Source organism: Microbacterium sp. 1.5R, assembly GCF_001889265.1.
GTDB lineage: Bacteria > Actinomycetota > Actinomycetes > Actinomycetales > Microbacteriaceae > Microbacterium.
In genome coordinates, this window is sequence record NZ_CP018151.1 from 853,641 (window position 1) to 1,080,590 (window position 226,950).

The window sequence follows — 226,950 nt, forward strand, 5'->3', positions numbered from 1 at the left end:
CGTCGAGTGGGTCGCCGACCACGCCGACGGAATGATCGTTCGTGACTCACTCGACTGATTCCGTCGCTCAGTTGCGCAGACGCCCACGGAATCCGTCGGTATAAGAAAAGGATTGACGCGATATACGCGGTACCCGTATGTTCTGAGCATGTCAGCTACGACGCCGATCCATCTCGAACGCCCCGACGGCAAGGGCCTGGCCGCCGGCACCCTCGGTCTGTGGGGCTCGACCGTCATCGGCCTGGCCTCGACGGCCCCCGTCTACTCTCTCGTCGCGACGCTCGGCTATGTGGTGCTGGCCGTCGGAGCTCAGGCACCGATCGCGTTCATCATCGCGTTCGTGCCGATGCTGCTGATCGCCTTCGCCTACCGTGAGCTGAACAACGCCGTCCCCGACTGCGGCACCACGTTCACGTGGGGGACGAAGGCGTTCGGTCCCTGGGTCGGCTGGATGGGCGGCTGGGGTGTCGCAGTCGCCGGCATGGTGGTGCTCGCCAACCTCGCCCAGATCGCATCGGTCTACTTCTGGTCCCTGATCGGGTTCGATCTCGAGAACAACGACTGGCGGATCGTCCTCGTCGCTGTGCTGTTCATCGCCGCGATGACCTGGGTCAGCTGGCGCGGCGTCGAGATCGGTGAGCGCATCCAGAACGTTCTGCTGGGCATCCAGTACCTCGCCCTGGCGATCTTCGTCGTCGCCGCTCTCTGGCAGTTCTTCGCGGGTACCGCCCCGAACCCGACGCCGTTCGAGATGGAATGGCTGAACCCGTTCGCGTTCACCAGCTGGCCCGGATTCACCGAGTCGATCCTGCTCGCTCTCTTCATCTACTGGGGCTGGGACACGTGCCTCGCGCTCAACGAGGAGACCAAGGATCCCAAGAAGATCCCCGGCCGCGCGGCGCTGCTGACGACCGTCATCCTCCTCGTCACCTACGTCGGCGTCACGATCGCCGCGATGATGTACGCCGGTCTCGGGTCGGAGGGCACCGGGCTCGGCAACGAGGCCAACGCCGACGACTTCTTCCTGGCGATCAAGGACGGCCTGCTCGGCCCGTTCGGCTGGGTGCTCGTGGTCGCCGTCGTGCTCTCGGCCATCTCGTCGACGCAGACCACGATCCTCCCCACCGCCCGCGGCACCCTCGCGATGGGCGTGTACCGCGCTCTGCCGGCGAAGTTCAAGGACGTGCACCCGACCTACAAGACTCCGTCGTTCTCGACCATCGTCATGGGGGTCGTGGCCATCGCGTACTACATCGGCATGACCCTGATCAGCGACGACATCCTCCAGGACTCGATCCTGTCGCTCGGTCTGGCGATCGCGTTCTACTACGCCATCACCGGGTTCGCCTGCGCCTGGTACTTCCGCAAGGACCTCACCCGCTCGGCGCGCGACTTCCTCTTCAAGGGGCTGTTCCCGGTGCTGGGCGCGGCCATGCTCACCTGGGCCTTCGTGCAGTCGGCGATCGACATGTGGGACGTGGACTACGGCTACACGGTGCTCTTCGGCATCGGCGGCACCTTCGTGATCGGCATCGGAGCGCTCGCGTTCGGCCTCGTGCTCATGTTCGTCTGGTACCTGTTCCCGCGGTCGAAGAGGTTCTTCCGCGGCGAGAGCCTCAACCGCGACACCCAGGTGATGGTGCCCGACGAGCCGGGCCTGATCCGCTCGATCGACGGCGGCATCTGAGCTGCGGCATCCTGTCCGAGCCGGATCGCGCGCGGGTACGCCCTAGGCTTTATCCGTGCGCATCCGGCTCGACATCGCCTACGACGGCACCCACTTCCGCGGGTGGGCCAAGCAGCCCACCCTGCGCACAGTGCAGGGGACTCTCGAGGCCGCGCTTGCTCGCATCGTCGGCTCCGAGGTGCAGTTCGTCGTCGCAGGACGGACGGATGCCGGGGTCCACGCCCTGGGTCAGGTCGCGCACGTCGACCTCGACGAGGAGCAGTGGGCCCGCATCGAGTCGCGTCAGGGTCGTGCGCCGCAGGACCCTGCGGCGTCGATCGCGCGACGGATGAGGGGAGTGCTCGGCGCCTACCCCGATGCGACCGTCACGCGCTCGTCCATCGCTCCCGATGGATTCGACGCCCGATTCTCTGCGGTCTGGCGGCGTTACCGCTACCGTCTCGCCGACTCGACGGCGGGGTACGACCCTCTTCGACGCCACGACACGACCGCGCACCGCGGCGTTCTCGACGACCAGGCGATGGATGCCGCGGCGCGGACGCTCATCGGACTCCACGATTTCGCGGCCTACTGCAAACCTCGCGAGGAGGCCACGACGATCCGGACGCTCCTCGACTACCGCTGGTCGAGGGACGCCGAGGGTGTGCTGGTCGCCGAGGTGAAGGCCGACGCGTTCTGCCACAGCATGGTGCGGGCCCTCGTGGGCGCGTGTGTCGCCGTGGGGGAAGGGCGTCTCGACATCGACGATCTGGTCGTGCTGCGCGACGCGCTCACCCGCACCAGCGAGTTCAAGGTCCTGGCGGCGCGGGGACTCACGCTCACCGAGGTCGGCTATCCCGCCGACGATCTGCTGTCGACCAGGGCGGAGCAGACGCGCGCCCGTCGTGACGGCACGAGCGCATGAGTCGGCGGGCTGCGATGTTCGTCGAAGTCACCTCCCCGGGCTGGGCGTTCTGGCGAGCGCTGGTCGACACCTGCATCGGGCTGATCGTCGGCACGCTCTACACGTTCGTCGGCATCATCGTGGTCGGCATCGTGGGGGAGGAGGCGCTGTCATCCCTGTACTGGCAGATCGACCTCGACCCTCTGTTCCGAGCGAGCATGGGCGTCTTCCTGCTCGCGGCTGCGCTGCTGGCAGCCCTCGTCCCCGTCGTCGTGGTCGCCGAACGCTTCGCGGCACTGCGCGCCGTCGAAGCCGCTGCGCTCGAGAACCCGGATGCCGTGCCGCAGCACTCCCTGCGCCAGACGCTGCAGGCGTCACCGGCCGCACTCCTGCAGAAGACCGGCACGGTGATGTTCTGGTGCGTGGTGGGACTCGGCGCCCTCTTGGCGCTGGGGGTGCTCTTCACGGAAGATCTCCGTGAGGATGCGGTGAGCTGGGTCGCGCTCCTCGTCATCGCCGTGCTGGCCGCCGGCGCCGCGGCGGTGCGACGACTCGGGCGACGAGCCGTCGAGCGCGTTGGGCCGCGGATGAGCACGCAGTGGAGCCGGTGGAAGCGGCTGGTGCCGCTCGCGGAAAGGCGCGACGCCGACCGCAGGGACGCGGCGATGCGCACCGTCGTGCCCCGCTGGCTCGCGGTGCCGAGCGCGCGGACGGTCGGCCGGATCGCGAAGATCCTGCTGACGGCGACGCTCCTCTCGCTCGCGGCCTTCATGCTGTCGGTGTTCATGCGACAGCAGTGCCGCACCTGCGACCCGGTCTACTGGGACGAGCCCATCGAGAACGGCATCGATGTGCTGAGCCTGACCAGCGGCGCAGCGATCGCGATGTGCGCCGCCCTCGGCATCGTCGCCTGGCTCGGGGGAGTCGTCCTGCAGTTCTCGCGCGAGCGCGCGCTGGTGCGGTGGGTCTCTGACGGCCTGCCGCGTCGCGTCGACACGAGCCTGGTCGAGTCCCTACTCGCGGGCAATCGGTCGATGGTCCGGCTGCAGATCGGTCTGTCCGTGGTCGGGGCGGGTGCTCTCATCGTGGGCACCGGCGCGATCTGGGCGGACTGGACGGCGATGGACGCACGGTGGCCCCTCGTCGCCGCCGTCGTGCTGATCGCCTCGGGCTTCGTCATCGGCTGGGCGGATTCGCGCCGACGTCGCAGAGAGCGCCAGCTCGCGCGGGATGCACTGTTCCCCGGCGACGTCGGACGCCGCGGCGACGCGACGACGCGAGGGCGGGCGATTGCCACCGGAATCCAAGACTGACGCACTACCGTGAAGTGCGATGAAGGTCATCTCGTACAACTTGCAGAAGCACCGCGCCGCAGGAGAGCTCGCGGCGCTGGTCTCGACGCACGATCCTGACATCCTGTGCCTGCAGGAGTGCGATGTCGCGGACCTGCCGGAGACCATCGGAGACCTCACCCTCGCAGATGCGACACAGGGCAACCGGCTGGGACTCGCGATGTTCTATCGCGCGAGCGAGTTCCACCTGCAGGGCATCCGCACGATCGAGCTGAAGAAGTCGCTGCACGACCGCATCGCCAAGCCCGCGCACGAGCGGGTCCTGGGCGCACGGCTGCGGGACATCGACGCGGGGCGCGAGTTCATCGCCGCGTCGTTCCATGCGGCGCCGCTCACGGCCCTGAACTCCCTGCGGCGGCATCAGATCCGGGCGGCGCTCACCGAGCTGGCGACGCTCGGCGAGGGACTGCCGCAGCTGATGGTCGGCGACTACAACTACCCCGTGTTCAAGGAGAACCTCGGTCAGACGATCCGCGAACACGGATACGCGCTGACACTGAGCGACGATCACACCTACACCCGGTACCGCGTGTTCCGCGGCCACTACGACTTCGCCACCTCTGTCGGCTTCGAGATCCAGCGGGTCACCACGCTCCCGCAGGGGATGAGCGACCACCGTCCGATCCTGGTGACCACCCGCTTCGACTGACCGCCGACCGGCCCGGTTTGGGAGAACGCTCGGAATGACGTAAGCTGTCACTTTGGTACTCGACTGCCGAGTGCCACGAACGTGAGCCCTCCACTGGCGTGTTCCTCCCTGTAGGGAAGAACCACCCCGGAGTGGGATTCACGAACTTCTCCGTTCGAACAAGAAAGCAGCACTATCGTGACGCGCACTTACACCCCTAAGGCCGGCGAGGTCCAGCGTGACTGGGTCGTCATCGACGCCACTGACGTCGTTCTCGGCCGTCTGGCCTCGCACGCCGCTACGCTCCTGCGTGGCAAGCACAAGCCCACCTTCGCCAACCACATCGACTCGGGTGACTTCGTCATCATCGTGAACGCCGACAAGGTCGCGCTCACCGGTCAGAAGCTCCAGAAGAAGCTGGCCTACCGCCACTCGGGTTACCCGGGCGGCCTGAAGTCGGTCACCTACGCCGAGCTCATGGAGAAGAACCCGGTCCGTGCTGTCGAGAAGGCCATCCGTGGCATGCTCCCCAAGAACAGCATCGGCCGTCAGCAGCTGTCGAAGCTCAAGGTCTACGTCGGTGGAGAGCACCCGCACGCCGCTCAGCAGCCGAAGACGTACACCCTCGACCAGGTCGCCCAGTAAGCGCCGTAAAGACTTAAGGACATACTCGTGGCTGACATCCAGGACACCACCGAAAACCCCCAGAACTTCTCGACGTCGACTCCCGAGACCGACGCAGTCGAGGCGGCTCCCCGCCCCGTGCTGAGCGTCCCGGGTGCCGCTGTCGGCCGTCGCAAGCAGGCCATCGCCCGCGTGCGTCTCGTCCCCGGCTCGGGAACGATCACGGTCAACGGCCGCACGCTCGAGGACTACTTCCCGAACAAGCTGCACCAGCAGCTGATCAACGACCCGTTCACCATCCTCAACCTCGCCGGCGGCTACGACGTCATCGCGCGCATCTCGGGCGGTGGCCCCTCGGGCCAGGCCGGTGCACTGCGTCTCGGCATCGCTCGTTCGCTCAACGGCATCGACGAGGAGAACAACCGTCCGACCCTGAAGAAGGCCGGCTTCCTGTCGCGCGATGCTCGCGTCAAGGAGCGTAAGAAGGCTGGACTCAAGAAGGCCCGCAAGGCGCCTCAGTACTCGAAGCGTTAAGGTCCACCGCTCCGATGCCGATCTTTGGCACGGACGGCGTGCGAGGGCTTGCCAATGGCATCCTCACCGCCGACCTCGCGCTCACCCTGGCCCAGGCGACTGCTGTCGTCCTGGGCCAGGGCCGTACTGCGGAGGCTCGTAAAGCCGAAGGCAAGCGACTCACTGCAGTCGTGGCCCGCGACCCCCGAGTCTCCGGTCACTTCCTGACAGCTGCCGTCTCCGCAGGACTCGCATCCTCCGGCGTCGACGTGCTCGAGGCCGGAGTGATCCCGACGCCGGCTCTCGCGTTCCTCGTCGCCGACCGCGACGCCGACTTCGGTGTGATGATCTCGGCCTCGCACAACGCGGCACCCGACAACGGGATCAAGATCTTCGCGCGCGGCGGCGTGAAGCTGCCCGATGTCGTCGAGCAGCGGATCGAAGAGGCCATGGCCGGCGAGAAGCTGCGTCCGACCGGTGCCGGCGTGGGCAGGATCATCCGATTCTCCGACGCCGAAGACCGCTACGTCGTCCACCTGCTCGGCTCGCTGCCGAACCGACTCAACGGCATCAAGGTCGTGCTCGACTGCGCCCACGGCGCCGCATCCGGCGTCTCGCCGGAGACCTTCCGCGATGCCGGGGCCGATGTCACCGTGATCGGTGCCGATCCGGACGGCTGGAACATCAACGACGGCGTCGGTTCGACGCACCTCGACCAGCTCGCCGAGGCTGTCGTCCGTCTCGGTGCCGACATCGGGATCGCACATGACGGCGATGCCGATCGATGCCTGGCTGTCGACGCTCAGGGCAACGTCATCGACGGCGATCAGATCATGGCGATCCTCGCGGTCGCGATGAAGGAACGCGGTCACCTCACCGACGACACCCTCGTCGCCACCGTGATGAGCAATCTCGGTCTGCACATCGCCATGCGCGAGCAGGGGATCACGGTTCGACAGACCGCGGTGGGCGACCGCTACGTCCTCGAGGACATGAACCGGGGCGGCTACGCCCTGGGCGGAGAGCAGTCCGGACACGTCATCATGAGCGAGTTCGCGACCACCGGTGACGGTCTGCTCACAGGGCTCCACCTCGTCGCCGAGATGGCGCGCCAGAACAAGACGATCGCCGAGCTCGCGAGCGTGATGACCGTCTACCCGCAGGTGCTGATCAACGTCCGCGACGTCGACAAGGACGCGCTCGAGTCCGATGCCGTCGTGCAGCAGGCCGTTCGCGAGGTCGCAGCCGAACTCGGCGAGACGGGCCGGGTGCTCCTGCGCAAGTCGGGCACCGAGGCGCTCGTCCGAGTCATGGTCGAGGCACCGGATGCGGAATCCGCGCAGTCGTACGCGGACCGCCTCGTCGATGTGGTGCGGGAGCGCCTCTCCCTCTGAACCGTCGAGCGCGCCGTGCGGCACCGACCCCTGGTCAGTCGCGCGGCGCGCTCCAGTTCAACTGCTCGATGTATCTCAGCAGCACGCCCTCGCGCAGAGCCCACGGCGACACTTCGAGCTCATCGACGTCGAGCGCCGTCATGGCCGTGTGCAGCGATACCGCGGCGGCGACGATCTGGAACGTGCGATCCGCCGTGATCCCGGGCAGCTCCTGCCGCGCGGATGCGGGCAGGCGAGCGAGTCGAGGGATCCACGATCCCAGCGCTGCTCGCGGCAGCACCATGCGCTGGATCCCCGACCAGCCGGGAACCGGATAGCCGGCCAGTCGAGCCAGAGATCGGATCGCCTTCGAGGAGCCGACGACGTGATCGGGCCGCGGGAGCGCGGTGAATCGGGGAAGCACCTCGGCAAGGGTGGCGCTCGCGTGCTCGCGAAGCCGCTCGACGTCGTCTTCGCCCGGCGGGTCCTGCGGAAGGAACTGCACGGTCATCCGACCGGCTCCGAGTGGGACGGATGCCGCGGCGTCGGGAAGCTCGTCACCGCCCGCCGCGACCTCGAGCGATCCGCCGCCGATGTCGAGGAGAAGGAGCTGGCCGGCCGACCAGCCGAACCAGCGCCGAACGGCGAGGAAGGTGAGTTCGGCCTCGGTCTCTCCATCGAGCACCTGCAGAGGCTGGCCGAGGGCGGCTTCGATGCGGGCGATCACGTCGGCACCGTTCCGGGCGTCGCGCACCGCACTCGTCGCGGTGGCGAGCAGCTCATCGACCCGCTCGGCTTCCGCGACCGCGCGCGCCTGGGCCACGGCCGCTTCGAGTGCGCGCACCCCCTCTTCCGAGATCGATCCGTCATCCGTGAGGTAGCGCATCAGGCGCAGGACGGTGCGGTCGCTGGTGGTCGCCAGCGGCCTGCCGCCGGGCCGGACATCGGCGGCGAGCATGTGGACGGTGTTGGAACCGATGTCGAGTACTCCCAGGCGCACGGATAGAGACTACTCGTGCGCCGTTACGATGTATCCGTGACCACTGCCGACCCCACGCTGCCGCTGTCTCCGTATCGCGAGATCGGGCGCGATGAATGGGCGCGATTGGCGGCGGGACTCGACCAGCCGCTCACCGAGACCGAGGTCGTCGAACTCCGGGGCATCGGCGACCGGCTCGACCTCGCCGAGGTGCGCGAGGTCTATCTGCCGCTCAGTCGACTGCTGAGCCTCTACGCGACGGCCACCAAGCGTCTGGGCGCCGCGACCAGCTCGTTCCTTCAGGAGGACGATTCCACGACCCCGTTCGTGGTCGGAGTCGCCGGCTCCGTCGCCGTCGGAAAGTCGACGATCGCCCGTCTGCTGCGCGAGCTGATGAGCCGCTGGCCGGGCACCCCTCGCGTCGAGCTCGTGACGACGGACGGGTTCCTGTATTCGAATGCCGAGCTCGAGCGCAGGGGGCTGATGGAGCGCAAGGGTTTTCCGGAGTCCTACGACCGGAGGGCGCTGCTCGAGTTCCTCACCGAGGTGAAAAGCGGTGCGGCAGAGGTGCGGGCGCCGTTCTACTCGCACATGCGCTACGACATCGTCCCCGACGCCCATGTGGTCGTCCGTCGCCCCGACGTCGTGATCGTCGAGGGCCTAAACGTCCTCCAGCCGCCGCCCGCCCCCAATGACGTGGCCGTCAGCGACCTCTTCGACTTCTCGATCTTCGTCGACGCCGACACCTCGCACATCGAGAAGTGGTACGTCGATCGGTTCCTCGCACTGCGCCAGGGCGCGTTCTCGAATCCCTCGTCCTACTTCAACGTCTTCGCCCACCTGACCGATGACGAGGCGATCACGACGGCTCTCGGCTATTGGAACGAGATCAACATGCCGAACCTGGTCGAGAACGTGATGCCGACCAAGCATCGCGCGCGTCTCGTGCTCAACAAGGGCGTCGACCACAGCGTCGAGAGCGTGCTCCTGCGGAAGCTCTGACCGGTCGGCTATTTCGTTCGGAACCTTCGCAAAAAGCCCGCCTTACTCTTGACGACATGTGTGGAATCGTCGGATACGTGGGCCCGCGGCCCAGCCAGGACATCCTGCTCGCAGGCCTCGCCCGTCTCGAGTACCGCGGGTATGACTCCGCGGGTGTCGCCGTCATCGACGGCGACGGTTCCCTCGGGATGCGCAAGAAGGCGGGAAAGCTCGCCATGCTGCGCGATTCGCTGAAGGATGCCGAGCTGTCGGACGGCAACACGGGCATCGGCCACACCCGCTGGGCCACCCACGGTGGGCCCACCGACGAGAATGCGCACCCGCATCTCGCCGATGACGACAAGCTCGCCGTGATCCACAACGGCATCATCGAGAACTTCGCCTCGCTCCGCGACGAGCTGCTCGCCGATGGCGTCAGCTTCCGCAGCGAGACCGACACCGAGGTCGCTGCCGCGCTGCTCGGCCGCGAGTACCGCAACAACGGCGGAGACCTGCAGGGCGCGTTCCGCGCCGTCGTCAACCGCCTCGAGGGCGCTTTCACCCTGCTCGCGATGCATCAGGACCACCCGGGCCTGGTCGTGGGCGCTCGCCGCAACTCGCCCCTGGTGATCGGCCTCGGCGAGGGTGAGAACTTCCTCGGCTCCGACGTCGCCGCGTTCATCGAGCACACCCGCAAGGCACTGGCCATCGGCCAGGACCAGATCGTCTCGATCACCCCGGACGCCGTCACCGTCACCGACTTCGCCGGCACGCCTGTCGAGGCCGAGCCGTTCGACGTCTCGTGGGACGCCGCCGCCGCCGAGAAGGGCGGCTGGTCGAGCTTCATGGCCAAGGAGGTCGCCGAGCAGCCCGAGGCGGTCGCTAACACGATCCGTGGCCGCATCCAGGGCGACCAGGTCGTGATCCCCGAGCTCGACGGGCTCGACGACCTGTTCCTCGGCATCAACCGCATCATCATCACCGCCTGCGGTACGGCCGCGTACTCGGCGCTCGTCGGCAAGTACGCGATCGAGCAGTGGGCGCGGGTCCCCGTCGACGTCGAGCTGGCGCACGAGTTCCGCTACCGCGACCCGGTGATCGGCGACGACACCCTCGTGATCTCGATCAGCCAGTCCGGTGAGACGATGGACACGTTGATGGCCGTCAAGTACGCGAGGGAGCGCGGCGCGCGCACCCTCTCCATCTGCAACACGCAGGGTGCGACGATCCCTCGCGAGTCCGATGCGGTGGTTTACACCCACGCCGGGCCCGAGGTCGCAGTGGCGTCGACGAAAGCCTTCTCGGCGCAGATCACCGCTCTGCTGCTGCTCGGCCTGCACGTGGGGCGCGTGCGCGGCTCCGTCCAGGACGCGTCGGTCGACGTCGCCGAGCTCACCGCACTTCCCGAGAAGATCGCCAAGGTCCTCGAGAGCGAGCAGGAGCATGTCACCCAGCTCGCGAGCTGGATGGCCGACACTCGTTCGGTGCTGTTCCTCGGTCGACACGTGGGCTTCCCGATCGCACTCGAAGGCGCGTTGAAGCTCAAGGAGATCTCGTACATCCACGCGGAGGGCTTCGCCGCCGGCGAGCTGAAGCACGGCCCGATCGCACTGATCGAGCCCGGACAGCCCGTCTTCGTGCTGGTGCCTTCGCCTCGACACTCGGCTGTGGTCCACTCCAAGGTCGTCTCGAACATCCAGGAGATCCGTGCTCGCGGAGCTCGGGTGATCGTGGTGGCGGAAGAGGGCGATGCGGCCGTGCTGCCGTTCGCCGACGAGGTCATCCGCATCCCGCTCGCCGGCGCGATGTTCGAGCCGCTGCTCGCTGTCGTCCCGCTGCAGATCTTCGCGATGGCGCTCGCCACGGCCAAGGGGCTCGACGTCGACCAGCCGCGCAACCTCGCCAAGTCCGTCACCGTCGAGTAAGCGTCGTCGGCCTCCGGAGGCGGCTCGTCGAGACACGTCACCCATCCGGGGCACGGGCGCCGTGCAGAGGCTGGGCCGACCGATTCGGGATGCCGCGACTAGGCTGAACTGGTGATCATCGGGACCGGCATCGACCTCGTGGACATCCCGCGGTTCGAGCGGACGATGGAGCGCACGCCGCGGCTTCTGGAGCGGCTGTTCGCGCCGGGGGAGCGGGGTCTCCGGCTGCCGTCGCTCGCCGCGCGCTATGCCGCGAAGGAAGCGCTGATCAAGACGCTCGGCGGCTCTGACGGCGTGCACTGGATCGAGATCGAGATCGCCTCCGAGGCATCCGGCCGCCCGCATTTCGTGCTCTCCGGTTCCACCGCCGACGTCGTCGCAGAGCGCGGGATCACCCGACTGCACCTGACCCTCACCCATGACGCGGGGCTCGCCGCAGCGTTCGTGGTCGCCGAAGGAGAGCCGCTGTGACCGTTCCGTTCCGCGAAGCCCGCATCGAGCTGGATGCCATCAGCGACAACGTCCGCCATTTCCGCAGACTCACCGGCGTGCAGGTCATCGCCGTCGTGAAGGCGAACGCCTACGGCCACGGGGCTGCCGCGGCTGCCGTCGCCGCCCTCGCCGGGGGTGCCACTCGTCTGGGGGTCGCCGAGATCCCTGAGGCGCTCGAACTTCGTCGTCAGGGCATCACCGCTCCGATCGTCGCCTGGCTGCACGCGCCGGGCGAGCGTTTCGACCAGGCTGCGGCGCACGACATCGAGGTGGGAATCTCGTCGTTCGACCAGCTCGAAGCGGCGGGAGCGGTCGCCTCGGTCGACCGCCCGGTCGGCGTGCACCTCAAGTTCGAGACCGGGCTGTCGCGCAACGGCATCGCCCCGGCGGACTGGCGTCGTGTGCTCGCCGAAGCCGCGCGCCTCGAACGCATCGGGCGGCTGCGCATCGTCGGGCTCTTCAGCCACCTCTCGAACACGTCGCCCCAGGACGACCGTGAGGCACTCGCGAAGTTCGAGGAGGCGGTCACGGCGGCGGCGTCGTTCGGCATCCATCCCGAGATCCGGCACATCGCGGCGACAGCGGCCGCGATCGACCTTCCGGAGATGCGTCTGGACGCCGTGCGCATCGGCATCGGTATCTACGGCCTCTCGCCGTTCGACGACCGCTCTTCTGCGGAGCTGGGGCTTCGCCCGGCCATGACGCTGCGGGGGGCGATCGCCGCCGTCCGCCGCGTGCCGGCCGGCGCCGGGGTGTCGTACGGATACGACCACCGCACCTCCCGTGACACGACGCTGGTGCTCGTCCCGCTGGGATACGCCGACGGCGTGCCGCGCCACGCATCCGGGCGCCTGCCCGTATCGATCGCCGGGCGCCGATACACGAACGTCGGCCGCATCGCCATGGATCAGTTCGTCGTGGACGTCGGGGACGCCCCGGTGTCGATCGGCGACGAGGTCGTGCTGTTCGGCGACCCGACGCTCGGCGTGCCCTCGGCATCGGAGTGGGCGAACGCCGCATCGACCATCGACTACGAGATCGTAACGCGCATCGGCGCCCGTGTCCCCCGGCGGTCGGCATGAGCGTCGACCCGTCCTTCCTGGGGCGCCGCGAGATCGAGACCTCGGACGCGATGGAGCAGCTCGGCTTCCGCATCGGCGAGCAGCTCGAAGCGGGCGACCTGCTGATCCTCACCGGCCCGCTCGGCGCAGGCAAGACGACGTTCACCCGCGGACTCGCGGAGGGTCTGGGCGTACGCGGCCCCGTGCAGAGCCCCACCTTCGTGATCGCCCGCACGCACCCGTCGCTCGTCGGACGCGCGCCGCTCGTGCACGTCGACGCCTACCGGCTCGGTTCAGGGGCAGAGCTCGACGATCTCGATCTCGACCTCGCACGATCGGTCGTGGTGATCGAGTGGGGACGCGGGATGGCCGAGGACCTGGCCGAGACCTGGTGGGACATCGAGCTGGAGCGTCCCGTCGGCGGCGACGACGAGCTCGACCCCTCGGAGCTCGACGCCGACGCACCGCGGCACGTGTCGATCACGCGTGGCGGACGCTCAGCGATCACCGGCTGAACGACGACTACCCTGGAGAGGTGATCCTCGCCGTCGACACCTCCCTGGGCACCGCCGTCGCCCTCATCGACGATGACGGCACGCGTCTGTCAGATGCCTCGGCCGCCGATCCGCTCCGTCACGCGGAGGTCATCGGCGAGCTTCTCGTGCGGGCCCTCGACGCGCCCGGATCAGGCCCGATCGATCATGTGGTGGCCGGTATGGGCCCGGGGCCGTTCACCGGACTCCGCATCGGCATCGCGACGGCACGCACGTTCGCGCTGGGGCGTGGCATCCCCGTCGTCCCCGTGCCGAGCCACTTCGCCGCAGCGCTCACGGCCGTCGAGCATCACGCCGTGACCGGGCCGTTCGCCATCGTGACGGACGCCCGCCGCCGAGAGGTCGCCATCACCGTCTTCGACGGAACGGATGCCGACGGCATCCCGCACGTCATCACCGACACCGTGCTGGTCGCACGCGTCGACGCCGACGAGCACCTCCAGGGGATCCGCCGTATCGATGTGGAGACGCTGTCGGGCGTCGATCTGGCTCGCGTGGGCGCGAGGGCGTTGGCTGCCGGGCGCGCACTCGCGGGCACCGAGCCGATCTATCTGCGTCAGCCCGACGTCACCGTGCCGGGAGCGCCCAAGAAGGTGGGGTCATGACGCTGCGCGACGCGACGCCAGACGATCTCGACGCCATCATGGCGATAGAGCACCGCTCGTTCCCCACCGACGCGTGGAGCTCGGAGGCGATGGCCCTGGAGCTCGCGAGCCCGCACGGACGCTATCTGGTCGACGAGCAGGACGGCGCGATCATCGGCTACGGCGGAGTCCGTGCACTGCAGGGGTCGAGTGACGCCGACATCCAGACCATCGCGTTCGACGTCGAGCACCGCGGTCGCGGTCGCGGCCGGGCGCTTCTGCGGTCCCTTCTCGATGCCGCGGTGGAACGCGGAGCCAGAGAGGTCTTCCTCGAGGTGCGGGCAGACAACCCCGGTGCCGAGGGGCTGTACCGCTCGGAGGGGTTCGAGGAGATCGGACGTCGCCCCCGCTACTACCAGCCCGACGACGTCGACGCGATCGTGATGCGCCTCGCCCTGCAGCATCCGCGCTCCGAGCATCGAGATGAGACGGCGTCGGATGCCGCGAAGGAGGCGACCTCATGACCGAGCCGCTGGTGCTGGGCATCGAGACGAGCTGCGACGAGACCGGCATCGGGATCGTCCGCGGACGCACGCTGCTCTCGAACACGATCGCGTCGAGCATGGACGAGCACGCCCGCTACGGCGGAGTGGTTCCCGAGGTCGCCGCCCGCGCCCATCTCGAGGCGCTGCAACCCTCGATCGACGCCGCCCTGGCCGAGGCCGGCGTGCGGCTCGGCGACCTCGACGCGGTGGCCGTCACGAGCGGACCCGGCCTCGCGGGAGCGCTCATGGTCGGCGTCGGCGCCGCCAAGGGGCTGGCGGTGTCGCTCGACAAGCCGCTGTACGCGGTCAATCACCTGGTCGGACACATCGCCGCCGACATCCTGACTCCCGACTCCGACCCATTGGAGTACCCGACGATCGCGCTGCTGGTATCGGGCGGGCACACCTCGCTGCTGCACGTGCGCGATCTCACGACCGACGTCGAGATGCTGGGCGAGACCATGGACGATGCCGCGGGGGAGGCGTTCGACAAGGTCGCCCGACTGCTGTCGCTGCCGTACCCCGGCGGACCCGAGATCGATCGAGCGGCACTCGACGGAGATCCGAACGCGATCCGCTTCCCTCGAGGGCTTTCGCGCGCCTCCGACCTCGCGAAGCACCGTTACGACTTCTCCTTCTCCGGGCTCAAGACCGCTGTCGCGCGCTGGGTCGAGCGCTGCGAGGCAGACGGCGTTCCCGTGCCCGTCGCCGACGTCGCCGCGAGCTTCCGTGAGGCGGTCGTCGATGTGCTCGTGACGAAGGCGCTCGCCGCGTGCGCAGACCTCGGCGTGCCCCGCCTGCTGCTCGGTGGAGGAGTGATCGCCAACCGACGACTCCGCGAGGTCGCCCTCGCGAGGGCGGAGAAGGCCGGCGTGACGGTGCGCATCCCGCCGTTGTCGCTGTGCACCGACAACGGCGCGATGATCGCGGCGCTCGCCGCGGAGCTCATCGCGTCCGGCCGTCGCCCGTCGACGCTGGCGTTCGGAGCCGACTCGACGCTTCCCGTCACCGAGATCCAGGTCGACGAGCGCGTCGCGGTGATGTGATGAGCGACGTGCCTCGCACTCCGGATAGGGCGGGTGCAGAACCGGGGCCCGCCTCGAGTGCCGCGGTGCCGCCGACCAGGATCGAGCGCCCGAGCGGCGAGGTCGAGCATCCGGCGGGGTCGGCACGCATACCCGGGTCGCGCCGCGAGGGATACACGAAGCTCCCCACCGGCCCGGTCGGAGTCGAGCCGGTGGTCGTCACGGGGCCAGTCGCCGAGGACATCGGTCGGGAGAGCGACTGGGAGCCGGCGACGGGCACGTCCGCCGTGGACGACACCCGCCTCGCTCCCTGGGCGCTGATGGCGGCGGTCGTCGCCTTGGCCGCGTCGTTCTTCGTCGGTTGGGGCATCCCGATCGCCATCGTCGCCGTGATCGCGTCGATCATGTCGCTGCGCCGACCGGTCGAGAGCCGCGCCATCGCTCGTTGGGCGCTCGTTCTCGGTCTGTGTGCGACCGTCTACAGCCTCGGCTGGCTCGTCTGGGCCGGGATGCAGTTCGAGAGACTCGGATAGCCGATGCACGACGCGGACCGATCCGTCGAGCTGCGCGCGCTCCAGGCGCGGGCGTACGGCCGTGCGGGGGCGTTGAGCGCGGCGGATGCAGCGCGGCTGCGCGAGCTGGAATCCGCGAAGACGCGTCTGGCGGGGCCGCCGGCGACGAGAAGTCCGGAGACGCGTGCGCCGGACCCTGCGCAGGCTCCGCGGGGCGTTGCCGAGGAGGAGGGGAGCGCGTCACCTGCCGACCCGGCCGTGGACATCGAGCGCCAGGGCGGGTCCCCGCTCATCGCGCTGCGACACCATCGGCGTCTCGCGGTCGCGGTCGCCACGGCCTTCGCGGTCATCGGCCTCGCGCTGGGCTGGCTTCTCTTCACCGACCGGGGTCCCGCGCCGATGCAGCTCAGCGCCCAGCAGGAGGAGTGGCAGAGCGCGATCGTCGCATCGGGGGACTTCGATCCGGGGTCGGTGCGGGCGATGGCGGAGGAAGAAGGCGTCGTGATCTGGTTCGCGACGAAGAACGAGCGCGCTGACGTGTGCCTGGTGCTCGGACACGAGGATGCGACGGCTCCCGCGTGCACGACGCGGGAGCAGGCCGTGGTCCAGGGCGTGAATGCCACTCTCACGAAACCTGTGAGCCAGAGTCAGACTTACGACGTCGAGGCGCAGATGCTCCTCACGCCGGCCGGCGAGCCGGCGGTCATCACCCGCAGCTACATCACCTCACCGCAGTCCACGGCGATGTTCGCCAGCCCCGACGAGGCGGAGGCGGCGACCGCCCTCGCCGAGCGCACGGGACTGGACCTGCGGACCATCCTGGTCGCCGGCTACGACGATGACGTGCCGATCTGGACGGGGATCGACATGTCCACGCAGAGGTACTGTCTCGTCTACGACGGGTCGATGCCCGACCCTCCGATGGCCTGCGATGACAGCATCATGCTCGCCGACGCGGACAGGACGCTCGTGCTCGACGTCGTGGGTGAGGGGAAGACGACCCGCTACGAGTACCGGTTCGGCTACGGTCAGCAGTACCTGACCGTGACGAAGGGCTGGGAGGGCGACGATGCTGCAGGAGAGTGACTCTGCCGAGCTGCGCGCACTGCAGGTCAAAGCGTACGGCCGCGACGGTGGCCTGACCGAGGCCGAGGCGGCGAGGCTGAGAGAGCTCGAATCGCTGCGCGGCGAGCCTGGCAGGCCTGACCGGGTCGACCCTGGCCCGCGTGACCGGGTCGACGCGCCGGTCGGGCAGGGAGCGGCCCACGAGCCGCCGACGTCGGAGAAGCCGTTCCGTGACGGTCAGGCACCCGTCGCCGACGCTTCCCCCAGCGCGCCCGGCGAACACGCGGACGACGGAAGTCAGTCCACCGAGACCGGAGGCCTCCGCGCGGCATTCCGTCAGCACTGGAAGGCGGTCGCCGCGGCATCCGCACTTCTGCTCGTGATCGGTCTCGGCACCGGCTGGGCGCTCTTCGGGCGTTCCGGCGATGCCGTCGCGTTGACTTCCGCGCAGCAGGAGCGGCGTGCGGAATTGCAGGCCGAGGGCGGGTTCGACCCGGGCAGTCTGCGCGCGATCGGACAGGACGAGGACGCCCTCGTCTGGTACGCGACGAAGGACGACGGCGAGACGGTGTGCCTGACGCTCGATGCCGCCGACAAGTCGGCGGATCAGTGCCAGCCCGCGGCCGATCTCGACAACGGGAACGGCATCGGCCTGAACGCGAGCGTCGCGGTGCCGGGGGAGGGGGACGAGGGCCTCGAGGAGATCTGGGCGTCCGCCGCGCGAGCGATGAACGGGGAGGTCGTCGGCATCATCCAGCGATGGCGTTCGGACGAGAACTCCTGGCTGTCGCAGTTCCAGGGCGACGAGCGGGAACGCGCCGAGCAGCTGGTCGAGGAGGGTTTCGAAGAGTTCTCCTTCTCGGTCGTGGGGTACTTCCGCGATGCGCCGGTCTGGCGCGCACAGCGCGTCGAGAGCGACGACATCCAGGACTGCCTCATCGTCGATGCCGTCCAGGCCGTCGAATGCCGCCCGGCGAGCGAGGGACAATCGTCGGCGGACGTCATCGAGGTCGCCGGAACCATCGTGGACGAGGCCGGAGGGATGATCTCCGACTGGAGCGTGCGTCTCGCGTACACGTCGAACGGCATGCCCTACCTCGTGGTGTCCGGAGACAGCACGACGGCGACGGCAGAGCCGACGGTGAGGCCCGGTGAGACGCTCGAGCTCGGCGGCGAATTCCAGGATCCGATCCAGGTCGACATCCCGTCGGACGACTCCGAGGGCTAGGCGCCGGTTAGACGTCAGCCGGCTGCCGGCACCCGATCGGCGAGGATCGCTCGTCGCTGATCACCCACGCGAGTGAGGATCAGCGTCGCGGTCTGCTCGCCCCGCAGCGCCAGCTTCTTGCGGAAGGCCGCGGGGTCGATGTCCATGCCGCGCTTCTTGATCTCGAGAGAGCCGATGTCGTTCGCCTTGAGGACTGCGCTGATCGCCTTCGGGTTCGCCGGCATCGTCTCGCGCACCCGGAACGACTGCACGAACGGACTGGTGACCGCGGCGTCAGAGGTGAGGTACGCGATGCGCTCGTCGAGCATTCCCGCGTCGAGGCTGCGCGCGACATCGCCGATCAGACGCGCCCGGATCACCGCCCCGTCCGGCTCGTGCAGGAACGCGCCGAGTTCCCGCACGGGCTCGTCGACGGCGTCGGCGCCTGCGGTGAGTTCATGTGAGCGCTCGCCGCGGATCACGAGGGCGGAACGGCGGATGCCATCGCGGGCGAGTGCGCGCGTCCAGAGCACGAGCTCGACCACGCTGCCGTCTGCGCTCACCCACTGCGCCTCGGCGTCGACGGGAAGCGAATCGCGGTCGTGACCGGGACCGAGCTTGATGCCCGTCGATGTGCGCGAGGCCACATCGAAGGCCCAGTCCAGCGGCGGAGAGTAGTCATCGGACGAGACCCGGCGCGTCTCGCTGTGCCCGGCGGTGCGGCGGGCCGGATCCATCCAGATCGCCTGGTTCTCGTCGCCCTCGACGGGCACGTGCGCCTCGGCCGTGCCGTGGATCACCCTCGCGCTGTCTCCGAGAGGCGCCAGGTTGTACGCCGCGATCGCCGAGGTCACCTCGTCGGCGTCGACGGCGACGACGTCGAGCCCTGCACCGGCGAAGGCAAGAGAATCCCCGCCGATGCCGCAGCCGAGATCCGCGACGCGAGTGATGCCGGCGCGGCGCATCCGCTGGGCATGCCGGGCGGCCACGCTCAGCCGCGTCGTCTGCTCGAGTCCGGCCCGGGTGAACAGCATCCGGGCCGCGAAGTCGCCGAACTTGCCTTTCGCCTTGGTGCGAAGTCGTGCCTGTCCGACCACGGCCGAGACGAGCTCGGGCGAGTGGCCGGCCGCACGCAGCCGGGATACGATCCTAGCGACGTCGGCGACCTCGTCGACGGGGCCGAGTTCGTCCAGCGCCTTCAGGCCCTCGGGGGTGAGCAGTGCGCGCAGCTCGGAGATCTCCACTGCCCCAGCTTAGGCGGCGGGCTGTTCGCCGCATTGGCACTCGCATTGCGTGAGTGCCAGCGGAACGCCTAGACTGGATTAGCACTCTCGGGTTGAGAGTGCGAAAAGTCTTCCTGTCAGCGTCAAGAAAGAAGAGGTAGACCGTGTCGGTTTCCATCAAGCCGCTCGAGGACCGCATCGTCATCAAGCAGGTCGAGGCCGAGCAGACCACCGCGAGTGGCCTGGTCATCCCCGACACCGCCAAGGAGAAGCCCCAGGAGGGCGAGGTCGTGGCCGTGGGCCCCGGCCGCATCGATGACAACGGCAACCGCGTTCCGCTCGACGTCGCCGTGGGCGACCGTGTGCTCTACAGCAAGTACGGCGGCACCGAGGTGAAGTTCGGCGCAGACGAGTACCTCGTCCTGTCGGCTCGCGACGTGCTCGCAGTCGTCGTCCGCTGAGACAACGTCTTCGGAAGGCCCGGATGCATCACGCATCCGGGCCTTCCTGCGTGTTCGGCCACCGGTGTATCGATTCCTGCCAATGTCCGGATGGCGGGTCTCGTGGGGCGGAGGCGGCGCGGCGACGGGCATAGGGTTGTGCGGTGACCCCGACGAATGCCGCCTCCCGAGCCACTCAGACGGCGGGAGTCGCGTACGCGGGGGGAGCGTATCTGCTCTGGGGCGTGCTGCCCCTCTACTTCCTGCTGCTCGTGCCCACCGGTCCGTGGGAAGTCGTCGCGTGGCGCGTGCTGCTGTCGTTCGTCTTCTGCCTGCTCCTCCTCACCGTGATGCGCGGCTGGGCCGCCTTCGGCGTCATCGTCCGACAGCCGAGGCTGCTGGGATGGACGGCTCTGGCGGGTGTCCTGATCTACGTCAACTGGCAGGTGTTCCTCATCGGAACCCTCTCCGGGAACATCGTGGAGACCAGCCTCGGGTACTTCATCAACCCGATCACCACCGTGCTGCTCGGGGTGTTCGTGCTCAAGGAGCGCATCCGCAGGCTCCAGTGGGCGGCGATCGGCATCGCGGCGGTCGCCGTGATCGTGATCGTCCTCTTCTACGGCGAGTTCCCGTGGATCGCCCTCTCGCTGACCGCCTCGTTCGGCGTCTACGGACTCATCAAGAAGAAGATCGGCCCCGCGGTCGATGCGGTCAGCGGACTCACGCTCGAGTCGTTCTGGCTGATCCCGATCGCCGTCGTGCAGCTGATCCTCGTCGCCGCCACCCCCGCCGGGATCACGATGGGCTCCCACGGTGTGTGGCATGCGGTGCTTCTCGCGTTCGCCGGTGTGGCCACGGCGGTGCCCCTGCTGCTCTTCGCCGCGGGCGCCCGGCGCATCAACCTCACCGTCATCGGGATGATCCAGTTCATCACCCCCGTCATGCAGTTCATCATCGGCGCGGTCGTGCTCGGCGAGCCGATGCCGGCCGAGCGGTGGGCGGGCTTCATCATCGTCTGGGTCGCGATCCTCGTGTTCCTGATCGACCTGCTGCTCGCCGCGCGTCGCGGACGCCGGATCGATCAGCCGACACTCGTCTGAACTCCCGGTTCACCCGTCCGGAAACTCGGTGTCGGATCGTTAACGCACCGAAACATCGGCGACCCCTACGGGAAGCCTTTCAGTCCTAGTGTTAGAGCACCCGACCGTGGTCACAATCCACGGCCAGTCACGCAAGGGAGCATCATGACCTCATTCACGCGCTCGCGCAGCGCCAAGATTCTCGCCGGAGTCGCGCTGCTGAGCGTCTCGGCGATCGTCGTCGCAGGCTGCAGCGGCACGCCCTCTGAGGAGCCGTCCGACGGTGGCGGCGGCGGCGGATCGTCGGCCGACCTCACGCTCGAGCTCGGCTCGCTGCTGCCGCAGACCGGTTCGCTGTCGTTCCTCGGCCCGCCCATGGAATCCGGCGTCGGCCTCGCGGTCAAGGAGGTCAACGATGCTGCTGCCGGCGTCACGATCAACCTGACGGCTGAAGACGAAGGCGACACCGACACCAAGGCCTACGAGACGTCGATCAGCAAGCTCCAGGGCGCGGGCGTCACCGCCATCGTCGGTGCCGCGGCGTCGGGCGTCTCCCGCCTGATCCTCGACGGAAACGTCAGCGCCGGCATCCTGCAGATCTCGGCCTCGAACACCGGCCCGGACTTCACCGACTGGGACGACAACGGTCTCTACTTCCGCACCGCGCCCAGCGACCTTCTGCAGGGTGAGGTCCTCGGCAACCTGATCGCCGAAGACGGACACAAGACCCTCGGCGTGATCTACCAGAACGACGCCTACGGAACCGGACTGTTCGACAACATCAAGTCGACGTTCGAGAACGCGGGTGGCGAGGTCGTCGCTGACGCGTCGTACAACGTCGGTGACGGTCAGTTCGACGCACAGGTCGAGACGATCAAGGCTCAGAACCCCGACGCCGTCGCGATCGTGTCGTTCGACCAGTTCAAGACCATCGCCCCGCTGCTGGTCAACGCCGGCATCTCGCCCGACAAGTTCTACCTCGTCGACGGAAACCTGTCGGACTACGGCTCCTCGCCCGACACGAACTTCCCGTTCTCGCTCGAGGGCGCACAGGGCACGAAGCCGGGACCGGCGCTCGAGGACGACTTCACCGACCGTCTGCAGACGTTCTGGACCGGTGAGGGCAACCCCGAGGTCAACGACTTCACCTACGCAGCCGAGGCCTACGACGCGGTCGTGCTCGTCGCACTCGCGTCTCTCGCCGCCGGTTCGACCGAGGGCGCGGACATCGCGGCCAAGATGGCCGAGGTCTCGGGCGGCAGCGGAGACGGTGAGAAGTGCACCAGCTTCGAGGACTGCGCGGCGATCATCAACGACGGTGGAACCGCCGACTACGACGGCTACTCCGGCGAGATCACGTTCGATGAGAACGGCGACCCGCAGGGTGCATCGATCGGCACGTACGAGTACGGCGCCGACAACCTGATCTCCCGCACCAACTGATCACGAGCGGAGGCCCCGGATCCTCGATCCGGGGCCTTCGTCGTGTGCGTGCCCCGAGCTGCGGCCGCGTGTCCGGAGCTGCGCGGGGGACAGAAGAGGGGCGGATGCGAGTCGCATCCGCCCCTCTGTCGTGGGAGCCCTCAGGCGGCGTCGGTGCCGAGAGTTCCGAGGTAGAGGCCGATGACCTTCGGATCGTTCAGCAGGTCGCGTCCGGTGCCCTCGTACGCGTCCTTGCCCTGGTCGAGCACGTAGCCGCGGTCGCAGATCTGCAGGCAGCGCCGCGCGTTCTGCTCGACCATGATCGTCGTCACGCCCGCCTTGTTGATGTCGGAGACGCGGATGAACGCATCGTCCTGACGCACGGGGGAGAGGCCGGCGGAGGGCTCGTCGAGCAGCAGCACCGACGGGTCCATCATGAGTGCCCTCGACATCGCCACCATCTGCCGCTCGCCGCCCGAGAGCGACCCGGCGCGCTGCTTGAGGCGCTTGCCGAGTTCGGCGAAGATGCCGGTGACGAACTCGAGGCGCTCGGCGTAGATCTTGGGGTTCTGATACAGCCCCATCTGCAGGTTCTCCTCGATGGAGAGCGAGGGGAACACATTGTTCGTCTGCGGCACGAAGGCGACGCCCCGCTTGACGAGCTTGTCGGCCTTCAACCCGATGATGCTCTCTCCGTTCACGGTGATCTCGCCGCTGCGGACGTTCACCATCCCGAAGATCGCCTTCAGCAGGGTCGACTTGCCGGCGCCGTTGGGGCCGATGATGCCGATCAGCTCGCCCTGTCGGGCGACGAGGTTGGCGCCGTTGAGGATGTTCACACCGGGCAGGTAGCCGGCGTGCACGCCCTTCAGCTCGACGACGATGTCGTCGGTTAACGGTGCCGCAGCGGAGGTCTCGGCGCTCATGCGTTGTCCTTCTGGTCGTGATCCGGCGTGCTCGTCGCTTCGAGCTCCGCCTCGGCTTCTGCTTCGATCTGCTCGCGGAGCTTGGCGGCGGTGGCGTTCTCGATCACGGGGATGCGACCGGTCACGGCACCGAGATCGAGGTCCTGGTGGGCGCCGAGATAGGCGTCGACCACGGCCGGGTCCTCCATGACCTCGTCGGGCGGGCCCTCGGCGACGACCTTGCCCTCGGCCATGACCACGACCCAGTCGGCGATGTGGCGGACCATGTGCATGTCGTGCTCGACGAACAGCACCGTCATGCCCAGGCCCTTGAGGTCGAGGATGTGATCGAGGAGCGACTGGGTCAGCGCCGGATTGACGCCGGCCATCGGCTCGTCGAGCATCACCAGGGTCGGATCGCTCATGAGCGCTCGCGCCATCTCGAGGAGCTTGCGCTGGCCGCCGGAGAGCGCCGCGGCGAAGTCCTTCTCCTTGGCGTCGAGCTTGAAGCGGGCCAGCAGCTCGCGGGCCTTGACCTCGATCTCCTGATCCTGCTTGCGCCACAGGAACGGGAACAGGCTCGACCAGAAGCCCTCGCCGCGCTGTCCCGGAGCACCGAGCTTCATGTTCTCGAGCACGGTGAGCAGCGACAGCGACTTGGTCAGCTGGAACGTGCGCACCTGTCCCATGCGCGCCACCTTGAAGGAGGGGACGCCCGAGAGGCTCGTGCCGTCGAACGACCAGGTCCCGCTGTTCGGCTTGTCGAAACCGCAGAGCAGGTTGAACAGGGTCGTCTTCCCTGCTCCGTTCGGGCCGATCAGAGCGGTGATGGCACCGCGAGGGATCTCGACGTGGTCGACGTCGACGGCCGTCAGACCGCCGAAGCGCCGCTGCACGGCATCCGCGATCAGGATGGGATCGACCTTCGGCACGCCGGGGGCCGCAGGGCCCTTGGCGAGTCCGGTGGTCTTCGGTCGGCGGATGCTGCCGGTCGCGGGCGCCGTCTGGGCGCTCTCGTCGGGGGTCAGTTCATTTGACAAAGGTCATCTCCCTCTTGTCTCCGAGGATGCCCTGAGGTCGGAAGATCACGAGCAGCATCAGGGCGATGCCGACGAAGATGAACACCAGGGTCGAGGCCTGGCTGTCGGACATGGGCAGGATTCCGGACCGCGCCATCGCCGGGAGCAGGTTCGCCATGAAAGCGAAGACGACCCAGAAGAGGATGGCCCCGAGTGTCGGGCCGAACACGGTGGCCGCGCCGCCCAGCAGCAGGATCGTCCACAGGAAGAACGTGAGCGAGGTCGTGTAGCTGCCCGGCACGACAGCCGAGGGGAGGACGAAGACGATTCCTCCGGCTGCGCCGATCACGCCACCGACGACGAGCGCCTGCATCTTGTACGCGAAGACGTTCTTGCCGAGCGAGCGCACGGCATCCTCATCCTCGCGGATTCCCTTGAGGACGCGTCCCCACGGGCTGCGCATGAGCGACCACACCAGCAGGATCGCGACGAGCAGCACGATGAGTCCGAACACCCGGTTCCACAGGTCGTTCGCGCTGTAGGTCCACGGTCCGAAGCCGTAGGTGCCCGGCGGGAACGGATTGGCGTCGCGGAACCCGCCGTTGAACTGCGCGAGACCGTCGGCCGAGTTGGTGTACTCGTCGAAGATCTGGGTGGTGAAGAGCAGTCGTACGATCTCACCCGCGGCGATCGTCGCGATGGCGAGGTAGTCGGCGCGGAGCCGCAGCGTCGGGATGCCGAGGAGGACTGCGAAGAACGCGCCTCCCAGGAGACCGATGAGCATGCCGACCCACCAGGGGAGCCCGAAGGTCAGCACGGAGATCGCGTATCCGTATCCGCCGACCGCCATGAAGGCGGCCATGCCGAAGTTGAGCAGGCCCGCATAGCCGAAGTGCACGGCCAGACCGGTCGCCGCCAGCGCGTAGGCGAGGGTGACGGGGCTGAACAGATAGACGGCTGTGTTCGAGAAGATGCTTCCGAAGTCCATGGCGATCAGCCCAACCTTTCCCTGCGTCCCAGCAGGCCCTGAGGTCTGACGAGGAGGATCACGATGAGCACGACCAGGGCGCTCGCATACTTCAGATCCGAGGGGATCCAGAGGGTGGAGACCTCGACCGCGATGCCGACGATGAGGGAGCCGACGAGCGCACCGAACGCCGTGCCGAGCCCGCCGAGGGTGATGGCGGCGAAGATGAGCAACAGCATCTGCATGCCCATGTCCCACTTCACGCCGGGGCGGAAGTAGGCCCAGAGGATGCCGGAGATGGCGGCGAGCGTGCCGGACAGGATCCAGACGTAGCGCACGACCTTGTCGACGTCGATGCCGGATGCTGCGGCGAGCTGCGGGTTGTCGGAGATGGCGCGGGTCGCCTTGCCGATGCGGGTGCGGGTGAGGAAGAACGCGACGCCCACGATCACGACGATGCTGACCACGATGCCGATCAGGTCGATGTAGGACAGCGAGATCGGACCGAACCGGAACGGCTCGGGGCTGGCCCCGGGGAGCTGGCGAGTGCCACCACCGATCATGTACTGGAACGCATAGCGCAGGGCGAGAGACAGACCGATGCTGACGATCATCAGCTGCACGACACCGAGGCCTCGTCGTCGCAGCGGACGCCAGATGCCGGCATCCAGGGCCCAGCCGAAGAGACCGCCCCCGATCACGGCGGCGATGATGCCGAGCCACAGCGGCAGATGCCAGAAGCTCGTCGTCACGAGGGCGACCAGGCCGCCCCAGGTGACCATCTCGGCGTGAGCGAAGTTCGACAGCCGCGTCGTGCCGTAGATGAGCGCCGCGCCCATGGAGGCGAGCGCCAGTAGCAGACCGAAGTTCAGGCCGCCCACGAGACGTGAGAGGAGCTGGTCGATGAAGGACGTCGTCATCCTCTCGCCCTCACCGAGGAAGAGGTTGAGGATCTTCGTGCCGGTCAGGCCGAACTCGACCTCGAACGACGCCGTCGTGCCGGCGATGGGCTGAGTGCCCTCGGGCAGCTGCGCCGCATCGACGATCACGCCGTCGGGGAGGGTCTCCTCGTCGACCGTGAGCGTGTACGTGTCCTTCTCGGGCACGTACAGGCGCCACTTGCCCTCGGCGTCGGTCTCGGTCTCGCCTTCGAAGCCGCCGCCCTCGATCGTCATCACGACGCCTTCGACGGGGTCGTCATCGAAGGTGATGACACCGGCGAAGTAGAAGTCTGTGATCTCCTGGCCGTCGTCCGTTTCTTCGGCGGAAGCCGCAGCAGGAGGCTGCAACCACAGGAAAGCGATGGCGAGGAGCGACGCGAGCAGGATGATGACCCACCGCATTCCGCTTCGATTCGCCGAGATCGTCGGACGCACAGAACCTCCAGCCCAGTACACAGGCCATGACGGAGTTGTTCATCGGCCCTGATGTACGACGGTATGAGCGTAATGTGTCGGCTCTGTTTCGACCAAGGCACGATCTGCTCACGGTGAGAACGATCCCATCACGAAGTTGCGAAATATCGATAGGTCACCCGGGGCGTCCTGCGCGCGATGTCAGCGGGCGCAGGGAATTTCCTCAGCCGCTCCGCACTTAGAATTGGTACACCCTCGCCCCAGATCGCGCCCGCAGGAGGACTATCCATGGACCAGCACGACCCCTTCGGCTTCGTCGGACTCACGTACGACGATGTGCTGCTCCTTCCCGGGCACACCGACGTCATCCCCAGCGAGGCAGACACCTCGTCGCGGATCACTCGCCGTATCTCGGTCGCGACTCCGCTGCTCTCCAGCGCCATGGACACGGTCACCGAATCCCGCATGGCCATCGCGATGGCGCGAGAGGGCGGCATCGGCATCCTGCACCGCAACCTCTCCATCGCCGATCAGGCGGCCCACGTCGACCGCGTCAAGCGCAGCGAGTCGGGCATGATCACCGACCCGATCACGACGTCGCCCGACGCGACCGTGGAAGAGGTCGACGCGCTCTGCGCCAAGTACCGCATCTCGGGTCTGCCGGTCGTCGACCCCGACGACCGCCTCGTCGGCATCATCACCAACCGCGACATGCGCTTCGTCTCGGGCTTCGAGCGTCAGACCACCTTCGTGAAGGACGTCATGACGTCGGAGGGTCTCGTCACCGCACCGGTGGGCGTCGCCGCCGGCGAGGTCATCGCCCTGTTCGCGCATCACCGTGTCGAGAAGCTGCCGCTCATCGATGAGGACGGCAAGCTGGCCGGTCTCATCACCATCAAGGACTTCGACAAGAGCGAGAAGTACCCCCTCGCCACGAAGGACGACCAGGGTCGTCTGCGCGTCGGCGCGGCCATCGGCTTCTTCGGCGATGCCTGGGAGCGCGCAGAGGCGCTGCGTGACGCCGGAGTCGACGTCCTCGTCGTCGACACGGCCAACGGCCAGTCACAGGGCGTGATCGACCTCGTCACGCGGCTCAAGGCGGACGAGAGCTTCGCGCACATCGACGTCATCGGCGGCAACGTCGCCACCCGCGAGGGCGCTCAGGCGCTCATCGACGCAGGTGTCGACGCGGTCAAGGTGGGCGTGGGGCCAGGCTCCATCTGCACGACGCGCGTCGTCGCCGGCGTCGGCGTGCCCCAGGTCACGGCCGTCTACGAGGCGTCGCTCGCCGCACGTCCGGCCGGCGTCCCTGTGATCGCCGACGGCGGTCTGCAGTACTCCGGCGACATCGCCAAGGCGCTCGTCGCGGGTGCTGACGCCGTGATGCTCGGCTCGCTGCTCGCCGGCACCGACGAGTCGCCGGGCGAGATCGTCTTCCAGTCGGGCAAGCAGTTCAAGCAGTACCGCGGCATGGGCTCCCTCGGGGCCATGCAGACCCGCGGCAAGCAGACCTCGTACTCGAAGGACCGCTACTTCCAGGCCGACGTGCCCAGCGACGACAAGCTGATCCCCGAGGGCATCGAGGGCCAGGTGCCGTATCGCGGCCCCGTGTCGGCCGTCGCGTATCAGCTGGTCGGCGGACTGCGGCAGTCGATGTTCTACGTCGGAGCCCGCACCATCGAAGAGCTCAAGCAGCGCGGCAAGTTCGTGCGCATCACCGCGGCGGGACTCAAGGAGTCGCACCCGCACGACGTGCAGATCGTGGTCGAGGCGCCGAACTACAAGCGCTGAGACGAATCGAGAAGGGGCCGGATGCGATCGCATCCGGCCCCTTTCTCGTTCGGCTGCGAACTCAGCTGCAGGTGTAGGTGACTCCGCCGACCTGCCACACGCCCGGACCGAGGTCGGCGCACATCGCGAACAGGTTCGCGAAGACGCTCACGAGCACGATGATGCCGATGATCCAGATCACGGTGATGACGGCGCCGACCGCGATTCCCGCGATGGCGAGGCCGCGCGGTGCCCCGGCCTTGCCGAGCCTGACGGCGGCGACGATGCTCAGGATCAGTCCGAGCGGAGCGATGACGAAGGCCAGGACGAGTCCCGCGACCGCCAGCCCCTGCCCGGCGGGGGAGGTGTACGGCGTGGGCTGTCCCGGGCCGGCCAGCGGGTAGGCGGCAGGATCCACGGCGGCATCCGCCGGTCGCGCTCCGTCCCACGCGGGAGGGCTGTACTGCGGGTCTTCGGGCCGCGTCGAGTCGGTCATGGTCGCTCCGTTTCGAGAGGGGCGGCCGTCCGCAGACCGCTTTCATCCTCGAGAGTACTGAGGGAGCAGCCGTGGCCGCCATCGCGGCGGTCTGTTGATATGCCAGTATTTAGAGACACCCGCTCGACTTTCCCTCGAGCTCCCGGCGCGAAGGGCGCAGGGAGTGCTACGCCGGCCGCTGACCGGCAGGGGGACTTCCCCACTGAGAGCTGCAGATATGCCCCAGGATGCTCCCCGCGTCCTCGTCGTCGACGACGACCCAGACGTCGCCCTGCTCGTCAAGACCGTGCTCGAGAGGCGGGCCGGCTGCGAGGTCGTGGTCGCTCACGATGGCGAGTCCGCCGTCGCGCGGCTCGAGACCTTCACGCCGGACGTGGTCGTCACGGACATCGAGATGCCCGGACTCGACGGGCTGGAGCTGCTCGCGCAGCTGCGTCGGAACGACCCGCTCCTGCCGGTGGTCGTCATGACCGCGCACGTCTCGGTCGAGTACGCCGTCTCGGCTCTGCGCGCGCAGGCCGACGAGTTCCTCACCAAGCCGCTCGACAACGTGAAGCTCGTCGAGGCGGTCACCCGGCTCGTGACGGAGGGCCGCACGCGCCGCGAGGCCAACCGCACCAAAGAGGTGGTGCTCGCCATCGGCGCGCACCCCGACGATGTCGAGATCGGCGTCGGAGGACTCCTCGCCGCGCACTCCCAGGCGGGCGACTCGATCACGATCCTCACCCTCTCGCGCGGTGCGCGTGGGGGAGACGCTGACAGCAGGCAGCACGAATCGCTCGCCTCGGCGGAGATGCTCGGTGCGCGACTGTTCGTCAAAGACCTCATCGACACCGAGATCTCCGGCGGCGGAGCCACGGTCCGGTTGATCGAGGAGGTCGTGCAGGAGGTCCAGCCGACGATCGTCTACACGCACTCGTCGAACGATCGGCACCAGGATCACCGAGCGGTGAGCGAGGCGACGATCGCCGCGACCCGGCGGGTCGGAACGGTCGCCTGCTACCAGAGCCCCTCGGCGACGATCGACTTCCGCCCGACGCGTTTCGTCCGCATCGACCAGTACATCGGTCAGAAGCTGCGGCTGCTCGAATGCTTCGGCTCGCAGACGGCGACCCGGGACTACCTCGAACCCGAGTTCGTGACGGCCACCGCTCGCTACTGGTCGCGCTTCGGCGGAGGATCGGCGGTCGAGCCGCTCGAGGTCGTCCGTGAGACCGCCGAGTTCATCGGCGCCCACGAACTCACACGACGGGAGAGCTGATGAGCGCGCGCGTACTGGTGACGGGCGCCGGTGGCCCGGCGGGCGTCGCCGTCATCCGCTCGCTGCTTCGTCGTGAAGACCTCGAGGTCTTCGCCGCGGACATGGACGGCTGGGCGAGCGGCATCTACCTCGTGCCGCCGACGCACCGCCGTCTCGTGCCGCCGGGGCGCGATGACGACTTCGTCTCGGCGATAGCCCGCATGGTCGAGGACGACCGGCTCGATCTCGTGATCTCCACCGTCGATGTCGAGCTGATCGCGCTCGCCGGCAGGCGCGAGGAGCTGGCTCCGGCTGTGCTCGCCGCGCCCTCGCAGGACACGCTCGCCGTCGCCCTCGACAAGCTGCTGCTCGCCGAGCGGTGCGAGTCGACCGGTCTCACGCCGCGTACTGTCCTCGCGGGCCCCGATGCGCTGGCGGTCGATTGGGAGTTCCCCGTCTTCGCCAAGCCTCGTCAGGGAGCCGGCAGCCGCGGCGTACGGCTCGTCCCCGACCGGGCGGCGCTCGAAGCGCTGCCGCAGGACGAAGGACTCATCGTGCAGGACTTCCTCCCGGGCGAGGAGTACTCGGTCGATGTGATCGCAGATGCCTCCGGCTCGGTGGTCGCGGCGGTGCCGCGGACCCGAGCCAGGGTCGACTCCGGTGTGGCCATCGCGGGGCGCACGGTGCACGACGACGAACTCGAGAACGCGGCGGCATCCATCGCCCGGGCGATCGGACTCGTCGGCGTCGCCAACGTCCAGCTCCGGCGCGACCGCGACGGCCGAGCGGTGCTCCTCGAGGTGAATCCCCGATTCCCTGGCGCGCTTCCGCTCACGATCGCCGCGGGAGTAGACATCCCCTCGCTCGTCGCCGACCTGTTCCTGGGCCGCGGGATCCCGTCTACGGTCGCCTTCCGCGAGATCGCGTCGGTGCGCTTCCTCGAGGACGTGATCGTCGAGGTCGACGAGATCCTCGTCTCCGCGCACGCGGGACATCAGGAGGAACTGTGAGTCACGCGCTGCTGCGAGGCGACCACCACGTGCATTCGACGTTCTCGGATGACGCGGTCTCCACTCTCGCCGAGAACGTCGCCGCGGCATCCGCTGCCGGTCTCACGACCGTGCGCCTGGTCGACCACGTGCGGCAGTCGACGCCCTGGGTGCCCGAGTACCTCGCGGCGGTGAGGGCGCTGCGCGTGCCCGAGGATCTGACGGTACTGACGGGAGTCGAGGCGAAGATCCTCGATGCCTCGGGAGAACTGGACATCCCCGAGCTGCCGAGCGGGATCGATCGCATCCTGATCGCTGACCACCAGTTCCCCGGAATCGACGGACCCCTCGGTCCGAGCGCCGTCCGCGAACGGCTCGACGCCGGCTGGGCCGCCGAGGACGCGCTCGATCAGCTCGTGTCGGCACTGATCGCGGCGATGCGACGTCACCCCGGCAATCAGCTCGCCCACTGCTTCTCGATCCTGCCCAAGATCGGTCTCTCCGAAGCGGAACTCGGTGCCGATCGCATCACCGCGTGGGCGACGACGGCGGCCGAGACCGACACGCAGGTCGAGGTGAACGAGAAGTGGGGCTGCCCCGGCATCCCCCTGCTCGACGCGCTGCGCAGCGCCGGCGCCGAGATCGTCGCGTCCACGGACAGCCACATCGCGTCCGACGTCGGACGCTACGCGCGCGTGACAGAGATCCTCGACCGATGGAGGGCGAGCTGATGGCCGAACTGAACTGGGTCGAGACCGTCGTCGTCGTCATCCTCCTGCTCTGCGTGCTGGTCGGCACCCTGCCGGTGATCAACACCGGGCTGCAGTTCCTCGCCCTGCCCGTGCACGCGTTCCGCAACCACTACGGCAAGGCGGCACCGCACCATCCCCGCGTCGCGGTGCTGATCCCGGCGTGGAACGAGGGCCTCGTGCTCGGCCAGGCGATCGAACGCCTGATGCAGCTCGAGTACCCGGCCGACCGCCTGCGCATCTTCGTCATCGACGATGCATCGACCGATGACACCCCCGAGGTGGTCGCCGCGAAGGCGGCGGCATTCCCCGGACGGGTCGTGCATCTGCGTCGGGACAAGGGCGGCGAGGGCAAGGCGCACACGCTCAACCACGGACTCGACATCGTGCTCGCGGACGAGTGGACCGAAGCGGTGCTGATCATGGACGCCGATGTGATCTTCGCGCGGGATTCGCTGCGCAAGATGAGCCGGCATCTCGCCGATGAGAAGGTCGGCGCCGTCACCGCGTATATCGCCGAGGGCAGTCGCGACCGCAACTATCTCACCCGGTTCATCGCGATCGAGTACGTCATCGGGCAGCTCTCGGCCCGGCGGACGCAGAACGTCGGGGGAGCGATCGCGTGCCTCGCCGGAGGTGCGCAGCTGCATTCGCGCGCGAATCTCGAGGCGATCGGCGGCCGGATCCCGACGGGAACGCTCGCCGAGGACACCATGACGACCTTCGAAGGGCAGCTGGCCGGGCGCAGGATGGTGTTCGAGCCGCACGCGGTCGTGCTGGCCGAAGAGCCGCGCACGATCGACAGTCTGTGGAAGCAGCGCCTCCGGTGGGCCCGCGGCAATGTGCAGCTGACGTCGATCTACCGGCATCTGTGGTTCCGCCCGAGCCGAGTGCACAACCTCGGCAGCTTCGCCTTCGGGCTCGCGTGGTTCACCATCCTGCTGCTGCCGGCCTTCATGATCCTCGCAGCCACCGCGCTGCTCGTGCTGCTCGTCCTGCACAGCGACATCGCCGAGTTCGTGTTCCGATTCATGTGGATCGCCGCCGCGTGCATCTATCTGTTCTCGATGCTCTACGCCGTGCAGCTCGATGGGCGGATCGGCCGACAGTCGTGGCGTGAGGCGCTGATGTTCCCCGGGCTCGGCGCCCTCATCCTGATGGCGATCGCCCTGTTCCCCTGGCTGTTCGAATCGGGCCTGAACGACCTCGGGCTCGCGCTCACCGACGAGACGCGGTTGATGTGGGCTGTCGTCTTCTACCTCTGGGGACCGATCTCGATGCTCGGGATCTGGCTCGCCCGTGTCGTCGAGCCCCTGCCGGCAGGACGGTTCTTCGCCGGGCTGCTGCTCTACGTCTGCGGGTACGGCTCGCTGCTCTGCGCCATCACGGTGGACTCCTACATCAAAGAGTGGCGCCACGCCGACGCCGCATGGATCAAGACCGAGAAGATCGGACGGGTCGACTCATGACCGAAGCACCTTCGAGAAGCGCCGAGGAGGAGGAGATCGCCGCGGACGCCCGTCGGGAGAAGCTCCTGATCCCGCAGGCCCTCCTCGCCCTGGGCATCGTCGTCGTCATCGTGATCGTGCGAGAGCTGTTCCTGCGATGACCGCGCGGCCGCTGGCCCTCGTGGTCGAGGACAGCGCAGACCAGACGGCGCTCCTGAAGCGCTATCTCGACCGCGAGGGCTTCGACGTGTTCGCCGCGGTGGACGCCGAATCGGCGATCGCCGCATTCTCGACGATCTCACCGGTCGTCGCCGTGCTCGACCTGCTGCTGCCCGGCATCAGCGGCTCGGAGCTGGCGAGACTCATCAAGACCCGCTTCCCGGAGTGCTTCCTGATCGTGAGTTCCGTGCTCGACGTCGCCGACTACCCCGACGCCGACGCGGCACTGCCCAAGCCGATCATCGGGGCCGAACTGCGGGCACTCCTCAGAGAAGTGGCACGATGACTCCGACCAGCACCGTCCAGCAGACGATGGAGCGCAGCTGGCGCCGGTACTTCGACAATCCGACGCCGCTGATGAAGCAGGGTCCCACGGCGATCGCCGTCGCGGTCGCCTCCGTCCTCATGTTCACGATCCCCGGCATCCCGGTGACCGACACCGGCGTCGCGATCTTCGGCCTCGCCACCATCGCGGTGGTGACGGCACTCGCGGCGGTGCTCTCGGTGCGCGGGGTGTACGACGGCTGGGTCGTCATGCTCATTCCGATGATCGACATCCTCGGATTGGGTGCGATCAGGGCGGGTACCGGCGGGCCGGCATCCCTCTTCTCCTCGTTCGTGCTCCTCCCGGTCATCTGGATCGCCGCAGCCCCCGGGCGACGCCAGGTCGTGATCGTCGGTGTGTTCTCATCGATCGCGCTGCTCATGCCGAACATCATCGATCCGCCGGAAGACCCCGTGGCCTGGCTTCGCGGTGTCATCGGCCCGCTGGTGTTCGCCACCGTCGGTGCGATCGTGAACGAGCTCTCGCGACTGCAGAGACTGCGAACGGCCCAGGCCGAGGCGCATGTCGTCGAGCGCACGGCCGCTCTCGCCGCCAACGAGGCGATGCTCGAGCAGCTGAAGTCGAGCGAGCAGCAGTACCGCGCGCTCTCCGAGTCCTTCACGAGCCTGTGGAACTCCATCACCGGCCAGGCGGTCATCGCCACCGACAACTGCGGGGTCATCACGGCATGGAATCCGGGTGCGGTGCGCCTGCTCGGCATGGCGGTGCCGGACGCGCTCGCCGCCGTTCCGGTCGACCGGTTCTTCCCCTCGCACGCTCTCGCCCCGTTCGCGACCGAGGCCGCCGCACGCGCTGACGACGGGCTGCACCCCGGCCTGCGTGCGCTGTTCGACGATGCCGACGCCGGTCTGCCGGTGGACTCGCACATCGACGTGGCGACCGTCGGCGGATCGACGGTTCCCGCGCGCGTCACCGTCACTCCGTACCAGGACTCCGACGGCTCCCGACACGGTTACCTGCTGGTGATCACCGACGAGACCAGGGCGGTGGAGGTCGCGCGCATGAAGGACGAGTTCGTCGGCATGATCTCGCACGAGCTGCGGACACCGCTCAGCGCCATCATCGGCTTCCTCGACCTGCTGCAGAACGATCCCGCGCAGCCTCTGACGACCGACCAGCAGGAGTTCGTGGACATCATCGAGCGCAACGCCCAGCGCCTGCTCAACCTCGTCGGGGACCTGCTGTTCACCGCCCAGGTGGAATCGGGCCGCTTCCCGCTCGAGCGCCGAGACGCCGACGTCACCGAGCTGGTGCGCAGCGCCGTCGCATCGTCCGGCCCGCACGCACAGCGCGAGGGCATCGAGATCGTGGCCGAGATCCCGCCGACTCCCGTCGTGCTCTCGCTCGACTCGGGACGTATCGGCCAGGCCCTCGACAACCTGCTCTCGAATGCGATCAAGTTCACCGCTGCGGGCGGGCGGGTCACCGCGGGCGTGCGTCTCGTCGACGGAGGCGTCGAGCTCTCCGTGCGCGACACCGGTGTGGGCATCCCCGAAGACGAGCAGGGCATGCTGTTCACCCGGTTCTTCCGCGCGTCGACAGCGACCCGCAACGCCGTGCCCGGCGTCGGTCTGGGCCTCACGATCACCCGGGCGATCGTGCTCGCCCACGGCGGCACGATGGACGTGACGAGCAGAGAGGGCGTCGGCACCGAGTTCCGGATGCTGCTCCCGGCGGCGCCGCGCACCGAGGCGATCCAGGTGGTCGGCCGCACTCGCTGACCGGTCGGCCCGATTGCTGATAGCCTGGTCGGCTCGCCACGCGGGCGGAAGGACGGCCACGCACGGTGGGATACATAGATGTTGCGGGGGTCTCGCTGACCCTTCCCGACGGCAGACCGCTGTTGGACGAGACGAGCTTTCGCGTCGGAGCCGGGTCGACGAGCGCCCTCATCGGGCCCAACGGGGCCGGTAAGACGACGCTGCTCCGCATCATCCGAGGCGACCAGCCCTCCGATGACGGCGTCGTGACGATCGACGGCGGCCTCGGCGTGATGGACCAGTTCGTCGGCCACGGCGAGTCCGGTCAGACCGTTCACGAGCTGCTGGTGCGGGTCGCACCCCATCGCATCCGGCAGGCGGCGCAGGCTCTCGAGGCTGCGGAGGACGCGCTGATCGAGCGCGATGAGCACGACACGCAGATGGCGTATGCGACGGCGATCGCGGAGTACGCGGATGCCGGCGGCTACGAGCACGAGACGGTCTGGGACCAGTGCACGGTCGCCGCGTTGGGAGTGCCCTTCGAGCGTGCCCGCTTCCGCGATCTCACGACGCTGTCGGGCGGCGAGCAGAAGCGACTCGCTCTGGAGGCGCTGCTGCGCGGACCCGACGAGGTGCTGCTGCTCGACGAGCCGGACAACTATCTGGACGTTCCCACCAAGCGCTGGCTCGAGGAGCAGCTCCGGCAGACGCCGAAGACCGTGCTGCTGGTATCGCACGACCGGGAGCTGCTGGCCCGCGCGGTCGATCGGCTGATCACCCTCGAGCCCGGCGGCGCTGGGGCCTCGGCGTGGGTGCACGGCGGCGGATTCGCGACCTACCACCAGGCGCGCAGCGACCGCATGGACAGACTCGACGAGCTGCGCCGCCGGTGGGACGAGCAGCACGAGAAGCTGCGGACCCTCGTCGCGAACCTCAAGGTGAAGGCGTCGGCGAACGACGGATTCGCGTCGCGGTACCAGGCGGCGCAGACGCGACTGCGCAAATTCGAGGAGGCCGGACCGCCGGAGGAGCGACCCCCGGCTCAGGACTTCGACATGAGGCTGCGAGGGTCACGCACGGGAAAGCGCGCGGTGGTCGCACACGGGCTCGAGCTCTGCGGGCTGATGAGGCCGTTCGACGCCGAGGTCTGGTACGGCGATCGGGTCGCCGTGCTCGGGTCGAACGGATCGGGGAAGTCGCACTTCCTTCGCCTCCTCGCACGCGGGGGCAGCGATCCGGACCCGACGCTGGGTCACGTGACGTCCACCGGGGAGCAGCTCGCGACGGTCGATCACCGTGGGCAGGCCGTGCTGGGAGCGCGCGTCGTGCCGGGGCTGTTCGCGCAGACGCATGCGCATCCCGAGTTCGTCGGCCGAACGCTGCTCGAGATCCTCCACAGGGGAGACGAACGACGGGCCGGCATGCCGCGGGATGCCGCGAGCTCGGCGCTCGACCGGTACGGACTCGTGCGGCAGGCGCAGCAGACCTTCGAATCGCTGTCGGGCGGCCAGCAGGCCCGGTTCCAGGTGCTGCTGCTCGAGCTCTCCGGTGCGACGCTGCTGCTGCTCGACGAGCCGACGGACAACCTGGACATCGAGTCGGCCGAGGCGCTCGAAGACGCTCTGCGTCGTTTCGAGGGGACCGTGCTCGCGGTCACGCATGATCGCTGGTTCGCCCGCTCGTTCGACCGGTTCCTCGTGTTCGGCTCCGACGGCGAGGTGTACGAAGCCGATGCCCCCGTGTGGGACGAGCGCCGCGTGGTGCGAGCCCGCTGAGTTCAGCGCAGTCGGAACGGCTCCGCCGCGAGAGCGGAGGGATCGAGGGCCAGATCGGCGAGGGTCGCGCCCACGCCAGGGGCGAACTTGAAGCCGTGGCCGGAGAAGCCGGCGCCGACGACGATCCGCCCCGATCGGTCGAGCACGAAGGCGCTGTCATCGGTCGAGGTGTAGGTGCAGCTGATCGGCTCCGCGGATGCCGGGTCGAGGCCCGGCATCCACTCGCCCACATAGTCGGCGAGAGCCTGCGCGTGCGTCACCGCGTGCGGGCGGGCATCCGGGTCGACGACGTCGCCCACGCGATGGAACCCGACCTTGACGCCCTCGCCGGGCGTCGGCATCCCGTAGACCGTCGCCGGGTAGCGGCCGGGATCGACGTAGTGATTGAACGAGGGCCATACCGAGTCGGCGGCGGGGCGGAAGTGCGCGGGGAACTCCTCGGTGACCTCCAGGCGCGGCAGCGGGATGCCGGGAAGCATCCGCTCGGTCCAGGCGCCGGCCGCGACGACGACGACGTCTGCCCGCACGCGGGCGTCAGGCAGCACGATGTCGACGCCCTCGTCGGTCTCGTCGATCCGCGTGACGGGGGTCTCCCAGCGCACCTCGCCTCCCGCGGCGACGATCCGTCGCTCGAACTCGCCCAGCGCGGCGGATGCGCGGGCGACGCCCGCGTCGCGGGAGAAGAGCACATCGTCGCCGAAGCGCATGCCCGACCATCGCGACGATGCCTCGTGCGCCGTCAGCATCTCGGCGTGGATGCCGCGCTCGGTCAGCCGCCGTTCGATCGCGGCGACGTCGACATCTCCGTGGGTGACCAGGCCGTGCAGACGCAGCAGCGGCTCGCCGCCCACCTGCCCGAGGGCGTCCCATCCGGCGCGTGCGCGGACGAGCAGGTCGAGATAGTGCTCCTCGTCGTAGGCGTTGTTGAAGTTGCGCGTGGCGCCGTGCGAGGCGCCCTGGTGGTGGCCACGGGCGAAGCGCTCGAAGACGACGGGCTTCATCCCCCGTCGGGTGAGCTCCCACGCGGTCGCAAGGCCCATCACGCCGCCACCGACGACGGCGACCTCTACCGAATCCGACATATTGCCTCCCGACCTCGCTCTCAGTCTCCCAGCCGTCGGTGTCATCGCGTACGCCCGGTAGTCTGGGGTGGTGACCATGGAGATCGAGCTCGGCCGAGGCAAGCGTGCGCGTCGCGCGTACACGTTCGACGACATCGCGGTGGTGCCCTCGCGGCGCACCCGCAACCCGGAGGACGTGTCGACCGCCTGGACGATCGACGCCTTCGGCTTCGGGATCCCGGTGCTCGGCGCACCGATGGACTCCGTCGTGAGCCCTCAGACGGCGATCATGCTCGGGCAGCTCGGCGGACTCGGCGTCCTCGACCTCGAAGGACTGTGGACCCGTTACGAGAACCCCGAGCCCCTTCTTGCGGAGATCGCATCCCTCGGCGAGGGAGAGGCGACGGCGCGCATGCAGCAGCTCTACTCCGAGCCGATCAAGCCCGCGCTCATCACGCAGCGTCTCGCCGAGATCCGTGAAGCCGGAGTGACCGTCGCCGGATCGCTGACACCGCAGCGCACGCAGGAGTTCTACGACACGGTCGCCGCCGCAGGGGTCGACCTGTTCGTCATCCGCGGCACCACCGTGTCGGCCGAGCACGTCTCGAGCGTCGACGAGCCACTGAATCTCAAGAAGTTCATCTACGACCTCGACGTGCCCGTCATCGTCGGAGGCGCAGCCACCTACACCGCGGCCCTGCATCTGATGCGCACGGGTGCGGCCGGTGTCCTCGTCGGGTTCGGCGGGGGAGCGGCGTCGACCACGCGCGCGACCCTCGGCATCCACGCTCCGATGGCCACGGCCGTATCGGACGTGGCCGCGGCCCGCCGTGACTACCTCGACGAGTCCGGCGGACGCTACGTGCACGTCATCGCAGACGGTGGGGTCGGCACGTCCGGTGACATCGTCAAGGCACTCGCGATGGGTGCCGACGCGGTCATGCTCGGCGTCGCCCTCGCACGCGCCACCGATGCACCGGGTCGCGGCTTCCACTGGGGTCCCGAGGCGCATCACCCCAAGCTCCCGCGCGGTCGTCGCGTCGAGGTCGGCGGCATCGGCACGCTCGAGGAGATCCTCTACGGTCCGGCGCCCGTCGTCGACGGCACGGCGAACCTCATCGGTGCGCTGCGCAAGTCGATGGCCACCACCGGATACTCCGACCTCAAGGAATTCCAGCGGGTCGAGGTCGTCCTCGCACCGTACGAGGCCTGAGGCCCGCACCACGCCGTGACTTCTGCTGCTCTGTTCCCCCCGACTCTCCGCGAGGTCATGCTCCGGGGACGCTGGATCGGGATGCTCGTGCTGTGCCTCGTGGTGGCCGGCGTGTTCGCGTGGCTGGGGCAGTGGCAGCTCGAGCGCGCGATCGAGACCGATCCGCCGCCCGCAGGAGCGACCGAGCAGGTGCGACCGCTGACCGATGTGGTCGAGCCGGGTGCGTACCTCCCCGAGCCGCTGGTCGGGCAGAAGGTCGAGACGTCGGGGACCTGGATCCGCGATGACTTCCTCATCGTGTCGAGCCGGTTCAACGACGGCGTCGAGGGCTACTGGGTGACCGGTCAGCTGCGGGTCGCGGAGCGCACGTCGATCGCGGTCGCGATCGGCTGGACCGCCGACCGTGCCGTCGCCGAGGCGGCCGTCGAGAAGCTCGACGAGAGTGCAGAGGACGTATCCCTCGTCGGTCGGGTGATCTCGGACGAGGGGCCCTCGGTGCCGCCGAAGGACGATCCCCAGCGCATGGACCGGATGTCGACCGCTGCGCTGCTCAGCCACTGGCACGACGTCGACGAGCTCGACGTGTATCGGCCGTACCTCGCCTCGATCACGGCGACGGCAGGTCTCACGGACATCTCCTCGCCAGCACCCGAGGAGCAGTCGCCGGTGAACTGGCTCAACATCTTCTATGCCGCGGAGTGGGCGATCTTCGCCGGGTTCGCCTTCTACCTCTGGTATCGACTCGCCAAGGACGCCTGGGAGCGCGAGGTCGAGGAGTTCGAGGACGCAGCGACCGCCGCCGGCGACTCCGTCTGATTCCGCCTGACCCGACCCGCATCCGCGCGGCGCATCGCGCGCATGTGAGCGGTTCGCGGTCCGATATTCCACCTTCGTCAGGGTCGGGTCCGGACGTTCGGTGAGGGCTTGGTTACCAATCGGAAAACTCCGTTGAGGTTGTCGGAGGGCCTCCGTATGCTCGCTCACATGTGCGTCGGCTGAGAGCCCGCACCGCCCGGTTTCACGAGAGCCGTCGCCAGAACACACCCGAGGAGACAACACAGATGATGTCCGCTCCCGACGCCGCGAACCATCAGGTTCCCGGGTCAGACCGCAGAAGTCGGGGGCGTCTCGGCGTTCTCGCCGCCACCTGCGTCGCCGCACTGGGCGCCAGCGCCCTGATCGCCGCGCCAGCCTCCGCAGACGTCTCGGGAACGGGGGTGGTGATCAACGAGGCCTACCTCTCCGGGGGCAGTGCCGGGGCGGCGTTCACCAACAAGTTCGTCGAGCTCTACAACCCCACGGCGGCACCCGTCACCCTCGACGGGCTCTCGCTGCAGTATCGATCCGCGACAGGAACGGGCGGTTCGAACGGCGTCGCGCCGCTGACCGGCGTCATCCCCGCCGGCGGCCACTATCTCGTGCAGGCGGGCAGCAACGGAGCCAACGGCGCAGCACTGCCGACGGCCGACGTCGTCAGCACCCTCAACCCGAGCGGAACGAACGGCACTCTCGCGCTGGTCGAGGGCACCGCGGCGGTCACACTGACCCCCGGCTCGGTCACGGGTGTCGACGGCGTCATCGACGTGCTCGGCTACGGCACCTCGAACACATTCGAGACTGCCGCCGCGACTCCTCCCACGGGCAACACCGACGTCAAATCGCTCAACCGCACGGGCGGCAAGGACACCGACGACAACAAGGCGGACTTCAGCCTGTCGGCCACCATCACGCCGCAGAATGCGGGCACGGTTCCCGACCCCGACCCCGATCCTGAGCCTGAGCCCGAGCCGACCGACGTGTCGATCGCCGACGTCCAGGGAACGACCGACGTCTCGCCGCTGAACGGCCAGACGGTCACGGTCGAGGGCATCGTCACCGCCGACTATCGGACCGGCGGCTACAAGGGCATCGTGATCCAGACCGAGGGCTCCGGCGGCGCGGTCGACGCGACCCCCGGCGCATCGGACGGCGTCTTCGTCTTCCTCAACGCGCTCGCTCCCACGCTCGCGATCGGCGATCGCGTCTCGGTCACCGGCTCGGTCAGCGAGTACTTCGGCCAGACGCAGATCAACCCGGCAGCGCTGACCGGCATCTCGGTCCTGCAGGCAGGGGTGGGCGTTCCCGAGGTCACCCCGCTTCCCGATGCCGCCGTCGGCGGCGACCGTGAGCAGTACGAGAACATGTACGTGGCCCCGGCGGGCACCTATCGCCTGGCTTCCAGCCACCAGCTCTTCAACTTCGGAACCCTCTGGCTGAACGCCGGGGCGGATCTCAACGTCAAGAGCACGGAGCTCGTGCGCCCGGGAGCCGAAGCGGCGGCGATCACCGCGGCGAACCGCGCCAACCGGATCCTGCTCGACGACGGGTGGTCGATCCAGGTCTCGAACAGCGGGCACCCCAACGACCAGCCGTACTTCACGAAGGACCTCGTCGTCCGCAACGGCGACACGGTCGACTTCAGCGAGAACGGGTATGTGCTCCAGTACGGCTTCGACGACTGGCGTCTTCAGCCGGTCGTGCCGATCGACAGCACGTCGTCCGCCAACCTGAAGGTCGGCTTCCAGCCCACGAACCCTCGCACGGACACCGCCCCGACGGTCGGCGGCGACGTGCAGGTGGCGTCGTTCAACGTCTTCAACTACTTCACCACGCTGAAGAGCGAGAACTCGAACGCACGAGGCGCGGCGAATGCTGCCCAGTTCGAGATCCAGAAGTCGAAGATCGTCGCGGCGATCAACGGCCTCGACGCCGAGATCGTGTCGCTGATGGAGATCGAGAACTCGATCAAGCTCGGCGGCTCGCTCGACGAGGCGCTGGCCGATCTGGTCGACGGGCTCAACGACGCACTCGGCAGCGTGGAGTGGGACTACGTCCGCACTCCCGATGAGCTGAACGACTCGGCGACGACCGACTTCATCACGAGCGCGATCATCTACAAGAAGGACGCGGTCGAGACGGTCGGCGACAGCCTGACCGTGACGGACGAGAGCGTCTGGGGCAACGCCCGCGAGCCGATCGCGCAGGCGTTCGACATCGACGGACGCGTCGTCACGGTGGTGGCGAACCACTTCAAGTCGAAGTCGGCACCCGAGGGCGGCGGCGCCGAGCCGGCAGACGGCCAGGGCTTCTTCAACGCCGACCGCGTGAAGCAGGCGAACTCGCTCAAGACCTTCACCACCGAGATCGAGGAGACAACAGGCAGCAGCGACATCCTGCTGATCGGTGACTTCAACGCCTACGCGAAGGAGGACCCGATCGAGGTCTTCACGAGCGAGGGGTGGAGCGACGTCGCACGCGAGAAGGCTCCGGAACAGCACACGTACACGTTCGACGGCGAGCTCGGCTCGCTCGACCACGTGCTCGCGTCGCCGTCGCTCGCCGCATCCATCACGGGCGCGGGTGTGTGGAGCATCAACTCTCCGGAGTGGAGCGACCGCGGCTACGCGTTCGGCGCCACCGAGGCGGGAACACCGTTCCGCTCCAGCGACCACGACCCGATCATCGTCGGCGTCTCCTCCGAGGTCCCGCCGGTGAGCATCGACGTCGTCACCATGAACGACTTCCACGGTCGCATCGAGGCCGACGGCGCTGCCGCAGGCGCGGCGGTCGTCGCCGGAGCCGTGCAGCAGTTCCGTTCCGAGAACCCGAACACGATCTTCGCCGGTGTCGGCGATCTGATCGGCGCATCGACGTTCACCTCCTTCATCAACGATGACAACCCGACGATCGACGCGCTCAACGCCGCCGGCCTCGACGTCAGTGCCGCGGGCAACCACGAGTTCGACCAGGGCTGGGAGGACCTGCGCGACCGCGTGCAGGACCGCGCGGACTGGGAGTACATCTCGTCGAACGTGTTCGTCACCGAGACGGGCGAGCCCGCGCTCGCACCGGCCTGGGTGAAGGAGCTCGACGGCGTGCGCGTCGGCTTCGTCGGCGCCGTCACCGAAGACCTCGACTCGCTCGTGTCGCCTGAGGGCATCGCGGATCTCGAGGTGCGCAGCATCGTCGATTCGGTGAACGCCGTGGCCGACGACCTGCGTGACGGAGACGCGTCCAACGGCGAAGCGGATGTCGTCATCCTTCTCGTTCACGAGGGAGCATCGAGCGTCGAGCTGTCGAGCATCACGCCGGATTCGCCCCTGGGCGAGATCGTCTACGGCGTGGACGATGACGTGAACGCGATCGTCTCGGCACACACGCACCTCGCCTACAACCACGTGATCGACGGGCGTCCGGTCATCTCGGCCGGGCAGTACGGCGAGAACCTCGGACTGATGAACATCCAGGTCGACCCGAAGACGAAGGACCTGATCTCGATCACCAACGAGATCAAGCCCCTCACCTCGGCAGGGAAGGCGCTCTACCCGGCCGTCCCGGAGGTCGCCGACATCGTCGCGAAGGCGAAGGCTGAGGCCGACGTGCTCGGCGCGGTCAAGGTCGGAGACATCACCGCCGACTTCAACCGCGCTCGTCAGACGAACGGCTCGGAGAACCGCGGTGGGGAGTCCACCATCGGCAACTTCGTCGCCGACGTGCAGAAGTGGTCCACCGGTGCGGACATCGCGCTGATGAACCCGGGAGGCATCCGCGCCAACCTGACGTACGCCTCGTCGAACGCCAACGACCCGAACGGCAATGTCACCTACCGCGAGGCGGCCACGGTGCAGCCGTTCGCCAACACGCTGGTGACCCTGTCGCTGAGCGGCGTGCAGCTCAAGGGCGTGCTCGAAGAGCAGTGGCAGCCGGCAGGCTCGGCCCGTCCGTTCCTGAAGCTCGGCGTATCGGAGGGTCTCGTCTACACCTACGATCCGGCCGCGGCTCAGGGATCGAGGATCACGTCGATCACGCTCAACGGCACGCCGATCGACCCTGCGGCGAACTACACGGTCGCAGCGAACTCGTTCCTCGCCGGGGGTGGAGACAACTTCTTCACCTTCAAGGAGGGCTCGAGCAAGCGTGACACCGGCAAGATCGACCTGCAGTCGATGGTCGACTGGTTCGATGCGAACAAGACGGCGACCCCCGACCTCGCGCAGCGCGCGGTGGGAGTCTCGGTCAGTGCACCGGATGCCGACGGCTACAGCGCCGGCGACCAGGTGACGGTCGCTCTCTCGTCGCTGGCGTTCAGTGCGGGGGAGCAGGCGCCCGGCGAGGTGACCCTGTCGCTCGGCGGCACCCAGCTCGCCGCGAGCGCCGTCGATCCCACGATCGTCGACACGACCGATGAGGCAGGGCGCGCGTCGCTCGGCTTCACGGTTCCGGCGGGTGTCTTCGGTGAGCAGCTGCTCACCGTCGCCGTCGCCGGTACCGGGACCACCGTGCAGGTGCCGTTCTCGATCGCGGGGGAGGAGCCGGTCGAGTTCGCAGGATCGATCGACCTCGGCTCGTCGAAGGTGGCAGCGGGCAAGAAGCTCACGATCACCGGCGAGGGCTACCGGCCGGGTGAGACGGTGACCGTGCAGCTGCGACCGAAGGCCCTCGACGTCGGCACCGTTCAGGTCACCGCCGACGGCACGTTCTCGACCACCGTCACGGTGCCGAAGAGCACGCAGCCGGGCAAGTACACGGTCGCGGTCGCTCAGGCCGACGGCGATGAGGCGACGGCCACCGTCACCGTCAACCGCGCGGGCGGCATCATCGGCGGCATCATCGACTGGCTGTGGGATCTCATCTCCGGCTGGTTCTGACCTCGACAGGCGGCACGCCCGCCTGACACGCACGAAGGCCGTCGGGAGTGATCCCGGCGGCCTTCGTCGTTCCCGTGGTTCGTCAGGGTGCCGCGTTGCAGAGCGGAGGAGGGATGTCATGGTGCTGGCGTGGGGGCAGCAGTCGAGGTCGATTTCGACCAGATGCAGACCATGATCGATGTCCTGCTCGGGTCGCTTTCCGATCTGCGGGCCGAGGGTGCCGCTCTCGACAGCGCTTCGCCGCTGATGCTCGCAGGTTGGGACGGCGAAGCCGCAGACGCCTACGAGAGTCGGCACGCCCAGTGGCAAGCGGACCATGCCTACAGTCTCGACGCATGACTCCCTCAGACGACCTGACCGCCCGCATCGACGCTCTCACCGGACGAGGCGACTCGGAGTCTCGCGCATTCGTGCTCTCGGGGGTTCTCTCGTCCACCGCCCTGCCCTCGTGGCCCCAGCCCTCGTTCGCCTCATGAGCGGCGGCGGACCCGTTGCACCGGGCCGGTACGACGTCCATCGACGCACCCAGAGGTGGTGGGACGGTCGCCAATGGACGGAGAACGTCATCCATCACGGGCGACCGATCACGGCCACGGCACTTCGCACAGCGACGACCAGGATGCAGTGGACGTGGGTCGGAGTCGGCGTGGTCGCCTGGGCGGCGTTCCTGGTCTTCGCGTTCGCCTTCGGTCCGAGCGCGGCGTTCGCGCTCGCCCTGCTGCCGGTCGCCGGCACGCCGGCGATCGTCGCCGCCGCGATCACCGGGTCGCGCCTGATCGTGGCTGTTCCCCCCACCCCCGGTGGCCCGGTCGCCTCCCGATGACGAGAGCGGTCAGGCTGAGGGGCTGATGACCTCGACCTCTGCCTGCGCGAGAGCGGCGGCGAAGGCCGGCGCCGGGGACGAATCCGTCACCAGGTAGTCGGCTCGGTCGAGCGTGGTGACCTGAGCGAACAGTCGTCGGCCGAACTTCGACGAGTCGGCAAGGATCGCGGTGCGCTCGGCCCGCTGGATCATCTCGGCCATCATGTTCGCGTCCCCCATGTTCGACGTCGAGAACCCGGCCTCGTCGATGGCGCCCACGGCGATCAGTGCCAGATCGCAGCGGATGTCCACTTCCGGGCCGCCCGGGGTCATCATGAACGCGACGGGTCCGGTGGTGGCCTGGGTGATCGCCCGCACGGCCCCGCCGAACACGTAGAGGTCGCGGAAGGCGGAGGGCGAGATCTCCGCGGGGATCCGCAGGTTGTTCGTGGCGATCGTCAGGTCGCGATGGTTGCGAAGCGCCCGAGCGAGAGCCAGCGTCGTCGTTCCGGCGTTGAGCATCACGACCGCTCCGTCGTCGATGAGTCCCGCCGCGAGACGCGCAATCGTCTCCTTCTCCTCCGTCTGCAGCCGGAGACGGACGTCGAGCGCCCGGTCCTTGAGCTGCCCCTCGGCGCTGACCGCTCCGCCGTGGGTGCGGATGACGACGCCCTCTCGGTCGAGCTGATCGAGGTCCCGACGGATCGTGTCGATCGAGACGTGGAAGTGCTCTGCGAGACCTCCGACGGTCACTTCGCCGACCTGTTCGACGTAGGCGGCGAGGTCGGCTTTGCGGCCGGCGGGGAGTCGACGCTTGGGCGACGGAGTTGCTTCCATGCAGACATCTCTAGCACAGGTGCGCAGATAAACCGGCAGACTTCGGCAGAGATCGGCATCCGACGTATCCACGCGACCAACTTGGTTTTCGCCGTGACAATGCGGGTACAGTCGTGAAATCTGTAGTTACAAGTCGAAATAGAGGCAGAGAATGCTTGACGATCTCGCAAACTACGGCATAACATTGCTCAAAACCGCATGAACAAGCATTGAAGCGCGAATGCGGCACGATCTCGAAGAGGAGAAGTGATGATCACAGTGGGGCGAGGGCGACGCATTCTGAAGCTCGCCGGCGCAGCGACAGCAGCCGTGACAGTCCTGGCCGTGGCAGGGTGCGCGGCAGGCGACAGCGGAACCGATGGAGGGGATGGCGGAGACGTCACCATCGAGTTCGCCCAGTGGTGGGAGCCCGAGCTCCCCGACGGTGAGTTCCGGGCGCTCATCGACGAATTCGAGGACGCCAACCCGGGCGTCACGGTCAAGCTCGTGAGCGGACCGTACGCATCGACCAAGGAGCAGCTGTTCGCGGGAGCGGCCTCCGGCACCATGCCGGACGTCGTCGGCCTCGACGGCGCGTGGGTCAACGACTTCGCCTCTCAGGGAGTGATCGCAGACCTCACCGCACTCATGGAGGAGTACGACTACGACGACAGCGAGCTGGCGAGCCAGATCCAGGTCGACGACAGCACATACATGATCCCGGTGGTGAACTTCGTCTACCCGATGTTCACCAACGACACGCTGCTGGCAGATGCGGGCGTCACCGCCCCGCCGGCCACGCGCACGGAGTTCGCCGACGCGGCATCGAAAGTCTCGGCGCTCGGCGGCGACGTGTCGGGCTGGGTGCTCCCGCTCTCCCTCGAAGCGCCGAACGGCGTGCAGAACGACGTCATGTCGTGGGTGTGGGCCTCCGGAGGCTCGATGCTCGAAGACGGGCAGCCCGATCTGACGAACGACGACGTGACGTCGGCGGTCGACTTCATCGGCGGCATGTGGGATGACGGCTCGATCGCCTCCGGTTCCTTCACGATGAAGGAGCAGGACAAGGTCGAGGAGTTCACCAACGGTCGTGTCGGCATGATGATCGACTCGCTCGCGCACATCAACCTGATCCGCGAGACGAACCCCGATCTGAAGTTCTCGATCTCGGCGCTGCCGGCCGAGGACGGATACGACGGCGAGCGCGGCATCCCCTACGCATCCTGGGGCATCGGCGTCGCCGAGAACTCGGAGCACAAGGAGGCGGCATTCAAGCTGGTCGAGTTCCTCATGAGCGAGCAGACCAACTCGGAGCTCTCGACGATGGCGAACGCGTTCCCCGGCAACTCGAAGTCGGTCCCCGGGTTCGTCGAGGACGATGAGCTGTTCAAGACGGCGTTCGAGATCTACCAGGCGGGCTACCCGGCGAACGAGTTCACCGGGCTCCCCGTGGCGGAGGAGCTGATGCGTCAGCTCGGCGAGCAGCTGCAGTCGGCCTTCGACGGTCAGCAGTCGATCGACGACGCGCTCAAGAAGGCGCAGGACGCGTGGGTCGCGGAGTTCTGATCTCCCACGACCCGCATTGAACGGGGTGCCGCATCGCTCCCGATGCGATGCGGCACCCGACCAACCAAGGAGCCACGCTTCCCATGAGCCTGAGAACGTCCGACGACACCGAGGTGATCGTCACCGGAGTCGCGCTGTCGCGTCGCCGACGGCAGCTGCGCAAGACGACCGAGTCGTACGCCTTCCTCTCGCCGACCATCATCCTGCTGTTCGTGCTGATGATCGTGCCGATCGTCATGGTGATCGGCTATTCGTTCCAGGACAACGTGATCCTGAACAAGTCGCCCGAGTTCGTCGGCATCGGCAACTACGTCGAGATCCTGTCGGATCCGCGCTTCTGGAAGGCGACGGGCAACACCATCCTCTTCACGGTGACGAGCGTGGTGGCGCACCTGGTGCTCGGTCTCGCCTTCGCGATGATGCTCAACAGCCCGCTGCTCGGTCGGTTCTCACGGTCCTTCTTCCGGGCCCTGTACGTGCTGCCGTGGCTGTTCACGGTCGCCGTGATCGCCGTGCTGTGGCGGATGCTGCTGGCCCCGAACGGTGTGGTGAACTTCCTGCTCAACACCGACATCGAATGGCTCGCATCGCCGCAGCTCGCGCTCGGCACCATCATCTTCATCAACATCTGGGCGGGATACCCCTTCTTCATGGTGAGCCTGCTGGCCGGCCTCCAGGGCATCCCGAATGAGCTGAACGAGGCTGCCACCGTCGATGGCGCGGGTGCCGTGCAGCGCTTCTGGAACGTCACCATCCCGCAGCTGCGTCCCATCATCGTCAGCCTCGTGCTGCTCGACCTGATCTGGACGTCGCAGCAGTTCGCGCTCATCTGGATGACCACGGGTGGCGGACCGATCGACGTGACCGAGGTGCTCAGCACCTTCACCTACAAGCTCGCCTTCGCGAAGTACGACTTCTCGCTCGCGGCGACCTCCGCCGTGCTGGTCCTGCTCATGTCGATGGTGCTCGCCGTCTTCTACGTCCGTCACCAGAAAGCGAGGGACTGACCATGGCTCTCACCGTGCAGAACCAGCGCCGCGTCGCCAAGACCGGGGTCATGATCGGCCTCATCCTCGGAGCAGTGTTCGCCGCAGGGCCCGTGCTGTGGATGCTGTCGAGCTCGTTCAAGTCGAACACGCAGATCTTCGAACTGCCTCCTCGTCTGGTCACCGACACGTTCTCGTTCGACGCCTACATCGCGATCTTCACGAACCCCGAGACGATGCGGTTCTTCTTCAACAGCTACGTCGTCGCGGGCTCCGTCACGATCCTCACCCTCCTCGTCGCGATCCAGGCGGCGTACGCGTTCAGCCGGTTCGACTTCCGGGGCAAGCGCATCCTCAACGTCGTCATCGTCAGCGTGCAGGCCGTGCCACCCATCACCCTGCTGATCCCGTACTTCGGTCTGATGGTGGCGCTCGGGCTGTACAACTCGTACCTCGGGCTGATCCTCACCTACATGGTGTTCACGCTGCCCTACGCGATCATCATGATGACCGGCTACTTCAACACCCTCCCCAAGGAGCTCGACGAGGCCGTCCGCGTCGACGGCGCCGGATCCATGACCGCCCTGTGGCGCATCCTCGTGCCGATCTCGATCCCCGGGATCGTGTCCGTCGGCATCTACACGTTCATGATCGCGTGGAACGAGTACCTCTTCGCTCTCACCCTCACCCGCACGATCGACATGCGCACGGTGCCCATCGGCATCCAGCTGCTCATGGGGCAGCACTCGTACGAGTGGAACCAGATCATGGCGATGAGCGTGCTCGGCTCGATCCCGGTCCTCATCCTCTTCCTCATCTTCCAGCGGTACTTCATCAGCGGTCTCACGGCGGGGTCCGTGAAGAGCTGACGTCGTCCCGACGGATCCACGACCACCACGAAACAGGAGAAATCACGTGCTCTACACCGGCAAATCCATCCTCGATGTCGCCAATGCCAACAACTTCGCCATCCCGGCGTTCAACATCAGCGACTGGGCGATGTTCAACGGAATCATGGACATCAGCGAGGAGAAGGCCGCTCCGGTCATCATCGCGATCCACCCCGACGAGGTGTCGCACATCACCACCGACCTCATCCCCGCGATGCACGCCCGCGCCCACCGGTCGAGCGTGCCCGTCGCGATCCACTGGGACCACGGCGGAAGCTACGAGGAGATCATCTCGGCCATCAAGGCCGGCTTCACCTCGGTCATGATCGACGCATCGCTGCTGCCGTTCGACGAGAACGTCGCGCTCACGCGCAAGGTGGTCGACGCGGCGCATGCCGTCGGCATCCAGGTCGAGGGCGAACTCGGCACGATCGGCGCCAACGACAGCTACGGCGAGTCGGGAGCGGCCGAGATCATCTACACGAACCCGGAAGACGCGGTGCGCTTCGTCGAGGAGACCGGCGTCGACAGTCTCGCCATCGCGATCGGCACGTCGCACGGCCTGTACCCGAGCGACAAGAACCCCGAGCTGCGTCACGACCTGCTCGAGCAGATCAAGGCCGCGGTCGGCATCCCGCTCGTTCTGCACGGCGGATCCTCGAACCCGGATGCGGAACTCCGCCGCGCCGTCGAGCTGGGTGTGAACAAGATCAACATCTCGAGCGACATCAAGGTCTCGTACCACAACCGCATGCGCGAGATCCTCGGCACCGATCAGCGTCTGCGCGAGCCGAACGCGATCCAGCCGGCGGCGCTCGAGGCGATGAAAGCCACCGCTGCTGAGAAGATCGAGCTGTTCGGTGCGGACGGCAAGGCGTCGCTGTACTGAATCCCGGATCTCGGAAGGATGATCGGCGACGTGGGCAGAACTCTCGTACTCGGACTCGGCGGCACCGTCGACTACGAGCTGAAGTGGGATTCGTCGGTGTTCGACAGGCTGGCGCACGCGCACGGAGTGCGGCGGCACGAGCTCACCACCACGGCGCCGATCACCGACGAACGGTCGTTGCTGGTGGCGGTGCTCGCGTTCGTCGCCTCGGGGACCGGGGCGGAGCGTTTCGTCGCCTCGTCCGAGGTGATCGAGGACTTCGTGTCGCACTTCGAGCACGCGATCACGCTCGGGGGCACCGGTGTGCGAGCGGGGCTCGTGCTCGACGCCCTCGGCATCCCGAGCGTGCAGCACCTCGTCAGCATCGACGACAACGTCCGTCGTCTGCTGCCGGACACGATCTCGTACATCTGCTCGGCGACCGAGGACACCCTCGACCCGCATCTGATCGTGCAGTATCCGGTCGGCGCGCACGTGCGCCTCACGGACGGCGACGTCCTGTCGCCCGCGCCCAATCGGCTGATCTTCGCGAACGATCCGCCGAACCGGAGGATGCTGCTCGCCACCGATCTGCCGACGACGCTGGCCGACGCGGGCGTCTTCCTCGTCTCGGGATTCAACACGATGCAGGATCACGACCTGCTGGAGCTCCGGCTCGCCGAGGTGCAGGGCGCGATGCGCAGCCTCCCCGACGATGCGCTCGTCTACTACGAGGACGCGGGCTTCTACACGCGCGATTTCGCCGACACCGTGCGCCGCCATCTGCTGCCGCAGATCCATGTCTACGGCATGAACGAGGATGAGCTGCAGGAGTACCTCGGACGCGCGGTGAACCTCCTCGACACCGACGACGTCATCCGCGCCCTCCGCGCGGTGCACGCGATCGTCCCCGCGCGGGCACTCGTCGTACACACCCGCTACTGGGCTATCGCCATCGGACCGGATGCCGCCCGGCACGGTGCCGCCCTCGACTCCGCCGTCCGCGTCGCCGCCACCCGCTACCGCGTGGGTGACGGCCTGACCGCCGCGGACGTCGACGACACCGATGCGATGCCCCGCCACGGGGGAGGGGAGGCGCTCGTCGCCGCCGTCGAGGCCGGTCTGCCCGGTTCCGTCGGGGTCGCCGCATTCTCGCTCGATGTCGCCACCCCGACGACCGTCGGACTCGGCGACACGTTCGTCGGCGGCTTCCTCGCCGGAGCCGTGCGATCGAAGGAGAACGTGTGAACCCGATCCTGCTGCCGTCCAACCGGCCCGCCGAGCGCTTCTACCGCGGCGGTGCGCGCATCAGCGTCTTCCGCGGCGAAGCCAGTGACGCTCCCCGCGAGCCGGAGGACTGGATCGGCTCGACGACCACGGTCAACGGCGAGCCCCTGCTCGGGCTCACCACTCTCCCGGACGGCCGCGTGCTGCGTGACGTGATCGAGCACGATCCGACGGCCTGGCTGGGCGATGCCCACGTCGCACGGTGGGGTGCGGACACGCGACTGCTCGTGAAGCTGTTGGACGCGGGGCAGCGGCTGCCGGTGCATGCACACCCGCACGACGACTTCGCAGCGACGCATCTCGGTCGAGCACACGGCAAGGCAGAGGCGTGGTACATGCTGCAGGGCGGCACGGTGCATGTGGGACTTCGGGAGGACGTCGATGCCGCGGCGCTCGCCGACCTCGTGGATCGGCAGGACGTGGACGCACTGCTCGGTCTGCTGCACGAGGTGGAGGTCGCTGCGGGCGACGTCGTCTGGGTGCCGCCGGGCGAACTGCACGCGATCGGCGCCGGAATCCTGCTGCTCGAACTCCAGCAGCCCGAAGATCTGTCGATCCTTCTCGAGTGGGACGGCTTCGCGATCGACGGTGCGGAGGCCGGGCATCTCGGCCTCGGCTTCGAGCTGGCGCTCGCCGCGGTGAACACCCGTGGGCGTTCGGCGGCCGACCTGGATGCGCTGATCGGAACCGCCCCCGATTCCGGTTCCGTCTTTCCAGCCGCCGCGGACGAGTACTTCCGACTCGAGCGGATCCCCGTCGACGGCTCGACCGTCGTCGGTCGCGGCTTCTCGATCGTGATCGTGAGCGGCGGTGACATCGAGATCGACGGACGGAGACTCCGCATCGGTTCCTCGCTGCTCGTGCCGGACGCGGCCGGGGTGCTCGAGGCGACGGGCGCGGGCGAGCTTCTCGTCGCCCGCCCGCCCGCGCCCTGACTCGGAATCGACGCGGATTCTCCCCGGCTAGACTGGAGCCATGCCCGAACCGAAAGTCGCCAGCTTTCCGGCGATCCGTGGTGCGCTGAAGTTCTACCAGATCGCGTCGATCATCACCGGAGTCATGCTGCTCCTGCTGGTCGCCGAGATGGTGCTGAAGTACACGCCGATCCGACTCGAGCTCTTCGCAGGGGGATCCGGCGGTCTGCTGTGGTTCGCACCCGTGGTCGAGGGACCCGAGGGCCTCGAATCGACCGGCGACGGACTCAACATCTCGCTCTCGATCCTCGTCGCGCATGGCTGGTTCTACGTCGTCTACCTCTTCGCGTGCTTCCGGATGTGGAGCCTGATGCGCTGGCCGTTCCTGCGCTTCATCCTGCTCGCGCTCGGCGGCGTCATCCCGCTGCTGTCGTTCTTCATGGAGGCCATCGTCGCCCGCGACGTCAAGGCCTACCTCGCTTCCCGGGAGGCCGCCGCGGCCCCCGCCCCTGCCACGGAAGGTGTCCGGTGACCGAACAGTCCGAGACCCAGCAGCGCCCCGCGCTCGTCGTCGACTTCGGCGCGCAGTACGCGCAGCTGATCGCCCGCCGAGTGCGTGAGGCGGGTGTCTACAGCGAGATCGTGCCGCACACCGCCACGGCCGCCGAGATCGCCGAGAAGAACCCCGTCGCCATCATCCTCTCGGGTGGTCCGTCGTCGGTCTACGAAGAGGGCGCCCCGCGCCTCGACCCGGCCGTGTTCGACCTCGGAGTGCCCACGCTGGGCATCTGCTACGGCTTCCAGTACATGGCGCAGACGCTCGGCGGCGAGGTCGCGAACACCGGGCTTCGCGAGTACGGCGCGACGGATGCCGTCATCTCCGGCGACGGCGGCACGCTGCTCGGCGGCCAGCCGGCAGCGCAGAACGTCTGGATGAGCCACGGCGACCAGGTCGCCAAGGCGCCCGAGGGGTTCGACGTGCTCGCCACGACCGACGCGACGAAGGTCGCGGCGTTCGCGAACGAGGAGCGCGGCTTCTACGGTGTGCAGTGGCATCCCGAGGTCAAGCACTCCGACCACGGACAGCAGGTGCTCGAGAACTTCCTGCACAAGGGAGCCGGGCTCGCCTCCGACTGGAACAGCGACAACGTGATCGCCGAGCAGGTCGAGCGCATCCGCGAGCAGGTCGGTGACGCCCGCGTCATCTCCGCCCTCTCCGGCGGTGTCGACTCGGCGGTCTCGACCGCGCTCGTGCACAAGGCGATCGGCGACCAGCTGACCGCGGTGTTCGTCGACCACGGCCTTCTCCGCAAGGGCGAGCGCGAGCAGGTCGAGAAGGACTACGTCGAGTCGACCGGCGTGCGTCTGATCACGGTCGATGCGGCAGATGTCTTCCTCGGTCATCTCAAGGGCGTCACCGACCCCGAGGAGAAGCGCAAGATCATCGGGCGCGAATTCATCCGCGCTTTCGAGAAGGTGCAGCTCGACCTCGTCGCCGAGGCGAAGGCCTCGGGCGGCGCCCCGGTCAAGTTCCTCGTGCAGGGCACGCTCTACCCCGACGTCGTCGAGTCGGGCGGCGGTGCAGGCACCGCGAACATCAAGTCGCATCACAACGTCGGCGGACTGCCGGATGACCTCGACTTCGAGCTCATCGAGCCGCTGCGCGCGCTGTTCAAGGACGAGGTCCGTGCGATCGGCCGCGAGCTCGGCATCCCCGAGGCCATCGTCGGGCGCCAGCCGTTCCCCGGCCCCGGCCTCGGAATCCGTATCATCGGCGAGGTCACGCAGGACCGCCTCGAGATTCTCCGCGAGGCCGATGCCATCGCTCGCGAGGAGCTCACCAAGGCCGGACTCGACCAGGACATCTGGCAGTGCCCGGTCGTTCTCCTCGCCGACGTCCGCTCGGTCGGCGTGCAGGGCGACGGACGCACCTACGGCCACCCGATCGTGCTGCGTCCGGTGTCGAGTGAAGACGCCATGACCGCCGACTGGACACGCCTGCCCTATGACGTGCTGGCCAAGATCTCCAACCGGATCACCAACGGCGTGCGCGACGTCAACCGCGTCGTGCTCGACGTGACGTCGAAGCCGCCGGGGACCATCGAATGGGAGTGAGCGTCTCGCTCACCTGATCTCGAACGGGCACGGACCATCACGGTCCGTGCCCGTTCGCGTTATTTCGGGCAGGATGAGCGTATGACCAAGGCGCGGACGAAGATCACGGTGATCGGTGCAGGCAGTGTGGGCGTCAGCGTCGCGTATGCGGCGCTGATCCGGGGGAGTGCGGCCGAGGTCGCGCTCTACGACATCGCCACCGACAAGGTGGATGCCGAGGTGCTCGATCTCGCGCACGGGACGCAGTTCACCTCCGCGGCCGTGAGCGGCGGCTCCGACCTCGCCGTCGTCGAGGGCAGCGACGTGATCGTCGTCACCGCCGGAGCGAAGCAGCAGCCGGGACAGACCCGCATGGAGCTCTCGGGCATCAACGCTCGTCTGCTCGAGAAGCTCATGCCCCAGCTCGTCGAGCGCGCGCCGAACGCCGTCTTCATCATCGTCACGAATCCGGCCGATGTGATGACGGTCGTCGCCCAGCGTGTCTCGGGCCTGCCGCCGCATCGCGTCTTCGGATCCGGAACCGTGCTCGACACGTCGCGTCTGCGCTGGCGGCTCGCGCATCGCGCGAATGTGAGCACCGCGAGCGTGCACGCCGACATCGTGGGCGAGCACGGCGACACGGAGTTCCCGCTCTGGTCGAACGCGACCATCGGCTCGGTGCCGATTCTCGACTGGCCCGCCGATGAGCCGTTCACCGTCGACGAGCTCGACCGCATCGCCGTCGAGGTGCGCGATGCGGCCTATGCCGTCATCCGCGGCAAGGGAGCCACGAATCTCGCGATCGGCGTCAGCTGCGCCCGCATCGCCGAGGCAGTGCTGCACGACGAGCGGGCGGTGCTTCCGGTCGCGACGGTGCTCGACGGCGAATACGGGCTTCGCGGTGTCGCGCTGTCGGTGCCCTCGGTGGTGGGCGCTGCCGGGGCCGTGCCGTTGGCCGAGACGCCCATGAGCGAGCACGAACTCGCACTGCTGCGGGCCTCGGCCGACGCGATCCGGGCTGCGGTCGACGAGCTCGACTGAACGGCCACCGGAGAATCCCAGAGTTTTTTCGCGGAGATGTCGATCTGCGGCACCTTCGTTCGACGTCTTCAATGAGAGGGTCGACAGGCGGCCCCACCACCGAGGAGAACACCATGAAGTACATGCTGATCATGCGCTCGAACGACGAAGCGGTCGAGGCGTACAAGGAGATGCCGTTCGAGCAGGTCATCGAGGCGATGGGCAAGTACAACGAGTCGATGATCAAGGCCGGCGTGCTGGCTGCGGGCGAGGGCCTCAGCGACGCGGCGGAGGGATTCGTCGTCGACTTCAGCGCCGAGAAGCCTCTCATCACCGACGGCCCCTACGGAGAGACGAAGGAGCTGTTCAACGGCTTCTGGATCCTCGAGGTCTCCAGTCGTGAAGAGGCGGCGGAGTGGGCGAGCAGGGCTCCCCTCGGCAAGGGGTCGTTCCTCGAGGTGCGGCGTGTGACCGACGAGTCCGACTTCCCGGCCGACAACGAGTGGATCGAGAAGGAGAAGGGCTGGCGCGAAGAGGAAGAGGCGCGTCGCGCCCAGCAGTGAGATGACCGACTCCGCACACCGCGAGACGGTCCGCCACGCACCCGACGAGGACGTGCGGCGGGCCGTCGCCGCCGTGTGGCGCATCGAGTCGGCGAAGATCGTCGCGACCCTGACGCGTGTGGTCGGCGACTTCGGCCTCGCCGAGGACCTCGCGCAGGAGGCGCTGCTCGATGCCCTGCGGCAGTGGCCGGTCGAGGGCGTGCCGCGCAACGGCGCCGCCTGGCTCACGGCGGTCGCGAAGCGCAAGGCGATCGACGGCTGGCGGCGCCGCGAACGTCTCGACGACCGGATGGCCGTGCTCGCCCACGACCTCGAGCGAGAGCAGGCGGATGCCGCAGACGCGCCGCCCTGGGACCCGGATGCGGTCGACGACGACGTGCTGCGGCTGATCTTCATCTCGTGCCACCCGGTGCTCTCGCGCGAGGCGCAGGTGGCGCTCACCCTCCGCGTGGTGGGCGGCCTGTCGAGCGAGGAGATCGCCCGGGCGTTCCTCGTGCCGACGGCGACCGTGCAGCAGCGCATCGTGCGGGCCAAGAAGACTCTCGGTGCGGCGCAGGTCCCGTTCGAGATGCCACCACGGGAGGAGCACGCAGAGCGCCTGGGAGCGATCCTGGGCGTGCTCTACCTGATCTTCAACGAGGGGCACGCCGCGAGCAGCGGTCCCGACTGGATGCGCCCCGAGCTGAGTCTCGAGGCGATCAGACTCACGCGGGTGCTGGCCGCGCTGATGCCGCGCGAGCGCGACGTGCACAGCCTGCTGGCCCTGATGGAGCTCACCGCCGCGCGGTTCCCCGCCCGGATCGATGCCCACGGCGAACCGGTGCTCCTGTCCGACCAGGACCGTCGTCGCTGGGATCGCAGCCGCATCGCGCGGGGACGTGCTGCGCTCGCGGCCGCTGACGCACTCGGCTCGGGTCGCGGCCCCTACGGCCTTCAGGCGGGGATCGCGGAATGCCATGCGACAGCCGCGTCCGTCGACGACACCGACTGGGAGCGGATCGTGCTCCTGTACGAGGCGCTCGGTCGGATCGCTCCCTCGCCGGTCGTGGAGCTCAACCGGGCGGCTGCCGTCGCGATGGCGACGGGCCCGGCATCCGCTCTGCAGATCATCGACCGGCTCGGCGCCTCGGGTGCGCTGGCCGGTTACCACCTGCTGCCCGCGACGCGGGGGGAACTGCTGCTGCGACTCGGTCGCGCGGAGGAGGCGCGCAGCGAGTTCGCCGTCGCCGCAGCGCTCGCAGGCAACGACAGGGAGCGGGCGCTGCTGCAGGCCAAGGCCGACGCGCGCTGAGCAGACGGCACACAGAGAAACCGCCCTCTTCACCAGCGTCGCTGGGGAAGAGGGCGGTTTCCTGTGTTGCTATGAGGTCAGCTGCGGGCCTTGCTGCCGCGGTTGACGATCAGGCCGTAGATCAGCAGCACGATGATCGAGCCGCCGATGGCGAGGAGCCACGTGCCCAGGTCCCAGAACTCCGTGAGAGGACGGTTCAGGATCAGGCTTCCGAGCCAGCCGCCGAGGAGGGCGCCGACGACGCCGAGCAGGAGGGTGATGAACCATCCGCCACCCTGCTTGCCGGGAAGGATCAGCTTCGCGATGGCTCCGGCGATGAGGCCGAGAAGAAGGAATCCGAGAAAGCTCATGTTCAGCTCCTTTGTTTCGTGAGCCCTGGGGTGCCAAGGCTCGTGTGATCCACTGTGCCCTCTCAGCTGATTATCAGCCAACCCCTTGCGCTGGAGGCCTCGGATATGCCAAGAGGCCCGCCCCCGAAGGGACGGGCCTCTGAGTGAGGCGGTTCGCGGTCAGTTGTTGCCGCGGACGATCGCGATGATGCGCAGGATCTCGACGTAGAGCCAGACGACCGTGACCATGATGCCGAAGGCGCCGAGCCAGCCGTACTTGCGGGGAGCGCCGTTGCGCACGCCCTGCTGGATCTGGTCGAAGTCGAGGACCAGCGAGTAGGCCGCCATGATGACGACCAGGACGCCGATGATCAGACCGAGCGGGATGCCGAAGATCTCAGCGCTGTAGAGGCCGAACGCCTGTCCCTGGGGGAGGACGCCGGTCCACATGAGCACGAGGTTCAGCAGCGAGAACACGAGGTAGCCGACCATGGCGATCATGAAGATCTTGGTGGCCTTCTTCGACGCGCGGACCTTGCCGCTGGCGAAGAGAGCGAGGGTCACGCCGACGACCGAGACCGTGGCCAGGGTCGCCTGCATGACGATGCCGGGCCACAGGACCTCGAAGAACGCCGAGATGCCGCCGATGAAGAGGCCCTCGAATGCGGCGTAGGCGAAGATCAGCGCGGGGCGGACCTTCTTGCGCGAGGTGAACGTGATGACCATCGCGAGCACGAAGCCGCCGAGCGCGCCGACGATCCACGGCATGAGGTTCGGCTCGAAGCGGTTGTAAGGGTTCAGCTCGGGAGCGGCGACGCCGCCCAGAGTCAGGAACCAGCCGACGGCGGCGGTGACGAGCAGGATGGCGAAGAGTCCGGCGGTCTTCCAGACGGTGTCCTCGACGGACATGCGGTCGGTCTCGATCGCTCCGGCCGGGGGAGCCGCGTACATGCCCTCCAGCTGTGCGTTCGCCGCGGCGTCCATGGTGCCGTGCTGGAACGACGCGGCTTGCGCCCCCTGCGCTCCCTGCGGGGCACCCGGGTAGGTCGCGACGTTGCGCGGATCCTGCTGCTGGAACGCCGGGTTGTTGAAGGCGAAGTTGCTCATGTGGGCCTCACTCCAAAGTGGGTTGTAGGTCGCTTTCCTCCACGATACCCGGAAGGGCAGGTCATCAGGGTGTTCTACGCTGAGAGCGTGCCCAGGAAATCGCCTCTCGTGATCGGGCATCGCGGTGCGCCCGGCTATCGTCCGGAACACAGTCGCTCGTCATACGAGCTCGCCCTCGCGATGGGAGTCGATGCGGTCGAACCCGACGTCGTCGCCACGAAGGACGGCGTGCTCATCGTGCGGCACGAGAACGAGATCTCCGGCACCACGGATGTGGCCGAGCACCGGGAGTTCGCCGACCGGAAGACGACCAAGCGCGTCGACGGCGAGGCCCTCACCGGCTGGTTCACCGAGGACTTCACCTGGGATGAGCTCACGACGTTGCGCAGCCGGGAGCGCCTTCCGAAGGTGCGCGTGTCGAGCGCGAGCTTCGACGGTTCGCAGGCGATCCTGCGGTTGACCGACGTGCTCGACATCGTCCGGGCCGGCTCGGTCGAGCACGGACGCGAGATCGGCGTGGTGCTCGAGGTCAAGCACGCCACATACTTCGCGAGCATCGGCCTCGACCTCGCGCCGCTGATCGAACGCGACCTGCGTGCGGCGGGGTGGGCCGAGGGCGAGCTGCCGCTGATCGTGGAGTCCTTCGAGTCGACGATCCTCGGACAGCTGAGGGCCCGAGGCATCGCGGCGTCGTACGTCTATCTGATAGAGGCGTCGGGACGCGCGTACGATCTGGTCGTCGCTCAGGGCACGCAGGCGCCCACGTATGCGGCCACCGTCACCCCGCAGGGACTCGATGCGCTCGTCGGCCGGGTCGACGGAATCAGCGTCGACAAGCGCATGCTGCTCGCCGCAGGCAACTCGATCGTCCCCGATGCGCATGCGCGCGGGCTCACGGTCTTCACCTGGACCTGCCGGCCGGAGAACGCCTTCCTCTCGGCGGAGTTCCGCGGCCACGGAGGCAAGAGCGCCTACGGGGACTACGAGGCCGAATGGGGCGTCATCGCTCGCACGGGAGTCGACGGGGTCTTCGTCGATCACCCCGACCTCGGGGTCGGATTCTTTCGCGGCTGACCTCGATCAGAACGGGCCGAGCACGTCCGGAACGGGGCGATCGAGGTGGAGCGCTCGCAGCGGCTCGAGGATCTCGCGCTCCTCGAAGCGGAAGTGCGACTCCATGATCGCGCCGATGCCGTCGAGGTGGCGCTCCAGCGTCTCACTGCTCTCTCCGCTCTCGACGGCCGTGCGGAGTCCTCCGAGCAGGTGGGCCAGCATCGAGTGATCCTGCGTCAGCTTGGCGATCACGTCGCCGAGTTCCGGGTGCTGGTCGCGCAGCGCGGGGAACAGGGCGCGGTCCTCGCTCAGATGATGCCCATCGAGGGCCGAGCAGAAGCCGATGCAGAACAGCGCGAGCTCGCGCGTGGCATCCGGAGCATCCGAACCGTCCTGCACCGCCTCCCTCGTGGCCTCGAGGGCGGCGCGGAGTCTCGTGTGCGCCCGGCGCAGCTCTGCGTCCCAGGCGATCAGGCGATCGGCATCCATCCCGGCAATTCTAGAGCCGGCATCCGCGGTCAGAGCGTGCGGTCGAAGGCGCCGCGGCGCGACACGATCTCCTTGCCGAGAGGCATCAGCGAGACGGGCACCATCTTGAAGTCGGCGATGCCCATCGGGATGCCGATGATCGTGATGCAGAGCGCGAGGCCGGAGACGATGTGTCCGATCGCCAACCACCAGCCGGCGAGGATGACCCAGAGCACGTTGCCGAGGAACGAGCCGACTCCGGAGGTCGGCTTGCTGACGATCTCACGCCCGAACGGCCAGATCGCGTAGCGGGCGATGCGGAACGAGGCGATGGCCCAGGGGATCGTCACGATCGGAATGCACAGCAGGATTCCGGCCAGCATGTAGCCGAGGAAGAGAGCGAGTCCGGCGAAGACCAGCCAGATGATGTTGAGGATCGTGCGCACGGGCCGATTCTCGCATCGACGTCTGAGCATCCGCCTGTTCGCGGCCTCCCGGGCCGATGGCGAACCGCCACCGGTCGTTCACCATCCGTGCACCTGCACGCCGTCGTTCGGCCATGCGGGATCGCTGATGTGGAGTCCTACCCGACTGATTCCCTCAGGAGCCCTATGTCCCGCCTGCACTCTGCGGCTGCGGTCACGACGGTCTGCGCGCTCAGCGCTGCCGCCCTGCTCGCCGTGCCGCTCGCCGCCACCGGAGCCGAACCCGGTGTCCGCATCAACGAAGTCGAGTCGAGCGGGGGAGCACCCGGCGACTGGATCGAGTTCGTCAACACGTCGGCCGTCGCGGTCGACCTGAGCGGTTTCGTCGTCAAGGACGACGGCGAAGATGAGGCGTACACGTTCCCGGACGGATCGGTGATCGAGCCCGGCGCGCATCTCGTTCTCGACCAGGCCGATGCCGGAGCGGGCGACTTCGCCTTCGGCCTCGGCAAAGAAGACCAGGTGCGACTGTTCGACCCGAGCGCCGTGCTCGTGGACGAGACATCGTGGGCGGCTCACGCTGCAGTGACCTGGGGAGCGCGGGAGGTCGACGGCATCGTCGAATGGGCGGAGACGTCCGAGTCCACGAAGGGCGCGGCGAACGTCTTCGCATCCGACGAACCTCTGGGCGGCACCATCGCGATCAATGAGGTCGACTCGCAGCCGGCGGACTGGGTGGAGTTCCACAACGCGGGCGATGCCCCTCTCGACATCTCGGGCTACGAGATCCGCGACAACTCCGACGACCACCGCTGGCAGTTCCTGCCGGGCACGGAGATCGCCGCGGGCGAGTTCCTCGTCGTCGAGGAGGGCACCATCGGTCTCGTCGGTGGCGTCGAGACGGCCTTCCGCGATCCGATCGGAATCGGCAGCGCCGACCGCATCCGCCTGTTCGACACGGCTGGCGTGCTGGTCGACGACACGCAGGCATGGAGCGGCCATGCCGCCATCGACGGCGACGCCATCGCCGCGACCCTCGCTCGCTGCCCCGACGGAGAGGGCGCCTTCGTGCTCGCATATGCGACCCCGGGGGCGACGAACACGTGCGTCATGCCGGACGTCGTGATCAACGAGATCGAGTCCGACGGCGACGCGACCGACTGGGTCGAGGTCGTCAACTCGGGCAGCACACCGGTCGACCTCTCCGGCTGGACCGTCATGGACGGCGACCCGGTCGGCCACGCGGCGGAGACGACGCCGCTGCCCGCGGGCACCGTGCTCGAACCCGGCGCGTACCTCGTCTTCGACCAGCCGAAGGACTTCGTGTTCGGTCTGGGCAACGGCGACACCGTCACGCTGCGCGACGCGAACCTCAACATCGTCGACGAGCACGTCTACGCGGCGCATGCGGCGGGCGTCCTCGCGCGATGCGCGGACGGAGCTGGAGAGTTCGCCGACATCGCGGTCTCGACCAAGGGCCAGCGCAACGCGTGCGGCAACCCGGTGCGGATCAACGAGGTCGAGTCCGACGGCGGATCGCCCGGTGACTGGATCGAACTCGTCAACCCGACCGCATCCGCCCTCGACGTCTCCGGCGTCGTCGTGAAGGACGACGACGACACCCACTCCTACGTCATTCCGGCCGCGACCACCATCGCCGCGGGCGGATACCTCGTCATCGAGGGCACGGACCTCGGCTTCGGTCTGGGTGACGGCGACTCCGTTCGCGTCTTCGACGGAGATCTGCTCATCGACTCCACCACGTGGGGCGCAGGGCACGCGGCCACCACGTGGGGGCGCTGCCCGGACATCGCCGGCACCTTCGCGGCGACCGCGGAGAGCACGAAGGGTGCGGCGAACATCTGCGCCGGCGAGATCCCCGTCTCGCCATGGCCGGGTTCGGCCGACGTCCGGGTGCTCGACACCGCGCCGACGTTCCTCGAGGACAGCTCGGGTCTCGACGTGCAGGAGACGTCGGACGGATCGTTCCTCTGGGCCGTGGACAACGGCGAGGGGCGCATCTGGAAGCTCGAGGCCCACGCCGACGGCTCGTTCTCGCAGATCGCCGGGTGGGAGTCGGGCAAGCGCGTGCGATTCCAGAAGGATGCCGGCGACCCGAACGCCGCAGGCCCCGACACCGAGGGCATCACCGTCGACGGCGAGGGATCGGTCTACGTCGCCTCCGAGCGTGACAACAGCGCCAAGGGCGTGAACCAGAACACCATCCTGAAGGTCGACCCTGAAGCCGCCGCCGACGACCTCGTCGCCGAGCAGGAGTGGGATCTGACCTCGTCGCTCCCCGCCGTGGGAGCGAACCTCGGCATGGAGGCGGTGCAGTGGGTGCCGGACAGCGCTCTCGACGGCGCACTCTTCGACGTCAACACCGCGGCCCCGTACGACTCGGCAGACTACGCCGGACACGGCGGCGGCCTGTTCTTCGTCGCGGTCGAGGACAACGGTCACGTCTACGCGTTCGCGCTCGGCGCCGACGGCCGGGCCACGCTGGTGTCGGAGATCGCACCCGGTCTGCCCGGCGTCATGGCGCTCGACTACGACAGCGTGCTCGACGTGCTGTGGGCGGTCTGCGACGACGGCTGCCAGGGGCAGTCGGCCCAGATCACGCTGAACGGCACCGAACAGCCCGGCATCGCGCACTTCGCCCGCCCTGCCGGCATGCCCGACATCAACAACGAGGGATTCGCGACCGCCCCGGCCTCGCTGTCGGTCGACGGTGAGCGTCCGGTCTGGTGGTTCGCCGACGGTTTCGCCGCCGAGGCGCTGCGAGTCGGCACCCTTCCCGGAGTGACCGGAGAGACGCCCGGCGAAGGGCCCGGGGAGAACCCGGGGCAGACTCCTGGCGAAGGTCCGGTCTCGAGCCAGCCCGGCGGCGCGCCTTCCGGTGACGACCGTGACGGTGCCGCCGACCTCGCTGCGACCGGCGCGGAGGTGCCCGTGGCCCTGCTCGCTCTGGCCCTGATGCTCGTCGTCGGCGGTGCGCTTGTCGCCGGTCGGCGCCGGCGCGTCAGCTGACACGAGCGACGCGACGAGGATGGGGCGGATGCACGGGATCCCGTGCATCCGCCCCATCCGCCGGCAGTGTCGGTGGCGCGGCCTAGACTCGTAGAGCCATGACCGAAGCCCCCCTCATCGTCCCCGGATCCGTCGGCCCTCGCTCCACCGGAGCGCAGGGACAGGACGACCTCCTCGCCGGCCTCAACCCGCAGCAGCTCGAAGCGGTGACCTACCGCGGACCCGCGCTGCTGATCGTCGCGGGTGCAGGCTCCGGCAAGACCAGCGTGCTGACACGGCGCATCGCCTCTCTGCTGAGGTCACGCGAGGCATGGCCCAGCCAGATCCTCGCGATCACCTTCACCAACAAGGCCGCCGGTGAGATGCGCGAGCGCGTCGAGGCGATCGTGGGCGACGCGGCGCGGGGCATGTGGATCTCGACGTTCCACTCCGCCTGCGTGCGGATCCTCCGGCGTGAGGCTCAGCAGTTCGGGTTCACCAAGTCGTTCACGATCTACGACTCCGGTGATTCGCGGGCGCTCATCAAGCGGCTGGTCAAGCAGCACGAGGCCGATGCCTACGGTCTCACGCCCGGGGCCGTGCAGTCGCGCATCTCCAAGCTCAAGAACGAGCTGTCGGATGCCGACGCGTATGCGCGACAGGCGAACATGAACGACCCGGCCGAGCGGATCTTCGTCGATCTTTTCGCCGACTACCAGCGGCAGCTGCAGAAGGCGAACGCGTTCGACTTCGACGACCTGATCGGCCAGACCGTCTATCTGTTCCGCGCCTTCCCGCAGGTCGCCGACACCTATCGGCGCAGGTTCCGTCATGTGCTGGTCGACGAGTACCAGGACACGAACCACGCTCAGTACGCCCTCATCCACGAGCTGACGCGTCCGGTCTCGGGCGATTCGCCCGATCCGTATGCCTCCGACGGCATGATGATCTTCGAGCCGGAGACCACGCCGGAGCTCGAAGGCGCGTCACTCACCGTGGTGGGTGATTCCGACCAGTCGATCTACGCCTTCCGCGGCGCCGACATCCGCAACATCAGCGAGTTCGAGCGCGACTTCCCCGGCGCTCGCGTCGTGCTGCTCGAGCAGAACTACCGTTCGACGCAGAACATCCTCTCGGCGGCGAACGCGGTGATCGGCAACAACTTCGATCGCAAGGACAAAAAGCTCTGGAGCGACAAGGGCGACGGCGACATGATCGTCGGCTTCACCGGGTACTCCCAGCACGATGAGGCCCAATTCGTCGCCGACGAGGTCGAGGCGCTGCACCGCGCCGGCATGCCGTACTCCGAGATGGCCGTCTTCTACCGCACGAACTCGCAATCGCGTGCGCTGGAGGAGATCTTCATCCGCTCCGCCGTGCCCTACAAGATCATGGGCGGCACGAAGTTCTACGAGCGTGCCGAGATCAAGGACGCCCTCGCCTACCTGGTCGCCGTCGCGAACCCGGCCGACGAGATGGCTGTCCGCCGCATCCTGAACAAGCCCAGGCGCGGCATCGGCGATGTGACCGAGACGGCGATCGCCCGGTTCGCCGAAGACCACGACATCACGTTCCGGCAGGCCCTGTCCGTGCCCGAGCAGCTGGGCTTCGGTCCGAAGATCCAGGCCGGCATCGCCCAGCTCGATGCCGTGCTGGCCGAGGCGACGGAGATCATGCTCCCCGCCTCCGGCGAGGTTCCCGCTCCGACGACCGTCGCCGACGGGCTCAGCGTGCTGCTGTCGAAGAGCGGCTACCTCGACGCCCTGCGGGCGAGCCGCGACCCACAGGATGAGGCGCGCGTCGAGAACCTCGACGAGTTCGTCGCCGTCGCGCGGGACTTCGCGCGCAACAATCCTGACGGGACGATCGTGGACTTCCTCACAGAGGTCGCCCTGGTCTCGGATGCCGACGACCTCGACGACGAATCAGGGTCGGTGTCGATGATGACGATGCACACCGCGAAGGGGCTCGAGTACGACGCGGTCTTCGTGACCGGCGTCGAAGAGGATCTGATCCCGCACCGCATCTCGGCGGGGGAGCCGGGCGGTCCTCAGGAGGAGCGGAGGCTCTTCTACGTCGGCATCACGCGCGCGCGGAAGCGCCTGCACCTGTCGCTCGCGATGACCAGGGCCCAGTTCGGCGAGGTCTCGGTCGCGATGCCCAGCCGTTTCCTGCAGGAGATCCCTGCCGGACTCATCGACTGGCGCCAGTCGCCCGGCGACGTCAACTCCCGGGGAGGCATGCAGTCCCGTGCGCTCAATGCGCGCCGGGCAGGCGGATTCGGCGGCTCCGGCGGCTCCGGTTCCGGCGACCGTTTCGCGGTGAAGCAGCTGCCGGGGCGCGACTCTCTCAAGCCGCTCTCGACCGCGATGGACAAGTTCCCCAACCGCGTGACGGCGAAGATGCGTGACAACGGCGACCTCGAACTCGCCGCGGGGGATCGCATCCGCCACACGGACTTCGGCGACGGACGGGTCGACGCGGTGACAGGCGAGGGGGCCAAGCGCATCGCGCACGTGCGCTTCGATTCCGCCGGCCAGAAGAAGCTCCTGATCAAGGTCGCGCCGATCGAGAAGATCTAGCCCTCTGGCGGGTTAGGCTGGCTGATATGGCCCTGTTCTCCCGCCGCAAGAAGTCCGCCGACGACGTCGTCGCCGACCAGTTCGACACCGAGACCGAGGAGTCCGCCGACGAGACTCCGGACGGTGCGGAGGCGCCGGCGGACGCCGCCGAGGCCACGCCCACCATCGGTATCTCCGTCCAGGCGTTCCGTGGGGTCGGTGCTCAGGCCGGACCGGAGGTCGAGCTGCCCGGTCCTGACGCGCCGGCAGCATCGGCGCCTGCGACAGCACCCGCCCCTGCTCCCGCTGCGCCGGCACCTGCCCCCGTGGCCGAGCCCGAGCGTCGACTGCCGCTGGCGCCCGCGATGCCGCCCGAGCAGACCGAGACCGTCCCGGGCATGAAGGACAACGTCCTGCTGCGTGAATCCCTGAAAGAGGTCGAGCAGGGCGCCACGAACGAGCAGCTGCTCGGAGTGCTCCGCCAGGCGCTGCAGGGGCACATGTACATCCGCGTCAACGGCGACGCACGCGCGCAGATCAGTGAGGGCAAGCCTCTCGCTGTCGCGGTCGTGCGTGATGGCGATCGTCAGTTCATGCTCGCGTTCAGTTCGGCCGCCGCTGTCCGAGACTCCGTGCAGCTCGAGAAGGACCCGACGGCGACATCTGCCGTCGCGCAGCCCGTCACGTCCGTTCTTCAGCAGGTCGTCTCGGGTGACTTCGCCGGCCTCATCGTCGACAACGCCTCTGCGCCGCACCGCGTGGTGTTCCCGTCCGAGCTCCTGCAGAAGGCGCTCGAGCAGGCAGACGTCGACATGACGGTCAAGTCGCTCATCGCCGCGCCGCGTGAGCAGGACACCGCATCGAAGGTCGGCGAGGCGCTCGCGACGAAGCGCATGTGGGTCGCCGTCAACGAGGGAAATCCCGGCGGACAGGTCGGGATCGCCGAAGCGCAGACTCCCGACGGCAAGCGGTTCCTCCAGCTCTTCTCGCACCCGCTCGAGGTGCTCGCGCTCGGTCGGGGCGATCGACCGCTGCCGTTCGAGCCGCTGCAGCTGGCCAAGATCCTCTCCAGCCACATCGATATGGCCGGGGTCATCATCGATCCGGCCGGCCCCAGCATCGTGGTCGAGCGCGACGCTCTCACCTCGGTGCTGATCCTCGCGATCGACATCGACGACTGACGGGCTTCCCCCGCGTCGCACCGGCCCTCTAGGGTCGGAGCATGGCCTCAGAACGCGTGACCCTGACAGTCATCGATCCCGATGGAGAGCGCGAGGTCGCGCTCTCGAGCCCGAACAGGGTCGTCTGGCCGAAGGACGGCATCACGAAGGCCGAGCTCGCGGAGTACTTCCAGCTCGTCAGCGTGCCGTTCCTCGAGGCGAACGGGAATCGGCCCGTCTCGCTCGAGCGCTTCCGCGACGGCGTGGGAAGCGACGGGTTCTTCTCGAAGAACCCGCCCAAGGGAACGCCCGACTATGTCGACGCCGTCACCGTGACCTACAACAGTGCGCGTCGGCATCCGCAGATCGTCCTGAATCGCCCGAGCGCGATCGTCTGGGCGGCGCAGATGAACACGATCGTCTTCCACCCCTGGGCGTCCCTCGCCACCGACCCGGACAATCCCGTCGAGTTGCGGATCGACCTCGACCCGCAGCCCGGCACGGGTTTCGCGGATGCCATCCCCGCCGCGCACGCGCTGAGAGAGGTGCTCGAGGAGGTCGGTCTCACCGCGTTCGTGAAGACCAGCGGCAACCGTGGACTGCACGTGTTCGCGCCCATCGAACCGACTCATGAGTTCCTCGATGTGCGGCACGCCGTGATCGCAGCCGGCCGCGAGCTGGAGCGACGCATGCCGGAGCAGGTCACGATGAGCTGGTGGAAGGAGGAGCGTGGTCAGCGGGTCTTCATCGACTTCAACCAGGCGAACCGCGACCGCACGATGGCCGGTGCCTACAGCCCCCGCGCGCTTCCCGGGGCCACGGTCTCGACGCCCGTGTACTGGGACGAGCTGGACGGTCTCGACCCCGCGGTCTTCACCGTCCGCAGCATCCCGAAGAGACTCGCCGAGGTCGGTGATCCCTGGGCGGGCAAGCAGGACGAGCCGGGGCGCATCGACACGCTTCTCGAGTGGTGGGAGCGGGACAAGGCGGCGGGCCTCGGCGAGTTGTCGTTCCCGCCCGAGTTTCCCAAGATGCCCGGAGAGCCCCCACGCGTGCAGCCCAGCAAGAAGGTCGACGCCCACTGGGATGCGAACGGTGATCCCGTCGAGGAGTGAGCCTCAGCCGATGACCTCGGCCAGGTCGTACCCGGCCACGGTGTCGAGCTGGTCGTAGGTGCACGACCGCGCATCCCGGTCCGGACGCCAGCGGTCGAACTGCACCGTATGGCGGAACCGCGAACCCTCGAGCTGGTCGTAGCGCACCTCGAGCACGAGCTCGGGGCGCAGCCGGACGAACGAGACATCCTTGGACCCGCTGAAGCGCGAACGCTCACCCTCGCCGGTGAGGGCCTCGCCGGAGTCGTCGCGCTGCACGAGCGGGGCGAGCTCCTCGACGAGCTCCCGGCGGCGCACATCACTCCATGCGGCCACGCCGCCGACCTGCCGCAGCGTGCCGTCGGAGTCGTAGAGGCCGACGAGCAGAGACCCGACGCCCGACCCGGACTTGTGCACGCGGTAGCCGAGCGCGACCACGTCAGCGGTGCGGGCATGCTTGATCTTGATGAGGGTGCGCTTTCCGGGCGCGTACGGCTGATCGAGTGGCTTGGCGACGACCCCGTCGAGGCCTGCGCCCTCGAACTCGGCGAGCCAGCGCACGGCGGCGTCCCGATCGCGGGTGGTGCGCGTGATGTGCAGGGGATGCTCGACCCCTTCCATCAGGGTCTCCAGGCGCGCGCGGCGTTCGGCGAACGGAGTGCTCAGGAGGTCTTCGTCGTCGACGGCCAGCAGATCGAAGGCGATGAACATCGCAGGCGTCTCCGCGGCGAGCTTCGCCACTCGTGAGGCCGCGGGATGGATGCGCTGACTCAGCGCCTCCCAATCGAGTCGCTGCGCCCCCTCGTGTCCCGTGGCCACGACGATCTCTCCGTCGAGCAGGCACGGCCTCGGAAGCAGTCGCGGGATCGCCTCGACGAGCTCGGGGAAGTATCTCGTCAGCGGTTTCGCGCCGCGGGAGCCGATCTCGACGGTCTCGCCGTCCCAGGCGATCAGCCCGCGGAATCCGTCCCACTTGGGCTCGAACAGCAGCCCTCCGGCGGTCTTCGCGGGATCGGGGACGGATGCTGCCGCCTTCGCCAGCATCGGGGACGGGATCTCGTAGCGCATGGATCCATCCTGGCGTCGGTCGCGTCGCGGCAGAAGGGTGACTTCGCCCGTCAGTCGAAGAGGTCGTCGAGGGAGACGCGCATGCCTGCATCCTTGAGCGCCGTGCGGGCGGCATGCCATCCCGCCATGCCGTTGACGCCCGGGCCGGGCGGTGTCGACGCCGACGCGAGGTACACCCCGTGCATCGGAGTGCGCCAGGGCGCGATGCCGAGGACCGGGCGCCGCAGCGCCTGCGGGATCGTGAACGCCCCGCCGAGGATGTCGCCGCCGATCTCCGACGGGTTGACCGCCTCGCGCGACGACGCCGGCACCGAGTGGTGCGCGAGGATGAGGTCCCGGAATCCCGGTGCGAATCGCTCGACCTGACGCGTGATGAGCTCGGTGGCGTCGAGATCGGAGTCCTGGGGAACATGGATGTACGCCCACAGCACCGCCTTGCCCTCCGGCGCCCTGCTGGGGTCGAAGACCGAGGGCTGCACCGTCAGGACGTACGGTCGGTCGCTGATCCGTCCCCGGGCGACAGCGTTCTCACTCGCCCACGTCTCCGCGGCCGATCCGCCGATGTGGACGGTGGGCGACTGGGCGACGTCGGGATTCGCCCAGGGAATCGGCCCGTCGAGAGCGAAATCCACCTTCGCAGCGGCGGGGCCGTATCGGTAGTTGCGGATCGCCCGCGCGTAGGCCGCGGGTATGTCCGGATGGGTGAGGGTGAGGCGGGGCGATGTGTTCAGCATCAGCAGATCACCACGGGCGGGGTCGCCCCAGTCGAGCGACCCCAGGTCGGTGACGTGGATGCCCGATTCGACGGATCCGCCATGGGCCTCGATATCGGCGACCATGCTGTCGGCGATGCGCTGCGCGCCGCCTCGCGGGTACATCCATCCGCCGGCGTGCGCCTGCGCGGCGAGCAGCAGCCCGGCTGCGGCACCGGCGAGCGAGGGGAGCGGGGTGTTCGCGTGCGCCAGGACACCGGCCATCAGCGCGGCGGCCTCTTCGGTGCGGAAGCTGCGCCGGGCGAGCGGCGTGCCCTGGTCGAGCATCCGCAGCGCGAACCGGAGAGCCGTGATCGGCTCGCGAGGCACCCTGAGCATCTGATTGCCGGTGAAGTCGACGACACCCTCGACGTGAGTGCTGAGCGGGCGCAGGAGCGACAGCCAGGCCCGCTCGTCGATGCCGAGCCCTGCCGCGGTGCGTTCGATGTCGCGCCATGCGATTCCGGCTCTGCCGCCGTCTAGCGGGTGCGCGTACGAGATGTCGGGGAGGATCCAGTCCACCCGTTCGGCGAGGCCGAACGCCTGGAAGAACGACGAAGAGAGCGCGGCCGGGTGCACGGCGGCGCAGACGTCGTGCCGGAAGCCCGAGAGGGTCGATTCCGTCGTGCGGACTCCGCCGCCGATCGTGTCGGCGGCTTCGAGCACATGCACCTCGTAGCCGGCGCGCGCGAGGGACACAGCCGCCGCCAGGCCGTTCGGTCCGGAGCCGATGATCGTCGCGCGTGCCATTCGGCCAGTCTTCCATGCCCGGGCGTGAGATCCTTGAGGAAATGAATGAAGTTCAGGGCCCGACCCCCACAGGCAACTCCCGTCCGTACCGAACCCTCGCGGAGGCGCTCCGCGCGCATCGCATCGCCGAGGAGAACCACGAGTTCATCTCCGCGATCACCGACGCCGTCGGCATCTCCTCCTATATCGACCGCGGTCGCTACATCGAGGCTATCCGCCGCGGCGACGGCGCCCCGCTGCACATCGGCAAGACCTACACCAACGGCTTCACCGAGGACGAGACGATCGTCATCGGCTCGACGCCCCTGCGACTGCAGCCGAGCGAGGGACGCGCACCGTACTTCTACGTGACGCACCCGAGCGAGTTCCGCCCGATCGCGCCTGTCAAGGCGAAGAGATCGACGACCCCTCGTGTCGCGGCTGCGCCGAAGGCCGAGCGCGCGACCAAGACGGAAGAGCGCGACTACGGCGTGTGCGACGTCTGCTTCATGGTGAAGACGCCGGCCGGCGGCTGCGGCTGCGACTGACGTCCTCGTCGGCGCCGCGGTGGTGAGCGCTCAGGTGAAGGCGCTCATCCCCGTGATGTCGCGCCCGAGCAGCAGCGCCTGCACGCTCTCGGTGCCCTCATAGGTGTGGATCGCCTCGATGTCGGCCATGTGCTGCATCACACCGTTCTCGAGCAGGATGCCGTTGCCGCCGAGGAGGTCACGGGCGACGGATGCCACGCGTCGAGCTGCTCGCGTGTTGTGGAACTTCGCCAGCGAGGCCTGCGTGGGGCGAAGCTCACCCGCGGTCTCGAGGTCTGCGAGGCGACGGCAGTACAGCTGCATGGCCGTGAGGTCCTCGAGCATGTGCGTGAGGCGCTCCTGCACCATCTGGAACTTGGCGAGCGGCTTGCCGAACTGGATGCGCTGGGTCGAGTAGGCCAGCGCCGCCTCGTAGCAGGCCGTCGCGTGGCCGAGGGCCGACCACGCGACCCCTGAGCGGGTGGCGTAGAGGACGACCGACGCGTCCTTGAAGCTCTTGGTGCCAGGGAGCACGGAGTCGAGCGGCACCCGGACGTCGTCGAGCACGATGTGAGCCTGGTGGATCGCCCTCAGCGAGGCCTTGCCGCGGATCGGGGTCCCTGTGTATCCGGGGGTGTCCTGTTCGACGAGGAAGCACCGGACCGCACCGTGTTCGGGCGCCGTCTCGTCGTCGACGCGGGCCCACACGAAAGTGATGCCGCCCGAGGCGCCGTTGCCGATCCACTTCTTCGCGCCGCGGATGACCCACTCGTCGCCGTCGCGGCGGGCCACGGTCTCCAGCGATACCGAATCAGACCCGTGGTCGGGCTCGGTGAGGGCGAAGGATCCGAAGACCGAGCCGTCGGCCAGAGCCGTGAGCCACTTCTCCTGCTGAGCGGGGGATCCGAAGAGCGCCAGGGTGCGCAGCGCGAGCCCGCCTTGGACGGCGAGCACGGTGCCGAGCGACCCGTCGCCGCGCGAGATCTCCATGTTCACGAGCCCGGCAGCGAGGGGAGAGAGCCGGGTGAGGGCAGGATGCTCGATGCCATCGACGACGAGATCCATCTCGCCCATTCGGCGCGCGGCCTCGAGCGGATACTCCGCGCGATCCCAGGCGTCCGCCATCTGAGGCCCGACCTCGTCGATGTAGGCCTTGGCGCGATCCCAGGCCGACCGGTCGGCGTCGGGGATGTCGGCGAAGACGGCGTAGTAATCGCTGTCCTGTCGCCCGGTGATGTCGTACGACGAGACGCGCTCGCCGGGCAGGGGAGAGGCTGCGGTGCTCATGGTGACTCCTTCGTGACACCAAGTATCGTACGCTCTGAAACTCGGTTTCACGACTCCGGTGGAGAGAGTCCTGGTTCAGTCGAGTTGAGAGCGCAGGCGCCGGGTGACCTCGGCGATCGGCATCGAGCGAGGGAACACGGCGACGACCACGTCATCCGGAGCCTCGGAGACCGCGTCGGAAGGCACCCCGTAGCGGCGGCGGACGTCGGCGAGCGCCGTCTGCAGCGTCGAGAGCGGCACCTTCTTCTTGCCGCGCAGCAGCTGCCGCAGCACATGGTTGTGCACGGCGGTGACGAGGGCGGAGAACCCGACGGCATCGAGAGGATCGATCCCGGGGAGCGAGCTGCGCAGATAGTCGTCGAACAGCCGCTCGTAGCGGAACACCGTGATGATCTCGCGCTCACGGAGCACCGGCACCTGGCGGACGATCTGGTAGCGGCGACGCGCGAGTTCGGGATCGTGCGCGAAGTGGGCGAAGACCGACTCGGATGCCGCGCAGACCGCACGCCAGGGATCGTCATGCCCTTCCGCGAGGAAGGTCCGCAACTGGTCGAGCAGCACCTCATGGTCCGCGAAGACCACATCTTCTTTGCCGCCGAACTGGCGGAAGAAGGTCGAGCGTGAGACGCCTGCGGCCTTCGCGATCTGCTCGACGGAGGTCTGGTCGAAGCCCTGTGACGCGAAGAGCTCGAGTGCAGCGGCCACGACGCCGGTGCGCAGTTCTGCGGATTCGTGCATGGAATGAGCCTAGACCTGTCGATGTCGTCGACGATCATGGGCGGTCGCCGTAGGGCGTGAGGCCGTGGCGACCGGACGGAGGCGTGGCCGTCTATGCCGTCGGACGGACGCCGCTGACGCGGTTCCAGATCTCCACTCGGTGGGTGAAGTCGGCGAGGGCCTCGGATTCCGCGTCGAAGGCGCGGAGCGAACCGGCGATGGGTTGTGCGCGTTCGTCTTGGATCCAGGTCTGGAAACCGTTCCTGCCGAAGGTCAGGACGATGACGTTCGGCTTGCCGCGCGGGTCCTCGAAGAGGGAGTACCCGGCATGGCCGCGTGCGCGGAGGTCGGCGAGCACGGTGTCACGGTTCATGCCAGTCCTCCAGGGACGCTCAGTTCGCGCACGAGTCCGAGTCGCAGATAGAACGAGAGCGGCAGGGGCAGCACGAGCTGGGTGGCGCCGCCGGGTTCGCCGAATGCGGGAGCCACCCTGCCGCTGTAGATGGGCTCGTCCCAGCGGTAGTAGCCGATGTCCACGAGATCATCCAGGTCGCGGCGAAGCGCGGCATCGCCGGATCGCTCGTATGCGGCACGGACGTGTACGCAATCGCCGATGACGATGAACTGGTGGTACGCCGACGGATTCTCGACCCAGGGGAGCGAGCGCTCAGGATACGCAGCGGGCTGCCCGTTCTCGACGAGGTAGACGTAGCGGGTGTTCACGGGGCCGTACATGTCCCAGACCTCCGCGCCGGCCGGCACGGGCTCGCGAGTGAGGGCGCGGCCGTCGGGGCCGATCCAGACCTCGGTCATGCGGAGTCCCCGATCCGGCGCACAGCGGTGGAATCCGCTGCCTTGTGCGACCGTGCCATCCGCAGGAACTGGTCGAGAGCCTCGGCTTCGGAGGAGAAGCGCGACGGGCCGAAGAACCGGTCGCCGCGCTCGTCGGTGTCCCACACGATCCACTCATCGCCGTCGCGATCGATCCATGCCGACCGTTCGCGACGGCCGGTGCGCCCGAACCAGTTCGCGGTGGCGGTGAGCTGTTCGTCCTGGATGATGCGCTGTGCGTCGGCGGCGGTGAGGTTCGTCATGGGATCTCCTTAAGCAGGCCTAGCGCGATGAGCTGCTCCGCGGTGAGCGGAAGCTGCACCTGGGAGCCGCCACCCGGCGAGCCGAATCCGGGCGCGATGTCTCCCTGGTACCCCTGTGAACCGAGGTATTCGGGCTTGAGACCGCCCGCCAGGAGTTCGTCCTTGACGTGCTGAGGGGCGCTGTCGAACGCACCACGCAGATCGGACAGGTCGCCGACGACCTCGTAGCGGTGGTAATGCGCGGGATTCTCGACGTAGGGCAGGGAACGCTGGTCGTACGTGTACGGCCCGTCATCCGGCACCGGTGAGGTGTATCGACCGTCGGGGGGACCGTAGCGGTCGAGCACGTCGCCGGGCTGCGGCGTGTGCGGCTGTCGGATCGGATTGTCGTTGGCATCCAGCACGTACCCGCCGCCGGGCACCTGGCTCCAGTCTATGCTCCCATCCGGCTGAAGGACCTCAGGCCCCTTGGGGATCTGCACGTCGGGTGGGAGTGTGCCGGTGTCGGCGAAGTCGTCGGCGTACTGCGGGTAGTTGCGCTCGAGGTATGTCTGGAGCTGCTCGTCGGTGAGCATGCTCTGGTCGCGCACGCTGGGACCGGGCGAGGTGGGCCCGTCCGGCGTCGTGCCGTCGGGCGGGGTGTGGGGAGGCGTGCCGTTCGGGCTGTGCGGTGCTCCGGGGCCGGAGGGAGCGTTTCCGCCGCCCGGACCGCGCGAGAAGAGGTCTCCGAGGCGCTGGAAGAGCGCCTTGAGTTCGTCCAGGTGCTTGGCGAGAGCCGTGACGGCGTCGACGAGCTTGAGCACCGTGCCGGAGATCCGGGCGGTCATCGCCGAGACGCGGCTCGTCGCCTGCGCGATGACATAGGGGGTGGCGGTGCCGAGTGAGATGACCAGCGTGCTCGCGTAGGAGATCAGCGAGCCCACGAGCTGCGAGAGCGTGTCGCGCACGAGCTCATGAACGACCTGGACGAGCATGGATGCCGCTTCCATGCCGGTCTTCATGCCGCCCGCCCACGCGCCCGCGGCGGAGATATGAGCGGCGACGTCCGCCTGGAGTCGGAGGTACGCGGCGATCGCCTCGCCCGACATCGAGCTCACGTCGGCGAGTCGGGAATCGAGGGTCTCGCCCGCCTGCTGCAGATGCTGGGCGATGTTGCCCCACGTCGCGGCGAATCCGGCGACTTCACCTGCGTCGCCGGTCAGGTCGTTGAGCCAGCCTTTGAGCGGCTCGAGATGGTCCATGAGCCAGCCCAGACCCGCCGCGATCAGCGATCCGAGCGGATCCATCGCCGTCGCGACGGTGTTCGCCAGGGCGGAGAACGATGCGAGGCCTCCGGCCACCCAGTCTCCGCTCTCGATGGCGTTGACGAGCTCGTAGCCGTCCTCGAGCAGCCCTGCGCCGCTGAACGGCGTCGTCGGATCGATCGGTCCGGCCACCAGCGGGTTCGGCGGCGTCATCGGACGCCGCCCTCGACCGACGCCATCAGACCGCTGATCGTGTCGAGCTGTCGCTGCTCGCCCTCATCGAAGTCATCGGCGAGACCTTTGAGCTGTTCCTCGGACTGCTCGAGCATGGTCGCCGCGGCGGAGATCGCGCCGATGGCGATCGACGAGACGAGTTGCGCAGGCGGAACCAGGAACGCGCACATCACCCCGAACGCCCCGCCGCCGATGTTCATCGACCCGGCGGCGTTCTCGGCGAGCCTGACATCCGACGCGATCTGGCCGACGCGCTGCGCGTGCCTGCGCACCGTCTCGGTGTCTACCGCGATCAGCTCCGCCATCAGCGGTACTCGATCCGTGGCTGGCCGTCCTGACTCGGGTCGGGGAGCTGAGCGATCTCTTCACGCAGGTGCTCGACGGCTGCGTCGTCCGCGCCGAACGCCTCGGCGGCGATCTCGACGGCCTTCGCGCCGGCCGCGCGCTGCGCATCTCCGGCGAGGGAGACGATCAGAGCGCCCAGGGCTGCGGGGGATCGGTCGTATGCGGCATCCGTGAGCGTGACCTCGGCGAGCCGACCGGAGGAATCCACCGTGACCGCGACATCACGGCCAGGCGACGTCGCCCGCTCACGCACGGCAGCGATGTCGTCGCGCACCTGCTCGGCCTGTGCCGCGCGGCGCTCTGCGTCTCTGACCTGCTGCTCGATGCGGGCCCGTGTGGCGATCGGATCCGACCAGTCGAACGTGTCCGTCATTGTCTCCCCCTGATTCAACGCACAAGAATGCTACCGGACGACATCGGCTCGTCGCCCGCGCTCTGCGGACGTAGGGGCGCTCAGGCGGCGGTAGTAGGCTGGGGGATTGATCGATGTCTCGACATCGAGAGAATTCCAGGCCGCAGCCCAGTGAAGGAAGCACAGTGGATCTGTACGAGTACCAGGCACGAGACGTTTTCGAGAAGTACGGAGTGCCGGTCCTCGCCGGCATCGTCGCCGACACCCCTGAGGAGGTGAAGGCAGCCGCTGAGAAGATCGGCGGCGTCGTCGTCGTCAAGGCCCAGGTCAAGACCGGTGGTCGTGGCAAGGCCGGCGGCGTCAAGGTCGCCAAGACCCCCGACGAGGCGTACGAGGCGGCCAAGGCCATCCTCGGTCTCGACATCAAGGGCCACATCGTCAAGCGCGTCATGGTCGCGCAGGGTGCCCGCATCGCTGAGGAGTTCTACTTCTCCGTGCTGCTCGACCGTGCCAACCGCTCGTACCTGAGCCTCTGCTCGGTCGAGGGCGGCATGGAGATCGAGGAGCTCGCGGTCGAGCGTCCCGAGGCGCTCGCGCGCGTCGAGGTCAACCCGCTGACCGGCATCGACAAGGAGAAGGCCGTCGAGATCGCTCGTGCCGCCAACTTCCCGGAGGACCTCATCGAGAAGGTCTCCGACGTGTTCGTCAAGCTCTTCGACGTCTACAAGGGCGAGGACGCGACTCTCGTCGAGGTCAACCCGCTGGTCCGCACCGAAGAGGGCGACATCATCGCCCTCGACGGCAAGGTCACGCTCGACGACAACGCCTCCGAGATCCGCCACCCCGAGCACGAGGCGCTCGAGGACAAGGACGCAGCGGACCCGCTCGAGGCCAAGGCCAAGAAGAGCGGTCTGAACTACGTCAAGCTCGACGGCGAGGTCGGCATCATCGGCAACGGCGCAGGTCTCGTCATGTCGACGCTCGACGTGGTCGCCTACGCCGGCGAGAACCACAACGGCGTCAAGCCCGCGAACTTCCTCGACATCGGCGGCGGCGCCTCGGCAGAGGTCATGGCCGCAGGCCTCGACGTCATCCTGGGCGACCCGCAGGTCAAGAGCGTGTTCGTCAATGTCTTCGGCGGCATCACGGCGTGCGACGCCGTCGCCAACGGCATCAAGGGCGCACTCGAGACGCTCGGCTCCACGGCGTCCAAGCCGCTGGTCGTGCGCCTCGACGGCAACCGCGTCGACGAGGGTCGTGCGATCCTCGCCGAGTACGCGCACCCGCTCGTCACGCTCGCCAGCACCATGGACGAAGGCGCCGACAAGGCCGCCGAACTCGCCAACGCCTGATCGCAGAGAGACACAAGGACTAGAGAAATGTCGATCTACCTCAACAAGGATTCCAAGGTCATCGTCCAGGGCATCACCGGCGGCGAAGGCACCAAGCACACGGCGCTCATGCTGAAGGCCGGCACCCAGGTCGTCGGCGGCGTGAACGCACGCAAGGCCGGCACCACGGTCGCGCACACCGACAAGGACGGCAACGCCGTCGAGCTCCCCGTCTTCGGCTCGGTCGCCGAGGCCATGAAGGAGACCGGCGCAGATGTGTCGATCGCCTTCGTGCCCGGCGCCTTCACCAAGGACGCGATGATCGAGGCCATCGATGCCGAGATCCCGCTGCTCGTCGTGATCACCGAGGGTGTCCCCGTCGGCGACTCGGCAGAGGCCTGGGCTTACGCCCAGAGCAAGGGCAACACGACTCGCATCATCGGACCGAACTGCCCCGGGATCATCACCCCCGGTGAGGCGCTCGTCGGCATCACGCCGGCGAACATCACCGGAAAGGGACCGATCGGGCTCGTGTCGAAGTCGGGCACCCTGACGTACCAGATGATGTTCGAGCTGCGCGACCTGGGCTTCTCGACGGCCATCGGCATCGGCGGCGACCCCGTCATCGGCACGACGCACATCGACGCGCTCGCCGCGTTCGAGGCCGACCCCGAGACCAAGGCGATCGTGATGATCGGCGAGATCGGTGGCGACGCCGAAGAGCGCGCGGCCGACTACATCAAGGCGCACGTCACCAAGCCGGTCGTCGGCTACGTCGCGGGCTTCACGGCTCCCGAGGGCAAGACCATGGGCCACGCCGGCGCGATCGTGTCGGGCTCCGCGGGCACCGCCCAGGCGAAGAAGGAGGCCCTCGAGGCCGCGGGGGTCAAGGTCGGCAAGACGCCGTCCGAGACGGCCGCACTCATGCGTGAGATCGTCGAGTCGCTCTAAGCGCTAGACTGGAGGAGAAGGCCCTGGACTCCACTCCGGGGCCTTCTTCTATGCCCGGACGCTTTCGACACGCCATGTGCGTAGGGACGACGAAGGGCGGATGCCGCAGCATCCGCCCTTCGTGTTGTTCGTCGTCGCTCAGGCGACGCCGAAGAGCGCCTCGATGGGACCTCGGGCGAAGAAGATCACGAAGCCGACGGCGACGATCCACAGCAGCGGGCTGATCTTGCGGGCCTTGCCGGAGAACGCCTGGATGAGCACCCAACTGACGAAGCCGGCGCCGATTCCGTTGGCGATCGAGTAGGTCAGCGGCATCACGGTCACGGTCAGGAACACGGGCAGCAGCACGTCGAACTCCGTGAGGTCGATGTACTTGATCTGCGCCATCATCATCGCGCCGACGATCACGAGCGCGGCGGCCGCGATCTCGGTCGGGACGATCGAGGTGAGCGGCGTGAGGAACATCGCGAGCAGGAACATGCCACCCGTGATCAGGTTGGCGAATCCGGTGCGCGCACCCTCGCCGATACCCGCTCCGGACTCGATGAACACGGTGCTCGACGACGAGGACGTACCACCACCGACGATCGCGCCGACACCTTCGACGACCAGCGCCGACTTGATGCGCGGGAAGTCGCCGTTCTCATTCGCGAGGTCGGCCTCCTTGGCGAGACCGGTCATGGTGCCCATGGCGTCGAAGAAGTTCGAGAAGACGAGGGTGAAGACGATCATCACGATCGCGACGAGGCTCACCTTGCTGAAGTCGAAGCTGAAGTCGACCGCGCCGACCAGGCTCAGGTCGGGCAGACCGAACGGCGATCCCGTGAGAGTCGGAACCGTGAGCCCCCAGCCGCCCGCGTTGTCGTCGGATGCGGCTCCGAGATGCCAGATCGCCTCGACGATCACCGCGAGGACGGTGCCGGTGACGAGGCCGATGAGCAGCCCGCCCTTGACCTTGCGCGCGACCAGGATGCCGGTGACGATGAGCGTGACGATGAACAGCACCGTGGGCACGGTCGCGACCGATCCGCCGACGCCGAGACCGACCGGCGGAGATGCGCTGCCGGTCGCGGTGACGAAGCCGGAGTTCACGAACCCGATGAAGGCGATGAACAGGCCGATTCCGACCGTGATCGCGATCTTCAGCTGGAACGGAACCGCGTCGAAGATCATCTTGCGCAGGCCGGTCGCCGCGAGAAGCACGATGACGAGACCGTTGATCATCACGAGAGCCATCGCCTCGGGCCAGGTGACCTGACCGACGACCGAGAAGGCCACGAAGGCGTTGATGCCGAGGCCGGCGGCGAAGCCGAACGGCAGGCGGGTGATGAGACCGAACAGGATCGTCATGATGCCGGCGGTCAACGCGGTGGCGGCGCCGACGGCGCTGAAATCGAGCGTGTCGCCGGCGACGTCGGCCGAGCCGGACAGGATGATCGGGTTGAGGATCACGATGTAGGCCATCGTGACGAAGGTCACCAGGCCCCCTCGGATCTCGGTGCCGATCGTGGATCCGCGCTTGCTGATCTCGAAGAAGCGGTCGAGGGCGTTCTTGGGCTGGGCCTCTGAGCGGGTGGGGGACGGGGCAGTTGTCATCGGGAAACCTCCGCTGGAGACGATATCGTGTCGCCCGAGTCGCGCGCGCCCACAGGCGACGACAGGGTTCTCGTCGTAGTCTCGATTCGATATGCAACGCCTCCTCGTCGCGCTCCTCGCCGCCTTCGATGCCGCAATCGCTGCGGCGGTCGGTCTCGTGGTCCTGCTGGCGCCGCTCACCCTGCTCTGGACGCTCTCGTTCGGCGTCACGGCCGACTGGGGAGCGCTCTGGCCGCTCACCGGCACCCTGTGGCAGTTCGGCCACGGCGTGCCGCTGAGCATCGACGTATCGACCGAGGTGCTCCGCACGACGGGCATCGCACCGGCGGCCGCCGCCTTCACGCTCTCGGTGACACCGCTCGCGTTCCTGATCTTCACGCTGCTCTTCGCAGCCCGCTCCGGCACCCGCGCCGCGCGCGCGGGGGCCTGGCTCCTCGGCTCGCTCTCCGGCTCCCTCACGTTCGCGGCGATCGCGACCGGAGTCGCACTGACCGCCCATCTCGGAGCCGTCGAGACGCCCGTCGTCGAGGCGATCCTGCTTCCGACAGCCGTCTATCTCGTGGGCGCCGTGTGCGGTGCCGTCCGCATCGCCTGGGAGGACGGTGACGGCGGCTTCCTCGACCGGATCCACGACGTCGTCGACTCGTGGGGCGATTGGGGGCCGGTTCCGAGTGCGGCCGTGCGCGGAGCGGCCTTCGCCGTCGTGGGGACCACCGCGGTCTCCGCAGTGGCTGTCGCCGTGCTCACGGCGGCACGAGGCGGCGAGATGGTGGCCCTCTTCCAGGCGGCGCGGGTCGATGCGCTCGGCGCCGGAGTCATCACTCTCGGGCATCTCGCCTATCTGCCCACCATCCTCGTCTGGGCGGCGTCTTGGCTCGCCGGACCCGGATTCGCCGTGGGTGTCGGCACAGCGGTGTCCCCGGCGGGCACCCAGCTCGGCGTGGTCCCCGGAATCCCCGTGCTCGGGCTGCTTCCCGAGAGCACGTCGATCTGGATGCTCATCGTCATCATCCTCCCGATCGGCGCCGGTGCCTTCGCCGGCTGGGCGGTCCGGTCCCGCCTCGTCTGGGAGGGCACGCCGCTCGGCCTCGCCCCCCGTGCGACGATCGCCCTCGGGATCGGCGTGCTGACCGCCGCTGTCGCCGCGATCGCCGCCCTGTTCGCCGGAGGGTCGATGGGTCCGGGGCGGCTCTCCGAAGCCGGGCCTGCCCCGCTGCCGTTCGCTCTCGCGCTGGGGGGAGAGGTCCTGCTCGGCGCAGCGATCCTGCTCCTGTCGCCCCGCAATCGCGATGAGCTCGCAGAAGAGCGCACCGACCGCTGGGTCGCCGAGATGACGGCATCCGATGCGGTGTCGAACGCACGCACGGATCCCAGCGACGGAACGGTCGGCTGGCCGGACGGACCGTCGACCTATGACACGGCGCCGCTGGATGACGCGGGCGGATTCCGGCTCCCGCGGCGCGATCCGCGCGATCCCGTCGGCTGACATGCGGCTCGGGGCCTCCCATCGGCCCCGGTAGACTGGGCGCGTGCTCACGGTCGCCGTTCTCATCTCGGGCACCGGCTCGAACCTTCGCGCCCTCCTCGAGGCTGCTCGCCACCCCGATTTCCCTGCGCGGGTGGTGGTCGTCGGCGCCGACCGCGAAGCCGACGGCCTGGCTCACGCCGAGGAATTCGGCATCCCGAGCTTCACGGTTCCGTGGCACGAGCACGAATCGCGCGAAGCCTGGGGCGAAGAGCTCGGCCGCCAGCTCGCCGTCTGGAACGCGGACCTCGTCGTGCTCAGCGGCCTGATGCGTCTGCTTCCTGCCGCCCTCGTCGCCGACCTCTCGCCACGACTGATCAACACGCATCCCGCATACCTGCCCGAGTTCCCCGGCGCACACGGGGTGCGCGACGCGCTCGCCGCGGGCGTCTCGGAGACCGGCGCGAGCGTGATCGTCGTCGACGACGGCGTCGACACCGGCCCGATCCTCGCACAGGAGCGCGTGCCGGTCGTCGCCGGTGACACCGAGCACAGCCTCCACGAGCGCATCAAGCCCGTCGAGCGCCGACTTCTCATCGACGTGGTGCGCCGCATCGCGACCGGTGAGCTCTCGCTGACCTCAGCATCCTGAACCGATCCACGCACGCCCCCCTCGCACGAAGGAGCCCATCATGGCCGGCCCCCGCCACGACCACTCGCTGTACCGCGATCGCGACACCGTCCCGGTTCGCCGCGCACTCGTCTCGGTGAGCGACAAGTCCGGTCTGCTCGATCTCGCCGCCGCTCTCGCCGGCGCAGGCGTGCAGATCGTCTCGACCGGCTCGACGGCCTCCACGATCCGCGAGGCGGGCTTCGAGGTCACCGACGTCGCCGCCGTCACGGGAGTCGCCGAGATGCTCGACGGTCGCGTGAAGACGCTGCACCCGAAGATCCACGGCGGTCTGCTCGCGGACCTGCGCCTCGAGGATCACGAACGTCAGCTCGCGGATCTCGACATCGCGCCGTTCGAGCTCGTCGTCGTGAACCTGTATCCCTTCGTCGAGACGGTCGCCTCCGGTGCTGAGGGCGACGACGTGGTCGAGCAGATCGACATCGGCGGCCCCGCCATGGTGCGCGCCGCGGCCAAGAACCACGCGAACGTCGCGATCGTCGTCTCGCCGCAGTCGTACCCGGGCATCATCAGCGCCATCGAGAACGGCGGCACCACGCTGACCCAGCGCCGCGAGCTCGCGGCCCGCGCCTTCGCCCACACCGCCGCCTACGACACCGCGGTGGCCTCATGGTTCGCGGAGGGCACGCTCGGCGAGGGCGAGGACCTGCCGACGCACCTCACGATCCAGGCCGAGCTGCTGGCGACGCTGCGCTACGGCGAGAACTCGCACCAGCGCGGCGCGATCTACACCCGTGTCGGCGGCCACGGCATCGCCCAGGCGACGCAGCTGCAGGGCAAGGAGATGTCGTACAACAACTACGTCGACGCGGATGCCGCGCTGCGCGCCGCCTACGACATGGTGAAGCCGGCCGTCGCGATCATCAAGCACGCGAACCCGTGCGGCATCGCCACGACCGCACCGAACGCCCTCGACCCGATCGCGAGCGCGCACATCCGCGCCCACGAGTGCGATCCGGTGTCGGCCTACGGGGGAGTGATCGCCGCGAACGGCACCGTCACCCTCAAGATGGCCGAGAATCTGAAGGACATCTTCACCGAGGTCATCGTCGCGCCGTCGTTCGAACCCGCAGCCCTCGAGGTGTTCAAGGCGAAGAAGAACCTGCGTCTGCTGCAGCTGCCGGAGGACTGGCAGCAGGAGCGCATGGATGTGCGCCTCGTCTCGGGAGGACTTCTGCTGCAGGATGCCGATCGCTTCCCCGACGACATCGTCTCGGTCGCCAAGAACTGGGAGCTCGTCTCGGGCGAGCGCCCCAGCGACGAGGAGATGGAGAACCTCATCTTCGCGTGGAAGGCGTGCCGCGCCGTCAAGTCGAACGCGATCGTGCTCGCGAAGGACAACGCCACGGTCGGTGTCGGCATGGGTCAGGTCAACCGTGTCGACTCGTGCCGCCTCGCGGTCGAGCGAGCCGGTGATCGTGCAGCCGGTTCTGTCGCTGCCTCCGATGCCTTCTTCCCGTTCGCCGACGGTGCGCAGGTGCTCATCGATGCGGGCGTCACCGCGATCGTGCAGCCCGGTGGCTCGGTGCGCGATGAAGAGGTCGTCGACGCCGCACGCAAGGCCGGCGTCACGATGTTCTTCACCGGAGAGCGTCACTTCTTCCACTGAGTCGTCCGGCCGTCGATGACGGCCGGCGCTCAGAACACCACGATGGCGGACATCGCTACCGTCGATGCCGCCATCGTGGTGTGATGCACTCGGTGGAGCCAGGACCGCTCCGAGCGCAATGCGATCGTCGAGAGCAGGATCGCTCCGAGTCCGAGAGTCACGCCGAGCACCTGCGGCATCCCTGCGCCCCCACCGTGCGGGTGCGTGGAAGAGACGGCCGCGTCGGTGACGTCGGTCCCGGGAATCGCCGCCATCAGCAGGATCAGCGCGGCGGTCGAGACGAGTCCGAGTGCCAGGTGGGCCGACATCTTGCCGCCTGCGCGCGCGCTCCGGTCTCCGAGCACAGCCGGCGCCCGGCAGCGGATCGCCAGAACGATCGCGGCGGGGAGCATCAGGGCGAACCACACGACGGGAGGCAGCAGCGCGACCGTCATGGCATCGCCCATGCCCGCCAGCATGAGTACGGCCGCCGCGATCTCGGGAGCACCGACTCCATGCCGCATGCCGATCAACGACCCCGCACCGATCGTCGCCAGTGCCAAGGCGGCGAGGTGCAGGAGGTCGTTCATCGGATGGACGCGGGACGCACGTCGCTCAGGATGCCCACACGACGCCACTCGGCGTCGACGACGTCGGCCGGCGCCGCGGCGGCGAAGGACAGAGCACCCGTCGCGACGTCGAGAGCGACCGTGAGCTTCGTCTCCCAGCGGAGGTGTTCCGGCTGATCGGCCCGCGCGCGCACCGAGATCGGTGCGTCGGGGATGGCTCCGAACGCGAGGGCCCGCTCGCGATCATCCACGATCCGAGCAAGGTCCGCTGCCTCCGTCAGACACCGGTATCGAGGCACGCTCGTGGTCTCGTACGGCGAGTACTCGCCGGCGGCGAGGGTCTCGTCGAGGAAGTGATTCGTGTGGGCCAAGGTGCGTCCGCGGGGAACAGGCAGCACCGCGACCCCCGCGGGGGAGACCTCGACGGCTGCGGCCTCGGCCGCCTGGCCGTCGAAGGCCGCGACGGTCAGGACGCTGGACGCTGCGAGCGGGACGCTCCGGGCGATCTCGACCGCGTCGGCGACCGTCGACGCACGGTCGAGGATCATGCGGGCGAGAACGTGCACGGGCACCCCGGCCTGCGATCCGTCGGATCGGTGATGGAGGATGTTGAAGTGGAGTCCGAGGCCTCGATCGTTCACGCCGATCTTCGCCGGCTGCCCGAACTCGCAGAAGGTCACGACACCGGTTCCCGATGCCGATCGCAGGCGCCGCACCACGGTCTCGTTCGACAGCGTCTCGTGCCAGTCCCAGGTCTGCAGAGTGCGGGGTGCGCTCGCGTCATCGGGCGCGTACACGACCGTCGAGCACTCCATCGACGGCGTCATGCGCGCCAGGATCTCGGTGCGAGCGGTCAGCAGATGCACGTCGGTCAGCGACAGGCCGCTGCCCTCGGCGATCCCGACGAACTCGTCGGCGATCTCGGCGGCGTGGGTCTCGGTCATCGCCCGGCACTCGTCGGCGACCGCTCGGGCGCGCTCGGCGGGAACACCCGATTGCGCGAAGAGTCTCAGGTACGAGTCGCGGGCGGCGGCCAGCTGAGGCGACCAGTGGGCACCGAACCGGCGTCCTTCCTCCTGCGGCTCGCCTGCCTCCGCAGACCACTCGTGGACGATCACCGGTCTCCTCCGATGCGCTCGACGAGTTCGGCGACGTCACCATAGGGGCAGCCGCGGGCACGGGATGCGGCGGCGACGCGCTCGCGCACCTCGAGGGGCTTGTCCTGACTGACCTTGAAGACCGCGCGCTGCTCGATGATCTCGAACCGGAACGACACGATCCCCCCGACGATGCGCTCGAACGTGGGCAGCGAGCTCTGCATGTCCCACGCCGTCTGCTCGAGGTTCTCGAGCTCCTCGACGGTTCGTGTGACGACATGCATGCCGTCGTTCGCATCCTCGAGCACGGTCACCCTGGCCGTCAGGTGCACGGCCGCGTAGTCCCACGTCGGCACGTTGGGGTCATCGGCATAGGTCGTCGGCGACACGTAGTCGTGGGGGCCGGAGAACACCAGCAGCACCGAGTCGCCGTCAGTGATCTGTTGCCACTGCGGGTTCTTCCGCGCGATATGGCCGAGCAGCTCTCCGCCGACGAAGCCGCCGTCCGGTGCCATCCGCTCGATGATCACCGGGGTGTGCGTGACCGTGGGTGCGCCGGCCGCGCCGCCGCCGTTCGTCACGATGAGCGCGAACGGGTGTCGGCGGACCAGCTCGTTGACCTCGTGCTGTGAGGGGGCGAGGTACTTCTCGAACTCGTACACGGTCAGCCCGCCGCGCAGAGGATCGCGTCCCACGCCGTCTCGCCCGCGAGGGTGGCGACGGCGGTGGAGTTCAGCGAGAGCCGGCCCCGGGACGAGCTGGGATTCTCGGGCAGCGCGACCTCGTCGGTCGTCAGCGCGAAGAGCGTGTCGCCGTCGAGCGGGGTGTGGAAGGGCTGGATGCCGCGGTGCATCGAGCTGTGCACCTGCAGGCCGAACTGCTTGAGCTCGGTGTCGGTGAGCTGCACGTTCGTCACGACCGCGGTGATCGTCGTGTTGCCCGACATCGAGTCGACCAGTCGGGACTCCCCGATCGCCTCTTCGTAGTCCAGCGCCGGGTGGCGGCGCTCGCCGGTGCTCGCGTCGTAGTTGCCGCGGATGATCCTGCCCGAGCGATCGAGGATCACTCCGTAGGGGTTGAGCACCGTCACGACGAGGACCTTCACATCACCCACCTGGCGGAATGCGACTCCCTGGCCCGTGAACTCCACTCGGGCGGGGTCGACCTTTCCGGATGAGGCCGAGGCGCCGCCGCCGACGCGGCCCACTTCGACGACGCCCTGACGTGCGGCCTGCAGGGCGGCCTTGCCGAGCGCGGTGTCGGGGAAGACGGAGTTCTCGCGCACCGAGTAGTCGTAGATGATGGCGCCCGACACGAGCTGCAGCTGGTCGAAACCGGAGCGGTGCTCGGCGCGCTCGAACAGCGCCTCAGACACGCCCGCCACGGCGGAGAGGCCGTACACCGAACCTCCGGCGAGGCAGATGGCGTGGTTGTATCCGTACAGTCCGCTGGCGCCCACGGCGCCGCCGCGCCGGTCGGTGAATGTCCGAGCGCCGGCTGGGATCGACAGCACCGTCGCTCCGGTCGGACCTTCGGTGTATTCGGCCGTTCCGAGGAGCACGCCGGGGAAGTCGTACTCGACCCGCCCACGATCGGTGCCGTGCACAGGGGAGAGGGCGTAGTCGCCGTTGGATCGACGTGGTCCTGCGGCAAGGACGGGGGCGAGACGGTGGGTGTCGGTCACGATGAGAGCTCCTGGAACAGTTGACGCGAATAGGGATGGCTGGGCAGGTCGTAGAAGACCTCGGTCGGGGCGTGCTCGACGATCTCGCCGGCGCGCATCACCGCCACATGATGGGAGATGTAGCGGACGGCCGCCAGGTCGTGCGAGATGAACAGGGCGGCGAAGCCGTGTTCCGCCTGCAGGTCCTGGATGAGGTTGAGGATCTGCGCCTGCACCGAGACGTCGAGCGCGCTGACGGCCTCGTCGAAGACGATGAAGGCGGGGTGGGTCACGAGCGCACGTGCGACGCTCACTCTCTGCAGCTGTCCTCCCGAGAGCTGGTGGGGACGGCGAGTGGCGAACGAGGCCGGCAGTCCGACGCTCTCGAGCATCGCCAGGGCCCGCTCCTCGGTCGCCGACGTGCGACGTTCGTGCACGAGCACGGGCTCCAGCACCGATGACAGCACGGTCGAGCGCGGGTCGAGCGCCCATCGCGGATGCTGCAGGACCGCCTGCATCCGCCCGGCGCGGGATCGCAGGCTCCTGGCGAGCGGCGCTCCCTGGAACCGCACGGCCCCGGAGTCGGGGTGCTGCAATCCGAGCACGACTGTCCCTGTCGTCGTCTTGCCCGAGCCGGACTCGCCGACGAGGCCGAGCGTCTCACCCGGCGCCACCGAGAACGAGACTCCCGACATGGCTCTGACCTCTCGTCGACCCGCGCCGAAGCCCGATGGGAAGACGACGCTGACGTCGTCGAGTTCGACGGTCGGAGTCGCGGAGGACGCGCTCATGCCGACACCTCCTCGTCGGGGATGAGTCCTGCTCGCCGATCGGCCAGCACGAGATCCGCGGTGCGGATGCAGAGGCTGTGCCGTGGCGACACGGGCTCGGGCCTGACGACCTCGCACGCATCGATCCGATGAGCGCAGCGTGCGGCGAAGGCGCAGCCCTCCGCCTCGCCATGCAGCACCGGAGGGGAGCCCGGGATGCTCGAGAGCCGCTCTCCCCGTTTCGCACGCGAGGGATCCGTCGCCGCGAGCGCTCGAGCATACGGGTGCACCGGGGTGCCGAGCACCGCGGATGCCGGACCGCGTTCGACGACCCGGCCGGCGTACATGACGGCGACCTCGTCGCACCAGCGCGCGACGGCCGGCAGATCGTGACTGAGCCAGAGGATGGTCGTGCCCTGCTCCTTCGCCTGAGCGAACAGCAGCCGGATGACCTCTTCGCGCACCTGGTTGTCGAGCGCCGCGGTCGGCTCATCGGCGATCAGCAGCCGGGGGCGGCGGCACATGGCCATCGCGATGGCCACACGCTGGGCCATCCCGCCCGAGATCTGATGGGGGAAGAGTCGGATGACGCGCGCGGGATCGGCGATCTGCATGCCCTCCAGCAGCTCGACCTGGCGGCGGGGAGAGCCGTCGTCGCCGACCGCGCGGAGCACGAGCTTCAGCTGGGCGCCGATGCGCATCGTCGGATCGAGCGAGCCGATCGGATCCTGCGCGATATAGGCGAGGGTGTCGCGTCGGTAGCCGCGCAGCGCGTCGTCGTCGAGACCGAGCACGTCGATCCCGTCGACCTCGATCAGGCCGCTGACGATCTGCGCCGAACGCGGATGCAGGCGGCCGATCACGGAGGCGAGCGTCGACTTGCCGGATCCCGACTCACCCACGATCGCGACCGAACTGCCGTCTGCGACGTCGAGGTCGACCCCGTCGAGAGCCCTGACAGTGGTGGTGCCCGTGAACTCCAGTGCCAGATCGCTGATGCGTACGGCGGTCATCGGAGGGACCTCGTCTCTCGCGGTTCGAATCGGTCACGGAGGCCGTCGCCGATGATGTTGATGCACAGGATCGAGACCACCAGCACGGCGCCGGGGACGATCACGAGCTGGGGGGCCTGGGTCATGTACAGCATCCCCTGTTGGATGAGAAGGCCGAGGGATGCCTCAGGAGCCTGCACGCCGAAGCCGAGGAAGCTCAGTCCTCCCTCGACGAGGATCGCGACGGAGAGCGCGTAGCTCGCCTGCACGGCGATGGTCCCTGCGATGTTCGGCAGCAGCCGACGGACGAAGATCACCGGGATTCGGACTCCGCTGATGCGCGCCGACACGATGAAGTCCCGCTCGGCCACGGCCCGGGTCGCGATGCGCACCACGCGGGTCATGAGAGGGATGGTGATGACGACGATGCTGATGATCGCCGCCGGCCGGCCGGGCCCGAGGAGGGCGGAGACGAGGATGGCGAGCACGAGAGCGGGGAACGCGTAAAGCACGTCGGCGACGCGCATCACCGCCTCGTTCACGGCCCCGCCGTAGTAGCCGGCGAGCATTCCGAGCACGGTGCTGACCACCGCCGAGCAGATCACGGCGACGATCGACACGACGAGGGTGGTCGCCGTGCCCTGGAAGAGGCGGGGGAGGAGCGAGCGTCCGAGGTTGTCGGTGCCGAACGGCGCGAGCGCCGACGGGCTCTCGAGCCTGCCCCCGACCGTCGCGGTCGTCGACCCGGCGAGGCCGGTGAGTACGGCGATCACGGTGATCACGACGACGAGACCGAGCACGACGATCGCGGTGCGCAGCACGGCATCGCTGCGACGCCAGGCGCCGCGCGTCGCGTCGCCCGCCGCGCGGACGCGGTGCGTGGCTGTGGGGGCGATGGTCATCGGCGGCTCCCTCCGGTCAGGCGCAGACGGGGGTCCAGCGCATTGGCGATGAGGTCGACGAGCAGGCTCGCGACGATGAACACGATGGCGGCGAGCAGCACCGCGCTCTGGACGATCGCGTAGTCGCGCCGCCCGAGAGCCGTCTGCAGGTACGAGCCCATGCCCGGGATGTTGAACACGAACTCGACGATCACTGTGCCGCCGAGGAGGACGGCGATCAGAGCGCCGACGATCGTCAGGATGGGGGCTGCCGCGTTGCGGAGCACGTGGTGACGGATGATGAACCAGGGGGTCTCGCCTCGTGCCACGGCAGCCTGCACGTGCGGTTCGACGAGGACGTTCATGACGGCATCCCTGGTGTTCCTCGCGACGACGGCGACACAGCCGACGGCGAGGACCGTGACCGGAAGCACGAGCGCCCCGAAGAAGCGCGCAGGGTCGACGGCGAACGGCGCGAACCGGCCGACCGAGACCCCGAGTCCGAGGGTCGAGACGGCGAAGACCACGACGCCCGCGAGCAGGAACTCGGGGATGCTGATGCCGAGCGCACTGACGATCCGGCCGACGGCACCGGCCGAACCCTCCGATCGCAGGGCGGCGGAGAAGCCGAGCGGGATGCCGACGAGCAGGGTGACGATGATCGTCAGCAGCGCGATCGTCGCCGTGACGGGAAGGCGTGCGGCGAACTCGTCGGTGACCGACACGTTCGAGACGAACGAGTAGCCGAGGTCACCGGTGAGAACGCCGGACAGCCAGTGGAAGTACTGCGCGACGACCGGGTCGTCGAGCCCGGACTCGGCCACCGCCTGGGCCCGCTGCGCCTCGGTGGCGAGCGGACCCAGGACGAGGTCGATGTAGTCGCCCGGCATGAGACGGACGGACGCGAAGATCAGCACCGAGACGACGACGAGCGTCACCAGTGCGGCGCCGATGCGCCGGAGCGACCACAGAGCGACGGCCATGTCAGCTGGCGCGGAACTGGGTGATGTAGCGCAGGAAGTTGCCGTAGCCCTCGTCGCTGCTGAGCGTCGGCGACAGCGACTCGGTGTTCCATCCAATCGTGGACGGACGCAGTACCAGCGGCACCATCTCGCTCTGCTCGTCGGCGACGGCGCAGAGGTTCTCGAACACGGCGGCCCGGTCGGCCCCCGGCTCGGTCGAGTATCCGTCGGCGATCAGCCCGTCGAGTTCGTCGGAGCCCTTCATGAAGACGGCCGAGAAGCCGGCGACCTCGGGGTTCCACCAGGTCGTGACCATCGCAGGATCCGCGTAGCCGGCGAACCAGCTCAAAGCGAGGTCGAATGTCGCGGGGCTGCCGTACACCTGATCGGAGTAGGTGGCGTAATCGACCTGCTGGATCTCGACCGTCACGCCGATCTCGGCGAGGTTCTGCTGCATGACCTGAGCGATCTGGGCGAGTACCGGCTCATCGGTGTACACGACGAGGTCGAGCTCGAGGCCTCCGACCTCGTCGATCACCGCTTTCGCCGCGGCGACGTCGTGTGCGGCCGAGGGGAGGTCCGCAGCGAGGCACGAGTCGGGAAGACCGGCGGGGGTGACCCCGGTGGCCGCGGTCGAGCCGCCGAATGCGAGTTCGTTGATCGCATCACGATCGATCGCGCTGTTGATGGCGAAGCGCACGTCCTCATCCTGCAGCGCCTCATCGCCCGTGAGGGAGTTGATCATCAGGTAGTGGAAGTCGGTGTTCTTCTGTCCGACGACGCTGACCTCCTGCGCGTTCGCCAGGAGCTCCGCCGAGTCGATGGAGTTGAGCACGGCGAAGTCGGCCGATCCGTCGCGGAGGGCTGCGGCCCTGGTGGCCTCATCGCCGACGATGTCGATCGTCAGCGTCGAGAAGCCCAGCGAGGCGGCGTCGGGGTGGTGCTCGTTCGGCTTGAACGTCCACTCCTCATCCTGTCGGTGCGCGGTCGCGACGAGGGGGCCTGTGCCGACCATCTCGGTCGTGATGTCGATCTCGCCTGCCTCGATCTCGGCCATGGGCAGGACGGCGGCGGGGGTGTTCGCCAGCGCGGCGAGGAACGGTGCGTAGGGCTCAGACAGGGTGACCGTGACCTCGAGATCGCCGGTCTCCTCGATCGAGGCGATCGGGCCGAGCTGACCCGTCCAGGTGGTCGGGGTGTCGATGAGACGCTGCAGGCTGCCGGCGACATCGGCAGCCGTCATGGCACGGCCGTTCGAGAACACCGCGTCATCGGCGAGCGTGAAGACGTACTCGGTGTCGCTCGGCGTCTTCCACGAGGTGGCGAGAGACGGCGCGACGTCGAGATTCTCGTCGATCGTGGTGAGGGTCTCGTACGACAGTCCCTCCAGCATCCACGAGCGCGCGGTCGCCGCACCCTGCGGGTCGAGACCGCCGGCCTCTGCGGTGTCGTAGTCGACCTGGACGACGAGGTCGCCACCGTCGTCGAATGCGTCGTCGGCGAGGGCGAGGAAGCCGGGTGCCGCCTCTTCCTGTGTCGGTTCGGTGTCTGGTGAGGCGCCGGCTGCGCATCCGGTGAGTGCGAGGACGGCGATGGCGGACATCGCCACCCCCGCGCGAGCTGCTGTGTGCATGTCGGTGTTTCCCTTCGGGATGCCGGACGACGGCTGATCAGCCGTGGTGCGACGACGGGCGGACAGAGAGGTGATGCAGGTGGTGCTCGGAGTGCGCAGTGCCTGTGTCCTCGTGAGCGCAGGCGCATGCGGTGGGGGAGGCCGGGACGTCGAGGGTCGGGTTCCGGTCGAAGAAGTCGTGGGGTCTGAGGGTGAACCCGCACGTGTCGACGGGCATGATCGGCCAGTCCTCGGTGCGGGGGAAATGGGTGAGACCGAACGTATGCCAGAGCACGAGGTCGGCGCCGTCGAGCGAGGCGTCGTCGGCGACGAAGGCGGGGAGTCCCTGCTCGGGCGCGCTCTGATTGACGACGTCGCCGGCGGGGTAGCGCTCGTCGGGGTCGTAGGCGGTGACCCACAGATCGGACATCGCGAACCTTGCACGCGACGCGATCACCGATTCGGGCTGCGCCAGCAGCACGGGCTTGCCCTCAGGGGCCAGCACATAGGAGGTCGGTCGGCCGAGACGATTCTTCGCGGTCGCGCTGCTCACGCGCCAGGTGCGATCGACCGTCGCGTTGGCGCGACGGCGTCCCTCCTGCTCGCTCCGCAGCCGGGTGGTCGTGAAGCCGATCGCGCTGCCGTGCACGTTGTGGTCGTCGATCGGCAGGGCTCCGACATCGATCTCGTCGATCACGGCCGGGCCGTCGTCGACCGCCATGTCGAGGCGGGCGCAGAACAGATGCTGGTGGTAAGGGGCGGCAAGGCCCGGTGCCAGTTCGCTCGCGAACCGGCTGGTGCGCTCGTCGTAGGCGGCGGTGAAGACGAGGCCGGTGGCCTTGGCCTCGAACTCGATCTTGCCGTCGAGGTAGAGGTACCAGTAGAAGCCGTAGTCGTAGTTGCCGACGGTGACGAAGAACGAGATGACCAGGCGGCGCTGTCGTCGCACATCGCTCGAGCCGGTGAACTGCTCGGTGTGCTTCCAGAGCACACCGGCATCCTCCTCGTGGATGCAGATGGCGTTGGGCAGAACCTTGACGTTCCCTCGCGCATCGGCGATCGGTACGTCGAGATAGGTGATGTCGCCGACGCAGTCGCAGCCGAGTTCGAGCGAGTTCACCAGTCGTCCGAGCTGGTATTCGCCGGTGTCGAAGTAGTTCTGCCAGAAGCGCACCGGCCCCGGGTCGCCGTAAGGGACGAGCATCTCGGCGATCGAGGCGCGGTGCACGATCGGACGCACACGTCCGTCGTCCTCGAAGCCGATGCCGTGCAGGATGAGACCCTCCCGCATGTCGTAGCCGATGCGCAGCGACCACTTCTCCCACGAGATCACGTCGCCGTCGAACGAGAAGCTCGGTCCCTCCGGCTGCGTGATGACGATCGGCTTCTGCGTCGTGCGCTCGGGGCCGAAGGTGCCTGGCACGTGGTAGTCGGCGGTCTCCTGAGGGATCGGCATCACCCCCGTGTCGATGACGTCGACGACCGTTCGGCTCGCGAGATCGACGTACGCGACGAGGCCGTCGATCGGGTGCGCCCAGGGCATGGTCTGCGGGGTCGGCTGGTGGTGCCCGAGCACGCGCGCCAGTCGGCGTCCGCTCTCGCCTTCGATCGGGTAGCGGCCCGCCGACAGGCCGGCGAGCGCCACGGTGCTCGGGTCGTCGATTCCTCGAGCCGAGAGCGCGGTGGCCCAGCGCGCGTCGGCGCCGATGAGCTCGCGGATGATCACGTGCTCCTCCTGGAGCAGCGGCACCTGGCCGTCGATCTCGGGGTCGATGTCGACGTCCTTCACGAGCGTGCCGGAGCCGAGATCCACCGAGAGCGCCCGAGCGCGTCCGCTGTCGACGTCGAGGAGCTGCACGCGAGCGCGGCGGGGGACGGATCGGCCGGCGACGACCTCGGTGCGGTCGGGCTCGTCGAGTCCGATGTAGGCGATGCGGTGCTCGTCGCCGAGTGCGCCTTCAGCGCGGAGGATCTCGGCGGCGCGCTGCAGCTCGTCCGCCGAGAGCGTCGCGTACGGCGCACCGGACTCATCGCCGAGGCGGCGCGAGCGCTGGACGTGGTCGGACGAGGAACAACTGCAGTTCATGGAGTCTCCATCGGAAGTCGGTGCCGGAACGTCTGCGTGCCGGAACGTTCCGGCAAAAGTATGCGAAAAGCGTGTTACGGCGCAAGACCCGATGTGTTTCGAGTGGATTACGGCTTGCTCCGTGTGGCTAGACTCGGCCGCATGCAAGAGCCACGACGCGCCAGATTGATCGATGTCGCTCGGCGCGCGGGGGTCGGAAAGACCACGGCGTCCGACGCGCTCAGCGGCGGCGGTCGCGTGTCTTCGGCCACCCGGGAGGCCGTGCTGGCGGCGGCAGCCGAGCTCGGGTATTCGGTCAACACGGCGGCGCGACACCTCCGCGGAGGTGCGATCGGCACGATCGGGATCGTGCTCCCCGAGGTCGTGTCCCGGTCGTCGTACTACATGGCGTTCACCTTCGGAATCGTCACGAGCGCGGCGGCCCACGACATCGACGTGACCATTGTGAGCCCGTCGGCGTCTTCCGGCCGTTCCCGGCCCATCCGGGCGGACGGGTTGATCATCGGCGACCCCGTCTCGGGGGATCCCGGACTCCCGTCGCTCATGGCCTCCGGCATCCCGATCGTCACGCAGGAGCACCTGCCCGACGACATCGAGGGGGTTCCCGACGGCGTCATCTGGTCATCGCACGAGGCGGCGATGCTCCGGCTCCTCGACGAGATCGACGTCACTGAGGCGCAGCATCCCGCGTTGCTGGTCGCCCCGGATGCGACGGACTGGTCGCGCCAGCTCGTCTCGGGCTATCGGAGAGGATGCGCGGCGCGCGGCCTCGATCCGGTCATCGCGCCGATCTCGTTCGAGGCGCCATGGCACGCGGTGCGCGAGTCGACCGAACGGCTGCTGCAGACGAATCCCGACACCGACGTGATCATCTGCGGCCCGGACTCGAGTGCGATCGAGGTCGTCGCCGTGCTCGGGCGCCTGGGTCGCACGGTCGGCGAGGACATCACGGTCGTCTCGTGCGTCGACCATCCGTCGCTGCCCTTCCTGACTCCGTCGATCACCTCGATCGATCTGCGCCCCCGCGACTCGGGAGTCGCCTGCGCCGAGCTCCTCATCGACCTGCTCGACGGTCGGGTGGCATCCGGCACCGATGTGGAGTTCCCGATCACGGTCGTCGCACGGGAGTCCACCTCGCAGGCGCTGCGGGTGCGCCGGTGAGCGCGCCGCTCGACGGGATCGTTGTCGCGGACTTCTCCCGCGTGCTCGCGGGGCCGCTGGCGACCATGACCCTCGCCGATCTCGGGGCGCGGGTCGTCAAGGTCGAGAGGCCCGGCACGGGCGACGACACGAGGGCGTGGGGTCCGCCCTATGCCGAGTCAGGGATCACGACGTATTTCGAATCCGCCAACCGCGGCAAGGAGTCCGTGGCTCTCGACCTCACCGATCCGGACGATGCGGCGCGCGCTCGCGAACTGATCGCGAGAAGCGATGTGGTCATCGAGAACTTCCGACCGGGGCTCTTCGCGAAACTCGGGTTCGACTGGGACTCTCTCGCCGCCGAGCATCCCGGTCTCGTCTACGTCTCGGTCAGCGGCTTCGGGTTGGGGGACGGCGCTGCGCTCCCCGGATACGACTTCGTCGCCCAGGCGGTCGGCGGCCTCATGCACATCACCGGCGAGACCGGCGGCGATGCCATGAAGGCCGGTGTCGCCCTGGTCGACGTGCTGACCGGCAAGGACGCGGTGATCGGCATCCTCGCGGCCCTCCGCAGGCGGGAGCTGACGGGGCGCGGCTCGAGGATCGACGTCAACCTGCTGTCGAGCCTGCAGGCGGCGTTAGTCAATCAGATGTCGGCGCACCTGGGAGCGGGTACCGAGCCCGGAAGGCTGGGCAACCGGCATCCGTCGATCGCTCCCTACGAATCGCTGCGGTGCGCCGATGCGCCGATCGCTGTCGCCTGCGGCAACGACGCACAGTTCGCCCGGATGACCGTGGAACTCGGATGCGCGCAGCTCGCCGCCGACCCGCGGTTCCTCACGAACCCCGACCGCGTCGCGCATCGCGAGGAACTCGTCGTCGCGCTCGAGTCAGCGCTGGCTGCGGACACGGCGGCGGCGTGGGCCGCGAGGCTGAATCGCATCGGCGTGGCCGCCGGTGTCGTCAACTCGATCGGCGACGGGATCGCGCTCGCCGAGGAGCTCGGCCTCGAGCCCGTGTGGGATGCCGTCGGTGGCGACGGGCGTCGGTCGAGGCAGATCCGCTCGCCGCTCACCTGGTCCCCGGCGATCCCGGTGACGGCGTCCGCACCCCCACGGCTCGGCGAGCATGACGAGTCCGTGCGGGCCTGGTTGGATGCCGATCGCTAGAGCCCACGATCGCGGAGTGCGAGCCACAGTTCTGCCGCGACATCCGGGTCATCGAGCGAAGCGTCGAGCATCTTCTCGGCGGTCGTGATCCTCGGCCGGATGGTGTTCCGGTGCACGCCGAGTTCCCGTGCCGTCCGCTCGGCCTGATGACGGTTGCGCAGGTACGCGATGACCGTGCGCCGCAGTTCCGGCTCGGCGTGCGCCAGCAGATCAGCCCAGCGGCGTGACCGCGAATCCGGATCGGTGCGGGCTCCCGCGCCGGGATCGGCGCGGTGGAGGGCGATGACCCGGGCTGTCGCGGCAGCGACGTCTTCCAGGCCGACCGGTCCGCTGAGGACTCCGGAATCGGGCGTCGCGTCTGCCTCGGCGGAGAGCAGGGTGAGGTGCACGCCCGCATGCGGGGCCCCGGCGCCGAATCCTCCGTCGACGGTCGCACCGACCCCGGCCAGGACGCGGAAGAGCATCGGCATCTCGATGCCGGAGGCGCCGGCGAGGGCGCGGGCCGCCGCGGGTTCGCCGCGAATCGCGAGTTCGGCGATCCATTCCTCGGGCGTCGGGCCCCCGCGCTCGCGCGCGCTCAGCAGCCGCAGCAATGCGGTGGCGGTGAGGGCGAGTTGGCGATCCGAGCTGCCGAAAGGTCTGCCCGCGCCGAGCGCGAGCGCACCGCGGGTGCGTTCGCCGTCTGTCACCGCATGGGCGACGACCGTCGAACCGTGCGATACGAACGAGGCCGCCTCGACGCCGGAGCGCAGCAGCGACCTCTCCACGTCTGTGCGCACGGAGGGCAGCATCCCCTCGAGCGACGGGGGGTGCAGGATGTCCGTCGAGCCGCCAGGGCCGATCGGCAGCCACGCGACCCATCCCCCGATGGCCTGCGCCATCACCCGCACGACCGCGGTGATCGGATCAGGCCCGGCCGCGGCCTGCACGAGACGGGTGTGGGCATGCGCGGTGCGCATCGCCTCCTCCTGGCCGCCGCGGCCCGCGAGCGACCAGAACGCTCGGGAGACGTCGAGGAACGGGAGGCCGTCCGGCACTTCGAAGATCGGTATGCCGGTCGCGCGGCAGCGCTCCACCAGCGCGCTCGGCGCGTGCTCCCACCCCTCGCCGAGACCGATCCCGATCGCGCCGATGCCCTGTTCGGCGAGTCTGTCGACGTAGGCCTCGGCCGAGTGGGAGTGCAACGGGATGCCGGTGGTGAGCAGCAGTTCGCCGCCGTCGAGATAGCGGCCGGGGTCGTCGAGCTCCGAGACATGCACCCCGGTGATGCTGCGTGCGGCGTCGAACGGTGCGAGCGGGCGCAAAGAGGCGCCCGATGCGAGAGCGAGTTCACCCAGCGAGACCATGCCGCCATTGTGCAGTACGCACAGGGTGAGCATCAAGACTGGGCGAAGTGTTGCCCCTATCGCCTCCGGCGCGATCTAGCGTCGACCTCATGACCTCCGCTCCGCATCTGATCACCGAGATTCCCGGCCCGCGCTCGCGCGAGCTGCACGCTCAGCGCACCGCCGCCGTCGCCTCCGGTTTCGGAATCACCCTTCCCGTCTTCATCGCGCGCGCCGGCACCTCGACGCTCGAGGACGTCGACGGCAACACGCTCATCGATCTCGCCTCGGGGATCGCCGTCACCAGCGTCGGTGCGGCGAATCCTCGAGTGCGTGAGAACGTCGCCGCCCAGCTCGACCTCTTCACCCACACCTGCTTCATGGTGACCGAGTACGAAGGGTTCGTGCGAGTGGCCGAATGGCTCAACGCCCACGTGCCCGGCGACTTCGACAAGCGCACCGCCCTGTTCAGCACGGGGGCCGAAGCCGTCGAGAACGCGGTGAAGATCGCCCGGGCGCACACCGGCCGACCAGGGGTGCTCGTGATCGACGAGGCCTACCACGGCCGTTCCCTGCTGACCATGGCGATGACCGCCAAGGAGCACCCGTACAAGACCACGTTCGGCCCCTTCCCGAACGACGTCGTGCGGGGGCCGAACGCCAACCCGCTGCGTGGAGAGGGCGCCGATGCCGCACTCGCCGAGATCGAGCGGGTCGTCATCGAGCACGGCGCCGACCACTTCGCCGCGCTCGTGGTCGAGCCGATCCAGGGCGAGGGCGGATTCATCGTCCCTGCCGAAGGGTTCCTTCCGGGGCTCCGCCGGATCGCGGACACGCACGGGATCGTGCTCGTCATCGACGAGATCCAGAGCGGCCTCGGCCGCACAGGTCGCCTCTTCGCGAGCGAGCACGAGGGGGTCGCGGGCGACATCACGCTCACGGCCAAAGCCCTCGGTGGCGGGCTGCCGTTGAGCGCCGTCACGGGCCGCGCCGAGATCATGAACGCCGCGCACACGGGCGGCCTCGGCGGCACGTACGCGGGCAACCCCCTCGCCTGCGCCGCGGCGCTCGCCGTGTTCGACGTGCTCGAAGACCCTGAGCTGCTGCCGGGCGTGGCGCGCATCGAACAGAGCATCCGAGCCCACCTCGAGCCGCTTCTCGCCGAGCTCCCGGTGATCGCCGAGGTGCGAGGGCGAGGAGCGATGATGGCCCTCGAATTCGCCGACCCCGACTCTCTCGCGCCGCGCGCCGACCTCGCTCAGCGCGTCACCGCCGCCTGCCACGCGGCGGGGGTGCTCACGCTGACCTGCGGCACGCACGGCAACGTCGTCCGCCTGCTGCCGCCGCTCGTGATCGAGCCTGCCGTGCTCGACACCGGGCTCGAGATCCTCAGCCGTTCCATCCGCTCCATCGCCGCCGAGGAGGCCGCAGCATGACCGTCGTTCCCGATCTGCTCGATTTCGACGAGATGCTCAGCGACGACGAATGGGCGACGCGCGACCGTGTGCGTGCCTTCGTCGACGCCCGCATCCGTCCCCACATCGCCGACTGGTACGACCGCGCGATCTTCCCGACCGAGCTCGTGCCGGAGCTGGCCGAGCTCGGACTGCTCGGCATGCATCTGTCGGGATACGGCTGCGCCGGTCGAAGCGCGGTCGAGTACGGACTCGCCGCGATGGAGCTCGAAGCGGGCGACTCGGGTCTGCGCACCTTCGTGTCGGTGCAGGGTTCGCTCGCGATGAGCGCCATCCACAAGCACGGCAGCGAGGATCAGAAGCAGGAGTGGTTGCCTCGCATGGCACGCGGCGAGGTGATCGGATGCTTCGGACTCACCGAGCCCAACTCGGGGTCTGATCCTTCGAGCATGACCACATTCGCTCGTCGCGACGGCGACGGCTGGGTGATCAACGGCGCGAAGCGGTGGATCGGTCTCGCCTCCATCGCGCAGGTCGCGATCATCTGGGCGCAGACGGATGACGGTGTTCGCGGCTTCATCGTGCCCACGGATTCCGACGGCTTCGTCGCGACGCCGATCGCCCCCAAGCTGTCGATGCGCGCATCGATCCAGTGCGACATCACGCTCACCGACGTGCGCCTGCCGGCGACCGCGCAGCTTCCGGAGGCTCGCGGTCTTCGCGCCCCGTTCTCGTGCCTCAACGAGGCGCGCTACGGCATCGGCTGGGGTGTGATCGGCGCCGCGCGCGACAGCTACGCCACGGCCCTCTCGTACGCCCGCACCCGCATCCAGTTCAACCAGCCGATCGCCGCGTTCCAGCTCACCCAGCAGAAGCTCGTCGACATGGCGATCGAGATCGAGAAGGCCCAGCTGCTCGCTCTGCGACTCGGCAGGCTGAAGGATGCCGGAAAGCTCGCGCCGCATCAGATCTCGGTCGCCAAGCTCAGCAACACCAGGGCGGCCATCGCCATCGCCCGGGAGGCGAGGACCGTCCTCGGGGGAAACGGGGTGTCCGGTGACTACTCGCCGCTCCGCCACGCCGCCAACCTGGAATCGGTCCGCACATATGAGGGCACCGACGAGGTGCACACACTCGTGTTGGGGGCCCACATCACTGGCTTCTCCGCCTTCCGCAGCACCATCACCGAGGGAGCATCATGACCGTCATCGCCCTGCGCCACTTCATCGACGGGACCTGGGTCGAGGGTGGGGGAGAGGCACTCGTCGACGTCAATCCGAGCCGACCGAGCGACATCGTCGCCGAGGGGCCGGGAGCGTCGGATGCCGATGTTGACCGCGCCTATGCCGCGGCCCGTGCGGCATTCGACGGTTGGCGTCGCACACCGGCACGCGCACGCGCCGGCATCCTTCTCCGTGCAGCCGACATCATCGAGGCGCATCGTGACGAGTGGGGTCGGGAGCTCGCCCGCGAAGAGGGCAAGACGCTCGCAGAGGCGATCGCCGAGACCGGGCATTCAGCGAACATCCTCCGTTTCCACGCCCAAGAGGTCGAACGCCAGAGCGGCGGTGTCTTCGAGTCGCCGACTCCGGGGGAGCGCATCCTCGTGATCAGAAGACCTGTGGGCGTCGTCGGGGCGATCACGCCGTTCAACTTCCCGATCTCGATCCCGGCGTGGAAGCTCGCTCCTGCCCTGGTCTGGGGCAACACGGTGGTCTGGAAACCCGCGACGTTCGTGCCGGTGCTCGCGATGCGGTTCGCCGAGGCGCTCGAGCAGGCTGGACTGCCCCGGGGTGTGCTGAACCTCGTGAACGGCACGGCCGCCGTCGGCGAAGCGATCGTCTCGCATCCGGATGTGGACGCGGTGACCTTCACCGGCTCCACGAAGGTAGGCAGGATCATCGCAGCGCAGCTGGCTGCCCGCGGAGTCCCGTTCCAGGGCGAGTTGGGCGGCAAGAACGCCTCTCTCGTGCTCGCCGACGCAGACCTCGACGTCGCTGTGGAGCAGGTGGCGATCGGGGCTTTTCGCGCAGCAGGACAGAAGTGCACCGCGACCTCACGGGTGATCGTGCACCACGCGGTCGCCGACGAGTTCCTGCGTCGGCTCGCCGCACGGACCGAGCGGATGGTCGTGGGCGACGCCGAAGACGAGGCCGTCGAGGTCGGGCCAGTCGTGGATGGCTCCGCGCGAGACCGCGTCGCGGCCGCCATCGCGCGCGCGCGAACGACTGCGACAGCAGTGGTCGCTCCGCAACCGTACGCGGCCGGCGACCTCGACGACGGCTATTTCATCGCACCGTCGGTGTTCGAGCTGAATGAGGACGACCCGGGCGAGCTGTGGACGGAGGAGCTGTTCGGCCCCGTGATAGGCGTGCGCAGGGTATCGAGCACCGAAGCGGGGATCGCGCTCGTCAACGACAGCGACTACGGCCTCTCGACCGCGGTCTTCACGACCGGTCTCGCGGATGCGCTCAGCGCGATCGAGGACATCAGGGCGGGTGTCGTGCACATCAACTCGGCGTCGGCCGGCGCAGACCTGCACGTGCCGTTCGGCGGCAGCGGCGCGAGTGCGCTCGGGCCGAAGGAGCAGGGCGCCGCGGCCCGGGAGTTCTTCACCGAGACCGCGACGGTGTATCTGAAGGGTTGATCTCTCAGCGGGGGTCAGCGTCTCCACCGTGATGTCCGATTTCCGCCAGTCGATGTCGGAGGGCGGTGGCAGAGTGGAGGCATGAGCTTCCCCGTGACCGACTTCGATGAGCGATACCGTGCGATCAGCGCGCGCGACACCCGCTTCGACGGGCAGTTCGTGACCGCCGTGCGCTCTACCGGGATCTACTGCCGTCCGAGCTGCCCCGCGCGCACGCCCAAGCCGCAGAACGTCACCTTCTATCCCACCAGCGCAGCGGCGCACGAGGCGGGCTTCCGGGCGTGCAAGCGCTGTCTGCCCGAAGCTGCCCCGGGCTCGCCTGCGTGGGACCTGCGCAGTGACGTCGCGGCGCGGGCGATGCGTCTCATCGCCTCGGGCGTCGTCGAGCGCGAGGGAGTGTCGGGCCTCGCCGTGCGTCTCGGCTATTCGACACGGCACCTGACCCGACTGCTCTCGACCGAGCTGGGGGCAGGTCCGCTCGCCCTCGCGCGGGCGCATCGCGCGCACACGGCGCGCATGCTGCTGGTGGGCACGGACATGCAGATCTCGGATGTGGCTTTCTCGGCCGGTTTCGCGAGCATTCGGCAGTGCAACGACACGATCCGCGAGGTGTTCACTCTGACTCCGGGCGAGCTCAGGGCTCGACGGAAGACCCCGGCGTCCGCTGCTCCCGGTGCGATCGACCTCGTCCTCCCGTACCGCGGGCCGCTCGATGCGTCCGGAATCTTCCAGTGGATGGCTGCGCGTGCGGTATCGGGGGTCGAAGAGGCCGCGACCACATCTTTCTCTCGGCACCTGCGTATGGCGGGCGGGCCCGCGTGGTTCGAAGTGCATCAGGACTCGACGCAGCGACTGCACCTTCGGGCGCGCGTCGCTCAGCTCGGCGACCTCGCTCCGCTGGTGTCGACCGTGCGACGGATCTTCGACCTCGACGCCGACCCTCTCGCGGTCGACGAGGCGCTGAGCGCCCACCCCGAGATCGCTCCGCTGGTCGCGCGCACTCCGGGCATCCGCGTGCCGGGCTCGGCGGATCCGCACGAGATGCTGATCCGTGCCATGGTCGGTCAGCAGATCACCGTCGTCGCCGCGCGCACTGCCCTCACCGCGCTCGCCGACGCGCTGGGGGAGCGCACGGAGCAGGGGCTGCTCTTCCCGACGATGGCGGCGATCGCCGAGCACGGGGCCTCGGTGCTGCGCGGACCGGCCGCCCGCATCAGGGCGATCGTCGGCGCAGCCACGGCCCTCGCCGACGGCAGCCTCGCTCTCACGGTCGGCGACGACGGAGTCGAGCAGCGCGCTGCCCTGCTCGCGATGCCCGGCATCGGCCCCTGGACGGCCGACTACGTGCGGATGCGGGTGCTGGGCGACCCCGACGTGCTGCTCCCCGGCGACGTCGCACTTCGTGCGGGGGCCGCCGCGTCCGGACTGCCGGCGGATCCGCTGCCGCTGGTCGCGTGGGCCGAGCGGGCTGCCCCGTGGCGCAGTTATCTCAGTGCTCACCTCTGGCGCGCAGCGCCCGCACGTCCGGTTCGACGGCCGAGCGCGAGACAGACCACCGCCCTTGTGAAGGAGGCCTCATGAACGCCATCATCCAGACCGTCGAGACGCTCGACGGACCGTTCACCATCCTCGCCGACGACCGTCAGCGGGTGCTCGCCTCTGGATGGACGGCCGACCAGGCGACGATCCTCGCACGGCTCGCCGTCCCCGTGCGGCCGACGGAGGTGCGCGAGGGCGAGACGGATGCGGCTGCCGCTGCGCTCTCGTTCTATGCCGGGGACCTCTCGGCGATCGACGCGGTCGCCGTGAAGCAGACGGGCACGGCGCTCCAGCTCACCGGATGGTCGGCGCTGAGGTCGATCGAGCCGGGGGAGCCGCTGACCTACACCTCGTTCGCAGCGCGGCTCGGCAACCCCCGTGCCGTGCGCGCCGCGGCATCGATCTGCGCCCGAAACGCCCCCGCGCTGTTCGTGCCGTGCCACCGTGTGCTGCGATCGGATGGCACCCTCGGCGGGTTCGCCTGGGGCCTCGACGTCAAGGCGAGCCTGCTGGAGCGAGAAGCCGCGCGGGCATGAATCGGGAATCTCTCTTGTGCTCAGCTTGTTCACAGGAATAGGCTGGTGGGCTGTCGCACCGACCGGGACGACATAGCCGAGCCCCTGAGGAGGACACCATGACATCGATCGCCGCTGTGCAGATCGCCGCTCTCGGCTCGACCCCGGTGCGCCCGCTCCGCTAGAGCCACTTTCCGACACGCACGACCACCGGATGCCGGACTCCGAGAGTCCTTCGCTGCGTCTGCCGCCTTCAGCAACCGCTTCCCCATACGAAACTCGTCTGAGAGACATGTCTTCCTCGCCTTCATCGCAGAACGCCTCCCCTTCCTCCTCCCTTTCCACACCGGCCGCACTGTGGCGCCTGAAGCCTTTCGTCAAGCCCGTCATCTGGCGGCTCGCGGGAGGCGCCGCGAGCGCGCTCGTCGCCGCGATCATCGCACTGATGATTCCGATCGTCCTCGAGCAGATCATCCGCGGTCCTGTGCGGACGGGCGCGATCGATGCGATCGCCTGGGGTGCGCTCGCGGTCTTCGGCCTCGCGCTGGGTGAGGCGCTCATGGTCTGGCTGCGCCGCCAGTTCGTGCTCAACCCCGCAACACAGGTCGAGTACAAGATGCGCACCGAGCTCTACTCGCGCCTGCAGACGCTGCCGGTCTCCTTCCATGACCGCTGGCAGTCGGGGCAGCTGCTGAGCCGGATGATGCAGGACATCGGCCTGATCCGCCGGTGGCTGGCCTTCGGCCTCGTCCTGCTGGTGGTCAACGTCCTGACCATCATCATCGGATCCGTGCTCCTGTTCCGCTGGCACTGGCTGCTCGGAGTGATCTTCATCGTCACCGCCATTCCGCTCTGGATCCGCGGGTACCTCTTCGAGAAGCGCTATGGCGCGCTCACTCGCCGCAGCCAGGACCAGGCCGGCGACCTCGCCACCAGCGTCGAGGAGAGCGTGCACGGCATCCGCGTGCTCAAGGCGTTCGGTCGGGGCAAGCACGCTCTGAGCCGCTTCAGTCGCCAGGCCGAGACGCTGCGTGAGACCGAGATGAGCAAGGCCGGCGCGATCGCGTCGATCTGGTTCTGGCTCGATCTCATGCCGCAGATCGCGTTCGGGCTGAGCTTGATGTCCGGCATCTGGCTGATCTCGCAGGGACAGATCGACGAGGCTCAGCTGTTCGCGTTCTTCGCCATGGCCGTCGTGCTCCGCTGGCCGATCGAATCGATCGGGTTCCTGTTCTCGTTCATGCTCGACGCCCGCACGGCGACCGATCGCGTGTTCGACATCTACTCCGAGACGAACAGCATCACCGACCCCGAGAACCCCGTGCACATCGCGGAACCCCGTGGCGAGCTCGCATTCGACAAGGCGCACTTCCGGTACCAGGACGCGGGCGCGAACGAGCGCGATCTGCTCGACGGCATCGATCTCGTGCTGCGCCCGGGCGAGACCATGGCGCTCGTGGGGCTGACCGGCAGCGGCAAGACCACCCTGACCACCCTGCCCACGCGCCTCTACGACGTCACCGGCGGGCGCGTGACGCTCGACGGCGTCGACGTGCGCGACCTGCCGCTCGCCGAGCTGCGTCAGCACATCGCGATGGCGTTCGAGGACGCCACGCTGTTCTCGGCCACCGTGCGCGAGAACGTCCTGCTCGGACGGGCCGATCTCGACGTGCACAGCGACGAGGCCGAACGAGTGCTGCGCGAAGCGCTCGACGTGGCACAGGCCTCTTTCGTGGACTCGCTCCCCGAGGGGGTCGAGACCGTCATCGGCGAGGAAGGGTTGAGCCTGTCCGGCGGACAGCGTCAGCGTCTCGCACTGGCCAGGGCGGTCGCCGCCAAGCCGAAGGTGCTCGTGCTCGATGACCCGTTGTCGGCGCTCGACGTCGACACCGAGGCTCTCGTCGAAGAGGCGCTGCGGCACGTGCTGGCCGATACGACCGCCATGATCGTGGCGCACAGGCCCTCGACCGTGGCTCTGGCCGACCGGGTCGCGCTGCTCGAATCGGGCCGAGTCACCGCCGTCGGGACGCACAGCGAGCTGTTGAAGACGAGTCGTCATTACCGCCACGTCATCTCCAGCCTCGAGGCTGAGGAGGCGGCGCGCACCGGCGCGATCCCGATCATCCGCGATGAGGAAGACGAGATCGACGCCGTGGTACAGGACGGGATCCGCCAGGACGCCGCCGACGAAGACATCATCACCGAGAAGGAGGTGCAGCGATGAGCTCCGCGATCACCGGAACCCAGGACGAAGACCGCTCCAGCTACACCAAGGAGGAGAGCCGGGCCATCCGTCGCCGGTCGCTCCGACTGCTGGGATCGCTCGTGCGTCCGCTGAAGCCGCAGATCACTCTGGCGGCCATCGTTCTCGTCATCTCGACGGCGCTCCAGGTCGCGGGACCGATCCTCATCAGCATCGGTCTCGACCGTGCCCTGCCCGCCGTGCTCGAGCGCGCCGATTGGATGCCGACCTTCATGATCGGCGGGATCTACCTCCTCGCCGGCGCCGTCGCGGCGGCGATGATCGCCTGGTACGTGATCATCGCGGCCAAGCTCACGCAGGCGGTGCTGCTCGACCTCCGCAAGCGGATCTTCCTGCACACCCAGCGCCTCAGCCTGGAGTTCCACGAGTCCTACACCTCCGGTCGCATCATCTCGCGTCAGACGAGCGACCTCGACTCGATCAAGGAGCTGCTCGACGGCGGGCTGAACGAGCTCGTCTCCGGCGTGCTGTTCGGCCTGTTCACCTTCATCGCGCTGTGCGTGTGGGACTGGCAGTCCGGGCTCATCCTCGCGATCGGCGGCGTACCCCTGTTCTTCCTGATGCGCTGGTTCTACTCGCGCTCGCAGCTCGTCTACCGTGAGTCGCGCGTCATCAGCGCGAAGGTCATCGTGCAGTTCGTCGAGACCATGACCGGCATCCGTGCCGTCAAGGCCTTCCGCAAGGAGCCTCGCAACGACGTGACCTTCCAGAAGATCGCCGGCGACTACCGGGACGTCAACCGACGCTCGATGCTGCTGTTCGGCACGTTCGAGCCCGGCCTGATGGGCGTCGCGGCGCTCGTGCTCGGAATCGTCGTGCTGTGGGGCGGCATCAGGGTCTCGAACGAGACCCTCACCGTCGGCGTGCTGCTGTCGGCCGTGCTGTACGTACGCAACTTCTTCGCGCCGATGCAGGAGATCGCGATGTTCCTGAACTCCTACCAGTCCGCCACCGCGGCCCTGGAGAAGGTGTCCGGAGTGCTCGAAGAGGTGCCGACGGTTCCGGATCCCGAGAAGCCGGTCGACCTGTGGGAGTCGCGCGGACACGTGCGGTTCGACGAGGTCACGTTCGGATACAACGGCGAGAAGACCATCCTGCCGAACTTCTCGCTCGACATCCCTGCCGGGCAGACGATCGCGCTGGTGGGTACCACGGGCGCGGGCAAGTCCACTCTGGCGAAGCTGATCTCCCGGTTCTACGACCCGTCGATCGGCACGGTCACGCTCGATGGAGTCGACCTGCGCAGCCTGCATCCGAAGGACCTGCGTCGCGCCATCGTGATGGTCACGCAAGAGGCCTACCTCTTCAGCGGCACGGTCGCCGACAACATCGCTCTCGGAAAGCCCGATGCCTCGCTGGATGAGATCCGTGCGGCTGCCCGCGCGGTCGGGGCAGATGAGTTCATCTCGTCGCTGCCCGACGGATACGGCACCGACGTCAACAAGCGCGGTGGCCGAGTCTCGGCGGGGCAGCGTCAGCTGATCTCGTTCGCGCGGGCGTTCCTCGCGGACCCTGCGGTGCTGATCCTCGACGAGGCGACCGCGTCGCTCGACATCCCCTCGGAACGTCTGATCCAGGATGCGCTGCAGACGCTCCTCAAGGACCGCACGGCGATCATCATCGCGCACCGGCTGTCGACGGTCGCGATCGCCGACCGGGTGCTCGTGATGGAGCACGGCAAGATCATCGAGGACGACACCCCGGAGACCCTCATCAGCGGCACGGGCAAGTTCGCTCAGTTGCACGCCGCCTGGCAGCAGACGCTGGTGTGACCGTCGCCTGAGCGAGCGCGACTGCTGTCGCCCTCCGCGTCTTCTGCGGCCAGGGCGCACTTCTGCGGCCAGGGCGCACTTCTGCGGCCACGACGAGAAGTCGTGGCCGCAGAAGGTCACTGTGGCCGCACGAACCGTTGGCCATCATCGGCGCTGACGGGGTGGAAGATGCAGCCCCCGCGCGATCGCAGCCTGCAGAGTGCGCTCGACGTCTTCCCACCCGTGCACGATCTGCGCATAGGACAGGCGCAACACGGTGTACCCGCGCAGGCGCAGCTCGGCATCATGGGCGACATCGGATCCCCGCTGCGCCGACGAGGAGTGATGTGCGTATCCGTCGATCTGCACGACCAGGTGTGAGCCGATCACGATGTCGACCCGGCGACCCGCGAGCCGGACCTGCTGGCGCAGGGGCACACCCCAACCGCTGAGCCGTACGACCACCATCGTCTCCAGGCCGGAGTCCGACAGTCCGATGACCTCCTTGGCTAGTGCGCGCGACCGCGGCTCACGCCATTCCACCAGTCGAAGAGCTTCGACGTCGAGCCGCTCGATGCGGACGGCCGACTCCCAGATCACCCGTGCGTCCTCGTGGAGGCAGCAGCCGGCGATGTGCGCCAAAGCGTCTTCGACGGACGCCGTGAGTCGCCGCGGGCCGCAGTCGACGAGCGGCGCGCCCCAATGCAGGGTCGCGTCATCTCGGTGGCGGTGCGCATTGGGCCCGACCTGCAGGTGCAGACCGCCCGGCGCTCGATCCGGCACCCACCACCCGCGACGACGTGCGAGCGACACGCAGGTCAGCCGCGCGGATGCCGCGGCAGCCGCCACCAGGTCGTCGGGAGCCGATGCCAGGGCCACCCACTGGGCGCGCAGTCGGCGCACTGCTCCGGAGCGGATCGCCCCACGAACCTGTCTCGGGGCGAAACCGTGTTCGGCAGCGTCCGATCGGTGGGCGATGCCGCCTCGCGCAGTGAGCCATTCCCTCAGATCCATCGCCTCAGGATGCCGCCCCGCCCACCTCCTCGAAAGCCGGCTACCCGCATCCTGAGGAGAACCGACTGCCGAAGCGGGATGTGGAGGGGCAGTCACGCCCTCCACTTCGGCGGCTCGGGTGAGCTTCTTCGGCAGTGAGGTTCGGCCCTGGCCGCAGAAGGTGACCAAAGCCGCAGATGTGGGGAGGGAGACACGAGGGAGGAGAGGGAGAGGGAGAGGGAGAGGGAGAGGGGGGAGGGGGACAAGGGGGAGAGGGACAGGAGAGGGGAGAAGGGGGAGAGGGGGGAAGGGACACGAGCCTTGGCTCTGGGTACCATCGAGGTATGGATCCGCTGCTGCTCGCCGTCGAGTTGTGGTGGATCGCGCCCGCCGCAGCCGGGGGTGTCGCAGCCGGCGCGGTCGGGCTGCGTCGCCGCAGTATCAAGAGCGGACGCCGCCTCGAGTACGACGCGGCTCGGCATGATCTCAAAGCCGCCAGGCAGACGGCGGTCGAGAGGCGGATGGCCGTCAAGCTGGCGCGCGCCGACGTCGCCCGCATCTCGGCTGAACGCAGCGCGCGGCGTGCGACCCCGGAGCAGGTCGCGGGTGCCAAGCGGATGCTGCGGGCGAAGGAGAACGACGCCAAAGCCGCGTCCGCCGACGTCCGCGCCAAGCAGGTGCGCCTGAACGCCGCCCGTGCGGCGATCCCGCCGGCATCCGCACCACGCCCCCTGGAGAGGCTTCAGGCGCAGCACGAGGCGATCGTCGTGCGCTGGATGAGCTACGAGACCGATCCGGGGCTGCAGATCGCCTACCCGGAGATGACCGACGTCCGACAGCCGGCGACTGCGGCGTATCTGCGCGCGGCAGCGCACGCGGTCGAGATGCGGCGCGCCGCCACCGGAAGGGTCAGCGCGGCGGACTTCGCCGCATACCGCGACGCCGTCGCCGATCTCGAGCGGGCCTTCGAAGCGGCCGAGCACGCCGCTCGGGTGCACGCGGGAGAGGCGTCCTCGGCATCGTCCACCTGGCAGGATGCCGCGCAGGATGTGATCAGTCGGTCGGCCGAGGCGATCGACCGTGCCGCCGGCGCCGCCGCATCGGCGTTCGCCGCGTGGAACGAACGCAAACGCCCGGACAAGCGCTGAGCGCCGCCTCCGCAGGGCGAAGACGGCGCTCGATGCTCACGTGAGTGCGGTGCCTCAGGCGCCGATCGTCCGTGAGGCGATCAGCTGTCGATACCAGTGCCCCGAGTCCTTGACGGTGCGTTCGAGCGAGTCGAAGTCCACGCGCACGATGCCGAATCTCTTGGCATAGCCGTAGCCCCACTCGAAGTTGTCGAGGAGCGACCACACGAAGTAGCCGCGCAGGTCGACACCGCGCTGGATCGCACGATGAGCGGCCGTGAAGTGCCTGCGCAGGTAGTCGGTGCGCTCGGGATCGGGGACGGAGCCGTCCTCAGCCACCTCGTCGTCGAACGCCGCCCCGTTCTCGGTGACCATGAGCGGCTGCGACGGGAACTGCTCCGACAGCGAGACGAGCAGCTCCTCCAGTCCCTCGGGCGCGATGTTCCATCCCATCGCCGTGTACGGCCCCGGCTGCTCGACGAACTCGACCAGCTGATCGCTGCCCGGCCACGCCGTGCCTCCGGCCGTGCCCTTGTGCCCGTCGTTCTGCTGCTTCTCCGACACCCCGTCCCACAGGCGGACGGTCGCCGTCGAGTAGTAGTTGACCCCGAGCACGTCGATCGGCTGGTTGATCGTGGCGAGGTCGCCATCCTGCACGAACGACCAGTTGGTGACCGATGCCGTGTCGTCCAGGAGGTCTGCGGGGTACTCGCCGCGCAGCATCGGGTGGGTGAAGGCGCGATTCGCGAGACCGTCGATCCGGCGCATGGCCTCGTCAGCGCCGTCGCCGACGCCCCGCAGGACATGGAAGTTCAACGTCACCGAGTAGTCCGGGTCACCGGTCGACGTCGCCCGGAGCGCCTGGATGGCGCGCCCGTGCGCAAGGTTCAGGTGGTGCACGGCCGACAGCGCGGAGGCGGGCTCGTGCCGACCCGGCGCGTGACCGCCCTGACCGTAGCCCAGGTAGGCGGAGCACCAGGGCTCGTTGAGCGTGGTCCAGGTGTGCACCCGGTCGCCCAGTGCTGCGCCCACGATCGACGCGTATCGCTCGAAGGCATCGGTCGTGGCGCGAGAGGTCCACCCGCCCGCATCCTCGAGGTACTTCGGAAGATCCCAGTGGTAGAGCGTCGCCACGGGGCGGATGCCGCGCTCGAGGAGTCCGTCGACGAGACGCGAGTAGAAGTCGATGCCCGCCTGATTGACTCGTCCGTCTGCCGCAGGGACGATGCGCGGCCAGGCGATCGAGAATCGGTAGGCCTGCAGTCCGAGATCCGACATCAGGTCGAGGTCCTCATCGACGCGATGGTAGTGATCGCAGGCCACATCGCCGGTGTCGCCGTTCCACACCTTGCCCGGCGTTCGGCTGAACGTGTCCCAGATCGACGGCGTCCTGCCGTCCTCGTCTGCCGCACCCTCGATCTGGTACGCGGCGGTCGCCGATCCGAACGTGAAGCCCTCGGGGAGGACGAGTCCGGATCCGCGGTAGTCATCGGCGGGGGAGAGAGTCACCGGGTCACCTCCGTCAGGTCGGTTTCGTAGATCTTCTCACGGCCGTCGGGGCTCGTGACCGTCACCGTCGTCGACCCCGATCCGCCGGGGAACACGCGCAGTCGCAGGCCGTCGTGATAGTCGTAGTCCGGCCGATCGGTGCGGGCGCCCCAGGGGAGCGCGGTGCCGGGGCGCACGTACAGCGGCAGTGAATCGAAGGCATGGGTCTCCCGGCGCCATCCGCCGCCCACGACCGTCTCTCCCGTCAGCAGCGACGTCCACTCGCCCTCCGGGAGATAGAACTCCACCGTTCCGTCCTCCGAGAAGACCGGCGCGACGAGCAGGTCAGAGCCCAGCATGTACTGCCGGTCGAGGTAGCCGACGGCCGGGTCGTCCGGGAACTCCAGCTGCATCGGACGCATCACCGGCAGCCCGGTTCTCGAGGCGATGATGCCCTGCTGATAGAGGTAGGGCATGAGCTGCATCTTGAGGTGGGTGAAGCGCCTCGACACGTCGACGGCCTCCTCGTCGAAGGCCCACGGCACCCGGTACGAGCTCGAGCCGTGGAAGCGGGAGTGCGAGCCGAGCAGGCCGAACGCCGTCCAGCGTTTGAAGACCCCGGCATCCGGAGTGCCCTCGAAGCCCCCGATGTCGTGACTCCAGAAGGCGAAGCCGCTGAGCGCCAGCGACAGCCCTCCGCGCAGGGTCTCGGCCATCGACGCATAGGTCGAGGTGGAATCCCCGCCCCAGTGCACCGGCATGCTCTGTCCGCCCGCCGTGGCCGAGCGCGCGAACAGCACGGCGTCATCCGCGCCGCGGGCGTCGACGAGCACATCGTGCACCGCGCGATTGTAGAGATCGGTGTACAGGTTGTGCATGCGCTCGGGGTCGGAGCCGTCGGCCCAGACGACCTCGGTCGGGATGCGCTCGCCGAAGTCGGTCTTGAAGCAGTCCACGCCCTGGTCGATCAACCCGCGGAGCTTCGACTGGTACCAGGCGGTGGCCTCGGGGTTCGTGAAGTCCACGAGACCCATACCCGCCTGCCACAGGTCCCACTGCCAGACCGATCCGTCGGGGCGCTGCACGAGGAAGCCCTGATCGGCGGCCTCGCGGAACAGCGGGGAGCGCTGGGCGATGTAGGGGTTGATCCAGACGCAGACGCGCAGGTCCTTGTCGTGCAGTCGCGACAGCATGCCCTCGGGATCTGGGAACACCCGCGAATCCCAGACGAAGTCGGTCCAGTTGAATTCCCGCATCCAGAAGCAGTCGAAATGGAACACCGACACCGGCAGCTCCCGCGCCGCCATCTCGTCGATGAACGAGTTGACGGTCTGCTCGTCGTAGTCGGTCGTGAAGCTCGTCGACAACCAGAGCCCGTATGACCAGGCGGGAACCACCGGCGGCCGTCCGGTGAGAGCCGTGTAGCGCGAGAGCACCTCCTTCGGCGTCGGACCGGCGATGACGAAGTACTCGAGCACCTCTCCCGAGACCGAGAACTGCACGCGCTCGACCGATTCCGAGCCGATCTCGTACGACACGTGACCCGGATCGTTCACGAGAACCCCGTACCCGCGGTTCGACACATGGAACGGGATGCTCTTGTACGCCTGCTCGCTCGAGGTCCCGCCGTCGGCGTTCCAGATGTCCACCGACTGACCGTTCTTCACCAGCGGGCCGAAGCGCTCGCCGAGGCCGTAGATGAGCTCGCCCACTCCCAGGTCGAGCTGCTCGTGCACGAAGACGGATCCGCTGGGGGTCGAGCCGCCCTGGCGGGCGTTGTCGACGATTCCGGCATCCACCTGCGCATCCGGAGCGAGCCGGACGTAACCCTGAGCCTTGTGCCCGCTTCCGGTCACACGCCTGCCGTCGACCTCGAAGGACAGGCCCCACGGCGCACCGTGGGTGATCCGCGCCACGAGCGAACCGGCATCCAGGACGCCGCCCGCCTCGCTCACGGACACGGCGGCGGCCCCCGCTCCTGCGCCGGGGAGGCCGAATCCGCCGTGCCAGCGGCCGCCTTCGTGGTGTGCGATGCGCACGCGCACCACCCCTTCGGCGGGAGAGGAGAGCGTGGTCGTGAGCACGGGACGGTTCAGGGTGTCGCCGCGCTTGGCGATCACCATGGTGGGCGCCGTGATGACGATCCCTCGCCCGTCGGGGGTGTCGGTGGTCTCGGCGATGTCATAGGCCTCCTGCGCGTACAGCGCGGTGACCCCTGGACGCAGCTGCCAGAACCCGTCGGTGAACTTCATTACTTGACTGCTCCTGCCGTGATGCCGCGCGTGAGGGTGCGCTGGAAGATGAGGAAGAAGATGAGCGTGGGGATGATGCCGAGCAGCGCGGACGCGCTCGTCGTCGTGACGTCCATGAGCCGGTCGCCCTGCAGCACGCTGATCGCCACGGGGACCGTCTGGTTGGCGTTCGACGCGAGGAAGGTCAGCGGGATCAGGAACTCGTTCCACGTCCAGATGAAGAAGAAGATGAGCAGCACCGACAGGGTCGGACGGCTGATCGGGAAGACGACCCGCCACAGGATCTGCCAGCGGCTCGCGCCGTCGAGAGACGCCGCCTCGAGGATCTCCTTCGGGAACGTCCCGTAGACCGACGACAGCAGATACGTGCCGAACGCCGCCTGGATCACGGTGAAGACGATGATCACCGACCACACGTTGTCGTACAGGCCGACGGACTTGAACATGTAATAGAGCGGGTAGAGGAGGGCCTCCTGGGGCAGCAGGTTCGCGAGCAGGAAGAGCAGCACGATCCAGCTGCGTCCGCGGACTCGCCCGATGCCGATCGCGAAGGCGTTGAGCATCGAGATGACCACGGCGAGGACGGAGACCACGCCAGCGATGAAGAGCGAGTTCCAGACCTTCTCGGGGAAGTTCACCCTCTCCCAGAACTTGATGATCCCGCCGAAGTCGAGGGTCTCGGGGAACGCCAGCGGACCCGACGTCGCGTAGTCGACCGGCGACTTGAACGAGTTGACCAGCACGAGGTAGAACGGCGCGATGATCAGCAGCGCACCGATCACGACGAGGGCGAGCATGAGCCAGTCGATCGGACGCTTCTTGGTCATGCCGCCGCGCGGACGGCTGGTGGCCGGCTTGCCGGTGACGATGGCGGTGGTGGCGTGCATCAGAGACCCGCCCTTTCCTTGCGCTCGAGCGAGTTCTGCACGCGGATGAAGATGATCGACACGATCACCACGACGATGGTCAGCACGGTGGCGATGGTCGCGCCGTAGCCGACGTTCCGCTTCGTGAAGAACTCCTGGTAGGCGTAGTACGCGGGCACCAGGGTGGCGCCGGCGGGGCCGCCGCGGGTGATGATGTAGACGGGGCCGAAGACCTTGAGCGCCGCGATCGTGCAGGTCAGAGTGACGACGAAGATCTCCGGGCGGATGATGCTCATCGTGATCGCGGAGAATCGCTGGAACCAGTTCGCCCCGTCGAGTTCGGCGGCTTCGTAGAGCTCAGGGTCGACGCGCTGCAGCGCCGCCATGAAGACGACCACGGGGTAGCCGAGCTGCACCCACACCATGACGACCATCAGCACGATGAGGGCCGAGGGCATCTGGCCGAGCCAGTCGTAGGCGGGGATGCCGAACCATCCGAGGATCTGGTTCAGCGCACCGTCGCCACCCGGCCGGACGATCCAGCCGATCACGATGCCGGCGACGGCGATCGGGAGGATCTGAGGGAGGTAGTACGTCGCCCGCAGGAAGCTGCCCACCTTGCCGCCGAACTTGCGTCCGACGACGTCGAAGAGAAGGGCGGCGACGATGAGACCGACGATCGTGGGCACCACGACCATGGCGATGATCATCCACACCGAGTTCGTGAACGAGGTCCAGAAGTCGCTGTCGGTGAGGATCTTCTGCCAGTTCTCGAGACCGATGAACTCCGGTGTGCGGACGCCCTTCCACTTCGTGAAGGTCAGATACACGTTCCAGATCAGCGGGACGATGACGACGACGAGGAGCAGGACGAAGCCCGGGAGCAGGTACATCCAGTAGGCGCCGGTCCCACCGCTGCGCTGCGGGATCGACGGCTCTTCGGGCGGCAGCTTCGTGCGGCCCTCGCGGCGGGTGACGAGTGACATGTTCATCTCCAGGAGGATGCGGGGGCGGCGACGTGCGGTCGCCGCCCCCGCGAGTGGATCAACGGAATTCGGCCGTGCCCTCGTCGTACTGCTCGCCGAGGTTGGTGTTGGTCGTCTCGGCGTCCTGCGTGCCGGTGATCAGACCCTGGAGCTCCTGGACGATCACGTCGTAGAAGCCGGGGGCGGGCCAGTCGGGGTAGAACGAGAGTCCGTCGGCGTCGAGCACGCCGTTGAACGTCTCGATCAGGGCCGCGCTCTTCTCATCGGTGATGTCGGCGGTGTCTGCCGCGACGGGGAGGCCGCCGTTGTTGCCGATGATCGCCTGGATCTCCGGCCGCATCGTGATGTCGATGAACTCGTACGCGAGCTCCTTGTTCGCGGCGTTCTCGGGGACGACCCACAGGTTGCCGGACGAGCCGAGCGAGAGATCCGCTCCAGGGAACGCCGTCATCGTCCAATCGAAGCCGGTGGCCTCCGAGACGAAGCGTCCGAACCACCAGGAGCCCGAGACGAAGATCGGCGAGGTGCCGTTGATGAACGAGACACCGGCGTCCTCGGCCTTGACCGATGAGACGTCCGAGGCGATGTAGCCCTTGTCGACGTAGTCCTGGAGCGTCTCGGAGGCGGCGGTGACCTCCGGGCCCTGCCAATCGACCTCTCCGTCGTAGAGCTGATAGGAGTCGACGAAGTCGCGGTCTCCCTCGAGCAGCGCGAGCTGATACCACAGCTGTCCGAGCGGGTACTCCGCGCCGGCCTCGGCGAGAGGGGTGACTCCCTGTGCGACGAACGCGTCGAGCACGTCGACGAACTCCTCGTAGGTGGTGGGGATCTCGAGCCCTGCCGCGGCGAACGCGTCCTGGTTGTAGTAGACGCCGACGAACTCGCCGTAGTTCGGGACGCCGAACCACGTGTCACCGCCCATCACACCGTCTTCGGAGTACTTCGCGGTGGTCTGGAGAGAGGGTGCGAGCTTCTCGTCCCACCCGTACTCCTCGACGGCGTCGGAGATGTCGGCGATCAGGCCGGTGGAGGCGAGGAAGCCGGCCGTCGCGTTGCCCTTGTTGAACTCCATGAGGTCGGGGGCGGCGTCCGTGTCGAGCACCTGGCTGGCGGTCTTCTGGATCTGTTCGAAGGACTTCTCCTCGAACTCGACCTTCGCGCCGGTCTCCTCCTCGAAGATCGCGATCGCCTCGGCCCACGCCTTGCCCATCGCACTGTCGGCGCCCTCGTAGTGCCAGAGCTTGAGGGTGTCGCCGCCGCCCCCCTCGTCGCCGGAACCGGCGGTGCATCCGCTCAGGGCGATGCCTGTCGCGGTGAGAGCGGCGAGAGCCGCCAACGTCTTCGTCCTGCGGGTGGTGCGTGCCATCGTCGGCACTCCTTTCTCGGTGGCCCTGGGGCCGGACACTTCAGTGGGTCGGGTGTTCAGTTGTGATGAGGCGATCGTCGAAGCGTTTCGATGATCGCGATGCGGCTGCGTGGTCGACGCCCGTCAGTCCCGCGTGGGAGCGACGGAGCCGGCGGACTGGTACTCAGGTGGGATCAGGTGGATCTGCGCGGGCAGGCCCGGTTCCTCCAGGCGTCGTACCGCGAGGTCGACGGCGAGCTCGCACGACCTCTGCGGCACGAGCGGGATCGTGTCGATCGGGACGACGAGCGCAGACGTGTCGAACGATGCGGCCGCCGAGATGACGGAGACGTCTTCTCCCACCGTCAGCCCCTGGGACGAGATCGTCTCGAGGAGGACGTCGTGGACGTCGCCGGCGGCGTGGACGATGAAGGCGCGGACGCCGCGCTCCAGCGCCAGCTCTGCGGCCGCGCGCACGGAGGAGGCATCGGTGGTCGTGACGCCCGTCGTCACCCAGTCGAGGTCGACGCCCCGCTCGGCCGCTCGCTCCTGCACGCCGAGGAGCAGGCGACGAGGGAAGTTCGACTTCCGGTAGGAGACCTCGGTCTGGCCGAACAGCGTGACCGACGTATGTCCGGCATCGGCCAGTCGATCCACCGCGAGATGCCCCGTCGCCTCGAAGTCGAGGTCGACACAGGTCAGATCCCGGGCGTCGTCGGGGATGCCGATGAACACGGTGGGGGAGCGCAGGGAGCGGGCGATGTCCGCGCGCTCATCGTCGGGGGCGACGTCGAGCACGAGGATGGCATCGACCAGATTGCTCGCGGCGACGCGGTTCATGCCCTCTGACGCCTGCTCGTCAGTCAGGAGGAGGATGTCGTAACCGCGGCGCCGCGCGGCGACCGCGGTCGCGAGCACGAACGCCATGTGGGTCGGGGCGTGCGTGTCGGCGCGGAGGGGCTCGGTGAGCCCGAAGATCTGAGTGCGGCGCCCGGCGAGCATCCGTGCTCCGGCGTCGGGTTCGTAACCGAGCGTGTGCACCGCGTCCTCGATGCGGCGGCGCGTCTTCTCGGAGACGGGGCGCTTGCCGCTCAGAGCGTAGGAGACCGTGCTGATCGACACTCCGGCGGCTTCTGCCACCTCGTGGATCGTCGTCATCAGGACTCCATCGTCGTGTTTCGGTCACATCGTCGAAGCGTTTCGCTACCGCCTCTGACAGCGATGATAGGCACGGTTCAACGCTGCGCGCAACCTTTTTGTGGTCACTCGCAACAAATCGATCGCGGAGAACGCGGGAGCGGTCCCATCGATTCACCGGACAGGGCGACGGGGCCTCGATGGGGGAGGGGATTCGAGACCCCGCCGCCGGTCTACGAAGGGATGCGGATCTGAGCGATGACCTCGGAGTACTCGGTCTCGCCGACAGGGGTGAAGCCGACACGCAGGAAGAACGCCTCGGGGCCGTCTTCTCCGGCCTCGTAGATGACGTTGATGTGGTCGAATCCGCGGACTCGCGCCTCTTCGATGAGCTGCTCGACCGCGAAGCGACCCACGCCCTTGCCCTGGTCGTCGGCGTCGACGTTGATGCGCCACAGCACGGAGCGGAAGTGCTCTTCCGGGGCGTCGGCGTCGAAGTTCGCACTGACGAAACCGACGACCTGGTCGTCGTCGAGGACGACTCGCTGCCAGGAGGTCTGGGGATTGATGACGGTCGCGGCGATGCCGTAGGACACCGGAGCGAGGAACTGCTCCTGTCCGGGCTTGAGCGACATGTTGTTCACGGCGACGATCGTCGCAGCGGAGAGTTCGACCATGCGCAGTTCGGACATGATCACAGGCTAGCCCCTCATCGGGTCGCCGCGCAGAAACCTCGACTTTCGTCAGGGGTGCAGCTCTGCGGGATGCCGGAAGTCGATGTCCACCCCGCCTCGGGGCGAACGTGCGTCGGGAGCGGCTCAGGTATCTTGGTATCGAGACAAATATGCCCTCGCGAACGGAGAACCTCCTGGTGACCGACGACGCCATCATCTACACCTACACGGACGAGGCTCCGGCTCTCGCCACCGCTTCCTTCCTGCCGATCATCAAGGCCTACACGGGGCAGGCGGGCATCGAGGTCGAGACCCGCGACATCTCGCTCGGCGGACGCATCCTCGCGGCATTCCCGCAGAAGCTCACCCCGGAGCAGCAGGTCGGTGATTCCCTCGCCGAGCTCGGTGGCCTCGCCACGCTCCCCGAGGCGAACATCATCAAGCTGCCGAACATCTCGGCCTCGATCCCGCAGCTCAAGGGCGCGATCGCCGAGCTGCAGGCCCAGGGCTACGACATCCCCGACTTCCCGGACGAGCCGACCTCTCTCGAGGAGAAGGACGTCCGCGCCCGCTACGACCGCATCAAGGGCTCAGCGGTGAACCCCGTGCTCCGCGAGGGGAACAGCGACCGTCGGGCACCTCTGGCCGTGAAGAACTACGCGAAGAAGCACCCGCACCGCAACAAACCGTTCGCCGAGGGATCGAAGACCCGCGTCGCGACGCTCGGTCACGACGACTTCAAGCACAACGAGCGCTCCTGGGTCGCCGCCCATGACGACGTCCTCAGCTTCCGCCACACCGCCGCAGACGGCACCGTCACGATCCTCAAGGAGGGGCTGAAGGTCCTTCCGCGCGAGATCATCGACGCGACGTTCCTCTCGGCCGCGCACCTCGACGCCTTCCTCGCCGAGACGCTCGAGACGGCGAAGAACGACGACGTCCTCTACTCGGTGCACCTCAAGGCCACAATGATGAAGGTCAGCGACCCGATCATCTTCGGTCACGTCGTGAGGGTGTTCTTCAAGGACGTGTTCGCGCAGTACGGCGACAAGCTGGCCGCCGCGGGACTCAACCCCAACGACGGTCTCGGCTCGATCCTCTCGGGCCTCGGTGACATCGCCGACGGCGACGAGATCGCCGCAGCGTTCGACAGGGCCATCGCCGAGGGGCCGCGTCTCTCGTACGTGAACTCCGACAAGGGGACCACGAACCTGCATGTCCCGAGCGACGTCATCGTCGACGCCTCCATGCCCGCGCTCGTCCGCAACGGCGGCAAGCTGTGGGGCAAGGACGGCGGCGAGGCCGACACGCTCGCGGTGATCCCGGACTCCTCGTATGCGAGCGTCTATCAGGCGGTCATCGACGATGTGATCGCCAACGGCCCGCTCGACCCCGCCACGATCGGCACCGTGCCGAACGTGGGCCTCATGGCCCAGGCGGCTGAGGAGTACGGCAGCCACGACAAGACGTTCGAGATCGCCGCCGCAGGCACTGTTCAGGTGCTCGACAGCGAGGGCACCGTGCTGATCGAGCACGAGGTCGGCGCGGGTGACATCTGGCGTGCGACGCAGACGAAGCACATCCCGGTGATGGACTGGGTCAAGCTCGCCGTCTCCCGCGCTCGCGCCACGGGCGTGCCCGCGGTGTTCTGGCTCGATGCCAACCGCTCGCACGACGCGCAGATCATCGCCAAGGTGCACCAGGGTCTCGCGACGCTCGACACCAAGGGCCTCACGATCACGATCCTCGCTCCCGAGGAAGCCACTCGCTACACGCTGGCGCGGATGCGCCACGGCCTCGACACCATCTCGGTGACGGGCAACGTGCTGCGCGACTACCTGACCGACCTGTTCCCGATCCTCGAGGTCGGCACCAGCGCGAAGATGCTGTCGATCGTCCCGCTGCTCGCCGGCGGTGGCCTCTTCGAGACGGGCGCCGGCGGATCGGCCCCCAAGCACGTGCAGCAGCTCGTCGAGGAGAACTACCTGCGGTGGGACTCGCTGGGCGAGTTCTTCGCGCTGGCCGCGTCGCTCGAGCACTTCGCCGACCGCACCGGGAACGAGAAGGCCCGGGTCCTCGCGGAGACCCTCGATGCGGCGACCGGAACGTTCCTCGAAGAGGACCGCTCCCCGGGCCGCGCTCTCGGCACGATCGACAACCGCGGCAGCCACTTCTACCTGGGTCTGTACTGGGCGCAGGAGCTGGCGAAGCAGACGAAGGATGCCGAGCTCGCCGCGTCCTTCGCACCGATCGCCGCCACGCTCGCCGAGAACGAGGAGAAGATCGTCTCCGAGCTCAACGCCGTGCAGGGCAAGCCCGTCGAGATCGGCGGGTACTACCGCCCCGACGACGCGCTCGTCACCGCAGTCATGCGCCCGTCCACCACGCTGAACGGCATCGTCGACGCGCTGAGCTGACGCAGATCACAGAAGAAGGGGCCGGATGCGAGAGCATCCGGCCCCTTCTTCGCGTGATCCCTCCGCGGAATCGACGACGCGTCGCGTGCGGGGATCTGCTCGGTGAGAGCGGGGATCAGTAGTGGACCGCGACCTCGAGGCCCACGGGCGACCATTCGTAGACGTACCGGGCGACATCGATCGGCATGTTCACGCAACCGTGGCTGCGGGGATTGCCGAAGTCGTTGTGCCAGTAGGTGCCGTGGAAGCCCTCGTCGCCGTTGAAGTAGGTGACCCAGGGGACGTTGGGCGTCTCGGTGATCGAGCCGTCCGGCTCGCGGCTCTTCATGGTCTGCTCGCGCACGTGCGCGTAGACGCGGAAGTTGCCGGTGTCGGTGGGTGTCGCGCTCTTGCCCGAGGAGATCGCCCAGGAGCGCACGACCGCGCCGTTCTCGATGAGGGTCGCGGTCTGCGACCCGAGGTCGACATCGATCTTGCGCACGAGGTTGACGGACTCGAACGGCGTCTCGGTGACCTCGATGGGGAAGATGCCCTCGCCGGCCTCGAGCTTCGTCGCGACGTCGGATGCGAGAGCAGAGGTGTCGCCGATCGCGCGACCGCTCACTCCCTCGGCCTCGGTGCGGAGGATCTTGCCGGCCGAATCGACGATGTTCGTCGCGTTGACCGGGGCCCGGTCGACGGCCGCCGGGAGGGCGTCGATCGTCGCCTGGATCGAAGCCTCGTCGGCGACCACGCTGAGCTCGCCACCGTCGTCGACGACGGAGATCCAGGTCGAGGCGGTCGCCGCGTCGACGGGCACCGTGCGCTCTTCGCCGATGTAGAAGCCGATCGAGCCGAGCATCGTGTTCAGTGAGGTCGCGAAAGCCGTGGCGTCTTCGTCAGTGATCGCCGGCGCGGCTTCGGCCGGGTCGCCGGAGAACTCGAGGCTCGTGCCACCGTCCGCGATCGTGTCGACGATGGCGGCGGTGAGACCGTTGAGGTCGACGGCCGTCCCGGTGGCTGAGGGGGTGATCGCGTAGCCACCGCCTGCGGCGTCGAAGACGACGCCGGCATCGACCGCGTCTTCGAAACTCGACGGCACGGCCTCACGCAACGCGGCCTCGGCCGTCGCGGGATCGAGAGTGATCTCGCCGGCGACGGGTTCACCCATCCAGGCGGTCACGTTCCAGAGCGGACGCTCCGCGAAAGCGGCGTCCGCGAGTGCGGTCGCGTCGATCTCGGCGCCGAGATCCGCTCCCGTCAGCACGGTGTCGCCGCCTGCTCCGGTCAGAGTGACCTCTGCATCGGCGACGTGGGCCTGGATCGTGTCGGCCGCGGCACCGGGCGTGAGCCAGCCGACGGGAATCCCGGCGACCGTGGTGCCCGGCGCGATCAGGATCATCGAGGCGGCGGCCGTGCCCAGGGCCAGCGCGCCCACGCCGAGGCCGACCCACAGGCCGAGGCGCTTCTTCTTCGGAGCCGGTTCGATCGGCGCCCAGGCGAGTTCCTGGTCGCCGCTGCGCGGCGGCTGGGAGTCGGTGGGTGCGTCGCCGGAGTCGGCGGGCGCGACAGGATTCGGCTGGTCTCCGGAGGCGGTCGCCTCGGTCAGCTTCTCGGTCTTCGCATCCTGCGCTGAGATCAGATCGGTCACGAACTCACCCCCCGGTTTCTCACGTGTCCTTAGCGATATGCTACGCGATCGCTGATAACGAGGAGGCAACGGTCCGTGGACCGCGGAAATTCCCGATGCGTCAGTCGGTGATGACGGCGAGGCCGTCGATCTCGACCAGCATCTCCTCGCGGGGGAGGCCCGTGAAGACGGTCGTGCGCGAAGGCAGGACCCCGCTGGTGGTGTGCGCTGTCACGAACGCGCCATACGCGTCGTTCATGATCGCGAAGTCCTCACGCTTGGTCAGGTAGACGCGCAGCATCACGACATCGTCGAATGTCGCGCCGGATGCCTCGACGATCGCCTTGACGTTCTCGAGCGTGCGCGTGGTCTGAGCCGCGACATCGCCGGGGAAGAGGTATTCGCTCGTCTGGGGGTCGACAGGGCCCTGTCCGGAGACCTGCACGATCGGGCCCTTTCGGATCCCCTGCGAGAAGGTGTGAGCGGGAGCGGGGGCGGCGTCGGTCGACACTCGGATCTTCGCGGTCATGCGACCAGCCTAGTAGCCTTGTTAGATGCCTCTACAAATCCCGGATCCTGTCCTCGGCACCTGGGCGAAGGGTTTCCCTCCGCGTTCCGCGGGGCTGCGGCTGTCGGAGGTACCCGATGCGGGCCTGCACCTGTCCGATCTCGTGACGCCGGTGCTGACGGTCCACGAGGCGGCGCTCTCCCACAACGAATCGACCGTCTTCGCCTGGGCGGCGGAACAGGGAGTCGTCCTCGCACCGCACGGCAAGACGACGATGGCGCCGGCGCTCTGGCAGCGGCTGCTCGATGCCGGCGCATGGGGGATCTCCGTCGCGACGCCGTGGCAGGCCGAAGTCGCGGTGGAGGCAGGGGTCTCCACCGTGCTCATCGCGAACGCCGTCACGGATCGTGGCGCCGCGCACCACCTCGGCGCTCTGCTCGCTGCGGCGGGCGATCTCCGGATCCTCTGCTGGGCGGACTCCGTCGAGACCGTCGGCATCCTCGCCGACGCGCTTCGCGACGCCGAGCGTCCTCTCGACGTGCTCGTCGAACTCGGTGGCCGGGGCGGGCGCACGGGCGCACGCAGCGTGGAAGAGGGGGAGCGCATCTCCCAGGCGATCGTCGCGGCCCCCGGTCTGCGGCTCGCCGGAGTCGCCGGCTACGAAGGACCGTTCGGTCCTGACCGGTCGGAGGCGTCTGTCGCCGCCGTCGACGCCTATCTGTCCACACTCGTCGACCTGCACCGTCGCCTCGAGTATCCGCCCGGCGTTCGGCCCGTGCTCAGCGCAGGAGGCAGCGCCTTCCCCGACCGGGCAGCGGCGATCCTGGCCCCTCACGGAGCGGATGCCGACATCGTGCTGCGGTCGGGTGCGTTCCAGATCCACGACGACGGCTTCTACTCGCGCATGTCGCCGTTCGGCGCCCTGACATCGACGGCGCCGCTGCGATCCGCCATGCACGCGTGGTCGCGCGTCGTCTCGCAGCCCGAAGAGGGACTCGCACTGCTGGACGCGGGCCGTCGAGATGTGCCGTTCGACCTCGACCTGCCGGTCCCGCAATCGGTCGAGGGGCGGATCACGGCCCTGAACGACCAGCACGCCTTCCTCGCTCTTGCAGACGGGGCAGATGTCTCCGTCGGCGACGTGGTGCGTCTCGGGCTGTCGCATCCCTGCACGGCTTTCGACAAATGGCGCGTGGTGGCGGTCATCGATGACCCGGATGCGGCGGACCCCCGGGTGATCGGAGCGGTCGCGACATGCTTCTGAGCACCGAGAAGCCCGTGCGGGTGTACCGAGGCGTCACCGTGGTCGACGGCACCGGAGCCGAGAGGTTCGCGGCCGACGTCGCGGTCGAAGGAGCCCGCATCGTCGCGGTGATCCGCGACGGAGATGAGAGGGTCCTGGAACTGCCGGCGGATGCGGTGGAGGTCGCGGGGGCGGGGCGGGTGCTGGCTCCCGGGTTCATCGACATGCACGCGCACAGCGAGCTGGCCGTGCTGCAGGGAGCAGCCCACGACGCGAAGATCCTCCAGGGCGTCACGACGGAGGTGCTCGGCCAGGACGGGCTCGGCTATGCCCCGCTGGACGACGCGACGGCGGCGGTGATCCCGGCTCAGATCGCGGGCTGGAACGGCATGCCGCCCGCCGTCCCCTGGCGTTCGATGGATGACCTGCTCGCTGCGATCGACTCGGCCGCGGTGGGCAACGCCGCGGTCCTGGTGCCGCAGGGCAATCTGCGCATGATGGTGGTCGGTCACGAGAACCGGGCGGCCACACCTGCGGAGATCGCAGCGATGTCCGGCATCCTCGGCGCGGCGCTCGACGCAGGCGCGTTCGGCATGTCGAGCGGATTGACCTACACCCCGGGGATGTACGCCGACACGGCGGAGCTGGAAGCGCTCTGCCGAGTCGTCGCCGAACGCGGCGGCTACTGGGCGCCCCACACCCGAAGCTACGGCGGGGGAGCCCTGGACGCCTATCGGGAGGCGCTCGACATCGGCCGTCGCACCGGGTGTCCGATCCATCTCACGCATGCGACCATGAACTTCGCTCCGAACCGCGGGCGTGCGGCAGAGCTGCTGGCCCTGGTCGATGATGCCCTCGACGACGGCGTCGACGTGACCCTCGACACCTATCCTTATCTTCCCGGTGCCACCACGCTCGCGGCGCTGCTTCCGAGCCGACTGGCCGAGAGCGGCGACCTGCTCGCGACCCTCGCTGCGCTCGATGAGAGCGGACGCGAGACCGTCCGCGTCGAGCTCGAGGAGATCGGCTGCGACGGTTTCCACGGGGAGCGTGCCGACTGGTCGGCCATCCAGATCTCCGGCACCTCGTCGCCCGAACTCGCGGACCTCGTCGGACGGACCGTCGCGGAGATCGCCGAGTCGTCCGGCAGGCGCTCGGTCGACGTGGTGCTGGACACGATCCTCGAGGATGCGGGGGCCACCGGCATCCTGATGCACATCGGCGACGAGGAGAACGTCCGCACGATCATGCGGCACCCGCGGCACAGCGGCGGCAGCGACGGGATCCTGATCGGCGCGAGACCGCATCCGCGGGGCCGAGGGACCTTCCCGCGCTACCTCGGGCACTACGTGCGAGAACTCGGGGTGCTCTCCCTCGAACAGGCTGTGCAGCACCTGTCCGGCACGCCGGCGATGCGGCTGGGCCTCGACCGGGGTGACGCGCCGCGGGGTGTGATCCGCGAGGGAGCGACGGCCGACCTCGTGCTGTTCGATCCCGAGACCATCACGGCGGGGGCGACCTTCGATGCTCCCCACGAGGCGCCGATCGGCGTCGACGAGGTGCTCGTCGGCGGTGTGCCGGTGGTGCTGGCGGGACACGCGTCCGGTGCGACACCGGGTCGAGCGCTGCGAATGACGCCCGCCGCGCATCGTGCCCCGGTCCCGAACATCCCGTCGGTGATCGATCCCGCTGCCGAGCCGTTCGAGTGGACGGTTCACACCCCGGTGTCGGCCCCGGAAGCGCTCGTCGCGAGCGCATCCCGTCTCGGCGAGCATCTCGAAACCGGGAATGCGGCATCCGCGATCACGCTGAGGATCGACGAGTCTCTCGCGGGGGAGCCGTTCGCTCGAGGGCGTGTCGGCGCCGAGGCATTCCGCGTGACGGTGACGGCCGAGGGAATCGACGTCGCGGGGGCGAGTGCGGCGGGCGTGTTCCGGGGCGTCACGCTGCTCCGGCAGCTGCGCGAGCCCGGCTTCGATCGCGCTCGGATCCCCGCAGGAACATGGCAGTCTGCTCCGGCTCACACCTGGCGGGGGGTCATGCTCGATGTCGCGCGGCACTTCCGCCCGGTCGAGGACCTGAAGCGACTCGTCGATCTGATGGCCGACCACCATCTCACGGTGCTGCACCTCCACCTCACCGACGATCAGGGCTGGCGCTTCGAGGTGCCGGGTTATCCGCTGCTCACAGAGGTGGGCGCGCGCCGCGAGGAGACACAGCGGGGCCACGGGCCGCAAGCCACAGTGGTGCCGGGGCTGCACGAGGGTCATTACACGGATGCGGAGCTGCGCGACCTGGTCGCCTACGCCGCGGAGCGATTCGTGGCGGTCGTGCCGGAAGTCGAACTGCCCGGGCACATCCAGGCGGCGCTCGCCGCGTACCCCGCGCTCGGCAACACGGATGCGAGCGAGCGCGCTGTCGCGCCGTGGTCGCGCTTCGGCGTGAACCCTCGCACCCTCGCGCTGACGGATGACGCCCTCGCGTTCGGGCGCGCGGCGATCGACGCCCTGTGCGACCTCTTCGACTCTCCGTGGATCGGCATCGGCGGCGATGAGGTGCCGGTCACCGAGTGGGCGCAGAGCGCCGCTGCGCGCGAGCGGATGGGCGAGCTCGGTCTCGCGACTCCCCACGACGTGCAGCCCTGGTTCACCGATCATTTCGTCGCCCACCTCCGCAGCCGTGGGCGCATCGCCCTGGCATGGGACGAGGTGCTCGAGGGCGATGTCCCCGAGGGTGTGCGGATCCTCGCGTGGCGGGGTCCCGTCGCGATGCGCGAGGCGCTGAGGCGCGGCATCCCCGTGATCGCGTGCCCCGACCTCGAGGTGTATCTCGACTACCCCCAGTCGGAGTCGGCGGAGGAGCCGATCCGGGTCGGCCCGCCGCTGCCGATCGAGCAGGCGTACACGCTGCGCATCGAGGACGGCGCGGCCGGCGGACAGGCCAACGTGTGGACCGAGCACCTCCCGACGAGAGATCGGGTCGACTTCGCGATGTTCCCTCGTCTCGCAGCGATCGCCGAACGGCTGTGGGACGGCGGCGAACCACCCTCGTATGAGGGGTTCGCGCGGCGTCTTCCCGTCCACCTCAGACGCCTCGCCGAGTCCGGTGTGCGGTATCGTCCTCTCGACGGTCCGACGCCCGTGCAGAGGCGTCCTGGAGTGCCGGGGAAGCCTCTGACACGCGAGGCGCGGCAGGCGATAGTCGCGGGCCTCGTCGAAGGCCTGGCGGACTCGTCGGGCACCGCCGCCGGAGTACTCTCGGCATAATGTAACGTTTCCGTAACCCTCCCTGTGCTAACTGTGGCAGGGGTTGCGAAATTTTTGTTCGTAAGGTCTACTAACAAACATGTCCGTATCGGATGGATCGCGTCCTTCGACGTCGCCAGATTACGTCGCCGCGAGCGCGCACGCCTTCGGCCCGGGGCGCCACCTGCGCTCTCGCTCGAAGGTGCTCCCGGAACACGCTCGCGGTCACAACCGCGCGCTCGTGCTGCAGACGCTCTATCACTCGGGAGCGATGAGTCGAGCGGACCTCTCTCGCGAGACCGGCCTCACTCGGGTCACCATCTCCGACCTCGTCGCGGAGTTCATCTCCGACGGCATCGTCGTCGAGATGGGAGTGCGCGAGACGGTCGGACCGGGCAAGCCTCCGATCCTCATCGACATCGATCGAGTCGGGCACCAGATCATCGGGATCGATCTCTCCGGCCCCCATGCCTTCGTCGGCGCTCTGCTCAGCCTCGACGGCGACGTGCTCGAGCGCCGTGAGGTGCCGCGACCCGAGAGCGCAGACGGCGACGCCGCCTACGCCGCCACGCTGGAGCTGGCCCGAGCGCTCGCCGAGACGGCCACGCAGCCCATCCTCGGCGTCGGGATCGGCAGCCCCGGTGTCGTGCGTCCTGACGGCGTCGTGCTCAGCTCGCCCAACCTCGGGTGGAGCAATCTCCCTCTCGAGGCGAAGCTGGGCGTCGATCTCGATCTGCCGGTCCTCGTGCGCAACGACGCCAACGCCGCGGTGCTCGCCGAGTACACGTTCGGCGAGGCGAAGGCCGACTTCATGCTCATCAAGATCGGTCGCGGAGTCGGAGCCGGCGTCATCACCGGCAGCCAGCCGCTGCTCGGCAGTCGCTTCGCAGCGGGCGAGATCGGCCACGTCGTCGTGGGCACCGACGGGGGACCCCGCTGCGCGTGCGGCAAAGACGGCTGCCTCGAAGCGTGGCTGAGTGAGACGCGGCTGCGTCCCGCCATCGCAGACGCCCCCGGATCGCGCGACGAGATCCTCCGCGATGCGGGCACCCGCATGGGCATCGCGATCGCCCCGATCGTCGCGGCACTCGATCTGTCCGAGGTCGTACTCTCGGGTCCTGAGGATCTGCTCGACGGCGTGTTGATCGACGCCGCGGTCGAGACCCTGCACGCGCGCACGCTCGAGGGCGTCTTCGAGGACGCGCTCATCCGCCGCACACACCAGGACGACATCGTCCTGCGCGGTGCCGCCGTGATGGTGCTGTCCAGCCAGCTGGGCGTCTCGTGATCCGTACCGGCGGGAGCGACCGCGTCCACGAGCCGAAGACGAGCAGGGGCACCATCCGATGACGGATGCGCTCGCCGTCGACCTGTCCGGTCGGCCCATACGAGTGGGCCTGGACGTCGGCGGAACCAAGATCGATGCCGTCGCGGTGTCCGCGGACGGAGGCATTCTGGCGCGCCTGCGCCGACCCACCGGCTGGGGTGAGGAGGCAGTCGTCGTCAGCATCCTCGAGACGGTCGATGCGCTCGCCGACGAGGGAGGATTCGCTCGCTCGTCGGTCAGATCGGTGGGCGTCGGGATCCCCGGGCTGGTCGACGCCGACACCGGTCGGGTGCTCCATGCCGTGAATCTCGGCGTCGAGTCCCTGGATCTCGCCGGGCGCGCCGGTCGACAGCTGGGTATCCCCGTCCGCGTGGAGAACGACGTGAAAGCGGCCGCCCTCGGGGCTGCGGTGCTGCGCGGCGTCGACGGGTCGATGGCCTATCTCAACCTCGGCACCGGGGTCGCTGCGGGGATCGTCGTCGACGGCACGATCTGGCGTGGCGCGCGAGGCACGGCCGGCGAGGTCGGGCACCTCTCGGTCGACCCGAACGGCCGTCTCTGCGGCTGTGGACAGCGCGGCTGCATCGAGACCTTCTGCGGCGGAGGCGCGCTCGCCCGAGCCTGGGATCGTCCCGGTGCGCTCCCGGTGCGCGACATCTTCGACGCAGCCGACACCGGTGACGAACGGGCGCTCGCGCTCCGCGCCGATCTCTTCCACGGCGGGGCCGCGGCGGTGCGTGCGCTCGTGCTCTCCGCCGACGTCGAACGCGTGATCATCGGCGGCGGCCTCACTTCGCTCGGCGATAGGCTCTACACGGGCATCCGCGACGCTCTCCGGTCCGATGCCGAGGCCTCGCCCTTCATGCGCTCGCTCCACCTGGACGACAGGATCGAACTGCTCCCTGCCGGCTCTCCCGCCGCGGCCTTCGGGGCCGCGGTCGTCGGCGCAACCACCCCCTCTAAGGAGACCGTTTCCCATGGCTGAAGTCGTCATCGTCGAGAACGCAGAAGCGGCAGGCGCCCTCGTCGCCGCCGAGATCGTCGAGCTGATCGACGGACGTGCGGATGCCGTGCTCGGCCTCGCCACCGGTTCGACGCCCCTCCCCGTCTACAAGGCGCTGCGAGACAGGCTCGCGGGTCGCGACGTCTCGCAGGTGCGCGGTTTCGCCCTGGACGAGTACGTGGGGATCGACCCCGCTCATCCCGAGAGCTACCGCTCGGTCATCACCCGCGAGGTCGTCGAGCCGCTGGGGCTCGACCCGCGACGGATCCATGTGCCCAACGGCGCACAGGCCACCATCCAGCACGCAGGTGACGACTACGAGGCCGCGATCGACGCGGCCGGAGGAGTGGATCTGCAGATCCTCGGCATCGGCACCGACGGACACATCGGCTTCAACGAACCCGGCTCGTCGTTCGCCTCGCGCACGCGCGTGAAGACCCTCACCGAGCAGACCCGCGAAGACAACGCCCGCTTCTTCGACTCGATCGACGACGTGCCCATGCACTGCATCACCCAGGGGCTCGGCACGATCCTTCGCGCTCGGCACCTCGTGCTGCTCGCCTTCGGAGAGGGCAAGGCACAGGCCGTGGCGGATGCCGTCGAGGGGCCGCTGTCGGCCATTCTCCCGGGTTCGGCGATCCAGCTGCACCCGCACGCGACCGTCGTCGTCGACGAGGCCGCGGCGTCCCGGCTGAAGCTCGCCGACTACTACCGCTACACCTTCGCGAACAAGCCGAGCTGGCAGGGGATCTGACGCGGTCGGCTCTCAGGGCCGAGTCGTCGGCCACGCCAGCGGCAGCAGGTGCTCGACGCTGAGGGGCGCCAGCGGCAGCGTCTCGGCATCCGCGGGTGTGATCCATCGCAGCTCGGCGAGCTCCGCCTGGACGACGACCTCCGCCGCGGCGATGGACACCGAGAACGCGTCGGCCACGACTCGGTGACCGGGCTCGTTGGCCGCCTCGGAGACGAACGTGCCGAGCGGCTCCAGATCGCCCTCATCCAGGCGAAGGCCGAGCTCTTCGTGCAGCTCGCGGATCAGCGTCTGCGACGGGGTCTCCCCGGGCTCGGGCTTGCCGCCGGGTTGCATGAAGCGCGTCGTGCCCTGCTTGCGCACGACGAGCACCCTGCCGGCGTCATCGACGATGACCGCGGCGCTGACGTGGATGTCAGGCATCGGGAGCGAAGACCTTGCCGGGGTTGAGGATTCCCAGCGGATCGAACACCCGAGTGATCTGACGCTGCAGCTCCCACTGGTCGTCTCCGAGCTCGTCGGCCAACCAGCGGCTCTTCAGCGTTCCGATGCCGTGCTCTCCGGTCAGCGTGCCGCCGAGCGCGATCGCGGCCCGGAACAGCTCGTCCGCCGCCGCCCAGACCTCAGCGGGAGGCTCTGCGCCCTCGAAGATGAAGTTCGGATGCAGGTTGCCGTCGCCCGCGTGAGCGACCGTGGGGATCGCCATCGAGTAGGCCTTCTCGATGCGGGCGATCTCGTCGAACATGGCGGGCATGGCGCTGCGCGGCACCGACACGTCTTCGATGAGGGTCGTGCCGAGCGCCGACATGGCGGGGTGCATGGCACGCCGGATGGCCAGGAGGCGCTCTCCTTCTTCGCGGTCATGGGAGACCTCGGTCACACCCTGATGAGCCGTCAGGATGTCGGAGATCATCGTCGCCTCGGCCACTGCCGCCGGACCATCGGTCTGGATCGTCAGCTGGGCGCTCCCGGTCACGGGCGAGGGAAGGTCGAGCAGGGCTGCGACGGCGGCGAGGCTCGCGGAGTCCATCAGCTCCATGATCGCCGGCTGCGCACCCGAGGCGGTGACCGCGGCCGAGGCGGACGCTGCGGCACGCACATCGGGGAAGACGGCCGTCACGGTGCAGGTCGTTCCCTCGACCAGTCGGCGCAGCTTGAGGGTGGCGCCGACGACCACGCCCAGCGTGCCCTCGGATCCGATCACGAGCGAGGTGAGGTCGAGTCCTGTCACGCCTTTGACGCTGCGGTGGCCGAGGTGCAGCAGTCGGCCGTCGGCGAGAACCAGATCGACACCGAGGACCGCGTCTCGCACGACGCCGTACTTCGCACAGAGCAGCCCACCCGCTCCTGTGGCGATGTTGCCGCCGACCGTCGAGATCGCACGGCTCGCAGGATCCGGCGCCCACCAGAGTCCGTGCTCCGCGAGCACGTCGTTGAGGTCGGCGTTGAGGATTCCGGGTTCGACGACGGCAAGCAGGTCGTCGGCCCGGATCTCGTGGATCGCGGTCATCCGGCGAGTGGACAGCACGATCTCGCCCTCGCCGCCGTTCGCCGCGCCGGCGAGACCGGTGCCGGCGCCACGCACCACGACAGGGGTCGCCGTCTCGGTCGCGATGCGCATCACCGTCTGGACGTGCTCGACCGTCTCGGCGTGCACGACCGCGAGCGGCCGCCCGGGCGCCGCATGCCCCGATCTGTCGGCGCGGGCTTCTTCGAGGACCGTCGCATCGGTGTCGACGATGTCGCCGAGTGCGGCGACGAGCAGGTCGAGGGCGCTCATCGGATGCGACGCCGGCCGCTCACGACGCCTGCGCCGACGGCGACCACGGCGAACGCGATGCCGATGAGGGGCTGGTCCATCAGCCACCACGCGATCGTGACGCCGACGTAGATCAGCAGCTCGACGACGACGCGAAGGAACGGATGCAGTCGCAGGACGGGTCGCGGCGAGAGGAAGAGCGCCCAGATCAGGATCACGACGACCGGAGCCCCGATGCCGAGGATGACGTTGTACGGGAAGGGCCAGGTGGCGAATCCCCACAGGGCGAGGGTGCCCACTGCGACGATCAGGACGACCGATCGGACGACGTCGAGAGCGGTGATGGTGGGGCGGTCGACGCCGGGAACGGAGGCGGGATCCTGGGACATGGATCCAGTCTATTCGCCGCCGATGGCGGGTCAGAGCGCGGGCGCGGCCTCGTCTGCGGCCACCTGGTCGACCGGCGCGGTCTCGTCGGCGGGCGCGGTGTCGTCAGCGGGGGCAGGCTCTGCCGGAAGGGCGGTCTGGTCCTCGGTCACGGGCTCTGCCGGAGGACCGGTCTCGACGGGAGCGGCCGGGGCCTCCGTCTCGGGTGCCGGCGTCTCAGGGGACGCCTCGGCGTCCGGGGACTCGGTCGGGGCAGCGGGTGCTGCCTCGTCCGTCGGCTCGGGGATCGGCGCGACCGCGTCGTCCGGAGTCGGCTCGGAGGGTACCGTCTCGGCGGGATCCGCAGCCGGCCCTCCGCACGAGGGAGCGAGGGCCACGGAACCGAGGGTCACCCCGAGAGCCGAGAGGCTCGTGGTCGTCGGCAGCATCGGACCGGACGCCGTCACGTAGTGGACCTCGAGGGGCGCGCCGAGGAGAATCTGGACGAGACCGGGGCGCAACTCGATCGTGCCGGTCCCTGCGTCACTCAGCGATGTGCCGTCGACGCCGCCGCGGCGTCCGCCGAGCAGCGCTTCGATGTCCGCGCCCGGTTCGCCGGACACATTCACGGTCACATAGGTGACAGCGCGTGCGTCGAGGCAGATGCTCGCGAGGCTCACTTCGATCGGAGTCGTCGGCGCGGCCGGTTCCGTGGGGTTCTCGCCGGGGGTTTCGCCGCCGGGGGTTTCTCCGGGGTTCTCGCCGGGGGTTTCGCCGCCGGGGGTTTCTCCGGGGTTCTCGCCGGGGGTTTCGCCGCCGGGGGTCTCTCCGGGGTTCTCGCCCGGGACCTCGCCATCGGGGTTCTCGCCGTCGGGGTTCTCGTCGTCGGGCTCTTCGTCCACGGGAGGGGACGTGGACTCGGGCAGTGCCGGCGCGGTCGACTCGGTCGGGGCCGGGGGTGAGACGATCGCCGGCGCGATGTCCTCAGCGGGCTGGGGGGTGACGGGTGCTTCGACGGGCGGGGTGACGGGCTCGGGCTCGGTCTCCGCTTCATCGACGATCGGCGTCTTGTCGTCGGACATCGACTCGTCGGGCCCGACGTCTGCACTGATCGACGAGGAATCGCTGTCGCCCGCACTCGGCATCGATGCCGCGGGCGTCGCGCCCGTGAGGCTCGGGATGATTGTGGCGGCCGCCACGACGCCGGCGACCACGAGGGCCGCCGATCCTGCGCTGACGAGCGCACCGACTCCGCTGAAGATGCCTCCGGTCGCCGTGCCACCGGCTCCGCCACCGGTCGCTGTGCCTGCGCCGGTCGCGCCGCCTCCACCGGTGCCGCTCGACGATCCGGCGGCGGCTGTTCCGCCTCCCGCAGCCACGACAGCTCCCTCGGTGATCCCCGAGGGCATGGCCGCGAGCGCGACGATGGGCGTACCGCCACCCTGGAGGGTGGCGAGGTAGCCTGCGGAACCCGTGACTCCGAGGACGAGGGGCAGCAGCACGAGGGCCAGCCGCTTGGAGACGTCCTTCGCCTCAGCGGCGACGATCATGCAGCGTGCGCACTGGTCGAGGTGCTGCTCGAGACGGTTGTGGTCTCGCGTGCTGAGGTTGCCGCGCGAGTAGGCGCCCAGGTGCTCGATGGTCCACCGGCAGTCGGAACCTTCGGCCGCGCTGCGGAGGTGAGCCTGGATCCACGCTTCGCGAAGTCCTTCACGCGCTCTGAAAGCCAGCTGCGAGACGGCGCCGGACTTCATGCCGAGCAGGGTCGCGGCCTCCTGCGGCTTCATCTGCTCGATCTCTGTGTACCAGAGCACTTCCTGCCAGCGGGAGGGCAGGCTGCGGAACGCCTGCGCGGTCAGGCTGCGATCGAGGGCCTCGTTGGCCGCCTGGTCGGTGCTGTCGGGATCGGCGACGGAGTCGAGCTCGTCGATGGCGGACTCGCGTCGAGAGCGGCCCCAGGCGGCGGCGGTGTTGCGGATGCTCGTGAACAGGTAGGCGCGGAACGATCCGTTCGGTCCGCCGCCCTTGATGATCGCCTGATAGATGCGGGTGTAGGACTCCTGCACGAGGTCGTCGGGGTCGATCGACGACGTGATCGATCGCGCGACCGACATGCCGGAGGGATAGTGCCGCCTCCACAGTTCGCCGAAGGCCGCCGCGTCACCCGAGCGGGTGCGCAGGACGAGATCGGCGTCGGCGATCGTTTCCTCGTGTGAAGTGCTGTCCTGATCCACTGTCATCCATCTGTCGTGGAGCGCGAGTGCGCCTCCACATGAAGAGACGCGTGAACCCCATTTTCATCACGCGTCATCTCCATTCTCTCTCCTATCTCTCAGGCTTGCCACCCCTTCTCGAAAAGTGCTCGCAGAAGACCGGGGGCGAATAAAGACCTGATCACGGGCAGATCAGTCGGGCGCGCGGAAGAACCGTGAAAAAAGATCTGAGAAATCGCGTAATGAATCGGCGTCGACGTCGTCTCATCACTAGAGACAGCCATGGGGCTCCACCGGGGGGCGGAGCTCAGGCGCTGGTGCAAGGGGTAAGTGCACCGGCATGGTGGGTCGGGCACCTCGGGGGAGGAGCGCTCGGCCCGCCAGCTCTCGCAACGTGGGGGGAATTGTGACGGGGTCGCCGATCTGGGGAACGGCGGCCCCTCACCCGCACCGGGCTACGGCCGGTCGCCGATCCACACGCGAGCGACCTGCAGCTGTGCGTTCAGCAGCACCGCGTCAGCGACGAACCCGACCGCCAGGCGACCGATCCGGTCGCCGTATCCGATCGCTCCCGCCGGTGTCTCGGTGAGCGCCCGGACGGCTTCCGTGAGAGGTGCGCCCGCCGCGGTCGCCCTGCGCAGCGCCACGTCGAGGGTGAGCGTCGACCCCGCGATCGATCCCGTGTCGTCCGCGCGCGCGATGCCGTCGAGGACCGTCACGCTCACTGCACCCAGGTCGTAGTGCCCGTCGGCGCTGCCGGCAGCCGCCATGGCATCCGTGATGAGTGCGACGCGACCGGGTGCCGAGTCGAACACGAGCTTGACCACGTGCGGGTCGAGGTGGATGTCGTCGGCGATCACCTCGAGCACCACGCGGCGGTCGGCCGCCGCCGCCAGTACCGGCCCCGGCGCTCGGTGATGGATTCCGGGCATGGCGTTGAAGGCGTGGGTCAGCACGGAGGCGCCGGTCTCGAATGCCGCGTCCGCAGTCGCGGCATCCGCACTCGTGTGTCCCACCGCTGCGACAGCGCCGGCGTCCACGATCATCCGGATCGCCTCGAGACCGCCGGGGAGCTCCGGTGCGATTGTCACCTGCCGGATCGTCCCGCGGCCGGCGTCGAGCAGGCGGGCGACGTCGTCTCGTGTCGGAGTGCGCAGCAGCGACGGCTCGTGAGCTCCGTGGTGCGCCGGGTCGAGGAACGGCCCTTCCAGATGCGAACCGAGGATGTCGGCATCCGACTTTATCAGGTCGGCGATCTGCGCCACGCGTCGAGCGAGGGCGTCGACGGGGGCGGTGACGAGGGAGATCACCGATCGTGTCGTGCCATGAGCGCGGTGCAGAGCGCGAGCCGAGCGGATCGCCTCCGGCCCGTCGTCGAACGACGCTCCCGCGCCGCCGTGGCAGTGGATGTCGATGAATCCGGGTGTGAGCACGGCATCCGGCCCGGCGACGACGGTCGCGTCGACGACCTCATCGGCGGGGGCCCACGTCTGGCCGGTGCCGAGAGCGGCGACCCGCCCGTGTTCCATGCGAACCCAGGCGTCCGCGACCTCGACGCCGTGGTCGATCAGTCGGGCCGAGTGGATGACGACCGATCCCGTCGCTGTCGAAACGGATGTCATCGCTCGCTCCAGGGGATCTCGTCTGCGGGGTGGAAGTCCACGCCCTCAGCCTTCCACAGCGGGGCGAGTGCGCCGAGTCGCTCGCGGAACGACTCCCAGTCCCGGCCGTCGGCGTCGTGCGGTGACCACGCGACCTCCGCCTGAGCGGCGGCCCGCGGGAAGACCAGCTGCTCGACCTCGCTCAGGGTGCGGGTGGTCTCACTCCACAGCGGAGCCTCGATGCCGAGGATCGCGGACTCCGGGACGTCGAGCACAGCGGTCGGCTCCCACTCGTACGCCCTGCGGACATCGATGATCGCGGCCCAGGTGAGTCCGAGCGGAAAATCCTCGGTGTACTTCATGTCGAGGTAGGCGACGTCGGCGGTCGACATGATGAGCGCCCCGCCACGCTCGACGAAGTGCGCCGCCTCCTCAGCGTGCGATCCCTCGGGTGTCGTCTTGCCCCAGTACTGGCCGATCGTCCCCTCGGCGATGTCCTTCGCTGCGCCCACCTCGTGCCAGGCGACGGGGATCTTGCCCTCTTCGAACACGATCGCGGTGGCGCGCTCGACGAACAGATCGAAGTCCGCCTGCGGGGTGCCGAGGGACTCGTCGCCGCCGATGTGGATGTACGGACCCGGGGTCATCTCGGCGAGCTCGCGCACGACGTCACGGACGAACTCGTAGGTGCGCTCTTCATGGATGCGGACGCTCGAGTGCCCGACGCCCCACCCGAGATAGGGCTCGCCTGCGACGGGGAGCGGCTGCCCCAGGCGCGCCGATTCGGCGATCAGGCTGTCGTTCATGACCGGATCCTCGACGAGCTCCGGATACGCGACGCCGATGGCGTGCGTGTGACCGGGGAGGTCGATCTCAGGGATCACGACCATGTGCCGCTCAGCGGCGTACGCGACGATCTCGCGATAGTCGTCCTTCGTGTAGAAGCCGCCGGGGTCGCCGAGGGAGGCCGTGGACGAGGCGAGCTCGGTGAGCTTCGGCCACGAGTCGATCTGGATGCGCCAGCCCTGGTCGTCGCTGAGGTGCAGGTGCAGGTGATTGAACTTCAGGGCACTGGTGCTGTCGATGAACTTCTTGACCTCATCGACGTCGAAGAAGTGACGCGTGACGTCGAGCATGACGCCGCGACGTGCGAATCGTGGCGCGTCGGTGATCTCGGCGCGCAGGAACGCCCATCCCTCGTCGTCCTCGCGGAGCAGTTGCAGCAGCGTCTGCATGCCGTAGAAGAGTCCTGCCTCGTCGCCGCCCACGATCTCGACGGAGTCGCCGACTGTGAGCCCGTATCCTTCGGGGGCCGTGGTGGGGTCGATCCGCAGGACGATCGTCGACGCGACGCCGTCGCCGGCGCCGTCGCTGTCCGTCGAGTGCGACAGCCGGATGCCGCTGCGGCGCGCGACGGCGTCGATCAGCTGGGCCGCCGCGGGGGAGTCGCCGATGACTCGCAAGCCGTCGGAGACGGGCAGCCGACCATCCACGGCGATGGAGGAAGCGGGAAGAGGAACAAGGGGCATGGAATGGGGAAGGACCATGAACAAAACCTACCGTGCGCAGAGTCGGCAGCACAGGGAAATCCGCTATGCTTTCTCACGTCGCGACTGGCGTCTGGGTGGACTACCACCGGGGAGCGACTGACCACGGAATTCGACCGCGCGCCTGGGCCGATAGGTACACCCTTCGAATCCGTTGTCAGAGGAGCATGTCATGACCGACCGTTACTTCAACGCCCCACTCTCCGAGGTCGACCCCGAGATCGCACAGGTCCTCGACCGAGAGCTCGCACGGCAGCAGACGTTCCTCGAGATGATCGCATCCGAGAACTTCGTGCCCGTCTCCGTGCTCCAGTCCCAGGGCTCGGTGCTGACGAACAAGTACGCCGAGGGATACCCCGGCCGTCGTTACTACGGCGGCTGCGAAGAGGTCGACGTCGCGGAGGAGCTCGCGATCCAGCGCGCCAAGGACCTGTTCGGCGCGGAGTTCGCGAACGTCCAGCCGCACTCGGGAGCATCCGCGAACGCCGCCGTGCTGCACGCGATCGCTCGGCCCGGCGACACGCTGCTCGGCCTCGCCCTCGACCAGGGCGGTCACCTCACTCACGGCATGAAGATCAACTTCTCCGGCCGTCTGTACGACATCGTCGCCTACGGCGTCGACCCAGAGACCTCGACCATCGACATGGACGAGGTGCGTCGCCTCGCCCTCGAGCACAAGCCGAAGGTCATCATCGCCGGCTGGTCGGCATACCCGCGCACGCTCGACTTCGCCGCCTTCCGTGCGATCGCCGACGAGGTCGGCGCGCTGCTCTGGGTCGACATGGCGCACTTCGCCGGCCTCGTCGCCGCCGGCCTCCACCCGAACCCGGTGCCGCACGCCCACGTCGTCTCGTCGACCGTGCACAAGACGATCGGCGGCCCCCGTTCGGGCTTCATCCTGACGAACGACGCCGACCTCGCGAAGAAGCTCAACACGGCTGTGTTCCCGGGGCAGCAGGGCGGCCCCCTGATGCACGTGATCGCCGCGAAGGCGACGGCGTTCAAGCTCGCGGGCACCCCGGAGTTCAAGGAGCGCCAGGAGCGCACGCTGCGCGGAGCGTCCATCCTCGCCGAGCGTCTCTCGCAGCAGGATGTGAAGGATGCCGGCATCGGGGTGCGCTCCGGCGGCACCGACGTGCACCTGGTGCTCGTCGACCTGCGTGACGCCGCGATCGACGGCAAGCAGGCCGAGGACCTGCTGCACGACATCCACATCACCGTCAACCGCAATGCGGTGCCGAACGACCCGCGCCCGCCGATGGTCACCTCGGGTCTGCGCATCGGGACGCCGGCACTCGCCACCCGCGGCTTCGGCGACGCCGAGTTCACCGAGGTCGCCGACGTGATCGCACTCGCGCTGCTCCCCGGCGCCGACGTCGAGGCGCTCCGTGCGCGTGTCGATGCGCTCGCCGCAGGCTTCCCGCTCTACCCGGACCTGCAGCAGTGACCGCGAAGATCCTCGACGGCAAGGCGGCGTCGGCCGCGATCAAGGCCGAGCTCACCGAACGGGTCGCCGCGCTGAAGGCGAAGGGCGTGGTGCCCGGCATCGCGACCGTTCTCGTCGGAGCCGACCCGGCATCTCAGCTCTACGTCGGTATGAAGCACCGTCAGTCCGAGGCGATCGGGATGAACTCGATCCAGCGCGAGCTGCCGGCCGATGCCACCCAGGCCGACGTCGAGGCGCTGATCGACGAGCTCAACGCCGATCCGGACTGCCACGGATACATCGTGCAGCTGCCGCTGCCGAAGCACATCGACACGGACTCGATCCTCGAGCGGATCGACCCGGCGAAGGATGCGGACGGACTGCACCCGACCAACCTCGGTCGACTCGTGCTCAACGTCAACAACCCGATCCACACCCCGCTGCCGTGCACGCCGCGCGGTGTCATCGAGCTGCTGCTGCGCAACGGCTACGACTTCGCCGGCAAGCACGTCGTGGTCGTCGGACGAGGCGTGACGATCGGTCGCTCGATCGGCCTGCTGCTGACGCGACGCGACCTGAACGCGACGGTCACGCTCACGCACACCGGCACGGTCGACTTGCCGCGGTACCTGCGGGAGGCCGACGTCATCGTCGCCGCCGCGGGCGTCAAGCACCTCATCCGCGCCGAGGACGTCAAGCCGGGGGCCGCCGTGCTCGACGTCGGCGTGACCCGCGAGACCGACCCCGAGACGGGCAAGAACCTCGTCTTCGGAGACGTGCACCCGGATGTCGCCGAGGTCGCGGGCTGGGTGTCGCCGAACCCGGGCGGAGTCGGTCCGATGACCGTCGCCCTGCTCATGACCAACGTCGTCGAGGCGGCGGAACGCCTGGTCTGACCGTCGCCGGTCTCGATCTGCATCGTCGGTCCCGATCCCTGCACTTCCCCGTCCGATCCGCCTGCGGATCGGGGTGAGGCCCGGGATCGGGACCGTCTGCGTTCAGCCCAGCTCGTCGAGCATCCGCCGCTGCTCCGGGGTCAGACCGTCGTGGAGCTCCTCCCGCGCCTCCGCGGCGGCGGTCGTCTCCGGGGCGGGCGTGGAGGCTGCGGGCGCCGGTTTGCGGCGCGACACCTTGCCCTGCACGGCGTCGTACAGCTCGCCGGCCTTCGCCCGCAGCCTGTCGTCGACCTGGTCGTAGATCATCCAGCCGAACAGCAGGAAGAGCGGCGGGAGCGCGTAGCTCCAGAAGCCCGAGGCGCGGACGCCGCTCAGCCAGACGACGGCCACCCAGATGAGCAGCTCGACGAGATAGACGAGGACGTACTGGACGACCTTCTCGCCGGTTCTCGTGCGATCGGCCGCGGACTTCGCCGCCGCGTTGCGGAACGCCGCGGTGAGCAGCGGCTTCACGAAGAGCGCCGCGAGCGTCAGGATGACGGCCGCCCACAGCGCGGTGAACCCGACAGAGACACCCGACGACAGCAGGCCGATGAGCAACAGCACCGCGACGTTGAACACGTAGAGCGCGGCGAACCGGACGATTCCGTTCTTCATCTGACCAGAATTCCACACACTCTCGGATGCCGCGGCATCTCCCTGCGGAGCCTGGTGGGGATCAGCGTGCGGGAAACGCGCGTTCGACCGCATCGACCACGGTGCCGTAGACGGAGTCCCACGGGACGAGCGGGGGAGTGACCCCGGCGAGTTCGAGGCTCACGGCTCCATGCACCTGCGCCCAGACGGTGAGAGCGGCGGCCATGACCTGCGGTTCGTCGACGCGGGCCGCGAGCGCGCGCACGAGCGGCGCCATCGCCATGCTCATGGTCGCGTCAGCGGGGCGGCAGTCCTCGGTCGCCACTCCGCCGCCGAACATGAGGCGGTAGAGCGCGGGATTCTCCATCGCCCACGTCCGATACGCGAATCCGAGTGCGCGGAGCCCTTCCGGTTCGGCCGTGGCCTGCGCCTCGCCGAACGACGCGAAGCCGTGCTCGATGACCGCGACGAGCAGTTCGGTCTTCCCGCCGAACAGCGCGTAGACCGCTGAGGTCGAGGTGCCGGCGTTCTGTGCGATGTCGCGGAGACTGATCCGCTCGGGTCCCTTGTCGTCGACCATCTCGGCCGTCGCGTCGAGCAGGCGGTCGCGCAGGGCGTCGTCGTACAGGGGAGGTCTTGCCATGGGATCGATCTTATCGTAACGTTGTTGCATAACGCAGTTACGTAACGATGTTCCAAGGAGAGCGCATGACTCAGCACGTCTTCCCCGGCAGGTTCACCGCCGCTCCGGAACGATCGGATGTGACGGTCTTCCTGATCGGGATGCGAGCCAATCGGTGGTGGCAGCTCGGCAGGGTGTGGCGGACGGCCAGCAAGATGCCCCCGATGCTGCAGCATCTCGTGACGCACCCGGAGGCGGGGATGCTCGGAGTGCACAGCTGGTTCGGTCGCACGACGATCCTGCTGTCGTACTGGGAGAGTCCGGAGCATCTGCAGCGGTTCGCCGCCGACCGCGACGCACCCCATCTGCAGCCCTGGCGCGACTTCATGCGCACGCTGCAGGGAACGGGGAGCGTCGGCGTGTGGCATGAGACCTATCAGGTGCCGACAGCGGATCTGGAGGCCGTCTACGTCGACATGCCGGCATTCGGACTCGCGGCGGCGACCGCGCACGTCCCCGTGGGGCCGGGCATGAAGACGGCGCGCCAGCGGATGGGTCGCTGACGCGCCGGCATCATCAGAGCTCAGCCCTGGGGGTGCAGGCTGCTCTCGATGTTCGTGATGCGAGCCTGCTCGTCGAAGCGGAAGGTCGCAGTGCCCGTGCCGTCGGCGACCGTGGCCCCCGAGAACGCCTCGTCGGTCCACGTGAGGTTCCACCCGGCGAGACGGGCGGCGTCCCAGACCGCCGTCCGGGCATCAGGCAGAGCCAGGCCCGAGAGGATCCGCGGAAGGGCGATGGAGGCTGCGGCGACGGTCAGGGCGGGGAGCGGCGCATCGAGCAGGAAGACGGCGTACGTGCCGCCGCCGACCGGCGCGAGGTGGTAGGGCGCTCGACCGGTGAGCTCGACCGCGACCGCGCCGACCGTGTGGGCGGCTGCGGTGATCCAGTCGGCGTCGCCGGCGGCGTCCACGGGGAAGGGGAGCTCCTGCTCGCTCAGCTCCGGGATGCCGTGCTCCCTGCCGTAATCGCGCAGCTGGCCGGCGATGCCGGCAGGGTCGCCCTGCGGGTGCGCCCACGCCCAGAGCAGCGAGCGGGGACCGGGGGCGATCGTCGCGACGAGGTGGGCGCGGGCCACGAGCCGGCGCGTGGCATCGGCGCTCGAGGTGAAGGTGAGGGTGCCCGCCGCCATGTCGGCATCCCATCGATTGTCACCGAGGTCCTCGAGGGCGGTGGCCAGGGAGTCCTGACGGAGGGCGGAGAACAGTGCGGCACGGTCTGCGAGCGGCTGGAGCGCGGCGAAGGTCATGCCCACAGTCTCGCCCGGATTGCTATGAATCCGCCAACTCCGAGCGCGGGGACAGTGCATCGGAGGGGCGGCCCATCCGCCAGACACTCGGTACCACCAGTGTCACGGCGGCGAGCACGGCATAGAGGATCCCCGAGGTGACCAGCACCGTCTCGACATCGCTGCGGGTGATCAGCCAGCCGTAGACGAGGGTGCCGATCGGCATCACGACGAAGCTGCCGAGCATGTCGTAGCTCGAGACGCGGGACAGCTTGTCGCCCGGGATGTTCTCCATCATCGCGAGGTTCCACCCGGTGCTGAACACCTCGGCCCCGGCGCCGGCGAGGAAGGCGGCGATGGCGAGCAGCACCACCGCGGGGTGCACTCCGAGGACGGTGAGCGGGATCGCGAACGCGGCCATGCCGATCATGCCGTAGCGCAGGGGGCGTTTCAGCGGGAACCACATCAGGACGAGGGTCATGAGCAGGATGCCGACGCCTTCGGCGCTGACGACCCACCCCCAGCCGGCGATGCCGAGCCGTTCGTCGTTCTTGGCGATGTACGGACCGACGACGCCCCACGCGCCGATGTGGATGGCGTTCATCACCATGAAGGCGAGAACGATGACCCACAGCCACGTGCGACTCCAGAACTCCTGCCACCCGATCCTGAGGTCGTGGAACATCGTGGTTCCGCCCGCATGATCAGGCGGAGGCAGTCGGACCATCGCCAGGACGGGGATCGCGATGACCCAGCCGATCGCCTGCACGACCATGGCCCAGGCGGGGCCGGCCGCGGCCACGACGATGCCCGCGATGATCGGGCCGCCGATCGTGGTCGCCGAGCGCACGAACGACAGCATCGCGTTGGCCTGCTGCAGGTGCTCGGGGGAGGTCAGCTGCGGGATGATCCCCTGCATGGCGGGGAGCACGAACGCGGTGGACGCACCGTTCACGACCGACAGCAGAGCGAGCAGGGGAACCGTGGCTGTGCCGCTGAACAGGAGGGCGGCCATCGCCCCCACCGTCAGGATGTCGATGACGTAGCAGGACTGGATGATCAGCGCGCGAGGCAGCCGGTCGGCGATCACGCCGCCGAAGAGCAGGAAGACGATGTTGCTGACGGTGAAGGCGGCCAGGACCAGGGAGAGCGAGCGTGCGTCGTTGTCGATCTCGAGCACGGCGAAGGCCAGTGCGATCGACGACATCGACCCTGCGATCAGAGTGATGGCGCGGGCGAGGAAGAACCAGCGGAATCCTCGGTCCTGCATCGCTGCGAGGGTGCGGATCATGACGGCTCGTCGCTGCTCTGCATCCGTCAATCCTGCCACTCGAGGGCAGCGGCAGGCGTCAGTAGCTGGCGCGGGTCGTGTCGTCGGATGCCGGGATGAAGCGGGCGGCCAGAGCCTCGGATGCGCGTGCCAGCATCGCCACGTCGGCACCGACCGCCACGAAGTCCGCGCCGGCGGCGGTGTACGCATCGGCGGCGGAGGGATCGAAGGCGTTCACGCCGACGGGCGTGCCTGCGGCCGCGACCGCGGCGAACACCTGCTCGACGGCGGCGACGACATCCGGATGCGTCTGCTGGCCGAGCAGTCCCATCGACGCGGAGAGGTCGGACGGGCCCACGAACACGGCGTCCACGCCCTCGACCGCCGCGATCTCGGAGGCGGCCTCCACCCCGGCGACCGTCTCGATCTGCACGGTGAGGGAGGTGTGCCGAGCCGAGTCGCGCAGGTAGCCGTCGACCCGGTTCCAGCGCGCGCTGCGGGCGAGCGCGCTTCCGACTCCTCGGACGCCCTCTGGCGGATAGCGGGTCGCCGAGACGGCCGCGCGTGCCTCCTCGGCCGACGAGACCATCGGGACGATGAGGTTCTGTGCTCCGAGGTCGAGGACCTGTTTGATCGCCACGGTGTCGTTGGACGGCACGCGTACCACCGGGGTGATCGGATAGGCGGCGACGACCTGCAGCTGCAGCAGCGTGGACTCGAGCGTGTTGGCCGAATGCTCCATGTCGATCAGCAGCCAGTCGAGGCCCGAGCCCGCAGCCACCTCGGTGACGAGAGAACTGCCGGAGCACGCCCACATCCCGATGAGCGGGCGATCGGAGGCGGCGAGATGCTCGCGGAAGGAGGGGCTCAGATGAAGCGGCATTCGATCGTTCCCATCGGTCCGTAGTCGCACAGCACCTGATCGCCGCGAGACACCCACATCGGGCGTGTGAACGATCCTGCCAGGATGACCTCGCCGGCCTCGAGACGCGCGCCGTGCTGGTGGAACTTGTTCGCGAGCCAGGCGACGCCGGTGGCGGGGTGGCCCAGCACGCCGGCGGCGACTCCGGTCTCCTCGATCTCGCCGTTGCGCGAGAGCACGCCGGGCACCCATCGCAGGTCGATCTCGTCCGGGCGCCTGTGCACATCGCCGAGGACCATGGCCCCGTAGGCGGCGTTGTCGCTGATCGTGTCGACGATCGTCCTGCCCTCGAGCTCGATGTGCGAGTTCAGCACCTCGAGCGCCGGCACGGCGTAGTCGATCGCGGCGAGGGCGTCGTCGAGCGTGCAGTCGGGCCCCTCGAGCGGATGCTTGAGCACGAACGCGAGCTCGACCTCGATGCGCACGTTCGAGAAGTGGTCGACCGGGATCTCGGCACCCGACTCGTAGACGGTGTCGTCGAACATCACCCCGTAGTCGGGCTCGGTGATGCCGGTGGCCTGCTGCATCGCCTTCGACGTCAATCCGATCTTGCGTCCGACGAGACGGCGTCCCGCGGCGATCTGCGAGTCGCGCCAGACCCCCTGGATCGCGTACGAATCCTCGACCGTCGCGTCCGGGTACCGGGCGGTGATCCGGGGGATCACGGAGTGGGTCCGGTCGGCCTCGGCGAGCTCTCCGGCGATCTGCGCGACGATGTCTGCTGACAGCATCCGTCTCTCCTCTGTGTGCGAACCTGCGTGCGAACCTGCGGATGAATCGATCAGAGCTGGTGGCCGAGCTTGTACTCGCCCTGCTTGTATTCCGGCATGGCCTCGTCGTCGCCGGGTCGCGTGTACGAGAAGCCGTCGGCACCGATCGTGACGGCCATCTCGGAGTCGTCGGTGCGGGCGACGACGGGCTGCGGGTTGCCGTCGAGGTCGAGCACGAGCGAGGCCTCGGTGTACCAGGACGGGACGACCGGGTTGCCCCACCAGTCACGGCGCTGGTTGTCGTGCACATCCCAGGTGATGACGGGGTTGTCGGGGTCGCCCGTGTAGTAGTCCTGCGTGTAGACCTCGACACGGTGACCGTCGGGGTCGCGGAGGTAGAGGTAGAACGCGTTCGAGACGCCGTGACGGCCCGGGCCCCGCTCGATCGCGTCGGAGCGGCGGAGGGCTCCGAGCTTGTCGCAGATCGCCAAGATGTTGTGCTTCTCGTGCGTCGCGAAGCAGACGTGGTGCATGCGCGGACCGTCGCCGCCGGTCATCGCGGTGTCGTGCACGGTGGGCTTGCGACGCATCCAGGCGGCGTACACGGTGCCCTCGTCGTCCTGGATGTCCTCCGTGACGCGGAATCCCAGGTCCTGCATGAACTTCACGGCGCGGGGCACATCGGGGGTGACCTGGTTGAAGTGGTCGAGTCGAACGAGCTCGCCCGGGATGTGCAGGTCGTAGCGCCACGACATGCGCTCGACGTGGTCGGACTGGTGGAAGAACTCGATGGGGAAGCCCAGCGGGTCGACCACGCGCACCGAGTCGCCGACGCCCTTGACGAAGCCCTCCGGGTTGCGGCGCACGTCGCAGCCGAGCTCGGTGTAGAACGCCACGGCGAGGTCGAGATCCTCAGCTGAGCGCACGCGGTAGGAGAACGCGGCGACAGCGGCGACCGGCCCCTTGCGCAGCACGAGGTTGTGGTGGATGAACTCCTCGGTCGAGCGGAGGTAGATCGCCTCGTCGTCCTCTTCGGTGACATACAGCCCCAGGACGTCGACGTAGAACACCCGCGAGGCCGCGAGGTCGGTGACGACCAGCTCCATGTAGGCGCAGCGCAGCACGTCCGGGGGAGTGCTCTCGGGCGTCGCGATCGGGTTGGCGGTCTCGATCGGAGCCTCCTGGCTCACGTAGTAGCCCGAGGAGGTCAGCGTCTTCGCAGTCTTGTCGGTCATGTCGGGTCCTTGCTCAGTTCTTGCCGAAGGTCGGGTTGTGCGCGCCGCCGAGCGTGATGTGCACGCTCTGCTGGTCGGTGTAGAAGTCGATCGAGCGGTAGCCGCCCTCGTGGCCCAGGCCCGAAGCCTTGACGCCGCCGAAGGGGGTGCGCAGGTCGCGCACGTTGTTGCTGTTCAGCCACACCATGCCCGCCTCCACGGACTGCGCGAAGTTGTGGGCGCGCTTCAGGTCGTTCGTCCAGATGTAGGCGGCCAGGCCGTACTTCGTGTTGTTCGCGAGCGAGAGCGCCTCGTCGTCGGAGTCGAACGGGGTGATGGCGACGACGGGGCCGAAGATCTCCTCCTGGAAGATGCGGGCATCGGGGGAGACGTCGGCGAACACCGTCGGCGCGACGAAGTTGCCCTCGTCGAAGCCCTCGGGGCGGCCGCCGCCGGCGACGAGGCGTCCCTCGGTCTTGCCGATCTCGACGTAGCTCATCACCTTGTCGTAGTGCTCGGGGTGCACGAGCGCGCCGACCTCGGTGGCCGGGTCGTGCGGGTAGCCGACCTTCACGCGCTTCGCCTGGGCGGCGTAGCGCTCGACGAACTCCTCGTAGATGGAGCGCTCGACGAGGATGCGGGAGCCGGCGGTGCAGCGCTCGCCGTTGAGGGAGAACACGCCGAAGATCGTCGCGTCGACCGCCGCCTCGATATCGGCATCGGCGAAGACGACGGCGGGGGACTTGCCGCCGAGCTCCATCGACAGGCCCTTGAGGAACGGTGCGGCGTTGCCGAAGATCAGCTGTCCGGTCGAGCTCTCGCCCGTGAACGAGATGAGCGGCACGTCGGGGTGCTTCACGAGGGCGTCTCCGGCGTCTTCGCCGAGGCCGTTCACGAGGTTGAACACGCCCTGCGGCAGCCCGGCCTCCTCGAAGATGCCCGCCCAGAGCGAGGCGGAGAGCGGCGTGAACTCGGCGGGCTTGAGCACCACGGTGTTGCCGGTCGCGAGTGCGGGGCCGAGCTTCCACGACTCGAGCATGAACGGCGTGTTCCACGGGGTGATGAGCCCGGCGACGCCGATCGGCTTGCGGTTGACGTAGTTCATCTGCTTGCCGGGAACCTTGAAGGCGTCATCGGACTGGGCGACGATCAGGTCGGCGAAGAAGCGGAAGTTCTCGGCCGCGCGGCGGGCCTGGCCGAGCGCCTGGGTGATCGGCAGGCCGGAGTCGTACGACTCGAGCTCGGCGAGGCGGGCATCCCGCGACTCGACGATGTCGGCGATCCTGTGCAGCACCCGCGAGCGCTCCCGCGGCAGCATCCGAGGCCAGGGGCCCTCGTCGAACGCGCGCGTGGCAGCGGCGACGGCGAGCTCGATGTCGGCCTTCTTGCCGGCGGCTGCGGTCGTGTAGGTCTTGTTCGTCACCGGATCGAGCACATCGAACGTGTCACCGTCGACGGAGTCGACGAACGCTCCGTCGATGTAGTGCTGGATGTGGTCGGGCAGGTCTGCGGGGATGCGGGAATCGGTCATGACTCGTCTCCTGAGTTGTGGTGAGAACGGGTGTGCAGCGCGTCGAGGAAGGCGTCCCTCGTGCGCAGGCGGTGGTTGCGGGCGGCGAGCTCGATCTCGAGCGGGTCGGCGCCCGTTCGGATCAGCTCGAGGATCTGCGCGTGCTCCTCGACCGAGTGCTGAGCCCGGCCGGGCACGTAGGCGAAGGTCGAATCCCGGATGCCGGACAGCCGCGCCCAGCCGCGGTGCACGAGGTCGAGCAGGTGCGGATTCGGGCAGGGTTCGAAGAGCAGCGAATGGAACTGCCTGTTGAGCTCGGTGAACGCGTGGGCGTCGAGATGACCGAGCATCTGGATCATCCGCTCGTTCACCGCCTCCGCGGCGTCGAGCGCCTCGGCGTCGAGGAAGGGAGCGGAGAGGGCGGTGGCCGAGCCTTCGACCAGCCCGAGCGTCTGCATCGTGTGCGCGTATTCGCTCTCGTCGACGAGGGTCACCCGCGCGCCCACGTTGCGCTCGAACGTCACGAGGCCCTCGGCTTCGAGCCGGCGGATCGCTTCACGCACCGGCACGACGCTCATCCCGAGCTCTTCCGCCAACGATCCCAGCACCAGACGGTAACCGGGGCCGAAGACGTGTCCCGAGATCCGCGAGCGGATCCAGGCGTACGCCTGCTCCGACTTGCTGGAGTTCGCCACCGTCGTCATGAGCCGGCACCGGTGCCGGTGGCGGCTTCGTACTTCTCCCGCCATGCGGCGTTGAGCGGGAAGAGGCCGTCGACCGGATGTCCGGCGGCGACCTGTTCGGCGATCCACGCGTCCTCGATCTCCTGCGCGAGAGCATCGTCTGCGACCTGCTCGGCGAGCGAGGGAGGGATCACGATGACGCCGTCGCCGTCGCCCACGATGATGTCGCCCGGTTGGACCGTGGCGCCGCCGCACGAGATGGTGACGTCGGAGTCCCACGGCACGTGCCTGCGTCCGAGGACCGAGGGATGAGCGCCCTGCGAGAAGACCGGGAGGCCGATCTCGGCGACCGCGTCGAAGTCGCGCACACCGCCGTCGGTCACGACTCCGGCGGCGCCCCGGGCGCGGGCGCGGAGCGCGAGGATGTCGCCCAGCGTTCCGGTGGTCGCGTCGCCGCGCGCTTCGATCACGATGATCTCGCCCTCGCCGACGGCATCGAACGCCCGCTTCTGGGCGTTGTATCCGCCGCCATGGCTCGCGAACAGGTCTTCTCTGAACGGCACGAAGCGCAGCGTCTTGGCCGTGCCGACGATCTTGCTGCCGGGGAGGTTCGCAGAGACGCCATCGATGAAGCACGAGTGGTGTCCGCGCTTGCGCAGCTGCGACGAGAGGCCGGCTGTCGGAGCTTCCAACAGCTTGGCGCGGAGCTCGGGGGACAGCGCGGACGTGGCCTCAGGCGGCAGACCCGCGTCTTCGCGGGAGCCCCATGCCTCGGTGCGCTGCAGGTCGTCGACGGCGGGAAGCGAGCCGACCTCGGCGTCGAAGGGCACATCGCCCTGCGTGACGGTGGTCACCAGGCGTCCCGAGGAGGGGGAGCCCTCGGCATCCGGAGCATCCACCTCGATCTCGACCACATCGCCGGGGACGATCACGGAGGAACCCGCCGGCGTGCCGGTGAGGATGACGTCGCCGGGTTCGAGCGTGAAGTGCTGAGAGAGGTCGGCGACCAGCTGGGCGAGGGGGAAGATGAGGCCGGCGGTGGTGTCGTCCTGACGCAGGTCTCCGTTGACCCAGGCCCGGACACGCAGGGCCGCGGGGTCGATCGCGCGGGCGTCGATCAGCTCTGGGCCGAGAGGCGTGTAGCCGTCGCCGCCCTTGGATCGCACGTTGGATCCCTTGTCGTTGGCGCGCAGGTCGTAGAGGCCGAGGTCGTTCGAGGCGGTGACCCAGCCGACATGGCTCCACGCGTCATCGAGCGAGACGTGGCGGGCAGGGGTGCCGATAACGAGCGCGATCTCGCCCTCGAAGGCGAGCAGCTCGGTGCCGGCCGGGCGCTCGACCGTGCCCCCGGAGACACCGACGGAACTCGCCGGCTTGAAGAAGTAGGAGGGAGCTGCGGGGCGCCGGCCGCGCTGGTCGGCACGGGAGGCGTAGCTCAGATGGATCGCGATGATCTTGCCGGGGCGGGTCATGGATGCCGTCACGGGGCGCCTCCTCGCGCTTCACGTCGACGCCTTGTGCGTCGTATTCGAAATCATATATCATCGTGTCACCCCTCGGCAAGCAACTCGACACACCTCGGACGCGAGCCGTGACAATGCGGTCACAATCAAAGGAGACACCCCTATGAGCGGGCAGTCACAGGCTGGGTTCACACCCACCGGCACCATCGCGACACCGGCCGATCGGCGCCGGGTCGTGTTCGCCACCGTCGTCGGCACCACGGTCGAGTGGTACGACTTCTTCATCTACGCCACGGCGGTCGGGCTGGTCTTCGGGCAGCTCTTCTTCGAGCCGCTCGGCGCGAACAGCGCGTTGATCGCCTTCGCCACCGTCGGCGTCAGCTTCCTCTTCCGCCCGCTCGGAGCGTTCCTCGCGGGACACTACGGCGACAAGCTCGGGCGCAAGACCGTTCTCATGTGGACGCTGATCCTGATGGGAGCGGCGACCGCGCTCATCGGAGTCCTGCCGACCTACGACGCGATCGGGATCGCCGCACCCATCCTGCTGGTGCTGCTGCGCATCCTGCAGGGCATCTCGGCCGGAGGCGAGTGGGGCGGTGCGGTGCTGATGGCCGTCGAGCACGCCCCGAAGAAGAAGCGCGGGATCTTCGGCGCATCGCCCCAGATCGGTGTGCCGCTCGGTCTGCTGCTCGCGTCGGGAGTGATGGCGCTGATGACGGCGATCGCCCCCGGAGACCAGTTCATCCAGTGGGGCTGGCGCATCCCGTTCCTGCTCAGCGTCGTCCTGATCCTGGTCGGCTACTACGTGCGCCGCAAGGTCGAGGAGAGCCCGGTGTTCATCGAGCTCGCCGAGCGCAAGGAGAAGGCGAGCATGCCGATCGTGCAGCTGTTCCGCAAGCACCTCCTGCTCGTCATCGTCGCCGCCCTCGTCTTCGCCGGAAACAACGCGGTCGGGTACATGACGACCGGCGGATACATCCAGGGCTACGCCACCAACCCCGAGGGCCCGATCGGTCTCGAGCGCGGACCGGTGCTGTGGGCGGTCACCGGCTCGGCCGTCACCTGGCTCATCACGACGCTCATCGCCGGGTGGCTGTCGGACCGCATCGGTCGGCGCACCACCTACATCATCGGCTGGGTGATGCAGCTCGTCGGTGTGTTCACGCTCTTCCCGCTCGTGAACACAGGCCAGGTCGGACTGCTGTTCGCCGGCCTCGCGATCCTCACGATCGGTCTCGGCTTCACCTACGGGCCGCAGGCGGCGCTCTACACCGAGCTCTTCCCCGCCAGCATCCGCTTCTCGGGCGTCTCGATCTCGTATGCGATCGGCGCCATCGCCGGCGGTGCGTTCGCGCCGACCATCGCGACCGCCATCGTGCAGGCGACCGGCTCGACGCAGGCCGTCACGTGGTACCTCGCCGGCATGACGCTGCTCGGCCTCGTGGCGACGCTGCTGCTGCGTGATCGCTCGGGCATCCCGCTGGGGCCGGATCACGAGGAGGAGCAGTCCGTGAGCCCGATCCGCGGGCTCGCCAGGGCCTGACCCGCATCCACGCACGAGCGCACGTCCGCCTGGCGGGCGTGCGTTCGTGCGTGTGCAGGAGAGCGTCGGTCCGGTTCTCCGCCGCCGAGCGCTCAGCCGTCGAGCGCGTCGCGGATCGCGGATGCCGAGCGCCTCAGGCGGTCCGCGATCTCGGCGTCGTCGAGGGCGGTCGCGACGTGGACGACCGCGATCGCCGCGGGCCGCTGGCCGCGCAGCACGAGGGGCACGGCGACGGACTGCACGGTGGGGATGACCTCGTCATGGCTCGTCGCATATCCGCGGGCGCGAGCTCGGTCGACCTCTGCGCGCAGTGTCGCCCCCGGTTCTCCGGGCCACTGGGACACCGGGAGCTGCGTGAGGATCGCCTTGCCTGGCGCTCCGACCGTGACGGAGTGCCTGGCGCCCGGTCGCTGGGCGACGCTCGCGATCGCGTGGCGGGGTTCGATGCTCGCGAGCGTGATGCAGTCATCGCCGTCGAGCACGCCGAGGAAGCAGGTCATGCCGAGCTCGTTGGCGATCGCGGTCAGCTCGGGGATGGCCTCGGCCTGCAGATCGTGAGCCACGCCCGCTGCCAGCGCGGCCATGCGCGGTCCCAGGGTCACGGCGCCTGAGGCGTCCCTTCCGATGAGTCGGTGGTCTTCCAGGGTGCGCAGCAGGCGATAGGCGACCGAGCGATGCACGTCGAGTCGCCCCGCGATCTCGTCGATCGTGAGGGGGATCCGCGCATCGGCGAGAACCTCCAGGATGCGGATGCCGCGGCTCAGGGTCTGCGAGGCCGGAGTGCCTTCGGGCATGCGTGCGCTCCCTTGCGTTTCGAGACGACCGTCCCTAAGCTGTGTTCAATAGTAGAACGTCGTGTTCGAATATAGAACAAGTGCCGTTCGAAGGCAATACCTGACAGAGAAGTCCGGAAGGAATCGACGACGATGCAGTTCCACCACCACGGCTATGTCTCCGGAGACCCCCGCGTGAAGGACGCCGCGGGGCTCGGCGCGGACCGGCCCGCCGACCTCCCTGACGAGATCGATGTGCTGATCGTCGGCTCGGGTCCCGCCGGCATGCTGCTCGCGGCGCAGATGTCGCAGTATCCCGACATCTCCACGCGCATCATCGAGAAGCGCGAGGGCCGTCTGGTGCTCGGGCAGGCCGACGGCATCCAGCCGCGCAGCGTCGAGACGTTCCAGGCGTTCGGATTCGCCGAGCGCATCATCGCCGAGGCCTACAACATCGGCTGGATGAACTTCTGGGGTCCGAATCCCGAGAAGCCCGACGAGATCGTCCGCACGTCGCGGACGGCGGACTACGCCTACGACATCTGTGAGTTCCCGCACCTCATCGTCAACCAGGCACGCGTGCTCGACTACTTCGCCGAGGCGGCGTCGAACGGTCCCGGCCGCATCGCGCCCGACTACGGCATCGAATTCGCCGGACTCACCGTGCACGACGAGGGCGAGCACCCGGTCGAGGTCTCCCTGCGCTACGTCGCAGGGGAGCGGACCGGCGAAGAGCGCACGATCCGCGCGAAGTACGTCGTCGGCTGCGACGGCGCACGCAGCGGCGTGCGCCAGGCGATCGGCCGCACGCACGTCGGCGGCAGCGCCGCGCATGCCTGGGGTGTCATGGACGTCCTCGTGAACACCGACTTCCCCGACTGGCGCACCAAGTGCGCGATCAACTCGGAGGCGGGCAACATCCTGCACATCCCGCGGGAGGGCGGGTACCTCAGCCGGATGTACATCGACCTCGGCGAGGTCGCCGAGGACGACGACCACCGCGTGCGGCAGACGCCCATCGAGGACATCATCGCCAAGGCGAACGCGATCCTCAGCCCCTACACGCTGGACGTGAAGGAGGTCGCGTGGCACAGCGTCTACGAGGTCGGCCACCGGGTCACCGACGGGTTCGACGACGTGATCGACGGGTCGGGTCGCACGCCGCACGTGTTCCTCACGGGCGATGCCTGCCACACCCACAGCGCGAAGGCCGGCCAGGGCATGAACGTGTCGATGCAGGACGGATTCAACCTCGGCTGGAAGCTCGGATCGGTACTGACCGGTCGGGCGCCCGAGGCGCTGCTCGCGACCTACGGTGCTGAGCGTCGGCCGGTCGCGCAGCAGCTCATCGACTTCGATCGGGAGTGGTCGACCCTGATGGCGCGCAAGCCGTCGGAGATCACCGACCCCACGGACCTCGCGACGTACTACCTGGCGACGGCGGAGTTCCCCTCCGGCTTCATGACGCAGTACACCTCGTCGATGATCACCGGCTCGGACGCACATCAGGCACTCGCGGGCGGCTTCCCCCTCGGCAAGCGCTTCAAGTCGGCCGAGGTCGTGCGGGTGGGCGACGGCAACGCGATCCATCTCGGGCACCACGCCAAGGCGGACGGGCGCTGGCGCGTCTACGCGTTCGCGGGTCGCGATGCGGCGACGCTCGACGCGTGGGCCGAGTCGGCGGCTCCGGTGCTCTCCCGGTTCACGCCTGCGGATGCCGACACCGATGCCGTCTTCGACGTCAAGGCGATCTACCAGCAGCCGCACGAGGAGGTCGAGGTCACCTCGGCGCCTGCGCTGTTCCAGCCGAAGACCGGTCCGCTCGGGCTCACCGACTGGGAGAAGGTCTACGCGGCCGGCCCGTCGAAGTGGACCGAGACCGACATCTTCGAGGCGCGGGAGCTGTCGCGCGACGGTGTCATCGTCGTGGTGCGGCCCGATCAGTACGTCGCCGCGATCCTGCCCCTCGACGCGACGGACGAGCTGGCGTCGTTCTTCGAGGGGGCGCTGCTGCCGGCATCCTGAGCCTGCGATCCGGAGGGCATCTGCGATCCGGAGGGGATCTGCGATCCGGAGGTGCTTCCTGCGCAGTGCGCCCTCCCGATCGCAGATCTCCTCCCCATCGGGCGTCAGTGACGAGCGCAGACTGCTTCCGGCGAGAGCCTCTGGCGGGTGTCGGAGGCCCCGCGTACTCTGAGGGCCGATGGGCGAAGGCGCCCCGACAGGAGGAATGCGCGATGGAGTGGAAGATCGAATTGATCTTCGTCCCGGTCTCGGATGTCGACCGGTCGAAGGAGTTCTACGAGAGGATCGGCTTCCACGCCGATCATGATCAGGTGCCCTACGAGGGCCTGAGGTTCGTGCAGATGACACCGCCGGGGTCGGCCTGCTCGATCGCCTTCGGCACCAACCTGGGCGAGGGACTGCTCCCTGGGCAGCAGAACACGATCCAGGTGGTCGTTCCGGATGCCGATGAGGCGCTGGCGCACCTGAAGGGCCTCGGCGTCGAGGCGCAGGGGGTCGATGAGCAGGCGTGGGGCCGTTTCGTCACCTTCGACGACCCCGACGGCAACACCTGGACACTGCAGGAGCTTCCCGACTACGGCGCGCAGTCCTGACGTGCTGTGATCCGGACGCTCACCGGACGCGCTCGACGAGGGTGAGCAGCGCTTCCGGTGCGCCCTCGGGGAACAGGACGCGGGTGCCGGCACGGATGTCGTCGATCGGCACCCAGCGAACCGGGCTGCCCTCGTCGAGGATGTGAAGCTCGGCGTCGAGGGGCACCGCATCCAGCTCGGCGGATGTCACCGCGAACACATGGGCGATCTCGTGACCGGGCGCGCCTTCGTACGTGAAGATGTTCTCGAAGACGCCGAGTGGCTCGGCGCCCTCGAGAGTGACGCCGAGCTCCTCCATGAACTCGCGACCGAGAGCTTCTGCGGCGGTCTCACCGAATTCGATCCCGCCGCCGATCGCCCGGAGGAAGTCCAGGCCGCGCGAGGCGTCGTGCCCTTCGAGCGCGAGCAGGTGTCCGTCCTTGACGGGCAGGCCGACGGCGATGTTGCGGATGGCAGGCATCTCGGAAGGCTAACGCAGCGGGTGTGTGACGACGGGCTCAGGTCAGGAGGAACGCCCCGCCGGAGACCTCGATTCCGCCGGTCGGCGGGATCGTCACGGTCAAGAGGCTCGGACGATGCACGTGAGCGCCCTGATGGATGCGGACGGTCGTCGCCGGGTGTCCGAGGTCGCGCAGATACGCCCCGACCGATGCAGCCGCCGAGCCCGTCGCCGGGTCCTCGGTGATCCGTCCCACCGGGAAGAGGTTGCGGGCATCGAAGTCGGCGGTGCTCGCCGCGTGCAGCACTGTCGAGGTGCCGAACCACCCCTGCTCGCGCATGAGTGCGGCGACCTCGGCGGGCGAGAAGCGGAACTGATCGAACAGCTCCCGATCACGGAGCACGACGATCGGATGCCAGTTGCCGGCGAACGATTCCTTGGCGGGGAAGCGCTCATCGAGATCCGCCGGGGTGAGTCCGAGCAGCGCGAGGAACCGGTCGAGCACGTCGGAGTCGAGATCGCGCACCTGCGGCTCGACGCTCGTGAACGACACGGTCACCGCGCCATCCCGATCCACCGTCGAGCGCAGCGTCACAGCGCCCGCGTTCGTGTCGAACACGACATCGCCCGGCCCGTCGCGTTCAGCGAGGGCGACCGCCGTCGCGACGGTCGCGTGTCCGCAGAACGGCACCTCAGCCGCCGGTGACCAGTAACGCGCCCGGTAGCGCGGCACACCGTCGCCGTCGGTGCGTGCGACGAGGAAGGCGGTCTCGGAGAACCCGACGTCCACGGCGATCCGCTGCATCTGCTCGTCGCTCAGATCTGAGCCATCGAGTACGACTCCCGCGGGGTTGCCGCCGTCGGGCGTCGCGGCGAATGCGCTGTATCGCAGGACTCCGGAATTCTCGGTCATGACGAGGAGCCTAGCGACTCGGCGAGGTCAGGAATTCACGCGGATGATCTCCTGCTGGTAGGGCGCGATCACGTCACCCGAGATGCGCAGGTCGAGCAGCAGGAACCGCCGCGTCGCAGCATCCTCCTGCGTCCATGTGGCGAGTCGATCGAGGTCTGCGAGCGTCTTCACGACGACGCCCTCCGCGCCCACCGCGGCACCGAACGCCGCGAAGTCGACCTCGGGGATGCGCATCGGGCCCTCGGCGAGCCCCTTGAGCCCGTAGAGGTTGACCTCGGCACCGTAGGCGGCGTCGTTCCAGATCACGGCGATGCCTCGACCCGCTGCCGCGCGCACTGCCGACTCGAGGTCGGCGATCGCCATGAGTCCGCCGCCGTCGCCCGACGTCAGCACGACGGTCGACTCGCGGCGGGCGAGGGCTGCGCCGACCACACTCGGCCAGCCCTGCCCGATCGACTGGAAGGCGGTGCCGACCATCATCATGCGGTCGGGGGCCTCGACCGGCCAGTACATGTTCGCCCAGCCGATGAAGTGGCCGCCGTCGGAGACGACGACGCGGTCGGGGGGCAGGAGCTCGGCGATGCGGCGGGCGGCGGAGCGGGGGTCGAGGCGTCCGTCGGGAGCGAGCTCGTCGCCCTCGTCGTACGCGCGTGCGGCCTCGACGTCGACCGTCTCGCGCCACGGCTGTGCGGGCACAGCGTCGGATGCCGGGTGCGACTCGCCGTGCTGGACAGTCGGAGTCTCGGTGCGGTGTGCCTCCGCTCCGAGGCCGTGCTCGGCAGAACCGCTCTCAGGGGCGGCGCCGGAGCCGAGCGAGCCGACCCGGGCGACGAGCTCCTCGGCCGCCACGCGAGCATCCGCACGCACGAAGCCGCCGACGTGCGGGTGCGTGGCTGCGGGCGCGATGTCGATCTGGAAGACCCTGGTGCCCGGTGCGAAGAGTTCGCCGAATCGCATCGTGAACTGGTTCAGCGAGGCGCCGAACACCACGGCGACATCGGCGGTGCGCACGAGTTGCATGGCGCCGTCGGCCCCGAATCCTCCCGTGACGCCGAGGTCGAACCGGGTGTCGGGGAAGACACCGCGCCCCAGCGCCGACGACGCCGTCAGAGCGCCGGTGAGGGTCGCCAGCTCGCCGAGCGCCGCACCGGCCCCCGCGAGCCAGGCGCCGCGACCCGCCAGCAGGAAGGGGCGCGATGCTCCGTGAAGCGCCTGGGCGATCTCGTCGAGCGTGCCCTCGGCGAACTCGCCGCGCGGCGCGAGCGGCGCGGGGATGCGCGGCAGCGGAGCCTCGGGCACCGGGCCGGCCTCGCGTGAGGCCACGTCGTAGGGGATCGCCAGCACGACGGGCACGCGGTAGGTCAGTGCGTGCTCGATCGCGATGACGGTGGTGGCTGCGGCATCCGCGTGCCCGACCGTATAGGTGCGGGCACCGACCGCCGAGGCCAGGGCGATCTGGTCGACGTCCCACGGACGAGGGCCGGACGTCGGCTCATCGCCCACCACCAGCACGAGGGGGACATGCGCCTGCACGGCCTCGGCGAGTGCTGTGAGGGTGTTCGTGAAACCGGCGCCGTAGGTCGAGGTGCCCGCGGCGATCCTGCCGGACGCGCGGAAGTGCGCATCGGCGGCGACCACTGCGCCCTGCTCATGACGGACGGCCGTGAAGACGGCATCCGTCTGGGTCTCGATCGCGTCGAGGAAGTAGGCGTTGCCGTTGCCCATCACACCGAAGACGGCGTCGATGTGCTGGGCGAGAGTGAGTGCGACGTGCGCGGAGACGGAGGGCATGCGAAAGCCTTTCGAGACAGGGACGGAGAACGTTCGTATTCCGTATGTGTCTCGCCCCCGCGTCATCGTGGGGAGCTTCGTGCCTCTTTTTCAGGCACCGGCGTCGGAGAGCGCCGGACGCGTCGATCCTATCGCGCCCGTGCCGACGCGGCGCCGACTTGCGCGCGTAACACCGCCGAAACCGCGACACGGAAACATGCGGCCATGGAGTCACTGTTCGACGGATACACCTCGCGCCGGTCGCCGCAGCGAGCGGGGGCCGCGCCGTGGGACGAGATGTTCCCTGCCGATGCGCAGCCCGGTGGTGGGGGAGTGCGCCTGCCCTATCAGGACATGTATCCCGCGCTCGCGAGCATGGACGACGCCGAGCTGAGAGCACGGACCGACGCGCTCGCCAGCTCGTACCTCGCGCAGGGCGTGACGTTCGACTTCGCCGGGGAGGAGCGTCCGTTCCCGCTCGACGTGGTGCCTCGCGTGGTCGCCGCCGACGACTGGCGCTATGTCGAGTCGGGGGTGAAGCAGCGGGTGCGTGCGCTCGAGGCCTTCCTCGCCGACGTCTACGGCCGGCAGCATGCGGTGCAGGACGGCGTGATCCCCTCGTCGCTGATCAGCTCCTCCGCGCACTTCCACCGTCAGGCGGCCGGCATCGTCGGAGCGAACGGCGTGCGCATCCATGTCGCGGGGATCGACGTCATCCGCGACGAGCTCGGAGCCTGGCGCGTGCTCGAGGACAACGTGCGCGTGCCGAGCGGCGTCAGCTACGTGCTCGCGAATCGCCGGGTGATGGCGCAGACGCTCCCCGAGCTGTTCACCAGCCTGCGCGTGCGTCCCGTCGTCGACTACCCGGGGCGGCTGCTCCAGGCGCTGCGTGCGGCGGCGCCGGACGGCGTCGATGATCCGACCGTCGTCGTGCTGACCCCCGGGGTGCACAACTCGGCGTACTACGAGCACACCCTGCTCGCTCGCATGATGGGCATCGAGCTCGTCGAAGGACGCGATCTCTTCTGCTCGGGCGGTCGGGTGTGGATGCACACGACCTCGGGGCCGACGCGGGTGGACGTGATCTACCGCAGGGTCGATGACGAGTTCCTCGACCCGCAGCAGTTCCGTCCGGACTCGGTGCTGGGCGCACCGGGGCTGATGCTCGCGGCGCGCCTCGGCACCGTGACGCTCGCGAACGCCGTCGGCAACGGCGTGGCCGACGACAAGCTCGTGTACACGTACGTCCCCGATCTGATCCGCTACTACCTGGGAGAGGAGCCGGTGATCCCGAACGTCGACACCTGGCGGCTCGAGGAGCCGGACGCGCTGGAGGAGGTGCTCGACAGGCTCGACGAGCTGGTGGTGAAGCCCGTCGACGGATCCGGCGGGAAGGGGCTGGTCGTCGGCCCCGACGCGTCGCGCGAGACGCTGGACGAGTTGCGTCGGTCGCTGCGGGCGGATCCCCGAGGCTGGATCGCCCAGCCGGTCGTGCAGCTCTCGACCATCCCGACGCTCGTGGAGGACGGATTCCGCCCGAGACACGTCGATCTGCGACCCTTCGCCGTGAATGACGGGCACGACATCTGGGTGCTGCCCGGCGGTCTCACTCGCGTCGCTCTGCCCGAGGGGCAGCTCGTCGTGAACTCGAGCCAGGGTGGAGGGTCGAAGGACACCTGGGTGTTGGATCCGTCGCTCTTCACCGGGCCGACGTCGACTCTGGACGGAGACCCGACCGCCGCCGCAGACGAGGTGTCGCTGGCGACCGGGGCGATCGCCGTGGTCGCTCCGGCGCGTGAGGAACCGCATCCGCCCTTCCTCTCGTCTCCGCAGGACGAGGACCTGGACCTGCGTCACCACCAGCAGCAACAGCAGCAACAGCAGCAACAGCAGCAGCAGGGAGGCGCAGGATGCTGAGTCGCATCGCCGAGGCGCTGTTCTGGATCGGCCGCTACGTCGAGCGCGCCGACGGCACCGCCCGCATCCTCGATGTGCACCTGCAGCTGCTGCTCGAGGATCCGTGGGTCGAGGAGGACACCGCATGTCGGGCGCTCCTGTCGGTGATGGGGACGACGGCGGATGCCGGCACCGTGCTGAGCCGGGACGACGTCGTGCGGCTGCTCGCGCTGGATCGTGAGCACTCCGCGTCGATCGCCCATTCGATCGCGGCGGCGCGGGAGAACGCTCGTCGAGCGCGCGAGATCATCTCGACGGACCTCTGGGAGACGCTGAACGAGTCGAACGCACGGATGCCGCGGCGGATCGCCTCGGACAAGACGCACCCGTTCTTCCGCTGGGTGCGTGATCGGTCGGCGCTGGCCTTCGGGGTCGTCGACTCCTCGACGAGCCGGGATGAGGCCTGGCACTTCTTCGTGCTCGGCCGCTCGATCGAGCGCGCGGACATGACGGCGCGGCTGCTGGCGACGCGGTCGCTGACCGAGGCAGGCGGGCCGAGCTGGACGACGCTGCTGCGCAGCTGCGGGGCGTACGAAGCCCATCTGCGCAGCCACCGGGCGGTGCCCACGGGAGCGTCCGCCGTGGAGTTCCTTCTGATCGACCGGCTGTTCCCCCGATCGGTGCTCTCGAGCATCCTCCAGGCCGAGGAGTGTCTGCGCGGTATCGATCCGGCGGGTGCGTTCGGCGTGCCCGATCGGGCGCATCGCGTCTTGGGACGCATGCGGTCGGAGCTCGAGTACCGACCGATCGGCGACACCGTGCATCGGCTGTCGGAGAGCATGGAGGAGGTCCAGGTGGGGATGTCGGTGGCGAGTGACGCGATCAGGGAGCGGTACTTCCCCTCGATCGCGATGCCGGTGTGGATCGGAGAGGCGCTGTGAGTCGGCTCAAGATCGTTCACCGCACCGGCTTCCGCTACGAGCAGCCGGCGACGGCGTCGTACAACGAGGCGCGGATGCTGCCGCACTCCCGGGACGGACAGTTCGTGCTGCAGGCGACGCTCGACATATCGCCGACCGCGACCCAGCACTCGTACACCGACTACTGGGACACCCGGGTCTCGACGTTCGAGCTGCTGACCCCGCATCAGATGCTCTCGGTCACCGCGACGAGCGTGGTGGATGTGAGGCCGCTGCCGACGGGAGAGGCGGACATCGACTGGGACGAACTGGCAGCCCGGATACCCCAATCGCTCGAACTCGCGGAATGCGTGGCGCAGACCCCTGCCACCGCTCCCGATGACGAGATGCGCGACCTCGCCCTGCACATCGAAGCGGAGGGTGGTGGCGTCGACGAGACGGCCCGGGAGATCTGCCGCACCGTCGGGGAGGCCATGGAGTATCGCAGCGGCGTCACCGGCGTGAGCTCGACCGCCCGCGACGCGTGGCCCACCCGGTCCGGCGTCTGCCAGGACATCGCTCATGTGGCGCTGGGCGTGCTGCGCGCCGCGGGGATCCCGGCGCGCTACGTGTCGGGGTACCTGCATCCCGATCCGACGGCCGCGATCGGACAGGCTGTGACGGGGGAGTCGCACGCCTGGGTGGAGTGGTACTCCGGCGAGTGGCGCGGATACGACCCCACCAACCTCGTCGACATCGGCGAATCGCACGTCTATGTCGGCCACGGTCGGGACTACGCCGATGTCGCACCGCTGCGCGGGGTGTACGCGGGACCCAGCGCCTCCGAGCTCTTCGTCTCGGTCGAGGTCACCCGCCTCGGCTGAGGCGACGGCGTGGCGGGAGTTCGAGTGGTGGTGCAGGAGAATGAGACGATGACGGATGCATCGATCGAGCGCGAGACGCTCACCTGGGACGGCTTCGGATCCGCGACGCGAGACCTCGCGCGCCGGATCCTGGACAGCGGCTTCATGCCCGAGGTCGTGGTGGCCATCGCGCGGGGCGGTCTGCTGCCTGCCGGTGCCATCGCCTACGGTCTCGGAGCGAAGAACTGCGGTGCGATCAACGTCGAGTTCTACACCGGCATCGGCACGGTGCGCGACGCGCCGGAGGTGCTGCCGCCCGAACTCGACATGGCGTATCTCGACGGTCGACGCGTGCTGCTGGTCGACGACGTCGCAGATTCGGGTCGCACGCTCGCCCTCGCCGTGCAGCTGCTGAAGGACAAGGGCGCCGACGTGCGCTCGGTCACGATCTACACCAAGCCGTCGACGATCATCCAGCCCGACTACGCCTGGAAGGACACCGACCTGTGGATCAACTTCCCCTGGTCGTTCCAGGGCACGGTGCGCGAAGAGGACCTCGGTCTCGCTCCGTCCGCCTGACGAGAGTCACCCGCGCAGCAGCGCCCGCAGGGTCTGGATCGTGTCGGCGTCGGCGGGGTTCTTGTCGGGTCGATAGCCCTTGACTCTCGCGAACCTCAACGCGATGCCTCCGGGGTATCGCGGCGAGCGCTGCACGCCGTCGATCGCGATCTCGACCACGAACTCCGGTCTCAGGAACACCGCGCCCTGCGTGCGCCTCGTCTCGAGCGGCGGGAAGTTCTCCGTCTGCCAGCGCAGCAGCTCGTCGGTGAGCCCCTTGAACGTCTTGCCGACCATGACGAGACCGCCGGGCTCGCCGAACTCGCCGCTCGGGTCGAGTGCGCCGAGGTGCAGGTTCGACAGGAGCCCCTGGCGCCGCCCCGACCCCCATTCGGCGGCGAGCACGACCAGGTCGTAGGTGAGCACGGGCTTGACCTTGACCCAGGACTTGCCGCGGCGTCCCGCCGAGTAGGGCGCATCGATCCCTTTGACGAGCACCCCCTCGTGGCCCGCGGCGAGAGCCTCGCGCGACAGCTGCTCGGCCGCTTCGGCGTCGTCGGTGACGATGCCCGGCATACGCCATTCGCCGACGACCCTCTCGAGTTCGGTCAGGCGGGTGGACAGGGGCTCGTCGAGCAGATCGCGTCCGTCGACGTGCAGGATGTCGAAGAACCAGGGCCGCAGCACGAGCTCGCGCGAGACGTCCGCCCCGAACCGCGACATCGTCTGCTGGAACGGCCGAGGGCCGCCGTCTTCGTCGAGTGACAGCGTCTCACCGTCGAGGATCAGATCGTGTGCGGGGAGCGCGCGCACGATCTCGACGATCTCCGGCACCCGGTGGGTGATGTCGGCGAGGCTGCGGGTGTAGACGCTCACATCGTCTCCCTGGCGATGCACCTGGATGCGCGCGCCATCGAGCTTGTACTCGACGGACGCGGTGCCGGTGATGTCGAGCGCGGCGGTCGGGGTGGCCGCGGTCGATGCGAGCATCGGCAGCACGGGGCGACCGACCACCAGCCCGACCGCATCGAGTTCGTCTTCCGTGCCGGTGAGTGCGAGCACGGCGGTCTCGCCCAGGTCGCCGGAGAGCATTGCTGCTCGTCGCACCGATGCCGCCGGGCGATCCGCGGCACGGGCGATGGCATCGAGCAGGACGCCGCCGAGCGCGCCCGTGCGCAGCTCGCCGAGCATGGCCCGCGACAGGAAGTCCCATTCGGGAGCCGTCGCTCGCGACGCGAGAGCCGAGAGGATCGCGGAACGCGCCGCGGCCGACCCCGACCCTGACGAGCCGGTCAAGGCCTCGAACGCGTCATCGACATCACGGATCGACAGCGAGGGCTCGGCAGCGTGCTGCACGTCGAGCGCCGCCACTCCGCGCCAGCCGACACCCAGCCGTCCCTGTCGCGGCGTCGCGAGCAGCAGCCCGACGAGGGCGGGCACGTCGGCAGCGTCAGCGCGTGCGAGCAGCCGGGACACGGCGTCGATCTTCGCCAGGCGCGATGCGGTGGCGGTGACCTCTTCGGCGGTGGAGACGAGCTCCGAGAGCAACATGCAGGCAGTCTCGCATCCGCATCCGACATCGGCGACGGCCTTGCGTTCGTCCGTCCTGCCGCAGTAAGCGGATGCGACTCAGCGGCCGCGGAACTCCGGCGTGCGCTTCTCCTGGAACGCCGCGAACCCCTCGCGGTAGTCGTCGGTGTCGCACAGGGCGGCCTGGGCGGCGTTCTCGAGATCGATCGACTCCCACAGCGCCAGGCGCTCGTCGCGGATCCTGGCGACCAGCTGCTTGCTCGCCAGGAAGGCGGCGGTGGCGCCACGCGCAGCGGTCGCTGCGGCATCCGTCGTCGCCTGCACGACCTCGTCGTCGGGCAGCACCCGGGAGAAGAGCCCCGCTGACACGGCCTCGGTGCCGCTCATCAGCCGACCGGTGTAGATGAGGTCGAGTGCCCGGTGCGCCCCGAGACGTTCGACGAAGAGGGCGTGGCCGCCGGAGTCGAGAGTGGCGCCGAGCGCGGCGAACGGTGACCCGATCTTGGCCGACTCTGCGACGTACACGACGTCGGTGGCGATGAGGAGTCCGAGGCCGACGCCGAGACAGGCGCCGTGCGCCACCGCGAAGGTCGGGGCGGGGAACCGTGCCATCCGCTGCAGCAGCGGGGTCACGAGCCCGCCGAGATACCCGATCACGTCGTCGTCACGGGGGTCGACGCCCGCGATGTCGCGACCGGCGCAGAAGGCCCGGCCCTCGCCCCGCAGCACCAGCGCGCGCACTCCCGCGGCATCCGCCTCGTCGTAGGCGCGGCCGAGATCGCGGAGCGCCTGCTCGTCGAGTGAATTCCGCTTCGTCGGCGCATTCAAAACGACGGTGGCGACGTCGTCGGCGACGGTCAGATCGATCATCCGATGCTCCTCAGACGTCGTAGTCGACCACGATGCGGTCGCTCGTGGGGTGGGATTGGCAGGTGAGGACGTAGCCGCGTTCGAGCTCGTCGGGCTCCAGCGCGTAGTTCTCCGTCATCGTCACGCTGCCCTCGATGACCCTCGCACGGCAGGTTCCGCAGACGCCGCCCGCACACGCGAACGGCGCATCGGGTCGCACCCGCAGAGCGGCATTGAGCACGGACTCGTGCGCGTCGACCGGACTCTCGACGGTCGACGAGACGCCGTCGAGATTCACCTCGATGCGGATCGTCTTCTCGCCCGCGCGCACCTCGACAGGGCGGGCGGCGCGCGCCGGCTCGTCACCCGTCGTGAAGAGCTCGAAGCGGATGTGCTCACGCGGCACACCGACGTCGGCGAGCACCTCTCGGCACAGGTCGACCAGCGAGAGCGGTCCGCACAGGAACCATTCGTCGACGTCGGTCGGATCGATGAGCGCCCGCAGGATGGTGCGCAGCTTCTCCTCGTCGATGCGTCCGGAGAGCACGGGGGCCGTGCGCTGCTCGCGGGACAGCACATGGTGCAGCGTCAGGCGCGTCGGGTAGCGATCCTTGAGGTCGGCGAGATCCTCGAGGAACATCACGTCGAGCGTCGAGCGGTTCGTGTAGAGCAGGGTGAATCGGGAGGTGTCTGAGCGCGTCAGCACGGTGTGGGCGAGAGCCATCAGCGGCGTGATGCCGGAACCGGCAGCGATGCCCACGACGTGACGCTGATCGAGATCGTCGAGCCCGGACGTGAACGTGCCCTGCGGACTCATCACGTCGATCTCGAAACCGGGGTGAAGGCCCGTCTGCGCCCAGGTCGAGAAGAGCCCGCCCTCGTCGCGCTTCACGGCGACGCTGAGCCGGGTCGGGACACCGGCGGCGATCTGCTCGGCCGTGCGGTGTTCGGGTGCGCGGCACAGCGAGTACGACCGGCGCACCTCCGTGCCGTCGAGCGACGTGCGCAGGGCGACATACTGGCCGGGCAGGTGGTCGTAGTCGTCGGCGAGGTCGGCGGGAACCGAGAAGGTCACCTCGACCGAGTCGTCGGTCAACGGCCGCACCTCCTCGACGGCGAGGGTGTGGAAGCGCGCGCGCTTCTTCGTCGGCGCGGCGGCTCGACGAGGCGACGGCGCGGGCGCGGGACCGGAGAGGGCGAACAGCGACATCAGTGCACCTTGAAGTGGTCGAAGGGTTCGAGGCAGGCGCGGCATTCGAACAGCGCCTTGCACGAGGTCGAACCGAAGCGCGAGACCTCGCGGGTGTCCAGCGAGCCGCACCGAGGGCACCGCACGCTGATCGCGAGGCGGATCGGGCCGGACGAGATCGCCGAGCGCCCGGTCGGAGGCGCGATGCCGTACTCGGCGAGCTTCTGCCTGCCGGCATCCGACATCCAGTCCGTCGTCCATGCGGGGGAGAGCACGAGCCGGACCTCGACCCGTGAGTATCCCGCGGCGGTCAGGGCGAGGATGACGTCGTCGCGGATCGTGTCCATCGCCGGGCACCCGCTGTAGGTCGGGGTGATGTCGACGCGCACCACGTCGCCGTCGACGGTGACCGCGCGCAGCACGCCGAGGTCCTCGATCGTCAGCACGGGCACCTCGGGGTCGGCCACGGCCGCGGCGATCCGCCAGGCGGTCGACCGGTGTGCGGTCTGCAGCGTGCCGGTCACCATGATGCTCCCGGATGCCGTCGCGCCAGGACCTGCATCTCCGCGAGGACATGGCCGAACGGACTCGCGTGCGCTCCTCGCCGTCCTCCGGCCGAGGATGCCGCGACGGCGGGAAGCGTCAGCTCGGCCTCGGCGAAGACGGCGGCGACGACGGCGTCGAAGCCCGCTCGCAGCGTCGACGGACGCGCCGCGGCGTCCCCGAGGCGGTCGATCAGGGGCTCGTCGCGGAAGAGCTCGTCGGCATACGGCCAGACGTCGCCCAGCGCGCGGATCATCCGTCGGCGGGATTCCTCGGTGCCGCCGGCAAGCCGCAGCACCCACTGCACCGCGTGGTCGCGGTGGTAGTCGACCTCTTTGAGGGACTTCTCGGCGATCGCCGCGAGGGTCGGGTCGCTGCTCGCCCGCAGGGCCGAGTACAGCTCGAACATGTAGGTCGACACGACGAGCTGGCGGGCGATGGTCTGCGCGAAGTCGCCGTTGGGCTGCTCGACGATCCAGGCGCAGCGGAACTCCGGTTCGTCGCGGAAGTACGCGAGATCGTCTTCGGAGCGTCCGTCGAAAGACCCCGCGAAGTGCAGGAACGAGCGGGCATGCCCGAGCAGGTCGAGCGCGATGTTGCCGAGGGCGACGTCCTCTTCGAGTTCGGGCGCGCGGGAGATCCACTCACCGAGCTGCTGCGACAGGATCAGTGCATCGTCGCCGAGCCAGAGCGCGTACTCGGCGATGTCGGCGGATGCCGCCGCGGAGCCGGTTCCGGTGAGCTCGTCACCGAGCCGCAGCTCGTCGACCGAGACGTCCCCGTGCGGGTCGCCGTGGATATCACCCTGGATGTGGCTCACAGGTGCGGCACCCCCTCGGACGCCGTGTAGTACACGGCGTGCCGATAGTTCTTGCCGGCGGGGCTCTCGAAGTAGGCGCCCTTCGCGTCGGGGTCGCTGGTCGTGATCGCCTCGGCGGGCACCGCCCAGATCGACACGCCCTCGCCGCGTCGCGTGTAGAGATCCCGGGCGTTGCGGATGGCCATGTCGGCATCCGGGGCGTGCAGCGACCCGACGTGGACGTGGCTCAGGCCGCGGTTCGCGCGGACGAAGACCTCCCAGAGCGGCCAGGGCTCGCGGGCGTCGGCACCGGGCGTCGCCATCACGCCACCGCCTTCGTCTTCAGCGCCTGCTTGCGGGCGTACTCGGCCGCAGCCTCGCGCACCCACGCGCCGTCCTCATGGGCCGTGCGGCGGCGTTCGAGACGCTCGGCATTGCAGGGGCCGTTGCCGCGCAGCACCTCGAAGAACTCGTCCCAGTCGATCTCGCCGATCACGTACTGGCCGGTCTCGTCGTCGAAGCGCAGATCAGGGTCGGGCAGGGTCACGCCGAGGATCTCGGCCTGGGGCACGAGCATGCTGACGAAGCGCTGACGCAGCTCGTCGTTCGTGAAGCGCTTGATCTTCCACTTCATCGACTGCGCGGAGTTGGGGGACTGGTCGTCGGGCGGACCGAACATCGCCAGGCTCGGCCAGTACCAGCGGTTCACGGCATCCTGCGCCATCTTCTTCTGCTCGTCGGTTCCCTGCATGAGCGACAGCAGGATCTCGAATCCCTGGCGCTGATGGAACGACTCCTCCTTGCAGACGCGCACCATCGCGCGGCCGTAGGGCCCGTAGGAGGCGCGGCACAGCGGCACCTGGTTGCAGATGGCGGCTCCGTCGACGAGCCACCCGATCGCCCCCATGTCAGCCCAGGTGGGCGTCGGGTAGTTGAAGATCGACGAGTACTTGGCCTTGCCGCTGATGAGCTGATCCATCATCTCGTCGCGCGTGATGCCGAGCGTCTGTGCGGCGGAGTAGAGATAGAGTCCGTGCCCCGCCTCGTCCTGGACCTTGGCCATCAGGATCGCCTTGCGCTTGAGGCTCGGCGCCCGGGTGATCCAGTTGCCCTCCGGCTGCATGCCGATGATCTCGGAGTGCGCGTGCTGCGAGATCTGACGGATCAGCGTCTTGCGATAGGCATCGGGCATCCAGTCGCGAGGCTCGATGCGCTGCTCGTTCGCGATGAGCTCGTCGAACAGGTGCTCGTCGTCGGACAGCTCTCCGTCGACGAGGGAGAGATCTGCGGGGCTGGTCATCATCGACTCCTCGGTTTCCGATCCGCTTTACTGACCGGTCGTTAGGTAATTCTGACACGGAGGTCGTCGCGGCGCAAGGAAGACCCCCGATGCGGCGCTCGGCGAGATGCTCGGAGAGTTGCTCAGCGCGAGCGGGAGACGAGGTCGAGGAGGGCTCTGCCGTACGCCTCGGAGGGATCCGGATGCTCGAAACGTAGGGTCTCGCCGGCGATCTCGACCTCGACCACGAAGGTGTCGGAGAGGCGGCTCAGCGCCCGGAAGGTGCCGCGCAGCAGCTCACGCAGCTGATCCTCGCGGGGGAGCCACACCGCGTCCGCGAGGGTCACGGCGTCGAGCGCCCACTCCGTCGTGCCGTTGAAGGCGAGGTCCGTGCCGCTCGGGGTCTGGCGGGCCTCGATCGTCATCTCGCTGACCGTGAAGACATCGGCTTCGGCCTCGAGCTCGACATCGTTCGGGAGATCGAGCTGAAAGCGGTCGCCCTCGGCGGGATGCCACACGAGTCCGGCGTCGCGCAGGGATACGGCCAGTTCTCGCGTGATCATCGTCCCACGCTAGACGACGTCGCCGAGGCTCGGCTCGAATCCGCCTGTGGATGGTGGCGCACCGGGTGTCGGAGGCATCGGGCAGAGTGGAGACATGACTTCTCCCGCCTCTGTCGACACCCGCACTGCTGCGCTCTCGGCTCTGCGCGAGCTGGTCGGCCGCCCGGACGCCGACTTCCACGACGGTCAGTACGAGGCGATCGAGGCTCTGGTCGAGGGGCGCCGCCGCGCGCTCGTCGTGCAGCGCACCGGGTGGGGCAAGTCGGCTGTGTACTTCGTCGCGACGCTGCTGCTGCGCCGCCAGGGGGCAGGGCCGACCGTCCTCGTCTCGCCGCTTCTCGCGCTGATGCGCGATCAGATCGCCGCGGCCGAGCGGGCAGGCGTTCGAGCGGTGGCGATCAACTCGACCAATGCGCACGAGTGGTCGGAGGTCATGGCGCAGCTCGACCGAGACGAGGTCGATGTGCTGCTCGTCTCTCCCGAACGACTCAACAATCCCGCGTTCCGCGAGCAGCAGCTGCCGGCGCTGGTTCGACGGATCGGCATGCTGGTGGTCGACGAGGCGCACTGCATCAGCGACTGGGGGCACGACTTCCGCCCAGATTACCGGCGGCTGCGCGACCTCATCGAGCAGATGCCGCCCGAGGTGCCCGTGCTCGCGACGACGGCGACCGCGAACAGCAGGGTCGTGGCCGACGTCGCCGAGCAGCTCGGCACGGGAGGGGCGTCGGATGCCGCCGGCTCCGAGGTGCTCACGATCCGCGGCCCGCTCGCGCGCACCTCGCTGCGTCTCGGCGTCCTGCGTCTGCGCGACTCCGCCAGCCGGCTCGCGTGGCTGCTCAGTCATATCGACGACCTGCCCGGTTCGGGCATCATCTACACCCTGACGGTCGCGGCCGCGGTCGACACCGCCCGGCTGCTGCGCGATCACGGGCACGACGTGCGCGCGTACACCGGACAGACCGACACCGACGAGCGCACCGAGTCGGAAGGGATGCTGAAGCGCAACGAGGTCAAGGCCCTCGTCGCCACGAGCGCGCTCGGGATGGGCTTCGACAAGCCGGACCTCGGTTTCGTGCTGCACCTCGGCGCGCCGTCGTCGCCGGTCGCGTACTACCAGCAGGTCGGCCGTGCCGGTCGTGCGAGCGAGAGCGCCGACGTGCTCCTGCTGCCCGGCGTCGAAGACCGCGACATCTGGCACTACTTCGCGACCGCGTCGATGCCGGATCGGGAGCGCGCCGAGCGGGTGATCGCCGCCCTCGGCGATCAGCCCATCTCGACGCCCGCGCTCGAGGCGATGGTCGACATCCGGCGTACTCCGCTCGAACTGCTGCTCAAGGTTCTCGACGTCGACGGCGCGGTGCGCCGGGTGCAGGGCGGTTGGGTCGCGACGGGGCAGCCGTGGGCCTACGACGCCGAGCGCTATGAGCGCATCGCGGCCGAGCGTCGCGCCGAGCAGCAGCACATGATCGACTACGAGCAGACCGACGGATGCCGCATGGAATTCCTCCAGCGCTCACTCGACGACGACACGGCTGCGCCCTGCGGGAGATGCGACAACTGCGCCGGCATCTGGTTCCCGAGCGAGATCGGCGAATCGGCGACGACGCAGGCCGCGGAATCGCTCGATCGCGTCGGTGTCCCGGTCGAGCCTCGCCGCGCCTGGCCGACCGGAGCCGACAAGCTCGACGTGCCGGTGAAGGGGCGCATCCCCGCGGGGGAGCAGGCCGGAGAAGGGCGCGCACTCGCCCGTCTCACCGACCTCGGCTGGGGCGGCACGCTGCGCGAGCTCTTCGCGGCGGGAGCCCCTGACGCGGTGGTGACGCCCCAGGTCCTCGGCGGCTGCGTGCGCGTGCTCGCCGACTGGGGGTGGACCGAGCGCCCCGTCGCGGTCGTCGCCATGCCGTCGCGATCGCATCCGCTGCTCGTCGACTCGCTCGCCCGCGGGATCGCCGAGATCGGCCGCCTGCCGTATCTCGGTGCGCTCGACCTCGTGAACGGCGGGCCGACGGGCCAACCCGGTGGCAACAGCGTGTTCCGGCTGGCAGGTCTGTGGGACAGATTCAGCGCGCAGGGCCTCGACGTGCCTGCCGGTCCCGTGCTGCTCGTCGACGATCTCGCCGACAGCCGCTGGACGCTCACCGTCACCGCGCGCACGCTGCGCCAGGCGGGGGCGAGCGACGTGCTCCCGTTCGTGCTCGCGCTGCGCGGCTGAGGGCGGGGACACCCGGCTCGAGCCCTACCGCAGGTCGTAGACCCGCTGGTATTTGCCCTCGCTCCGGGGCAGCGTGCCCGGCTCCTCGACCGTCACGTCGACGCTGGTGCCGATGTGCATCTTGATGCGGTGGGTGAGCACCGCAGCGGCGGCATCGCAGTCCTCGGCACTCAGCGACGGGTGTCGCTCGATGCGCACGGTCATCGTGTCGAGCTGCCCGACGTGGTGCAGCTCGAGCACGAAGTGCGGGGTGAGCGTCTCGATGCCCATCACCAGCTCCTCGATCTGGGTGGGGAAGAGGTTCACGCCGCGCAGGATGATCATGTCGTCGTTGCGGCCGGTGATCTTCTCCATGCGTCGAAGCGCCGGAAAGGTGGTTCCCGGCAGCAGGCGCGTCAGATCGCGCGTGCGATACCGGATCACAGGAAAAGCCTCTTTGGTCAGCGACGTGAAGACGAGCTCGCCGAGCGCATCGTCCGGCAGCCGTTCCCCGGTCTCTCCGTCGATGATCTCGGGCAGGAAATGGTCCTCCCAGATGTGCGGGCCGTCTTTCGTGAGCACGCTCTCGCTCGCGACCCCCGGCCCCATCACCTCGCTGAGCCCGTAGATGTCGACGGCATCGATGTTCAGTCGCCGCTCGATCTCACGACGCATCTCGTTCGTCCACGGCTCGGCGCCGAGCACCGCGACGCGCAGCGACGTGGTCGTCGGATCGATGCCCGAGGCTTCCATCGCGTCAGCGATCGTGAGCAGATAACTCGGCGTGCAGAGGATGGCATCCGGTTCGAAATCCGTGATCAGCTGCACCTGCCGGGCGGTCTGCCCTCCCGACACCGGGATCACGGTCGCTCCGAGACGCTCGATCCCGGCATGCGCGCCGAGTCCGCCGGTGAAGAGCCCGTAGCCGTAGGCGTTGTGCACCTTCATCCCCGCGCGGATGCCCGCGGCGTGCAGCGACCGCGCCACCAGGTCGCTCCACCGGTCGAGGTCTCCTTCGGTGTACCCGACGACGGTCGGCCGCCCCGTCGTGCCCGACGACGCGTGGACGCGTCGCACGTCGGCCATCGGCACGGCGAACATGCCGAACGGATAGCTCTCGCGCAGGTCGGCCTTGGTGGTGAACGGCAGACGCCGCACGTCGTCGAGGGTGCGCACGTCGTCGGGGTGCACGCCGTGCTCGTCGAACTTGCGGCGATAGGTCGGCACGTTCTCGTAGGCATGCCGGACGGTCCACTGCAGGCGCTGCAGCTGCAGCCGCGCCAGTCGTTCAGGCGAATGCAGCTCGGCCTCGGCACCGATCTCGGCATGTGTTGCGGTCATCGTCGACTCCTTCGTCGGGGGCAGAGCAGTGAGCGTGCGGGCGCTCAGGCGGGGTGCGAGCGGTTCGTCGTGAGCGAGCGGCCGCGGACCTCGGCGACGACATCGCCCGATTCGTCGGTCACCGTCACGTCGTACAGGCCGTTGCGTCCGCTGACGACACGGCGCACCGCGCGCGCTGTCAGTCGCTGGCCGGCGGTCGTGGATTTCAGGAAGGTGATGTCGGCACCACCCGCGACCGTGACGCGATCGTCCTCGTTGCAGGCGATCGCGAAGGCGGTGTCGGCGAGGGTGAACACCAGTCCGCCATGCGTGATGGCGAACCCGTTCAGCATGTCGTCGCGCACGGTCATCGAGACGACGGCCTCTCCGGGGGCGTCCTCCTCGACGGTCATGCCGAGCATCTGCGATGCGGCATCGCGCTGCATCATCTCTCTCATGCGGCGAGGACCTCGGGTGTCGGCTGCTTGTTCACCAGCGTGAGCACGTCGTAGGTGGCGACGAGCTCGTCGCTCTGATTGCGGATCACCGCGTCCCAGCGCACCTCTCCGTACTCGTCCGTCTCACGCGGCGTGATCTGCTTCGCGGTCAGCTCGACGCGGATCGTGTCGCCGGGGGAGACCGGCGTGATGAATCGCAGGTTCTCCAGACCGTAGTTCGCGAGCACGGGTCCGGGCTCCGGATCAACGAAGAGACCCGCGGCCCACGAGACGAGCAGGTAGCCGTGCGCGACCCGTCCGGGGAAGAACGGGTTCGCGGCGGCGGATGCCTCGTCCATGTGGGCGTAGAACGTGTCGCCCGTGAAGTGCGCGAACGTCTCGATGTCGGCGAGGGTCACCTCGCGCGGGCCGGAGACGATCTGGTCGCCGATGCGGAGTTCCGCGAGCGACTTGCGGAACGGATGCCGACCGTCGCTGCGCGCGGCGGCCCCCGCGTGCCAGACACCCGTCAAGGCAGTCAGCATCTCGGGTGAACCCTGCACCGCCGTGCGCTGCATGTGATGCAGCACCGCACGGATGCCGCCGAGCTCCTCGCCGCCGCCGGCTCGACCGGGGCCGCCGTGCACGAGGTTGGGCAGGGGCGATCCGTGCCCGGTCGACGATCGTGCATCGTCGCGGTCGAGCAGCAGCATCCGGCCGTTGAACGGTGCGATGCGCGTGGCGAGCTCGACGGCCTGCGCCGGGTCATGCGTGGCGATGCTGGTGACCAGCGAGCCGCCACCTCGGGCGACGAGCGCTGCGGCCTCGGCGATGGTGTCGTAGGTGAGCAGCGACGACACGGGGCCGAAGGCCTCGATCGAGTGCGCCGCGTCGGACTGCGAGTCCTCGAAGCGCAGCAGCAGCGGCGACACGAAGGCTCCGTCGGGTGCGGTGCCGGTGCTGCCGTCTGCGCGACGGACCTCGGGAGCATCCGTCGTCCCGACGACGACCTGCCCGCCCGCCGCCTGTAGGCGATCCACCTGGCGCAGCACCTCATCGCGCTGCCCCGTCGAGGCCAGGGGACCCATGGTGACGCCCTCGGCGCGGGGGTCGCCCAGCACGGTCTTCTCAGCGAGGCGCGCCTGCACGGCGCCGATGATCGCGTCGGCCGAGCCCGCCGGCACGATCGCTCGCCGGATGGCCGTGCACTTCTGGCCGGCCTTGCTCGTCATCTCGGTGACGAGCTGGCGCACGTAGGCGTCGAACTCCGGGGTGCCCTCGATCGCGTCGGTGCCGAGCACCGAGGCGTTGATCGAGTCGGTCTCGGCGGTGAACCGCACACCGCCGGTCTGCACTGCGGCGTGGGCTTTGAGGCTCTCCGCGGTCGACGCGCTGCCGGTGAACCCGACGATGTCGCCGAGCCGCAGGTTCTCGAACAGGTCAGGCACGCTGCCGCTGACGAGCTGCAGCGATCCGTCGGGCAGCAGTCCCGATTCGACGAGGATGCGCACCATCGCCTCGGCGACGTAGCCCGTGGGCGTCGCGGGCTTCACGAGCGTCGGCATGCCGGCGAGGAACGCGGGTGCGAACTTCTCGAGCGAACCCCACACCGGGAAGTTGAACGCGTTGATCTGCACAGCGACCCCGGGGAGCGTCGTGTAGACATGACGACCCAGGAACGACCCGTCCTTCGACAGCGGCTCCACGGGGCCGTCGACATGCACGCGGCTGTTCGGCAGCTCGCGGCGACCCTTGCCCGAGTACGAGAAGAGCACGCCGATGCCGCCGTCGATGTCGACCCACGAGTCGGCCTTCGTGGCGCCGGTACGGGCGGACAGCGCATACAGCTCGTCCTTGCGCTCGGTGAGAGCGAGGGCGAGCTGCTTCAGCAGCACGGCCCGCTGATGGAACGTGAGCGCACCAAGGCTCTTCTGCCCGATGGAGCGGGCGTACTCCAGTGCCCCGGCCAGGTCGAGGCCCACGGACGACACGACGGCGACGACGTCGCCGGTGGACGCATCGCGGACCTCTGTGGATCGCGTGGGTGACGACGGCGTCCACCACTCGCCCTGGACGTAGCTCGGCAGATACTCGGTCATCTCTCCTCGTTCCATGCGTAGAACCCTTCGCCGCTCTTGCGGCCCAGCTTTCCCTCGGCGACCATGCGGCGCAGCAGTTCCGGTGCAGCGAATCGCTCGCCGAGCGTGCGCTCCAGCTCTTCGGCGATGCCGAGGCGTACATCGAGCCCGACGATGTCGGTGGTGCGCAGCGGACCCATCGGATGCCGATACCCGAGCGTCATCGCGGCATCGATGTCGGCGGCCGAGGCGACGCCCTCCTCGAGCATCCGGATCGCCTCGAGGCCCAGCATCACGCCCAGCCGCGACGACGCGAAGCCCGGGGAGTCGCTGACGACGATCGGCGTCTTGCCGAGGGCGGCCACCCAGGCGGTGGCGCTCTCGACGACCGACCGGTCGGTCGCTGCGCCGCGCACGACCTCGACTAGGGCCGACGCGGGCACCGGATTGAAGAAGTGCAGGCCGAGGAATCGCTCCGGATGCCTGCGGCCCGCAGCGAGATCGTCGATCGAGATCGACGAGGTGTTGCTCGCCAGAACCGCCGACGGGGGTAGCACGGCTTCGGCCCGCGACAGTGCGTCCTCCTTGAGGGCCCGGTCTTCGGGAACCGCCTCGATCGCGAGGTCGACCGCGGCGAAGGCTCCGGGATCGACGCCGGTCGTGATGCGCGCGGTCAATTCGGCCTCGTCGAGAGAGGGGTCGCGGTCGACGGATCTGCGGATGCTGTCGCCGATGCGGGTCAGCGCCGCGTCGGCGCTCGCCGCATCGCGCTCGATCACGCTGACGTGAGATCCGGCGAGCAGGAACGCATGTGCGATGCCGGCTCCCATGCGGCCGCCTCCGAGCACGCCGACCCGATTCGGGGCGCTGCCGATGTCGCTCATCGTCTCTTCTCCAGGAAGTCGGTCATGCGGCGGATCTTCTCGGGCGACTCGAACAGCTCGGCCTGCAGTTCGACCTCGATCGCCGGGTGGCCTGCTCGCGGAGTGCGCAGAGCGCGTTTGGTGTGCCGCGTCGCGAGGGGATCGTTCGCCGCGATGCGATCGACGATCCGGTGTGCGGCCGCGAGCAGCTCGTCGGCCGGATGGAGCGACGACACGAGTCCCCACCTCAGCGCCTCTTCGGCATCCAGAGCTCGGCCGGTGAGGAGCAGCTCGCTCGCCCTCGCGTCTCCGACGATCTCGGGCAGGCGCCAGGTCGCGCCGGCTGCGGCGATGATGCCGAGCCCGGTCTCGGGGTTGCCGATGCGGAGGGACGGCGTCGCGATGCGGATGTCGGCGGCGTAGGCGAGTTCGGCTCCGCCCCCGAGCGCGTATCCGTCGAGTGCGGCGATCACCGGCATCGGGAGATCGTGGACGCGGATGAATGCGGTCGCATTGATGGCGCGCCGGGCGTCGTCGGCGGTGCGATCGCGCAGCTGGGCGATGTCGGCGCCCGCCGCGAAGACGCCGTCGGTGCCGGTGATGATCAGCGTGCGCGGCGTCCGCTCGAGCAGCGCGCAGAGGTCGTGCAGCGCGTCGATCGTCGCCTGGTCGATGGCGTTGCGCTTCTCGGGCCGGTCGAGCGTGGCGACCACCCGGTCTCGATGCTCCTCGATGCGCAGAGTCATGTCAGACGCTCCACGATCATCGCGGTGCCCTGACCCACGCCGACGCACATCGTGGCCAGACCGTAGCGCGCGTTCTCGCGCTCGAGTCGGCCGAGCAGTGTGACGATCAGGCGGGATCCGCTGGAGCCGAGGGGATGGCCGAGTGCGATGGCTCCGCCGTCGGCGTTGACGATCGACGGGTCGAGTCCGAGGCGGCGGATGCAGGCGAGGGACTGCGAGGCGAAGGCCTCGTTGAGCTCGACGGCACCGAGGTCGCCGACCTGCAGGCCCTCCTTCGCGAGTGCCTTCTGTGTTGCCGGCACGGGACCCAGGCCCATGATCTCGGGAGCGAGCGCGGCGGTCGCCGAGGCGACGATCCGTGCGCGCGGACGAAGGCCATGTCGCTCGACCGCTTCGGCGCTCGCCACGATGATCGCCGAGGCTCCGTCGTTCAAGGAACTGGAGTTGCCCGCCGTGACGACCTGGCCGCCTGCGACGACCGGACGGAGTGCGGCCAGCGCGTCGAGCGTGCTGTCCCTGCGCGGGCCTTCGTCGGTGTCGACGAGTCCGCGGCCCGTCTCGACGCCCACGATCTCGGGGGCGAGGCGTCCCCCGTCGATTGCCGAGATGGCGCGCTGATGGCTCAGAAGCGCGAAGGCGTCGGCATCCGCTCTGGTGATCCCGTCGATGCGTGCGACCTCTTCGGCGGTCTCGGGCATCGAGAACGTGGCCTTGTCGCGGGCGCTCAGCCGCGGGTTCGTGAAGCGCCAGCCGATCGATGTGTCGAAGGCCGCGCCGGGCTTGGCCCATGCCCGCTCGGGCTTCGCCTGCACCCAGGGCGCGCGTGTCATGGACTCGACGCCCCCGGCGACGATGAGGTCGGCGTCCCCTGCGCGTACGGCGTTCGCGGCGAGTGCGATGGCTGACATCCCCGAGGCGCAGAGGCGGTTGACGGTCAATCCGGGGATCGAATCGGGGAGGTCCGCGAGCAGCACGGCCATCCGTGCGACGTTGCGGTTGTCCTCGCCCGCCTGATTCGCGGCGCCGAGGATCACCTCGTCGATGTCGTCGCCGGGGATGGCGGCTCGCGAGACTGTGGCGGCGACGACGAGGGCCGCCAGATCGTCCGGACGGATGCCGGCGAGTGCGCCTCCGTAGCGACCGACGGGGGTGCGGACCCCGTCGACGAGATAGGCCTCGGACATCGTCATCCTCTCGAACGCCCACGCTGGCGATAATTTCAGACCGATCGGTCAGGAATACGATCTCAGATCCTTCCGCGAATGGCAACTCATCCGGACTGACAGACTGGGCCCATGGCAGAGCCCGGAATCCAGGCGCCGGCCCCCAAGCGCGGCCGGCCAGGTTATGACCGCGAGCAGGTGCTCGCGGTCGCCGTCAAGGTCTTCAACGAGCACGGCTACGACGCGACGAGCGTGGCCGACCTCAGCGCGACGCTGGGGCTGACGAAGTCGGCGCTCTACCATCACTTCGAATCGAAGTCGGCGATCCTCGAGCTCGCGCTGAACGATGCGCTCGATGCGCTCGAGGCCGTCGTCGATGACGCGACCGCGCAGCACTCGCTGGCCTCCGACCGGCTGCGGGCGATCATCCGCGGCGCGGTGCGGGTGCTCACCGAGAAGCTCCCCTCGGTGACGCTGCTGCTGCGCGTGCGGGGGAACGGCGATGTCGAGACCTCCGCGCTGGTGCGCAGACGTGCGTTCGACCAGCGCGTGACCGCGATCGTGTCGGAAGCGCAGACCGAGGGGCTGATCCGCGACGACGTCGATGCGGCGGTCGCCACCAGGCTCATCTTCGGAATGATCAACTCGGTCGTCGAGTGGTATCGACCCGGGGGTCCCGTCGATCCCGACGAGCTGGGGGAGGACATCCTGCGGGTGAGCCTCGACGGGCTGCAGTCCCGCTGAGCGGGCTCAGTCGTCGGCCGGCGCCACGCGGGGAGGCCAGCTGGTCGCTCCGAGCTCGCGGGAGATGTTGCGCGCCGTCTCGCGCAGCGCGTTGAGCACCGCGTCCGAGGCGGGCGCCTGCGATGTGGGCATCACGACGGCGACCGCGGCGACGATGTCGTTCGACGCGTCGGCGACCGGCGCGGCGACGGACGACTCTCCGAGCACGGCCTCATCGGTCTCCGAGGCGCTGCCCCGCTCGGCGATGGCCGGCAGGTCGAGCAGCAGTCGGGCGACGTCGGTGATCGTGTCCCCGGTGAGGCTGTGCAGCGGCCGCTCGAAGACGGTGCGCTGGAAGCCGAGGTCGTGCGCCAGCAGGACCTTTCCCATCGCGGAGGCATGCGCGGGGATCGCCACGCCGGTCTCGAGCATCTGCTGGCTGTCGTCCGGACGCAGGTCGTGGTGGATCACGAGCACCTCGTGGAAGTGCGGCGCCCCGAGGCGCACCGGCAGGTTCGTGCGGCGTGCGAGCTCCTGCGTCCACCGCATGGCTCTGGCCCGGACGTCGAGGGTGTCGAGGTAGACGTTGCTCAGCCGCAGCAGGGTGGGACCGAGCATGTAGCGCTGCCCGCCGCGCTCCTTCGCGACGAGTCCGTGCTCGCGCAGGGACTTGACGATCCCGTGCACGGTCGACGGGGGAAGGCTCAGGGCGAGCGCGAGATCCGTGATGCCGAGATGGCGCGCACCCTGCAGCAGCTCGAGCACTTTCGCTGCGCGATCGATGGCCTGGATCATCGCGGCTCCTCTCTCCGGATCGTCGTCGAGCCGAGCGGTCGCATCGGTCGTCAGGTCGATCTTGACAACTCGACTGCGCCCGAGCATATTCGACATTGACGAATAACTTTCCAATATTGCGAAAGAGCGCCGCCGTAGAGATCAAAGGAGATCGAACGATGAAGAAGCTCATCAACAACCCCGCCGATGTGCTGGTCGAGTCGCTGCGCGGCGTCGCACTCGCGCATCCGGAGCTCTCGGTCGACCTCGAGACGCACGTGATCACCCGCTCGACGCCGAAGGCGGAGGGGAAGGTCGCGATCGTCTCGGGTGGAGGGTCCGGCCACGAACCGCTGCATGGGGGATACGTGGGCCTCGGCATGCTCGACGCCGCCGTCGCCGGCGAGGTCTTCACCTCGCCCACCCCCGATCGAGTGCAGGCCGCCACGAAGGCCGTCGATCGCGGGGCCGGTGTGCTGCACATCGTGAAGAACTACACGGGAGACGTGCTCAACTTCGAGATGGCGGCGGAGCTCGCCTCGATGGAGGGCATCGAGGTCGGCACCGTGATCGTCGATGACGATGTCGCCGTGCAGGACTCGCTCTACACGGCAGGGCGTCGTGGCGTCGGACTCACGGTGCTGCTCGAAAAGCTGGTCGGCGCCGCGGCTGAGGAGGGGCAGGATCTCGATGCCGTCGTCGCCCTCGCGAAGCGCATCAACGGACAGGGGCGGTCGATGGGCATGGCGCTCACCAGCTGCACGGTTCCCGCAGCGGGCAAGCCGACGTTCGATCTGCCCGAGGACCAGATGGAGATCGGCATCGGCATCCATGGCGAGCCCGGTCGGCACCGGGAGCCACTGGCGCCGGCATCCGAGATCGCCCGGCAGCTCGTGGAGCCGATCCTCGCCGATCTCGACGTCTCAGGTCCCGCCATCGTGATGCTCAACGGCATGGGCGGATCCCCGCTGATCGAGCTGTATCTGATGTACGGCGAGGTGGCCGCGCTGCTCGAGCAGGCGGGAGTGCAGATCGCCCGCAACCTGGTCGGCGACTACATCACCTCGCTCGACATGGCCGGCTGCTCGCTCACGGTGCTGAAGGCCGACGACGAGCTGCTCAGGCTGTGGGACGCACCCGTCAACACCCCCGGACTGCGGTGGGGGGCATGATGGCGGCGATCGACACCGCGGCCCTGGCCGACTGGATCCGGCGGTTCCGCGACGTCATCGCCGAGAGGCGCGAGTGGCTCACCGAGCTGGACTCGGCGATCGGAGACGCCGACCACGGCGCGAACATGGCCCGTGGCATGGATGCGGTCGTGGCGAAGCTCGACTCGGGTGTGCCCGACACGGTCGACGAGCTGCTCAAGACCGTCGGCATGACTCTCGTGAGCTCGGTCGGAGGCGCCAGCGGGCCGCTCTACGGCACGCTGTTCCTGCGGATGGGGATGGCTGCAGGGCCCGTGACCGAGCTCGATGGCGCCGGACTCGGCGGCTCGCTGCGTGCCGGCCTCGATGGCATCGTCGCTCGCGGCAAGGCCGAGGCCGGCGACAAGACCATGTTCGACGCCATGGCGCCCGCGGTGGACGCCTTCGACGCCGCGATCTCCGGAGGGGGAGACCTGTCTGCCGCGACGGCGGCGGCCGCAGAGGCTGCCGCGTCCGGTCGGGATGCCACCGAACCGCTCGTCGCCCGGAAGGGACGTGCGAGCTATCTCGGGGAACGCAGCGCCGGCCATCTCGACCCCGGTGCGGCGTCGACGACACTGCTGTTCGAGTCCCTCGCCCAGGCGACCGCGGAATCCTCCTGATGATCGGCATCGTCGCCGTCTCCCACAGTGCTCGACTCGGGGAGGCGGCGCTGGAGCTCGCCCTGCAGATGGTGCAGGGCGGGGGAGCGCGAGTGAGAGTCGCCGCAGGCGCCGGAACGGATGCCGACGGCGCGCCCGTCCTCGGCACGGATGCCGTCGCTGTCGCCGCGGCGATCGACGAGCTGGCCGCCGACTGCGACGGTGTCCTGGTGCTGATGGATCTCGGCTCCGCAGTGCTGAGCGCCGAGCTCGCGCTGGAGCTGCGGACGAGCGATGTGCCGGTGCGCCTCGCCCCCGCGCCGTTCGTGGAAGGGCTGCTGGCGGCCGTCGTGTCGGCCGCTGCCGGCGCATCGCTGGACGTCGTCGCGGGGGAGGCGTCGATCGCGCTCGCCGCCAAGAGCGGCCAGCTCGAGGACCCGTCGACGGGAGCCGCTCCGATCGAGTCCGCATCGACCGACCGGTCGGGTGCCATGACGCGGACGGTGGTCGTGCGCAATCCGCTCGGTATCCACGCGCGACCGGCGGCTCTGATCGCCGAGGCATCGGCGGGCATCGATGTGCGACTGCGTCGACTGCCCGACGGCGCTGAGGCGTCGGGTGCGAGTCTGTCACGCCTGCTGATCCTCGGTGCCAGGCAGGGCGACCGGATCGAGCTGTCGGCACTCGGGCCCGACGCCGAGGGGGCGCTCGACCGACTGGTGGCCCTTTTCGACGACGGATTCGGTGAAGGCACGGACGTCGACGCCGTCGCCTCGGGGTCGGTCGGGGCGCACGCTGCAGAGACAGCCCTCGAGTCCCCTCCCGTCCGGGCAGGCGACGTGCTGCGTGGTCGCGGCGTGAGCTCGGGCAGGGTCGCCGCCGAGGCCGTGCTCCTCGCCGCGCCCGTGCGCGAGCCGGAGGAGAGCACCGTCGTCGCGCCTGGTGATCGGGAGGCCGAGGCATCTGCGATCGAGTGGGCCGCAGTGGCGGTGGCAGACCAGCTGCGGGCGCGCACGAGGGCGGCGACCGGCGAGGCTCGGGCGATCCTCGACGCGTCGCGTCTGCTGGCCTCCGACCCCGAACTGGTGGCCGAGGCGGCGGATCTCGTGCGGTCGCGGGGTCGAACGGCCGCGCGGGCGATCTGGGAGACATCGGCGGCGCACGAGAAAGGACTCGCGGCTCTCGGTGGGCGGATGGCCGAGCGATCGGCCGACATCCGCGACGTCCGTGATCGGATGATCGCGGAGATCCTCGAGGTCGAGATGCCGGGCGTTCCCGAGCGTGAGGAGCCTTTCGTGCTGGTCGCGTCGGATCTCGCCCCCGCGGACACGGCAGCCTTGGAAGGCGGCAACTGCGTCGCGCTCGTGACGCAGCAGGGCGGCCCCACCTCGCATACGGCGATCATCGCCCGGTCGCTCGGAATCCCCGCAGTGGTCGGAGTCATCGGCGCGACCGGGATCCCGCGCGGTGCGGTCGTGCTCGTCGACGGCGATCGGGGCACGGTCGAGATCGACCCGAGCAGCTCTCGAGTCACCGAGGCGAAGGCCGCGTCGCTCGTGGTGCCGTTCGACGGCGAGGGGGTGCTCGCCGACGGACGGCGCATCCCGCTCCTCGCCAATGTCGGGGGAGCGGCCGAGGCCGTCGTGGCCGCTGCCTCGAAGGCCCAGGGCGTCGGTCTCTTCCGCACCGAGTTCTGCTTCCTCGACCGCGCCGACGCACCGACGATCGACGAGCAGGTCGACGCCTACCGAGGTGTCCTCGCCGCGTTTCCGGGGCAGAGGGTCGTGGTGCGCACGCTCGATGCCGGCAGTGACAAACCGCTGCCTTTCGCGAACTCCGACGCGGAGGACAATCCCGCTCTCGGCGTGCGGGGACTCCGGATCGCGCGACGGGCTCCGAAGCTGCTGGACGATCAGCTCAGGGCACTGGCGCTCGCCGCGGGGGCGGAGTCGGCACTCGTCGAGGTGATGGCTCCGATGGTGGCCACGGTCGATGAGGCACGCGACTTCGCGGAGCGTGCGCGAGAAGCCGGACTGGAGACTGTGGGGGTGATGATCGAGACGCCCTCCGCCGCGCTCCTCGCGTCGGAGATGCTCGAGGTCGTCGACTTCGTGAGCATCGGGACCAACGACCTCGCCCAGTACGCGCTCGCGGCTGATCGACTGCTCGGAGAGCTGGGCGATCTGAACGATCCGTGGCAGCCGGCCGTGCTGCGACTGATCGGGCAGGCGGGTGCGGCCGGACGCCGGTGGAGCCTGCCGGTGGGGGTATGCGGCGAGGCCGCTGCCGATCCCGCTCTGGCCGCCGTGCTCGTGGGGCTCGGCGTCACGTCGCTGTCGATGACACCCCGTGCGCTGGGTCGAGTCGCGGCGGCGCTCGCGGGCGTCACGGGCGAACAGTGCGATGCCGCTGCGGAAGCGGTCCTGAGAGCAGCGACGGCTGTCGATGCCCGCGCCGCCGCAGCCGCCGTACTCAACGGAGAGTGACGCGGTCGTCGCGTCAACGACATATGCGCTCTCCGGCATCATTCTGATCTCGACATGCACGGGCTCCTGGTCGAGGTCGTCCCAGCGCGCCTAGGCTCCAGGAGGGGACGTCTGCATCGGCGAATGACGAGGTCGGAGGATTCAATGGCTGTCTTCATCACGGGTCGAGCGCGAGTGACGCTCGCCTTGATCGGGATCGTCGCCGTGGCCGCCGTGAGCGCCTGCGCCCCGAGTCCCCAGACGTCATCGCCTCCGTCGCCATCGCCGTCCCGGACGGCCGCCGCGCCCGAGCCGTATGCCGGACCGATCGTGTTCGTCGGCGACGAGCTCGACGCATTCGCGCTCGCCCCCGAGGAGATCGTGGGGATCGTTCCGGACGCCACCGACGTCGGCGATCCGTCGCCGGTCCTCGAACAGATATCGGACGGAGGAAGCCTCCCTGCGGATCCGCCGATCTGCGACGCTCTCTACGCCGAGCAGTCACTCGGCAGCGTCGGGGCGAGGACGATCGAGTGGCAGGTGCCGACGGATTCCACGAACGGCTTCGGCCGGATGACGATCATGCAGTTCGCCGACGAGGCTCACGCCGAGGGCCGCATGGATCAGCTGCTCCAGGCGGCCGAGCAGTGCGCCGAGTTCGTCAAAGAGGGAACCGTCTCCTTCGATGCCGTGATCCCCGAAGCGTCCGAGAACACCCGGGCCTTCGCGGGCTCGCTGATCGATGCGGCGCTGGACTGGCGGTCGTTCAGCGCGTTCGCCTCGACCGGGAACGTGATCGTGCAGCTGTGGCAGCCTTTCAGCGGCGATCGCGACTTCGACGCCGAGGCGGCGGCGCTGCTGCTTCGAGAACGCGCCGAGGAGGCCCGGTCCGGGCTGGTCGAGGAGCTCACCGAGAACCCGCCCGTCGCCGAGACAGACCCGTCCGGCGATCCCGGAACCGCGTGGAGTGACTGGCAGGTCGGAGTCGGCGGCGTGGGTCCGCTCCGACTCGGCGACTCGGTCGAGTCCGCGGTCGCCGCCGCCGGCGAGGACGCGCAGGTCGTCGAACCCGAGTACGACGGCGGCCCGTGGACCCTCATCGCCCCCGCGGAGGCGGGGACGATCCTGGTGCGCCCCGTCGAGGCCGGCGATGCCGTCGGGTCGATCACCGTCGGGAGCGACCGCAGCCTCGGCGACACCGTCGGTGACGGAGCCGCGCTGCCGTCGCGAGGTGATATCCGCCTCGGCGCCCCCGTCGCGGATGCGATGGCTGCTTACCCCGGAGGCACCGTGGTCGAGGTCGTGTCGTCGAGCGATCACTTCTACGCCGTCACGACGCGCGACGGGCAGGTCTTCCGTTTCCAAGCCGATCGCGAGGTGCTCGAGGAGGGGGCGACGATCGTCGGCATCACGGTCGAGGACGCGACGGCACGCACGCCGCTGGTCTTCGGCTGACTGCGGGCCGGTCGGATGACCGACCGGCCCGCAGCATGCCGGGAAGACGATGATCAGGCGTGCAGATCCACGCCCTTGGTCTCCTTCACCATCGACACGGCGATGAGGGAGATCACCGCCGTGATGGCGATGTAGACGCCGATCGTCCAGGCCGCCTGGAACTGGTTCATCAGAGCCTCCGCGATCATCGGTGCGAACGCCCCGCCGAGGATGGCACCCAGCGCGTATCCGATCGAGACGCCCGAGTAGCGGACGTTGGCCGGGAACATCTCGGCATAGAGAGCCGCCTGCGGGCCGTACGAGAGCCCGAGCGCGAACGTCATCACGAACAGCGCCACGAAGTACCAGAAGATGTTCGCCGTGTCGATCAGGAACCACATCGGCACCGCCCACAGCGCGAGCGCGATGTACCCGATCTGGAAGGTGCGGACGCGTCCGAGACGATCGGAGAGGTGGCCGCCCCAGAGCGTGAAGATGAGCCAGCCGAACGACGCGAGCGTCGTCGCCAGCAGCACGGGAGGACGCTCCATGCCGAGGGCGGTGACGGCGTAGGTCGCGAAGAACGCGATGAGCAGGTACCCGGCGGCGTTGTTGCCGATGAAGATCAGGGCAGTGAGCACGACCTGCTTGGTGTTCTTGCGGAACAGGCGACCCAGCGGCGCGGAGGCCTCCTGACGACGACGACGGAGATCCTCGAAGACGGGGCTCTCGTCGACGGCGCGCCTGATCACGTAGCCGACGGCGATCAGCACGATCGACATCAGGAACGGGATCCGCCAGCCCCACTCGAGGAACGCCTCGGGGGACATCGAGCTCGTCAGCACCCAGAGCGTGGCTGTGGCGAGGATCATGCCGATCGGGACGCCGATCTGCGGGAAGGCGCCGAAGAGCCCCCGGCGGGCCGTGGGGGCGTGTTCGACGGCCATCAGTGCCGCTCCGCCCCACTCCCCGCCCGCCGAGAACCCCTGCAGGATGCGGAGCACGATGAGAAGGATCGGAGCGGCGACGCCGATCGCGGCGTACGTCGGCAGTACGCCGATCAGCGAGGTGGAGAGTCCCATCATCACGAGCGTGAAGACGAGCATCTTCTTGCGGCCCAGCTTGTCGCCCAGGTGCCCGGCGACGATGGCTCCCAGGGGACGGAAGAGGAAGGAGATCCCGATCGTGGCGAAGGAGAGGATCTGCGCGAACCCCTTGTTCTCCTCAGCGATCGGGGCGAGGAAGAGCGGCGCGAGCACGAGGCCGGCTGCTTGCGCGTAGATGAAGAAGTCGTACCACTCGATCGAGGTGCCGACCAGGGTGCTGGCGAGGACTCGCCGCTCCTCGGCGGGCATTCGCGCCGTCGAGTTGCGCGCGGATACTGCTGACGTCATGAAGAACTCCATTGTTCTGCGGGTGCGGAGGAGCGACGCTGCGTCACCCCGAGCTACTTACCGAATGATCGGTCAGTAATTGACGAGAGTAGCGCACGGTGGCCGGGCGACCCAAGCCCCACATCTGCGACCGCGCGACTCAGACGCCCTCACACGTTGCCGAACGCGCGCAGCGGATGCTCGATGAGCTCCGTGACGCGGCGGAGGAAGCTCGCCGCATACCCGCCGTCGCACACGCGGTGATCGAACACCAGTGACAGTTGCGCGACGCGGCGGGCGACGATCTGACCGTCGATCACCCACGGGCGCTCGATGATGCGACCGATGCCGAGGATCGCGACGTCGGGGTGGTTGATGATCGCGGCCGAGCCGTCGACCCCGAGCCCGCCGTAGTTGTTGAGGGTGAACGTCGACCCCCGCAGCCGCTCCGGAGGCATCGCCCCCGAACGCGCCGTCGCCGACAGCTCGCGCAGCACGACATCGAGCTGTTCGACGGTGAGCTCGTGCGCCCGCGGGATGACGGGCACCAGGAGGCCGCGCTCGGTGTCGGCGGCGACGCCGAGGTTGAGGCCGTCGAAGGAGATGATCTCCGATCCGTCGTCGCTCAGGCGGGAGGCGAGCACCGGATGCTCCGCGAGCGCGAGCACGACGAAGCGTGCCACGAGGGCAGTGATCGACGGTGCCCTGCCGCCGGCCGGAACCATCTCGGAGCGCAGATTCCAGAGCTCGGTGGCATCGACGTCGACCCAGACCGTGGCCTCGGGGATCTCGGAGCGGCTGCGGGTCAGTCGTGCGCTGACCGCCTTGCGCAGCGGGGACATCCGCTCACGGGAGACGACGGCGAGGCCATCGAGACGTTCGGCGTTCGCGGACTGCGGCTGGTGATCACCGCGGCGATGCTGCGCCGCTGCCCCGTCGACGGCGTCGTCGACAGCGGCCGCCAGCACGTCGGCGCGCGTGACGGCGCCGTCATGGCCGGTCGGGGTGATGGCGTGGACGTCGAGTCCGAGATCGCGGGCGAGTCGTCGCACCAGGGGAGAGCGGACGGCCACGGGCCGCCGTTCCGAAGCGTTCGCGTCCGGCTTCTCGCGTGGCATCTCGGATGTCGCCGTCGCCTTCGGGCGCCGTCGGCCGGTCGCGCCGCGCTCCGTGGTCCCATAGCCGATCAGGACGTTGCCGGACCCTGCGCGCTCCTCTTCGCGGTACGCCTTCTGCTCCGGATCGCCGGCATCCGCACGGAGATCTCCTCCCGCATCCGTGTCCGGAGCGTCTGCCGAGGAAGGATCCGCAGAAGAAGAAGAAGAGGCGCCGTCGGCGACCTCGAGCACCGGCGCTCCGACGTCGATGGTCTCGCCCGGTTCTCCGTGCAGTGCGGTGACGACGCCGGCGAAGGGCGACGGCAGTTCGACCACGCTCTTCGCCGTCTCGACCTCGGCGATCGCCTGGTCGGTGACGATCGTGTCGCCGACGGAGACGAGCCACTGCACGAGTCCGGCCTCGGTGAGTCCCTCGCCGAGGTCCGGCAGCCGGAAGACGTGGGTGGTCAGCGCCGTCATGACTCGTCCTCCCAGTGCAGCGAGTCGATCGCGTCCAGCACGCGGTCGACGTCGGGCAGGTACCAGTGCTCGAGCTTGGGCGGGGCGTAGGGGGTGTCGAATCCGGTGACGCGGCGCACCGGAGCCTCGAGGTACTCGAAGCAGCGCTCGAAGACGCGCGCCTGGATCTCGGAGGCCACGCTGGCGAATCCGGGAGCCTCGGCGATCACGACCGCTCGTCCGGTCGCGCGCACGGCGGCGGTGACCGTGGCGTCGTCGAACGGCGACAGCGAACGGATGTCGATGACCTGCGCGCTTCGCCCCTCGGATGCCGCCACGTCGGCGGCCTCGAGCGCGAGCGGCACCGAGGCGCCGTAGGCGAGCAGGGTGACGTCGGTGCCCTCGCGGGCGATGCGAGCGGAGCCGATGTCCGCCGTCGCCGAGGTGTCGACCTCGCCCTTCGTCCAATACAGCTTCTTCGGCTCGAGGAAGATCACCGGGTCGGGCGAGGCGATCGCCGCCCGGAGCAGCGAATAGGCGTCCTGGGGAGTCGACGGGCTCACGACGGTGAGGCCCGGGGTGTGCGCGTAGTACGCCTCGGAGGAGTCGCAGTGGTGCTCGACCCCGCCGATGCCGCCGCCGAACGGGATGCGGATCACGAGCGGCATCCGCACCGCACCGCGCGTCCGGTTGCCGAGCTTCGCGACGTGACTGACGATCTGCTCGAACGCCGGCAGTGCGAAGGCGTCGAACTGCAGCTCGACGACGGGACGCATGCCGTTCATGGCCATGCCGACGGCTGTGCCGACGATGCCGGATTCGGCGAGCGGGGTGTCGAAGCAGCGGTCCTCGCCGAACCGCGCCGTGAGTCCGTCGGTGATGCGGAACACGCCGCCGAGCGCTCCGACGTCCTCGCCGAAGACGACGACCTCGGGATCGCTCTCGATCGCATCCGCGAGGGCGAGGTTCAGTGCGGCGGCCATGCTCATGGTCGACACGGAAAGTGCGCCGGTGTCGACCCGGATGTCGTCGTGGGCGATGGTCATCGTGCACCTCCGGCTGCTGCGTGGTTGCGTGCGATCTCGTCCCTCAGCATCTGCCACTGCTCCTCGCGCTGCGGAGAGCGGGTCTCTGTGACGAAGCGGAACAGATCCTCGGGATCGATCTCGGCATCGACGTTGAGCGCCTCTCGCATCGCCGCGGCGGTCTTCTCGGCCTCCGCCGCGTACTCGGCTTCACGGTCGGCCGTGAGGACGCCGGCGCTCGTCAGGTGTGCTCGCAGTCGCGTCAGCGGGTCGCGCTCGACCCACGCCTGGACCTCGGCGCGCTCGCGATAGCGTGTGTCGTCGTCGGCGTTCGTGTGCGCCTGCATCCGATAGGTGTGCGCCTCGATGAGCGTCGGCCCGTCGCCCGAGCGGGCATGGGCGATGGCCTCGCCGAGAACGGCCAGCACGGCGGCGACGTCGTTGCCGTCGACGCGCTGCCCCGGCATCCCGTATCCGATCGCCTTGTGGGCCAGCGACGGCGCGGCGGTCTGGCGGCTGAGCGGTACCGAGATCGCGAACTCGTTGTTCTGCACGAGGAAGACGACCGGCACACGGAAGACGGCGGCGAAGTTCAGCGCCTCGTGGAAGTCGCCCTCACTGGTCGCACCGTCGCCGCACAGTGCGAGGACGGCCGTCTGCTCTCCGCGCTTCTTCGCGGCATACGCGAAGCCGACCGCGTGCAGCAGCTGTGTGGCGAGCGGAGTGGCCTGAGGCGCGACGTGGTGCGCTCGCACGTCGTAGCCCGAATGCCAGTCGCCCTTCAGCAGCACCATCGCCTCGGCCGGTGCGACACCCCGGGCGATGACCGCGACCGAGTCCCGATACGTGGGGAAGAGCCAGTCGCCGGCGTCGAGGGCGAGGGCCGCTCCGATCTGGCACGCCTCCTGACCGTGCGACGACGGGTAGACGGCGAGGCGGCCCTGGCGGACGAGAGCGCTGGCCTGATCGTTGATGCGGCGCCCCTCGACGAGACCGCGATAGGCGGCGAGCAGGGTGTCCGTATCCGGCAGCGGGAAGTGCGGGTCGTCGACGACACGGCCCTCTGCGTCGATGAGCTGCACCGCCGTGTCGCGCGGGAGCAGGTGTGCGTGTTCCATCCGTTCGCCCTCCTTGCCGAACTCGATGACGCCAGCATGCTCTCCTCGCGACAGACGTCCAAGAACATTCGGCGCATCGTGGACGAATGCGATCTACTTGCTCACCTCCGTGACGAAATGTCAGAATTCAGGCAGAGGACGAAGGGGTTCCATGATCACGCTGGACGACACCGATCACGCGATTCTCGAGCAGCTGCGCATCGACGCCCGGGCGTCGATGACCGCCATCGCCGAGGCCGTGCACATCTCGAGAGCGGGCGCTCACGCACGGATCAAGCGGCTGACCGATGCGGGCATCATCACCGGCTACTCGGTGCGCACCGACCCCGTGCTGCTCGGCCACCATGCGAGCGCCTACGTGACACTCGCCATCGAGCAGGCCACCTGGCAGGAGGTCAGCGCCAGGCTGCGGATGATTCCCGAGATCGAGCACATGGCGCTCGTCGGCGGTGACTTCGACGTCATCCTGCTCGTGCGGGCGAGCGACGCGCGCGACCTCCGCCGCATCGTCTTGGAGGACATCCAGGCGATCCCCTCGATCCGCTCCACACGCACGACCCTCATCTTCGAGGACTTCACCCTGATCTGAGCGGGTGGGGAGGTCATCCCTTCGCACTCGGACATCTGCGGCGCGCTCCGCGACAAGTGGGCTGTCGCATCGCGTTCGACAATGAGACGACCCGCCAGATCCTTGGCACGCGTCCCGCTCGAAGGAGAGTCCCGATGTCCGAATCCGCCGCATCCGCAGCCGCCGCGCTGCTCGACCGCATCCAGGCGCCGGAGGGCGCGGGGCGAGACATCCCGGATGCCGCCACACGCGAGGTCATGGGTCGTGCGCCTGAGCACTCGGTCAGCGACCTCGACGATGCGATCGCGCGAGCGCGAGCCGCTCAGCCCGGCTGGGAGTCCCTCGGCCACGCGAAGCGCAGCGAGCTGCTGATCGCTGCGGCCGATGCGATCGACGCGAACGCCGAGGCGCTCGCGCACCTGCTCTCGCGCGAGCAGGGCAAGCCGTTGAACGGCCCCAACGCGCGCTTCGAACTGGGTGCGTGCTCGGCCTGGCTGCGCACCAATGCGTCGATCCCGCTCGAGTCGCAGGTGCTCGTCGACGACGAGACCCTGCACGCCGAGCTCGTCTACAAGGCCGCCGGAGTGGTCGGCGCGATCGGTCCGTGGAACTGGCCGCTCATGATCACCATCTGGCAGATCGGTCCGTCGCTGCGGATGGGCAACACCGTCGTCGCGAAGCCGAGCGAGTACACGCCCCTGAGCGTCCTCGCGATGCTGGCGGTGATGAACGACGTGCTGCCCGCCGACGTTCTGATCGGTGTCTCCGGCGATCGCGAGGTGGGTGCGCGCCTCGCCTCGCACCCCGACATCGACAAGATCATGTTCACCGGATCGACCGCCACCGGGCGACGCATCATCGAGAGCTCGGCCGGCAACCTCGCCCGCCTCACCCTCGAGCTCGGCGGGAACGACGCCGGGATCGTGCTGCCGGGCACCGATGTGTCGGCGATCGCGCAGGACCTCTTCTGGGGCGCCTTCATCAACACCGGTCAGACCTGCGCCGCGATGAAGCGCCTCTACGTGCACGACTCCGTCTACGACGAGGTCGTCACCGCGCTCGCCGAGATCGCGGCATCCGTCCCGATGGGCAACGGGCTCGATGAGGACAACGTGCTGGGTCCGCTGCAGAATCGCGCCCAGTTCGACATCGTGTCGCGCCTGGTCGACGAGGCGAAGGGACGCGGCGCCCGTGTCGTCACGGGCGGCGAGGCGGCCCCTGAGCTCGGCGAGCTCTTCTATCGCCCCACGATCGTCGCCGACATCGACAACGACGCGGCCCTCGTGCAGGAGGAGCAGTTCGGCCCGGCGCTGCCGGTGATCCGGTACAGCGACGTCGACGAGGCGTTCGCGTTCGCCAACGCGGTCGACGTCGGTCTCGGCGCATCGGTGTGGTCGAGCGATCCGGACGCCGCCCGCGAGGCCGCGACGCGCATGGAGTCCGGCACGGTGTGGATCAACTCGCACGGCGGGCTGCACCCGATGGTGCCGTTCGGCGGCGTGAAGAGCTCGGGCTACGGCCTGGAGTTCGGTGTCGAGGGGCTCAAGTCCGTCGCCGTGACGCAGGTCGTGTCGGGGCCGGGCCGCAAGGCGCAGGCATGAGGTCCGCGATCGTCGTCGGGGCCGGGACCTCGGGCGCGATCGTCGCGCGACGCCTGGTGGACGCCGGCGTCGAGGTGACGCTGATCGAAGCCGGAGGATACGACGCGAATCCGGCGATCCACGACCCGTCGAGGGCGGGGGAGCTGTGGCACTCCGCCGACGACTGGGACTTCTTCACCGTTCCGCAGAAGCACGCCGGCGGACGCCGACTGCACCTGCCGCGCGGGAAGGTCACCGGAGGCTCGCATGCGCTCAACGCCATGATCTGGGTGCGCGGCGCCGCCTCCGACTACGACGCCTGGGAACGCGCGGGCGCGACGGGGTGGGGTTGGAACACGGTCGAACCCGTCTTCGCCGCGCTCGAGCACGATGTGCTGCCCGTCACCGACGACTACGAGCTCTCGCCGATCCAGGCCTCGATCATCGACGCAGCCGTCGAAGAGGGGCTGCCCCGCAACCCGGACTACAACGGCGGCACCCTCGACGGCGTCTCGCAGCAGCAGGTGACGATCCGCGACGGCCGGCGGGTGAACACGTGGATGGCCTACGCGCAGCCGGTGGTCGACAGGCTCACGATCCTCACCGAGCGCGAGGTGCATTCGGTGATCGTCGAGGAGGGCCGCGCCGTCGGAGTCCGACTCGGCTCGGGCGCCGACTCCGAGGAGGTCTTCGCCGACGAGGTCGTGCTGTCGGCCGGTGCGATCGGATCACCCGTGATCCTCCTGCGCTCGGGCATCGGCCCCGCCGACGAGCTCGCCGCGCTCGGCATCCCCGTCGTGCTGGATGCACCGGGCGTCGGCAAGAACCTGCACGACCATCTGCTCTCACCGGTCATCTTCACGACCGAGAGGCCGGTCGGACCGCCGCGGCCGGGCGTCTCGGTCACGCAGTCGCACCTGTTCTGGCGCAGCCGCGACGACCTCGCCGAGCCCGACACTCAGCCCATCCACTTCTCGGTGCCGATGTGGGGCGAGCTCGAACCTCGAGGGGATGACGGATTCACCCTCATGGCCGGTCTCGTGACGCCGTACAGCCGCGGTGGGCTCACCCTGTCCGGTCCGGATCTCGCGGACCCGCCTCTGATCGACCTCGCCGCGCTCGAAGACGACAGGGATGTGGCAGCGCTCGCGGCATCGGTTCGTCAGTGCCGCCGGATCGGCGCGCAGCCGGCGCTCGCCGAGGAATGGGGAGCGACCGAGGTGTACCCCGGCCCCGACGTGTCGGACGACGGGATCGACGACTGGGTGCGCCGCACGGCCATCACCTACCACCACCAGGTCGGCACCTGCCGGATGGGATCGGATGCCGAGGCGGTGGTCGACCCGCTGCTGCGGGTGCGCGGTCTCGAGGGGCTGAGCGTGATCGACGCGTCGGTGATCCCCACCGTTCCGACGGGCAACACCAACGCCCCCGCGGCGATGATCGGCGAGCTGGGGGCGAGGTTCCTGCTCGGACCCTGACGTCGACGCTCGCGATGCCCCCTCCTGCCGAGTAGGTGGAAGGGGGCATCAGCGTCTCATCCGGCGTGCGAGGTCGAACCTGCGTGTCGTCCCGCATGCGGGGTCACCAACGCATCGGAATCGCTGCTGAGCGGTGCGTCATCGACCCCGCAGGAAAAAGACGCGCACGCCAGGCGACGTGATCAGCCCGCGGAGTACACCTCGCGACCGGCGAACCACGTCGACCGCACGGGAGTGTGCACGATCTCGTCGGCCGGGCCGGCGATCGCATCCCGGGCGAGCACGACGAAGTCCGCGGACTTGCCCGGCGTCAGCGATCCGGTCTCCGCGCCGAGGCCCATCGCGGTCGCGGCATTGATCGTGAAGACCTGCAGGGCCTCCTCCGCCGTGATCGCCTGCTCGGGCCAGAGGACGCCGGGCGCTCGGCCGAGAGGATCGGCGCGCGTGACGAGACCCTGCAGCCCCTCGAGAGTGTTCGGCGATTCGCTCACCGGCCAGTCCGAGCCGCCAGCGACGAGCGCGCCGGCGTCGAGCAGGGCACGGTTGGGCTGCGAATGCTCGGCGCGGTCGCCGAGGACCTCGGCCAACGCCTGCGGGATCACGCCCGGGAACCAGATGAACGGCGAGATGTCGGCCGAGACGTCGAGGGCTCGCAAGCGCGGGATGTCGTCGTCGGCGAGGAACTGGCCGTGCGCGATCTGGATCGGGGTGGTGAAGCCGTCGGACCGGATGCGCTCGGCGACGTCGAGCACGAGACGCGCCGATCCGTCTCCCGTGCAGTGCACCTTGGCGCCGAGTCCGCGCTCGGCCACCGACCGCAGCCAGGTGTGCAGCTCGTCGAAGTCCATCGTCGTCTCGCCGTGGAAGTGCGCACCGTGCACGGCATCCGCGATATACGGCTCGAGGAACGACGCCGTGCGCGCGGGTGGTACTCCGTCGAGGAAGATCTTCACGAAGTCGGGCCGGTGGTGCGGGGTGCGGAACTGCTCACCGAGGTCGATGAGCGGGGCGCCGATCGGATCGAACCCGAAGATCTCATCGTTGATCAGCAGCGACGAGACGACCCAGGCGGTGAGCTCGTGCGACCGGTCGAGGGTCGCTAGGGCGGCGAGGATGTCGGTCGACACTCCGGCATCCTGGAAGGTCGTGATGCCGTAGGAGTTGAGGATCTCGACGCCGCGGCGCGACGCGGCCACGTGCTGCTCGCCCGTCAGCCCACCGCTGCGATCGTAGGCCTCCTGCACCGGGATTCCCGCTGCCTCGAACAGCACCCCGGTCGGCGTGCCGTCATCGGGATCGAGCACGGTGACTCCACCGGAGGGGATGCTGTCGGCGGTGATCCCGGCGAGCTGCAGCGCCCGCGTGCTCGCCCACCTGTTGTGCCTCGAGTCCTCGAACAGGACGACGGGGCGACCGCCGGCCGCCTCATCGAGACGCTGCCTGATCGCGCTGTTCGCGAGGCCGGGCAGCAGAGTGGTCGACACCGGGCCGCCCACGATCCACGCGTCGGGCGGCAGCGCGCTGGCCTTCTCGCGCACGAGTTCGAGGATGTCGTCGAGGCCCAGCGAGGGCGGCAGCGAGAGCTCGAACAGCTCGGTGCGCCCGGCGAGAGCGTGGTGGTTGTGCACGTCGACGAAGCCGGGGTAGACCGCGGCATCGCCGACATCCAGCATCCTCGTGTCCGGGCCGCGGTACGCGTCCATCTCGGCCCGCGTGCCGACGTCGAGGATCCGCCCGTCGCGCACCGCGAACGCCTCGACGGTCGGTGCTCGGTGATCCGCCGTGCGGATCACCGAGCCCGTCACGATGAGCTCGGCCGTCGTCATCTCAGAGGGTTCCGAACAGCGCCGGCTCGAGGCCGTTCGCGTGATGGGTCGTCGAGAGCAGTCGGCCGTGAGCGCCGAACGTGAAGTGCGTGGGCACCTCGCCCGACTCGTCGAGCCCGAAGAGCACGCCGTGCGAGCGGATCGCGTTCACGTCGCGATGGTCGGCGATCGTGACCGATGCGCAGGGGATGACCTTCTCGCGCCACGCGAAGACGTAGATCCCGGGGCGCACCTCCCACACGCTGTTCTCGTCGGTGTCTGCGAGGCCGCGCTCGGGGCCGGCGAGACACTGCCATGAGTACCAGCGCTCCGAGAGGTACACGTGCTCGTAGGCGTGCTCCTCGCTGTAGATCCACTCGACCCGGCGACCGATGAGCGTCGTCGTCGGCGCCGGCTCTGCGCCCGTCACGGTCGCTCCGTCGATGATGCTCGGCGCGAAGACGTGCTGCACGCGAGTGCGTCCCTGCTCGGGCGCGGGCAGGATCACCGAGATGACGGCGAGGGCGCGGCCGTGGCGCAGGTCGACGATCAGAGACACTGCTTCGTTCGGCAGGTAGTCGTGATGGAACTGCACGAAGTACAGGTCGTCGTCGACCTCGAACGCCTCGTAGTCGTCGGTGTCGGAGGCGGGTGCTGTCGTGTCGTCGGCACCGGGCTGGTAGTCCCACGCGACTGTGGTGTCGGCGAACCGGTGCGAGATGCGGGTTCCGCGGGCGTCCACGACGGTGATCTCCCGACCGCTCAATGCGGCCGTGTGCGGAGCCTTGTTCGCGTCGAAGCCGGGAGCCAGGCCCTCGAGCGGGAGCCAGGTGGAGGTGTCTGCGGGGTTCAGGGTCGTCATGTCTCTCCTCAGGTGAGTGGGGTTGCGGGTGCGTCAGCGGTCGCTGAAACGCTCGAGGTCGGATGCGAGGCCCTCGTACACGGCGGGCCGGGAGCGCTTGAGATACGCGCCGTAGACGATGCCGCCGATCAGCGCCACCACGAGCAGCAGCGGCATGAGACGGATGGCGAGCTCCTCGGATCCGGCGACGATGTTGAAGTTCACGATCGCCAGCACCGAGATCGCGGCGATGCCGAGGAATCCGATTCCGGGTGCGATGAACGTGCTCCACCATCGTGGATCGCCGGCACGGCGGAAGTACACGACGATCGAGATCGCGGCGAGTCCCTGCAGGATCAGCACGCTCAGGGTGCCGAAGCCGAGCATCGCCGGCACGAGCGTGAGGATGGGGTCGGCGCCGGCGATCGCGAAGATGATCGCGACGAGCGCCGCGAACGATGCCTGCACGATCCCGGCCAGCTGCGGAGCGCCGTTGCGGCGGGTGCGGGCCAGCGCGTGCGGCAGGATGCGCGAGCGCCCGAGGGAGTAGAGATAGCGCGTCGCGGAGTTGTGGAACGCGAGCATCGCCGCGAACAGACTGACCAGCAGCAGGATCATCATCACGGTCGTCAGCGGGCCCCCGAGGTACTGCTGCGACAGCATGAAGATCAGGTCGCCCGTCGGCAGGTGCTCGAGAGCGGTTGCCTGCGCCTGCGCGACGCCGGTCGCGCTCACCACCGCCCAGGTGGTGACGCCGAGGATCACGCCGATCGCGATGATCGAGGTGTACGTCGCCCGCGGGATCGTGCGCAGCGGCTGCTTCGCCTCTTCGCTGAACAGGGCGGTCGCCTCGAAGCCGAGGAAGCCCGTCGCGGCCAGGAGGAGGCCGATCGGCAGCGACCCCGAGAACACGGCTTCCGGGCTGAACGCGGCCACGTCGTATCCGGTCTGCACGAGCACCGACACGTCGAACACCACGAGCATCAACACCTCGAGCACGAGGCACACACCGAGGATCTTCGACGAGAAGTCCACCCCGACCCGTGCGAGCACGAAGCACACGACGATCGACAGCAGACCCCAGATGAGCCAGTGCACGTCGAGGCCGGTGAGGTCGCGGATGATGTTCTGCATGAAGAAGCCGCTGGTGCCGATCGTGCCGACGACGAAGAAGTTGTAGCCGAGCGTGGCGATGAGGCCGGCGACCAGACCGCCCGTGCGACCGAGGCCCTTCACGACGAAGGCGTAGAAGCCGCCGGCGTTGACCAGCTGCTTCGACATCTGCGCGTATCCCACGGCGAACAGCAGCAGGATCGCGGCCACGATGAAGAAGGCCATCGGCGTGCCGCCGCCGTTTCCGAGGGCGATCGCCAGCGAGGCGACCACGACGATGCCGGTCAGTGGTGCGACGGCGGCGAGCACGAGGAAGACGATCCCGGCGACGCCCAGCGCGCCGGGTCGAAGAGAGGTGTGGTCCTGCTGCGTCGTGGACGCAGATATCGGGTCTGCCACGTCGGCTCCTTTGCTCGGTGACGGCCGTGTCGGCACGGCATCGACGACGAGGGGTTCGTCGATACAGCGAGTCTGCTCGTGCCGGGAGCGCGGCGGTTGACCCTGAGCGAAGGACGATGGTGCCAGCGCGCACAGCCGTCCTGGTCGTGTTCCCGGCCCGGATCCGGCGGAGCAGGATGACGGTGATGACACCGCCGTCCTCGCGGAGCGCCGCCGGCGCCGCGGCGATGTCTCGAGGAGATCATGGACCTGCAGCTGACGGGCACGACCGCGCTGATCACCGGCGCCGCGAGCGGTATCGGCCGCGCGACCGCCCGCGCGCTCGCCGCGGAGGGGGTGCGCGTGGCGCTCCTCGATCGGGATGCCGTTGCGCTCGCAGAGACGGCACGCGGATGCGGTGACGCTGTGGTCCGGGTGGTCGATGTCACCGACGAGACACAGGTCGCGCTGGCGGTCTCCACGTCCGTCGAGGAGCTCGGCGGGGTGGATGCGGTCGTGTGCTGCGCGGGGATCTCGGGTCCGGTCGGATCGACGATCGAGCAGATCTCGCTTCACGACTGGAACGCCGTGTTCGCGGTCAATGTCACGGGGGCGTTCCTGGTTCTCGCGCAGGTCCTTCCCGCGTTGCGGGCGTCGGCTTCGGCATCCGTCGTGCTGCTCGCGAGCGACTCGGCGTTCGTGTCGTCGCCCGGCATGGCGCCCTATTGCGCATCGAAGGCCGCGCTCGTGCAGCTGGGTCGATCGTTGTCGGTGGATCTCGCCGGCACTGATGTCCGGGTGAACACGGTGGCGCCGTCGATCGTCGACACCCCGATGAGCCGTGGAGACCTCGGGGAGCACGCGTTCGTCTCCCCGACTTTCGAGGTGCAGTCGCCCGAGGACGTCGCTTCACACGTGCTGTATCTCGTGTCGCCGCGCAGCAGAGCGATCAACGGCACGACCATCCTCAGCGATTTCGGGTATTCGGCCCGATCAGGATTCCCGGCCTGATGGTCACGGGGACGACGGATCTGCGCACGAGCGCGGCGAGAGCGCGTGAGCGCGGCGAGAACAGGAGCGAACATGGGTAGTGCAGTGGGATCGACGGTCTCCGGGCGGGTCATCGTGATCACCGGCGGAGGTACCGGCATCGGGGCGGCGATCGCCGAACGGTATGCCGCTGAAGGTGCGCACGTCGTGGTCGTGGGGCGTCGGCCCGAGCCGCTGCGCGCCGTGGCCGACGCCGTCGGCGCGCACCCGATCATCGCGGATGCCGCGGACACCGCATCGGCGCAGGCAGCGGTGGCGGAGGTGCTCGCGACATTCGGGCGCCTCGACGTGCTGGTGGCGAATGCCGGCGGACACGGCTTCTCGCCGGTCGCCGACACCGACGACGACAGCTGGGATGCGGCGATCCGCGCGAACCTCACCACGGCGTTCGTCATGGCGCGAGAGGCGTTGCCTGCGCTGATCGAGGCGAAAGGGCAGATCGTGATCGTGTCGTCTCTCGCAGGTCTCTTCGCGGGTCCGTCGGTGGCGGGATACACCGTGGGCAAGCACGCGCTGATCGGGCTGACGCGGACCCTCGCCCGCGACTACGGACGGCAGGGTGTGCGCGTCAACGCGGTGTGCCCAGGGTGGGTGCAGACGCCGATGGCCGACGACGAGATGGACGAGTTCGCCACCCATGCCGGGCTGGGCTCGCGGGAAGAGGCGTATGGGACCGTCACGGCGGATGTGCCGCTGCGGCGCCCGGCTCGGCCGGCGGAGATCGCGTCGGTCGTGCGGTTCCTGGGATCGGGGGAGTCGTCGTACGTCACCGGTGCCGTGATCGTGGCGGATGGCGGGTCACACGTCGTTGATGTGCCGACGATCGCCTTCGACCGGGCGGGGATGTAGGAGGCGGTCGCTCGGGTGCATGGTCGGTCGTCCCCGGCGTGGGCGCTCTCGTTCTGGTTCGGTCGTTAGCGCTCCGATGACGCCTCTGTGTTCTCCGTTCTCACGTGTCCCGTCTTTCGCCTCTTCCCCGCTTCCTCCTGTCGGTCGCGCCTCTTGGGGGTTTCCCCTGCATCTCTCGCGCGATCTGGGCGCCTGCGCTGTGCCATTCCGGGAGATTGGAATACGGATCTGATCTGGGGTAATTCGGGATGGTTTCGGGTCTCGAATGTCGGTGGCCCGGGGTTGACTGGGGGTATGAACAGCACTGCGGAGCTTCTGGATCGGGTCATCGCCGACCTCGACACGGTGCTGTCCGATGACGCGCTGGCGGGGTTGTCCGATGCGGATCGGGTGACTGTTCTGCAGGGTGCGGGTGCTGTCTTCCGCCGGGTCGAGGCGGTGATCGTCGAGACGATCGCGACGGGCGACGCGGCTGACTTTCCGCATTCGGCGGGGTGTCGTGGGCTGAATGAGCTGTTGCAGCGGACGGTGTCGGTGGATGTGCGGGGCGCGTCCCGGGTCGACAGGGTCGTCGATCTGGTGCGGAGGCCGGTGAGTCTGGCGGGGGAGAGGATGCCGGCACGGTGGTCGGAGTTGCGTCTCGCGTTGCTGGATGGGGTGGTCGGGGTGGCCGGGTTTCTCGCGGCGACGGGGCCGATCGAGAAGGTGTGGGATCGGCTGACGGTCGATCAGCGGTTGGCGGCGGATGTCGCGTTGGCGGGGTGTGCTCGCGGCCACGGCGTCGTGGTCGACGCTGATGGTGAGGGCCTGGAGGCTGATGAGCCGGGTCCGGCGCCGACCCCGCAGGACTTGAAGGCCCTTGCCGAGGATCTCGCGTCGATGTTCGACCCCGATGGGGAAGAACCCAAGGATGAGGACTCCCGGCGCCGGCGGGGCATCACGATCGGTCGTCTCACGGACGGCGTGCACGCGATCCGCGGGTATCTGACCCCGGACGTCGCGGCGCAGCTGCAGCTGATCCTGGACGCGATCCTCAACCCCAAAGGTGACGGCCCGCCCATGCCCGGAGTGCACTTCGCCCCGAGCAGGGGCGCTGGTGCCGACGCTGACGCCGACGCTGGTGCTGGTGCGGGTGCGGGTGCTGGTGCGGACGGTGACGATAGGGATCCGTTCAACTCGGATCCGCGGTGTGTGCTCGATGACCGCACCGCGTCGCAGAAGCGTCACGACGCCCTCGCGATGGTGTTCGCCATCGCCGCCCGACACAACGACATGCCCACCCTCGGTGGAGCGGCACCGGTCCTGGTCGTGAACGTCGACGCGAAGGATCTCGTGGGCGGAATGGGCGGAAAGGGTGGGTGGGCGACGGTCGTCGGATCCGGTGCCCACGTCCCGGTTTCCGTCGCCGCGCACGTCGGATGCGCGGGGACGATTCAACGGGTGCTGGTCGATGAGGGCAGGATCATCGGGATCACGACCACAGACCGGGTGTTCACGGTGCATCAGCGCCGGGCGATCATCGCCCGAGACAAAGAATGCCTCATCCCCGGGTGCCACGTTCCCGCATCCTGGTGCGAGATCCACCATGTCGTCGAGCATGCCAGGGGTGGTCCGACTCACACGGATAACGGGGTCCCGTTGTGCTGGTGGCACCACCGATCCCTCGGCACGTCGGGGTGGGAGATCCGCATGGACGACGGGGTCCCGCAGGTACGAGGACCGAGATGGTGGGATCCCGACGAACGATGGCGCACACCGAGGCTCAGCGTGGCCCGACTCACACTCACCGTGCGGCTCGCCCGCACCGGATGACGCGGATGAGCGTCACCGATGCGACCGCAGCACCACGGCACCACAGCAGCGCATCAGCGCATCACCGCATCAGCGAATCGCGAGCTCGAAACCGTCCGCCGTCGGAATCACGGCCACCTGGGAGAGGTCATCGACATGGAAGGTCGGCTGATGAGACGTCGCGTGCGCGCCCACGCCGATGACCCGCATCCCCGCAGCATGCGCGGCCTGGATGCCGGCGCCCGAGTCCTCGAACACCACGCAGTCGGCGGGGTCGACGCCGAGCAGCTCCGCACCCAGCAGGAAGCCCTCGGGGTCGGGCTTGGAGGCCGACACGTTCTCGGCCGTGACCGTCAGTGCGGGCACGGTCAGGCCGGCCTGGCCCATCCGCGCGTTCATCAGCGTCACGTCGGCCGAGGTGACGATCGCGTGGGGGTAGGGGAGCAGTGCGGCGAGCAGGGCATCCGCACCCTCGATCGGGATGACGCCATCGACATCCTTGCTCTCGTTCGCGAGCATCACCGCGTTCTCGCGGATGTTGATCTCGTGGTCGCGCTCCGGCAGCATGATCGCCATGCTCTGATGCCCCTGCCGGCCGTGCACGACGCTCAAGACAGTCTCGGGAGCGATTCCGTGGGGCTCGGCCCACGCCAGCCAGAGCCGTTCCACGACAGCCGTCGAATCGACGAGAGTGCCGTCCATGTCGAGCAGGACGGCGCGGGCGCTGATGGTCTCGGTCATCCCCTCAGGCTACTGCCGCAGCATCTGAAGCCCGACCTGACGGCGCTACCCACCGAGGTACGCGCGGTGCAGCAGCTGCGAATCCTCCTTCAACGCCTCGGCGGTGCCCTGGAAGGAGACGCGGCCGCCGGCCACCACCACGGCCTCGCGAGCGAGGCCCAGCGCGAGCTGCGTGAACTGCTCCACGAGCAGCACCCCGACGCCCGACTCGGCAATCGACTTCACGATCGGCATGAGCCTCATGAACACGACAGGCGCGAGACCGAGCGACATCTCATCGATCAACAGGATCCGCGGCTTCGCGGCGAAGGCACGTGCCAGCACCACCATCTGCTGCTCGCCACCCGACAGCAGCGCGGTGGGGGAGTCGATGCGCTTCTCGAGCTCAGGGAACTGCGCGAGCGCCGCATCCTGTTCCGCAGGCGTCCGCGCGGTGAGCGAGATGTTCTCGCGCACGGTCAGCGACGGGAACACCGCTCGCCCCTGCTCGATGTGCACGATGCCGCGCCGCGCTCTCGACACCCGGGACAGCTTGTCGAGCGGCTCGCCGTCGAGCATCATCGATCCCGCGGAGTGCGGGGTCACCCCCGACACCGATTCGATCAGACTGGTCTTGCCGGCCCCGTTCGGTCCGACGAGCGCCAGCACCTCGCCACCGCGCACGGTCAGCGACACATCCGAGATCACCGGCCCCGCGCCCCGGCTGACCGTCACCCCGTCCAGCACCAGTTCGCTCACTTCAGCAGCTCCGTCTCTCCCATGTACGCCTTCACGACCTCCGGGTTCGCGAGCACCTCGGCCTGCGGACCGCTCGCGAGCACTCGACCGAAGTCGAGCACAGTCAGCGTCGGGCACACCGAGCGCACGAGATCGAGGTCGTGCTCGATGATGATCAATGCCACGCCGAACCGGGCCGGCAGCTCGCGCAGACGCGCGGCGAGAGCCAGGTGCTCATCGTGCGACAGGCCGGCCGCGGGCTCGTCGAGGATCAGCAGCCGCGGACGAGAGATCACGTTCGCCGCGACCTCGACGAGTCGCCGGGTGCCGACGTCGACGCTCGACAGGCGCGCACCCGCCGGCGGGCATCCGAAGAACTCGAGAACCTCATCGATGTCGGATGCGGCGAGTCGACGTCGAGCGACGAACCTCACGTACGCGCCGACCGTGAGCGACGGCGGAACCCTGTCCTGCTGGAAGGTCCTGCGCAGCCCGAGCCGGGCGCGACGCGTCGGAGACAGGCCGGCCAGATCGCGATCTCCGAGCAGTACTCGACCGCCGTGCTTCGGCAGGAACCCGCTGATCGCATCGACGAACGTCGACTTGCCTGCGCCGTTCGGACCGATCAGGCCCATGATCGACGCCGCCGGCACCTGGAACGACACATCGTCCAACGCTGTGAGAGCACCGAACTGCACCGTGAGTCCGTCGACAGTGAGCACCGGTGCACCGTCGAGCGCGCGCTCATCGACCGTCGCGGTGGTCGTTGTCGTGATCGCCCGATCCTCGGCATCCGCATCGGGAGGCAGCGCGGTCAGCTTCGCCGAGGCGGTCCTGCGATCCGCGCGCTTCCAGATGAGATTGCGGATGCCCTGACCGAGGTTGGTCCCGCTGGTGAGCGCCTGCACGCCCAGCACGCCGAAGACCACGAACGCCCAGTCCTGCGGCACGCCCCAGCGCTTCAGCAGCTCGGGCACGAGCACCCAGAGGATGCCGCCGAGGATCGCCATGTCGATCAGATGGGCCCCCGACATGACGGCGAGGACATAGAGCGCCAGCGACTGAAGCGGGGTGAAGCTCGATGCGAACGGAAGCTGCACCTGGCCGGCGAGGAGTCCTCCGGCGATGCCTCCCAGCGCAGCCGAGACGGCGAACGCGGTGAGCTTGGCGCTCTGCACGCTCTGCCCTGCAGCCGCGGTGCCGCGTTCCGAGAAGGCGACCGCCTTCCAGCTCGAGCCCCACCGTCCGCGCTGCAGGAAGAAGACTCCCAGCGCGCAGACGGCGAGCACCACGACCGAGAGGAAGAAGAACTCGCGATCGTTCGAGAACAGCGTCGGGCGCTCGACAGCCGTGCCGTCGGCGGACCCGGGGAACTGGATCTGCACGAGGGTGACATCCGCCGCCGCAGCGAAGCCGAGCGTGACGACGGCGAGATTCACGCCGCGCAGCCGCAGCGCGGGGAGCCCGACGAGGATGCCCACAAGACCGGCGGCAATGCCGCCGAGGAGAAGCCAGACGACGAAGCCGCCCGGCGCCTGCATGACGTTGAGCAGCGAGACGATCCAGGCGCCCACGGCGGCGAACGTGAGCTGGCACAGCGCGATCATGCCGGCGGAGCCCGTGACGATGCCCAGTCCCAGGATCGCGATGGCCGCGACGACTGCGCTGATCGCGAGGAACACGAAGTAGCCCGGAAGCGCCGCGCTCAGAATGGCACCCAGTCCGACCGCCGCGGCGGCGACGGCGAGGGGCCAGGACAGACGGAACCAGGGACGGTCAGCGAGCGGCATCCCACACCTCCTTGCGCTGCGTCCACAGGAGCAGGACGACGATGAACAGGAACGGGAGGAAATTGCGCACGAGCGCGACCTCGTCGATCTGCGCGACGAGCCCTCCCAGAACGCCCAGTACGACTCCGCCGACGACGGCGAGGTCGAGACGGCGGAAGCCGCCGAGCAGCGCAGCGGCTGCGGCGGGGACGATGAGCATCGCGAGGCTGGTCGCGTCGTTCGACTGCGACGGCGCCACGATCATGATGGCGATCGCGCTGATCACACCGGTCACGAACCACACCGCGATGGAGAGCGGACGGGAACGGATGCCGAGCAGCTCGGCGGTGGTGGGGCGCTCGGAGAGCGCGCGCAGCTGCGTGCCCACTCTCGTCCGGCGCAGCACGATCCGCACCACGACCGCCGTGACGACCGCCATGGCGACGGTGGCGACGGTGACCTGGCTGATCACCACGCCCCCGAACGAGAAGGCGGGGCCCGCGATGATCGGGGTGAACGGCTGCGGTTTGTTGCCGAACAGGATGAACGACATCGAGATGAGCAGGAGAAGCGGACCGACGGTCATCGCCGAGCGAGTGGTGGTGGAGGCCTCGGAGAGCCAGGTCGCGGCGATCCACCCGATGGTGGCGGAGAGCGCCCCGCCGACGACGACGCCGAGCACGGAGCCGAGCCAGATCGGCACCCCCAGTTCGCTGACGAACCACACGGCGCTGAAGGCACCGAACATCCCGGTCGCGGCCTGGGCGAAGTTGACGACCCGCACGAGGCGCGACATCAGGGTCAGGCACACTCCGAGGACCGCATAGAGACCGCCGGCGGCGAGACCGGCGATGGCGCCTTGCAGCATGAGGCGTCCTTTCTGGTGTGAGGGGGAGAGGACCTGCCGCCGAGAATGCGCTCGGCGGCAGGTGAAGGGCGGCTACTCGCCGATGCGGAGCCAGTCGTCGGCGACCTTCTCCCAGGCGTTCGTGCCGGATTCGAGGATGATCGGCCATCCCGCGGTGTTCTGCGTGCCGAAGGCGTAGGGCGTTCCGACCATGGGGTTCTCGATGGGATCCATTCCGCGCAGTGCCTCGGTGACCGTCTCGCGGGTGATGTCGCCGTCCATGCCCTCGAGCACCTCGATGAAGTAGGTCGCGGCGAGGTATCCGCCCTGGCTGAATGAGGTGAGGGGGATGTCGTTGGCCTCCATCAGCTCCCGCCAGTCGGTGTTGATCTCGTCGTCGTCCGTGAATGGGTAGAACTCGGCGGGCACGTAGATGCCGGCCCCGGCGTCATCGATCGCATCCGCGAAGTTCTCGCTGTAGACGCTCGTCAGATAGAGCCAGGTCACGTCATCCCAGCCCTGCGCGTTCGCGGCCTTGACCTGGCCGATCGCGTCGGGCTCGACGGGGTTGATCGCGAGCGCCTTACAGCCCTGTTCGCGGGCCTTCACGATGTAGGGCGTATAGTCCGAGGCGCCGTACGGCACGGTGTCGTCGACGTACTTCGGCTCCTTGCCCGTGATCTCGGTCCACTTGTCGATCGCCGCCTGGTAGGTGGGTCGGGTGGATCCTGCGATCTCCAGCAGGATGCAGATGTCGTCGAGTCCGAGCACCTCCGAGCCGTACTGCAGCGTGAGGGTCATGTCGTTGAACGGACCGACGTTGGCGGGGGAGATGTTGTCGCTCGCGAAGCAGCCGGTATCGACTCCGATGCCGGGCAGCGAGAGGATCTCCTCCTGCTCGTAGTACTTCGCGTTGATCTCGCACTCGATCAGGCTCGCTGATCCGACCAGCGCGACGGCCCCGTCGCTGCCGACGAGCTCTCGGGCTGACGCGGTGGCTGTGGCCGGGTCGCCCTTGTCGTCGAGGGTCTTGTACTCGATGGTGCGTCCGTCGAGGCCTCCGGCCTCGTTGAAGGCGTCGAACACCGCGGCCGCCGCCTGCGACGCCTCGGGGAACGTCGCCGGACCGCTGATCGTGTTCACGGAGCCGACGACGATCGGGGCGTCGCCGCCACCTCCGCTGCCGTCTCCGCCGGCGCAACCTGCCAGAGTGAGGGCTGCCACGGCGATGAGCGCCGCAGTGCCGGATACTCGCTTGTTCATGTGATTCCTGCCTCTCGTGTGCTTGTCGTGCTGCGGTCAGTCGCGCAGCGCGCGGTTGACCAGTTCGGTGTCGGTGAACTGCTCGAACGCGACGACCCGGTGATCGGCCAGGCGCCAGACATGCGCGACACGTGCCGCGAAGAATCGGCCGGTCGCGCGGTACGTGCCCGAGTAGGTGCCGATGCCGACGACCACGTCCCCGCCGTCGATGACCTCGTCGATCGCGACCGTGTAGTCGTCCCACTCGTCCTGGATGCGCTGGAAGACGCCTGCCGCGACCGCATCCGGCCCGATGTACGTGCCGGCGTACGGGAAACCGGCGGCCTCGGTCCAGCTCACGTCGTCGGCGAGCGGCGCCAGCATGCCGTCGAGGTCGCCGCGGTCGCTGGCCGCGTAGTGCGCTGCGATGATGTCGGCGTTGCTCATGGGAGGTCCTCTCCTGGATCTCGTCGCAGGGTCAGACGGGCTGGGCGTCGGGGTAGTCGACGGACCCGAGCGGATAGATGTGACCGCCGCCGCGGGAGTGCTCCGCGGCGCCGTCGCCGGTGAGGCCGAGGAAGATCCCCGTCGTCATGAGCTGGTAGCCGAGGTCGTGCAGCCAGACGCTCGCGACCGCGATGCGGAACTCCCGGAAGCAGAAGAGGTAGAGGCCGTCGGCGAACTTCCAGACGGTCGACAGGTCCATGTCGCCGTGGCCCCGCTGCACGCCCTCGAGGCACTGCCAGGCGTAGCGCCGGCTCGAGATGTAGACGTGCTCGTAGAGGTGGTGCGGGCTGTACCGATAGATGTTGCGCTTGCCGATGAGGTCTCGGCTCGGCCCCGGCACCTCGCCCGTCGCGGGACCGGCATCGGTCGTCGCCGCCCAGAAGTCCTGACCGACCTGTGGTGTGCCCTCGACAGCCTCGGCCGCGATGCGTGATCGCACGACGGTGGCCCGGTGGGTCGAGGTCGAATAGACGACGGTGATCGCTTCGCGTTCACGGCTCTCGAGCGGGATGTTCACGAAGATGACGTCGTCGCGCACTGCGACGGCGTCGTACGGGTCGGTGCCCGACTCGCCGAGTCCTGACCAGGTGACAGCGACCGCATCGAACGTCAGCGCCAGCGCGGAGCCATCGTCGAGCGTGAGCGTCAGCGCGGTGCCCGACAGCGAGGCGTTCGGCAGTCGGAAGGTGTCGATCCCGGCGGCGAACTCGTCGTACGTGCGCCATTCGTCGAGTGCGGGATCGGTCGTGACGGGAGCGGTCATGGGAGTCCTGACGTCGCATGCGGCGGAGCGTCCTCGCCCCGGGCACCGCATCCTCGCGGTGTGCTTGCCTCATGCTCCGGCTCGCCCTGGCATCCGCTCAAGTGAAGCGGCGCCATCGCGCGCCGACAGTCAACCGGCGTGCCCTGCAGAGCAAGGACGGGCCTGGGAATCCGCCGTGGCGTCAGCGGCGCGGCTCCGGGCGGGTGTCAGGATGAGTCATGCGAACAGAACCCCGGGCCGCCCTCTCGCCGGCGGTCAAGGCGGTCGCCTGGACGGCATCCGTCTTCTTCGCTCTCCTGTTCTTCGCCGTCGCGTGGGTCTGGTGCGGGATGTCGTACGAGGAGGAGTTCAGCGAGCAGTCGAAGGCCGTCTCCGCAGGGTCGACGATGGAGGGCTGGGGGTTCACCATCGGCCTCGTGCCCGTGCTGGTGCTCCACGCCCTGATCGCGATCGGCGCCTTCTTCGCCGTCCGGGACGGAGGACGCCGCGGGGTGCTTCTCAGTGCGATGCTCGCGCTTGCGCTCGTGGCGGCCGTGTCTCTGCCGGGCTTCGTCGCCGTGCAGATGCTGTACGGCGGCACGATGTTCGCGCCGCCGGTCTACGTCCCCTGACGGACGTTCTCCCGCTGCGCTGCGCTCAGTGCGCCGCGCGGTACTCGCTGGGGGAGATGCCGAACGCCGACTTGAACGCGCGGCTGAAGTGCGCCGCATCCACGAAGCCCCATCGGGCCGCGATCGCGGCGACGGGCCGGTCGGCGAGCATCGGGTCGAGCAGATCGCGACGGCACTGCTCGAGGCGGCGGGTGCGGATCCAGGTCGACACCGTCACGCCCTGCTCCTGGAACAGGCCGTGCAGGTGACGGGTCGAGATGAAGTGCGCCGATGCGATGGTCGCGGGTCCGAGATCCGTCGAGGCGAGGTTGCGGTCGATGTACGAGCGGATGCGCTGCACGAGCGCGCGATGAGGGTCGGCCGACACCTCGTCGAGGCCCAGCTCGCGGGTGAACACCGTCGTGACGAGGTCGAGCGCGCTGTGCGCCAGTCGTGCCCCTGTCGTGCCGGCGAGCTGGTCGAGGTTGCCTGCGAGCTGCGTCAGATACGGCACGACCATTCCGCCGAGGCCACCCTGACCCGAGATGCGCACCGCGGTGAGCTGGCCGATCATGTCGGAGGGCAGGCTGATCAGGTGCTTGGGGAACATCACGACCATCGTGCGGAAGTCGTCGTCGAAGACCAGCGAGTACGGGCGGTCGGTGTCGTAGACGGCGAGATCGCCGGCCTGGAGCACGGCCTCCCGGTCGTCCTGGATCAGCATCCCGGTGCCGGCGAGCATGAGGCTCAGCTTGAAGTACGACCGGTCGCTGCGTGCGATGAGCTCGGGTGTCCGCTCGACGACGTGCGAGGTGGCGCGCACCTCGTTGACGTGCACCTCGTCGACCGAGGCGCCGCGGATGATCCCGCGGAAGTGGTCGGGCCCGGCCGTCGACACCTGGAGCGGCACGAAGGACTCCGAGACGGCGGCCCGGAACTCGCTGATGTTGCGCGCGACGAGCGTCGACACCGATTCGGCGGGGGCGGCGAGTGCACCGTTCATGACTGATCACCTCGGGTGGTGGAACGACGACGTTGTATACGATCCGTGCCGTGATGCTATCACCGGCGCGGTCCGGAGGGCGAGGCTTCTATGATGTGGGCGGAGGCCAGTGATGCGATATCTCGGCGAGAAGGTCATGCAGGTCCTGCGTCAGCTGCGCGGACCCGACACAGCGGATGCGGTCTTCGAGGCCACCGCGCTCATAGTCGGGGCGGTGTTCTTCGTGCTCGGCTTCGCCATCGGGTGGCCGGTCTTCTGGGGTCAGGAGATGGCGATCAGCGGCACCGGCTCGATCGGCGCGTTCGCCGCCTACGGCGGCGCGATCACCGCCGTCCTGGCGTTCGCGCTCGGGCGTCTCGTCGTGCGACCGGCGGCGGTCGCGCCGGACGGCACCCGCGACGGATTCAGCGTCCCCGGGGATCGGCTGCGCTGGTACGACCTGGCCGCCATCGCCTTCGCGCACGCCGCGATCGCGTACCTCGGATGGCTCGGAATCGCCGAACTGCTCGATCGCAGCTTCACCGACGCCCCGGTGTTCGCCTTCCCCGGGGCGATCCTGGTGGCCGTCGCGTTCGCCCTCACCGCCTATGTGACTTTCCTGAGCGCGGTGGCGCTCACGCCGATGGTGCTCTCCCTCGTCCTGGCGGTCTTCCTCGTGGTGGGCGCCTTCGCGGCGATGCTCGCCTCCAGCGATGTGCACTGGTGGCAGGACAACCTGTCGGCGCTGGGGATGAGCAGCAACAGCGCGTCTCTGGCCTTCAACGCGACGTTGATCATCGCCGGGGTCCTGGTGACGACGATCGCCCGCTATGCCACGGCGGGGCTGCCGGTCGACGACCACGTCGATCGTCGCGGACGGCGCGTGGTGCGAGGCGGGCTGATCCTGATCGGGATCTTCCTCGCGTGCGTCGGGATCTTCCCGGTCGACGAGTTCTTCCTCGTGCACAACACCGTCGCCACCGGGATGACCGTCGCGTTCGCAGTGATCGTCGTCGGGCTGCCCTGGTTCGTGCGCACGATCCCACGGGTGTTCGTGGTGCTCGGGTGGATCTACGTGCTCGTGATCGTGCTGCTCGGCGTGTTCTTCGCCGTCGGCTACTACAACCTCACGGCGGTCGAGCTGATCGCGGCGGTGCTGATCTTCAGCTGGATCATCGTGTTCCTCCGGACCGCAGGATCGGTGCACCCCGCCGCATCAGCGCACCCCGCCGGGTCCGTGCACGCGGGGCAGCTGCCCGGTCCGACCCCGGCCTGAGCGTCGGTCCTCAGCGCAGCGGCTGCGTGGCATCCGCCGTGCGCTGCAGCGCATGGATGGTGTGCGCGTGCCGGCGCTGGGCGACGCCGACGAACAGGCAGTCCACCAGTGCGAGCTGCGCGATGCGGCTCACCATCGCGCCCGCGCGGAGGCGAGGCTCACGCGCCCGCGTGAGCAGGGCGTGGTCGCAGTTCTCGGCGAGCGGCGAGGCCGGCCCACCCGTGACGCCGATCGTGGTGCCGGATGCAGCCCGTGCCGTCTGGAGGAAGTGCACGGTCTCGCGGGTCGTTCCCGAGTGGGAGAACCCGATCGCCACGGTCTTCCTCGCTCCGAGCGATGCGGCGGCGCTCGCCTCGTGCGCGTCCGTCAGGACGATCGCCGCATGTCCGATGCGGAGCAGCTTGCGGCCGAGATCCGCAGCCGCCTGTCCGCTCGCGCCGATCCCGAAGAGCAGGACGCGGTCGGCGTCGTCGATCGCCTCGACCGCGGCCGCGAGCTGGTCGTAGTCGAGGTTCGCGACGGTCTCCTCGATGGCCAGCAGCTCGAGTGCGGCGACCTTCGCGGTCGCCTCCCGCAGGGTGTCGGCCGCGGAGATCTCGGATCCGAAACCGGATGCCGCGGGGAACTGCACGGATTCGCGACCGAGCTCTGTGGCCAGCGCCATCCGCAGCGCGGCGTAGCCGTTCACGCCGATGGTGCGGCAGAAGCGGACGACAGAGGCGACCGACGTGTCGCACCTCGCCGCGATCTCGGTGATCGTGCTGTCGACGACGATGGTGGGATCGTCGGCGATCGTCCGAGCGATGCGGGCCAGCGACGGCGGCAGCTTCTCGGCGGCCGAGGCGATCGTCGTCTGGATGCTCATGGCTCTCCTGCGTCAGAGGCGGATTTCGGGCGTGTGAACAATTCTTTCATGATCGGATGCTCGTGCGTAGACTATTTCCATGCCCTCTTCGCATGCTCTCGTCGCCGTCGACCTCGGCAAGTCGCGCTGCCGGGCCGTGATCGCCGAATCATCCGGCGTCGACTCTGGCGTCGTCTCTGCCGCCGATGAGCGTCGAGTGCCCCGGCGTCCCGTGTACGACGGGATCGGGGCTCCCGGGCTCGCGGCCGCAGGCGGCGTCGACGCAGCTCTCGCCGCGATTCTGCCGATGAGAGATCATCTCGATGCACAGATCTCCGTGGTCTCGGTGGGTGCGGCCGGAGCCTGGGCCGCCCCCGAGGCCGCATCAGAGCTCGCCGCCGTCCTCGCCGATGCCTTTCATGTGCCCGTCGCGGTGACCTCCGACGTGGTGTCCGCTCATGCCGGAGCGCTCGGGGGCGGTGCGGGCGTACTGCTGATCGCCGGAACGGGCGCTGCGGCCCTCGGCCTCGACGGCGAGGTGGCGACGCTGGTCGACGGGTGGGGTCCCGAGCTGGGAGACCTCGGCAGCGGATCCTGGTTCGGGCGCGAGGCGCTGCGTGCCGTCCTGCGCGCCTCGGTCGGGCTCGCGGTCGAGACCGTGCTCACCGATGCGGTCGCGGCGACGATCGGCGAGCCCGCCGCGGCTCCCGCCTGGATCTCCATGGACGGGCCGGTGCCTCGCCGTCTCGCGACTCTGGCGCCGCTGCTCCTCGATGCGGCGCAGAGCGGCGACGCCGTCTCCGCGGACATCGCCGCCGAGGGCATCCGCCTGCTCGTCGCGTCGGCGATCGCGGCGTCCTCGAGCAGTCGCGAGGTCGCCCTGCACGGAGGGCTCACCGACCACGTCTGGTTCCGCTCGTCGCTCGCCCAGGCGCTCCGCGCCGCTGACCGCACGGTCGTCGTCTCCTCCGGCGATGCCCTCGACGGTGCGCTCCTGCTCGCGGAGCGCACCGATCTTCCCCACGAAAGGTTCGTGCATCGTGCCGAATGAACACGCCAGACTGACCGCGCTCCTCGACGTCCTCTCGACGCTCGGCACCGAGGCGTCGACGACCGATCGCGGCGACCTCGATCTGCTCGACACCGATGAGCTCGTGCGGCGCATGAACGCGGAAGATCATCGTGTGCCGGCGGCCGTCGGCGAGCGGAGTGCGGAGATCGCCGCGGCGGTCGACGGCATCACCGCCCGCTTCCGCGCCGGCGGACGACTCATCTATCTCGGGGCGGGCACCGCAGGCCGCGTCGGAGTTCTCGACGCGAGCGAATGCCCGCCGACCTTCGGCACCGACCCCTCGATGGTGGTGGGGCTGATCGCCGGAGGCGAGACGGCCATCCGGTCGGCGGTCGAGAATGCCGAGGACGACGACGCGGCGGCAGCGGCCTCGCTGCGCGAGCTCGGCCTCACCGAGCGCGACGCCGTCGTCGGGATCTCGGCGTCGGGTCGCACCCCGTACGTCGTCGGCGGTCTGGAGTTCGCTCGGGGAGTCGGCGCGCTCACCGTGGCGATCGCCTCGAATCCGGCATCCGAGATCGGTGCGGTCGCCGAGATCGCGATCGAGGTGGTCACGGGGCCCGAGTTCATCTCGGGATCGACGCGTCTGAAGTCGGGAACAGCCCAGAAGCTCGTCGTGAACATGCTCACCACGCTGTCGATGATCAAGCTCGGCAAGACCTATCACGGCGTGATGGTCGATCTTCAGGCGACGAACGAGAAGCTGCGCGCGCGCTCGATCCGCACCGTGACGGAGCTCACCGGCGCAGAGGTCGACCAGGCTTCCGCCGCCCTGGATGCGGCGGGGGGATCGGTCAAGCTCGCGATCCTGATGGTCGCCACGGGGGCGTCCGCAGAAGCCTCGGCCCACGCGCTCGACAGCGCCGACGGCATCCTCCGTGTCGCGATCGCCGCACTGTCGTGAGGGGTACCTTCGCCGCGTGCTTCCGCCAGGGCGTTCCCGATGACGACGCGGCGTCGACCGCCGAGGCCGACGCCGCGGCTCAATGGGAGCAGGTGCAGCCTTCGCCACCTCCGCAGCATCCGGCGTCCTCGGTGACGTGCGCCTGAGACGACTCGGGAACATCCATCGCGGGGTTCTGATCGAGGAAGCCGTTCGGCTTGAACCAGAATCCGGCATAGTCGACCGGCATGATCGGCCAGTCCTCGGGGCGGGGGAAGTGCGTGAGTCCGAAGGTGTGCCACAGCACGATGTCCTCGCCGTCGAGCGAACGGTCGCCCGCCGAGTACTCCGGCAGGCCGGAGCCTCCCTGGTGCGCGTTCGGATACCGGCCGGCCGGCCAGATCTGCCCGTGTTCATGGCGGGTGGCCCAGAGATGCTTGGTCGCGAACGCCGCACGCGCGGCGACGGATGACGCGGGGTCGGCCATCAGCAGAGCGGTGGGCTCCGGGATCAGGTGATAGGCCGTGGGGCGGCCGACGTGGTTCGTCCGAGTGGTGCTCTGCACCTCCCACGCGCGCGCGACCGAGGTGTCCGCCTCCCGCTGCGCCCCGCCCTCGGAGAGCAACGGAGTCTCCGACCACGTGAAGGCGTTGCCGAACGGGTTGTCCGGCCCCATCGGGATGCGCTGCGCGTCGATCTCGACCAGACGGTTCTCCTCGCCGTCGACGGCGACATCGAGCCGTGCGCAGAACAGGTGCTGGTGCACCGGCGCGAAGACGCCCGGCGCGAGCTCGGTGGCGTGCTTCTGCCGCACGCCGGGTTCGCCGGCGCCGGCGAACACGATCCCCGTGGCCTTGGCGACGACCTCGATCGAGCCGTCGAGGGAGAAGTGCCAGTAGAACCCGTAGTCGTAGTTGCCGATCGTCGAGAAGTACGACACCACGAAGCGGCGCGAGCGGCGCACGTCCGAGCGGCCGGCGAGGTCGGTGTGCTTCCAGAGGATGCCGTAGTCCTCCTCGTGCATGCACACCACGTTCGGGATGCGCACCGGATGGCCGTGGTCGTCGGCGACATAGCCGTCGAGGTAGCGGATCACCCCCAGGCAGTCGCAGCCGAGCTCGAGGTGGTTCGCGTTCTTGCCGAGAAGGTACTCGCCGGCGTCGAAGTAGCTGATCCAGAAGCGCCCGGGTGCGGTGTCGCCGTAGGGCACGACCATCTCGGGCACGCTCGCCCGACTGAGCACCGACCGTCCGTCGAACCTGACGTCGTGCAGCACGAGACCCTCGCGGGCGTTGAAGCTCACCCGCATCGACCAGTTCTCCCACTCGACGAGCGAGCCGCTGACGGCGAAGCTGGGGCCTTCCGGCTGCGTGATCTCGATCGGCTTGAGCGAGGTGCGCGCGGCGCCCTGCACCTCGGGGTAGTAGTTTCCGTGGCCCGCCGGCACCGGCACGTCGCCCTCGTCGTCGATGCGGATCACGCTGTTCGTCGTGAGGTCGATGTGCACGACCAGCCCTTCGACGGGATGCGCCCAGGGGGAGTCGTGCTCGTCGTATTTGAGGAAGGTGAGAGAGCGGATGACCCGGCGGCCCACCTCATCGGCGCGGCCGGTGTACCCGGGTGCGAGCGGTCCGCAGAACGCGAGGGTCATGTGCGCGGCGAGTCCTCGGCGCGTCATCGCCGACTGCCACTCCGGTGACGCCTTAGCGATCGCCTCAGCGCGCTCGTACTCCTCGAAGAGGTACTGGGGCTGGCCGTAAGGCGGCGCATCGTTGGGGACCCGCTCGGCACGCAGCACCTCGCCTCGGGTGATCGAGACGACGACTTCGCTCGCGACGCCGGTCGCCGTGTCGAGCAGAGTCGCATCGATGCGGCGATCGATGGGGGCGCCCGGCGTCCATGCGGCGAGCTCCTCCTTGGTGGGCTCATCCGGCAGCAACATCGGCACGCGGACGGTCTCGCCGAGCAGTCCGGCGGACTCGAGCACGGCTCGGGCCGCCGCGATCTCCTCGCCGGTGAGGGGGTCGAGCGGGTGCGGCGCGGCGATCCTGTCGATGGTGACGGGCTGGGGGTGGGACATCGGCGTACCTCACTATTTCGAGCGTTCGCTCAATAAACGGATTGGGTCGATGGTACGACGGCGCGACGAGGCGCACAAGAGCGACGGACGAGGATTCCGAGGGGCTCGGGCGGCGGCCGGACGTGGCGGCATCGGCGAACGGCAGGGGAGCGCGGTGTGCTCAGCTGCGCCAGGGGGCGAGGATGCTGTCGTACACCGCGAGGTGCGCTGAGGCCTCCTGCGGCTCGGTGACCTCGATGACCTGCTGTCCGTAGGTGATCGAGCGCAGCAACTCCATCACGGCGCCGGTCGGAGTCGACGGTGACAGCTCGCCGTCGGTGATCGCCTGATCGAGGGCGTCACGGATGCCCTCCTGCCAGGTCGCGACCGTGGGTGCCCCTGCGTTCGGCGCGGGCGCGAGAGTCGCGATGCGCCCCCAGAACCCGACGACGACGTAGGCCTCGGTGCGCGTGCGGTCGTCGATGGGGAGCACTTCATGCATCAGCGCGTCGAGGCGTGCGAGTCCACTGAGTCCATCCGTGGCCGCGGCGATCCGTTCATCGGTGCGGTGGGTCACGATGGTCGCTGCGGCGCGGATCACGTCGTCGAACCCGTCGAAGTAGTGCCAGAGCGAGCCTGTCGCGACACCGAGCTCCTTGGCCACGGCACGAGACGACACCGCCTCATGGCCGTCGCGCGCGGCCACGGCGAGCAGCGCCTCGGCGATCTGCCGGCGGCGCTCATCGTGGTCTACGACGCGGGGCACATGCCCATCCTGACGCATCCACCGCGGGTATCGCTATTTTGAGCAGTTGATCAATATGATGCGAGTGTGGATCACCTCCTCCCCGCAGCACCGTGGCTGATGGCGCTCGCCGCCGTCGTCTCGGCCGCGGCGTGCGTGGCTGCCTGGCGGGCCGTGCCGTGGCAGGGGCGGCAGAGCGCGCTGATCATGGCGGCGGCGATGCTCGTCATCGCAGTGAGCGGCGGTGATCCGCTGATCGGGCTGGTGACCGGACTCGTCCTCATCGTCTCCGCGATGCTGGGCACGGCCGGCGTGCGGGGCACCCCGGCGGCTGCGACCTGCTGCCACCGCGCGCTGGTCTCCCTCGTCATGGCGATCTGCTCTTTCGAGAGCCTGTCGGCGGGTGACTGGCGTGGGGCGACGCAGTCGGTGGTCGAGTCAGGCGGCCACGGCGGGCATGGGCTCGACGGACTCCTCTCGGTGCTCGTGATAGCCGGAGTCATCGGCGTGGTGCTCTGGACGGTCGTCTCCGAGTGGGTGCTCGTGCCCGTGCATCAGGGGCGGACCGCCCGCCTGCTCGCGGTGGAGTCGTGGGCGATGGCGGCGGGAGTCACCGTGATGTGCGTGGGGTTCTGAGGTCACGTCAGTGCGCGCCGCCGAACTCGATCAGCACGACGCCCAGGGTGATCAGTGCGACGCCGATCGCCATCATGACTGAGAAGTGATCCTTGAAGATCACTCGGCCCAGGATCGCCGTGATCGCGACGCCGGCCGCTGACCATACTCCGTAGGCGACGCCCACCGGCATGCCCATGGCGAGGATCGTGCCGAGCAGTGTGAACGCGGCGAGATAGCCGATGACGATCACGGGGATCCACCTCCGGCGACGGAGGCCTTCGGACGCGCGCAGGCTGAGGGTCGCGGTGACCTCGCTCGCGATCGCGAGGGCGAGGAGCAGCCAGGTCATGCTCCGACCTCCGCGGACGCCTCGCGCGGGTGCGACCCGAGCTCGACGAGCAGCACACCGACCACGATCGCGCCGATCCCGATGATCTGCACGGTTCCGAGCATCTCGCCGAAGAGCACCGTGCCCATGATCGCGGTGAGGACGACGCCGATCGCGGCCCAGATGCCGTAGGCCACACCCACGGGCATCCCTCGATCCAGCACGATCGACAGCAGCCAGAGCGAGCCGGTGTAGCCGATCACGACGGGGATCAGCCACAGCGGATGGGTGAAACCCTCGGCGGCCCGCAGCGACAGGGTGGCCGACACCTCGAGGACGATCGCGATCAGCAGCGGTGGCCACGCGGCCGGGCGGGAGGGGGCGGTCATATGGAGCCTTTCGACGCGGGGCGTGCCCGGGGGACAACGCGTCGGATGGTCGCAGGATTCCCTGTCGTGTGGGTGAACGACGGGCGACAGGCCGCGATTTCAGAACCCTGCCGCGCGGCGCGTACCCTGGACGCATCCCCCGAAGCTCACCCGGCAATCTCGCGCGCCGGCGACCTCGGCGCGCTCACACATGCAAGGACGCAGATGAACGTAACCGCCGCACCCCATGACGACTGGACGGCGAGAGAAGAGCTGGCCGAGCGGATGATCCCGCTCATCGGCGCTCTCAAGCGCGAACGCGACGTGGTCACGTCCCTCCACGGGCACCGACTTCTCGGCCTCTCGGCCACCGGCATCGTCGAGGTGCACGACAGGGTGGCGCAGCTCGGGCATGAACAGCTCCCGCTCGACGAGACCCTCGGGGTGCTCGAGGCGGTACACGAACTCGCACCCGGTGCGTCGTCGCTCGACCTCGCGCGCCTCGCCGCGGGCCACGCCGACAGTGACTTGCCCCTCGACGCGTACCTGGCCGAGGTGCTCGCGCCGGCGATGGGTGCGGTCGCGGCAGCGCCCACCGACGTCGTGCTGTACGGCTTCGGTCGCATCGGGCGGCTGCTCGCCCGCATCCTCGTCGCGCACAACGGGGGTGGCAGCGGTCTGCGCCTGCGGGCCATCGTCGTGCGCCGCGGTTCGGAGAACGATCTCGTCAAGCGCGCGTCGCTGCTGCTGCGCGACTCGGTGCACGGCCGCTTCGCAGGCTCCGTGACGGTCGATGAGGACGCCGACCAGATCATCGCGAACGGCACCCGCATCCAGGTGATCTATTCGGACGACCCCTCGACGATCGATTACACGGCGTACGGCATCCACGACGCGATCGTCGTCGACAACACGGGACGCTGGCGCGACGACGCAGGACTCAGCCGGCACCTGGAATCGACCGGCGTCGCTCGCGTGCTGCTCACCGCACCCGGCAAGGGCGCGCTGAAGAACATCGTGCACGGGATCAACGACGACACGATCGAGGCGGACGACCGCATCATCACCGCCGCCTCCTGCACGACGAACGCCATCACCCCCGTGCTCAAGGCGATCGACGAGGCGTACGGGATCGTGCGCGGGCACGTCGAGACCGTGCACTCGTTCACCAACGACCAGAACCTGATCGACAACTTCCACAGCGGCGATCGTCGCGGCCGCTCGGCCGTGCTCAACATGGTGATCACCGAGACGGGGGCGGCCAAGGCCGTCGCGCGCGCGCTGCCCGAGCTCGAGGGCAAGCTCACCGGCTCTGCGATCCGCGTGCCGACCCCCGACGTCTCGCTGGCCGTGCTGCACCTCAGCCTCGAGCGTCCGGCGGTCAAGGACGAGCTCAACGACTACCTGCGCCGCGTCTCGCTGCACTCGAAGCTGCGCCAGCAGATCGACTACGTCGAGAGCCCCGAGGTCGTCTCGACGGACTTCGTCGGCTCGCATCGCGCGGGCATCGTCGACGGCCTCGCCACCATCGCGAACGACCGCGACGTCGTGCTGTACGTCTGGTACGACAACGAGTACGGCTACTCCTGCCAGGTGATCCGCGTGCTCGAGGTCATGGCGGGCTCGCACCCCATCGTGCTGCCGGAACGTCGCGAGGTGACGCTGCACGGGTGAGTGCGCGATGTCGGTCGTGCGCGGCATGATGAGGGCATGAAGACCGCGACTCTGCGCGCCGAGCGGCTCCGCTCGCATCGTCTCAGCGCTCCGGCGCGCACGGTGACGGATGCCGCGTCGCACATGCTCGCGGTGCAGAGCCAGGACTTCACCGCCGGACGGTGGGTCCTGGCTTCGCGCACACGTGGCGAGCCGCCGCTCCGCGCGGTCGACCGGGCCTTCGCCCGGGGCGACCTGGTGCGCGCGTGGACCATGCGCGGCACGCTGCACATCATCCCGGCGCGTGACCTGCGCTGGGTGCTCTCGGTGACCGCCGCGCGGCAGCGTCAGCAGGCGGCGGGCAGGCGTCGCGATCTCGGGATCGATGCGTCGATGGTCGCCGCGGTCGTGGCGGCGGCGGTGCCGCGTCTGCGCGACGGAGGACTCACGCGGGCCGAGATGTTCGAGGTGTTCGCCGGTATCGGCATCGATCCTGCCGGGCAGCGCGGCATCCATCTGCTGAGCGAGCTCACGCTCGACGGGCTGATCTGCCAGGGTCAGGTCGTCGCGCGCGATGGTGTGAGCCGGGAGCAGCGCTTCGTGCTCGTCGAGCAGCACATCAGCGAGCATGCGGCGCCCGAAGATCCGCTCGCCGAGCTCTTCGTGCGCTACATCGACGGGCACGGTCCGGCCGGCGTCGCGGACTTCGCCTGGTGGTCCGGCCTCACGCTGGGGCAGGCGCGCGAGGCGCGGGATCACGCGGCGGCGCGCGTGGTCGAGGTCGACGAGGGTGTGTTCGTCGGCGTCGCTCGTCCGCGGCGGTCATCGAGTGCCCCGGCGGTGCTGGCGCTCGGAGCCTTCGACGAGTACTACATCTCCTACGCCGACCGCACGGACGTCTGCGCCCCTGAGCATCTCGCTCTCGTCGGGCCGGGCAAGAACGGCATGGTGCGGGCGACGCTCGTCGCCGACGGCCGGGTGATCGGATGCTGGACGCACGCGAGCGCCTCGCTCGGTTCTCCGCCGGAGCTCTTCGAGTCAGTGCCCGATTCGCGGCCGGTCGACGACGAGGCGGTGCGGGCGGCGCTCGCTCGGTTCACGCGCTTCCTCGACGTTTGAGTCGCCGAGTCGGTGCGAATCACTCGCTCGCGTGGCGTCCGAGGAAGTTGTAGACCTCGTTGTCATCGACGCCGGGGAACGCGCCACGGGGGAGCGGCGAGAACATGTGGGTGTGCACGCGGGCGCTCGGCCAGGCCTTCCCGTTCCACCGTTCGGTGAGGTCGGCCGAGGGGCGGCGGCAGCACGCCTCATCCGGGCAGGTCGAGACCGCGCGGTCGGCGGTCTCGCGCCCACGCCACCAGCGCGCGTCGTCGAAGGGAACGCCCACCGTGATCGAGAACTCGCCGTCGGTCGAGGCGCCGGTCTGCGTCGAGCACCAGAAGGTGCCGGAGGGTGTGTCGGTGTACTGGTGGTGTTCGTTCGTGCGGTTCTGCTGCGTGAACGCCGCGCGCGCCTGGAACTTCCGGCACACCCGCTGGCCCTCGACAGCGCCCGTGACGTCCATCGGCAGGGGGAGGTCGTCGTTCTCGTAGACCCTCGTGATCGCACCGGTGGCGTCGACACGGAGGAAGTGCAGTGACATGCCCAGGTGCTGGGTGAGGAGGTTCGTCATGCGCATTCCGGCCGCTTCGTGGGTCACGCCGAATGCGTCGCGGAAGTCTTCGACCGCGAGGTTGCGATCCTTCTTCGCCTGCTGCAGGAAGGCGACGGACGCCGTCTCGGGCATCAGGCACGCGGCGGCGAAGTAGTTGATCTCGAGCCGCTGCTGCAGGAAGTCGGCGTAGTCGGTGGGCGGGGTGTGGCCGAGCAGTCGGTGCGCCATCGCCTGCAGTGCCATGGACCGCAGGCCGTGACCCCCGGGGATCGATGCGGGCGGCAGGTAGATGCGCCCGTTCTCGAGGTCGGTGACCGAGCGGGTCGAGTGCGGCAGATCGTTGACGTAGATCAGTTCGAAGCCGAGCTTGTCGGCCATGATGCTCACGGTGCGGTGCGTCAGCGCGCCCTGCACGTGCCCGGCGGACCGCAGCTGCTTCTCAGCGAGTCTCTCGATGTCCGCGAGGTAGTTGTTCTGCTCGCGCATCCGCAGACGCAGCTCGGTGTTCGCTCGTCTGGCCTCTTCGGGCGTGGCGATCGCCTCTCGTTCGCGTCGCTGGAGTTCGCGATGAAGGCCCAGAAGCGACTCGATCGTCTCGTCGCTCATCCCCTTCGTGACGCGCACGGGGGCGATGCCGAGCTGCCGGAACACCGGGCTCTCCTGGGCGCGTTCGAGTTCGATCTCGAGAGCGGCGCGACGGTTCGGCGGCTCGCCCGAGATGAGGTCGGTGACCTCGGTGCCCGTCGCCAGCGCGATGGCCTGCAGCAGCGAGAGCTTCGGTTCGCGCTTGCCGTTCTCGATCAGGCTCAGCTGCGAACCGGCGACGCCGACGAGTGCGCCCAGCTCATCGAGCGTGAAGCCCTTCTCGAGGCGGTGGTGCCTGATGCGGTGGCCGAGAGTCGCGAGGTGGATGCCGGAAGGAGCCATTCCTTGATACTAGCGAAAGAAGCGCGATTCTTATCGCCCGGAATGGCAGAAAGTCGTGCACGAACCGGAAGAAGATGGAACAAACGCCCCTCACTTCAAAGGAGTAGTCATGGCGATCGCCGAAGTCTTCACCCCCCGAGCATCATCTGTCGCACCTGTGCGCACCTTCGGGACGGCTCCGACGTATGACACCCCTGCGATGGCAGAGCTCGCCGCCTGGGTCGATGAGATCGCGGCGCTCACGCAGCCGGCCTCGATCCACTGGGTCGACGGCTCGCGTGCCGAGAACGACTGGCTGCTGCGCGGGCTCGTCGACGAGGGCAAGCTGATCAAGCTGAACCCCGAGTGGCGTCCCGGCTCGTACCTCGCCCGCTCGCACCCCAGCGACGTCGCACGCACGGAGGGCCGCACCTACATCTCGTCCGAGAGTGAAGAGGATGCCGGCCCGACCAACAACTGGGCTCCTCCTGCGCAGATGCGCGAGAAGATGACCGAGATCTTCGAGGGATCCATGCGAGGCCGCACGATGTTCGTCGTGCCCTTCTCGATGGGGCCCGTCGGGGGACCGCTCTCGCACATCGGCGTCCAGGTCACCGACAGCGCCTACGCTGTCGCGTCGATCGGCATCATGACGCGCGTCGGCGATGCGGTCACCCGCCAGATCGCCGACGGCGCTCCGTGGGTCAAGACCGTGCACTCCGTCGGCGCGCCGCTCGCTGCGGGAGAGCCCGACGTCGAGTGGCCCTGCAACGACGACAAGTACATCGTGCACTTCCCCGAGACGCTCGAGGTCTACTCCTTCGGCTCGGGCTACGGCGGCAACGCGATCCTCGCGAAGAAGTGCTTCGCCCTGCGCATCGCCTCGGTCATCGCCCGCGACGAGGGCTGGCTCGCCGAGCACATGCTGCTCATCCGGGTGATCGATCCCACGGGCAAGGCGTACCACGTGGCTGCGGCGTTCCCCTCCGCGTGCGGCAAGACGAACCTCGCGATGCTGCGCCCGACCATCCCGGGATGGCGCGTCGAGACGCTCGGCGACGACATCGCGTGGATCCGTCCCGGTGAAGACGGCCGCCTCTGGGCGATCAACCCGGAAGCCGGATTCTTCGGCGTCGCGCCGGGCACGGGCGAGTCGACGAACGTCACGGCGGTCGAGACCCTCTGGGGCAACACGATCTTCACGAACGTCGCGCTCCGGCCCGACGGAGACGTCTGGTGGGAGGGGCTGACCGATCAGGCGCCCGCCCACCTCACGGACTGGGAGGGCAACGACTGGACGCCGGACTCCGGCCGCCCCGCCGCGCACCCGAACTCGCGCTTCACGGTCTCGGCCGCGCAGTGCCCGCAGATCTCGGAGGACTGGGAGGAGGCGGTGCCGCTCGACGTGATCCTCTTCGGCGGACGTCGGGCGACCAATGTGCCGCTCGTCGTCGAGGCCACCGACTGGACCCACGGCGTGTTCCTCGGCTCCAACATCTCGTCCGAGCGCACCGCGGCCGCCGAGGGCAAGGTCGGCGAGCTGCGTCGCGATCCGTTCGCCATGCTCCCGTTCTGCGGCTACAACATGGCCGACTACTTCGGTCACTGGCTGAAGGTCGGCCGTGGTCTCCGGTTCGACCGCGCACCGCGCATCTTCCAGGTGAACTGGTTCCGTCGTGGCGAGGACGGCCGCTTCCTGTGGCCCGGATTCGGCGACAACTCGCGAGTCGTCGACTGGATCATCCGTCGCGTCTCCGGCGAGGTCTCGACGGTCGACAGCCCGATCGGTCGCCTGCCGCTGATCGAGGACCTCAATCTCGACGGCATCGACGTGCCCGAGGCCGACCTCGAGGAGCTCTTCTCGATCGACACCGACGCCTGGAAGACCGAGGCCGACCTCACCGAGGAGTTCTACGACACCTTCGGCGACAAGGTCCCCGCCGCCCTCCGGGCCGAGCTCGCCTCGCTGCGCTACCGCCTCGACA

The 226,950-nt window shown here is 68.7% G+C and carries 206 protein-coding genes and 1 riboswitch (2 of these 207 running past the window's edge); of the genes, 105 read left to right on the forward strand and 101 right to left on the reverse strand.

All coding sequences use genetic code 11. The features are described from left to right. The 8 genes from BMW26_RS04010 to glmM all read left to right on the forward strand — a co-directional run. A protein-coding gene (locus tag BMW26_RS04010; protein ID WP_053098935.1) for a winged helix-turn-helix transcriptional regulator crosses the window boundary here: on the forward strand, positions 1 to 58 show its end. It extends 317 nt beyond the left edge of the window; the window shows 58 of its 375 coding nt (coding positions 318–375); its start codon lies beyond the left edge, outside the window; the stop codon is at positions 56 to 58. A gap of 90 nt (positions 59 to 148) precedes the next feature. Beyond that, entirely contained in the window at positions 149 to 1,687 is a 1,539-nt protein-coding gene (locus BMW26_RS04015) for an APC family permease (RefSeq protein WP_053098936.1), read from the forward strand. A 55-nt stretch (positions 1,688 to 1,742) separates the two neighbouring features. Beyond that, positions 1,743 to 2,591, forward strand: a complete 849-nt coding sequence (gene truA / locus BMW26_RS04020; RefSeq protein WP_053098937.1) for a tRNA pseudouridine(38-40) synthase TruA — start codon at positions 1,743 to 1,745, stop codon at positions 2,589 to 2,591. A 14-nt stretch (positions 2,592 to 2,605) separates the two neighbouring features. Further along, a complete protein-coding gene (locus BMW26_RS04025; protein WP_072590841.1) occupies positions 2,606 to 3,883 on the forward strand; it encodes a hypothetical protein in 1,278 nt (425 codons plus the stop codon). 19 nt (positions 3,884 to 3,902) lie between these two features. After that, positions 3,903 to 4,571, forward strand: a complete 669-nt coding sequence (locus BMW26_RS04030) for an endonuclease/exonuclease/phosphatase family protein (RefSeq protein WP_056277241.1) — start codon at positions 3,903 to 3,905, stop codon at positions 4,569 to 4,571. A gap of 177 nt (positions 4,572 to 4,748) precedes the next feature. Next, on the forward strand, positions 4,749 to 5,195 hold the full coding sequence (gene rplM, locus BMW26_RS04035; RefSeq protein ID WP_045253410.1) for a 50S ribosomal protein L13: 447 nt from the start codon (positions 4,749 to 4,751) through the stop codon (positions 5,193 to 5,195). A gap of 27 nt (positions 5,196 to 5,222) precedes the next feature. Further along, positions 5,223 to 5,708: a 30S ribosomal protein S9 gene (gene rpsI, locus BMW26_RS04040; protein ID WP_042539158.1), complete on the forward strand. Its 486-nt coding sequence runs from the start codon at positions 5,223 to 5,225 to the stop codon at positions 5,706 to 5,708. 14 nt (positions 5,709 to 5,722) lie between these two features. Then, on the forward strand, positions 5,723 to 7,081 hold the full coding sequence (gene glmM, locus BMW26_RS04045) for a phosphoglucosamine mutase (protein WP_053098940.1): 1,359 nt from the start codon (positions 5,723 to 5,725) through the stop codon (positions 7,079 to 7,081). Positions 7,082 to 7,115: 34 nt separating this feature from the next. Here the strand turns inward: glmM and BMW26_RS04050 are convergent, their stop codons facing one another. Beyond that, a complete protein-coding gene (locus BMW26_RS04050; protein WP_053098941.1) occupies positions 7,116 to 8,060 on the reverse strand; it encodes a Ppx/GppA phosphatase family protein in 945 nt (314 codons plus the stop codon). Between the two features lie 36 nt (positions 8,061 to 8,096). Here BMW26_RS04050 and coaA point away from each other — a divergent pair, with 36 nt between their 5' ends. From coaA to BMW26_RS04105, 11 genes are all read left to right on the forward strand, one after another. Then, entirely contained in the window at positions 8,097 to 9,041 is a 945-nt protein-coding gene (gene coaA, locus BMW26_RS04055) for a type I pantothenate kinase (RefSeq protein ID WP_053098942.1), read from the forward strand. Positions 9,042 to 9,097: 56 nt separating this feature from the next. Beyond that, positions 9,098 to 10,945, forward strand: a complete 1,848-nt coding sequence (gene glmS / locus BMW26_RS04060; protein ID WP_053098943.1) for a glutamine--fructose-6-phosphate transaminase (isomerizing) — start codon at positions 9,098 to 9,100, stop codon at positions 10,943 to 10,945. Positions 10,946 to 11,056: 111 nt separating this feature from the next. Next, positions 11,057 to 11,416: a holo-ACP synthase gene (locus tag BMW26_RS04065; protein WP_056277247.1), complete on the forward strand. Its 360-nt coding sequence runs from the start codon at positions 11,057 to 11,059 to the stop codon at positions 11,414 to 11,416. Then, the gene (gene alr / locus BMW26_RS04070; RefSeq protein WP_072590842.1) at positions 11,413 to 12,519 is read left to right on the forward strand and encodes an alanine racemase; all 1,107 of its coding nucleotides are present in this window, start codon (positions 11,413 to 11,415) and stop codon (positions 12,517 to 12,519) included. The genes BMW26_RS04065 and alr overlap by 4 nt, the downstream gene beginning before the upstream one ends. Further along, positions 12,516 to 13,013 (forward strand): tRNA (adenosine(37)-N6)-threonylcarbamoyltransferase complex ATPase subunit type 1 TsaE, encoded by a 498-nt coding sequence (gene tsaE / locus BMW26_RS04075; RefSeq protein ID WP_053098946.1) that lies wholly within the window; start codon positions 12,516 to 12,518, stop codon positions 13,011 to 13,013. The genes alr and tsaE overlap by 4 nt, the downstream gene beginning before the upstream one ends. Before the next feature lie 20 nt (positions 13,014 to 13,033). Beyond that, entirely contained in the window at positions 13,034 to 13,657 is a 624-nt protein-coding gene (gene tsaB / locus BMW26_RS04080; RefSeq protein ID WP_072590843.1) for a tRNA (adenosine(37)-N6)-threonylcarbamoyltransferase complex dimerization subunit type 1 TsaB, read from the forward strand. Then, entirely contained in the window at positions 13,654 to 14,160 is a 507-nt protein-coding gene (rimI, locus tag BMW26_RS04085; protein ID WP_053098948.1) for a ribosomal protein S18-alanine N-acetyltransferase, read from the forward strand. The genes tsaB and rimI overlap by 4 nt, the downstream gene beginning before the upstream one ends. Beyond that, entirely contained in the window at positions 14,157 to 15,227 is a 1,071-nt protein-coding gene (gene tsaD / locus BMW26_RS04090; protein WP_072590844.1) for a tRNA (adenosine(37)-N6)-threonylcarbamoyltransferase complex transferase subunit TsaD, read from the forward strand. Before rimI ends, tsaD begins: the two co-directional genes overlap by 4 nt. Then, the gene (locus tag BMW26_RS04095; RefSeq protein WP_053098950.1) at positions 15,227 to 15,739 is read left to right on the forward strand and encodes a hypothetical protein; all 513 of its coding nucleotides are present in this window, start codon (positions 15,227 to 15,229) and stop codon (positions 15,737 to 15,739) included. The genes tsaD and BMW26_RS04095 overlap by 1 nt, the downstream gene beginning before the upstream one ends. Before the next feature lie 3 nt (positions 15,740 to 15,742). Continuing rightward, positions 15,743 to 16,804 (forward strand): hypothetical protein, encoded by a 1,062-nt coding sequence (locus BMW26_RS04100; RefSeq protein WP_072590845.1) that lies wholly within the window; start codon positions 15,743 to 15,745, stop codon positions 16,802 to 16,804. After that, positions 16,788 to 18,011, forward strand: a complete 1,224-nt coding sequence (locus tag BMW26_RS04105; RefSeq protein ID WP_072590846.1) for a hypothetical protein — start codon at positions 16,788 to 16,790, stop codon at positions 18,009 to 18,011. Before BMW26_RS04100 ends, BMW26_RS04105 begins: the two co-directional genes overlap by 17 nt. A gap of 14 nt (positions 18,012 to 18,025) precedes the next feature. On the opposite strand, the gene BMW26_RS04110 is transcribed toward BMW26_RS04105, so the two are convergent. Continuing rightward, positions 18,026 to 19,234, reverse strand: coding sequence for a class I SAM-dependent methyltransferase (locus tag BMW26_RS04110; RefSeq protein WP_072590847.1), 1,209 nt, complete (start codon positions 19,232 to 19,234; stop codon positions 18,026 to 18,028). 143 nt (positions 19,235 to 19,377) lie between these two features. On the opposite strand from BMW26_RS04110, the gene groES reads away from it, so the two are divergent. The 3 genes from groES to BMW26_RS04125 all read left to right on the forward strand — a co-directional run bounded on the left by groES (position 19,378) and on the right by BMW26_RS04125 (position 22,178). Continuing rightward, complete coding sequence (groES, locus tag BMW26_RS04115) at positions 19,378 to 19,674, forward strand: co-chaperone GroES (RefSeq protein WP_039394204.1); 297 nt, start codon at positions 19,378 to 19,380, stop codon at positions 19,672 to 19,674. Positions 19,675 to 19,817: 143 nt separating this feature from the next. Further along, on the forward strand, positions 19,818 to 20,756 hold the full coding sequence (gene rarD / locus BMW26_RS04120) for an EamA family transporter RarD (protein ID WP_072590848.1): 939 nt from the start codon (positions 19,818 to 19,820) through the stop codon (positions 20,754 to 20,756). 144 nt (positions 20,757 to 20,900) lie between these two features. Continuing rightward, complete coding sequence (locus tag BMW26_RS04125; RefSeq protein WP_053098955.1) at positions 20,901 to 22,178, forward strand: ABC transporter substrate-binding protein; 1,278 nt, start codon at positions 20,901 to 20,903, stop codon at positions 22,176 to 22,178. 140 nt (positions 22,179 to 22,318) lie between these two features. Here BMW26_RS04125 and BMW26_RS04130 read toward each other — a convergent pair whose 3' ends face one another. Genes BMW26_RS04130 through BMW26_RS04145 form a run of 4 tightly spaced genes read right to left on the reverse strand, consistent with a single transcriptional unit; the run spans position 22,319 to position 26,391 of the window. Then, positions 22,319 to 23,083: an ABC transporter ATP-binding protein gene (locus BMW26_RS04130; RefSeq protein WP_072590849.1), complete on the reverse strand. Its 765-nt coding sequence runs from the start codon at positions 23,081 to 23,083 to the stop codon at positions 22,319 to 22,321. Then, positions 23,080 to 24,045, reverse strand: coding sequence for an ABC transporter ATP-binding protein (locus tag BMW26_RS04135; RefSeq protein ID WP_053099395.1), 966 nt, complete (start codon positions 24,043 to 24,045; stop codon positions 23,080 to 23,082). Before BMW26_RS04135 ends, BMW26_RS04130 begins: the two co-directional genes overlap by 4 nt. Before the next feature lie 46 nt (positions 24,046 to 24,091). Beyond that, positions 24,092 to 25,069: a branched-chain amino acid ABC transporter permease gene (locus BMW26_RS04140; protein ID WP_053098957.1), complete on the reverse strand. Its 978-nt coding sequence runs from the start codon at positions 25,067 to 25,069 to the stop codon at positions 24,092 to 24,094. A gap of 5 nt (positions 25,070 to 25,074) precedes the next feature. Then, a complete protein-coding gene (locus BMW26_RS04145) occupies positions 25,075 to 26,391 on the reverse strand; it encodes a branched-chain amino acid ABC transporter permease (RefSeq protein WP_042539449.1) in 1,317 nt (438 codons plus the stop codon). A 300-nt stretch (positions 26,392 to 26,691) separates the two neighbouring features. On the opposite strand from BMW26_RS04145, the gene guaB reads away from it, so the two are divergent. After that, complete coding sequence (gene guaB, locus BMW26_RS04150) at positions 26,692 to 28,194, forward strand: IMP dehydrogenase (RefSeq protein WP_072590850.1); 1,503 nt, start codon at positions 26,692 to 26,694, stop codon at positions 28,192 to 28,194. A gap of 61 nt (positions 28,195 to 28,255) precedes the next feature. Here guaB and BMW26_RS04155 read toward each other — a convergent pair whose 3' ends face one another. Next, on the reverse strand, positions 28,256 to 28,669 hold the full coding sequence (locus BMW26_RS04155) for a hypothetical protein (protein WP_072590851.1): 414 nt from the start codon (positions 28,667 to 28,669) through the stop codon (positions 28,256 to 28,258). Positions 28,670 to 28,886: 217 nt separating this feature from the next. Between BMW26_RS04155 and BMW26_RS04160 the strand changes: the two genes are divergently transcribed. From BMW26_RS04160 to BMW26_RS04190, 8 genes are all read left to right on the forward strand, one after another. Then, positions 28,887 to 29,930, forward strand: a complete 1,044-nt coding sequence (locus BMW26_RS04160; protein WP_053098960.1) for a response regulator — start codon at positions 28,887 to 28,889, stop codon at positions 29,928 to 29,930. Beyond that, positions 29,930 to 30,919, forward strand: coding sequence for an ATP-grasp domain-containing protein (locus BMW26_RS04165; protein ID WP_053098961.1), 990 nt, complete (start codon positions 29,930 to 29,932; stop codon positions 30,917 to 30,919). The genes BMW26_RS04160 and BMW26_RS04165 overlap by 1 nt, the downstream gene beginning before the upstream one ends. Then, on the forward strand, positions 30,916 to 31,629 hold the full coding sequence (locus tag BMW26_RS04170; protein WP_072590852.1) for a PHP domain-containing protein: 714 nt from the start codon (positions 30,916 to 30,918) through the stop codon (positions 31,627 to 31,629). The genes BMW26_RS04165 and BMW26_RS04170 overlap by 4 nt, the downstream gene beginning before the upstream one ends. Continuing rightward, positions 31,629 to 33,116 (forward strand): glycosyltransferase family 2 protein, encoded by a 1,488-nt coding sequence (locus BMW26_RS04175; RefSeq protein ID WP_053099397.1) that lies wholly within the window; start codon positions 31,629 to 31,631, stop codon positions 33,114 to 33,116. Before BMW26_RS04170 ends, BMW26_RS04175 begins: the two co-directional genes overlap by 1 nt. Then, entirely contained in the window at positions 33,113 to 33,256 is a 144-nt protein-coding gene (locus BMW26_RS17730) for a hypothetical protein (RefSeq protein ID WP_171821987.1), read from the forward strand. Before BMW26_RS04175 ends, BMW26_RS17730 begins: the two co-directional genes overlap by 4 nt. Beyond that, entirely contained in the window at positions 33,253 to 33,600 is a 348-nt protein-coding gene (locus BMW26_RS04180) for a response regulator transcription factor (RefSeq protein ID WP_053098963.1), read from the forward strand. Before BMW26_RS17730 ends, BMW26_RS04180 begins: the two co-directional genes overlap by 4 nt. Further along, the gene (locus BMW26_RS04185) at positions 33,597 to 35,381 is read left to right on the forward strand and encodes a sensor histidine kinase (protein ID WP_072590853.1); all 1,785 of its coding nucleotides are present in this window, start codon (positions 33,597 to 33,599) and stop codon (positions 35,379 to 35,381) included. The genes BMW26_RS04180 and BMW26_RS04185 overlap by 4 nt, the downstream gene beginning before the upstream one ends. Before the next feature lie 65 nt (positions 35,382 to 35,446). After that, the gene (locus BMW26_RS04190) at positions 35,447 to 37,135 is read left to right on the forward strand and encodes an ABC-F family ATP-binding cassette domain-containing protein (RefSeq protein ID WP_072590854.1); all 1,689 of its coding nucleotides are present in this window, start codon (positions 35,447 to 35,449) and stop codon (positions 37,133 to 37,135) included. A gap of 2 nt (positions 37,136 to 37,137) precedes the next feature. On the opposite strand, the gene BMW26_RS04195 is transcribed toward BMW26_RS04190, so the two are convergent. After that, on the reverse strand, positions 37,138 to 38,217 hold the full coding sequence (locus BMW26_RS04195) for an FAD-dependent oxidoreductase (protein WP_072590855.1): 1,080 nt from the start codon (positions 38,215 to 38,217) through the stop codon (positions 37,138 to 37,140). Positions 38,218 to 38,293: 76 nt separating this feature from the next. On the opposite strand from BMW26_RS04195, the gene BMW26_RS04200 reads away from it, so the two are divergent. The 6 genes from BMW26_RS04200 to BMW26_RS17580 all read left to right on the forward strand — a co-directional run bounded on the left by BMW26_RS04200 (position 38,294) and on the right by BMW26_RS17580 (position 45,919). Further along, positions 38,294 to 39,409 carry a GuaB3 family IMP dehydrogenase-related protein gene (locus BMW26_RS04200; protein WP_053098967.1) on the forward strand — a complete coding sequence of 372 codons (1,116 nt, stop codon included), beginning with the start codon at positions 38,294 to 38,296 and terminating at the stop codon, positions 39,407 to 39,409. A 57-nt stretch (positions 39,410 to 39,466) separates the two neighbouring features. Further along, complete coding sequence (locus tag BMW26_RS04205) at positions 39,467 to 40,225, forward strand: SURF1 family protein (protein WP_082298004.1); 759 nt, start codon at positions 39,467 to 39,469, stop codon at positions 40,223 to 40,225. 245 nt (positions 40,226 to 40,470) lie between these two features. Then, positions 40,471 to 45,096, forward strand: coding sequence for an ExeM/NucH family extracellular endonuclease (locus BMW26_RS04210; protein ID WP_072590856.1), 4,626 nt, complete (start codon positions 40,471 to 40,473; stop codon positions 45,094 to 45,096). A gap of 129 nt (positions 45,097 to 45,225) precedes the next feature. Continuing rightward, positions 45,226 to 45,435, forward strand: coding sequence for a WXG100 family type VII secretion target (locus tag BMW26_RS04215; RefSeq protein WP_072590857.1), 210 nt, complete (start codon positions 45,226 to 45,228; stop codon positions 45,433 to 45,435). After that, positions 45,432 to 45,572 carry a hypothetical protein gene (locus BMW26_RS17735; RefSeq protein WP_198032383.1) on the forward strand — a complete coding sequence of 47 codons (141 nt, stop codon included), beginning with the start codon at positions 45,432 to 45,434 and terminating at the stop codon, positions 45,570 to 45,572. The genes BMW26_RS04215 and BMW26_RS17735 overlap by 4 nt, the downstream gene beginning before the upstream one ends. Beyond that, positions 45,569 to 45,919 carry a DUF2510 domain-containing protein gene (locus tag BMW26_RS17580; RefSeq protein ID WP_072590858.1) on the forward strand — a complete coding sequence of 117 codons (351 nt, stop codon included), beginning with the start codon at positions 45,569 to 45,571 and terminating at the stop codon, positions 45,917 to 45,919. Before BMW26_RS17735 ends, BMW26_RS17580 begins: the two co-directional genes overlap by 4 nt. 9 nt (positions 45,920 to 45,928) lie before the next feature. Here the strand turns inward: BMW26_RS17580 and BMW26_RS04225 are convergent, their stop codons facing one another. Further along, a complete protein-coding gene (locus BMW26_RS04225; protein WP_053098975.1) occupies positions 45,929 to 46,735 on the reverse strand; it encodes a DeoR/GlpR family DNA-binding transcription regulator in 807 nt (268 codons plus the stop codon). A 249-nt stretch (positions 46,736 to 46,984) separates the two neighbouring features. Here BMW26_RS04225 and BMW26_RS04230 point away from each other — a divergent pair, with 249 nt between their 5' ends. From BMW26_RS04230 to BMW26_RS04280, 11 genes are all read left to right on the forward strand, one after another. Continuing rightward, complete coding sequence (locus tag BMW26_RS04230) at positions 46,985 to 48,280, forward strand: ABC transporter substrate-binding protein (RefSeq protein ID WP_056277298.1); 1,296 nt, start codon at positions 46,985 to 46,987, stop codon at positions 48,278 to 48,280. Positions 48,281 to 48,363: 83 nt separating this feature from the next. Continuing rightward, entirely contained in the window at positions 48,364 to 49,287 is a 924-nt protein-coding gene (locus BMW26_RS04235; RefSeq protein WP_053098977.1) for a carbohydrate ABC transporter permease, read from the forward strand. A gap of 2 nt (positions 49,288 to 49,289) precedes the next feature. Beyond that, positions 49,290 to 50,135 carry a carbohydrate ABC transporter permease gene (locus tag BMW26_RS04240; RefSeq protein ID WP_053098978.1) on the forward strand — a complete coding sequence of 282 codons (846 nt, stop codon included), beginning with the start codon at positions 49,290 to 49,292 and terminating at the stop codon, positions 50,133 to 50,135. A gap of 46 nt (positions 50,136 to 50,181) precedes the next feature. After that, positions 50,182 to 51,045 (forward strand): ketose-bisphosphate aldolase, encoded by an 864-nt coding sequence (locus BMW26_RS04245; protein WP_053098979.1) that lies wholly within the window; start codon positions 50,182 to 50,184, stop codon positions 51,043 to 51,045. Between the two features lie 30 nt (positions 51,046 to 51,075). Continuing rightward, positions 51,076 to 52,272, forward strand: coding sequence for an ADP-dependent glucokinase/phosphofructokinase (locus BMW26_RS04250; RefSeq protein ID WP_157557405.1), 1,197 nt, complete (start codon positions 51,076 to 51,078; stop codon positions 52,270 to 52,272). Next, positions 52,269 to 53,246: a class I mannose-6-phosphate isomerase gene (locus tag BMW26_RS04255; protein ID WP_072590860.1), complete on the forward strand. Its 978-nt coding sequence runs from the start codon at positions 52,269 to 52,271 to the stop codon at positions 53,244 to 53,246. The genes BMW26_RS04250 and BMW26_RS04255 overlap by 4 nt, the downstream gene beginning before the upstream one ends. A 40-nt stretch (positions 53,247 to 53,286) precedes the next feature. After that, complete coding sequence (locus BMW26_RS04260; protein WP_053098982.1) at positions 53,287 to 53,757, forward strand: DUF3817 domain-containing protein; 471 nt, start codon at positions 53,287 to 53,289, stop codon at positions 53,755 to 53,757. Next, positions 53,754 to 55,340 carry a glutamine-hydrolyzing GMP synthase gene (gene guaA, locus BMW26_RS04265; RefSeq protein WP_072590861.1) on the forward strand — a complete coding sequence of 529 codons (1,587 nt, stop codon included), beginning with the start codon at positions 53,754 to 53,756 and terminating at the stop codon, positions 55,338 to 55,340. The genes BMW26_RS04260 and guaA overlap by 4 nt, the downstream gene beginning before the upstream one ends. 81 nt (positions 55,341 to 55,421) lie before the next feature. Next, complete coding sequence (locus tag BMW26_RS04270) at positions 55,422 to 56,360, forward strand: L-lactate dehydrogenase (RefSeq protein WP_053098984.1); 939 nt, start codon at positions 55,422 to 55,424, stop codon at positions 56,358 to 56,360. Positions 56,361 to 56,473: 113 nt separating this feature from the next. Then, positions 56,474 to 56,902 carry a YciI family protein gene (locus tag BMW26_RS04275; protein ID WP_053098985.1) on the forward strand — a complete coding sequence of 143 codons (429 nt, stop codon included), beginning with the start codon at positions 56,474 to 56,476 and terminating at the stop codon, positions 56,900 to 56,902. Between the two features lies 1 nt (position 56,903). Further along, positions 56,904 to 58,193 carry an RNA polymerase sigma factor gene (locus BMW26_RS04280; RefSeq protein ID WP_072590862.1) on the forward strand — a complete coding sequence of 430 codons (1,290 nt, stop codon included), beginning with the start codon at positions 56,904 to 56,906 and terminating at the stop codon, positions 58,191 to 58,193. A gap of 77 nt (positions 58,194 to 58,270) precedes the next feature. Here the strand turns inward: BMW26_RS04280 and BMW26_RS04285 are convergent, their stop codons facing one another. Next, positions 58,271 to 58,543 carry a GlsB/YeaQ/YmgE family stress response membrane protein gene (locus BMW26_RS04285; RefSeq protein WP_053098987.1) on the reverse strand — a complete coding sequence of 91 codons (273 nt, stop codon included), beginning with the start codon at positions 58,541 to 58,543 and terminating at the stop codon, positions 58,271 to 58,273. 159 nt (positions 58,544 to 58,702) lie between these two features. Then, positions 58,703 to 59,629, reverse strand: a complete 927-nt coding sequence (locus tag BMW26_RS04290) for a Bax inhibitor-1/YccA family protein (protein ID WP_056277311.1) — start codon at positions 59,627 to 59,629, stop codon at positions 58,703 to 58,705. A gap of 87 nt (positions 59,630 to 59,716) precedes the next feature. Between BMW26_RS04290 and BMW26_RS04295 the strand changes: the two genes are divergently transcribed. Beyond that, positions 59,717 to 60,703 carry a glycerophosphodiester phosphodiesterase family protein gene (locus BMW26_RS04295; protein WP_072592220.1) on the forward strand — a complete coding sequence of 329 codons (987 nt, stop codon included), beginning with the start codon at positions 59,717 to 59,719 and terminating at the stop codon, positions 60,701 to 60,703. 6 nt (positions 60,704 to 60,709) lie between these two features. Here the strand turns inward: BMW26_RS04295 and BMW26_RS04300 are convergent, their stop codons facing one another. Both BMW26_RS04300 and BMW26_RS04305 read right to left on the reverse strand, forming a co-directional pair. Continuing rightward, positions 60,710 to 61,171 carry a hemerythrin domain-containing protein gene (locus BMW26_RS04300; RefSeq protein WP_157557406.1) on the reverse strand — a complete coding sequence of 154 codons (462 nt, stop codon included), beginning with the start codon at positions 61,169 to 61,171 and terminating at the stop codon, positions 60,710 to 60,712. Positions 61,172 to 61,200: 29 nt separating this feature from the next. Beyond that, complete coding sequence (locus tag BMW26_RS04305; protein WP_053098990.1) at positions 61,201 to 61,596, reverse strand: YccF domain-containing protein; 396 nt, start codon at positions 61,594 to 61,596, stop codon at positions 61,201 to 61,203. A gap of 165 nt (positions 61,597 to 61,761) precedes the next feature. Between BMW26_RS04305 and BMW26_RS04310 the strand changes: the two genes are divergently transcribed. The 4 genes from BMW26_RS04310 to ligD all read left to right on the forward strand — a co-directional run bounded on the left by BMW26_RS04310 (position 61,762) and on the right by ligD (position 69,420). Continuing rightward, entirely contained in the window at positions 61,762 to 64,605 is a 2,844-nt protein-coding gene (locus tag BMW26_RS04310) for a lamin tail domain-containing protein (protein ID WP_072590863.1), read from the forward strand. Positions 64,606 to 64,703: 98 nt separating this feature from the next. Further along, on the forward strand, positions 64,704 to 67,166 hold the full coding sequence (locus BMW26_RS04315; RefSeq protein WP_072590864.1) for an ATP-dependent helicase: 2,463 nt from the start codon (positions 64,704 to 64,706) through the stop codon (positions 67,164 to 67,166). Positions 67,167 to 67,192: 26 nt separating this feature from the next. Then, the gene (locus BMW26_RS04320; protein ID WP_053098993.1) at positions 67,193 to 68,326 is read left to right on the forward strand and encodes an SseB family protein; all 1,134 of its coding nucleotides are present in this window, start codon (positions 67,193 to 67,195) and stop codon (positions 68,324 to 68,326) included. Positions 68,327 to 68,367: 41 nt separating this feature from the next. Continuing rightward, the gene (gene ligD, locus BMW26_RS04325) at positions 68,368 to 69,420 is read left to right on the forward strand and encodes a non-homologous end-joining DNA ligase (protein WP_056277321.1); all 1,053 of its coding nucleotides are present in this window, start codon (positions 68,368 to 68,370) and stop codon (positions 69,418 to 69,420) included. 3 nt (positions 69,421 to 69,423) lie between these two features. Here ligD and BMW26_RS04330 read toward each other — a convergent pair whose 3' ends face one another. After that, a complete protein-coding gene (locus BMW26_RS04330) occupies positions 69,424 to 70,467 on the reverse strand; it encodes an ATP-dependent DNA ligase (RefSeq protein WP_056277324.1) in 1,044 nt (347 codons plus the stop codon). 50 nt (positions 70,468 to 70,517) lie between these two features. Beyond that, positions 70,518 to 71,969 (reverse strand): phytoene desaturase family protein, encoded by a 1,452-nt coding sequence (locus BMW26_RS04335; protein ID WP_072590865.1) that lies wholly within the window; start codon positions 71,967 to 71,969, stop codon positions 70,518 to 70,520. Between the two features lie 41 nt (positions 71,970 to 72,010). Between BMW26_RS04335 and BMW26_RS04340 the strand changes: the two genes are divergently transcribed. After that, the gene (locus BMW26_RS04340; RefSeq protein ID WP_053098997.1) at positions 72,011 to 72,496 is read left to right on the forward strand and encodes a hypothetical protein; all 486 of its coding nucleotides are present in this window, start codon (positions 72,011 to 72,013) and stop codon (positions 72,494 to 72,496) included. 30 nt (positions 72,497 to 72,526) lie between these two features. On the opposite strand, the gene BMW26_RS04345 is transcribed toward BMW26_RS04340, so the two are convergent. The 8 genes from BMW26_RS04345 to BMW26_RS04380 all read right to left on the reverse strand — a co-directional run bounded on the left by BMW26_RS04345 (position 72,527) and on the right by BMW26_RS04380 (position 77,769). After that, a complete protein-coding gene (locus BMW26_RS04345; protein ID WP_072590866.1) occupies positions 72,527 to 73,762 on the reverse strand; it encodes an acyl-CoA dehydrogenase family protein in 1,236 nt (411 codons plus the stop codon). Positions 73,763 to 73,837: 75 nt separating this feature from the next. Next, on the reverse strand, positions 73,838 to 74,500 hold the full coding sequence (locus tag BMW26_RS04350; RefSeq protein WP_053098999.1) for a TetR/AcrR family transcriptional regulator: 663 nt from the start codon (positions 74,498 to 74,500) through the stop codon (positions 73,838 to 73,840). A gap of 91 nt (positions 74,501 to 74,591) precedes the next feature. Further along, positions 74,592 to 74,852 (reverse strand): hypothetical protein, encoded by a 261-nt coding sequence (locus tag BMW26_RS04355; RefSeq protein ID WP_053099000.1) that lies wholly within the window; start codon positions 74,850 to 74,852, stop codon positions 74,592 to 74,594. Beyond that, the gene (locus tag BMW26_RS04360; protein WP_072590867.1) at positions 74,849 to 75,292 is read right to left on the reverse strand and encodes a glycohydrolase toxin TNT-related protein; all 444 of its coding nucleotides are present in this window, start codon (positions 75,290 to 75,292) and stop codon (positions 74,849 to 74,851) included. The genes BMW26_RS04355 and BMW26_RS04360 overlap by 4 nt, the downstream gene beginning before the upstream one ends. After that, positions 75,289 to 75,573: a hypothetical protein gene (locus BMW26_RS04365; RefSeq protein ID WP_056277343.1), complete on the reverse strand. Its 285-nt coding sequence runs from the start codon at positions 75,571 to 75,573 to the stop codon at positions 75,289 to 75,291. Before BMW26_RS04365 ends, BMW26_RS04360 begins: the two co-directional genes overlap by 4 nt. Further along, entirely contained in the window at positions 75,570 to 77,030 is a 1,461-nt protein-coding gene (locus BMW26_RS04370; RefSeq protein WP_056277346.1) for a glycohydrolase toxin TNT-related protein, read from the reverse strand. The genes BMW26_RS04365 and BMW26_RS04370 overlap by 4 nt, the downstream gene beginning before the upstream one ends. Further along, entirely contained in the window at positions 77,027 to 77,356 is a 330-nt protein-coding gene (locus tag BMW26_RS04375) for a type VII secretion target (protein ID WP_072590868.1), read from the reverse strand. Before BMW26_RS04375 ends, BMW26_RS04370 begins: the two co-directional genes overlap by 4 nt. Continuing rightward, entirely contained in the window at positions 77,356 to 77,769 is a 414-nt protein-coding gene (locus BMW26_RS04380; RefSeq protein WP_056277348.1) for a YbaB/EbfC family nucleoid-associated protein, read from the reverse strand. Before BMW26_RS04380 ends, BMW26_RS04375 begins: the two co-directional genes overlap by 1 nt. 164 nt (positions 77,770 to 77,933) lie before the next feature. Between BMW26_RS04380 and sucC the strand changes: the two genes are divergently transcribed. Further along, positions 77,934 to 79,100: an ADP-forming succinate--CoA ligase subunit beta gene (gene sucC, locus BMW26_RS04385; RefSeq protein WP_053099006.1), complete on the forward strand. Its 1,167-nt coding sequence runs from the start codon at positions 77,934 to 77,936 to the stop codon at positions 79,098 to 79,100. A gap of 27 nt (positions 79,101 to 79,127) precedes the next feature. Then, complete coding sequence (gene sucD / locus BMW26_RS04390; RefSeq protein ID WP_056277351.1) at positions 79,128 to 80,030, forward strand: succinate--CoA ligase subunit alpha; 903 nt, start codon at positions 79,128 to 79,130, stop codon at positions 80,028 to 80,030. A gap of 138 nt (positions 80,031 to 80,168) precedes the next feature. Here sucD and BMW26_RS04395 read toward each other — a convergent pair whose 3' ends face one another. Further along, positions 80,169 to 81,626: an NCS2 family permease gene (locus BMW26_RS04395; protein WP_053099008.1), complete on the reverse strand. Its 1,458-nt coding sequence runs from the start codon at positions 81,624 to 81,626 to the stop codon at positions 80,169 to 80,171. 91 nt (positions 81,627 to 81,717) lie between these two features. On the opposite strand from BMW26_RS04395, the gene BMW26_RS04400 reads away from it, so the two are divergent. The 3 genes from BMW26_RS04400 to purH are packed head-to-tail and all read left to right on the forward strand — an operon-like array spanning position 81,718 to position 85,391. Beyond that, a complete protein-coding gene (locus BMW26_RS04400) occupies positions 81,718 to 83,112 on the forward strand; it encodes a cell division protein PerM (RefSeq protein ID WP_072590869.1) in 1,395 nt (464 codons plus the stop codon). Between the two features lie 43 nt (positions 83,113 to 83,155). Continuing rightward, on the forward strand, positions 83,156 to 83,743 hold the full coding sequence (purN, locus tag BMW26_RS04405; protein WP_056277354.1) for a phosphoribosylglycinamide formyltransferase: 588 nt from the start codon (positions 83,156 to 83,158) through the stop codon (positions 83,741 to 83,743). Positions 83,744 to 83,783: 40 nt separating this feature from the next. Next, the gene (purH, locus tag BMW26_RS04410) at positions 83,784 to 85,391 is read left to right on the forward strand and encodes a bifunctional phosphoribosylaminoimidazolecarboxamide formyltransferase/IMP cyclohydrolase (RefSeq protein WP_053099011.1); all 1,608 of its coding nucleotides are present in this window, start codon (positions 83,784 to 83,786) and stop codon (positions 85,389 to 85,391) included. Positions 85,392 to 85,420: 29 nt separating this feature from the next. Here the strand turns inward: purH and BMW26_RS04415 are convergent, their stop codons facing one another. The 10 genes from BMW26_RS04415 to BMW26_RS04460 are packed head-to-tail and all read right to left on the reverse strand — an operon-like array spanning position 85,421 to position 96,002. Further along, positions 85,421 to 85,960 (reverse strand): hypothetical protein, encoded by a 540-nt coding sequence (locus BMW26_RS04415; RefSeq protein WP_072590870.1) that lies wholly within the window; start codon positions 85,958 to 85,960, stop codon positions 85,421 to 85,423. Then, positions 85,957 to 87,057, reverse strand: a complete 1,101-nt coding sequence (locus BMW26_RS04420; RefSeq protein WP_072590871.1) for a C45 family autoproteolytic acyltransferase/hydolase — start codon at positions 87,055 to 87,057, stop codon at positions 85,957 to 85,959. Before BMW26_RS04420 ends, BMW26_RS04415 begins: the two co-directional genes overlap by 4 nt. After that, positions 87,054 to 87,731 (reverse strand): FMN-binding negative transcriptional regulator, encoded by a 678-nt coding sequence (locus BMW26_RS04425; RefSeq protein ID WP_083569280.1) that lies wholly within the window; start codon positions 87,729 to 87,731, stop codon positions 87,054 to 87,056. Before BMW26_RS04425 ends, BMW26_RS04420 begins: the two co-directional genes overlap by 4 nt. Next, the gene (locus BMW26_RS04430) at positions 87,701 to 88,720 is read right to left on the reverse strand and encodes a P1 family peptidase (protein ID WP_232224527.1); all 1,020 of its coding nucleotides are present in this window, start codon (positions 88,718 to 88,720) and stop codon (positions 87,701 to 87,703) included. Before BMW26_RS04430 ends, BMW26_RS04425 begins: the two co-directional genes overlap by 31 nt. Next, positions 88,717 to 89,490 carry an ATP-binding cassette domain-containing protein gene (locus tag BMW26_RS04435; protein WP_072590872.1) on the reverse strand — a complete coding sequence of 258 codons (774 nt, stop codon included), beginning with the start codon at positions 89,488 to 89,490 and terminating at the stop codon, positions 88,717 to 88,719. The genes BMW26_RS04430 and BMW26_RS04435 overlap by 4 nt, the downstream gene beginning before the upstream one ends. Next, entirely contained in the window at positions 89,487 to 90,482 is a 996-nt protein-coding gene (locus BMW26_RS04440; RefSeq protein ID WP_072590873.1) for an ABC transporter ATP-binding protein, read from the reverse strand. Before BMW26_RS04440 ends, BMW26_RS04435 begins: the two co-directional genes overlap by 4 nt. Beyond that, positions 90,479 to 91,363, reverse strand: coding sequence for an ABC transporter permease (locus tag BMW26_RS04445; protein WP_083569281.1), 885 nt, complete (start codon positions 91,361 to 91,363; stop codon positions 90,479 to 90,481). Before BMW26_RS04445 ends, BMW26_RS04440 begins: the two co-directional genes overlap by 4 nt. Next, a complete protein-coding gene (locus tag BMW26_RS04450; RefSeq protein ID WP_072590874.1) occupies positions 91,360 to 92,325 on the reverse strand; it encodes an ABC transporter permease in 966 nt (321 codons plus the stop codon). The genes BMW26_RS04445 and BMW26_RS04450 overlap by 4 nt, the downstream gene beginning before the upstream one ends. A gap of 1 nt (position 92,326) precedes the next feature. Further along, positions 92,327 to 93,937, reverse strand: a complete 1,611-nt coding sequence (locus BMW26_RS04455; protein ID WP_072590875.1) for an ABC transporter substrate-binding protein — start codon at positions 93,935 to 93,937, stop codon at positions 92,327 to 92,329. Positions 93,938 to 93,974: 37 nt separating this feature from the next. Further along, positions 93,975 to 96,002 carry a primary-amine oxidase gene (locus tag BMW26_RS04460; protein ID WP_083569282.1) on the reverse strand — a complete coding sequence of 676 codons (2,028 nt, stop codon included), beginning with the start codon at positions 96,000 to 96,002 and terminating at the stop codon, positions 93,975 to 93,977. A 141-nt stretch (positions 96,003 to 96,143) separates the two neighbouring features. Here BMW26_RS04460 and BMW26_RS04465 point away from each other — a divergent pair, with 141 nt between their 5' ends. After that, positions 96,144 to 97,163, forward strand: a complete 1,020-nt coding sequence (locus tag BMW26_RS04465; RefSeq protein ID WP_072590876.1) for a LacI family DNA-binding transcriptional regulator — start codon at positions 96,144 to 96,146, stop codon at positions 97,161 to 97,163. Then, the gene (locus BMW26_RS04470) at positions 97,160 to 98,311 is read left to right on the forward strand and encodes a CaiB/BaiF CoA transferase family protein (RefSeq protein ID WP_072590877.1); all 1,152 of its coding nucleotides are present in this window, start codon (positions 97,160 to 97,162) and stop codon (positions 98,309 to 98,311) included. The genes BMW26_RS04465 and BMW26_RS04470 overlap by 4 nt, the downstream gene beginning before the upstream one ends. Here BMW26_RS04470 and BMW26_RS04475 read toward each other — a convergent pair. Next, a complete protein-coding gene (locus tag BMW26_RS04475; RefSeq protein ID WP_198032384.1) occupies positions 98,308 to 99,657 on the reverse strand; it encodes a PucR family transcriptional regulator in 1,350 nt (449 codons plus the stop codon). The two genes, BMW26_RS04470 and BMW26_RS04475, sit on opposite strands and share 4 nt — an antisense overlap. A gap of 89 nt (positions 99,658 to 99,746) precedes the next feature. Between BMW26_RS04475 and gabT the strand changes: the two genes are divergently transcribed. From gabT to BMW26_RS04510, 7 genes are all read left to right on the forward strand, one after another. Beyond that, entirely contained in the window at positions 99,747 to 101,072 is a 1,326-nt protein-coding gene (gabT, locus tag BMW26_RS04480; protein ID WP_072590879.1) for a 4-aminobutyrate--2-oxoglutarate transaminase, read from the forward strand. After that, a complete protein-coding gene (locus BMW26_RS04485) occupies positions 101,069 to 102,253 on the forward strand; it encodes an acyl-CoA dehydrogenase family protein (RefSeq protein WP_072590880.1) in 1,185 nt (394 codons plus the stop codon). The genes gabT and BMW26_RS04485 overlap by 4 nt, the downstream gene beginning before the upstream one ends. Next, positions 102,250 to 103,698, forward strand: a complete 1,449-nt coding sequence (locus tag BMW26_RS04490) for an aldehyde dehydrogenase family protein (RefSeq protein WP_072590881.1) — start codon at positions 102,250 to 102,252, stop codon at positions 103,696 to 103,698. Before BMW26_RS04485 ends, BMW26_RS04490 begins: the two co-directional genes overlap by 4 nt. Positions 103,699 to 103,779: 81 nt before the next feature. Then, entirely contained in the window at positions 103,780 to 105,279 is a 1,500-nt protein-coding gene (locus BMW26_RS04495; protein WP_072590882.1) for a DNA-3-methyladenine glycosylase 2 family protein, read from the forward strand. Further along, positions 105,276 to 105,773: a methylated-DNA--[protein]-cysteine S-methyltransferase gene (locus tag BMW26_RS04500; protein ID WP_056277359.1), complete on the forward strand. Its 498-nt coding sequence runs from the start codon at positions 105,276 to 105,278 to the stop codon at positions 105,771 to 105,773. The genes BMW26_RS04495 and BMW26_RS04500 overlap by 4 nt, the downstream gene beginning before the upstream one ends. Before the next feature lie 271 nt (positions 105,774 to 106,044). After that, positions 106,045 to 107,976 carry an ABC transporter ATP-binding protein gene (locus BMW26_RS04505; protein ID WP_053099014.1) on the forward strand — a complete coding sequence of 644 codons (1,932 nt, stop codon included), beginning with the start codon at positions 106,045 to 106,047 and terminating at the stop codon, positions 107,974 to 107,976. Continuing rightward, positions 107,973 to 109,787, forward strand: a complete 1,815-nt coding sequence (locus BMW26_RS04510; RefSeq protein WP_053099015.1) for an ABC transporter ATP-binding protein — start codon at positions 107,973 to 107,975, stop codon at positions 109,785 to 109,787. Before BMW26_RS04505 ends, BMW26_RS04510 begins: the two co-directional genes overlap by 4 nt. A 144-nt stretch (positions 109,788 to 109,931) precedes the next feature. On the opposite strand, the gene BMW26_RS04515 is transcribed toward BMW26_RS04510, so the two are convergent. Next, positions 109,932 to 110,780: an endonuclease domain-containing protein gene (locus tag BMW26_RS04515; protein WP_056277363.1), complete on the reverse strand. Its 849-nt coding sequence runs from the start codon at positions 110,778 to 110,780 to the stop codon at positions 109,932 to 109,934. 323 nt (positions 110,781 to 111,103) lie between these two features. Between BMW26_RS04515 and BMW26_RS04520 the strand changes: the two genes are divergently transcribed. Then, the gene (locus BMW26_RS04520) at positions 111,104 to 111,907 is read left to right on the forward strand and encodes a hypothetical protein (RefSeq protein WP_072590883.1); all 804 of its coding nucleotides are present in this window, start codon (positions 111,104 to 111,106) and stop codon (positions 111,905 to 111,907) included. 54 nt (positions 111,908 to 111,961) lie between these two features. Here BMW26_RS04520 and BMW26_RS04525 read toward each other — a convergent pair whose 3' ends face one another. The 7 genes from BMW26_RS04525 to BMW26_RS04555 all read right to left on the reverse strand — a co-directional run bounded on the left by BMW26_RS04525 (position 111,962) and on the right by BMW26_RS04555 (position 120,652). After that, positions 111,962 to 113,395 (reverse strand): GH1 family beta-glucosidase, encoded by a 1,434-nt coding sequence (locus BMW26_RS04525; protein WP_072590884.1) that lies wholly within the window; start codon positions 113,393 to 113,395, stop codon positions 111,962 to 111,964. Beyond that, complete coding sequence (yicI, locus tag BMW26_RS04530) at positions 113,392 to 115,626, reverse strand: alpha-xylosidase (protein WP_072590885.1); 2,235 nt, start codon at positions 115,624 to 115,626, stop codon at positions 113,392 to 113,394. Before yicI ends, BMW26_RS04525 begins: the two co-directional genes overlap by 4 nt. Continuing rightward, a complete protein-coding gene (locus BMW26_RS04535; protein WP_198032385.1) occupies positions 115,626 to 116,513 on the reverse strand; it encodes a carbohydrate ABC transporter permease in 888 nt (295 codons plus the stop codon). The genes yicI and BMW26_RS04535 overlap by 1 nt, the downstream gene beginning before the upstream one ends. After that, positions 116,513 to 117,478, reverse strand: a complete 966-nt coding sequence (locus BMW26_RS04540) for a carbohydrate ABC transporter permease (RefSeq protein ID WP_157538122.1) — start codon at positions 117,476 to 117,478, stop codon at positions 116,513 to 116,515. Before BMW26_RS04540 ends, BMW26_RS04535 begins: the two co-directional genes overlap by 1 nt. A gap of 58 nt (positions 117,479 to 117,536) precedes the next feature. Further along, the gene (locus tag BMW26_RS04545; protein ID WP_072590886.1) at positions 117,537 to 118,844 is read right to left on the reverse strand and encodes an ABC transporter substrate-binding protein; all 1,308 of its coding nucleotides are present in this window, start codon (positions 118,842 to 118,844) and stop codon (positions 117,537 to 117,539) included. 123 nt (positions 118,845 to 118,967) lie between these two features. After that, positions 118,968 to 119,981, reverse strand: a complete 1,014-nt coding sequence (locus BMW26_RS04550) for a LacI family DNA-binding transcriptional regulator (protein WP_072590887.1) — start codon at positions 119,979 to 119,981, stop codon at positions 118,968 to 118,970. 212 nt (positions 119,982 to 120,193) lie between these two features. Next, positions 120,194 to 120,652, reverse strand: a complete 459-nt coding sequence (locus BMW26_RS04555; RefSeq protein ID WP_056277753.1) for a GNAT family N-acetyltransferase — start codon at positions 120,650 to 120,652, stop codon at positions 120,194 to 120,196. A 179-nt stretch (positions 120,653 to 120,831) separates the two neighbouring features. On the opposite strand from BMW26_RS04555, the gene BMW26_RS04560 reads away from it, so the two are divergent. After that, positions 120,832 to 123,051: an NADP-dependent isocitrate dehydrogenase gene (locus BMW26_RS04560; protein ID WP_056277754.1), complete on the forward strand. Its 2,220-nt coding sequence runs from the start codon at positions 120,832 to 120,834 to the stop codon at positions 123,049 to 123,051. 115 nt (positions 123,052 to 123,166) lie between these two features. On the opposite strand, the gene BMW26_RS04565 is transcribed toward BMW26_RS04560, so the two are convergent. Further along, positions 123,167 to 124,681, reverse strand: a complete 1,515-nt coding sequence (locus BMW26_RS04565) for a L,D-transpeptidase family protein (protein WP_232224528.1) — start codon at positions 124,679 to 124,681, stop codon at positions 123,167 to 123,169. 100 nt (positions 124,682 to 124,781) lie between these two features. Next, entirely contained in the window at positions 124,782 to 125,189 is a 408-nt protein-coding gene (locus BMW26_RS04570; protein WP_056277382.1) for a RidA family protein, read from the reverse strand. Positions 125,190 to 125,214: 25 nt separating this feature from the next. Here BMW26_RS04570 and BMW26_RS04575 point away from each other — a divergent pair, with 25 nt between their 5' ends. The 5 genes from BMW26_RS04575 to nagB all read left to right on the forward strand — a co-directional run bounded on the left by BMW26_RS04575 (position 125,215) and on the right by nagB (position 132,740). Beyond that, complete coding sequence (locus tag BMW26_RS04575; protein ID WP_083569285.1) at positions 125,215 to 126,432, forward strand: alanine racemase; 1,218 nt, start codon at positions 125,215 to 125,217, stop codon at positions 126,430 to 126,432. Next, positions 126,423 to 129,677, forward strand: coding sequence for a family 20 glycosylhydrolase (locus BMW26_RS04580; protein ID WP_072590889.1), 3,255 nt, complete (start codon positions 126,423 to 126,425; stop codon positions 129,675 to 129,677). The genes BMW26_RS04575 and BMW26_RS04580 overlap by 10 nt, the downstream gene beginning before the upstream one ends. 79 nt (positions 129,678 to 129,756) lie before the next feature. Continuing rightward, complete coding sequence (locus BMW26_RS04585) at positions 129,757 to 130,944, forward strand: ROK family transcriptional regulator (protein ID WP_056277392.1); 1,188 nt, start codon at positions 129,757 to 129,759, stop codon at positions 130,942 to 130,944. 58 nt (positions 130,945 to 131,002) lie between these two features. After that, positions 131,003 to 131,968, forward strand: a complete 966-nt coding sequence (locus BMW26_RS04590) for an ROK family protein (RefSeq protein ID WP_198032386.1) — start codon at positions 131,003 to 131,005, stop codon at positions 131,966 to 131,968. After that, the gene (nagB, locus tag BMW26_RS04595; RefSeq protein ID WP_072590890.1) at positions 131,961 to 132,740 is read left to right on the forward strand and encodes a glucosamine-6-phosphate deaminase; all 780 of its coding nucleotides are present in this window, start codon (positions 131,961 to 131,963) and stop codon (positions 132,738 to 132,740) included. Before BMW26_RS04590 ends, nagB begins: the two co-directional genes overlap by 8 nt. Positions 132,741 to 132,752: 12 nt before the next feature. Here nagB and BMW26_RS04600 read toward each other — a convergent pair whose 3' ends face one another. The 6 genes from BMW26_RS04600 to BMW26_RS04625 all read right to left on the reverse strand — a co-directional run bounded on the left by BMW26_RS04600 (position 132,753) and on the right by BMW26_RS04625 (position 140,223). Next, on the reverse strand, positions 132,753 to 133,160 hold the full coding sequence (locus BMW26_RS04600; RefSeq protein WP_072590891.1) for an NUDIX hydrolase: 408 nt from the start codon (positions 133,158 to 133,160) through the stop codon (positions 132,753 to 132,755). Beyond that, a complete protein-coding gene (locus BMW26_RS04605; RefSeq protein ID WP_053095397.1) occupies positions 133,153 to 134,517 on the reverse strand; it encodes an FAD-binding oxidoreductase in 1,365 nt (454 codons plus the stop codon). The genes BMW26_RS04600 and BMW26_RS04605 overlap by 8 nt, the downstream gene beginning before the upstream one ends. Next, a complete protein-coding gene (locus BMW26_RS04610; RefSeq protein ID WP_053095398.1) occupies positions 134,514 to 134,885 on the reverse strand; it encodes a YrdB family protein in 372 nt (123 codons plus the stop codon). The genes BMW26_RS04605 and BMW26_RS04610 overlap by 4 nt, the downstream gene beginning before the upstream one ends. Before the next feature lie 30 nt (positions 134,886 to 134,915). Next, positions 134,916 to 137,102, reverse strand: coding sequence for a sigma-70 family RNA polymerase sigma factor (locus tag BMW26_RS04615; protein ID WP_083569286.1), 2,187 nt, complete (start codon positions 137,100 to 137,102; stop codon positions 134,916 to 134,918). A 428-nt stretch (positions 137,103 to 137,530) separates the two neighbouring features. Continuing rightward, positions 137,531 to 138,697: an N-acetylglucosamine-6-phosphate deacetylase gene (gene nagA / locus BMW26_RS04620; protein ID WP_072590893.1), complete on the reverse strand. Its 1,167-nt coding sequence runs from the start codon at positions 138,695 to 138,697 to the stop codon at positions 137,531 to 137,533. Continuing rightward, the gene (locus BMW26_RS04625) at positions 138,694 to 140,223 is read right to left on the reverse strand and encodes a family 20 glycosylhydrolase (RefSeq protein ID WP_072590894.1); all 1,530 of its coding nucleotides are present in this window, start codon (positions 140,221 to 140,223) and stop codon (positions 138,694 to 138,696) included. The genes nagA and BMW26_RS04625 overlap by 4 nt, the downstream gene beginning before the upstream one ends. Positions 140,224 to 140,275: 52 nt before the next feature. Further along, positions 140,276 to 140,360: riboswitch (ZMP/ZTP riboswitch) on the forward strand. A gap of 35 nt (positions 140,361 to 140,395) precedes the next feature. On the opposite strand from BMW26_RS04625, the gene glyA reads away from it, so the two are divergent. Continuing rightward, on the forward strand, positions 140,396 to 141,670 hold the full coding sequence (gene glyA / locus BMW26_RS04630; RefSeq protein WP_053095402.1) for a serine hydroxymethyltransferase: 1,275 nt from the start codon (positions 140,396 to 140,398) through the stop codon (positions 141,668 to 141,670). Continuing rightward, the gene (locus tag BMW26_RS04635; RefSeq protein ID WP_072590895.1) at positions 141,667 to 142,545 is read left to right on the forward strand and encodes a bifunctional methylenetetrahydrofolate dehydrogenase/methenyltetrahydrofolate cyclohydrolase; all 879 of its coding nucleotides are present in this window, start codon (positions 141,667 to 141,669) and stop codon (positions 142,543 to 142,545) included. Before glyA ends, BMW26_RS04635 begins: the two co-directional genes overlap by 4 nt. Positions 142,546 to 142,647: 102 nt before the next feature. Here BMW26_RS04635 and BMW26_RS04640 read toward each other — a convergent pair whose 3' ends face one another. Then, positions 142,648 to 143,202: a hypothetical protein gene (locus BMW26_RS04640; protein ID WP_056277411.1), complete on the reverse strand. Its 555-nt coding sequence runs from the start codon at positions 143,200 to 143,202 to the stop codon at positions 142,648 to 142,650. Between the two features lie 61 nt (positions 143,203 to 143,263). Next, positions 143,264 to 143,824: a TetR/AcrR family transcriptional regulator gene (locus tag BMW26_RS04645; RefSeq protein WP_072590896.1), complete on the reverse strand. Its 561-nt coding sequence runs from the start codon at positions 143,822 to 143,824 to the stop codon at positions 143,264 to 143,266. A gap of 65 nt (positions 143,825 to 143,889) precedes the next feature. Here BMW26_RS04645 and BMW26_RS04650 point away from each other — a divergent pair, with 65 nt between their 5' ends. Next, positions 143,890 to 144,366: a DUF4188 domain-containing protein gene (locus tag BMW26_RS04650; protein ID WP_072590897.1), complete on the forward strand. Its 477-nt coding sequence runs from the start codon at positions 143,890 to 143,892 to the stop codon at positions 144,364 to 144,366. Between the two features lie 20 nt (positions 144,367 to 144,386). Here the strand turns inward: BMW26_RS04650 and BMW26_RS04655 are convergent, their stop codons facing one another. Genes BMW26_RS04655 through BMW26_RS04690 form a run of 8 tightly spaced genes read right to left on the reverse strand, consistent with a single transcriptional unit; the run spans position 144,387 to position 152,869 of the window. Next, on the reverse strand, positions 144,387 to 145,109 hold the full coding sequence (locus BMW26_RS04655; protein ID WP_072590898.1) for a DUF6882 domain-containing protein: 723 nt from the start codon (positions 145,107 to 145,109) through the stop codon (positions 144,387 to 144,389). 22 nt (positions 145,110 to 145,131) lie between these two features. Beyond that, entirely contained in the window at positions 145,132 to 146,379 is a 1,248-nt protein-coding gene (locus BMW26_RS04660; protein ID WP_072590899.1) for an MFS transporter, read from the reverse strand. Between the two features lie 58 nt (positions 146,380 to 146,437). After that, the gene (locus BMW26_RS04665; protein WP_072590900.1) at positions 146,438 to 147,241 is read right to left on the reverse strand and encodes an HpcH/HpaI aldolase family protein; all 804 of its coding nucleotides are present in this window, start codon (positions 147,239 to 147,241) and stop codon (positions 146,438 to 146,440) included. After that, positions 147,226 to 148,011, reverse strand: coding sequence for a fumarylacetoacetate hydrolase family protein (locus BMW26_RS04670; RefSeq protein ID WP_056277427.1), 786 nt, complete (start codon positions 148,009 to 148,011; stop codon positions 147,226 to 147,228). The genes BMW26_RS04665 and BMW26_RS04670 overlap by 16 nt, the downstream gene beginning before the upstream one ends. A 50-nt stretch (positions 148,012 to 148,061) precedes the next feature. Then, positions 148,062 to 149,225: a 3,4-dihydroxyphenylacetate 2,3-dioxygenase gene (gene hpaD, locus BMW26_RS04675; RefSeq protein ID WP_056277430.1), complete on the reverse strand. Its 1,164-nt coding sequence runs from the start codon at positions 149,223 to 149,225 to the stop codon at positions 148,062 to 148,064. A gap of 13 nt (positions 149,226 to 149,238) precedes the next feature. After that, a complete protein-coding gene (hpaE, locus tag BMW26_RS04680; protein WP_053095411.1) occupies positions 149,239 to 150,735 on the reverse strand; it encodes a 5-carboxymethyl-2-hydroxymuconate semialdehyde dehydrogenase in 1,497 nt (498 codons plus the stop codon). Beyond that, the gene (locus tag BMW26_RS04685; protein WP_053095412.1) at positions 150,732 to 151,418 is read right to left on the reverse strand and encodes a GntR family transcriptional regulator; all 687 of its coding nucleotides are present in this window, start codon (positions 151,416 to 151,418) and stop codon (positions 150,732 to 150,734) included. Before BMW26_RS04685 ends, hpaE begins: the two co-directional genes overlap by 4 nt. After that, a complete protein-coding gene (locus tag BMW26_RS04690; RefSeq protein ID WP_072590901.1) occupies positions 151,415 to 152,869 on the reverse strand; it encodes a fumarylacetoacetate hydrolase family protein in 1,455 nt (484 codons plus the stop codon). Before BMW26_RS04690 ends, BMW26_RS04685 begins: the two co-directional genes overlap by 4 nt. Before the next feature lie 154 nt (positions 152,870 to 153,023). On the opposite strand from BMW26_RS04690, the gene BMW26_RS04695 reads away from it, so the two are divergent. Next, a complete protein-coding gene (locus tag BMW26_RS04695; RefSeq protein ID WP_053095414.1) occupies positions 153,024 to 154,403 on the forward strand; it encodes an MFS transporter in 1,380 nt (459 codons plus the stop codon). 92 nt (positions 154,404 to 154,495) lie between these two features. Here the strand turns inward: BMW26_RS04695 and BMW26_RS04700 are convergent, their stop codons facing one another. Beyond that, a complete protein-coding gene (locus BMW26_RS04700) occupies positions 154,496 to 155,197 on the reverse strand; it encodes an IclR family transcriptional regulator (protein WP_072590902.1) in 702 nt (233 codons plus the stop codon). Between the two features lie 132 nt (positions 155,198 to 155,329). Here BMW26_RS04700 and BMW26_RS04705 point away from each other — a divergent pair, with 132 nt between their 5' ends. Together BMW26_RS04705 and BMW26_RS04710 are read left to right on the forward strand one after the other, a co-directional pair. Continuing rightward, complete coding sequence (locus BMW26_RS04705) at positions 155,330 to 157,201, forward strand: FAD-dependent monooxygenase (protein ID WP_072590903.1); 1,872 nt, start codon at positions 155,330 to 155,332, stop codon at positions 157,199 to 157,201. A 212-nt stretch (positions 157,202 to 157,413) separates the two neighbouring features. Further along, positions 157,414 to 157,794: a VOC family protein gene (locus tag BMW26_RS04710; RefSeq protein ID WP_072590904.1), complete on the forward strand. Its 381-nt coding sequence runs from the start codon at positions 157,414 to 157,416 to the stop codon at positions 157,792 to 157,794. A 19-nt stretch (positions 157,795 to 157,813) separates the two neighbouring features. On the opposite strand, the gene BMW26_RS04715 is transcribed toward BMW26_RS04710, so the two are convergent. The 3 genes from BMW26_RS04715 to BMW26_RS04725 are packed head-to-tail and all read right to left on the reverse strand — an operon-like array spanning position 157,814 to position 160,937. Further along, a complete protein-coding gene (locus BMW26_RS04715; RefSeq protein ID WP_072590905.1) occupies positions 157,814 to 158,254 on the reverse strand; it encodes an NUDIX hydrolase in 441 nt (146 codons plus the stop codon). Between the two features lie 37 nt (positions 158,255 to 158,291). Further along, positions 158,292 to 159,146, reverse strand: coding sequence for a PhzF family phenazine biosynthesis protein (locus BMW26_RS04720; protein WP_072590906.1), 855 nt, complete (start codon positions 159,144 to 159,146; stop codon positions 158,292 to 158,294). Between the two features lie 27 nt (positions 159,147 to 159,173). After that, on the reverse strand, positions 159,174 to 160,937 hold the full coding sequence (locus tag BMW26_RS04725; protein WP_072590907.1) for a thiamine pyrophosphate-binding protein: 1,764 nt from the start codon (positions 160,935 to 160,937) through the stop codon (positions 159,174 to 159,176). A 204-nt stretch (positions 160,938 to 161,141) separates the two neighbouring features. Between BMW26_RS04725 and BMW26_RS04730 the strand changes: the two genes are divergently transcribed. The 4 genes from BMW26_RS04730 to BMW26_RS04745 are packed head-to-tail and all read left to right on the forward strand — an operon-like array spanning position 161,142 to position 165,153. Continuing rightward, a complete protein-coding gene (locus tag BMW26_RS04730) occupies positions 161,142 to 162,833 on the forward strand; it encodes a circularly permuted type 2 ATP-grasp protein (RefSeq protein WP_072590908.1) in 1,692 nt (563 codons plus the stop codon). Further along, positions 162,827 to 163,753, forward strand: coding sequence for an alpha-E domain-containing protein (locus tag BMW26_RS04735; protein ID WP_053095422.1), 927 nt, complete (start codon positions 162,827 to 162,829; stop codon positions 163,751 to 163,753). Before BMW26_RS04730 ends, BMW26_RS04735 begins: the two co-directional genes overlap by 7 nt. After that, positions 163,750 to 164,595: a transglutaminase family protein gene (locus tag BMW26_RS04740; RefSeq protein ID WP_053095423.1), complete on the forward strand. Its 846-nt coding sequence runs from the start codon at positions 163,750 to 163,752 to the stop codon at positions 164,593 to 164,595. Before BMW26_RS04735 ends, BMW26_RS04740 begins: the two co-directional genes overlap by 4 nt. A gap of 48 nt (positions 164,596 to 164,643) precedes the next feature. Beyond that, positions 164,644 to 165,153 (forward strand): phosphoribosyltransferase, encoded by a 510-nt coding sequence (locus tag BMW26_RS04745; RefSeq protein WP_072592227.1) that lies wholly within the window; start codon positions 164,644 to 164,646, stop codon positions 165,151 to 165,153. Between the two features lie 6 nt (positions 165,154 to 165,159). Here BMW26_RS04745 and BMW26_RS04750 read toward each other — a convergent pair whose 3' ends face one another. From BMW26_RS04750 to BMW26_RS04785, 8 genes are all read right to left on the reverse strand, one after another. Then, on the reverse strand, positions 165,160 to 166,683 hold the full coding sequence (locus BMW26_RS04750; protein WP_072590909.1) for an ATP-dependent DNA ligase: 1,524 nt from the start codon (positions 166,681 to 166,683) through the stop codon (positions 165,160 to 165,162). 78 nt (positions 166,684 to 166,761) lie between these two features. Beyond that, complete coding sequence (locus BMW26_RS04755) at positions 166,762 to 167,532, reverse strand: enoyl-CoA hydratase/isomerase family protein (protein ID WP_072590910.1); 771 nt, start codon at positions 167,530 to 167,532, stop codon at positions 166,762 to 166,764. Between the two features lie 10 nt (positions 167,533 to 167,542). After that, positions 167,543 to 168,721, reverse strand: coding sequence for a 1,2-phenylacetyl-CoA epoxidase subunit PaaE (gene paaE / locus BMW26_RS04760; RefSeq protein ID WP_072590911.1), 1,179 nt, complete (start codon positions 168,719 to 168,721; stop codon positions 167,543 to 167,545). Next, a complete protein-coding gene (gene paaD / locus BMW26_RS04765; RefSeq protein WP_072590912.1) occupies positions 168,721 to 169,227 on the reverse strand; it encodes a 1,2-phenylacetyl-CoA epoxidase subunit PaaD in 507 nt (168 codons plus the stop codon). Before paaD ends, paaE begins: the two co-directional genes overlap by 1 nt. Further along, positions 169,221 to 170,063 carry a 1,2-phenylacetyl-CoA epoxidase subunit PaaC gene (paaC, locus tag BMW26_RS04770; protein ID WP_072590913.1) on the reverse strand — a complete coding sequence of 281 codons (843 nt, stop codon included), beginning with the start codon at positions 170,061 to 170,063 and terminating at the stop codon, positions 169,221 to 169,223. The genes paaD and paaC overlap by 7 nt, the downstream gene beginning before the upstream one ends. Continuing rightward, the gene (gene paaB / locus BMW26_RS04775) at positions 170,060 to 170,365 is read right to left on the reverse strand and encodes a 1,2-phenylacetyl-CoA epoxidase subunit PaaB (protein WP_056277472.1); all 306 of its coding nucleotides are present in this window, start codon (positions 170,363 to 170,365) and stop codon (positions 170,060 to 170,062) included. Before paaB ends, paaC begins: the two co-directional genes overlap by 4 nt. Continuing rightward, positions 170,365 to 171,342, reverse strand: coding sequence for a 1,2-phenylacetyl-CoA epoxidase subunit PaaA (gene paaA / locus BMW26_RS04780; RefSeq protein WP_072590914.1), 978 nt, complete (start codon positions 171,340 to 171,342; stop codon positions 170,365 to 170,367). The genes paaB and paaA overlap by 1 nt, the downstream gene beginning before the upstream one ends. A gap of 122 nt (positions 171,343 to 171,464) precedes the next feature. Further along, on the reverse strand, positions 171,465 to 171,884 hold the full coding sequence (locus BMW26_RS04785; protein WP_053095430.1) for a hypothetical protein: 420 nt from the start codon (positions 171,882 to 171,884) through the stop codon (positions 171,465 to 171,467). A gap of 94 nt (positions 171,885 to 171,978) precedes the next feature. Between BMW26_RS04785 and BMW26_RS04790 the strand changes: the two genes are divergently transcribed. Further along, positions 171,979 to 174,099, forward strand: a complete 2,121-nt coding sequence (locus tag BMW26_RS04790; protein WP_072590915.1) for a RecQ family ATP-dependent DNA helicase — start codon at positions 171,979 to 171,981, stop codon at positions 174,097 to 174,099. Positions 174,100 to 174,123: 24 nt separating this feature from the next. Here BMW26_RS04790 and paaK read toward each other — a convergent pair whose 3' ends face one another. Genes paaK through BMW26_RS04820 form a run of 6 tightly spaced genes read right to left on the reverse strand, consistent with a single transcriptional unit; the run spans position 174,124 to position 180,706 of the window. Then, entirely contained in the window at positions 174,124 to 175,419 is a 1,296-nt protein-coding gene (gene paaK, locus BMW26_RS04795; RefSeq protein ID WP_072590916.1) for a phenylacetate--CoA ligase PaaK, read from the reverse strand. 44 nt (positions 175,420 to 175,463) lie between these two features. Continuing rightward, positions 175,464 to 175,847, reverse strand: a complete 384-nt coding sequence (paaI, locus tag BMW26_RS04800; protein ID WP_082297754.1) for a hydroxyphenylacetyl-CoA thioesterase PaaI — start codon at positions 175,845 to 175,847, stop codon at positions 175,464 to 175,466. Between the two features lie 5 nt (positions 175,848 to 175,852). After that, a complete protein-coding gene (paaZ, locus tag BMW26_RS04805) occupies positions 175,853 to 177,934 on the reverse strand; it encodes a phenylacetic acid degradation bifunctional protein PaaZ (protein WP_083569287.1) in 2,082 nt (693 codons plus the stop codon). After that, on the reverse strand, positions 177,931 to 178,797 hold the full coding sequence (locus BMW26_RS04810; RefSeq protein WP_072590918.1) for a 3-hydroxyacyl-CoA dehydrogenase family protein: 867 nt from the start codon (positions 178,795 to 178,797) through the stop codon (positions 177,931 to 177,933). Before BMW26_RS04810 ends, paaZ begins: the two co-directional genes overlap by 4 nt. After that, entirely contained in the window at positions 178,794 to 179,522 is a 729-nt protein-coding gene (locus BMW26_RS04815; protein WP_072590919.1) for an enoyl-CoA hydratase/isomerase family protein, read from the reverse strand. The genes BMW26_RS04810 and BMW26_RS04815 overlap by 4 nt, the downstream gene beginning before the upstream one ends. Beyond that, positions 179,519 to 180,706: a thiolase family protein gene (locus tag BMW26_RS04820; RefSeq protein WP_072590920.1), complete on the reverse strand. Its 1,188-nt coding sequence runs from the start codon at positions 180,704 to 180,706 to the stop codon at positions 179,519 to 179,521. Before BMW26_RS04820 ends, BMW26_RS04815 begins: the two co-directional genes overlap by 4 nt. Positions 180,707 to 180,817: 111 nt before the next feature. Here BMW26_RS04820 and BMW26_RS04825 point away from each other — a divergent pair, with 111 nt between their 5' ends. Then, on the forward strand, positions 180,818 to 181,429 hold the full coding sequence (locus BMW26_RS04825) for a TetR/AcrR family transcriptional regulator (protein WP_053095438.1): 612 nt from the start codon (positions 180,818 to 180,820) through the stop codon (positions 181,427 to 181,429). A 6-nt stretch (positions 181,430 to 181,435) separates the two neighbouring features. On the opposite strand, the gene BMW26_RS04830 is transcribed toward BMW26_RS04825, so the two are convergent. Next, on the reverse strand, positions 181,436 to 182,299 hold the full coding sequence (locus BMW26_RS04830; RefSeq protein ID WP_232224529.1) for an IclR family transcriptional regulator: 864 nt from the start codon (positions 182,297 to 182,299) through the stop codon (positions 181,436 to 181,438). A 62-nt stretch (positions 182,300 to 182,361) separates the two neighbouring features. Between BMW26_RS04830 and dhaK the strand changes: the two genes are divergently transcribed. The 4 genes from dhaK to BMW26_RS04860 all read left to right on the forward strand — a co-directional run bounded on the left by dhaK (position 182,362) and on the right by BMW26_RS04860 (position 187,894). Continuing rightward, positions 182,362 to 183,354 (forward strand): dihydroxyacetone kinase subunit DhaK, encoded by a 993-nt coding sequence (gene dhaK / locus BMW26_RS04835; RefSeq protein WP_056277499.1) that lies wholly within the window; start codon positions 182,362 to 182,364, stop codon positions 183,352 to 183,354. Continuing rightward, positions 183,354 to 183,995 (forward strand): dihydroxyacetone kinase subunit DhaL, encoded by a 642-nt coding sequence (gene dhaL, locus BMW26_RS04840; RefSeq protein WP_083569288.1) that lies wholly within the window; start codon positions 183,354 to 183,356, stop codon positions 183,993 to 183,995. The genes dhaK and dhaL overlap by 1 nt, the downstream gene beginning before the upstream one ends. Beyond that, entirely contained in the window at positions 183,995 to 186,460 is a 2,466-nt protein-coding gene (ptsP, locus tag BMW26_RS04855; protein ID WP_083569289.1) for a phosphoenolpyruvate--protein phosphotransferase, read from the forward strand. Before dhaL ends, ptsP begins: the two co-directional genes overlap by 1 nt. A gap of 144 nt (positions 186,461 to 186,604) precedes the next feature. After that, a complete protein-coding gene (locus tag BMW26_RS04860; RefSeq protein ID WP_072590922.1) occupies positions 186,605 to 187,894 on the forward strand; it encodes a hypothetical protein in 1,290 nt (429 codons plus the stop codon). A gap of 53 nt (positions 187,895 to 187,947) precedes the next feature. Here the strand turns inward: BMW26_RS04860 and BMW26_RS04865 are convergent, their stop codons facing one another. The 4 genes from BMW26_RS04865 to pdhA all read right to left on the reverse strand — a co-directional run bounded on the left by BMW26_RS04865 (position 187,948) and on the right by pdhA (position 192,945). Next, positions 187,948 to 189,267 carry an MFS transporter gene (locus tag BMW26_RS04865; protein WP_072592229.1) on the reverse strand — a complete coding sequence of 440 codons (1,320 nt, stop codon included), beginning with the start codon at positions 189,265 to 189,267 and terminating at the stop codon, positions 187,948 to 187,950. Positions 189,268 to 189,416: 149 nt separating this feature from the next. Continuing rightward, positions 189,417 to 190,823 carry a dihydrolipoamide acetyltransferase family protein gene (locus tag BMW26_RS04870; RefSeq protein WP_083569290.1) on the reverse strand — a complete coding sequence of 469 codons (1,407 nt, stop codon included), beginning with the start codon at positions 190,821 to 190,823 and terminating at the stop codon, positions 189,417 to 189,419. Beyond that, positions 190,820 to 191,848 (reverse strand): alpha-ketoacid dehydrogenase subunit beta, encoded by a 1,029-nt coding sequence (locus BMW26_RS04875; protein WP_072590923.1) that lies wholly within the window; start codon positions 191,846 to 191,848, stop codon positions 190,820 to 190,822. Before BMW26_RS04875 ends, BMW26_RS04870 begins: the two co-directional genes overlap by 4 nt. Beyond that, complete coding sequence (gene pdhA / locus BMW26_RS04880) at positions 191,845 to 192,945, reverse strand: pyruvate dehydrogenase (acetyl-transferring) E1 component subunit alpha (protein WP_056277509.1); 1,101 nt, start codon at positions 192,943 to 192,945, stop codon at positions 191,845 to 191,847. Before pdhA ends, BMW26_RS04875 begins: the two co-directional genes overlap by 4 nt. Positions 192,946 to 193,096: 151 nt before the next feature. Between pdhA and BMW26_RS04885 the strand changes: the two genes are divergently transcribed. From BMW26_RS04885 to BMW26_RS04895, 3 genes are all read left to right on the forward strand, one after another. Beyond that, entirely contained in the window at positions 193,097 to 193,534 is a 438-nt protein-coding gene (locus BMW26_RS04885; protein ID WP_187250130.1) for an Lrp/AsnC family transcriptional regulator, read from the forward strand. A gap of 134 nt (positions 193,535 to 193,668) precedes the next feature. Further along, on the forward strand, positions 193,669 to 195,114 hold the full coding sequence (locus BMW26_RS04890) for an aldehyde dehydrogenase family protein (RefSeq protein WP_072590924.1): 1,446 nt from the start codon (positions 193,669 to 193,671) through the stop codon (positions 195,112 to 195,114). Beyond that, positions 195,111 to 196,574: a GMC family oxidoreductase gene (locus tag BMW26_RS04895; RefSeq protein ID WP_072590925.1), complete on the forward strand. Its 1,464-nt coding sequence runs from the start codon at positions 195,111 to 195,113 to the stop codon at positions 196,572 to 196,574. The genes BMW26_RS04890 and BMW26_RS04895 overlap by 4 nt, the downstream gene beginning before the upstream one ends. Positions 196,575 to 196,756: 182 nt before the next feature. Here the strand turns inward: BMW26_RS04895 and BMW26_RS04900 are convergent, their stop codons facing one another. The 3 genes from BMW26_RS04900 to BMW26_RS04910 are packed head-to-tail and all read right to left on the reverse strand — an operon-like array spanning position 196,757 to position 200,732. Further along, the gene (locus tag BMW26_RS04900; protein WP_072590926.1) at positions 196,757 to 198,400 is read right to left on the reverse strand and encodes an amidohydrolase; all 1,644 of its coding nucleotides are present in this window, start codon (positions 198,398 to 198,400) and stop codon (positions 196,757 to 196,759) included. Position 198,401: 1 nt separating this feature from the next. Further along, positions 198,402 to 199,241 carry a molybdenum cofactor biosynthesis F family protein gene (locus BMW26_RS04905; protein ID WP_072590927.1) on the reverse strand — a complete coding sequence of 280 codons (840 nt, stop codon included), beginning with the start codon at positions 199,239 to 199,241 and terminating at the stop codon, positions 198,402 to 198,404. Between the two features lie 33 nt (positions 199,242 to 199,274). Further along, positions 199,275 to 200,732, reverse strand: coding sequence for an APC family permease (locus BMW26_RS04910; RefSeq protein WP_056277523.1), 1,458 nt, complete (start codon positions 200,730 to 200,732; stop codon positions 199,275 to 199,277). A gap of 243 nt (positions 200,733 to 200,975) precedes the next feature. Between BMW26_RS04910 and BMW26_RS04915 the strand changes: the two genes are divergently transcribed. The 3 genes from BMW26_RS04915 to BMW26_RS04925 all read left to right on the forward strand — a co-directional run bounded on the left by BMW26_RS04915 (position 200,976) and on the right by BMW26_RS04925 (position 204,422). Then, positions 200,976 to 201,722 carry an SDR family NAD(P)-dependent oxidoreductase gene (locus BMW26_RS04915; protein WP_072590928.1) on the forward strand — a complete coding sequence of 249 codons (747 nt, stop codon included), beginning with the start codon at positions 200,976 to 200,978 and terminating at the stop codon, positions 201,720 to 201,722. 72 nt (positions 201,723 to 201,794) lie between these two features. Then, a complete protein-coding gene (locus tag BMW26_RS04920; RefSeq protein WP_072590929.1) occupies positions 201,795 to 202,610 on the forward strand; it encodes an SDR family NAD(P)-dependent oxidoreductase in 816 nt (271 codons plus the stop codon). A 294-nt stretch (positions 202,611 to 202,904) separates the two neighbouring features. Next, a complete protein-coding gene (locus BMW26_RS04925; protein ID WP_072590930.1) occupies positions 202,905 to 204,422 on the forward strand; it encodes an HNH endonuclease signature motif containing protein in 1,518 nt (505 codons plus the stop codon). 69 nt (positions 204,423 to 204,491) lie between these two features. On the opposite strand, the gene BMW26_RS04930 is transcribed toward BMW26_RS04925, so the two are convergent. The 7 genes from BMW26_RS04930 to BMW26_RS04960 form a co-directional block, all read right to left on the reverse strand. Further along, positions 204,492 to 205,142, reverse strand: a complete 651-nt coding sequence (locus BMW26_RS04930) for an HAD-IA family hydrolase (protein WP_072590931.1) — start codon at positions 205,140 to 205,142, stop codon at positions 204,492 to 204,494. A 45-nt stretch (positions 205,143 to 205,187) separates the two neighbouring features. Beyond that, the gene (locus BMW26_RS04935; protein ID WP_053095453.1) at positions 205,188 to 205,880 is read right to left on the reverse strand and encodes an ABC transporter ATP-binding protein; all 693 of its coding nucleotides are present in this window, start codon (positions 205,878 to 205,880) and stop codon (positions 205,188 to 205,190) included. Then, positions 205,877 to 207,649: a branched-chain amino acid ABC transporter ATP-binding protein/permease gene (locus BMW26_RS04940; RefSeq protein WP_072590932.1), complete on the reverse strand. Its 1,773-nt coding sequence runs from the start codon at positions 207,647 to 207,649 to the stop codon at positions 205,877 to 205,879. Before BMW26_RS04940 ends, BMW26_RS04935 begins: the two co-directional genes overlap by 4 nt. Further along, complete coding sequence (locus BMW26_RS04945; protein ID WP_053095455.1) at positions 207,636 to 208,496, reverse strand: ABC transporter permease subunit; 861 nt, start codon at positions 208,494 to 208,496, stop codon at positions 207,636 to 207,638. The genes BMW26_RS04940 and BMW26_RS04945 overlap by 14 nt, the downstream gene beginning before the upstream one ends. 72 nt (positions 208,497 to 208,568) lie before the next feature. Continuing rightward, a complete protein-coding gene (locus tag BMW26_RS04950; protein ID WP_072590933.1) occupies positions 208,569 to 209,738 on the reverse strand; it encodes an ABC transporter substrate-binding protein in 1,170 nt (389 codons plus the stop codon). A gap of 36 nt (positions 209,739 to 209,774) precedes the next feature. Next, the gene (locus BMW26_RS04955) at positions 209,775 to 210,164 is read right to left on the reverse strand and encodes a nuclear transport factor 2 family protein (protein ID WP_072590934.1); all 390 of its coding nucleotides are present in this window, start codon (positions 210,162 to 210,164) and stop codon (positions 209,775 to 209,777) included. A gap of 31 nt (positions 210,165 to 210,195) precedes the next feature. After that, positions 210,196 to 210,987, reverse strand: coding sequence for a MoaF C-terminal domain-containing protein (locus BMW26_RS04960; RefSeq protein WP_072590935.1), 792 nt, complete (start codon positions 210,985 to 210,987; stop codon positions 210,196 to 210,198). Positions 210,988 to 211,205: 218 nt separating this feature from the next. Between BMW26_RS04960 and BMW26_RS04965 the strand changes: the two genes are divergently transcribed. Then, on the forward strand, positions 211,206 to 211,598 hold the full coding sequence (locus BMW26_RS04965) for a hypothetical protein (protein WP_053095459.1): 393 nt from the start codon (positions 211,206 to 211,208) through the stop codon (positions 211,596 to 211,598). A gap of 25 nt (positions 211,599 to 211,623) precedes the next feature. Here the strand turns inward: BMW26_RS04965 and BMW26_RS04970 are convergent, their stop codons facing one another. Next, a complete protein-coding gene (locus BMW26_RS04970) occupies positions 211,624 to 212,580 on the reverse strand; it encodes a helix-turn-helix domain-containing protein (protein WP_053095460.1) in 957 nt (318 codons plus the stop codon). A 112-nt stretch (positions 212,581 to 212,692) separates the two neighbouring features. Between BMW26_RS04970 and BMW26_RS04975 the strand changes: the two genes are divergently transcribed. Beyond that, positions 212,693 to 213,835 (forward strand): DUF998 domain-containing protein, encoded by a 1,143-nt coding sequence (locus tag BMW26_RS04975; protein WP_072590936.1) that lies wholly within the window; start codon positions 212,693 to 212,695, stop codon positions 213,833 to 213,835. A 10-nt stretch (positions 213,836 to 213,845) separates the two neighbouring features. Here the strand turns inward: BMW26_RS04975 and BMW26_RS04980 are convergent, their stop codons facing one another. Then, positions 213,846 to 214,700, reverse strand: a complete 855-nt coding sequence (locus BMW26_RS04980; RefSeq protein ID WP_072590937.1) for a MurR/RpiR family transcriptional regulator — start codon at positions 214,698 to 214,700, stop codon at positions 213,846 to 213,848. Between the two features lie 79 nt (positions 214,701 to 214,779). Here BMW26_RS04980 and BMW26_RS04985 point away from each other — a divergent pair, with 79 nt between their 5' ends. Together BMW26_RS04985 and murQ are read left to right on the forward strand one after the other, a co-directional pair. Then, a complete protein-coding gene (locus BMW26_RS04985) occupies positions 214,780 to 215,730 on the forward strand; it encodes a BadF/BadG/BcrA/BcrD ATPase family protein (RefSeq protein WP_072590938.1) in 951 nt (316 codons plus the stop codon). Further along, entirely contained in the window at positions 215,720 to 216,655 is a 936-nt protein-coding gene (murQ, locus tag BMW26_RS04990) for an N-acetylmuramic acid 6-phosphate etherase (protein ID WP_056277815.1), read from the forward strand. Before BMW26_RS04985 ends, murQ begins: the two co-directional genes overlap by 11 nt. A gap of 79 nt (positions 216,656 to 216,734) precedes the next feature. Here the strand turns inward: murQ and BMW26_RS04995 are convergent, their stop codons facing one another. Next, positions 216,735 to 218,714 (reverse strand): primary-amine oxidase, encoded by a 1,980-nt coding sequence (locus tag BMW26_RS04995; protein WP_072590939.1) that lies wholly within the window; start codon positions 218,712 to 218,714, stop codon positions 216,735 to 216,737. 160 nt (positions 218,715 to 218,874) lie between these two features. Beyond that, positions 218,875 to 219,459 (reverse strand): TetR/AcrR family transcriptional regulator, encoded by a 585-nt coding sequence (locus BMW26_RS05000; RefSeq protein WP_072590940.1) that lies wholly within the window; start codon positions 219,457 to 219,459, stop codon positions 218,875 to 218,877. Positions 219,460 to 219,525: 66 nt separating this feature from the next. On the opposite strand from BMW26_RS05000, the gene BMW26_RS05005 reads away from it, so the two are divergent. Next, the gene (locus BMW26_RS05005) at positions 219,526 to 220,074 is read left to right on the forward strand and encodes a hypothetical protein (protein WP_072590941.1); all 549 of its coding nucleotides are present in this window, start codon (positions 219,526 to 219,528) and stop codon (positions 220,072 to 220,074) included. A 7-nt stretch (positions 220,075 to 220,081) separates the two neighbouring features. On the opposite strand, the gene BMW26_RS05010 is transcribed toward BMW26_RS05005, so the two are convergent. Both BMW26_RS05010 and BMW26_RS05015 read right to left on the reverse strand, forming a co-directional pair. Beyond that, positions 220,082 to 220,405 (reverse strand): DMT family transporter, encoded by a 324-nt coding sequence (locus BMW26_RS05010; RefSeq protein WP_072590942.1) that lies wholly within the window; start codon positions 220,403 to 220,405, stop codon positions 220,082 to 220,084. Beyond that, positions 220,402 to 220,773: a DMT family transporter gene (locus BMW26_RS05015; RefSeq protein ID WP_072590943.1), complete on the reverse strand. Its 372-nt coding sequence runs from the start codon at positions 220,771 to 220,773 to the stop codon at positions 220,402 to 220,404. Before BMW26_RS05015 ends, BMW26_RS05010 begins: the two co-directional genes overlap by 4 nt. Before the next feature lie 204 nt (positions 220,774 to 220,977). Between BMW26_RS05015 and BMW26_RS05020 the strand changes: the two genes are divergently transcribed. Both BMW26_RS05020 and BMW26_RS05025 read left to right on the forward strand, forming a co-directional pair. Beyond that, the gene (locus tag BMW26_RS05020) at positions 220,978 to 222,426 is read left to right on the forward strand and encodes a glyceraldehyde-3-phosphate dehydrogenase (protein WP_072590944.1); all 1,449 of its coding nucleotides are present in this window, start codon (positions 220,978 to 220,980) and stop codon (positions 222,424 to 222,426) included. A 36-nt stretch (positions 222,427 to 222,462) separates the two neighbouring features. After that, entirely contained in the window at positions 222,463 to 223,524 is a 1,062-nt protein-coding gene (locus BMW26_RS05025) for a winged helix DNA-binding domain-containing protein (protein WP_072592231.1), read from the forward strand. 19 nt (positions 223,525 to 223,543) lie between these two features. Here the strand turns inward: BMW26_RS05025 and BMW26_RS05030 are convergent, their stop codons facing one another. Next, positions 223,544 to 224,986, reverse strand: coding sequence for an XRE family transcriptional regulator (locus BMW26_RS05030; protein ID WP_056277833.1), 1,443 nt, complete (start codon positions 224,984 to 224,986; stop codon positions 223,544 to 223,546). A gap of 109 nt (positions 224,987 to 225,095) precedes the next feature. On the opposite strand from BMW26_RS05030, the gene BMW26_RS05035 reads away from it, so the two are divergent. Continuing rightward, positions 225,096 to 226,950: the 5' portion of a phosphoenolpyruvate carboxykinase (GTP) gene (locus BMW26_RS05035; protein WP_072590945.1), read on the forward strand. The gene runs 8 nt beyond the window's last position; 1,855 of the gene's 1,863 nt are visible here — the first part of the coding sequence; it begins with the start codon at positions 225,096 to 225,098; its stop codon lies beyond the right edge, outside the window.

Excerpts from the sequence above, each read along its gene's own strand:
- BMW26_RS04095 (WP_053098950.1), top strand. The coding sequence starts at position 15,227 with ATGAGCGACGTGCCTCGCACTCCGGATAGGGCGGGTGCAGAACCGGGG.
- BMW26_RS04905 (WP_072590927.1), bottom strand. The coding sequence starts at position 199,241 with ATGACGACCCTGAACCCCGCAGACACCTCCACCTGGCTCCCGCTCGAG.
- BMW26_RS05020 (WP_072590944.1), top strand. The coding sequence starts at position 220,978 with ATGAACGTAACCGCCGCACCCCATGACGACTGGACGGCGAGAGAAGAG.
- hpaD (WP_056277430.1), bottom strand. The coding sequence starts at position 149,225 with ATGACCGACAAGACTGCGAAGACGCTGACCTCCTCGGGCTACTACGTG.
- BMW26_RS04365 (WP_056277343.1), bottom strand. The coding sequence starts at position 75,573 with ATGACGAACCTCACCGCCGCCGACGCACAGCGCATCATCCAGGACGAA.
- BMW26_RS04555 (WP_056277753.1), bottom strand. The coding sequence starts at position 120,652 with ATGTCCGAACTGCGCATGGTCGAACTCTCCGCTGCGACGATCGTCGCC.
- BMW26_RS04015 (WP_053098936.1), top strand. The coding sequence starts at position 149 with ATGTCAGCTACGACGCCGATCCATCTCGAACGCCCCGACGGCAAGGGC.
- BMW26_RS04615 (WP_083569286.1), bottom strand. The coding sequence starts at position 137,102 with ATGACAGTGGATCAGGACAGCACTTCACACGAGGAAACGATCGCCGAC.
- BMW26_RS04165 (WP_053098961.1), top strand. The coding sequence starts at position 29,930 with ATGAGCGCGCGCGTACTGGTGACGGGCGCCGGTGGCCCGGCGGGCGTC.
- BMW26_RS04125 (WP_053098955.1), top strand. The coding sequence starts at position 20,901 with ATGACCTCATTCACGCGCTCGCGCAGCGCCAAGATTCTCGCCGGAGTC.
- paaZ (WP_083569287.1), bottom strand. The coding sequence starts at position 177,934 with ATGACCGAGTATCTGCCGAGCTACGTCCAGGGCGAGTGGTGGACGCCG.
- BMW26_RS04720 (WP_072590906.1), bottom strand. The coding sequence starts at position 159,146 with ATGACCGAGAATTCCGGAGTCCTGCGATACAGCGCATTCGCCGCGACG.
- BMW26_RS04645 (WP_072590896.1), bottom strand. The coding sequence starts at position 143,824 with ATGGCAAGACCTCCCCTGTACGACGACGCCCTGCGCGACCGCCTGCTC.
- BMW26_RS04290 (WP_056277311.1), bottom strand. The coding sequence starts at position 59,629 with ATGAGCAACTTCGCCTTCAACAACCCGGCGTTCCAGCAGCAGGATCCG.
- paaD (WP_072590912.1), bottom strand. The coding sequence starts at position 169,227 with ATGGTGACCGGCACGCTGCAGACCGCACACCGGTCGACCGCCTGGCGG.
- BMW26_RS04970 (WP_053095460.1), bottom strand. The coding sequence starts at position 212,580 with ATGAACGGTGCACTCGCCGCCCCCGCCGAATCGGTGTCGACGCTCGTC.
- BMW26_RS04240 (WP_053098978.1), top strand. The coding sequence starts at position 49,290 with ATGGCTCTCACCGTGCAGAACCAGCGCCGCGTCGCCAAGACCGGGGTC.
- BMW26_RS04145 (WP_042539449.1), bottom strand. The coding sequence starts at position 26,391 with ATGCGGTGGGTCATCATCCTGCTCGCGTCGCTCCTCGCCATCGCTTTC.
- BMW26_RS04710 (WP_072590904.1), top strand. The coding sequence starts at position 157,414 with ATGGAGTGGAAGATCGAATTGATCTTCGTCCCGGTCTCGGATGTCGAC.
- BMW26_RS04830 (WP_232224529.1), bottom strand. The coding sequence starts at position 182,299 with ATGTCGAATATGCTCGGGCGCAGTCGAGTTGTCAAGATCGACCTGACG.
- BMW26_RS04545 (WP_072590886.1), bottom strand. The coding sequence starts at position 118,844 with ATGGCACGCACCACCCGCAGGACGAAGACGTTGGCGGCTCTCGCCGCT.
- BMW26_RS04395 (WP_053099008.1), bottom strand. The coding sequence starts at position 81,626 with ATGACAACTGCCCCGTCCCCCACCCGCTCAGAGGCCCAGCCCAAGAAC.
- BMW26_RS04695 (WP_053095414.1), top strand. The coding sequence starts at position 153,024 with ATGAGCGGGCAGTCACAGGCTGGGTTCACACCCACCGGCACCATCGCG.
- BMW26_RS04900 (WP_072590926.1), bottom strand. The coding sequence starts at position 198,400 with ATGACGACGGCCGAGCTCATCGTGACGGGCTCGGTGATCCGCACGGCG.
- BMW26_RS04625 (WP_072590894.1), bottom strand. The coding sequence starts at position 140,223 with ATGGTCCTTCCCCATTCCATGCCCCTTGTTCCTCTTCCCGCTTCCTCC.
- BMW26_RS04640 (WP_056277411.1), bottom strand. The coding sequence starts at position 143,202 with ATGAAGAACGGAATCGTCCGGTTCGCCGCGCTCTACGTGTTCAACGTC.
- BMW26_RS04445 (WP_083569281.1), bottom strand. The coding sequence starts at position 91,363 with ATGACCATCGCCCCCACAGCCACGCACCGCGTCCGCGCGGCGGGCGAC.
- BMW26_RS04700 (WP_072590902.1), bottom strand. The coding sequence starts at position 155,197 with ATGCCCGAAGGCACTCCGGCCTCGCAGACCCTGAGCCGCGGCATCCGC.
- BMW26_RS04185 (WP_072590853.1), top strand. The coding sequence starts at position 33,597 with ATGACTCCGACCAGCACCGTCCAGCAGACGATGGAGCGCAGCTGGCGC.
- purH (WP_053099011.1), top strand. The coding sequence starts at position 83,784 with ATGGCCGGCCCCCGCCACGACCACTCGCTGTACCGCGATCGCGACACC.
- BMW26_RS04160 (WP_053098960.1), top strand. The coding sequence starts at position 28,887 with ATGCCCCAGGATGCTCCCCGCGTCCTCGTCGTCGACGACGACCCAGAC.
- BMW26_RS05015 (WP_072590943.1), bottom strand. The coding sequence starts at position 220,773 with ATGACCGCCCCCTCCCGCCCGGCCGCGTGGCCACCGCTGCTGATCGCG.
- BMW26_RS04435 (WP_072590872.1), bottom strand. The coding sequence starts at position 89,490 with ATGAGCGCGTCCTCCGCGACTCCGACCGTCGAACTCGACGACGTCAGC.
- BMW26_RS04610 (WP_053095398.1), bottom strand. The coding sequence starts at position 134,885 with ATGTCCCAGGATCCCGCCTCCGTTCCCGGCGTCGACCGCCCCACCATC.
- BMW26_RS04195 (WP_072590855.1), bottom strand. The coding sequence starts at position 38,217 with ATGTCGGATTCGGTAGAGGTCGCCGTCGTCGGTGGCGGCGTGATGGGC.
- BMW26_RS04895 (WP_072590925.1), top strand. The coding sequence starts at position 195,111 with ATGAGGTCCGCGATCGTCGTCGGGGCCGGGACCTCGGGCGCGATCGTC.
- BMW26_RS04535 (WP_198032385.1), bottom strand. The coding sequence starts at position 116,513 with ATGCACGCCACCACCGCCATCGTCACCGGCAAGCCGGCCACCAGCCGT.
- BMW26_RS04515 (WP_056277363.1), bottom strand. The coding sequence starts at position 110,780 with ATGGATCTGAGGGAATGGCTCACTGCGCGAGGCGGCATCGCCCACCGA.
- BMW26_RS04670 (WP_056277427.1), bottom strand. The coding sequence starts at position 148,011 with ATGCTGTCAGCAGACATCGTCGCGCAGATCGCCGGAGAGCTCGCCGAG.
- pdhA (WP_056277509.1), bottom strand. The coding sequence starts at position 192,945 with ATGGAACACGCACACCTGCTCCCGCGCGACACGGCGGTGCAGCTCATC.
- BMW26_RS04200 (WP_053098967.1), top strand. The coding sequence starts at position 38,294 with ATGGAGATCGAGCTCGGCCGAGGCAAGCGTGCGCGTCGCGCGTACACG.
- BMW26_RS04585 (WP_056277392.1), top strand. The coding sequence starts at position 129,757 with ATGTCCGTATCGGATGGATCGCGTCCTTCGACGTCGCCAGATTACGTC.
- BMW26_RS04860 (WP_072590922.1), top strand. The coding sequence starts at position 186,605 with ATGGCTGTCTTCATCACGGGTCGAGCGCGAGTGACGCTCGCCTTGATC.
- BMW26_RS04500 (WP_056277359.1), top strand. The coding sequence starts at position 105,276 with ATGAACGCCATCATCCAGACCGTCGAGACGCTCGACGGACCGTTCACC.
- BMW26_RS04335 (WP_072590865.1), bottom strand. The coding sequence starts at position 71,969 with ATGGCACGCGCGACGATCATCGGCTCCGGACCGAACGGCCTGGCGGCG.
- rimI (WP_053098948.1), top strand. The coding sequence starts at position 13,654 with ATGACGCTGCGCGACGCGACGCCAGACGATCTCGACGCCATCATGGCG.
- BMW26_RS04725 (WP_072590907.1), bottom strand. The coding sequence starts at position 160,937 with ATGCCCTCCGTCTCCGCGCACGTCGCACTCACTCTCGCCCAGCACATC.
- BMW26_RS04230 (WP_056277298.1), top strand. The coding sequence starts at position 46,985 with ATGATCACAGTGGGGCGAGGGCGACGCATTCTGAAGCTCGCCGGCGCA.
- BMW26_RS04100 (WP_072590845.1), top strand. The coding sequence starts at position 15,743 with ATGCACGACGCGGACCGATCCGTCGAGCTGCGCGCGCTCCAGGCGCGG.
- BMW26_RS04755 (WP_072590910.1), bottom strand. The coding sequence starts at position 167,532 with ATGATCGATCTGACCGTCGCCGACGACGTCGCCACCGTCGTTTTGAAT.
- BMW26_RS05010 (WP_072590942.1), bottom strand. The coding sequence starts at position 220,405 with ATGACCTGGCTGCTCCTCGCCCTCGCGATCGCGAGCGAGGTCACCGCG.
- BMW26_RS04730 (WP_072590908.1), top strand. The coding sequence starts at position 161,142 with ATGGAGTCACTGTTCGACGGATACACCTCGCGCCGGTCGCCGCAGCGA.
- tsaE (WP_053098946.1), top strand. The coding sequence starts at position 12,516 with ATGAGCGTCGACCCGTCCTTCCTGGGGCGCCGCGAGATCGAGACCTCG.
- BMW26_RS04940 (WP_072590932.1), bottom strand. The coding sequence starts at position 207,649 with ATGCCGCTCGCTGACCGTCCCTGGTTCCGTCTGTCCTGGCCCCTCGCC.
- BMW26_RS04875 (WP_072590923.1), bottom strand. The coding sequence starts at position 191,848 with ATGACCATCGCCCACGACGACATCCGGGTCGACACCGGCGCACTTTCC.
- BMW26_RS04965 (WP_053095459.1), top strand. The coding sequence starts at position 211,206 with ATGCGAACAGAACCCCGGGCCGCCCTCTCGCCGGCGGTCAAGGCGGTC.
- BMW26_RS04600 (WP_072590891.1), bottom strand. The coding sequence starts at position 133,160 with ATGCCTGACATCCACGTCAGCGCCGCGGTCATCGTCGATGACGCCGGC.
- BMW26_RS04375 (WP_072590868.1), bottom strand. The coding sequence starts at position 77,356 with ATGGCGGAGCTGATCGCGGTAGACACCGAGACGGTGCGCAGGCACGCG.
- BMW26_RS04330 (WP_056277324.1), bottom strand. The coding sequence starts at position 70,467 with ATGCGCTACGAGATCCCGTCCCCGATGCTGGCGAAGGCGGCAGCATCC.
- BMW26_RS04690 (WP_072590901.1), bottom strand. The coding sequence starts at position 152,869 with ATGACCCGCCCCGGCAAGATCATCGCGATCCATCTGAGCTACGCCTCC.
- BMW26_RS04870 (WP_083569290.1), bottom strand. The coding sequence starts at position 190,823 with ATGACGGCGCTGACCACCCACGTCTTCCGGCTGCCGGACCTCGGCGAG.
- BMW26_RS04520 (WP_072590883.1), top strand. The coding sequence starts at position 111,104 with ATGGATCCGCTGCTGCTCGCCGTCGAGTTGTGGTGGATCGCGCCCGCC.
- ptsP (WP_083569289.1), top strand. The coding sequence starts at position 183,995 with ATGATCGGCATCGTCGCCGTCTCCCACAGTGCTCGACTCGGGGAGGCG.
- glmM (WP_053098940.1), top strand. The coding sequence starts at position 5,723 with ATGCCGATCTTTGGCACGGACGGCGTGCGAGGGCTTGCCAATGGCATC.
- BMW26_RS04735 (WP_053095422.1), top strand. The coding sequence starts at position 162,827 with ATGCTGAGTCGCATCGCCGAGGCGCTGTTCTGGATCGGCCGCTACGTC.
- BMW26_RS04300 (WP_157557406.1), bottom strand. The coding sequence starts at position 61,171 with ATGGATGCCGATCGCCTGATCGCCTGGGACGCAGAGCTGCGCCGGGCG.
- BMW26_RS04820 (WP_072590920.1), bottom strand. The coding sequence starts at position 180,706 with ATGTCCGAGGCCTATCTCGTCGACGGGGTCCGCACCCCCGTCGGTCGC.
- BMW26_RS04685 (WP_053095412.1), bottom strand. The coding sequence starts at position 151,418 with ATGACGACGGTGGCGAACTCCAGCAAGTCGGAGCAGGCGTACGCCTGG.
- BMW26_RS04660 (WP_072590899.1), bottom strand. The coding sequence starts at position 146,379 with ATGATCCGCACCCTCGCAGCGATGCAGGACCGAGGATTCCGCTGGTTC.
- BMW26_RS04505 (WP_053099014.1), top strand. The coding sequence starts at position 106,045 with ATGTCTTCCTCGCCTTCATCGCAGAACGCCTCCCCTTCCTCCTCCCTT.
- BMW26_RS05025 (WP_072592231.1), top strand. The coding sequence starts at position 222,463 with ATGAAGACCGCGACTCTGCGCGCCGAGCGGCTCCGCTCGCATCGTCTC.
- BMW26_RS04785 (WP_053095430.1), bottom strand. The coding sequence starts at position 171,884 with ATGATCACGCGAGAACTGGCCGTATCCCTGCGCGACGCCGGACTCGTG.
- BMW26_RS04575 (WP_083569285.1), top strand. The coding sequence starts at position 125,215 with ATGCCTCTACAAATCCCGGATCCTGTCCTCGGCACCTGGGCGAAGGGT.
- dhaL (WP_083569288.1), top strand. The coding sequence starts at position 183,354 with ATGGCGGCGATCGACACCGCGGCCCTGGCCGACTGGATCCGGCGGTTC.
- hpaE (WP_053095411.1), bottom strand. The coding sequence starts at position 150,735 with ATGACCGATTCCCGCATCCCCGCAGACCTGCCCGACCACATCCAGCAC.
- BMW26_RS04925 (WP_072590930.1), top strand. The coding sequence starts at position 202,905 with ATGAACAGCACTGCGGAGCTTCTGGATCGGGTCATCGCCGACCTCGAC.
- BMW26_RS04715 (WP_072590905.1), bottom strand. The coding sequence starts at position 158,254 with ATGCCTGCCATCCGCAACATCGCCGTCGGCCTGCCCGTCAAGGACGGA.
- ligD (WP_056277321.1), top strand. The coding sequence starts at position 68,368 with ATGGCCTCAGAACGCGTGACCCTGACAGTCATCGATCCCGATGGAGAG.
- BMW26_RS04030 (WP_056277241.1), top strand. The coding sequence starts at position 3,903 with ATGAAGGTCATCTCGTACAACTTGCAGAAGCACCGCGCCGCAGGAGAG.
- BMW26_RS04810 (WP_072590918.1), bottom strand. The coding sequence starts at position 178,797 with ATGAGCGACATCGGCAGCGCCCCGAATCGGGTCGGCGTGCTCGGAGGC.
- BMW26_RS04510 (WP_053099015.1), top strand. The coding sequence starts at position 107,973 with ATGAGCTCCGCGATCACCGGAACCCAGGACGAAGACCGCTCCAGCTAC.
- BMW26_RS04815 (WP_072590919.1), bottom strand. The coding sequence starts at position 179,522 with ATGACTCTGCGCATCGAGGAGCATCGAGACCGGGTGGTCGCCACGCTC.
- BMW26_RS04930 (WP_072590931.1), bottom strand. The coding sequence starts at position 205,142 with ATGACCGAGACCATCAGCGCCCGCGCCGTCCTGCTCGACATGGACGGC.
- BMW26_RS04355 (WP_053099000.1), bottom strand. The coding sequence starts at position 74,852 with ATGAACCGTGACACCGTGCTCGCCGACCTCCGCGCACGCGGCCATGCC.
- BMW26_RS04995 (WP_072590939.1), bottom strand. The coding sequence starts at position 218,714 with ATGTCCCACCCCCAGCCCGTCACCATCGACAGGATCGCCGCGCCGCAC.
- BMW26_RS04975 (WP_072590936.1), top strand. The coding sequence starts at position 212,693 with ATGCGATATCTCGGCGAGAAGGTCATGCAGGTCCTGCGTCAGCTGCGC.
- BMW26_RS04825 (WP_053095438.1), top strand. The coding sequence starts at position 180,818 with ATGGCAGAGCCCGGAATCCAGGCGCCGGCCCCCAAGCGCGGCCGGCCA.
- BMW26_RS04175 (WP_053099397.1), top strand. The coding sequence starts at position 31,629 with ATGGCCGAACTGAACTGGGTCGAGACCGTCGTCGTCGTCATCCTCCTG.
- BMW26_RS05030 (WP_056277833.1), bottom strand. The coding sequence starts at position 224,986 with ATGGCTCCTTCCGGCATCCACCTCGCGACTCTCGGCCACCGCATCAGG.
- BMW26_RS04550 (WP_072590887.1), bottom strand. The coding sequence starts at position 119,981 with ATGACGACGATCCACGAGGTGGCAGAAGCCGCCGGAGTGTCGATCAGC.
- yicI (WP_072590885.1), bottom strand. The coding sequence starts at position 115,626 with ATGAAGTTCACCGACGGGTTCTGGCAGCTGCGTCCAGGGGTCACCGCG.
- gabT (WP_072590879.1), top strand. The coding sequence starts at position 99,747 with ATGACCTCCGCTCCGCATCTGATCACCGAGATTCCCGGCCCGCGCTCG.
- BMW26_RS04705 (WP_072590903.1), top strand. The coding sequence starts at position 155,330 with ATGCAGTTCCACCACCACGGCTATGTCTCCGGAGACCCCCGCGTGAAG.
- tsaD (WP_072590844.1), top strand. The coding sequence starts at position 14,157 with ATGACCGAGCCGCTGGTGCTGGGCATCGAGACGAGCTGCGACGAGACC.
- nagB (WP_072590890.1), top strand. The coding sequence starts at position 131,961 with ATGGCTGAAGTCGTCATCGTCGAGAACGCAGAAGCGGCAGGCGCCCTC.
- paaA (WP_072590914.1), bottom strand. The coding sequence starts at position 171,342 with ATGACCAGCCCCGCAGATCTCTCCCTCGTCGACGGAGAGCTGTCCGAC.
- BMW26_RS04665 (WP_072590900.1), bottom strand. The coding sequence starts at position 147,241 with ATGCCGCTTCATCTGAGCCCCTCCTTCCGCGAGCATCTCGCCGCCTCC.
- BMW26_RS04960 (WP_072590935.1), bottom strand. The coding sequence starts at position 210,987 with ATGACCGCTCCCGTCACGACCGATCCCGCACTCGACGAATGGCGCACG.
- BMW26_RS04450 (WP_072590874.1), bottom strand. The coding sequence starts at position 92,325 with ATGGCCGTCGCTCTGTGGTCGCTCCGGCGCATCGGCGCCGCACTGGTG.
- BMW26_RS04985 (WP_072590938.1), top strand. The coding sequence starts at position 214,780 with ATGCCCTCTTCGCATGCTCTCGTCGCCGTCGACCTCGGCAAGTCGCGC.
- BMW26_RS17730 (WP_171821987.1), top strand. The coding sequence starts at position 33,113 with ATGACCGAAGCACCTTCGAGAAGCGCCGAGGAGGAGGAGATCGCCGCG.
- BMW26_RS04980 (WP_072590937.1), bottom strand. The coding sequence starts at position 214,700 with ATGAGCATCCAGACGACGATCGCCTCGGCCGCCGAGAAGCTGCCGCCG.
- paaI (WP_082297754.1), bottom strand. The coding sequence starts at position 175,847 with ATGATGCAGCGCGATGCCGCATCGCAGATGCTCGGCATGACCGTCGAG.
- BMW26_RS04025 (WP_072590841.1), top strand. The coding sequence starts at position 2,606 with ATGTTCGTCGAAGTCACCTCCCCGGGCTGGGCGTTCTGGCGAGCGCTG.
- BMW26_RS04285 (WP_053098987.1), bottom strand. The coding sequence starts at position 58,543 with ATGAGCTTTCTCGGATTCCTTCTTCTCGGCCTCATCGCCGGAGCCATC.
- BMW26_RS04280 (WP_072590862.1), top strand. The coding sequence starts at position 56,904 with ATGACCGACTCCGCACACCGCGAGACGGTCCGCCACGCACCCGACGAG.
- glyA (WP_053095402.1), top strand. The coding sequence starts at position 140,396 with ATGACCGACCGTTACTTCAACGCCCCACTCTCCGAGGTCGACCCCGAG.
- BMW26_RS04455 (WP_072590875.1), bottom strand. The coding sequence starts at position 93,937 with ATGCACACAGCAGCTCGCGCGGGGGTGGCGATGTCCGCCATCGCCGTC.
- paaB (WP_056277472.1), bottom strand. The coding sequence starts at position 170,365 with ATGGCGACGCCCGGTGCCGACGCCCGCGAGCCCTGGCCGCTCTGGGAG.
- BMW26_RS04580 (WP_072590889.1), top strand. The coding sequence starts at position 126,423 with ATGCTTCTGAGCACCGAGAAGCCCGTGCGGGTGTACCGAGGCGTCACC.
- BMW26_RS04490 (WP_072590881.1), top strand. The coding sequence starts at position 102,250 with ATGACCGTCATCGCCCTGCGCCACTTCATCGACGGGACCTGGGTCGAG.
- BMW26_RS04340 (WP_053098997.1), top strand. The coding sequence starts at position 72,011 with ATGAATGAAGTTCAGGGCCCGACCCCCACAGGCAACTCCCGTCCGTAC.
- paaK (WP_072590916.1), bottom strand. The coding sequence starts at position 175,419 with ATGACCGCAACACATGCCGAGATCGGTGCCGAGGCCGAGCTGCATTCG.
- BMW26_RS04590 (WP_198032386.1), top strand. The coding sequence starts at position 131,003 with ATGACGGATGCGCTCGCCGTCGACCTGTCCGGTCGGCCCATACGAGTG.
- BMW26_RS04790 (WP_072590915.1), top strand. The coding sequence starts at position 171,979 with ATGACTTCTCCCGCCTCTGTCGACACCCGCACTGCTGCGCTCTCGGCT.
- BMW26_RS04210 (WP_072590856.1), top strand. The coding sequence starts at position 40,471 with ATGATGTCCGCTCCCGACGCCGCGAACCATCAGGTTCCCGGGTCAGAC.
- BMW26_RS04315 (WP_072590864.1), top strand. The coding sequence starts at position 64,704 with ATGACCGAAGCCCCCCTCATCGTCCCCGGATCCGTCGGCCCTCGCTCC.
- BMW26_RS04415 (WP_072590870.1), bottom strand. The coding sequence starts at position 85,960 with ATGAACGACCTCCTGCACCTCGCCGCCTTGGCACTGGCGACGATCGGT.
- BMW26_RS04140 (WP_053098957.1), bottom strand. The coding sequence starts at position 25,069 with ATGGACTTCGGAAGCATCTTCTCGAACACAGCCGTCTATCTGTTCAGC.
- sucD (WP_056277351.1), top strand. The coding sequence starts at position 79,128 with ATGTCGATCTACCTCAACAAGGATTCCAAGGTCATCGTCCAGGGCATC.
- BMW26_RS04130 (WP_072590849.1), bottom strand. The coding sequence starts at position 23,083 with ATGAGCGCCGAGACCTCCGCTGCGGCACCGTTAACCGACGACATCGTC.
- BMW26_RS04400 (WP_072590869.1), top strand. The coding sequence starts at position 81,718 with ATGCAACGCCTCCTCGTCGCGCTCCTCGCCGCCTTCGATGCCGCAATC.
- BMW26_RS04360 (WP_072590867.1), bottom strand. The coding sequence starts at position 75,292 with ATGACCGAGGTCTGGATCGGCCCCGACGGCCGCGCCCTCACTCGCGAG.
- BMW26_RS04885 (WP_187250130.1), top strand. The coding sequence starts at position 193,097 with ATGATCACGCTGGACGACACCGATCACGCGATTCTCGAGCAGCTGCGC.
- BMW26_RS04650 (WP_072590897.1), top strand. The coding sequence starts at position 143,890 with ATGACTCAGCACGTCTTCCCCGGCAGGTTCACCGCCGCTCCGGAACGA.
- BMW26_RS04270 (WP_053098984.1), top strand. The coding sequence starts at position 55,422 with ATGACCAAGGCGCGGACGAAGATCACGGTGATCGGTGCAGGCAGTGTG.
- BMW26_RS04380 (WP_056277348.1), bottom strand. The coding sequence starts at position 77,769 with ATGACGGACACGTTCGACTGGTCGGATCCGATCGCCACACGGGCCCGC.
- BMW26_RS04915 (WP_072590928.1), top strand. The coding sequence starts at position 200,976 with ATGGACCTGCAGCTGACGGGCACGACCGCGCTGATCACCGGCGCCGCG.
- BMW26_RS04750 (WP_072590909.1), bottom strand. The coding sequence starts at position 166,683 with ATGTTGCTCTCGGAGCTCGTCTCCACCGCCGAAGAGGTCACCGCCACC.
- BMW26_RS04655 (WP_072590898.1), bottom strand. The coding sequence starts at position 145,109 with ATGACCTTCGCCGCGCTCCAGCCGCTCGCAGACCGTGCCGCACTGTTC.
- BMW26_RS17735 (WP_198032383.1), top strand. The coding sequence starts at position 45,432 with ATGACTCCCTCAGACGACCTGACCGCCCGCATCGACGCTCTCACCGGA.
- BMW26_RS04950 (WP_072590933.1), bottom strand. The coding sequence starts at position 209,738 with ATGAACAAGCGAGTATCCGGCACTGCGGCGCTCATCGCCGTGGCAGCC.
- paaE (WP_072590911.1), bottom strand. The coding sequence starts at position 168,721 with ATGTCGCTGTTCGCCCTCTCCGGTCCCGCGCCCGCGCCGTCGCCTCGT.
- BMW26_RS04310 (WP_072590863.1), top strand. The coding sequence starts at position 61,762 with ATGTCCCGCCTGCACTCTGCGGCTGCGGTCACGACGGTCTGCGCGCTC.
- dhaK (WP_056277499.1), top strand. The coding sequence starts at position 182,362 with ATGAAGAAGCTCATCAACAACCCCGCCGATGTGCTGGTCGAGTCGCTG.
- BMW26_RS04465 (WP_072590876.1), top strand. The coding sequence starts at position 96,144 with ATGCAAGAGCCACGACGCGCCAGATTGATCGATGTCGCTCGGCGCGCG.
- BMW26_RS04370 (WP_056277346.1), bottom strand. The coding sequence starts at position 77,030 with ATGACGCCGCCGAACCCGCTGGTGGCCGGACCGATCGATCCGACGACG.
- BMW26_RS04345 (WP_072590866.1), bottom strand. The coding sequence starts at position 73,762 with ATGAGCACCGCAGCCTCTCCCCTGCCCGGCGAGCGCGTCTCGTCGTAC.
- BMW26_RS04745 (WP_072592227.1), top strand. The coding sequence starts at position 164,644 with ATGACGGATGCATCGATCGAGCGCGAGACGCTCACCTGGGACGGCTTC.
- BMW26_RS04570 (WP_056277382.1), bottom strand. The coding sequence starts at position 125,189 with ATGACCGCGAAGATCCGAGTGTCGACCGACGCCGCCCCCGCTCCCGCT.
- BMW26_RS17580 (WP_072590858.1), top strand. The coding sequence starts at position 45,569 with ATGAGCGGCGGCGGACCCGTTGCACCGGGCCGGTACGACGTCCATCGA.
- glmS (WP_053098943.1), top strand. The coding sequence starts at position 9,098 with ATGTGTGGAATCGTCGGATACGTGGGCCCGCGGCCCAGCCAGGACATC.
- BMW26_RS04320 (WP_053098993.1), top strand. The coding sequence starts at position 67,193 with ATGGCCCTGTTCTCCCGCCGCAAGAAGTCCGCCGACGACGTCGTCGCC.
- BMW26_RS04275 (WP_053098985.1), top strand. The coding sequence starts at position 56,474 with ATGAAGTACATGCTGATCATGCGCTCGAACGACGAAGCGGTCGAGGCG.
- BMW26_RS04350 (WP_053098999.1), bottom strand. The coding sequence starts at position 74,500 with ATGCACGAATCCGCAGAACTGCGCACCGGCGTCGTGGCCGCTGCACTC.
- BMW26_RS04920 (WP_072590929.1), top strand. The coding sequence starts at position 201,795 with ATGGGTAGTGCAGTGGGATCGACGGTCTCCGGGCGGGTCATCGTGATC.
- BMW26_RS04865 (WP_072592229.1), bottom strand. The coding sequence starts at position 189,267 with ATGACGTCAGCAGTATCCGCGCGCAACTCGACGGCGCGAATGCCCGCC.
- BMW26_RS04495 (WP_072590882.1), top strand. The coding sequence starts at position 103,780 with ATGAGCTTCCCCGTGACCGACTTCGATGAGCGATACCGTGCGATCAGC.
- BMW26_RS04225 (WP_053098975.1), bottom strand. The coding sequence starts at position 46,735 with ATGGAAGCAACTCCGTCGCCCAAGCGTCGACTCCCCGCCGGCCGCAAA.
- BMW26_RS04260 (WP_053098982.1), top strand. The coding sequence starts at position 53,287 with ATGCCCGAACCGAAAGTCGCCAGCTTTCCGGCGATCCGTGGTGCGCTG.
- BMW26_RS04180 (WP_053098963.1), top strand. The coding sequence starts at position 33,253 with ATGACCGCGCGGCCGCTGGCCCTCGTGGTCGAGGACAGCGCAGACCAG.
- BMW26_RS04475 (WP_198032384.1), bottom strand. The coding sequence starts at position 99,657 with ATGGTCTCGCTGGGTGAACTCGCTCTCGCATCGGGCGCCTCTTTGCGC.
- nagA (WP_072590893.1), bottom strand. The coding sequence starts at position 138,697 with ATGACATCCGTTTCGACAGCGACGGGATCGGTCGTCATCCACTCGGCC.
- BMW26_RS04440 (WP_072590873.1), bottom strand. The coding sequence starts at position 90,482 with ATGACCGCCGTACGCATCAGCGATCTGGCACTGGAGTTCACGGGCACC.
- BMW26_RS04605 (WP_053095397.1), bottom strand. The coding sequence starts at position 134,517 with ATGAGCGCCCTCGACCTGCTCGTCGCCGCACTCGGCGACATCGTCGAC.
- BMW26_RS04540 (WP_157538122.1), bottom strand. The coding sequence starts at position 117,478 with ATGTCACTCGTCACCCGCCGCGAGGGCCGCACGAAGCTGCCGCCCGAA.
- BMW26_RS04945 (WP_053095455.1), bottom strand. The coding sequence starts at position 208,496 with ATGCTGCAAGGCGCCATCGCCGGTCTCGCCGCCGGCGGTCTCTATGCG.
- BMW26_RS04105 (WP_072590846.1), top strand. The coding sequence starts at position 16,788 with ATGCTGCAGGAGAGTGACTCTGCCGAGCTGCGCGCACTGCAGGTCAAA.
- BMW26_RS04155 (WP_072590851.1), bottom strand. The coding sequence starts at position 28,669 with ATGACCGACTCGACGCGGCCCGAAGACCCGCAGTACAGCCCTCCCGCG.
- BMW26_RS04460 (WP_083569282.1), bottom strand. The coding sequence starts at position 96,002 with ATGAACTGCAGTTGTTCCTCGTCCGACCACGTCCAGCGCTCGCGCCGC.
- BMW26_RS04235 (WP_053098977.1), top strand. The coding sequence starts at position 48,364 with ATGAGCCTGAGAACGTCCGACGACACCGAGGTGATCGTCACCGGAGTC.
- BMW26_RS04205 (WP_082298004.1), top strand. The coding sequence starts at position 39,467 with ATGCTCCGGGGACGCTGGATCGGGATGCTCGTGCTGTGCCTCGTGGTG.
- BMW26_RS04890 (WP_072590924.1), top strand. The coding sequence starts at position 193,669 with ATGTCCGAATCCGCCGCATCCGCAGCCGCCGCGCTGCTCGACCGCATC.
- BMW26_RS04955 (WP_072590934.1), bottom strand. The coding sequence starts at position 210,164 with ATGAGCAACGCCGACATCATCGCAGCGCACTACGCGGCCAGCGACCGC.
- guaB (WP_072590850.1), top strand. The coding sequence starts at position 26,692 with ATGGACCAGCACGACCCCTTCGGCTTCGTCGGACTCACGTACGACGAT.
- BMW26_RS04485 (WP_072590880.1), top strand. The coding sequence starts at position 101,069 with ATGACCGTCGTTCCCGATCTGCTCGATTTCGACGAGATGCTCAGCGAC.